At 73.7% G+C, this 228103-nt stretch carries 209 protein-coding genes, 3 tRNA genes, 1 other RNA gene and 3 pseudogenes (1 of these 216 cut by a window edge); 132 read left to right on the top strand and 84 right to left on the bottom strand.

Annotated elements, in window-relative coordinates; all coding sequences use genetic code 11:
• From CCE02nite_RS20400 to adh, 3 genes are all read left to right on the top strand, one after another.
• The coding region (locus CCE02nite_RS20400) for a hypothetical protein (protein ID WP_218027031.1) at positions 1-215 on the top strand (215 nt) is incomplete at its 5' end.
• A 59-nt stretch (positions 216-274) separates the two neighbouring features.
• On the top strand, positions 275-1585 hold the full coding sequence (locus CCE02nite_RS05075; protein ID WP_255318646.1) for a helix-turn-helix domain-containing protein: 1311 nt from the start codon (positions 275-277) through the stop codon (positions 1583-1585).
• Between the two features lie 166 nt (positions 1586-1751).
• Positions 1752-3275: an aldehyde dehydrogenase gene (gene adh / locus CCE02nite_RS05080; RefSeq protein WP_141388600.1), complete on the top strand. Its 1524-nt coding sequence runs from the start codon at positions 1752-1754 to the stop codon at positions 3273-3275.
• A 12-nt stretch (positions 3276-3287) separates the two neighbouring features.
• On the opposite strand, the gene CCE02nite_RS20405 is transcribed toward adh, so the two are convergent.
• On the bottom strand, positions 3288-3500 hold the full coding sequence (locus CCE02nite_RS20405) for a hypothetical protein (protein WP_170227222.1): 213 nt from the start codon (positions 3498-3500) through the stop codon (positions 3288-3290).
• Here CCE02nite_RS20405 and CCE02nite_RS05085 point away from each other — a divergent pair.
• The 4 genes from CCE02nite_RS05085 to CCE02nite_RS05100 all read left to right on the top strand — a co-directional run bounded on the left by CCE02nite_RS05085 (position 3474) and on the right by CCE02nite_RS05100 (position 5995).
• Positions 3474-3845: a DUF779 domain-containing protein gene (locus CCE02nite_RS05085; protein WP_255318666.1), complete on the top strand. Its 372-nt coding sequence runs from the start codon at positions 3474-3476 to the stop codon at positions 3843-3845. The genes CCE02nite_RS20405 and CCE02nite_RS05085 overlap by 27 nt on opposite strands.
• Positions 3846-3887: 42 nt before the next feature.
• On the top strand, positions 3888-4172 hold the full coding sequence (locus CCE02nite_RS05090) for a DUF6412 domain-containing protein (protein ID WP_141388602.1): 285 nt from the start codon (positions 3888-3890) through the stop codon (positions 4170-4172).
• Between the two features lie 120 nt (positions 4173-4292).
• A complete protein-coding gene (locus CCE02nite_RS05095; RefSeq protein WP_141388603.1) occupies positions 4293-5078 on the top strand; it encodes a YidC/Oxa1 family membrane protein insertase in 786 nt (261 codons plus the stop codon).
• Between the two features lie 56 nt (positions 5079-5134).
• Complete coding sequence (locus CCE02nite_RS05100) at positions 5135-5995, top strand: aminoglycoside phosphotransferase family protein (protein WP_141388604.1); 861 nt, start codon at positions 5135-5137, stop codon at positions 5993-5995.
• An 80-nt stretch (positions 5996-6075) separates the two neighbouring features.
• On the opposite strand, the gene CCE02nite_RS05105 is transcribed toward CCE02nite_RS05100, so the two are convergent.
• The 3 genes from CCE02nite_RS05105 to aceA all read right to left on the bottom strand — a co-directional run bounded on the left by CCE02nite_RS05105 (position 6076) and on the right by aceA (position 10541).
• Positions 6076-6648, bottom strand: a complete 573-nt coding sequence (locus tag CCE02nite_RS05105) for a hypothetical protein (RefSeq protein WP_141388605.1) — start codon at positions 6646-6648, stop codon at positions 6076-6078.
• A 573-nt stretch (positions 6649-7221) separates the two neighbouring features.
• Positions 7222-8976 carry a malate synthase A gene (gene aceB / locus CCE02nite_RS05110; protein ID WP_141388606.1) on the bottom strand — a complete coding sequence of 585 codons (1755 nt, stop codon included), beginning with the start codon at positions 8974-8976 and terminating at the stop codon, positions 7222-7224.
• Positions 8977-9110: 134 nt separating this feature from the next.
• Positions 9111-10541: an isocitrate lyase gene (gene aceA / locus CCE02nite_RS05115; protein WP_255318647.1), complete on the bottom strand. Its 1431-nt coding sequence runs from the start codon at positions 10539-10541 to the stop codon at positions 9111-9113.
• Positions 10542-10721: 180 nt separating this feature from the next.
• On the opposite strand from aceA, the gene CCE02nite_RS05120 reads away from it, so the two are divergent.
• Entirely contained in the window at positions 10722-12215 is a 1494-nt protein-coding gene (locus tag CCE02nite_RS05120) for a helix-turn-helix transcriptional regulator (protein ID WP_141388772.1), read from the top strand.
• A gap of 67 nt (positions 12216-12282) precedes the next feature.
• On the opposite strand, the gene CCE02nite_RS05125 is transcribed toward CCE02nite_RS05120, so the two are convergent.
• The 14 genes from CCE02nite_RS05125 to CCE02nite_RS05190 all read right to left on the bottom strand — a co-directional run bounded on the left by CCE02nite_RS05125 (position 12283) and on the right by CCE02nite_RS05190 (position 27057).
• The gene (locus CCE02nite_RS05125; protein WP_255318648.1) at positions 12283-14043 is read right to left on the bottom strand and encodes an alpha/beta hydrolase; all 1761 of its coding nucleotides are present in this window, start codon (positions 14041-14043) and stop codon (positions 12283-12285) included.
• Positions 14044-14109: 66 nt separating this feature from the next.
• The gene (locus CCE02nite_RS05130) at positions 14110-15315 is read right to left on the bottom strand and encodes an acetyl-CoA C-acyltransferase (RefSeq protein WP_141388607.1); all 1206 of its coding nucleotides are present in this window, start codon (positions 15313-15315) and stop codon (positions 14110-14112) included.
• A complete protein-coding gene (locus CCE02nite_RS05135; protein ID WP_218027032.1) occupies positions 15312-16487 on the bottom strand; it encodes an alpha/beta hydrolase in 1176 nt (391 codons plus the stop codon). The genes CCE02nite_RS05130 and CCE02nite_RS05135 overlap by 4 nt, the downstream gene beginning before the upstream one ends.
• Positions 16484-17188, bottom strand: a complete 705-nt coding sequence (locus CCE02nite_RS05140; RefSeq protein WP_304363326.1) for a CoA transferase subunit B — start codon at positions 17186-17188, stop codon at positions 16484-16486. Before CCE02nite_RS05140 ends, CCE02nite_RS05135 begins: the two co-directional genes overlap by 4 nt.
• A 3-nt stretch (positions 17189-17191) precedes the next feature.
• Positions 17192-18076 carry a CoA transferase subunit A gene (locus CCE02nite_RS05145; protein ID WP_141388608.1) on the bottom strand — a complete coding sequence of 295 codons (885 nt, stop codon included), beginning with the start codon at positions 18074-18076 and terminating at the stop codon, positions 17192-17194.
• Entirely contained in the window at positions 18073-19167 is a 1095-nt protein-coding gene (locus CCE02nite_RS05150; RefSeq protein ID WP_141388609.1) for an alpha/beta hydrolase, read from the bottom strand. The genes CCE02nite_RS05145 and CCE02nite_RS05150 overlap by 4 nt, the downstream gene beginning before the upstream one ends.
• A complete protein-coding gene (locus CCE02nite_RS05155; protein ID WP_141388610.1) occupies positions 19164-19958 on the bottom strand; it encodes a 3-hydroxybutyrate dehydrogenase in 795 nt (264 codons plus the stop codon). Before CCE02nite_RS05155 ends, CCE02nite_RS05150 begins: the two co-directional genes overlap by 4 nt.
• Positions 19955-20653 carry a TetR/AcrR family transcriptional regulator gene (locus CCE02nite_RS05160; protein ID WP_141388611.1) on the bottom strand — a complete coding sequence of 233 codons (699 nt, stop codon included), beginning with the start codon at positions 20651-20653 and terminating at the stop codon, positions 19955-19957. Before CCE02nite_RS05160 ends, CCE02nite_RS05155 begins: the two co-directional genes overlap by 4 nt.
• Positions 20650-22266 (bottom strand): class I adenylate-forming enzyme family protein, encoded by a 1617-nt coding sequence (locus tag CCE02nite_RS05165; RefSeq protein ID WP_141388612.1) that lies wholly within the window; start codon positions 22264-22266, stop codon positions 20650-20652. The genes CCE02nite_RS05160 and CCE02nite_RS05165 overlap by 4 nt, the downstream gene beginning before the upstream one ends.
• Positions 22263-23420, bottom strand: a complete 1158-nt coding sequence (locus tag CCE02nite_RS05170; protein WP_141388613.1) for a branched-chain amino acid ABC transporter permease — start codon at positions 23418-23420, stop codon at positions 22263-22265. Before CCE02nite_RS05170 ends, CCE02nite_RS05165 begins: the two co-directional genes overlap by 4 nt.
• Positions 23417-24292: a branched-chain amino acid ABC transporter permease gene (locus CCE02nite_RS05175; RefSeq protein ID WP_141388614.1), complete on the bottom strand. Its 876-nt coding sequence runs from the start codon at positions 24290-24292 to the stop codon at positions 23417-23419. Before CCE02nite_RS05175 ends, CCE02nite_RS05170 begins: the two co-directional genes overlap by 4 nt.
• The gene (locus CCE02nite_RS05180; RefSeq protein WP_141388615.1) at positions 24289-25068 is read right to left on the bottom strand and encodes an ABC transporter ATP-binding protein; all 780 of its coding nucleotides are present in this window, start codon (positions 25066-25068) and stop codon (positions 24289-24291) included. Before CCE02nite_RS05180 ends, CCE02nite_RS05175 begins: the two co-directional genes overlap by 4 nt.
• Positions 25065-25841: an ABC transporter ATP-binding protein gene (locus CCE02nite_RS05185; RefSeq protein WP_141388616.1), complete on the bottom strand. Its 777-nt coding sequence runs from the start codon at positions 25839-25841 to the stop codon at positions 25065-25067. The genes CCE02nite_RS05180 and CCE02nite_RS05185 overlap by 4 nt, the downstream gene beginning before the upstream one ends.
• 1 nt (position 25842) lies before the next feature.
• Positions 25843-27057, bottom strand: a complete 1215-nt coding sequence (locus tag CCE02nite_RS05190; RefSeq protein WP_141388617.1) for a substrate-binding domain-containing protein — start codon at positions 27055-27057, stop codon at positions 25843-25845.
• 259 nt (positions 27058-27316) lie between these two features.
• Here CCE02nite_RS05190 and CCE02nite_RS05195 point away from each other — a divergent pair, with 259 nt between their 5' ends.
• The gene (locus CCE02nite_RS05195; RefSeq protein ID WP_170227224.1) at positions 27317-28798 is read left to right on the top strand and encodes an extracellular catalytic domain type 1 short-chain-length polyhydroxyalkanoate depolymerase; all 1482 of its coding nucleotides are present in this window, start codon (positions 27317-27319) and stop codon (positions 28796-28798) included.
• A 117-nt stretch (positions 28799-28915) separates the two neighbouring features.
• Here CCE02nite_RS05195 and nhaA read toward each other — a convergent pair whose 3' ends face one another.
• The gene (nhaA, locus tag CCE02nite_RS05205) at positions 28916-30235 is read right to left on the bottom strand and encodes a Na+/H+ antiporter NhaA (protein ID WP_141388618.1); all 1320 of its coding nucleotides are present in this window, start codon (positions 30233-30235) and stop codon (positions 28916-28918) included.
• A gap of 180 nt (positions 30236-30415) precedes the next feature.
• On the opposite strand from nhaA, the gene CCE02nite_RS05210 reads away from it, so the two are divergent.
• On the top strand, positions 30416-31324 hold the full coding sequence (locus tag CCE02nite_RS05210; RefSeq protein ID WP_141388619.1) for a YqeB family protein: 909 nt from the start codon (positions 30416-30418) through the stop codon (positions 31322-31324).
• A gap of 369 nt (positions 31325-31693) precedes the next feature.
• On the opposite strand, the gene CCE02nite_RS05215 is transcribed toward CCE02nite_RS05210, so the two are convergent.
• Positions 31694-32248, bottom strand: a complete 555-nt coding sequence (locus CCE02nite_RS05215; RefSeq protein ID WP_170227225.1) for a DUF1697 domain-containing protein — start codon at positions 32246-32248, stop codon at positions 31694-31696.
• Complete coding sequence (locus tag CCE02nite_RS05220; protein ID WP_141388621.1) at positions 32245-33714, bottom strand: amidase; 1470 nt, start codon at positions 33712-33714, stop codon at positions 32245-32247. The genes CCE02nite_RS05215 and CCE02nite_RS05220 overlap by 4 nt, the downstream gene beginning before the upstream one ends.
• A 147-nt stretch (positions 33715-33861) precedes the next feature.
• On the opposite strand from CCE02nite_RS05220, the gene CCE02nite_RS05225 reads away from it, so the two are divergent.
• The 3 genes from CCE02nite_RS05225 (at position 33862) to phoH2 (ending at position 37782) form a co-directional block, all read left to right on the top strand.
• Positions 33862-34506 carry a PadR family transcriptional regulator gene (locus tag CCE02nite_RS05225; protein WP_141388622.1) on the top strand — a complete coding sequence of 215 codons (645 nt, stop codon included), beginning with the start codon at positions 33862-33864 and terminating at the stop codon, positions 34504-34506.
• Positions 34503-36149: an MDR family MFS transporter gene (locus CCE02nite_RS05230; RefSeq protein WP_141388623.1), complete on the top strand. Its 1647-nt coding sequence runs from the start codon at positions 34503-34505 to the stop codon at positions 36147-36149. The genes CCE02nite_RS05225 and CCE02nite_RS05230 overlap by 4 nt, the downstream gene beginning before the upstream one ends.
• Positions 36150-36423: 274 nt before the next feature.
• Positions 36424-37782 (top strand): RNA 5'-3' helicase PhoH2, encoded by a 1359-nt coding sequence (gene phoH2, locus CCE02nite_RS05235; protein ID WP_141388624.1) that lies wholly within the window; start codon positions 36424-36426, stop codon positions 37780-37782.
• Here the strand turns inward: phoH2 and CCE02nite_RS05240 are convergent.
• On the bottom strand, positions 37732-39246 hold the full coding sequence (locus tag CCE02nite_RS05240) for an FUSC family protein (protein WP_141388625.1): 1515 nt from the start codon (positions 39244-39246) through the stop codon (positions 37732-37734). The genes phoH2 and CCE02nite_RS05240 overlap by 51 nt on opposite strands.
• A 75-nt stretch (positions 39247-39321) precedes the next feature.
• On the opposite strand from CCE02nite_RS05240, the gene CCE02nite_RS05245 reads away from it, so the two are divergent.
• Positions 39322-39810 carry a MarR family winged helix-turn-helix transcriptional regulator gene (locus tag CCE02nite_RS05245; protein WP_141388626.1) on the top strand — a complete coding sequence of 163 codons (489 nt, stop codon included), beginning with the start codon at positions 39322-39324 and terminating at the stop codon, positions 39808-39810.
• A 58-nt stretch (positions 39811-39868) separates the two neighbouring features.
• Here CCE02nite_RS05245 and CCE02nite_RS05250 read toward each other — a convergent pair whose 3' ends face one another.
• Together CCE02nite_RS05250 and CCE02nite_RS05255 are read right to left on the bottom strand one after the other, a co-directional pair.
• The gene (locus tag CCE02nite_RS05250; protein ID WP_141388627.1) at positions 39869-41314 is read right to left on the bottom strand and encodes a class II fumarate hydratase; all 1446 of its coding nucleotides are present in this window, start codon (positions 41312-41314) and stop codon (positions 39869-39871) included.
• A 98-nt stretch (positions 41315-41412) separates the two neighbouring features.
• Entirely contained in the window at positions 41413-42090 is a 678-nt protein-coding gene (locus CCE02nite_RS05255; protein ID WP_141388628.1) for a carbonic anhydrase, read from the bottom strand.
• A 128-nt stretch (positions 42091-42218) separates the two neighbouring features.
• On the opposite strand from CCE02nite_RS05255, the gene CCE02nite_RS05260 reads away from it, so the two are divergent.
• The 4 genes from CCE02nite_RS05260 (at position 42219) to CCE02nite_RS05275 (ending at position 46759) form a co-directional block, all read left to right on the top strand.
• Entirely contained in the window at positions 42219-43511 is a 1293-nt protein-coding gene (locus tag CCE02nite_RS05260; RefSeq protein WP_255318649.1) for a sugar ABC transporter substrate-binding protein, read from the top strand.
• Between the two features lie 89 nt (positions 43512-43600).
• Positions 43601-44551 (top strand): carbohydrate ABC transporter permease, encoded by a 951-nt coding sequence (locus CCE02nite_RS05265; protein WP_141388776.1) that lies wholly within the window; start codon positions 43601-43603, stop codon positions 44549-44551.
• Entirely contained in the window at positions 44551-45402 is an 852-nt protein-coding gene (locus CCE02nite_RS05270; RefSeq protein WP_087471521.1) for a carbohydrate ABC transporter permease, read from the top strand. Before CCE02nite_RS05265 ends, CCE02nite_RS05270 begins: the two co-directional genes overlap by 1 nt.
• 103 nt (positions 45403-45505) lie before the next feature.
• Positions 45506-46759: an ABC transporter ATP-binding protein gene (locus CCE02nite_RS05275; protein ID WP_141388630.1), complete on the top strand. Its 1254-nt coding sequence runs from the start codon at positions 45506-45508 to the stop codon at positions 46757-46759.
• Between the two features lie 72 nt (positions 46760-46831).
• Here CCE02nite_RS05275 and CCE02nite_RS05280 read toward each other — a convergent pair whose 3' ends face one another.
• From CCE02nite_RS05280 to CCE02nite_RS05295, 4 genes are all read right to left on the bottom strand, one after another.
• A complete protein-coding gene (locus tag CCE02nite_RS05280) occupies positions 46832-47797 on the bottom strand; it encodes a carbohydrate kinase family protein (protein WP_141388631.1) in 966 nt (321 codons plus the stop codon).
• Positions 47794-48084 carry an exodeoxyribonuclease VII small subunit gene (locus CCE02nite_RS05285; protein ID WP_141388632.1) on the bottom strand — a complete coding sequence of 97 codons (291 nt, stop codon included), beginning with the start codon at positions 48082-48084 and terminating at the stop codon, positions 47794-47796. The genes CCE02nite_RS05280 and CCE02nite_RS05285 overlap by 4 nt, the downstream gene beginning before the upstream one ends.
• 61 nt (positions 48085-48145) lie before the next feature.
• The gene (xseA, locus tag CCE02nite_RS05290) at positions 48146-49489 is read right to left on the bottom strand and encodes an exodeoxyribonuclease VII large subunit (protein WP_371861900.1); all 1344 of its coding nucleotides are present in this window, start codon (positions 49487-49489) and stop codon (positions 48146-48148) included.
• Between the two features lie 82 nt (positions 49490-49571).
• A complete protein-coding gene (locus CCE02nite_RS05295; protein WP_141388633.1) occupies positions 49572-51023 on the bottom strand; it encodes a polysaccharide deacetylase family protein in 1452 nt (483 codons plus the stop codon).
• A gap of 227 nt (positions 51024-51250) precedes the next feature.
• Between CCE02nite_RS05295 and CCE02nite_RS05300 the strand changes: the two genes are divergently transcribed.
• A complete protein-coding gene (locus tag CCE02nite_RS05300; RefSeq protein WP_141388634.1) occupies positions 51251-52342 on the top strand; it encodes a 4-hydroxy-3-methylbut-2-enyl diphosphate reductase in 1092 nt (363 codons plus the stop codon).
• 45 nt (positions 52343-52387) lie between these two features.
• Here the strand turns inward: CCE02nite_RS05300 and CCE02nite_RS05305 are convergent, their stop codons facing one another.
• Entirely contained in the window at positions 52388-53896 is a 1509-nt protein-coding gene (locus CCE02nite_RS05305; RefSeq protein ID WP_141388635.1) for a DNA recombination protein RmuC, read from the bottom strand.
• Between the two features lie 119 nt (positions 53897-54015).
• Here CCE02nite_RS05305 and CCE02nite_RS05310 point away from each other — a divergent pair, with 119 nt between their 5' ends.
• From CCE02nite_RS05310 to CCE02nite_RS05335, 6 genes are all read left to right on the top strand, one after another.
• The gene (locus tag CCE02nite_RS05310) at positions 54016-54900 is read left to right on the top strand and encodes an ABC transporter ATP-binding protein (protein ID WP_141388636.1); all 885 of its coding nucleotides are present in this window, start codon (positions 54016-54018) and stop codon (positions 54898-54900) included.
• Positions 54882-56468: a hypothetical protein gene (locus CCE02nite_RS05315; RefSeq protein WP_141388637.1), complete on the top strand. Its 1587-nt coding sequence runs from the start codon at positions 54882-54884 to the stop codon at positions 56466-56468. Before CCE02nite_RS05310 ends, CCE02nite_RS05315 begins: the two co-directional genes overlap by 19 nt.
• A gap of 51 nt (positions 56469-56519) precedes the next feature.
• On the top strand, positions 56520-57605 hold the full coding sequence (gene ychF / locus CCE02nite_RS05320) for a redox-regulated ATPase YchF (protein WP_141388638.1): 1086 nt from the start codon (positions 56520-56522) through the stop codon (positions 57603-57605).
• Positions 57606-57929: 324 nt separating this feature from the next.
• On the top strand, positions 57930-59786 hold the full coding sequence (locus CCE02nite_RS05325) for an ABC transporter family substrate-binding protein (protein ID WP_255318650.1): 1857 nt from the start codon (positions 57930-57932) through the stop codon (positions 59784-59786).
• 249 nt (positions 59787-60035) lie between these two features.
• Entirely contained in the window at positions 60036-61565 is a 1530-nt protein-coding gene (locus CCE02nite_RS05330; RefSeq protein WP_141388639.1) for an ABC transporter permease, read from the top strand.
• Positions 61562-62599: an ABC transporter permease gene (locus CCE02nite_RS05335; protein ID WP_141388640.1), complete on the top strand. Its 1038-nt coding sequence runs from the start codon at positions 61562-61564 to the stop codon at positions 62597-62599. The genes CCE02nite_RS05330 and CCE02nite_RS05335 overlap by 4 nt, the downstream gene beginning before the upstream one ends.
• Positions 62600-62670: 71 nt before the next feature.
• Here the strand turns inward: CCE02nite_RS05335 and CCE02nite_RS05340 are convergent, their stop codons facing one another.
• Complete coding sequence (locus tag CCE02nite_RS05340) at positions 62671-63249, bottom strand: PH domain-containing protein (protein ID WP_141388641.1); 579 nt, start codon at positions 63247-63249, stop codon at positions 62671-62673.
• 65 nt (positions 63250-63314) lie between these two features.
• Between CCE02nite_RS05340 and CCE02nite_RS05345 the strand changes: the two genes are divergently transcribed.
• The 9 genes from CCE02nite_RS05345 to CCE02nite_RS05385 all read left to right on the top strand — a co-directional run bounded on the left by CCE02nite_RS05345 (position 63315) and on the right by CCE02nite_RS05385 (position 76612).
• Positions 63315-65144, top strand: a complete 1830-nt coding sequence (locus CCE02nite_RS05345; RefSeq protein WP_255318651.1) for an ABC transporter ATP-binding protein — start codon at positions 63315-63317, stop codon at positions 65142-65144.
• 115 nt (positions 65145-65259) lie between these two features.
• A complete protein-coding gene (locus CCE02nite_RS05350; RefSeq protein WP_141388642.1) occupies positions 65260-67032 on the top strand; it encodes a BCCT family transporter in 1773 nt (590 codons plus the stop codon).
• 220 nt (positions 67033-67252) lie between these two features.
• Entirely contained in the window at positions 67253-69163 is a 1911-nt protein-coding gene (gene typA / locus CCE02nite_RS05355) for a translational GTPase TypA (RefSeq protein ID WP_141388643.1), read from the top strand.
• 13 nt (positions 69164-69176) lie between these two features.
• The gene (locus CCE02nite_RS05360) at positions 69177-70208 is read left to right on the top strand and encodes a PIG-L family deacetylase (RefSeq protein ID WP_255318652.1); all 1032 of its coding nucleotides are present in this window, start codon (positions 69177-69179) and stop codon (positions 70206-70208) included.
• A gap of 10 nt (positions 70209-70218) precedes the next feature.
• Entirely contained in the window at positions 70219-70668 is a 450-nt protein-coding gene (locus CCE02nite_RS05365; protein WP_174774888.1) for a hypothetical protein, read from the top strand.
• Between the two features lie 76 nt (positions 70669-70744).
• The gene (locus tag CCE02nite_RS20900) at positions 70745-73723 is read left to right on the top strand and encodes a VanW family protein (protein WP_255318653.1); all 2979 of its coding nucleotides are present in this window, start codon (positions 70745-70747) and stop codon (positions 73721-73723) included.
• A gap of 32 nt (positions 73724-73755) precedes the next feature.
• On the top strand, positions 73756-74661 hold the full coding sequence (locus tag CCE02nite_RS05375; protein ID WP_141388644.1) for a hypothetical protein: 906 nt from the start codon (positions 73756-73758) through the stop codon (positions 74659-74661).
• Positions 74658-75620, top strand: a complete 963-nt coding sequence (locus CCE02nite_RS05380; protein WP_141388645.1) for a prephenate dehydratase — start codon at positions 74658-74660, stop codon at positions 75618-75620. The genes CCE02nite_RS05375 and CCE02nite_RS05380 overlap by 4 nt, the downstream gene beginning before the upstream one ends.
• Positions 75617-76612 carry a prephenate dehydrogenase gene (locus CCE02nite_RS05385; protein WP_255318654.1) on the top strand — a complete coding sequence of 332 codons (996 nt, stop codon included), beginning with the start codon at positions 75617-75619 and terminating at the stop codon, positions 76610-76612. The genes CCE02nite_RS05380 and CCE02nite_RS05385 overlap by 4 nt, the downstream gene beginning before the upstream one ends.
• Positions 76613-76633: 21 nt before the next feature.
• Here CCE02nite_RS05385 and CCE02nite_RS05390 read toward each other — a convergent pair whose 3' ends face one another.
• Positions 76634-76927 carry a putative acetyltransferase gene (locus tag CCE02nite_RS05390; protein WP_141388646.1) on the bottom strand — a complete coding sequence of 98 codons (294 nt, stop codon included), beginning with the start codon at positions 76925-76927 and terminating at the stop codon, positions 76634-76636.
• A 154-nt stretch (positions 76928-77081) separates the two neighbouring features.
• Here CCE02nite_RS05390 and fdxA point away from each other — a divergent pair, with 154 nt between their 5' ends.
• The 3 genes from fdxA to CCE02nite_RS05405 all read left to right on the top strand — a co-directional run bounded on the left by fdxA (position 77082) and on the right by CCE02nite_RS05405 (position 79974).
• Positions 77082-77399: a ferredoxin gene (gene fdxA, locus CCE02nite_RS05395; protein ID WP_024841122.1), complete on the top strand. Its 318-nt coding sequence runs from the start codon at positions 77082-77084 to the stop codon at positions 77397-77399.
• Positions 77400-77418: 19 nt separating this feature from the next.
• Positions 77419-78549, top strand: a complete 1131-nt coding sequence (dapC, locus tag CCE02nite_RS05400; protein ID WP_141388647.1) for a succinyldiaminopimelate transaminase — start codon at positions 77419-77421, stop codon at positions 78547-78549.
• Between the two features lie 126 nt (positions 78550-78675).
• Positions 78676-79974 carry a citrate synthase gene (locus tag CCE02nite_RS05405; protein WP_141388648.1) on the top strand — a complete coding sequence of 433 codons (1299 nt, stop codon included), beginning with the start codon at positions 78676-78678 and terminating at the stop codon, positions 79972-79974.
• Positions 79975-80095: 121 nt separating this feature from the next.
• Here the strand turns inward: CCE02nite_RS05405 and CCE02nite_RS05410 are convergent, their stop codons facing one another.
• Together CCE02nite_RS05410 and dapD are read right to left on the bottom strand one after the other, a co-directional pair.
• The gene (locus tag CCE02nite_RS05410; RefSeq protein ID WP_174774889.1) at positions 80096-81073 is read right to left on the bottom strand and encodes a hypothetical protein; all 978 of its coding nucleotides are present in this window, start codon (positions 81071-81073) and stop codon (positions 80096-80098) included.
• A 31-nt stretch (positions 81074-81104) separates the two neighbouring features.
• Entirely contained in the window at positions 81105-82097 is a 993-nt protein-coding gene (dapD, locus tag CCE02nite_RS05415) for a 2,3,4,5-tetrahydropyridine-2,6-dicarboxylate N-succinyltransferase (protein ID WP_141388649.1), read from the bottom strand.
• A gap of 36 nt (positions 82098-82133) precedes the next feature.
• On the opposite strand from dapD, the gene dapE reads away from it, so the two are divergent.
• From dapE to CCE02nite_RS05445, 6 genes are all read left to right on the top strand, one after another.
• Positions 82134-83261, top strand: a complete 1128-nt coding sequence (gene dapE / locus CCE02nite_RS05420; RefSeq protein WP_255318655.1) for a succinyl-diaminopimelate desuccinylase — start codon at positions 82134-82136, stop codon at positions 83259-83261.
• 10 nt (positions 83262-83271) lie between these two features.
• A complete protein-coding gene (locus CCE02nite_RS05425) occupies positions 83272-84108 on the top strand; it encodes an LOG family protein (protein ID WP_141388650.1) in 837 nt (278 codons plus the stop codon).
• 118 nt (positions 84109-84226) lie between these two features.
• Positions 84227-85105, top strand: a complete 879-nt coding sequence (gene folP, locus CCE02nite_RS05430) for a dihydropteroate synthase (RefSeq protein ID WP_371861901.1) — start codon at positions 84227-84229, stop codon at positions 85103-85105.
• A gap of 44 nt (positions 85106-85149) precedes the next feature.
• A complete protein-coding gene (locus tag CCE02nite_RS05435; protein ID WP_141388652.1) occupies positions 85150-86319 on the top strand; it encodes a hypothetical protein in 1170 nt (389 codons plus the stop codon).
• 120 nt (positions 86320-86439) lie between these two features.
• The gene (locus tag CCE02nite_RS05440) at positions 86440-86607 is read left to right on the top strand and encodes a DUF3117 domain-containing protein (RefSeq protein ID WP_064506638.1); all 168 of its coding nucleotides are present in this window, start codon (positions 86440-86442) and stop codon (positions 86605-86607) included.
• Positions 86608-88230 (top strand): leucyl aminopeptidase family protein, encoded by a 1623-nt coding sequence (locus CCE02nite_RS05445; RefSeq protein WP_141388653.1) that lies wholly within the window; start codon positions 86608-86610, stop codon positions 88228-88230.
• Between the two features lie 30 nt (positions 88231-88260).
• Here the strand turns inward: CCE02nite_RS05445 and CCE02nite_RS05450 are convergent, their stop codons facing one another.
• Positions 88261-88914 (bottom strand): O-methyltransferase, encoded by a 654-nt coding sequence (locus CCE02nite_RS05450; RefSeq protein ID WP_047233537.1) that lies wholly within the window; start codon positions 88912-88914, stop codon positions 88261-88263.
• Positions 88915-89114: 200 nt separating this feature from the next.
• Between CCE02nite_RS05450 and sigE the strand changes: the two genes are divergently transcribed.
• The 7 genes from sigE to CCE02nite_RS05485 all read left to right on the top strand — a co-directional run bounded on the left by sigE (position 89115) and on the right by CCE02nite_RS05485 (position 95385).
• A complete protein-coding gene (sigE, locus tag CCE02nite_RS05455) occupies positions 89115-89741 on the top strand; it encodes an RNA polymerase sigma factor SigE (protein WP_141388654.1) in 627 nt (208 codons plus the stop codon).
• Positions 89738-90697 (top strand): zf-HC2 domain-containing protein, encoded by a 960-nt coding sequence (locus CCE02nite_RS05460; protein WP_141388655.1) that lies wholly within the window; start codon positions 89738-89740, stop codon positions 90695-90697. The genes sigE and CCE02nite_RS05460 overlap by 4 nt, the downstream gene beginning before the upstream one ends.
• Entirely contained in the window at positions 90694-92157 is a 1464-nt protein-coding gene (locus CCE02nite_RS05465; protein WP_141388656.1) for a S1C family serine protease, read from the top strand. Before CCE02nite_RS05460 ends, CCE02nite_RS05465 begins: the two co-directional genes overlap by 4 nt.
• Before the next feature lie 9 nt (positions 92158-92166).
• On the top strand, positions 92167-92514 hold the full coding sequence (locus CCE02nite_RS05470) for a twin-arginine translocase TatA/TatE family subunit (RefSeq protein WP_141388657.1): 348 nt from the start codon (positions 92167-92169) through the stop codon (positions 92512-92514).
• A 72-nt stretch (positions 92515-92586) separates the two neighbouring features.
• The gene (gene trpS / locus CCE02nite_RS05475; protein WP_141388658.1) at positions 92587-93678 is read left to right on the top strand and encodes a tryptophan--tRNA ligase; all 1092 of its coding nucleotides are present in this window, start codon (positions 92587-92589) and stop codon (positions 93676-93678) included.
• Positions 93675-94238, top strand: a complete 564-nt coding sequence (locus tag CCE02nite_RS05480) for a 2'-5' RNA ligase family protein (RefSeq protein ID WP_141388659.1) — start codon at positions 93675-93677, stop codon at positions 94236-94238. Before trpS ends, CCE02nite_RS05480 begins: the two co-directional genes overlap by 4 nt.
• Positions 94239-94248: 10 nt before the next feature.
• On the top strand, positions 94249-95385 hold the full coding sequence (locus CCE02nite_RS05485; RefSeq protein ID WP_170227226.1) for a YihY/virulence factor BrkB family protein: 1137 nt from the start codon (positions 94249-94251) through the stop codon (positions 95383-95385).
• Positions 95386-95586: 201 nt separating this feature from the next.
• Here CCE02nite_RS05485 and CCE02nite_RS05490 read toward each other — a convergent pair whose 3' ends face one another.
• The 4 genes from CCE02nite_RS05490 to sdhC all read right to left on the bottom strand — a co-directional run bounded on the left by CCE02nite_RS05490 (position 95587) and on the right by sdhC (position 99095).
• On the bottom strand, positions 95587-96354 hold the full coding sequence (locus CCE02nite_RS05490; RefSeq protein ID WP_141388661.1) for a succinate dehydrogenase iron-sulfur subunit: 768 nt from the start codon (positions 96352-96354) through the stop codon (positions 95587-95589).
• Entirely contained in the window at positions 96354-98186 is a 1833-nt protein-coding gene (gene sdhA, locus CCE02nite_RS05495) for a succinate dehydrogenase flavoprotein subunit (RefSeq protein ID WP_141388662.1), read from the bottom strand. The genes CCE02nite_RS05490 and sdhA overlap by 1 nt, the downstream gene beginning before the upstream one ends.
• Before the next feature lie 67 nt (positions 98187-98253).
• The gene (locus tag CCE02nite_RS05500; protein WP_141388663.1) at positions 98254-98712 is read right to left on the bottom strand and encodes a succinate dehydrogenase hydrophobic membrane anchor subunit; all 459 of its coding nucleotides are present in this window, start codon (positions 98710-98712) and stop codon (positions 98254-98256) included.
• Positions 98712-99095: a succinate dehydrogenase, cytochrome b556 subunit gene (sdhC, locus tag CCE02nite_RS05505; protein ID WP_081772373.1), complete on the bottom strand. Its 384-nt coding sequence runs from the start codon at positions 99093-99095 to the stop codon at positions 98712-98714. Before sdhC ends, CCE02nite_RS05500 begins: the two co-directional genes overlap by 1 nt.
• A 234-nt stretch (positions 99096-99329) precedes the next feature.
• Between sdhC and CCE02nite_RS05510 the strand changes: the two genes are divergently transcribed.
• The 13 genes from CCE02nite_RS05510 (at position 99330) to CCE02nite_RS05570 (ending at position 112536) form a co-directional block, all read left to right on the top strand.
• Positions 99330-100478 (top strand): mannose-1-phosphate guanylyltransferase, encoded by a 1149-nt coding sequence (locus tag CCE02nite_RS05510; RefSeq protein ID WP_141388664.1) that lies wholly within the window; start codon positions 99330-99332, stop codon positions 100476-100478.
• On the top strand, positions 100475-101704 hold the full coding sequence (locus tag CCE02nite_RS05515) for an amidohydrolase (RefSeq protein ID WP_170227227.1): 1230 nt from the start codon (positions 100475-100477) through the stop codon (positions 101702-101704). The genes CCE02nite_RS05510 and CCE02nite_RS05515 overlap by 4 nt, the downstream gene beginning before the upstream one ends.
• A gap of 226 nt (positions 101705-101930) precedes the next feature.
• A complete protein-coding gene (locus CCE02nite_RS05520; protein ID WP_141388665.1) occupies positions 101931-103025 on the top strand; it encodes a BMP family lipoprotein in 1095 nt (364 codons plus the stop codon).
• A gap of 166 nt (positions 103026-103191) precedes the next feature.
• Positions 103192-104826, top strand: coding sequence for an ABC transporter ATP-binding protein (locus CCE02nite_RS05525; RefSeq protein WP_141388666.1), 1635 nt, complete (start codon positions 103192-103194; stop codon positions 104824-104826).
• An 11-nt stretch (positions 104827-104837) separates the two neighbouring features.
• Positions 104838-106139, top strand: coding sequence for an ABC transporter permease (locus tag CCE02nite_RS05530; RefSeq protein ID WP_141388786.1), 1302 nt, complete (start codon positions 104838-104840; stop codon positions 106137-106139).
• Positions 106136-107431: an ABC transporter permease gene (locus CCE02nite_RS05535; protein ID WP_141388667.1), complete on the top strand. Its 1296-nt coding sequence runs from the start codon at positions 106136-106138 to the stop codon at positions 107429-107431. Before CCE02nite_RS05530 ends, CCE02nite_RS05535 begins: the two co-directional genes overlap by 4 nt.
• 13 nt (positions 107432-107444) lie before the next feature.
• Positions 107445-107918: a cytidine deaminase gene (locus tag CCE02nite_RS05540; protein WP_141388668.1), complete on the top strand. Its 474-nt coding sequence runs from the start codon at positions 107445-107447 to the stop codon at positions 107916-107918.
• 137 nt (positions 107919-108055) lie between these two features.
• Positions 108056-109324, top strand: coding sequence for a thymidine phosphorylase (locus tag CCE02nite_RS05545; protein WP_141388787.1), 1269 nt, complete (start codon positions 108056-108058; stop codon positions 109322-109324).
• Positions 109325-109342: 18 nt separating this feature from the next.
• Positions 109343-109762, top strand: a complete 420-nt coding sequence (locus tag CCE02nite_RS05550; protein WP_141388669.1) for a YidH family protein — start codon at positions 109343-109345, stop codon at positions 109760-109762.
• Positions 109759-110103: a DUF202 domain-containing protein gene (locus CCE02nite_RS05555; RefSeq protein ID WP_141388670.1), complete on the top strand. Its 345-nt coding sequence runs from the start codon at positions 109759-109761 to the stop codon at positions 110101-110103. Before CCE02nite_RS05550 ends, CCE02nite_RS05555 begins: the two co-directional genes overlap by 4 nt.
• A complete protein-coding gene (locus tag CCE02nite_RS05560; protein ID WP_141388671.1) occupies positions 110100-111017 on the top strand; it encodes a hypothetical protein in 918 nt (305 codons plus the stop codon). The genes CCE02nite_RS05555 and CCE02nite_RS05560 overlap by 4 nt, the downstream gene beginning before the upstream one ends.
• Before the next feature lie 86 nt (positions 111018-111103).
• Positions 111104-111343, top strand: a complete 240-nt coding sequence (locus tag CCE02nite_RS05565; RefSeq protein WP_141388672.1) for an Rv3202a family protein — start codon at positions 111104-111106, stop codon at positions 111341-111343.
• A gap of 62 nt (positions 111344-111405) precedes the next feature.
• A complete protein-coding gene (locus CCE02nite_RS05570; RefSeq protein ID WP_141388673.1) occupies positions 111406-112536 on the top strand; it encodes an adenosine deaminase in 1131 nt (376 codons plus the stop codon).
• A 75-nt stretch (positions 112537-112611) separates the two neighbouring features.
• Here CCE02nite_RS05570 and CCE02nite_RS05575 read toward each other — a convergent pair whose 3' ends face one another.
• The 3 genes from CCE02nite_RS05575 to deoC are packed head-to-tail and all read right to left on the bottom strand — an operon-like array spanning position 112612 to position 116096.
• On the bottom strand, positions 112612-113544 hold the full coding sequence (locus CCE02nite_RS05575) for an aldehyde dehydrogenase family protein (RefSeq protein WP_141388674.1): 933 nt from the start codon (positions 113542-113544) through the stop codon (positions 112612-112614).
• Positions 113544-115016 carry an aldehyde dehydrogenase family protein gene (locus CCE02nite_RS05580; RefSeq protein ID WP_141388675.1) on the bottom strand — a complete coding sequence of 491 codons (1473 nt, stop codon included), beginning with the start codon at positions 115014-115016 and terminating at the stop codon, positions 113544-113546. The genes CCE02nite_RS05575 and CCE02nite_RS05580 overlap by 1 nt, the downstream gene beginning before the upstream one ends.
• An 18-nt stretch (positions 115017-115034) precedes the next feature.
• Positions 115035-116096: a deoxyribose-phosphate aldolase gene (deoC, locus tag CCE02nite_RS05585; protein ID WP_141388676.1), complete on the bottom strand. Its 1062-nt coding sequence runs from the start codon at positions 116094-116096 to the stop codon at positions 115035-115037.
• Positions 116097-116168: 72 nt separating this feature from the next.
• On the opposite strand from deoC, the gene CCE02nite_RS05590 reads away from it, so the two are divergent.
• Positions 116169-116408, top strand: a complete 240-nt coding sequence (locus CCE02nite_RS05590; RefSeq protein WP_141388677.1) for a hypothetical protein — start codon at positions 116169-116171, stop codon at positions 116406-116408.
• A 3-nt stretch (positions 116409-116411) separates the two neighbouring features.
• On the opposite strand, the gene CCE02nite_RS05595 is transcribed toward CCE02nite_RS05590, so the two are convergent.
• Positions 116412-118256 carry a phospho-sugar mutase gene (locus CCE02nite_RS05595; RefSeq protein ID WP_141388678.1) on the bottom strand — a complete coding sequence of 615 codons (1845 nt, stop codon included), beginning with the start codon at positions 118254-118256 and terminating at the stop codon, positions 116412-116414.
• 1 nt (position 118257) lies between these two features.
• Positions 118258-119109 (bottom strand): purine-nucleoside phosphorylase, encoded by an 852-nt coding sequence (locus CCE02nite_RS05600; protein WP_141388679.1) that lies wholly within the window; start codon positions 119107-119109, stop codon positions 118258-118260.
• 120 nt (positions 119110-119229) lie between these two features.
• Between CCE02nite_RS05600 and CCE02nite_RS05605 the strand changes: the two genes are divergently transcribed.
• The gene (locus tag CCE02nite_RS05605) at positions 119230-120681 is read left to right on the top strand and encodes an NAD(P)H-quinone dehydrogenase (RefSeq protein WP_141388680.1); all 1452 of its coding nucleotides are present in this window, start codon (positions 119230-119232) and stop codon (positions 120679-120681) included.
• 11 nt (positions 120682-120692) lie between these two features.
• Here the strand turns inward: CCE02nite_RS05605 and CCE02nite_RS05610 are convergent, their stop codons facing one another.
• Genes CCE02nite_RS05610 through CCE02nite_RS05620 form a run of 3 tightly spaced genes read right to left on the bottom strand, consistent with a single transcriptional unit; the run spans position 120693 to position 123905 of the window.
• Positions 120693-121286: a nucleoside/nucleotide kinase family protein gene (locus CCE02nite_RS05610; RefSeq protein ID WP_141388681.1), complete on the bottom strand. Its 594-nt coding sequence runs from the start codon at positions 121284-121286 to the stop codon at positions 120693-120695.
• A 1-nt stretch (position 121287) separates the two neighbouring features.
• Positions 121288-121761 (bottom strand): hypothetical protein, encoded by a 474-nt coding sequence (locus CCE02nite_RS20410; RefSeq protein WP_170227228.1) that lies wholly within the window; start codon positions 121759-121761, stop codon positions 121288-121290.
• Between the two features lie 29 nt (positions 121762-121790).
• A complete protein-coding gene (locus CCE02nite_RS05620) occupies positions 121791-123905 on the bottom strand; it encodes an endonuclease/exonuclease/phosphatase family protein (RefSeq protein WP_255318658.1) in 2115 nt (704 codons plus the stop codon).
• A gap of 201 nt (positions 123906-124106) precedes the next feature.
• On the opposite strand from CCE02nite_RS05620, the gene CCE02nite_RS05625 reads away from it, so the two are divergent.
• The 8 genes from CCE02nite_RS05625 (at position 124107) to CCE02nite_RS05660 (ending at position 135223) form a co-directional block, all read left to right on the top strand.
• Positions 124107-125594: a CoA-acylating methylmalonate-semialdehyde dehydrogenase gene (locus CCE02nite_RS05625; protein WP_141388789.1), complete on the top strand. Its 1488-nt coding sequence runs from the start codon at positions 124107-124109 to the stop codon at positions 125592-125594.
• Positions 125595-125601: 7 nt separating this feature from the next.
• Positions 125602-127011 (top strand): aspartate aminotransferase family protein, encoded by a 1410-nt coding sequence (locus CCE02nite_RS05630; RefSeq protein WP_141388682.1) that lies wholly within the window; start codon positions 125602-125604, stop codon positions 127009-127011.
• A 76-nt stretch (positions 127012-127087) separates the two neighbouring features.
• On the top strand, positions 127088-127924 hold the full coding sequence (locus CCE02nite_RS05635) for a nitrilase-related carbon-nitrogen hydrolase (RefSeq protein WP_141388683.1): 837 nt from the start codon (positions 127088-127090) through the stop codon (positions 127922-127924).
• 27 nt (positions 127925-127951) lie between these two features.
• Complete coding sequence (hydA, locus tag CCE02nite_RS05640) at positions 127952-129388, top strand: dihydropyrimidinase (RefSeq protein ID WP_141388684.1); 1437 nt, start codon at positions 127952-127954, stop codon at positions 129386-129388.
• Positions 129389-129413: 25 nt separating this feature from the next.
• A complete protein-coding gene (locus tag CCE02nite_RS05645) occupies positions 129414-130484 on the top strand; it encodes a TIGR03842 family LLM class F420-dependent oxidoreductase (protein ID WP_141388685.1) in 1071 nt (356 codons plus the stop codon).
• Between the two features lie 144 nt (positions 130485-130628).
• Positions 130629-131885 carry a DUF8744 domain-containing protein gene (locus CCE02nite_RS05650; protein ID WP_174774890.1) on the top strand — a complete coding sequence of 419 codons (1257 nt, stop codon included), beginning with the start codon at positions 130629-130631 and terminating at the stop codon, positions 131883-131885.
• Positions 131886-131887: 2 nt separating this feature from the next.
• Positions 131888-134788 carry a multicopper oxidase domain-containing protein gene (locus CCE02nite_RS05655; protein ID WP_255318659.1) on the top strand — a complete coding sequence of 967 codons (2901 nt, stop codon included), beginning with the start codon at positions 131888-131890 and terminating at the stop codon, positions 134786-134788.
• A 90-nt stretch (positions 134789-134878) separates the two neighbouring features.
• Complete coding sequence (locus CCE02nite_RS05660; RefSeq protein WP_141388686.1) at positions 134879-135223, top strand: DUF2249 domain-containing protein; 345 nt, start codon at positions 134879-134881, stop codon at positions 135221-135223.
• Between the two features lie 169 nt (positions 135224-135392).
• On the opposite strand, the gene narI is transcribed toward CCE02nite_RS05660, so the two are convergent.
• From narI to CCE02nite_RS05695, 7 genes are all read right to left on the bottom strand, one after another.
• Positions 135393-136127: a respiratory nitrate reductase subunit gamma gene (gene narI, locus CCE02nite_RS05665; RefSeq protein ID WP_141388687.1), complete on the bottom strand. Its 735-nt coding sequence runs from the start codon at positions 136125-136127 to the stop codon at positions 135393-135395.
• Positions 136124-136837: a nitrate reductase molybdenum cofactor assembly chaperone gene (gene narJ, locus CCE02nite_RS05670; protein ID WP_141388688.1), complete on the bottom strand. Its 714-nt coding sequence runs from the start codon at positions 136835-136837 to the stop codon at positions 136124-136126. Before narJ ends, narI begins: the two co-directional genes overlap by 4 nt.
• Complete coding sequence (narH, locus tag CCE02nite_RS05675) at positions 136834-138480, bottom strand: nitrate reductase subunit beta (RefSeq protein WP_141388689.1); 1647 nt, start codon at positions 138478-138480, stop codon at positions 136834-136836. Before narH ends, narJ begins: the two co-directional genes overlap by 4 nt.
• Position 138481: 1 nt before the next feature.
• Positions 138482-142234, bottom strand: coding sequence for a nitrate reductase subunit alpha (locus CCE02nite_RS05680; RefSeq protein ID WP_141388690.1), 3753 nt, complete (start codon positions 142232-142234; stop codon positions 138482-138484).
• A 67-nt stretch (positions 142235-142301) separates the two neighbouring features.
• Entirely contained in the window at positions 142302-143648 is a 1347-nt protein-coding gene (locus tag CCE02nite_RS05685; protein ID WP_255318660.1) for an MFS transporter, read from the bottom strand.
• A gap of 119 nt (positions 143649-143767) precedes the next feature.
• Complete coding sequence (locus tag CCE02nite_RS05690; RefSeq protein WP_141388691.1) at positions 143768-144502, bottom strand: helix-turn-helix transcriptional regulator; 735 nt, start codon at positions 144500-144502, stop codon at positions 143768-143770.
• Between the two features lie 91 nt (positions 144503-144593).
• Positions 144594-145133: an NUDIX hydrolase gene (locus CCE02nite_RS05695; RefSeq protein WP_255318671.1), complete on the bottom strand. Its 540-nt coding sequence runs from the start codon at positions 145131-145133 to the stop codon at positions 144594-144596.
• 230 nt (positions 145134-145363) lie between these two features.
• Between CCE02nite_RS05695 and CCE02nite_RS05700 the strand changes: the two genes are divergently transcribed.
• Positions 145364-146695, top strand: a complete 1332-nt coding sequence (locus tag CCE02nite_RS05700) for an MFS transporter (RefSeq protein WP_255318661.1) — start codon at positions 145364-145366, stop codon at positions 146693-146695.
• A 59-nt stretch (positions 146696-146754) separates the two neighbouring features.
• Here CCE02nite_RS05700 and CCE02nite_RS05705 read toward each other — a convergent pair whose 3' ends face one another.
• The 8 genes from CCE02nite_RS05705 to CCE02nite_RS05740 all read right to left on the bottom strand — a co-directional run bounded on the left by CCE02nite_RS05705 (position 146755) and on the right by CCE02nite_RS05740 (position 155413).
• The gene (locus tag CCE02nite_RS05705) at positions 146755-148554 is read right to left on the bottom strand and encodes an acetyl/propionyl/methylcrotonyl-CoA carboxylase subunit alpha (RefSeq protein ID WP_255318662.1); all 1800 of its coding nucleotides are present in this window, start codon (positions 148552-148554) and stop codon (positions 146755-146757) included.
• Between the two features lie 196 nt (positions 148555-148750).
• A complete protein-coding gene (locus CCE02nite_RS05710; protein ID WP_141388694.1) occupies positions 148751-149410 on the bottom strand; it encodes a Maf family protein in 660 nt (219 codons plus the stop codon).
• A 61-nt stretch (positions 149411-149471) separates the two neighbouring features.
• Positions 149472-150392, bottom strand: a complete 921-nt coding sequence (locus CCE02nite_RS05715; protein ID WP_141388695.1) for an AEC family transporter — start codon at positions 150390-150392, stop codon at positions 149472-149474.
• A gap of 80 nt (positions 150393-150472) precedes the next feature.
• Positions 150473-152215, bottom strand: a complete 1743-nt coding sequence (locus tag CCE02nite_RS05720; protein WP_141388696.1) for a DUF885 domain-containing protein — start codon at positions 152213-152215, stop codon at positions 150473-150475.
• Positions 152216-152225: 10 nt separating this feature from the next.
• The gene (locus CCE02nite_RS05725) at positions 152226-153020 is read right to left on the bottom strand and encodes a hypothetical protein (protein ID WP_141388697.1); all 795 of its coding nucleotides are present in this window, start codon (positions 153018-153020) and stop codon (positions 152226-152228) included.
• Positions 153017-153277 carry an acyl-CoA carboxylase epsilon subunit gene (locus tag CCE02nite_RS05730; protein WP_053371138.1) on the bottom strand — a complete coding sequence of 87 codons (261 nt, stop codon included), beginning with the start codon at positions 153275-153277 and terminating at the stop codon, positions 153017-153019. Before CCE02nite_RS05730 ends, CCE02nite_RS05725 begins: the two co-directional genes overlap by 4 nt.
• Complete coding sequence (locus tag CCE02nite_RS05735) at positions 153274-153792, bottom strand: hypothetical protein (protein ID WP_141388698.1); 519 nt, start codon at positions 153790-153792, stop codon at positions 153274-153276. Before CCE02nite_RS05735 ends, CCE02nite_RS05730 begins: the two co-directional genes overlap by 4 nt.
• A 49-nt stretch (positions 153793-153841) precedes the next feature.
• The gene (locus CCE02nite_RS05740) at positions 153842-155413 is read right to left on the bottom strand and encodes an acyl-CoA carboxylase subunit beta (protein ID WP_141388793.1); all 1572 of its coding nucleotides are present in this window, start codon (positions 155411-155413) and stop codon (positions 153842-153844) included.
• A 250-nt stretch (positions 155414-155663) separates the two neighbouring features.
• On the opposite strand from CCE02nite_RS05740, the gene CCE02nite_RS05745 reads away from it, so the two are divergent.
• Entirely contained in the window at positions 155664-156542 is an 879-nt protein-coding gene (locus CCE02nite_RS05745; RefSeq protein ID WP_141388699.1) for a biotin--[acetyl-CoA-carboxylase] ligase, read from the top strand.
• 109 nt (positions 156543-156651) lie between these two features.
• The gene (locus CCE02nite_RS05750; RefSeq protein ID WP_308463681.1) at positions 156652-157737 is read left to right on the top strand and encodes an adenylate/guanylate cyclase domain-containing protein; all 1086 of its coding nucleotides are present in this window, start codon (positions 156652-156654) and stop codon (positions 157735-157737) included.
• 24 nt (positions 157738-157761) lie between these two features.
• Here the strand turns inward: CCE02nite_RS05750 and CCE02nite_RS05755 are convergent, their stop codons facing one another.
• A complete protein-coding gene (locus CCE02nite_RS05755) occupies positions 157762-158529 on the bottom strand; it encodes an SOS response-associated peptidase (protein ID WP_141388700.1) in 768 nt (255 codons plus the stop codon).
• Between the two features lie 102 nt (positions 158530-158631).
• Here CCE02nite_RS05755 and CCE02nite_RS05760 point away from each other — a divergent pair, with 102 nt between their 5' ends.
• From CCE02nite_RS05760 to CCE02nite_RS05770, 3 genes are all read left to right on the top strand, one after another.
• A complete protein-coding gene (locus tag CCE02nite_RS05760; RefSeq protein ID WP_141388701.1) occupies positions 158632-159867 on the top strand; it encodes a multidrug effflux MFS transporter in 1236 nt (411 codons plus the stop codon).
• Between the two features lie 85 nt (positions 159868-159952).
• Positions 159953-162217, top strand: coding sequence for an esterase-like activity of phytase family protein (locus CCE02nite_RS05765; RefSeq protein ID WP_141388702.1), 2265 nt, complete (start codon positions 159953-159955; stop codon positions 162215-162217).
• 90 nt (positions 162218-162307) lie between these two features.
• Positions 162308-163669 carry an LCP family protein gene (locus CCE02nite_RS05770; RefSeq protein WP_255318663.1) on the top strand — a complete coding sequence of 454 codons (1362 nt, stop codon included), beginning with the start codon at positions 162308-162310 and terminating at the stop codon, positions 163667-163669.
• 63 nt (positions 163670-163732) lie between these two features.
• Here the strand turns inward: CCE02nite_RS05770 and CCE02nite_RS05775 are convergent, their stop codons facing one another.
• The gene (locus CCE02nite_RS05775; RefSeq protein ID WP_141388703.1) at positions 163733-164968 is read right to left on the bottom strand and encodes a pyridoxal phosphate-dependent aminotransferase; all 1236 of its coding nucleotides are present in this window, start codon (positions 164966-164968) and stop codon (positions 163733-163735) included.
• 202 nt (positions 164969-165170) lie between these two features.
• On the opposite strand from CCE02nite_RS05775, the gene CCE02nite_RS05780 reads away from it, so the two are divergent.
• The 10 genes and pseudogenes from CCE02nite_RS05780 (at position 165171) to CCE02nite_RS05825 (ending at position 172253) form a co-directional block, all read left to right on the top strand.
• Positions 165171-166457: a TadA family conjugal transfer-associated ATPase gene (locus CCE02nite_RS05780; protein WP_141388796.1), complete on the top strand. Its 1287-nt coding sequence runs from the start codon at positions 165171-165173 to the stop codon at positions 166455-166457.
• 1 nt (position 166458) lies between these two features.
• Positions 166459-167097, top strand: a pseudogene (locus tag CCE02nite_RS05785) (type II secretion system F family protein); the annotation flags it as partial.
• 42 nt (positions 167098-167139) lie between these two features.
• Positions 167140-168654 (top strand): recombinase family protein, encoded by a 1515-nt coding sequence (locus CCE02nite_RS05790; RefSeq protein WP_141388705.1) that lies wholly within the window; start codon positions 167140-167142, stop codon positions 168652-168654.
• Between the two features lie 450 nt (positions 168655-169104).
• The gene (locus CCE02nite_RS05795; protein ID WP_170227231.1) at positions 169105-169986 is read left to right on the top strand and encodes a hypothetical protein; all 882 of its coding nucleotides are present in this window, start codon (positions 169105-169107) and stop codon (positions 169984-169986) included.
• Between the two features lie 291 nt (positions 169987-170277).
• Positions 170278-170604 (top strand): DUF7169 domain-containing protein, encoded by a 327-nt coding sequence (locus tag CCE02nite_RS05800; protein WP_141388707.1) that lies wholly within the window; start codon positions 170278-170280, stop codon positions 170602-170604.
• A 120-nt stretch (positions 170605-170724) separates the two neighbouring features.
• Positions 170725-170946: a hypothetical protein gene (locus CCE02nite_RS05805; RefSeq protein ID WP_141388708.1), complete on the top strand. Its 222-nt coding sequence runs from the start codon at positions 170725-170727 to the stop codon at positions 170944-170946.
• Complete coding sequence (locus CCE02nite_RS05810) at positions 170943-171185, top strand: hypothetical protein (protein WP_141388709.1); 243 nt, start codon at positions 170943-170945, stop codon at positions 171183-171185. The genes CCE02nite_RS05805 and CCE02nite_RS05810 overlap by 4 nt, the downstream gene beginning before the upstream one ends.
• Complete coding sequence (locus CCE02nite_RS05815) at positions 171182-171481, top strand: hypothetical protein (protein ID WP_141388710.1); 300 nt, start codon at positions 171182-171184, stop codon at positions 171479-171481. The genes CCE02nite_RS05810 and CCE02nite_RS05815 overlap by 4 nt, the downstream gene beginning before the upstream one ends.
• Positions 171478-171861 (top strand): hypothetical protein, encoded by a 384-nt coding sequence (locus tag CCE02nite_RS05820; RefSeq protein WP_141388711.1) that lies wholly within the window; start codon positions 171478-171480, stop codon positions 171859-171861. The genes CCE02nite_RS05815 and CCE02nite_RS05820 overlap by 4 nt, the downstream gene beginning before the upstream one ends.
• 203 nt (positions 171862-172064) lie before the next feature.
• Positions 172065-172253 (top strand): hypothetical protein, encoded by a 189-nt coding sequence (locus CCE02nite_RS05825; protein ID WP_141388712.1) that lies wholly within the window; start codon positions 172065-172067, stop codon positions 172251-172253.
• Positions 172254-172350: 97 nt separating this feature from the next.
• Here the strand turns inward: CCE02nite_RS05825 and CCE02nite_RS05830 are convergent, their stop codons facing one another.
• From CCE02nite_RS05830 to CCE02nite_RS05850, 5 genes are all read right to left on the bottom strand, one after another.
• Positions 172351-172626: a hypothetical protein gene (locus tag CCE02nite_RS05830; RefSeq protein ID WP_141388713.1), complete on the bottom strand. Its 276-nt coding sequence runs from the start codon at positions 172624-172626 to the stop codon at positions 172351-172353.
• Positions 172627-172976: 350 nt separating this feature from the next.
• Positions 172977-173174, bottom strand: a complete 198-nt coding sequence (locus CCE02nite_RS05835) for a hypothetical protein (protein ID WP_141388714.1) — start codon at positions 173172-173174, stop codon at positions 172977-172979.
• 98 nt (positions 173175-173272) lie between these two features.
• Positions 173273-173683 (bottom strand): hypothetical protein, encoded by a 411-nt coding sequence (locus CCE02nite_RS05840; protein ID WP_141388715.1) that lies wholly within the window; start codon positions 173681-173683, stop codon positions 173273-173275.
• A 26-nt stretch (positions 173684-173709) separates the two neighbouring features.
• Positions 173710-174693: a hypothetical protein gene (locus CCE02nite_RS05845; protein WP_141388716.1), complete on the bottom strand. Its 984-nt coding sequence runs from the start codon at positions 174691-174693 to the stop codon at positions 173710-173712.
• Positions 174694-174748: 55 nt separating this feature from the next.
• Positions 174749-175024 carry a hypothetical protein gene (locus CCE02nite_RS05850; RefSeq protein ID WP_141388717.1) on the bottom strand — a complete coding sequence of 92 codons (276 nt, stop codon included), beginning with the start codon at positions 175022-175024 and terminating at the stop codon, positions 174749-174751.
• A gap of 89 nt (positions 175025-175113) precedes the next feature.
• On the opposite strand from CCE02nite_RS05850, the pseudogene CCE02nite_RS05855 reads away from it, so the two are divergent.
• The 15 genes and pseudogenes from CCE02nite_RS05855 to ssrA all read left to right on the top strand — a co-directional run.
• Positions 175114-175341: pseudogene (locus CCE02nite_RS05855) on the top strand (type II secretion system F family protein); the annotation flags it as partial.
• Positions 175338-176279, top strand: coding sequence for a type II secretion system F family protein (locus CCE02nite_RS05860; protein WP_141388718.1), 942 nt, complete (start codon positions 175338-175340; stop codon positions 176277-176279). The pseudogene CCE02nite_RS05855 and the gene CCE02nite_RS05860, both read left to right, overlap by 4 nt.
• A gap of 79 nt (positions 176280-176358) precedes the next feature.
• On the top strand, positions 176359-176574 hold the full coding sequence (locus CCE02nite_RS05865; protein WP_141388719.1) for a hypothetical protein: 216 nt from the start codon (positions 176359-176361) through the stop codon (positions 176572-176574).
• 1 nt (position 176575) lies between these two features.
• Positions 176576-176983 (top strand): TadE family protein, encoded by a 408-nt coding sequence (locus tag CCE02nite_RS05870; protein WP_141388720.1) that lies wholly within the window; start codon positions 176576-176578, stop codon positions 176981-176983.
• On the top strand, positions 176980-177459 hold the full coding sequence (locus CCE02nite_RS05875) for a TadE/TadG family type IV pilus assembly protein (protein WP_308463682.1): 480 nt from the start codon (positions 176980-176982) through the stop codon (positions 177457-177459). Before CCE02nite_RS05870 ends, CCE02nite_RS05875 begins: the two co-directional genes overlap by 4 nt.
• Positions 177460-177524: 65 nt before the next feature.
• Positions 177525-177950 carry a hypothetical protein gene (locus tag CCE02nite_RS05880; protein WP_141388721.1) on the top strand — a complete coding sequence of 142 codons (426 nt, stop codon included), beginning with the start codon at positions 177525-177527 and terminating at the stop codon, positions 177948-177950.
• 189 nt (positions 177951-178139) lie between these two features.
• Positions 178140-178754 carry a hypothetical protein gene (locus CCE02nite_RS05885; protein WP_141388722.1) on the top strand — a complete coding sequence of 205 codons (615 nt, stop codon included), beginning with the start codon at positions 178140-178142 and terminating at the stop codon, positions 178752-178754.
• 134 nt (positions 178755-178888) lie between these two features.
• A complete protein-coding gene (locus tag CCE02nite_RS05890) occupies positions 178889-180028 on the top strand; it encodes a WxL protein peptidoglycan domain-containing protein (RefSeq protein ID WP_218027034.1) in 1140 nt (379 codons plus the stop codon).
• A 78-nt stretch (positions 180029-180106) separates the two neighbouring features.
• The gene (gene prfB, locus CCE02nite_RS05895; protein ID WP_141388723.1) at positions 180107-181219 is read left to right on the top strand and encodes a peptide chain release factor 2; all 1113 of its coding nucleotides are present in this window, start codon (positions 180107-180109) and stop codon (positions 181217-181219) included.
• Positions 181220-181381: 162 nt separating this feature from the next.
• Positions 181382-182062: pseudogene (gene ftsE, locus CCE02nite_RS05900) on the top strand (cell division ATP-binding protein FtsE); the annotation flags it as partial.
• 224 nt (positions 182063-182286) lie between these two features.
• Entirely contained in the window at positions 182287-183198 is a 912-nt protein-coding gene (gene ftsX / locus CCE02nite_RS05905; protein WP_141388724.1) for a permease-like cell division protein FtsX, read from the top strand.
• 1 nt (position 183199) lies between these two features.
• Positions 183200-184591: a M23 family metallopeptidase gene (locus CCE02nite_RS05910; RefSeq protein WP_141388725.1), complete on the top strand. Its 1392-nt coding sequence runs from the start codon at positions 183200-183202 to the stop codon at positions 184589-184591.
• A gap of 207 nt (positions 184592-184798) precedes the next feature.
• Positions 184799-185269: an SsrA-binding protein SmpB gene (gene smpB, locus CCE02nite_RS05915; protein ID WP_047234045.1), complete on the top strand. Its 471-nt coding sequence runs from the start codon at positions 184799-184801 to the stop codon at positions 185267-185269.
• A gap of 103 nt (positions 185270-185372) precedes the next feature.
• On the top strand, positions 185373-185786 hold the full coding sequence (locus CCE02nite_RS05920) for a hypothetical protein (RefSeq protein WP_141388726.1): 414 nt from the start codon (positions 185373-185375) through the stop codon (positions 185784-185786).
• 138 nt (positions 185787-185924) lie between these two features.
• Positions 185925-186291: a transfer-messenger RNA gene (gene ssrA, locus CCE02nite_RS05925) on the top strand.
• 82 nt (positions 186292-186373) lie between these two features.
• Here the strand turns inward: ssrA and CCE02nite_RS05930 are convergent.
• Positions 186374-186736 carry a hypothetical protein gene (locus tag CCE02nite_RS05930; RefSeq protein WP_141388727.1) on the bottom strand — a complete coding sequence of 121 codons (363 nt, stop codon included), beginning with the start codon at positions 186734-186736 and terminating at the stop codon, positions 186374-186376.
• Positions 186729-187715: a DUF4349 domain-containing protein gene (locus CCE02nite_RS05935; RefSeq protein WP_141388728.1), complete on the bottom strand. Its 987-nt coding sequence runs from the start codon at positions 187713-187715 to the stop codon at positions 186729-186731. The genes CCE02nite_RS05930 and CCE02nite_RS05935 overlap by 8 nt, the downstream gene beginning before the upstream one ends.
• Positions 187716-187807: 92 nt before the next feature.
• Between CCE02nite_RS05935 and CCE02nite_RS05940 the strand changes: the two genes are divergently transcribed.
• The 9 genes from CCE02nite_RS05940 to CCE02nite_RS05980 all read left to right on the top strand — a co-directional run bounded on the left by CCE02nite_RS05940 (position 187808) and on the right by CCE02nite_RS05980 (position 197758).
• Positions 187808-188743, top strand: coding sequence for a PfkB family carbohydrate kinase (locus tag CCE02nite_RS05940; RefSeq protein ID WP_141388729.1), 936 nt, complete (start codon positions 187808-187810; stop codon positions 188741-188743).
• Between the two features lie 131 nt (positions 188744-188874).
• Entirely contained in the window at positions 188875-190035 is a 1161-nt protein-coding gene (locus CCE02nite_RS05945) for an ROK family transcriptional regulator (RefSeq protein ID WP_082141568.1), read from the top strand.
• Between the two features lie 198 nt (positions 190036-190233).
• On the top strand, positions 190234-191541 hold the full coding sequence (locus tag CCE02nite_RS05950; protein WP_141388730.1) for an extracellular solute-binding protein: 1308 nt from the start codon (positions 190234-190236) through the stop codon (positions 191539-191541).
• A gap of 149 nt (positions 191542-191690) precedes the next feature.
• Positions 191691-192647 (top strand): carbohydrate ABC transporter permease, encoded by a 957-nt coding sequence (locus CCE02nite_RS05955; protein WP_141388731.1) that lies wholly within the window; start codon positions 191691-191693, stop codon positions 192645-192647.
• A complete protein-coding gene (locus CCE02nite_RS05960) occupies positions 192644-193576 on the top strand; it encodes a carbohydrate ABC transporter permease (protein ID WP_308463683.1) in 933 nt (310 codons plus the stop codon). Before CCE02nite_RS05955 ends, CCE02nite_RS05960 begins: the two co-directional genes overlap by 4 nt.
• 1 nt (position 193577) lies before the next feature.
• Entirely contained in the window at positions 193578-194606 is a 1029-nt protein-coding gene (locus tag CCE02nite_RS05965) for an ROK family protein (RefSeq protein WP_255318665.1), read from the top strand.
• Complete coding sequence (gene nagB / locus CCE02nite_RS05970) at positions 194606-195388, top strand: glucosamine-6-phosphate deaminase (protein WP_141388732.1); 783 nt, start codon at positions 194606-194608, stop codon at positions 195386-195388. Before CCE02nite_RS05965 ends, nagB begins: the two co-directional genes overlap by 1 nt.
• 184 nt (positions 195389-195572) lie before the next feature.
• The gene (locus tag CCE02nite_RS05975; RefSeq protein ID WP_141388733.1) at positions 195573-195908 is read left to right on the top strand and encodes a DUF3039 domain-containing protein; all 336 of its coding nucleotides are present in this window, start codon (positions 195573-195575) and stop codon (positions 195906-195908) included.
• Positions 195905-197758, top strand: coding sequence for a DEAD/DEAH box helicase (locus CCE02nite_RS05980; RefSeq protein WP_141388734.1), 1854 nt, complete (start codon positions 195905-195907; stop codon positions 197756-197758). Before CCE02nite_RS05975 ends, CCE02nite_RS05980 begins: the two co-directional genes overlap by 4 nt.
• A 61-nt stretch (positions 197759-197819) precedes the next feature.
• Here CCE02nite_RS05980 and CCE02nite_RS05985 read toward each other — a convergent pair whose 3' ends face one another.
• The 3 genes from CCE02nite_RS05985 to CCE02nite_RS05995 all read right to left on the bottom strand — a co-directional run bounded on the left by CCE02nite_RS05985 (position 197820) and on the right by CCE02nite_RS05995 (position 200381).
• Positions 197820-198437 carry a hypothetical protein gene (locus CCE02nite_RS05985; protein WP_141388735.1) on the bottom strand — a complete coding sequence of 206 codons (618 nt, stop codon included), beginning with the start codon at positions 198435-198437 and terminating at the stop codon, positions 197820-197822.
• Positions 198437-198769: a hypothetical protein gene (locus CCE02nite_RS05990; protein ID WP_141388736.1), complete on the bottom strand. Its 333-nt coding sequence runs from the start codon at positions 198767-198769 to the stop codon at positions 198437-198439. The genes CCE02nite_RS05985 and CCE02nite_RS05990 overlap by 1 nt, the downstream gene beginning before the upstream one ends.
• A 193-nt stretch (positions 198770-198962) precedes the next feature.
• On the bottom strand, positions 198963-200381 hold the full coding sequence (locus tag CCE02nite_RS05995) for a nicotinate phosphoribosyltransferase (protein ID WP_141388737.1): 1419 nt from the start codon (positions 200379-200381) through the stop codon (positions 198963-198965).
• Positions 200382-200494: 113 nt separating this feature from the next.
• Here CCE02nite_RS05995 and clpS point away from each other — a divergent pair, with 113 nt between their 5' ends.
• From clpS to rdgB, 6 genes are all read left to right on the top strand, one after another.
• Positions 200495-200782, top strand: coding sequence for an ATP-dependent Clp protease adapter ClpS (gene clpS, locus CCE02nite_RS06000; protein WP_141388801.1), 288 nt, complete (start codon positions 200495-200497; stop codon positions 200780-200782).
• Positions 200779-201447 carry a DUF2017 family protein gene (locus CCE02nite_RS06005; protein WP_141388738.1) on the top strand — a complete coding sequence of 223 codons (669 nt, stop codon included), beginning with the start codon at positions 200779-200781 and terminating at the stop codon, positions 201445-201447. The genes clpS and CCE02nite_RS06005 overlap by 4 nt, the downstream gene beginning before the upstream one ends.
• A 112-nt stretch (positions 201448-201559) precedes the next feature.
• Positions 201560-202363, top strand: coding sequence for a glutamate racemase (gene murI / locus CCE02nite_RS06010; protein ID WP_141388739.1), 804 nt, complete (start codon positions 201560-201562; stop codon positions 202361-202363).
• Positions 202363-203193 carry an MBL fold metallo-hydrolase gene (locus CCE02nite_RS06015; protein ID WP_141388740.1) on the top strand — a complete coding sequence of 277 codons (831 nt, stop codon included), beginning with the start codon at positions 202363-202365 and terminating at the stop codon, positions 203191-203193. The genes murI and CCE02nite_RS06015 overlap by 1 nt, the downstream gene beginning before the upstream one ends.
• Positions 203194-203285: 92 nt before the next feature.
• A complete protein-coding gene (gene rph / locus CCE02nite_RS06020; protein WP_141388741.1) occupies positions 203286-204044 on the top strand; it encodes a ribonuclease PH in 759 nt (252 codons plus the stop codon).
• Complete coding sequence (rdgB, locus tag CCE02nite_RS06025) at positions 204041-204727, top strand: RdgB/HAM1 family non-canonical purine NTP pyrophosphatase (protein WP_141388742.1); 687 nt, start codon at positions 204041-204043, stop codon at positions 204725-204727. Before rph ends, rdgB begins: the two co-directional genes overlap by 4 nt.
• Here rdgB and CCE02nite_RS06030 read toward each other — a convergent pair.
• Entirely contained in the window at positions 204716-205165 is a 450-nt protein-coding gene (locus tag CCE02nite_RS06030) for a DUF3054 domain-containing protein (protein ID WP_141388743.1), read from the bottom strand. The two genes, rdgB and CCE02nite_RS06030, sit on opposite strands and share 12 nt — an antisense overlap.
• Positions 205166-205284: 119 nt before the next feature.
• On the opposite strand from CCE02nite_RS06030, the gene CCE02nite_RS06035 reads away from it, so the two are divergent.
• Complete coding sequence (locus CCE02nite_RS06035; protein WP_141388744.1) at positions 205285-206919, top strand: ABC-F family ATP-binding cassette domain-containing protein; 1635 nt, start codon at positions 205285-205287, stop codon at positions 206917-206919.
• 50 nt (positions 206920-206969) lie between these two features.
• Here CCE02nite_RS06035 and CCE02nite_RS06040 read toward each other — a convergent pair whose 3' ends face one another.
• From CCE02nite_RS06040 to CCE02nite_RS06055, 5 genes are all read right to left on the bottom strand, one after another.
• Positions 206970-207512 (bottom strand): flavodoxin family protein, encoded by a 543-nt coding sequence (locus CCE02nite_RS06040; protein ID WP_141388745.1) that lies wholly within the window; start codon positions 207510-207512, stop codon positions 206970-206972.
• Positions 207513-207696: 184 nt separating this feature from the next.
• Positions 207697-207834: a hypothetical protein gene (locus CCE02nite_RS20415; protein WP_170227232.1), complete on the bottom strand. Its 138-nt coding sequence runs from the start codon at positions 207832-207834 to the stop codon at positions 207697-207699.
• A 43-nt stretch (positions 207835-207877) separates the two neighbouring features.
• On the bottom strand, positions 207878-208447 hold the full coding sequence (locus CCE02nite_RS06045) for an NUDIX hydrolase family protein (protein WP_141388746.1): 570 nt from the start codon (positions 208445-208447) through the stop codon (positions 207878-207880).
• Between the two features lie 41 nt (positions 208448-208488).
• The gene (locus CCE02nite_RS06050; protein WP_308463684.1) at positions 208489-210099 is read right to left on the bottom strand and encodes a pyridoxal phosphate-dependent decarboxylase family protein; all 1611 of its coding nucleotides are present in this window, start codon (positions 210097-210099) and stop codon (positions 208489-208491) included.
• Positions 210068-211516: an MFS transporter gene (locus tag CCE02nite_RS06055; RefSeq protein WP_141388747.1), complete on the bottom strand. Its 1449-nt coding sequence runs from the start codon at positions 211514-211516 to the stop codon at positions 210068-210070. Before CCE02nite_RS06055 ends, CCE02nite_RS06050 begins: the two co-directional genes overlap by 32 nt.
• A gap of 129 nt (positions 211517-211645) precedes the next feature.
• Between CCE02nite_RS06055 and trxA the strand changes: the two genes are divergently transcribed.
• On the top strand, positions 211646-212029 hold the full coding sequence (gene trxA, locus CCE02nite_RS06060; RefSeq protein WP_141388748.1) for a thioredoxin: 384 nt from the start codon (positions 211646-211648) through the stop codon (positions 212027-212029).
• A 224-nt stretch (positions 212030-212253) separates the two neighbouring features.
• On the opposite strand, the gene CCE02nite_RS06065 is transcribed toward trxA, so the two are convergent.
• Positions 212254-212335 (bottom strand) — tRNA-Leu (locus tag CCE02nite_RS06065).
• Between the two features lie 99 nt (positions 212336-212434).
• Complete coding sequence (gene bcp, locus CCE02nite_RS06070; RefSeq protein WP_141388749.1) at positions 212435-212911, bottom strand: thioredoxin-dependent thiol peroxidase; 477 nt, start codon at positions 212909-212911, stop codon at positions 212435-212437.
• A gap of 149 nt (positions 212912-213060) precedes the next feature.
• Between bcp and CCE02nite_RS06075 the strand changes: the two genes are divergently transcribed.
• The 4 genes from CCE02nite_RS06075 (at position 213061) to CCE02nite_RS06090 (ending at position 217827) form a co-directional block, all read left to right on the top strand.
• Positions 213061-213357 carry a GroES family chaperonin gene (locus CCE02nite_RS06075; RefSeq protein ID WP_141388803.1) on the top strand — a complete coding sequence of 99 codons (297 nt, stop codon included), beginning with the start codon at positions 213061-213063 and terminating at the stop codon, positions 213355-213357.
• Between the two features lie 114 nt (positions 213358-213471).
• A tRNA-Lys gene (locus tag CCE02nite_RS06080) sits at positions 213472-213547 on the top strand.
• A gap of 124 nt (positions 213548-213671) precedes the next feature.
• Positions 213672-213744, top strand: a tRNA-Lys gene (locus tag CCE02nite_RS06085).
• A gap of 276 nt (positions 213745-214020) precedes the next feature.
• Entirely contained in the window at positions 214021-217827 is a 3807-nt protein-coding gene (locus tag CCE02nite_RS06090) for a metallophosphoesterase (protein WP_141388750.1), read from the top strand.
• 121 nt (positions 217828-217948) lie between these two features.
• On the opposite strand, the gene CCE02nite_RS06095 is transcribed toward CCE02nite_RS06090, so the two are convergent.
• Entirely contained in the window at positions 217949-218710 is a 762-nt protein-coding gene (locus CCE02nite_RS06095) for an SDR family NAD(P)-dependent oxidoreductase (protein WP_141388751.1), read from the bottom strand.
• Between the two features lie 324 nt (positions 218711-219034).
• On the opposite strand from CCE02nite_RS06095, the gene CCE02nite_RS06100 reads away from it, so the two are divergent.
• The 7 genes from CCE02nite_RS06100 (at position 219035) to CCE02nite_RS06130 (ending at position 226756) form a co-directional block, all read left to right on the top strand.
• On the top strand, positions 219035-220345 hold the full coding sequence (locus tag CCE02nite_RS06100; RefSeq protein ID WP_141388752.1) for a TrpB-like pyridoxal phosphate-dependent enzyme: 1311 nt from the start codon (positions 219035-219037) through the stop codon (positions 220343-220345).
• A gap of 61 nt (positions 220346-220406) precedes the next feature.
• Complete coding sequence (gene trmB / locus CCE02nite_RS06105) at positions 220407-221177, top strand: tRNA (guanosine(46)-N7)-methyltransferase TrmB (RefSeq protein WP_141388753.1); 771 nt, start codon at positions 220407-220409, stop codon at positions 221175-221177.
• 185 nt (positions 221178-221362) lie between these two features.
• Positions 221363-221713: a DUF485 domain-containing protein gene (locus CCE02nite_RS06110; RefSeq protein ID WP_141388754.1), complete on the top strand. Its 351-nt coding sequence runs from the start codon at positions 221363-221365 to the stop codon at positions 221711-221713.
• Positions 221710-223356, top strand: coding sequence for a monocarboxylic acid transporter (locus tag CCE02nite_RS06115; RefSeq protein ID WP_141388755.1), 1647 nt, complete (start codon positions 221710-221712; stop codon positions 223354-223356). Before CCE02nite_RS06110 ends, CCE02nite_RS06115 begins: the two co-directional genes overlap by 4 nt.
• A gap of 168 nt (positions 223357-223524) precedes the next feature.
• Positions 223525-224091, top strand: coding sequence for an AAA family ATPase (locus tag CCE02nite_RS06120; protein WP_141388756.1), 567 nt, complete (start codon positions 223525-223527; stop codon positions 224089-224091).
• A 65-nt stretch (positions 224092-224156) separates the two neighbouring features.
• Positions 224157-225734 (top strand): dihydrolipoyl dehydrogenase family protein, encoded by a 1578-nt coding sequence (locus CCE02nite_RS06125; protein ID WP_141388757.1) that lies wholly within the window; start codon positions 224157-224159, stop codon positions 225732-225734.
• Between the two features lie 98 nt (positions 225735-225832).
• Complete coding sequence (locus CCE02nite_RS06130) at positions 225833-226756, top strand: ATP-grasp domain-containing protein (protein WP_141388758.1); 924 nt, start codon at positions 225833-225835, stop codon at positions 226754-226756.
• Positions 226757-226831: 75 nt separating this feature from the next.
• Here CCE02nite_RS06130 and CCE02nite_RS06135 read toward each other — a convergent pair whose 3' ends face one another.
• Positions 226832-227752 (bottom strand): ABC transporter substrate-binding protein, encoded by a 921-nt coding sequence (locus CCE02nite_RS06135; RefSeq protein ID WP_141388759.1) that lies wholly within the window; start codon positions 227750-227752, stop codon positions 226832-226834.
• 107 nt (positions 227753-227859) lie between these two features.
• Positions 227860-228103, bottom strand: the 3' portion of a protein-coding gene (locus tag CCE02nite_RS06140; RefSeq protein ID WP_141388760.1) for an ABC transporter permease. Its footprint extends 491 nt past the window's final position; only the last 244 of its 735 coding nucleotides appear in the window; its start codon lies off the right edge, out of view — the gene reads right to left on this strand; the stop codon is at positions 227860-227862.

Below are 228103 nucleotides of genomic sequence, written 5' to 3' on the forward strand. Positions count from 1 at the left end.
TGTCGGTCGCGCTGCTGCCGGGCCTCGCCGTCGACCCCCGGTACGACGTCGTCGCCCGCCCGCTGCGGGCGCCCTGGACGCGCCCGGTGTACGCCGCGGTGCGCCGCGGCGCCCCGCCCACCGCGGCGACGAGCGTCGTCCTCGCCGGGCTGCGCCGCGTCGCGGCGGACGCGAGGGTCGCGGGCGGGGCCGCGCCCGCCCCGCCGCCGCGGTAGCGCGCCGACGGGCGCGCCCTACACTGGGCCCAGCACCGCACGACGACGTGGGAGGTCCCGTGTCGCGCACCCTCGCACCGCCGCTGCGCTCGGACGCGCACCCGCGTCGACCCGACGCGCGCCGCGACGCCCGCTCGGTCCGCGCCGCCTACCGGTCGTTCCTCGTCGACGGCGTCCTCCCGCACGGCGTCCACCCGGTCGTCGCCGACTCGTGGCGCCGGTCCGTGCACAGCGGCGTCGACCCCGAGGGCCCGCGCACGGAGTCGGCGCTCGCCCGCGACGACCTCGTCGCCTACCGCGACGCCCACCCGCTCGCCGGGGTCATGCCCGTGGTGCGCGAGCTCGTCGTCGACGCCGCGGCGGACGACGGCCTCGCCGTCGCCGTGTCCGACGACGCGGGCCGGCTCCTGTGGGTCGAGGGCAGCCGCGCGCTGCGGGGCGCGGTCGAGCGCGTCGGGTTCGTCGAGGGGTCGGTGTGGCGCGAGGAGCGCGTCGGGACCAACGCCCCCGGGACCGCGCTGGCCGCGCGTCGGGCCGTGCAGGTCCTCGGCGCGGAGCACTTCTCCCGTCCCGTCCAGGCGTTCAGCTGCACGGCGGTCCCCATCCACGAGCCCGGGACCGGGCGCGTCCTCGGTGTCCTCGACGTCACCGGCCGCCAGTCGGCGGCCTCGAGCGTCGTCCTCTCGCTCGTGCGGGCCACGGTCCTGAGCCTCGAGCGGGAGCTCGCCCAGCGCGCGTCCGCACCCGGGGCCGGCGGCTCCGGGACCGTCCCTGCCCCGCCGCGCGACGGCGCACCCGAGCTGTTCGTGCTCGGCATCACGCCCGTGCTCCGCGCGGCGGACGGCCTCGAGCACCGGTTGTCGCTGCGGCACGCCGAGATCCTCGCGCTCCTCGCCGCGCACCCGCGCGGCCTCTCCGCGGACGAGCTCGCCGTGCTCCTGCACCCCGGCGCGCTCTCGGACGTCACCGTGCGCGCCGAGGTCTCGCGCCTGCGCCGCGTCGCCGGCCCGCTCCTCGCCGGCTCCCGCCCGTACCGGCTCGCGCGACCCCTGCGGACGGACGCCGACGTCGTGCGCGACCGGCTCGCGGTCGGCGACGTCCGGGGAGCGGTCGCCGCCTACCGGGGGCCGCTCCTCCCGCGCTCCGGCGCGCCCGCCGTCGAGCACCTGCGCGCCGAGCTCGCGGCGGAGCTCCGCGCGGCCGTCGTGTCGGCGGGCGACGCCGACGTCCTCGACGCGTGGACCCGCACCGACGACGGCGCCGAGGACCACGCTGCGTGGACGCGTCTCCAGAGCGTCGCCCACCACGGCAGCCCGCTCTGGGTCCGCGCCCGCGCGCACCTCGACCTCCTCGACGACGAGCTCTCCTGACCGAGACCTGTCGGGCGCGCGCTGCAACGGTGCTGCAACCCTCGCGTGCCTAGCGTCGTGCCACGGCGCGACGAGGCGCCGTGCCGCGCACCGCCGTCGGGCACTCCCCGCCCGACGGCGAGCTCCCTCAGGGGCGCGGCGAGTCACCACTGCGAGGAGGCAGACGATGACGGTCTACGCAGCTCCCGGCACGGACGGGGCGATCGCCGAGTACAGGGCCCGGTACGACCACTGGATCGGCGGCGAGTACGTCGCGCCGGCCGGCGGGCAGTACTTCGAGAACCCCAGCCCGGTCACGGGCCGGACCTTCACCGAGGTCGCGCGCGGCACCGCCGACGACATCGAGCGCGCGCTCGACGCCGCGCACGGCGCCGCCCGGTCGTGGGGTCGCACGAGCGCGACCGAGCGCGCGAACATCCTCAACAAGATCGCTGACCGGATGGAGGAGAACCTCGAGCGGATCGCCGTCGCGGAGACGTGGGAGAACGGCAAGCCGGTCCGCGAGACGCTCGCGGCCGACATCCCGCTCGCGATCGACCACTTCCGCTACTTCGCGGGCGCGATCCGCGCGCAGGAGGGGTCGATCTCCGAGATCGACGAGGACACCATCGCGTACCACTTCCACGAGCCGCTCGGCGTCGTCGGGCAGATCATCCCCTGGAACTTCCCGATCCTCATGGCCGTGTGGAAGCTCGCCCCGGCGCTCGCGGCGGGCAACTGCGTCGTGCTCAAGCCGGCCGAGCAGACGCCCGCGTCGATCCTCTTCCTCATGGACGTCATCGGCGACCTGCTGCCGCCCGGGGTGGTGAACGTCGTCAACGGGTTCGGCGTCGAGGCGGGCAAGCCGCTCGCGTCCAGCCCGCGCATCCGCAAGATCGCGTTCACGGGCGAGACGACGACCGGCCGCCTGATCATGCAGTACGCGAGCCAGAACATCATCCCGGTCACGCTCGAGCTCGGCGGCAAGTCGCCGAACATCTTCTTCTCCGACGTCGCCGACGCGCGCGACGACTTCTACGACAAGGCCCTCGAGGGGTTCACCATGTTCGCCCTCAACCAGGGCGAGGTGTGCACGTGCCCGTCGCGGGCCCTCATCCAGTCGTCGATCTACGACACGTTCCTCGGCGACGCGGTCGCCCGGACCCAGGCCGTCAAGCAGGGCAACCCGCTCGACACCGCGACGATGATCGGCGCGCAGGCGTCCAACGACCAGCTGGAGAAGATCCTGTCGTACATCGAGATCGGCAAGGCCGAGGGCGCGAAGGTCCTCACGGGCGGGACGCGCGCCGAGCTCGGCGGCGACCTCGCGGGCGGGTACTACGTGACGCCCACGATCTTCGAGGGCAAGAACTCGATGCGGATCTTCCAGGAGGAGATCTTCGGTCCCGTCGTCGCCGTCACCGACTTCTCCGACTTCGACGACGCCATGACCATCGCCAACGACACCCTCTACGGGCTCGGCGCCGGCGTCTGGTCGCGGTCGGGGAGCACCGCCTACCGCGCGGGCCGCACCATCGAGGCCGGGCGCGTCTGGACCAACTGCTACCACGCGTACCCCGCCGCCGCCGCGTTCGGCGGGTACAAGGGCTCCGGCGTCGGGCGCGAGAACCACAAGATGATGCTCGACCACTACCAGCAGACGAAGAACCTCCTCGTCTCCTACTCGGCCCAGAAGCTCGGCTTCTTCTAGGCGGCGATCCCGTCACCCGTCGAGCGTGCGGTCGTCGACCGTCCCGTCGTCCTGCGGGGCGACGACCGCACGCTCGACGGGCAGCAGGCACCAGCTCGGCCAGTGCTCCAGGAGGTTCCCGTGCTCGACGACGTCCCCTCGCCCGGCCCGGTCGGCGCGCCACCGGCGCGGGTCGCGCTCACCGACGACGCCGCGGCGCTGCTCGCGCGGCTGCGCCCGGTCCACGGCGAGCTCATGTTCCACCAGTCCGGTGGGTGCTGCGACGGGTCGTCGCCCATGTGCTACCCGCAGGGCGACTTCCTGCTCGGCGACGCCGACGTGCACCTCGGCGACCTGGTCGTCGTCCCGGACGGCGGCGACGAGCCCGGCGCGCCCGGCCCGGGCGGGTTCCGCGTTCCCGTCTGGATGAGCCGCGCCCAGTTCGAGTACTGGAAGCACACGCACCTGACGATCGACGTCGTGCCCGGCCGGGGCGCCGGGTTCAGCGTCGAGGCGCCGGAGGGCGTGCGGTTCATCATCCGCTCGCGCCTGCTCACCGACGACGAGTGGGCGGCGCTCGACGTGGCCTAGGCTGGGGCCACGGCAGCCTGTGACCGGAGGGGAGGCGGCACGATGAACGACCTTCTCGTCGTCGCGCGCGACCTCGCCTCCGCGCTCACGCTCCTGCTGGGCACGTCGACCCTCACGGCCACGCTCTTCCTCCTCGGCGCCACCGCCCTCGTCGCGGCCGTGGCCTCCGTGGCCGCGCGCTGGGGCGCACCCCTCGCGCTCGGTGTGGCGGCACGCCCGGCAGGTCGCCTGCGCGACACGGTCGACGTCGGACCTGCCGTGACGCAGAGCGACCCGGACGCCCCCGGCCGTGCCCGGCCCCGGGCACCCGGCCGACCCCTCGGCTGATCACCCGGCCGAGGTCTCTCCACCGCACCCCGCGCGCACGACGCTGCGGTGTGCCCCTGCCTGCCCGGCGCAGGGTGATCGGCGAACGCGTACCCCGCACGTTCGACCGAGGACACCACCATGAACCTGCTCGACCTCCCGCTCGTCTCCACGGTGCTCGACGCCGCCTACCGCGCCCTGATGGGCCTGTCCGACCTGCTCGAACCCGTCGCCGGAGGCGCTGCGGCCGCGGCCGCCGTCGTCCTGCTGACGCTCGCCGTCCGCGCGCTGCTCGTCCCTGTCGGCGTCTCGCAGGCCAGGGCCGAGCGCGACCGAGCACGCCTCGCGCCCCGGCTCGCCGAGCTCCGGCGTCGCCACCGGGACGACCCGCAGAAGCTCCAGCGCGCGACCCTCGACCTCTACGCCGAGGAGGGCACGACGCCGTTCGCCGGCTGCCTGCCGATGCTCGCCCAGGCGCCTGTGGTCGCCGTCGTCTACGCGCTGTTCCTGCACGCCCAGATCGCCGGTCACGCGAACGCCCTGCTCGGGCACACGCTCTGGGGTGCGCCGCTCGGCTCGAGCCTCGTCGGCTCGCTCGGCGCGGGTGCGGCGGCCGCCCCGACCCTGGTGGTCACGGGAGGGGTCGTGCTCCTCATCGCGCTCGTCGGCGAGCTCACGCGCCGGGCGTCCCTGCCCGGCGGTCGCCTCGCCGTGCCGCGGGCGACAACCGGTCCGGGTGCCGCCGGCGCGGGCCCGCTCGCCGCTCCGGGCCTGCAGAACGCTCTCGGTGCCCTGCAGTTCATGACGGCGGTGATCGCGTGCTTCGTCCCGCTCGCCGCAGGCGTGTACCTGCTGGTGACGGTCGCGTGGACGCTCGGGCAGCGGCTCGTCCTGCGTCGTCGGTTCCCGTTCGGGACGGCGGTGTAGTGCGACGGCGCGGCGGGCCTGGTCACCGGCCCGCCGCGCGTGCGAAGGTGTCGGGTATGACCGATCTGCTCCCGTACCGCGACGACGCGGACGACGTCGAGGTCCCCCTGCTCGGTGGTGACGTGTCGGACGGGGTCGTCCGGCGCGGCGACACCGTCCGCCGTCCGCGCGGCCCGCACAGCCCCGCCGTCGAGGCGTACCTGCTGCACCTGGAGCGCGCGGGCTTCGAGCGCGCGCCCCGGTTCCTCGGGATCGACGACGACGGCCGGGAGGTCGTGACGTTCCTGCCGGGCGAGATGGGCGGGCGCCCGCCGCACGCGTGGGCGACCGGCGAGGACGTGCTCGTCCAGCTCGGGGAGTGGCTGCGGGACCTCCACGCGGTGTCGCTCGACGTCGTGCTGCCGGACGGCGTCGCGTGGCCCGAGCGGGTGCAGTTCCCGGAGGTGCCGGACGTGTTCGACGTGCCGGACGTCGTCGGGCACAACGACCTCACGGTCGAGAACGCGCTGTTCGTCCCGGCCGGCGACGACCCGGAGGGTCCGCACCGGCTCGTCGGCGTGATCGACTTCGACCTCGCCGCGCCGACCACGCGCCTGCTCGACGTCGCGACGACGCTGCTCTACTGGGCGCCGGTCGCGCCGCCGGAGGCGCGACCGGACGTGCTGCGGGACCTCGACGCACCGCGTCGCGCCCGGATCCTCGCGGAGGCGTACGGGTTGGACCGGTCCCAGCGGCTCGCGCTGCTCGACGTGCTCGCGCAGCGGTTCGCGCGGAGCTGGTACGCGATGCGGCATGCCGCAAGGGTGCGCGGCGGCGGCTGGCAGCGCATGTGGGACGACGGGGTGGGGGACCGGATCCACGAGAACGAGGCCTGGTTCGCCGCGCAGCGCGTGGACTTCGTGCACGCGCTGGGCTGAGCGCACGGGGGCGGGGCGTGCTCCGTCCCCCTGCGGCGCGCTCAGAGCGCGGCGAACCGCACCCGGGCTCCGGGTGCCGGTCAGCTCGCGAGCGGGGCGTCCGCCGTGAGGTACCAGGGCTCGTAGCCCTCGAGCGAGAGCGTCCACAGCCCGGGCGCGCCCGTGGGGACCGCGAGGCAGACGTTGCCCGACACGGTGTCGTCGGTGCCGACGAGGCCCGTCCCGACGAGGGCGTCCGGCACGGCGCCGCACTGTCCGTCGACATGGACGCCGTCGTCGCCGACGAAGCCGACGTCGATCGCCCCCCACGCGCTCACCTGCGAGCTGGGGCCGTAGTACGTGGCGGTCACCGGGACGATCCAGTACTCCGTGCCCTCCGGCGGTGCGACGTTGACGTCGCTGTGCGCGAGGATCTCCGCGGTCGCCTCGTACGGCGGGTCGAGGAGGACCTCCCACTCCTCGCCGGCGACGGTGTAGCCGTCGAAGAACCACGGGTCGGCCCGCGTCCCGGAGCCCTCCCACTCGCCCTCGGACCAGTCCTCGTCCGACCAGTCCTCGGACCACTCGTCCTCGACCGGCTCGGTGTACCAGTCGGCGAGACGCCCGCCCGCGTCGCTCGCGACACCGGCGGCGAAGCCGACGCCGCCGCCCACCGCGAGGCACGTGGCGCCGACGATCAGCCCGACGGCGGTGCGGGACAGACCGCGGCGCGGCGGGCGGGGGTGGGCCGGGGAGCCCGGCGACGGGGTACGGCGGCCCCGGCCGGAGCGGCCCTGGCGGGAGCGGCCCTGGCGGGACGGGACCGTGGCCGATGGGCGCCGGACCGGGCCCGATCGGCGACGGCGGCGCGGTGGACTGCGGGGGAGCGTGGTACCCGGGCGTGGGGACCGGAGGCGAGGTCGCTGGGGGCGCCGTCGGGGCCGGGACAGAGGTAGTCGGCGCGGGGGGCGCTCCCGAGGTCGACTGGCTGGGTGGCGCGAAGGGGTTGGTCATGGCTGCTCCGGGGTCGTGCGGGCGAGCGCCCGGACGACCGTGTCGCCGTGCGTGGCCGGATGCTCCCACATCTCGGCCTGCCAGCACCAGGAGCGGTAACGACGTGCGACCAGGGCACGGTCCCGCCGTCGAGCACGCACGACCTGCCGACCACGACATCACCCGCCCGCGAGCACGACATGGGGGTCGCTCTTCAGCGGATAACGACCCCCATGTCGTGCTCGCGGGCCCGGTTACGGCTGGTCGATCTCCGAGCCCACCAGGAACTGCGAGTAGGCCCCGATGGTGAGGAACGTCGGGAAGTCCTCGGCGAGCGCGACCGCGCGGAACACGTGCGCGGCGTCGTCGATCCGGTTGCCCGGGAGGCGCGGCAGGTCGTCGACGATCTCGGCGAGGAGTGCCTCGACGCGGTCGCGCGTGATGGGCACGCCGTTCTCGGTGCGCGTGCCCGACGCGATCCACTGCCAGACCTGCGAGCGCGAGATCTCGGCGGTCGCGGCATCCTCCATGAGGTGGTCGATCGCGGCGGCGCCGACGCCGCGCAACCAGGACTCGAGGTACCGCACCCCGACGGAGACGTTGGAGCGCAGGCCTGCCGCGGTCACGGTCGCCCCGGCGCGGCGGGCCGAGCCGATGTCGAGCAGCTCGTGCTGGCCCACCTCGACGTCGTCGCGCAGGCGAGACACCTGGTGCGGGCGGTCGCCCAGCACCGCGTCGAACTCGCCGCGCGCGACCTCGATGAGGTCGGGGTGCGCGACCCACGTCCCGTCGAACCCGTCCGTCGCCTCGCGACGCTTGTCGGCCCGCACCTGCTCGAAGGCTCGTTCGGTGACGTCCGGCCGGCGCCGGTCGGGGATGAACGCGCTCATCCCGCCGATCGCGTGCGCGCCGCGCTTGTGGCACGTCGCGACGAGCAGCTCGGTGTAGGCGCGCATGAACGGCGCCGTCATGGTGACCTGCGCGCGGTCGGGCAGCACGTAGGAGTCGCCGCGCGTGCGGAACGCCTTGATGACGGAGAACAGGTAGTCCCACCGCCCGGCGTTGAGCCCGGCGCAGTGGTCGCGCAGCTCGTGGAGGATCTCCTCCATCTCGAAGGCCGCGGGCAGGGTCTCGATCAGCACGGTCGCGCGGATCGTGCCCTGCGGCAGCCCCAGGTACTCCTGAGCGAGGACGAACACGTCGTTCCACAGCCGTGCCTCGCGGTAGCCCTCGAGCTTGGGCAGGTAGAAGTACGGCCCCCGGCCGCGCGCGACGAGCTCGTGCGCGTTGTGGAACAGGTACAGCCCGAAGTCGACGAGCGACGCCGACGCCGACACGCTGACCCCGGCCCGGTCGACGTACCGCATGTGCTTCTCGATGAGGTGCCACCCGCGCGGGCGGAACACGATCGTCGGCAGGTCGGTGAGCGTCGTCGAGCGCAGGCGGTACTCCTTGCGGTGGTCGCCCGAGCCGGTCGTGTGGGTGAGCGTCCCGCGGATCGCGTCGTGCAGCGCGAGCTGGCCCTCGATCACGTTGCGCCACGTGGGGCTCGACGCGTCCTCGGCGTCCGCGAGCCAGACCTTGGCGCCGGAGTTGAGGGCGTTGATCGTCATCTTCGGGTCGGTCGGCCCGGTGATCTCGACGCGGCGGTCCTCGAGGCCCGGCGCGCCGGCCGAGCCGGCGACGCGCCACGAGGGGTCGTCGCGCACGGGCCGCGTCGCGGCCCGGAAGTCGGGGTCGATGCCGTCCGCGACGTCCTGCCGGCGCTGCTGCCGGTCCATGAGCAGCTCGTGGCGGCGGGCCACGAACCGGTCGTGCAGCAGGGTGAGGAAGTCGAGCGCCTCGGGCGTGAGGATCTCGCGGTAGCGCTCGCCCAGCGTGCCGATGACGCGCAGGGCGCCCGACGGCGCGGGCCGGGCCGGCCGCTCGGGGCGCGGGCCGCCGTCGGGCCCGGTCTGGGGCGTGCCCGAGGGGGAGGGAGGAGAGGTGGTCGTGGTCAGCGTGGTCATGGCGTGCTCCGAAGGTCGATGTCGCGAGGTAGAGCTCTGGTAGGCCGAGGTAGAGCCCTGGTCCCGCGAGGTAGAGGCGTGGTCGTGACCAGGCCTCTACCTCGCGGGACCGCTCCTCTACCTCGCGAGGGGGCTTAGTGGAACTGAGCGGTCTCGGTGGACCCCGCGAGCGCGAGGGTGGCGGCGTCGGGGTTGAGAGCCGTGGCGACCCGGTCGAAGTAGCCGGTGCCGACCTCCCGCTGGTGGCGGGTGGCGGTGTAGCCGTCGGCCTCGGAGGCGAACTCGGCCTCCTGGAGCTCGACGTAGGCGGACATCGCGCGCTCGTCGTACCCGCGCGCGAGCTCGAACATGGAGTGCGAGACGGCGTGGAAGCCGGCCAGCGTGATGAACTGGAACGCGTAGCCCATGGCGGCGAGCTCCTTCTGGAAGCTCGCGATCTGGGCGTCGTCGAGGTGCTTCTTCCAGTTGAACGACGGCGAGCAGTTGTACGCGAGCTTCTTGTCCGGGTACCGCGCGTGGATCGTCTCGGCGAACGTGCGCGCGAGCTCGAGGTCGGGCTCGCCCGTCTCGACCCAGATGAGGTCGGAGTACGGCGCGTACGCGAGGCCGCGCGCGACGACCGCGTCGAGGCCCGGGCGCACGCGGTAGAAGCCCTCCGAGGTGCGCTCGCCCATGAGGAACGGGCGGTCGCGCTCGTCGACGTCGGACGTCAGCAGGTCCGCGGCGAGCGAGTCCGTGCGGGCGATGATGACCGACGGCACGCCCGCGACGTCGGCGGCGAGGCGCGCGGCGTTGAGCGTGCGGATGTGCTGGCTCGTGGGCACGAGCACCTTGCCCCCAAGGTGGCCGCACTTCTTCTCCGACGCGAGCTGGTCCTCCCAGTGCACGCCCGCGGCGCCCGCGGCGATCATCGAGTGCATGAGCTCGTACGCGTTGAGCGGGCCGCCGAACCCGGCCTCGGCGTCGGCGACGATCGGGGCGAGCCAGTCGCGGCGCGGCTCCTTCTCGTCCGACCCGGCGCGCTCCGCGGTCTCGATCTGGTCCGCGCGCAGGAGCGCGTTGTTGATGCGGCGCACGACGGCGGGCACGGAGTTGGCGGGGTAGAGCGACTGGTCGGGGTACGTCTGGCCGGACAGGTTGGCGTCGGCCGCGACCTGCCACCCGGACAGGTAGATGGCCTTGAGGCCCGCGCGCACCTGCTGCACGGCCTGGTTGCCGGTGAACGCGCCGAGCGCGGCGACCCACTCCTCGGTGTGGATCTGCTCCCAGAGCTTCTCGGCCCCGCGGCGCGCGAGCGTGTGCTCCTCGCGCACCGAGCCGCGCAGCGCGACGACGTCCTCCGCGGTGTAGTCGCGCTGGAGGCCGGCCCAGCGCGGGTCGCTCGCCCACTGCTCGGCGATCTCGGCCGCCGTCTGGGTCTGGTCGCCGGGGCGGGGACCGTCGCTCTCGGCGCGGTCCGGGGTGCGGCCCGCGACGTCCGCCGTGGTCGCGACGGCGCCGAGCGGACGGGCGCCGCCCGCGTACTCGGACGGGGAGCGGCGGCTGACGATGGTGGGCCTGTTCACGGGTGCCTCCTGGTGGTGCGCCGGCCCGCTCCGCGCGGACCGGACGGGCCGGTCGGTGGACCTCGGCGAGGTCCGTGCTTCGACCTTCCTCCCGCGGGCAACCCCGTCTCAAGCCAGATCCGGCGAAAGAATCGCAGTTCTTCTCTTGTGCGGAAGGAGTGGCGCGTGTCACTCTCAGTCATGGCTATCCCGACGACGCGACCGGCCGGAATCGCGGAACATGCGGAAATCCCGCTGGAGAGCGAGCCCGACGCCCTCACGATCGGCCGCAGGATCCGGCACCTGCGCACCGCGCGGGGCCTGACGCTCGACGAGCTCGGGGCCGCGATCGGCCGCGCACCGTCCCAGGTGTCGCTCCTGGAGAACGGCAAGCGCGAGCCCAAGTTCGCGCAGCTCCAGGCCGTCGCGCGGGCGCTGGGCGCGAGCCTCGACGACCTGCTGTCGCCCGAGGCGCCGTCGCGCCGGGACGCGCTCGAGATCGAGCTGGAGCGGGCGCAGCGGGGCCCGCTCTTCGACGCGCTCGGGCTGCGCCCGGTGCGGGTCGGCAAGTCGCTGCCCACGGACGCGCTCGAGACGATCGTGGCGCTGGAGCGCGAGCTCCAGCGACTGCACACCGAGCGCGCGGCGACGCCTGAGGAGGCGCGGCGCGCGAACGCGGAGCTGCGATCCACGATGCGCGCGCAGGACAACTACTTCCCGGAGCTCGAGGACGCCGCGGCAGAGCTGCTCGACGGCGTGGGGCACGCGGGCGGCCCGCTGCCCCAGCGCGTCGCGGCGGACATCGCGGCGCACCTGGGCTTCACGCTGCACTACGTGGGCGACCTGCCGCACTCGACCCGCTCGGTGCTCGACCTGCGCCACCGCCGCGTCTACCTGCCGAGCAACGGGATGCGTGGGCGGTCCAACGCGACGTCGGCGCTGCTCCAGGCGCTCGCGCCGCACGTGCTCGGCCACGCGGAGCCGCGCGACTACCGCGAGTTCCTGCGCCAGCGCGTCGAGGCCAACTACCTCGCGGCGGCGCTCCTGCTGCCCGAGCGTCACGCGGTCAAGGCGCTGCGGGCCGCGAAGGACGCGCGCGAGATCTCGATCGAGGACCTGCGCGACGCGTTCGCCGTGTCGTACGAGACGGCCGCGCACCGGTTCACGAACCTCGCGACCAAGCACCTCGGCATCCCCGTGCACTTCATGAAGGTCCACGAGTCGGGTGTCATCCACAAGGCGTACGAGAACGACGGCGTCCGCTTCCCCGCCGACCCGCTCGGCGCCGTCGAGGGGCAGTACGTGTGCCGGAGCTGGACCGCGCGCACGGTGTTCGCGGTCGAGGACCGGCTCAGTCCGTTCAGCCAGTACACGGACACGCCGAGCGGCACCTACTGGTGCACGTCGCGCGTGCAGGCGTCGGCGGACGGCGAGTTCTCGGTGAGCGTCGGCGTGCCGTTCGCGCACGTGAAGTGGTTCCTGGGCCGCGACACGACCGAGCGTCTGGTCTCCCGCTGCCCGGACGGCGCGTGCTGCCGCCGCCCGCCGGACGCGCTCTCCGACCGCTGGGCCGGGCAGTCGTGGCCGAGCGCCCGCCCGCACGCGTCGATGCTCGCCGCGATGCCGACCGGCGCGTTCCCCGGCGTCGACACGACCGAGGTCTACTCGTTCCTCGAGTCCCACGCCCCCCGCTGAGTGCTGGGCGTGTGTCGTTCGCACGGGGCTCCGGCGACACGTTCCCAGGACTCGACGGATGCCACCGTCAGCCGATCGAGCCGCCCTCGGTCGGCGCGTCCATGGCGTCCTTGAGGCGCACGGTGTCGGCGTCCGACCAGCCGTCCGGGGCGTGCAGGGCGGCGAACCCGTCGGCGTACTCGAGGTGGTAGACGTGGCCGTGGCCCGGCGGGATGTCGGACGCGGCCGCGACGAACAGGTCGCCCGTGAGCTGCCAGAACGTGACGAACGGGTACCACCGCACGTCACCCAGCACGTCGGGCCCGCGCGGCTCGCGCAGCCAGTCGGGCTCCGACCACAGCGTCTCGGGTCCCCACCAGGTCACGCCGTCGGACGCGTGCTGGAGGTAGACGACGCGTGGCTCGTCCCAGCGCGGGCCGGGCCCCCACAGGTCGGCGACCCCGGTCGCGACCGGGTCGCCCCAGCGGACCTGGCGGCCGTCGTCGAGCACGGGCGCGTACTCGAGCGACCCGGGATCGCGCGCGTCGGTGAGCTCGCGCCACAGCGGCGTGAACCCGGGCGTCCCGGTGAACATCGCACCGTCGGAGCGGGCCTCGACGTCCTGGACGCCGCTGAACGCGCCCTGCATGCCGAACGACCCGAGCGAGATGCCGAACGCGAGCAGGCGCGGGCGGTCGTCCTCGGGGAGCTCCGACCAGCGGTCGTACACGGCCTCGAACAGCGCTCTGCCGGCCGCGGGCGGGGTCGAGCGGTCGCCCACGAAGCTGATCCAGCTCGGCAGGTACGAGTACTGCATGCTCGCGATCGCGGTGTCGCCGCCGTGCATGAGCTCGAGCGCCTCCACCATGCCCGGGTCGACCCAGCCCGTCCCCGTCGTGGTCGCGACGACGAGGACCGACCGGTCCCACGCGTCGGTGCGGTCGAGCTCGTCGACGACGCGGGCCGCCGTGGCGTCGAGGTCGCCGTCCGGATCGAGGCCGGCGTAGGCGTGGATCGGCTCGCGCACGTCCGCAGGGTCGACGACGTCGCCCGCCTGGGCGAACGCGCGCAGCTCGTCGACGGTCGGGCCGGACACGACGAACTTGCGACCCTCCGCGCCGAGCGAGTCCCACGTCTCGGGGGACGCGTCCGACCCGGACCGCTCGGGCTGGGCCGGGGGCGACAGGCGCGGGTCGACGTCGGCGTTCGCGGTCGCGTAGATCGAGTTCAGCGCGTTGAGCGCACCCGACCAGATGACGCCGTTGAACACCAGGACGACGACCACGGCGACGACGACGCCGCTGACGAACCGGGCCACGGGCGCGGGCACGACGTTGTCGACGACGAGGCTGAGCCAGCGCGCGAGGCGCCGCAGACCGCGGCCCACCTGGAGCACGAGCAGCGCGACGGCGAGCGCCACGAGCAGCGTGACGACCTCGCGCCCGGGCACGTCCTCGGACATGCCGAACAGGTGCCGCAGCTCGATCTGGCGGCGCGCCCCGAGGATCAGCGAGAGCGGCACGAGCACGGTCGCCGCCCCGGCGAGCACCCACCACGCGATCCGGCTCGCGCGCGCCGTCCAGCGGATCCGGAGCCCGACCTTGAGCGCGAACCACTCGACGAACGCCCCGACGCCGTACCCGCCGACCGCGCTCACCCCGGAGATCACCGCCTGGTAGTACCAGGCGCGCGGGATGAGCGACGGCGTGAACGACAGGCAGAACCACAGCAGCGCGAGCACCAGCCCGGTCGCGGAGAACCGCCGGAGCCACCGCCCCCACACCCCGTGCCTCGCGGGCTTCTCGTCGACGGGCTCGGGGGTACGGGTCTCCGTCACGGTGGGCTGCACATCGCGAGCGTAGGCGAGGCGCCGCGAACCGTCCCCTCGAAGCGCCCGCGCCCGCGCCGGGAGCGGTCACGCCTCCAGCAGCAGCGCCTCTCCCTGGCCGCCTCCGCCGCACAGCCCGACGGCGACGCGCCCGCCCCCGCGGCGCGCGAGCTCGTGCGCCGCGTGGACCGCGAGGCGGGCACCGGACGCGCCGATGGGGTGGCCGAGCGAGATGCCGCCGCCGTGCACGTTGACGACGTCCGGCGAGACGCCGAGCACGCGCGTGGAGACCGCGACGACGGTCGCGAACGCCTCGTTGATCTCGACGAGGTCGAGGTCGTCGACCGTCCATCCGGCCCGGTCGAGGGCCTGCTGGATCGCGCGCGCGGGCTGGGAGTGCAGGGACGTGTCCGGGCCGGCGACCTGGCCCCACGTCCGTACGGTCGCGAGCACCGGCGCGCCCGCGGACTCGGCCCGGGCGCGGGTCGTCAGCACGAGCGCGGCCGCGCCGTCGGAGATCTGCGACGCGTTGCCCGCGGTGATGGTGCCCTCGGGGTCGAACGCGGGGCGCAGGCGCGCCAAGGTCTCGGTGGTCGTGTCGGGGCGCACGCCCTCGTCGTCGCGCACCTCGACCGGCTCGCCCCGGCGCTGCGGGACGCTCACGGGCGCGAGCTCGGCGTCGAACAGGCCGTCCTTCGCCGCGGCCGCGGCGCGCTGGTGCGAGGCCGCCGCGACGGCGTCCTGCTCCTCGCGCGAGACGTACACGTCGCCCACGTTGGTGCGCTCGGTCGAGACGCCCATGGAGGCGCGGTCGAACGCGTCGGTGAGCCCGTCGCGCGCGACGGCGTCGACGAGCGTCGCGTCGCCGAACGCGAACCCGGCGCGCGAGCCGGGCAGGAGGTGCGGCGCGTCGGTCATGGACTCCTGGCCGCCGACGAGCACGACCTCCGCCTCGCCGGAGCGGATCATCCGCGTCCCGTCGATCACGGCGGTGAGCCCGGAGAGGCACACCTTGTTCACCGTCACGGCGGGCACGTCCCAGCCCACCCCCGCGGCGGCGGCCGTCTGGCGCGCGGGGTTCTGACCGGCCCCGGCCTGGAGCACCTGGCCGAGCACCACGGCGTCGACGGCGTCCGCGCCGAGCCCCGAGCGCTCGATCGCGGCGCGCGCGGCGACGGCGCCGAGCTCGACCGCGGTCAGCGCGGCGAGCGAGCCCTTGAGCCGCCCCTGGGGTGTGCGGGCGGCGGCGACGACCACGACGTCGTCAGGGGAGTGCGGGGTGGTGGTGCTCACGGCTGGACCTCCAGGGGTGCGGACGGCGGTGTCTGCGCGGGCGCCGGGGGTGTGGCGCCCGCTCGTGCGGCGGCGGCGGTGTCGACGACGGCGACGGCACCGTCGACCAGCCCGAGCAGGAGCCCGAGGAACACGTCCGGCTCCTCGAGGTGGGGACTGTGCCCGACGCCGGGCCGCACCTCTTCACGGTACCGCCCGCCCGCGGCCGCGTAGGCGTCGAGGACGGCCCGGGTCTGGGCGACCATCGGCTGCGGCGGGTGCGTCTCGGCCCCCGGCCAGCCGGGGACGGCGCCGAGCGCGCCGAGCTGCGCGAGGTCGAACAGCGACGCGTCGGAGACGATCGCGTCGGCGTCGCCGCGCACCCACAGCACGGGTGCTGTGGCCCCGGAGGTCGCGAAGCCGGACAGGTCGCAGTACTTGGCGCTGATCGCGTTGTTCATGCCCTGCGTCCCGGGCGCCACGCCGGGCCAGGTGTCGGACGCCGTCCGGTCGCCCGGGTAGTTGCCGTCGCCCGTGCGCGTGGAGAGCACGGAGTCGAGCAGGAGCTCCTCGAGCGTGCCCAGCGGCTCGCCGAGCGAGGCCGGGTCGGCGACGTAGAACCGACGCAGCACGTCGCGCGGCGACCCGGCGTCCTCGCTGCGGTCGCCCGCGGCGAGCGCCGCCACGAACGCGGGGTTCGCCGTCCCGCCGCCCGAGCCCGCGAAGTCGGGGGAGAGCGGCGCGCCGTCGACGTCGCGCGTGCCGCCGAACCCGTAGGGCGACATGGGTGCCTCGAGGAGGATCGCGTCGAACAGGTCGGGCCGGTCGGTCGCGAGCTGCAGCACGACGCCCGCGCCCGCGGAGTGCGCGACGGCGACGAGCGGGCGTGCGAGGTCGAGCGCGTCGAGGACGGCCGCGACGTCGTCGGCGAAGTCCCGCACGCCGCGGGTCGCGTCGACGGGCCGGGGCTCGGCGTCGCCGTACCCGCGCAGGTCGACGGCGACGCCGCGCACGTCGGCGGGCAGCGCGCGCAGCAGCGGGTCGAAGAACGCCGACGACGAGCAGTTGCCGTGCACGAGCAGGACGGTCGCGCGCGCGTCGCGCTCGGTGGCGACCTCGCGCACGTGCTCGCGCCCGCGCGGGGTCGGGACGTCGCGGCGCAGCACCTCGCGGCGCCGCACGTCGCGCGTCACGACGGCGTCCCCGCGGCCTGCGTGGACGGTCCCGGACCGGCGTCGGCCACGTCGAGCGGGGCGTCGTCGAGCGCGACGGCGAGGTCGGGCTCGGTCGCGGCGCGCACGTCGTCGACGCTCACGCCCGGCGCGGTCTCGCGCAGCACGAGGCCGTCGGGCGTCACGTCGATCACCGCGAGGTCCGTGATGACCCGGTGCACGACGCCCCGCCCGGTGAGCGGCAGGGAGCACGAGCGCAGGATCTTGGGCGACCCGTCGCGCGCCACGTGCTCCATGAGCACGATGACGCGCCCGGCCCCGTGCACGAGGTCCATCGCGCCCCCGGGTCCCTTGACCATCTTGCCGGGGATCATCCAGTTGGCGAGGTCGCCCGTCTCGGAGACCTGCATGCCGCCGAGGATCGCGGCGTCGATCTTGCCGCCGCGGATCATGCCGAAGCTCAGCGCCGAGTCGAAGAACGCGGCGCCCGGCAGGACGGTGACGGTCTCCTTGCCGGCGTTGATGAGATCGGGGTCGACGGCGTCCTCGGTCGGGTAGGGCCCGACGCCGAGGATCCCGTTCTCGGACTGGAGCACGAGGTGCTTGTCGTCGGGCACGTAGTTGGGCACGAGCGTCGGCAGGCCGATGCCGAGGTTGACGTACCAACCGTCCTGGAGCTCGCGCGCGGCGCGCGCGGCCATCTCGTCACGGGTGAGCGGCACGGCTCAGCCCTCCTTCACGGTGGTCGCGGTGCCCGACGGCGCGGGCGCGGGCTGGTCGGTCGGCGCGGCCGGGCGCACGGTGCGGCGCTCGATGCGCTTGGGGACGTCGGGGCCGACCTCGACGACGCGGTGCACGAACACGCCGGGCAGGTGCACCTCGTCGGGGTCGATCTCGCCGGGCTCGACGAGCTCCTCGACCTGCGCGACGCACACGCGGCCCGCCATCGCGGCGAGCGGGGAGAAGTTGCGGGCCGAGCGGTGGAACACGAGGTTGCCGTGCCGGTCGCCGCGCAGGGCGTGCACGAGCGCGTAGTCGGTGGTGATCGCGTCCTCGAGCACGAACTCGGCCTCGTCGGCGAACGCGCCGTCGCGGCCGCGCGGCCCGACGCCGAACGTGCGCACCTCCTTGGGCGCGCTCGCCTGCGCGACGCCGCCCGCGCCGTCGTACCGCTGGGGGAGGCCGCCCTCGGCGACCTGCGTGCCGACGCCGGTGCGGGTCCAGAACCCGGCGATGCCCGCGCCCCCGGCGCGCAGCTTCTCCGCGAGCGTGCCCTGCGGCGTGAGCTCCAGCTCGAGCTCGCCCGAGAGGAACTGCCGCTCGAACTCCTTGTTCTCCCCGACGTACGAGCTCGTCATCTTGCGGATGCGGCCGGCCCCGAGCAGGACGCCCAGGCCCCAGTCGTCGACGCCGCAGTTGTTGCTCACGACCCACAGGTCGCGCGTGCCCTGCGCGAGCAGCGCCTCGATGAGCGCGATCGGGTTGCCGCACAGGCCGAACCCGCCGACGGCGAGCGACGCGCCGTCGGGCACGTCCGCGACGGCCTCGGCCGCGGACGCGACCACCTTGTCCAGCCCGGTCCCTCGTGGGGACGCGATCGTGGGGCTCATGCCGTGACCTCCTCGTCACTCGCCGGCCCTGCTCCGCCGCTCGTGGCGGCGGCCAGGGCCCGCAGGGTCTCGCCCGCGACGGCCTCGACGCCGGGCGGGCTCATGATGATCGTGTAGTGATTGATACCCGCTACGTCGCGGGTGCGCAGCCCCGGCAGCCGCTCGCGCCACGCGGCGAGGTGCTCGGGGGAGTAGAGGGCCTCGGGCTCGTCGAGCAGGCCGCGCGGTGCGCGCAGGAGCACGACCGGGACGTCGAGCGGGCGGTCGCCGGTGAGCGCGTCCGCGAGCGGCCCGCCCTCGTAGAGCTCGAGCGAGTCGGCCGAGACCGCCGCGCCCGACGACGCCGGGCGCAGGTCCGGGGCCTCGCCCACGAGGTCGTAGTCGACGTAGCCCGCGACGACGTCGCCCCACGGCTCGTCCCACGCGCTCGCGAACGCCGGGTGCGCGCGCCAGAAGCCGCGGTACTCCTCGCGGTCGGCGAACGTGCGCTCGAGGCGCTCGACGGCCGGGCCGAGCAGGGCGCGCAGGACCTCGTCGTGCGTCGCGTCGGGCGCGAGCCCGGTGGGCGGCGGGAGCGGGATGCCGCCGTCGACGAGCACGAGCCGCGAGACGCGCCCGGGGTGGCGGTGCGCGAGCACCACCGACACGAACGCGCCCATCGAGTGTCCGAGCGCGACGACCCTCTCGACCCCCAGCGCGTCGAGCACGGCGGCGAGGTCGTCGGCGTGCGCGCCCATGCCGTACGGGCCGGGCAGCGTGTTGCTGCGCCCACGGCCCCGCAGGTCGGGCGCGACGACGCGCACGCCCGGCAGCGCGGCGACGACCGCGGGCCACGCGCGGTGCGACGCGGTGATGCCGTGCACGGCGAGGACCGTCGGGACCGCCTGGCGCGCGCTGCCGTCCGTCCCGTCCTCCGCCGCGACCGAGCCGTCCGCGGCGACCGGGTCCCACACCCCGACGCGCAGCCGGCCGCCCGCGACGGGCACGTCGAGCGTCGCGTAGGTGTGGGTCTGCGCGGTGACGTCGTGCCGTGCGCGCGTGGGGTCCGTCGTCGGGCGGGCCGCCGTGCCCGCGGTCGCTCCCGCGGTCACCGGGCACTCCAGCCGCCGTCGATCGTCCACGACGCCCCCGAGACCATCGACGCGTCGGGGCCGGTGAGCCAGCCGACGAGCGACGCGACCTCCTCCGGCTCGACGAGCCGCTTCACCGCGGACTCGGCGAGGAGCACGGTCGCGAGCACCTCGGACGCGGGGATGTTGTGCACGCGCGCCTGGTCCGCGACCTGCTTCTCCACGAGCGGCGTGCGGACGTACCCGGGGTTGACGCACACGCTCGTCACGCCGTGCGGGCCGCCCTCGAGCGCCGTCACCTTGGACAGGCCCTCCAGGCCGTGCTTCGCCGACACGTACGCCGACTTGAACGGCGACGCGACGAGGCCGTGCACGGACGAGACGTTGACGACGCGCCCGAACCCGCGCGCGTACATCCCCGGCAGCGCGGCCCGGACCAGCAGGAACGGTGCCTCGAGCATGATCGCGTGCAGCAGGCGGAAGTCGTCGGGCCGGAACTCCTCGATGGGGCTCACGCGCTGCACGCCCGCGTTGTTGACGAGCACGTCGACGTCGAGCGTGAGGTCGTCGAGCGCGCGCGTGTCGGCGAGGTCGACGACCCACGCCTCGCCCCCGAGCTCGTCCGCGAGGCGCTTCGCGCCGTCGGGGTCGACGTCCGCGACGGTCACGTGCGCGCCGCGCGCGGCGAGCTCGCGCGCGCACGCCGCGCCGATGCCGCTCGCGCCACCCGTGACGAGCGCGCGGCGCCCGGCGAGCGTGGGGGCGCCGGGCCCGGCGGGGTTGCCTGCGGGGACGGTGGCGGCGACGGTCATCGCGCGTCTCCTTCGGTGTCGGTCGTGGTCGCGGCTCCGTTCCCGGTCGAGGGAGCGGTCCGCGGCGCGGCGAGCGCGCGCTCGATGAACTGCATGGTCTGCTCGAAGACGTGCGGCGGGACCTCGGCGGCCGCGGTGTCGTACGACGGCGGCTCCGCGCCCTCGTCCCAGCGCCCGCCCCACAGGACCCAGCGCATCCCCACGATCTCGCCGATGCCCATGAGGGCCCACGCGGCGACCTCGGGGTCGACGTCGTGGCCCACCTCGCCGTTCGCGCGCGCCTTGTCGAGGCCCGTCATGTAGCCGTCGACGATGCGCGAGTAGTGCCGGCGCAGCGCGCCGGGGGAGACGAACTCGGCCTGCCGCACGATCCGGTAGAGCGCCGGGTGCTCGGCGGTGAAGCGGAAGAACGCCTCGAAGCCCGCGCGCTCGGCGGCGAGGCGGGTGCCCGCCTGCGAGCTCGCCTCGATCATCGCGTGCCGCACGCGGCGGTTGAGGTCGTCGACGAGCTCGTCGAACACGTCGATCTTCGACTCGAAGTACAGGTAGAACGTGCCCTGCCCGACGCCCGCGGTCTCGGTGATCTTCACGATCGACGCGTCGTGGTACCCGACCTCGGCGAACACCTGCTCGGCCGCGGCGAGGATCTTGGCCCGCGTGCGGTTGCCGCGGGCGGTGCGGGGCTGGGTGCTCATGAGTCCTCCGGGACGGTCACGCGCTCGGCGAGCGAGCGGCGCGACACCTTGTGCAGCGACGTGCGGGGCAGGGACGGGACGAGGTCGAAGCGGCGCGGGACCTTGAAGTGGGCGAGCTCGCGGCGGCAGAACGCCTCCAGGTCCTCGGCGTCGGTGGGCCAGCCCTGGCGCGGGACGACGAACGCCGCGCCGACCTCGCCCCAGCGGTCGTCCGGGACGCCCACGACCGCGACGTCCGCGATGCCGGGGTGGCGCCGGAGCACGGCCTCCACCTCGGACGGCGTGACGTTCTCGCCGCCGACGATGAAGACGTCCTTGATCCGGTCGACCACGCGGTAGTACCCGTCGGCGTCGCGCTCGACGAGGTCCCCGGTGCGCAGCCAGCCGTCGTGCAGCACGTCGGCCGTCGCGGCGTCGTCGCGGAAGTACCCGGCGAACACGCCGGGGCCCCGGACCAGCAGCTCGCCGGACGCGGGGCCGTCGAGGTGCCGACCGGTCACCGGGTCGGCGACCGCGACCTCGACGTGCGGGTAGGGCGTCCCGGCCGACCCGATGCGCTCGCGCGCCTGGTCGTCGGGCAGGCACAGCACGTTCGGGCCCGCCTCCGTGAGCCCGTAGCCCTGCGAGAGCGCGACGCCGCGCCGGTGCCACGTGCGCAGCAGCGGCTCCGGCATGGGCGCGCCGCCCACGACCGCGTGCCGCAGGGACGACAGGTCGGCGTCCGCGAAGCCCGGGTGCTCCGCGAGCAGGAGGTAGTTCGTGGGGACGCCCATCATCGTCGTGACGCGGCGCTCGGCGACGAGCTGCAGCACGCGCTCGGGCTCGAACGTGCGCTCCAGGACGACGGTCGCGCCGGTCCACCACGCGAGCAGGGGCTGGATGTTCCAGCCGCCCGCGTGGAACTGCGGCAGCACGCTCAGCACGACGTCGTGGCTCGTGAGCTCGACCGTGCGCGACAGCGACAGGTTGGTCCAGAAGCAGTTCGCGTGCGTGAGCAGCGCGCCCTTGGCCGCGCCCTGGGTCCCGGACGTGAAGACGAGCAGCAACGGGTCGTCGTCGCGCACGGCCCGGCGTTCGGGGGCCGCCGCCGCCGCGGCCCGGCGGGTGCCGCCCGCGTCGTCCGCGCGACCGGCCAGCACCGGTCGGCGCGACGGCGCGGGGACGCGCGCCTCCACGCCGCTCCGGCCGAGCTCGGCGCGCCGCGGCGGGAGGACGAGCCGGTCGAGGGCAGCATCGGCCAGCGCGGAGAACTCCTGCTCGACGAGCACGAGCGCCGGGTCGGCCTGCTCGAGCTGGGCCGCGAGCTCGCCGGGCGACAGCCGCCACGACAGCGGCGCGAGCACCAGGCCCGCCTGTGCGCACGCGAAGAACAGCACGACCTGGTCGGCGCTGTTGCCGGTCACCGTGGCCACGCGGTCCCCGACGCCGTACCCCGCCTCGCGGAACGCCGCCGCCAGGGTGCTCGCGCGCTCGTGCAGGTCGCGGTAGCGCAGGGTCACGCCCCGGTCGTCGACCGCGACGCGGTCCGGCGTCGCGAGCGCGCGGTCGCGCGTCCAGCGCCCGAGGGTGTGCAGGCCGTCCTGCGCGCCGGGCCGGTGCTGCGTCGTCGTCATGCCACCTCCTCGAGGCGCTCGCGGGCTCCCTCCCGATCCTCCCGCGGGCGGCGTCGCGCGGCGAGGCGCGACGCGGCGCCGGCGATGCCGCCGGGCAGGAACATCACGACGAGGATGAAGAGGGTCCCGAGGAGGAACAAGGGCTCGCTGAGCGGCACGCGCAGCACGGCCGGCAGGTCGGCCACGGCCGCGGAGCTCGCGAGCGTCCCGAGCCGCTGGTCCAGGATCGTGTAGAGCACGCCGCCGACGATCGCGCCCCACCGCGACCCCACGCCGCCCAGCACGACCATGACGAGCAGCGTGAGCGTGAAGTCGGCGGACGTCGCGCGCGGCACCGCGCCGGACTGGAGCAGCAGGTAGGCCATGCCGACGACCGTCGCGAGCGTCGCCGCGAGGACGAACACGAGGAGCTTGACGAGGTAGGGGCGTCCACCGATGACGCGCACGCGCACCTCGTTCTCGCGCGTCGCCGCCGCGACGTGCCCGGCCCGCGAGCGCTCGACCCACAGCACGACGAGGTAGACGCCGACGAGCACGGCGAGCGCGAGCCAGTAGAGGTTGCGCGTGTTGAGCACGCCCACGAACGCGTCGGGGACGTTGTCGGTCGCGAGCGCGAGGCCCTCCTCGCCGCCGGTCGCGCCCCCGGGGTTGCGCCGCACGAGCACGTTGCCCGCCTGGGCGAACGCGAGCGTGACCATGGCGAAGGAGATGCCGGTGACGCGCAGCGAGATCGCGCCGACGACGTGCGCGAGGACGATCCCGCCGACGAGCACGAGCGCCGCGGCGGGCAGGAGAGGTATCTCGGTCGTGTCGAGCACGATCGCGAGCCCGTAGACGCCCGCCGCGAAGTACAGCGCGTGCCCGAAGCTCAGCAGCCCCGCGACCCCGAACAGCAGGTGGTAGCTCAGCGCGAGCGCGCCGATGAGCCAGCACAGCGCCATCATCTGCAGCGCGCCGGGCGTGTAGGTGGGGCCGGGCAGGACGCCCGGCACGTGGATCGCCAGCAGCGGGAGGCAGGCGAGGAGCGCGACGAGCGCGAGGCCCGCGAGCGTGCGGACGAGCGTGCCCGACGGCGCCCGGCGAGCGGGACGGTCGGTGCGCGGCGCGTCGTCGGCGGGGGCCGCCGGGGCCGGGGGAGCGGTCTGGGTGGTCATGCGGCTGCCCTCCCGAGGAGGCCGGTGGGACGGACGAGGAGCACGAGCGCGAGCAGCAGCACGACGATGAGGTCGCCGTAGCCGAGGTAGTAGTTCGCGAACTGCTGGAGCACCGCGACCAGGACGGACGCGACCGCCGCGCCGGTCAGCGACCCGAGGCCGCCGATCACGGTGACGATGAACGCGAAGATGAGCAGCGACCCGCCGAGGTGCGGCGAGACGTACCCGAAGTACTGCGAGGCGAGGACCCCGCCCAGGCCTGCGGCGGCGCCGCCGACCGCGAACACGAGCGTGAACGCCTTGCGCACGTCGATGCCGAGCGCCGTGACCATGGACCGGTTCTCGACGCCCGCGCGGATGATGAGCCCGTACCGGGTGCGCTGGAGGAACAGCACGATCGCGCCCAGCACGAGCGCCGCCGCGGCGATCGCGACGAACCGGTCGTTGGGCACCGGGGCGCCCGCGAGGTCGGTCGTGCCCTTGAGCCACGCGGGCCCGGAGATGAACTCGGGGTCCGAGCCCCACATGCCCTCGAACAGCGCGACGGACGCGAGCGAGAGCCCGACCGTGACGAGCACCTGCTCGATGTGCCGCTCGTAGAGGGGGCGGATGAGCAGGAGCTCGGTGAGCGCCGCGGCGCCGGCCCCGACGACCGCCCCGGCGACCAGCGAGAGCGCGAACACGCCCCACGAGTCCGCGCCGAGCGAGCGCGCGACGAACCAGCCGCCGAACGCGCCGAGCGTGAGGAACGACCCGTGCGCGAAGTTGAGGACGCCCATGAGCCCGTAGATGAGCGACAGGCCGGACGCGACGAGGAAGTACAGCGCCCCGAGGCCGAGCCCCGTGACGAGGAGGAGGACGATCGTGCTCACCGGGCCACCGCCCCTTCGGTTCCGTGGTGGTCGACCTCGGCGTGCACGCCGAGGAGCTGCTGGACGCGGTCGGGGTCGTCGAGGAGCTCACGCGCCGGGCCGGTGTGCACGACGCGGCCCGCGTCGATGACGACGACGCGCTCGGCGAGGCGCTCGATGACCTCGAGGTTCTGCTCGACGAGCAGGATCGGCACCGTGCGGGCCGCCTCCGCGAGCGCGTCGGCGACCTCGCCGACGATGCGCGGGGCGAGGCCCTTGGTGGGCTCGTCGACAAGGAGCAGGCGGTTGGCGTTGAGCAGGGCGCGCGCGAGCGACACCATCTGCTGCTGGCCGCCCGAGAGCGTGCCGGCGCGCTGCGCCGCGCGCTGCACGAGGTCCGGGAACAACTCGGCGACGAGCTCGCGGCGCGGGTGCGCGTCGCGCTCCGCGAGCCGCAGGTTCTCCGCGACCGTGAGCCCGGCGAACACCTCGCGGTCCTCCGGCACGTACCCGACGCCCCGGCGCACGATCTTGTCGGTGCGCTCGCCGTCGACGCGCTCGCCCGCGAGCCGCACCTCGCCGCGGCGCTCGATCAGGCCGAGCACGGCCTTGAGCGTCGACGTCTTGCCCACGCCGTTGCGTCCCAGCACCGCCGTGACGCCCGTCGACGGGACGGAGAACGTCACGTCCTCGACGACCTGCTGGCCCGCGATGCGCGCCGACACCCCGCGCACCTCGAGGACGGGCACGTCGCTCCCGCCCCCGGGGTGGGCGGTGCTCCTGTTGCTGCCGCTCATGCTGCCTCTCCTGCCGTGACGCCCAGGTAGGCGCTCTGCACCGTCGGGTCCGCCATGACGGCGTCGGGGGTGTCGCACGCGAGCAGCTCGCCGTGGTGCATGACGGCGACGCGGTCGACGAGCCCCAGGACGACGTCCATGTGGTGCTCGACCATGAGCACGGTGCACCCGGTCGCGTGCAGGTCGCGGATGACCTCGACGAGGCCCGGCACGTCGGCCGACGACACGCCCGCCATGGGCTCGTCGAGCAGCACGACGCGCGGCTCCGTGGCGAGGAGCACCGCGATCTCGAGCTTGCGCTTGTCGCCGTGGGACAGGTCGCCCGCGGCGACCTCGGCGCGGCGCGTGAGCCGCACCGTCTCGAGGTGCCGGTCCGCCTCCCGCGTCGCGGCGTCGCCACGGCGCGGGAAGCGCAGCACGGACAGGGCGCCGCCGAGGCGCCCCTGCGCGGCGAGCCGCACGTTCTCCCGGACGCTCAGGCGCGGGAACAGGCTCGACGTCTGGAACGTGCGACCCAGGCCGGCGCGGGCGCGTGCCGCCACCGAGGTGGTCGTCACGTCCGTGCCCTCGAGGAGCACCGACCCGCTCGTCGGGCGGTGGATGCCCGAGACCAGGTTGAAGAGCGTCGTCTTGCCCGCGCCGTTCGGCCCGATCACCCCGAGCATCTCGCCCTGCCCGACGGCGAGGCTCACGCCGTCGAGGATGCGCGCCCCGCCGATCTGGAGGCCGAGGTCGCGGACCTCGAGCGCGGGGAGGGTGTGCGGCTCGCCCACGTCAGCCCGCCTCGGCCGGTGCGACGTCCTCGCCCGGGACCTCGGCGACGAGCTCGGGGACCCAGGCGTCGCCGTCGGCCACGAGCTTGACCTGATACATCGGCTGGACCAGCGCGTGGTCGGACGCGCGGACCGTCGTCGTGCCCTTGGGACCGTCGAAGCTCCAGCCCTCGAGCGCGTCGACCATGGCCTCGACGTCGTCGCCGCCCTCCTCGATCGCGTGGACGATCATCTGCGCCGCGACGAAGCCGTCGGGCGTGAAGAGGTCCGCCTGCTTGCCTGCCTCCTCGACCGACGCGAGCATCGCCGCCTCGACCTCGGTGCCCGCGGCGCCGGGGAAGTAGTGGTTGAGGAAGTCGACCTTGCTCGCCGCGCCGCCGTACGCGCCGTAGGTCGCGACGTCGCCGAGGCCGGTGACGACCGTCGTCGAGTCGAGCACGCCCTGCTGGTCGAGGCCCTGCCACATCGCGCCCGACGTCGCCCCGGCCCACGCCACGAACACGAGGTCGGGCGCTGCGTCGACGATCTGGTGCGCGAACGGCGTGAACTCCGTCGCGTCCTCCGGCACGAGCACGCTCGTCACCTCGGCGCCCTGCGCGCCGAGGACCGCCTCGACCGCGGCGAGGTTGCCCTGGCCGAACGCGTTGTCCTGCGCGAACACGACGACCTTCGCGCCGTCGGGGTCGACGAACGTGCCCGCCGTCGCGACGTCCTGGAGCGACTGGCGCCCCGAGCGGAACGTGTAGTCGTTGATGCCCGTGAGCGCGTCGACCGCGGCCGGGCCCGAGATGTAGAGCACCTTGTTCTGCTCGGCCTGCTCGGCGAGCTTGAGCGCCACGCCGGACACGACCGTGCCGCCGAGGATCTGGTAGCCCTTGCCGATGAGGTCCTTGGCCTGGCCGACCGCCTTGTCCGGGTCGCCGCCGTCGTCGTGGAACGTCACGTTGACCGGTCGGCCGTCGACCTCGCCCGTGCCGTCGGTCGCGTAGTCGAGACCGGCCTGGAAGCCCTCGTAGTAGGCCTCGCCGTAGGCCGCGAGCGGCCCGGTCTTGGAGTAGATGATGCCGACGTCGACCGGGTCGGCGCTCGTGCTGCTCTCGCCTCCGGTGGTGTCGCCGCCGGTCGCGTCGGTCGGCGCGCACGCGGCGAGCACGAGGCTCGCGGCCGCGAGCGCGGCGACGGCGAGTGCCGGCCGCTGGGACTTCTTCGTCCGCATGACTTCGCCCTTCGTTGGGTGGTCCTGGGGGAGCGCCGCTCAAACATGAGAGGCGATTCAGGTTGCGGGAATCATGGATCCGCGACCGACGCGGTGTCAACCCGCGCGGGTCACGATCCGGCTACGGGGCCGATGGGGAGATGTTGACAGGTGATTCAGGTCACACGTAACGTCCGGTCCGCCCGGGTCCGGCGCGCAACGGTGCGCGCCGCAGCGCGTCCAGCGCTGACGGCGACCCGACCTCGACGTGGAGGTTCAGATGGTCAGGCACTCCCTCAGGCGCCGTGCTCGGCTGGCAGCGCTCGCCCTCGGCACGGCGCTCGCCGTCGTGCTCGCGCCGCTCGTCACGGCGCCCGCGTCCGCGGCCGGCTCCTGGTCCCAGCGTTCGGCGGGCGGCATGACGGTCGAGCTGTACCGGCCCACGACCGAGCCGGCGCTCCCCGGCGGCCGGGCGCTCATGATCTCGCTGCACGGCTGCGTCCAGACCTCGCAGGTGCTGAAGAACGCGGGCAACTGGGCCGCGACCGCCGACGAGCACGGCATGGTCGTCGCGGTCCCGGCGGCGCCGAACGGCGGCGTGCTGCTCGGCTGCTGGGACTACTACGACACCAACCACAGCCGCACGAGCCCCGCGCGGCACGACGACAACCTGCTCGACCTCGTGTCGGCGCTGCTCGCCGACACGTCGCTCGGCATCGACCCGGACCAGGTCTACGTCAGCGGGCTGTCCTCCGGCGGCGGCCAGGCGATGGTCATGGGCTGCCTCGCGCCCGACGTGTTCGCCGGCGTCGGGATCGCGGCCGGGCCGACGGTCGGGACGACGTCGGGCCAGATCGGGAGCGTCGCGACGTCGCTCGCGCAGGCGCGCTCGACGTGCCGGACGTTCGCCGGGACGCACGCGGCGGACTTCGACTCGCAGGTGACGTCCGTCGTCTTCGGGAGCGCCGACACGACCGTCGCGACGGGGTACGGGACGCTCAACGCCCAGGTCATGGCCGACCTCTACGGTGCCGGGACCACGTCGTCGTTCTCGCTCGCTGGGCTCGCGGGGACGAATACCGCGGGCTCCGGCTCGCTGTGGTCCGACGCCGACGGCCCGCGGGTCTCGCTCCTCCGGAACACCGGGCTCGCCCACGCGTGGCCGGCGGGCGGCGGCCCCGGCGGGTCGTACGTGTCGACGAACAGCGTCGACTACCCGGCCTACCTCACCGACTTCCTGTTCGCGACCAACCGCCGGGTCGACCGCGACCCCGGCACGGGACCGGACCCGGACGTCGTCGCCCCGACGGTCGCGATCACGTCGCCGGCCGCGGGCTCGACCGTGACCGGGACGGTCCGGGTCGGGGTCGCGGCGTCGGACGACCGCGGCGTCGACCGCGTCGAGCTGAGCGTCGACGGCGCGGCGCTCGCGACGCTGCGCACCGCCCCGTACGCGGACGACTGGGACACGACGACGCTCGGCGCGGGCACGCACGTCGTCGCGGCACGGGCCGTCGACGCGGCGGGCAACGCGACGACGGCGCAGGTCACCGTCACGGTCCAGGCGCCGTCCGGTCCGTGGTGCGGGACCGCGACGAACGCGCAGCACCAGGCCGCCGGCCGCGCGACCTCCTACGGCGTGAACCCGTACAACCCGTACTACGCGGTGGGCTCGCTCGCGTACCTCGGCCAGGGCGACGCGACGGTCACGACGCTGCGCGAGGCCGCGCCGGGCCGCTACGAGGTCGCGACGACCTGCTGAGCGGAAGCCTCCAGGTGCCGAACCCGGGGATACGGGCGAGCTGGGCTGCTGTCTCGCCCACAACCCCGGGTTCGGCGGCCCGGGGTGACCCGGGATCCGAGCGGCGGGCGGGTCGCTTCAGTGCTCGAGGCGGTCCCTCGCGTCGCCGATGTGGTCGGTGACGTCGTCCGGCAGGTCGTCGAGGTTCATGTCGTTGGTGCGTGCACGCCGGGCGTCCCAGCGCAGCGCGACCGCCGCGAGGGCGGCGGCGATCGTCGAGGCGGCGAGGACGGCGATCTTCGCCGCGTCGGTGTGGGTCGAGTCCGGGAACGACAGCTCCGCGATGAGGAGCGAGACGGTGAACCCGATCCCGCCCAGCAGGCCGACGGGCAGCAGGTCGCGCACCCCGATGCCGGGCGCCAGTCGCAGCGGCGTGAACCGCGTGACGAGCGCCGTCACCCCGAGAACGCCCACGAGCTTGCCCAGCACCAGGCCGAGGACGATCGCCAGCACGACCGGCTGACCGAGGACGTCGCCCCCACCGCCGACGAACGTCACGCCCGCGGCGAAGAACGCGAACACGGGCAGCGCGATCCCCTGGGAGAAGGGACGCAGGGCGTGCTCGAACCGGTGCGTGCGCGACTCGGTCTCGCCGTGCATCGCGAGCGCCGGGACGGTGAAGCCGAGCAGGACGCCCGCGACCGTCGCGTGCACGCCGGACTCGTGGACCAGCACCCACGCGACCAGCGCGACGGGCAGCAGGAGCCACCAGCGCGTGCGCCGGGCGCGGACGAGCACGGCGAACAGCGCCACCGCGACGAGCGCGAGGCCGAGGAACCCGATGCGCAGGTCGGCCGTGTAGAAGACCGCGATGACGATGATCGCGAGCAGGTCGTCCACGACCGCGAGCGTCAGCAGGAAGGTGCGGATCGCGGCGGGCAGCCCGCGCCCGAAGACGGCGAGCACGCCGAGCGCGAACGCGATGTCCGTCGCCGTCGGGATCGCCCAGCCGTGCAGCGCGCCGTCGTCGCCCGCGAGCAGCACGACCACCGTGAAGATCACCGCCGGCACGGCCATGCCGCCGATCGCGGCGAGCATCGGCACGCCCGCCTGTCGCGGGCTGCGCAGGCTGCCGGCCACGAACTCCTGCTTGAGCTCCACGCCCACGACGAAGAAGAAGATCGCGAGCAGCCCGTCGGCGGCCCAGGTCTCGAGGCTCAGGTCGAGGTGCAGGGGCAGCGGGCCGATCGAGGCCGGCCCGACGACCGTCTCCGAGAGGGCTGTGTACGCGTCCCGCCACGGCGAGTTCGCCCACAGGAGCGCGAGCAGCGCCGCGCCGATGAGCAGCGCGCCGCCCGTCGTCTCTCTGCTCACCCAGCGGCGCAGCCGCGTGCGGGGCGACGGCCGGTCGGTCCGCGGGGAGGGGTGGGTGCCGGAGGGCGGGGTGGCGTGGGTCATCGTGCTCCCGGGGTCGCTGTCGCGTCGCACGGCCCGCGGACGCGAGACCGTGGCCGACCAGACTTCCCGGCACACCGTCCTCGATTCTACGGGGACATACCCCTCGCGGCCGACGTGCCCGTCTCGTGGTCATCCTCCCGGGCGATGCCGTGCGCGGCCAGTGCACGTGAGGATCTGCGGGTGCCCGACGCCGTCCCTCGCCCCGCGCCCGACCTCACCCCGGCAGACCTCACCGGCTCTGCCCCAGCCCTCACACCGGCCCCGACGCCGTCCCCGGACGGGTCGGCATCACCGGACGCACCGGCCGTCGTCGGAGCGACGGCGCTCGACCGCTGGCTCCTGTGGGGCGGGACCCCGGTCCTCGGGGCGGTCGTCGCGTTCGGGGTGCTGCGCCTCGCCGGTTGGATGGCGGGCCTGCCCTGGGCGCCGTTCCAGGGAATCGCGCGCGCGATCGACGAGCTCCTCGGCGAGCGCGGCGCGCTCGGTGTCGGGATCTGCCTCGCCGTCGGGGTGCTCGCCGGGCTGGCGTTCGCCGCGCACGCGGTACGGGGCATCGCGGTCGTGACCGTCGACCTCGACCGCGCGACCGTGCTCCTGCGCGACGACCGCACCGAGCTCGACCGGGACCACGTCGACGCCGTGCTCGTCGACCGGAAGGACCTCGTCGTGCTCGGCCGTCGTGCGCCGACCCCCATCGACCGGCCCGCGGCGCGCGCGTCGACCTCTGATGCCGGCACCTCGGAGGGCCCGGCTGACGACGCCCCGGTCGTCGAGCTCCTGCACGTGCGCACCGAGCTCGCGACCGGCCGTCTCGCCGCCGCGTTCCGATCGCGCGGCTGGCCGTGGCACGACGACGACCCCTGGGCGGAGGACTTCCGACGCTGGGTCACCGGCGACCCGTCGCTGCCGCCGAGCGCCGACGCCGTCCTGCGCGCCCGGGCTGCCATGCTCCAGTCCGACAAGACGGCCGACGCCGCGGACCTGCGACGCGAGCTCGCGCGCCTGGACGTCGTCGTGCGCGACGTCGACAAGGTCCAGCACTGGCGCCCCGCGACCCCGCCGAGGGAGAACCCTGGTCGCGCGAGGTAGAGCCGTGGTCGCGCGAGGTAGAACCCTGGTTGCGCGAGGTAGAGCCGTGGACACGTTGCCCGACGGCGGTCTGGTCACCTGGGGTGGGCGGGGTGGGTGGTGGTGCCGCGTCTACCATCCGCCGCTCGTTCCTCGCGGCTCCCGCCAGGCCCGCCACGACGCGGCACCACCACCCACCCCGCCCGGCGTCGTCTCGCCCTGGTCGGTTCCCACCTCGGGCGACTGCCCGCGGTGTCGGTCTCGCGAGCCTGGTTCCCCTCGCCGCATCCGGTCTCGGCGCGACACCTCCCGCGCCGCCGCACCGCCGCGCCGCTGTGCTGAACCACGGTTCTCGCTCGCGTGACCACGGTTCTCCCTCGGCGAGGTCGGTCAGGTCGGGGTGTCCTCGGCGAGGGTGAGCAGGCGGGTCATGGTGTTCCAGTTGCGGCCGGTCACCGGGGTGCCGGCGGCCTTCGTGAGGACCGCCGTCGTGAGCTTCGAGCGGCCGATGCCGTCGGGGTAGGCGACGTAGAGGACGCCGTTCGCGACGGCTGCGCGCTCCGTCCCGCCGCGGTCGTCGATCGTGGCGGCGCCGTCGGGGTCGACCGGGTTCTCTCCCACGAGGACGAGGAGCGCGGCGGGCCGCTCCCCCGCGTCGTCGGGGAGAGGGTTGCCGCGGACGATCTTCCGGAGACGCTCGGTCGTGAGCACGGCGACGGCGGCGTCGACGCCGAAGCGTTCGGCGACGGCGTCGTGCAGGAGGCGTGCGACGTCGTCGGGCCGGGACGCGCCGGAGGTCCCGGGCGCGACGACGAGGTTGCCGCTGTTGACGACCGTGCGGGCGTGCGCGAACCCGAGCTCGCCCGCGAGCTCGCGCAGCGCGGTGGACGGGACCTTGCGGCCCCCGACGTTCACGGCGAACAGGAGTGCGACGTAGGCGGTCACGACGGCGCTCCCGGCCGTCGGTGGGACCACGGCGCGGCTTCCTCGAGGCGGGCGGCGAGGTCGAGGAGGAGCGTGTCGTCGCCGTGGTCGGCGCCGAGCATGACGCCGACCGGGACGGTGGCGGAGGACCCGTCGGGGTCCGTCACACGCGCCTCGCCGAGCGGGAGGGAGATCGCGGGGCGGCCCGTGAGGTTCCAGACGCTCGTCCACGGCGTGAACGCGGTCTGCGCGGCGAAGTCGGCGGCGGGGTCGTCGTCGACCCGCTGGCTCCCGACGAGCGCGGGCGGTTGCGCGAGCGTGGGGGAGAGCACGACGTCGACGGAGGACCACGCGGCAGCGACCTCGCGCGTGAGCTGCTGCACCCCGGCGAGCGCCGTGGCGTACGCGAGCCCGCTCACGCCGCGCCCGCGCTCGCGCAGCCACCTGGTCAGCGGCACGAGCAGGTGCTCGCGGTCCGGCGGCACCGGGGCCTGGAGCGCGCCGACCGACCAGAGCGCGGCGAACGCGTCCCAGCGCTCGGCGCCGAACGGCGGGGGGATCTCCACGACGTCGTGCCCGAGCCCGGCGAGGAGCGCCGCGGTCGCGCGGGCGGCGTCGGCGCACGCGGGGTGCACCGCAGCGTCGGCGGCGATCACGGGGTCGAGCAGGAGCCCGACCCGGAGCCGCCGGTCGCCCGGCGTGGCCGCGAGGCGCGCCGTGAAGGTGTCGCCCGGCCACCGGCGCGCGAGCACGTCGAGGAACGCCGCGGCGTCGCGCACCGACCGGGTGAGGACGCCGTGCGTGGCGAGCCCCGCACCGTCGACCCCGTACGGCCCCGGGCTCACCAGCCCGCGCGACGGCTTGAGCCCCACGAGCCCGCACGCGCTCGCCGGGATGCGCAGCGAGCCGCCGCCGTCGCTCCCGTGCGCGACGGGGACGACGCGCGCCGCGACGGCCGCCGCCGCGCCCCCGCTCGACCCGCCCGCGGACCGCGCGAGGTCCCACGGCGTCCGGGCGGTCGGCCCGACGTCGGGCTCGGTGTAGCAGGGCAGGCCGAGCTCGGGGGTGGTCGTCTTGCCGATCATGACCGTGCCCGCGGCGCGCAGGAGCGTCACGACGCCGTCGTCGTAGGGCGCGGGGAACGGGTCGATCGCGGCGGACCCGGCACGGATCGGCACGCCCTCGACCATCGTGAGGTCCTTGACCGGGCAGGGGACGCCGAGGAACGGCGGCAACCCACCCGGGCTCGACCCGGACGCGGCGGTGAGGTCGCCCGAGCGCCGCGCCGCGACGAGTGCGGCCTCGGCCGCGAGCGCCTGCGTGCGCGCGAGGTCGGCGGTGAGGACGGTGAAGGCACCGACGTCCGTGCCGACGCCCGCGGCGGCGTCGAGCGTCGCGTCGAGCACCTCGGCGGGGGAGGTGTCGCCGGCCCGGAGCGCGTGGGCGAGGGCGGTCGCGTCGAGGTCGAGCAGGTCGGTGACGCTCATGGTTCGTGAACCTACGCGGCGTGCCACGACCGCGCGAACCGTCCGGGGTCGACACCCCGCCCGGCCGAGGCGTATATTCCACTCGGAATATTCCTCGCGGACCTCCTCGTCCGGGCCGCCCGCCCGCACCGTCCGCCGCTCCCGCCCGTGAGAACCGTCCCGGAGACGACCGTGCCCGCACCGCGCCTCAGCCCCACGGCGACCCTCGTGCTCGCCGTGCTGCTCGACCAGCCCATGCACCCGTACGAGATGCTCGTGCGCCTGCGCAAGCGGCGCGACGACCGGCTCGTCCGGCTCAACCCGGGTGCCGTCTACCACGCCGTCGACCGGCTCGAGCGCGACGGCCTCGTCGAGCGCGCGGGCGTCGACCGCGACGGCAACCGGCCGGAGCGCACGGTCTACGCCATCACGGACGCAGGCGTCGCCGCGCACCACGACCGCACACGCGAGCTCGTGCGCGAGACGCCGCCCGAGTACCCGGCCTTCCCCGTCGGGCTCGCGCTCCTGCACGACCTCCCGCGCGAGGACGCCCTGGCGCTCCTGCGCGAGCGCCGCGCGGCGCTCGCCGCCGCGACCGACGGGGTGCGCGAGCACCTCGACGGCGTCGTCGCGCGCGGGCTGCCTCGCCGCATCCTGCTCGACGCGTCCTTCCAGCTCCACCAGACCGCGGCCGAGATCGCGTGGCTCGACGCGACGATCGCCGACGTCGAGTCGGGCGCGCTGAGCTGGACCGACGAGCCCCCTCCCGCCTTCCGCTTCCCCCGCACTGCCTCACCTCAGGAGACCTCGTGACCACTCCCGCCCCGGGCAGCAGCCCGAGCACGGCCCCGGCGCCCGCCGACGCCGGCTCCCGCGTCGTGCCCCTCGTCGACCTCCACGGCCGCAGCGCCTGGAGCATCCTGCCGCCGCTCATCCTCGGTTTCTTCATGATCATGGTCGACACCACGATCGTGAACATCGCCGTTCCCACCCTCCAGACGGAGCTCGACGCGTCCCTCGTCGCGGTGGGCTGGGTGAACAGCGCCTACCTGCTCTCCTACGCGGTCCTCCTCCTGCTCGCCGGCCGCCTCGGTGACCGGTACGGCCCCAAGCCGGTGTTCGTCGTCGGCCTGCTGGTGTTCACGCTCGCGTCCGCGTGGTGCGGATTCTCGGGCTCCATCGAGATGCTCATCGCGGCGCGCGTGGTCCAGGGCGTCGGCGCGGCGCTCATGACGCCGCAGACCATGGCGATGATCACGCGCGTCTTCCCGCCGCGGCAGCGCGGGGCGGCGATGGGTCTGTGGGGCGCCACGGCCGGGGTCGCGACGATCGCCGGACCGCTGCTGGGCGGCGTGTTCGTCGAGTCGTGGGGCTGGGAGTGGATCTTCTTCGTCAACGTGCCGGTCGGCGTCGTGGCGCTGTGGTTCGCGCTCACGCGCCTGCCGCGCCTCGCGACGAACAAGCGCTCGTTCGACGTGCTCGGCGTCGTGCTCTCGGTCGTCGGCCTGTTCGCGGTCGTCTTCGGCCTCCAGGAGGGGGAGACGTACGACTGGGGCACCATCACCGGACCGATCACGGTCTGGGGTGTCATCGGCGCCGGCCTGCTGGTGCTCGTGGGCTTCGTGCTGTGGCAGCGCCACCTCGGCGACGGCGCGCTCCTGCCGCTGCGCCTCTTCCGCTCGCGCAACTTCTCGCTCGCCAACGTCGCCGGCATGTCGGTCTCGTTCGCGATGATCGGGATCTTCTTCCCCCTGACGATCTTCCTCCAGTCGATCCTCGGGCTGTCGCCGCTGCACGCCGCCCTCGTCAACCTGCCGGGGTCGCTCGTGTCGGGGATCGTGGCGCCGCTCGCGGGGCGCCTGTCCGACCGGGTCCCGGCCAAGTGGGTCGTCGCGACGGGCTTCGGCGTCCTCGCGGTCGCGATCGGCTGGCTCGCCGCGGTCGTCGGACCCGACGTGTCGGTCGTGACGATCGTGCTCCCGATGACGCTGTTCGGCATCGGCACCGGGTGCGTGTTCTCGCCGCTCGCCAACCTCGCGACGTCGGGGCTCGACCACCGCACCGCGGGTGCCGGCGCGGGCGCGTTCAACACCACGCGCCAGGTGGGCGGCGTCATCGGCTCCGCGGCGATCGTCGCGACGCTCACCGCGCGCCTCGCCGTCACCCTCCCTGCCGCTGCGCAGGATGCGGCGGCCTCGCTCCCCGAGCAGTTCCGCCAGCAGTTCGTCGACGGCTTCGCGAACGCCGGCTCCCTGCAGGGCGGCGCGGGCGGCTCGTTCGACCTCCCGCCCGGGGTGCCCGACGACGTCGCGCGCCAGGTGTCCGACGCCGCCACCGCCGCGTTCCACCAGGGGTTCGCGACCGCCGTCGGGCAGACGCTCGCCGTCACGGCCGTGGTGCTCGTCCTCGGGTTCGTGTGCGCGGTCGCGATGGCGCCGAAGCACGTGGAGCACTGACTCCCGCGGAGCGCGCATCCGGACCACCGCGTGAACGGAGGGTTAAACCTCGCCCCGGAGGCGTGTCGGGGGTGGTGAGCGGAATCACACCGGCGTAGTTTCGAGGGGACGGACGGCACCACCGCCGTCCTCCGGGAGGCCAGCCGATGGGGTTCACGCTCCGCTCAGGAGGGCCGGCACCGGCGCTGCTGAGCCGTGGCACCCACGGCCCGACGGCCGGTCGCCTGCCTCGCCCAGAGAGAGATCGGCGCCCGCGCGCCGGAGGGGAGCCCTCGTGGTCCATTCCTCACCCACCCCGCAGGACGACGGGAGCGACGACGCGCGCCGCACGTTCGTCGTCGACACCTCGGTCCTCCTGAGCGACCCCCGCGCGATCGGGCGGTTCGCCGAGCACGACGTCGTCCTCCCGGTCGTCGTCATCACCGAGCTGGAGGCCAAGCGCCACCACGCCGAGCTCGGGTACTTCGCCCGCAGCGCGCTGCGCATGCTCGACGACCTGCGCGTCAAGCACGGCCGTCTCGACGCCCCGATCCCGGTCGGTGATCTCGGCGGGACCCTGCGCGTCGAGCTCAACCACACCGACCCGGACGTGCTGCCCGCCGGCTTCCGGCTGGGGGACAACGACACCCGGATCCTGTCCGTCGCCGCGAACCTCGCGGCGGAGGGGCACGACGTGACGGTCGTGTCGAAGGACCTGCCGATGCGGGTCAAGGCGTCGGCGGTCGGGCTGCGCGCGGAGGAGTACCGCCACGAGCTCGCCGTGGACTCGGGCTGGACGGGGATGGGGGAGATCTCCTTCACCGACGCGGAGGCCGCGGCGCTCTGGGAGCACGAGTCCGTCGAGCTGACGAGCCTCGACCCGGCGGTCGTCGAGGCCGCCGGGCCGCTGCACTGCCACACGGGGCTCGTCGTGCACTCGCCGCGCGGGTCAGCCCTCGGGCGTGTCACGGCGGACAAGCACGTGCAGCTCGTGCGCGGCGACCGCGAGGTGTTCGGGCTGCACGGGCGCTCGGCCGAGCAGCGCGTCGCGATCGACCTGCTGCTCGACGAGAGCGTCGGCATCGTGTCGCTCGGCGGGCGGGCGGGGACCGGCAAGTCGGCGCTCGCGCTGTGCGCAGGGCTCGAGGCGGTCATGGAGCGTCGGCAGCACCGCAAGGTCATGGTGTTCCGCCCGCTCTACGCGGTGGGTGGCCAGGAGCTCGGGTACCTCCCCGGCTCCGAGGCCGAGAAGATGAACCCGTGGGCGCAGGCCGTCTACGACACGCTCGGCGCGCTCGTCTCGCCGCAGGTGCTCGACGAGGTGATCGACCGCGAGATGCTCGAGGTGCTGCCGCTCACGCACATCCGCGGGCGCTCGCTGCACGACGCGTTCGTCATCGTCGACGAGGCCCAGTCGCTCGAGCGCAACGTGCTGCTCACGGTCCTCTCCCGCATCGGGCAGTCGTCGCGCGTCGTCCTCACGCACGACGTCGCGCAGCGGGACAACCTGCGCGTCGGGCGGCACGACGGCGTCGCCGCGGTCATCGAGGCGCTCAAGGGCCACCCGTTGTTCGCGCACGTGACCCTCACGCGCTCCGAGCGCTCACCCGTCGCGGCGCTCGTCACGGAGATGCTGGAGTCGATCGAGGTCTGACCCTGCGAGGGAGGAGCCCGGTCGACGACCGGGGTCCTCCCTCGCGGCTCCAAGGTTCTCCCTCGCGGTACCGCGGTTCTCTCTCGCGCGCGGGCGGGGGTGGACGAGGACCACGGCGAGGACGCCGACGACGGCGCCCAGGACCGTGTCGAGCGCGCGGTCGAGCGCGAGCGCGGCCGGGTCTGCGCGGTGGGCGAGCGAGGTCATGAGGAGCGCCATGGGCGTGATGGTGAGCATCGCGAGCCCGTAGTGGCGTCCCACGATCGTCTCGGTCACGGTCTGCAGCACCACCACGACCGCAGCCGTCCCCCAGAAGCCGAGCGGCGCGGCGAGCAGCGGCCACGCGAGCAGCGCGCCCGCGACGGTGCCGGCCCCACGCTGGAGCGCCCGCACGACGGCGTGTCGCGTCGACTCGCCCTGCAGGACGGCGGTCGAGCCCATGGTCGCCCAGGCGGCGTGCCCGAGGCCGGCGACCGCGGCGACCCCGCCGGCGACGAGCCCGGACACCCCGACGCGCGCCGTCGCGAGCCGCCACGAGCCGTGGACGCGGGAGCGTGCCTGGGCGGTGAGCGAGGTGCGGACGGGTGCTGCTGCGTCCTCGCGCGGGGCGCCCAGGGCGTCGAGTGTCCGCTCGATCTCGTCGAGCTCGCGGGAGAGCGCGGGGACGGCGCGCCGGGGCAGACGCCACGACGCATCGTCGGCGAGCACCTCGCGCGCCCGGCGGACGGCGGCCTGCGCGGCGAGCGTCCCGTGCGGGGCGGGCGCGGGCAGTGCCGCGTCGGACGGGGGCCCGCCGAGGGCGACGCCCCCGCCACGCGAGGTCTCCCACGCGACGACGGCCACGGCGTCGGCGGCGCGCCGGACGGCGAGGCGCGCGGGCGCCGTCGGGCGCACGAGCGTGCCGGTCATGCAGACGAGCCACGCGAGGAGCGCGCCCGACGCGCCGGCGAGCACGCGCGGGCCGAGGTCGGCGAGCGCCGGTGAGCCCGCGAGCCCTGCTCCCGCGGCGAAGACGACGATCGTCGCTCCCGGCGGACCGGTCCGGACGAGGAGGCAGAAGGCCGTCGCGCCCGCGGCGAGCAGCGCGACGGCCGCCGTCGTCACGATCGTGGGCGCGCCGACGACGGCGAGGAGGGTGAACGCCGCGATCGTGCCGGTCATGAGCGCGCCGACGGTGGCGAGGAGGGCGGCGCGGCGGCGGTAGGGGTCGTACCGGCCGTAGAGCGACGTGAGCGCGCCCAGCGACGCGAACGCCGCGAGGTCAGGGCGGCCGAGCAGACCCGGGACGGCGATCGCGAGGGCGACCGCCGCGCCGCACCGCAGCGCGGCGGCGAGGGTCGCGTCGGCAGGGCTCACGCGCAGCGCGTCGCGCAGGTGGGCGGGGTCGAGGACGTCCTGGGCGGCGGCACGCACGGGGGCGAGTGCGGGCAGCGGGGGCGAGGGGACCGAGGAGAGGAGCGGCATGACCGGTCCAGGGTATCGGTGATTCGAAGATGTTTCACCAGTGAAATACTGTGAGGTCCGCCCTATCCTGGGTCCGTGGACTACGTGGACCGCGTGCGTGCGGAGTGGGCCGAGCAGCGGCCGGACCTCGACACCTCGACCTCCGCCGTCGGGGCGCGGCTGCGCCGTGCCGCCGGTCTCCTCGAGGGCGCGCTCGAACGCTCGGCGGAGCGCCACGACGTCTCGCGCGCGGAGTTCGACGTGCTGGCCGCCCTGCGCCGTGCGGGCCGGCCGCTGCGCGCGGGCGAGGTCACGACGATGACCGGCGCCCCCGGGGCGTCGATCACCAAGCGCCTCGACCGGCTCGAGCGCGCCGGGCTCGTCGAGCGGACCATCGCGGAGCGGGACCGCCGCGGCGTCCTCGTCGCCCTCACGGGGGACGGCGTCGCGCTCGTCGACGAGGTCTTCCCCCAGCAGCTCGACCGGGAGCGGGCGGCGCTCGCGGACCTCGACGACGCCGAGCGCGCCGAGCTCGCGCGGCTGCTCGGCGTCGTCCTGCGCCGCCTCGACCCGGTCGACTACTGACCGACCGCCGAGATCCTGCAGACGCCGGGAGCCGGGCGGACCGGACCGGTCCGGTGGATCAGGCCTGCGGCGGGCGCGTCATCGACAGCACGTCGAGCGCCTCGTCGAGCTGCGCCTCGGTGACCTCGCCGCGCTCGACGAAGCCGAGGTCGAGCACGGCCTGGCGGACGGTGAGGCCCTCCTTGACGGAGTGCTTCGCGACCTTCGCCGCGGCCTCGTAGCCGATCACGCGGTTGAGCGGCGTGACGATCGACGGCGAGGACTCGGCGAGCGCGAGCGCCCGCTCGACGTTCGCGGTGATCCCCGCGACGGTCTTGTCGGCGAGCACCCGCGACGCGTTCGCCAGGAGGCGGATCGACTCGAGCACGCCCTGCGCGATGACGGGGATCTGGACGTTGAGCTCGAACGAGCCGGACGCGCCGGCCCACGCCACGGTCGCGTCGTTGCCGATCACGCGCGCGGCGACCATGAGCACGGCCTCCGGGACCACCGGGTTCACCTTGCCCGGCATGATCGAGCTGCCCGGCTGGAGGTCGGGGATGAAGATCTCGCCGAGGCCCGTGTTGGGGCCCGAGCCCATCCAGCGAAGGTCGTTGCAGATCTTGGTGAGCGACACGGCGACGGTGCGCAGCGCGCCGGAGAGCTCGACCAGACCGTCGCGCGACGACTGCGCCTCGAAGTGGTCGCGCGCCTCGGTGAGCGGCAGGCCCGTGTCCTCGACGAGCAGCGCGATGACGCGCTGCGGGAACCCGGCCGGCGTGTTGATGCCCGTGCCGACGGCGGTGCCTCCGAGGGGGACCTCGGCCGCGCGGGGGAGCGCCGCCTCGAGTCGCTCGACGCCGTACCGGATCGCGGCGGCGTAGCCGCCGAACTCCTGCCCGAGCGTCACGGGCGTGGCGTCCATGAGGTGCGTGCGGCCAGACTTCACGACGGTCGCGAACTCCGCGGACTTGGCCTCGAGCGCCTCGGCCAGGTGGCCGAGCGCGGGCACGAGGTCGCGGACGACGCCGGCCGTCGCCGCGACGTGCACCGACGTGGGGAACACGTCGTTGGAGGACTGCGAGGCGTTGACGTGGTCGTTCGGGTGCACGTCGCGCCCGAGCGAGCGCGTGGCGAGCGTCGCGAGGACCTCGTTCGTGTTCATGTTCGACGACGTCCCGGACCCGGTCTGGTAGACGTCCACCGGGAAGTGCGCGTCGTGCACGCCCGACGCGACCTCGTCGGCCGCGGCGACGACGGCGGCGGCGACGTCCTCGTCGAGCACGCCGAGCTCGGCGTTCGCCCGGGCCGCGGCCTTCTTGACGCGCGCGAGGGCCTCGATGTGGCCGCGCTCGAGCGGGGTGCCGGAGATCGGGAAGTTCTCCACGGCGCGCTGCGTCTGCGCGCGGTAGAGGGCCTGCGCGGGGACGCGCACCTCACCCATGGTGTCGTGCTCGATGCGGTACTCGGTCGTCGGTGCGGCCTCGCCGGCGGCGGCGCCGGAGGCCTCGGGAGATGCAGTCATGGGGCCATCCTGCCGCACCGCCCGCGGGCACCCGCAACCCGCGTGACGGAGGTCACGCGGGGCGCGGGGCGGCCCGGTCGCGCGTCGGCGTCGCGGCCTCAGGCGTCGGCGAGAGGCGCTTCGCCGACGTCGCCGACGACGTCGACCAGGTGGGCGCGGCCCTCGGCGAAGTCGTACTCGACGCCGACGATCGCGCAGCGTCCCTCCGCGACCGCCGCGGCGAGGCCGGCGGAGTACGAGTGGAGCATGTCGACCGTGTTGCGCACGTGCTCGCGGCGCAGCACGGCAGGGTCGAGGTTCTCGAGCGAGCCGTTGCCGGCGCCCGTGATCTTCGCGATCGACGGGATGACGCGGTCGACGACGGCCCGGACGAACCCGTCCGCCTGGGCGCCGGTCGTGAGGGTCTCCACGGCGGCACCCACGGCGCCGCAGGAGTCGTGCCCCAGCACCACGACGAGCGGCGCGGAGAGGATGTCCACCCCGTACTCGATCGAGCCGAGCACCGTGGTGTCGACGACGTGGCCCGCGGTGCGCACGACGAACATGTCGCCGAGGCCCTGGTCGAAGACGATCTCCGCCGCGACGCGCGAGTCGGAGCACCCGAAGAGCACCGTGTGGGGGTGCTGCGAGGCCGAGGTCTCGCGTCGGCGGTCCGCGCCCTGCGAGGGGTGCAGCGGGGCGTCGGCGACGAAGCGGTCGTTGCCGGCTCGCAGCGTCGCCCACGCCTCGGCGGGGGTGAGCGAACGGACCGGCTGTGCGGGGGCGGGAGAGGTCATGGCCCCCATCATCGCGCAGGCCGGGGCGTGCCCGACGTGCCCGTTCGCATGGCGGGCCGGGCCGGGGGGCGGTATCCATGAAGGGTGCCACCCCGGAGACGGGGAAGCCGCGACCGAGGGGAGCTGACGTGCGTCGACGCACCCGAGTGCTCGCCGTCCTGGTCGCCGGGGGGCTCGTGGCGCCGCTCGCCGCGTGCGGCCCGGGCGACGACGGGACGCCGGTGCTCACGTGGTACATCAACCCGGACAACGGCGGCCAGGCCGACATCGCCGCCTCCTGCACGGAGGCCGCCGGGGGCGCGTACCGGATCCAGACCGAGCTCCTGCCGCGCGACGCCGCGTCGCAGCGCGAGCAGCTCGCCCGCCGCCTCGCGGCGAAGGACTCGTCGATCGACATCATGAGCCTCGACCCGGTCTTCATCGCCGAGTTCGCGGAGGCCGACTTCCTGGCGCCCGTCCCCGACGACGTCGCCGACGCGACGACGCAGGACGTCGTGCAGGGCGCGATCGACGCGTCGACGTGGAAGGACGAGCTGGTCGCCATCCCGTTCTGGGCCAACACCCAGCTCCTCTGGTACCGCAAGTCGGTCGCCGAGGCCGCGGGGCTCGACATGTCGCAGCCCGTCACGTGGGACCAGATCATGCAGGCCGCGCAGGACCAGGACAAGCTCCTCGCGGTCCAGGGCGCCAAGGCCGAGTCGCTCACGGTGTGGATCAACGCGCTCGTCGAGGGCGCGGGCGGGCACATCCTCGAGAACCCGGAGGCGCCGGCGGACGAGGTCGAGCTCGGCCTCGACACCGATGCGGGGAAGGCCGCCGCGACCATCATCGGCGACATCGGCACGTCGGGGGTCGGCGGCCCGGGGCTGCCGAGCGAGGACGAGCCGGCGTCGCTCACCAAGTTCCAGGGCGACCGCGGGTCCTTCATGGTCAACTGGCCGTTCGTCTGGTCCTCCACCCAGGGCGCTGTCGACGCGGGGTCGCTCGACCAGTCCCTGCTCGACGACATCGGCTGGGCGCTGTACCCGCAGACCACCGAGGGCGAGGACGCCCGCCCACCCTACGGCGGCATCTCTCTCGGCATCGGCGCGTTCGGCAAGCACACCGACCTCGCGTACGAGGCGGCGCAGTGCATCGTCAGCCCGGAGAACCAGGCCGAGTACTTCGTGACCAACGGGAACCCCGCCGCGAGCATCAAGGCCTACGACGACCCCGACGTCCAGGAGGCCTTCCCCATGTACGACGTCATCCGCGACTCGCTCGACCAGGCCGCGCCGCGGCCACAGACGCCGTACTACAACGAGATCTCCACGGGCCTCCAGCAGACGTGGTACCCACCGGCCGACGTCGACCCCGACTCGACGCCGCAGCAGTCCACCGAGTTCATCACCGCCGTCCTGCGAGGGGAGCGACTCCTGTGAACGCCGGACCTCCCGCCGAGCCCGCACCCCGCGGCCGGCACGCCTCCACCCCGTCGACCACCGAGGAGTCGCCGAGCCGCCGCGACGCTGTGTCCCGCGGCGAGTCCCGCGGCGCGCCCGACGCCGCGGCGAAGGCCGCGCGCAGCGACCGCGCCCGCGCCGAGGCGCGCCTCGGGTGGTACCTCGCCGGGCCGGCGTTCGTCGTCATGCTCGCCGTGACGCTGTACCCGATCCTCCAGGCGGTCTACGACTCGCTCTTCAACTACAAGCTCACCGCCCCGGACGACCGCGCGTTCGTCGGCCTGAACAACTACGTCGTGATCCTCACGGACCCGGTGTGGTGGAAGGCCCTCTGGGTCACCCTGCTCATCACGGTCATCACCGTCGCCATCGAGCTCGTCCTCGGGTTCGCGCTCGCGCTCGTCATGCACCGCGCGATCAAGCGCCTCCGCGGGCTCCTGCGCACGGCGATCCTCGTGCCCTACGGCATCATCACGGTCGTCTCGGCGTTCGCGTGGTTCTACGCGTTCGACATCACGTCCGGGTACGTCAACCACTGGTTCGACTGGGTGCCCGGCATCGGACCGGACCTCAACTGGTTCGCGCAGCAGGGCACGAGCCTGTTCGTCATCATCATGTCCGAGGTCTGGAAGACGACGCCGTTCATCTCCCTCCTGCTCCTCGCCGGCCTGGCGCAGGTGCCGGGCGACCTGGAGGAGGCCGCCAAGGTCGACGGCGCGACCGCGTGGCAGCGGTTCACACGCGTCATCGTGCCGAACATGAAGGCCGCGATCATGGTCGCCGTGCTGTTCCGAGCGCTCGACGCGTTCCGCATCTTCGACAACGTGTTCATCATGACGAACGGCGCCAACGGCACCGAGGTGCTGTCCCTGCTCGCCTACCGCACCTCGATCGGCCAGCTCCAGATCGGCATGGGCTCGGCGATCTCCGTGCTGCTGTTCCTGTGCGTGGTGCTCATCTGCTTCATCGCGATCAAGCTCTTCAAGGTGGATCTCGCCGGCGCGAGGGGGGAGAAGTGATGGGCAGCGTCCTCAGCACCCGGGCCAAGATCTGGTGGGCCGTCATCACGGTCGTCGTCCTCGTCGGGGCGCTGTTCCCCGTGCTGTCGATCTTCATGACGAGCTTCAAGGGGCCCAGCGACATCAACTCCGGGACGTTCCTGCCGCCGCAGTGGAGCACCGACAACTACGAGCAGATCCTCGCCTCGGGCGGGTCGGCGCAGGAGCTGTTCCTCTCCGCGCTGCGCAACTCGATCGGCATCTCGCTCATCGCGACCGTCATCGCCGTCGTGCTCGCGACGCTGTGCGCGTACGCGATCGCGCGCCTGAACTTCCCGGGCAAGCGCCTCATCCTCACGACGGCGCTCGGCGTCTCGATCTTCCCGGTCGTCTCGATCGTCACGCCGCTGTTCAACCTGTGGCGCAACATCGGCCTGTACGACACGTGGCTCGGCCTCATCATCCCGTACCTGTCGCTCACGCTCCCGATCTCCATCTGGACGCTCGCCGCGTTCTTCCGCCAGATCCCGTGGGAGCTCGAGCAGGCCGCCCAGGTCGACGGCGCGACGCCGTGGCAGGCGTTCCGCAAGGCGATCGTCCCGCTCGCCGCGCCGGGCGTGTTCACCACCGCGCTCATCGCGTTCTTCATCGCGTGGAACGACTTCGTCTACGGCATCTCGCTCACGTCGACGAGCGCAGCCCGTCCGGTCCCGGCGGCGCTCGCGTTCTTCACCGGCGCGTCGTACTTCGAGGAGCCGACCGGCGCGATCTCCGCGGCGGCCGTCGTCGTGACGATCCCGGTCGTCGTGCTCGTCGTGCTGTTCCAGCGCCAGATCGTCTCGGGCCTCACCCAGGGGGCGGTGAAGGGATGAGCACCACCGCCCTGCCGGCCACCCCGCTACCCGCCGCGGCACCGCCGCGCCCCGCCCGTGCCGTCGGGCACCGTGCCGCACGCCGAACCCGAGGAGAGAGCTGATGGCGTCGATCACCCTCAAGGACATCGTCAAGCGCTACGGCGACGGGTTCCTCGCGGTCGACCGCGTGAACCTCGACATCGCCGACGGCGAGTTCGTCATCCTCGTCGGGCCCTCGGGCTCGGGGAAGTCCACGGTCCTGCGCATGATCGTCGGGCTCGAGGACATCACGGCGGGCGAGCTCGAGATCGACGGCGTGCGCGTCAACGAGAAGGCGCCGCGCGAGCGCGACCTCGCGATGGTGTTCCAGAACTACGCGCTCTACCCGCACCTCACGGTGGCCGAGAACATCGCGTTCCCCCTGCGCCTCGCCAAGGGCAAGCACAGCGAGGAGGAGATCCGCGAGAAGGTCGAGCGCGCGGCCGACATGCTCGACCTCCGTGAGCACCTGGACCGCAAGCCCGCGAACCTCTCCGGCGGCCAGCGCCAGCGCGTCGCGATGGGGCGCGCGATCGTGCGCGACGCGAAGGCGTTCCTCTTCGACGAGCCGCTGTCGAACCTCGACGCCAAGCTGCGCGGGCAGACCCGCACCGAGATCGCGCGCCTCCAGCGGCGCCTCGGCACGACGACCGTCTACGTCACGCACGACCAGACCGAGGCCATGACGCTCGGCGACCGCGTCGCGGTGCTGCGCCGCGGCGTCCTCCAGCAGGTCGCGAGCCCGCGCGGGCTCTACGAGCAGCCCGTCAACCTGTTCGTCGCGGGGTTCATCGGCACGCCGCCCATGAACTTCCTGCCGGGCGAGGTGTCGGGCGGGCGGATCACGCTGCCGTTCGGCGAGTTCGACATGCCGGAGAACGTCGCGTCGGTCGTCGGCGACCGGAGCCTCGTCATCGTGGGACTGCGTCCCGAGCACTTCGAGGACGCGCGGCTCGTGGACCCGTCCAAGAAGGACCGCGGCCACACGTTCGAGATCCAGATCGACGTCACCGAGTGGCTCGGGGCGGAGCTCTACGCCTACGTGCCGTTCGACATGCACGAGTCCGTGAAGGGCCAGCTCGAGGAGCTGGACCGCGAGCTCGACGGCGAGGGCCTGCGCAGCCAGTTCGTCGTCGCCCTGGACTCCGCGTCGCGCGTGCGCGACGGCGACACCACGGAGCTCTGGTTCGACCCGACGAAGATGATGATCTTCGACCCCGAGACGAGCGAGAACCTCACGCGCGACGACGCCGAGGCCGATCGCATCGAGGAGGAGAACACCGAGGACCGCCGGCGTTCGCTGGAGCGCGCGCAGAAGCAGGACGCCCAGGTCTGAGGACGCCGGGAGCCGCCCGGGCGACTCGCCCGGACGGCTCCCGCGTGTCGCCCGAGGCGCGCCGGCCCGCCGTCAGGCAGACGCGAGCTCGGCGCGGCGGGGCGGGTTGGCGCCGGCGCGGGAGACGGTGACGGCGGCGACGGCGGCGCAGCGTTCGAGCAGGGTGGTCAGCGTGGCGGCGTCGATCGCGCGCAGGGCGTCGCGCCGGTCCGCGCCGAGGAGGCCCGCGTCCCAGAGCCCGTCGACGAGCGCGCCCATGAAGGAGTCGCCCGCGCCGACGGTGTCCACGACGTCCACGCGCGGGGCGGTGACGCGCTGCTCACCGGCGGCGGTGACGGCGACGGCGCCCTCGCCGCCGAACGTCACGACGACGAGCGCGGGACCGAGCGCGAGCCACTGGTGGGCGACGGCGACCGGGTCCACCCCGGGCACGAGCCAGGCGACGTCCTCGTCGCTGACCTTGACGACGTCGGCGAGCGCGACGAGCGCCTCGATCCGGGTGCGGGCATCGGCGGGGTCGCCCATGAGGGCGGGGCGGGCGTTGGGGTCGTAGGTGACCGTGGCGGTGTCGCGCGCGGCGGCGACCAGGGCGCGCACGTCGGACGCGCCGGGCTCGAGCACGGCGGCGATCGAACCGGTGTGCACGGCGAGCGTGCCGGCGTCCGGGGCGGTGCCGGCGGGGACGTGCCACTCCAGGTCGAACTCGTAGGTCGCGGCCCCCTGGGCGTCGAGGTGGGCGGTGGCGACGCTGGTCCGGTCGGCGTCGGTGCTGCCGGGGGTGAGGGTCACGGCGGACTCGTCGAGCCAGGCACGGATCGCGTCGCCGCGCTCGTCCGTGCCGAGCCACGTGGCCAGGCGCGCGTCGCGGCCGAGCCGCCCGAGGGTGAGGGCGACGTTGGCGAGGCTGCCGCCGGGGTGCTCGTCGACGCTGCCGTCGGCGCGGTGCACGACGTCGATCAGCGCCTCTCCGACGACGAGCACGTGCTCGCCCTGCGCAGGGCTCCTGTCGGTCGAGGGGGCGGCGGGGAAGGTGCTCATCGGTCGTCTCCGGTGGTGTCGTCGGGGGTCTCGTCGGGCTCGTCGTGCGCCTCCGGGGCGCGTGCCGCGTCGAGCCGGGCACGCGCGCCGTCGAGCCACTCCTGGCAGCGCGCCGCCAGCGCCTCGCCGCGCTCCCAGAGCGCGAGCGACGCCTCGAGGGGTTCGCCGCCGGCCTCGAGGCGGGCGACGACCTGCACGAGCTCGTCACGCGCCTGCTCGTAGGACAGCGTCGCGACGTCGGGCGTGACAGCGTTGTCAAAGGAAGTCACGGCAGTATTCAACCCCATCTGTGCATCGTGGTCGGACCGGGCGTCCGGGAGCCGGACACCTCGGGGTACGGGACGCGCCTCACGACGCGTCCCGAGACGCGTCGGGGGCGGGCCCGTCGTCGTGCGTGGCGGTGACCGCCGCGTCGAGCGCACCGCGCGCGAGCCGCACGTGGACCACGTCTCCCGCCGCCACGTCGTCGGGGGAGCGGACCACGTGGCCGTCCGTCCGCTGCACGACGGCGTACCCCCGCTCGAGCGTCGACGCCGGCGACAGGGCGCGGACCTGGGCCTCCAACCGGCCCACCTCGCCCGAGGCGCGCACGAGCCGCGTGTCGAGAGCGCGTCGTGCGCGGTCGCGCAGCGCGCTCACGCGCTCGGAGTGGTCGGCGAGCATCGTGTGGGGCGTGGCCAGGACCGGCCGGGACCGGAGGCCGTCGAGCAGGGCCTGTTCCCGCGCCACGCGCGCCGCGACCGCCGCCCGCAGCCGGTGACGGCCCTGCGCCACCCGGGCCCGTTCCTCCGCCACGTCCGGGACGACGCGCTTCGCCGCGGCCGTCGGGGTCGAGGCGCGGTAGTCCGCCACGAGGTCGAGGAGCGGGCTGTCCGTCTCGTGCCCGATCGCGCTCACGAGCGGGGTGCGGCACGCCGCCGCGACCCGGACGAGGGCCTCGTTCGAGAAGGGCAGCAGGTCCTCCACCGCCCCGCCGCCACGCGCGACGACGATCACCTCGACGTCCGGGTCGGCGTCGAGCGCCCGGATCGCGTCGCCGACCTGCTGGACCGCGTGCGCGCCCTGGACCGCGACCTCACGGATCTCGAACCGCACCTGGGGCCAGCGGGCGCGGGCGTTGACCACCACGTCGTGCTCGGCCTTGGACTCCCGTCCGCACACCAGCCCGACGACCTTCGGCAGGAAGGGCAGCGGGTGCTTGCGGTCGGCGTCGAACAGCCCCTCGGCGGCGAGCACGCGCTTGAGGTGCTCGATGCGCGCGAGCAGGTCGCCCACGCCCACCGGCCGGATCTCGCGCGCCTGGAGCTGGAGGGTGCCGCGCCGCGTCCAGAACACCGGCTTGGCGTGCACGACGACGTGCGCGCCCTCTGCCAGCGGCGTGCCGTCGAGCACGCGCGTGGCCGCGGAGACGGGCAGGGACATGTCGAGGTCGGTGTCGCGCAGCGTGAGGAACGCGGTCGACGTGCCCGGACGGCGGTTGAGCTGCACGACCTGCCCCTCGACCCACACGGGCGCCATCCGGTCGACGTACTGCTCGATCTTGCGGGCGAGGAGCCGCACGGGCCACGGGTGGTCCGCGCTCGTCTCGAGCGCGCGTGCCGGCAGCGGGCCGCGGTCCCCGGGCCGGGGAGGCCGCGCGGACGGCGTGCCCGGGCCGGGGACGTCGTCGGGCAGCGGGAGCGAGGCGGTCACGGGACCAGCCTGCCGCACCCCACCCACGCACACCCGGCGCGCCCACCGCTCGGAGCGGGCGTCGCCATGGCTGGGTGGCCGCTCACGGGGCGAGCAGGTCGACCGTCACGAGCACGTACCCCTGGGCGCGCAGGTCGTCGATGATGCCGGGCACCGCGTCGACCGTCGTGGCGTGGATGTCGTGCATGAGGACGACGCTGCCCGGCCGGGCACCCTCGACGGTGCGTCGTCGGGTCTCGGCGGCGTCCTTGGTCTTCCAGTCGAGCGTGTCGAGGTTCCACAGGATCACCTGGAGCCCGGTGCGCGTCGCGACCGACCGGACGCGGTCGTCGACGTCGCCGTACGGGGGGCGGAGGAACGTGGGTGTCTCGCCGGAGGCCGTCGTGATCGCCTCCTGCGTGCGCTCGAGCTCGGTGCGCACCTCGTCGTCGTCGAGCGTCGTGAGCTGCGGGTGGTCCCACGTGTGGTTCGCGAGCAGGTGGCCTGCGGCGGCCGTGTCCCGGACCACGTCGGGGCGCTTCTCGACGTTGGTCCCGACGAGGAAGAACGTCGCGGTGACGTGCTTCTCCGCGAGCGTCCTCAGCAGGCGCTCGGTGTCCGCGCCCGGCCCGTCGTCGAACGTCAGCGCGACGCACCGGTCGACCGTGCAGTCCACGCCCTGCGCGCGCCCCAGCTCGCGGCGTTGCTGCAGCGTCAGCGCCAGCCGGTCGCTCCACACCGCCTCGGTGGCGCCGAGCACGGCGTCCCGCTGTGCCACGGTCTCGGCGACGGGGGCACCGCCCGCGCCGGCGTCGAGCGTGGGGCCCGCGGCGGCGAGCGCGGCGTCGAGCGACGTGCGGTGCGCCTCGTCGGAGACGAGCCCCGCCGACTCGGTGAGCACCGGGCGGCCCTCTGCGACGGCGTCCTCGAGCCCGTCGTACGCCCACTGCTGCCACGCCGACGCGACGTCCTGCGTCGCCCCGACGACCTCCGCCGTCGTCTCGTCGAGCGCCTCGGGCGACGGCGCAGACCCCGTGACGACCTCGAACCGGCGCTCCGGCAGGGAGCGAGGGAAGAAGGGGTTCGGGCGCGTGAGCGCGTCGACCGTGCGGTCCTCGACCGGGTACTCGACGGGTGCGCCGACGAGCGTCGCGGCCTCCGGCAGCGCCGCTGCCAGAGGGTCGCGCACGGCGGGGTCCTCGACCTGGCCCTCGCTCCGGGCCAGCACGGCGCCACCGACCACCTCCGCCACGGCGAGCGTCGCGAGGCGGGGGAGGTAGGCCGCCTCCGCCTCGGCGCGGGCGGTCACGGCGTCCCGCTCCGCCTGCTCGACCTCGGCGTGGTGCTCCTCGACGGACGCGACCCACCGGTCGTGCTCCAGCGACGCTGCGAGGACGAGCGCTCCCGCCACGACGACGGCGACCGCGGGCACGAGCCAGGGCCACACGCGGCGCCGTGGTCGCGTCGGCTCGGCGGGGTCGAAAGGCCCCCCGGGCGCGCGCCGGTCGGACGCGTCAGGGGTCTGGGCGTCGGTCGGGTCGAGGTCGTCGGCCATCACTCGATCCTCCGGGGACGTCGGACGTCCGGCGACCCGGAGCGCCGTCCCGCCGGGGTGAGATCCGTCTCCTGGTCCGGCGCCCGTGCCCCTCGTGCGAGCGGGTCGCGGAGGGACGGTGGAGCACCGGCGTCGGTGCTGTGAGGAGGGCGGGAGGGGCACGGGCGCGGCCGGTGGTGACGGGCCTCACCGGGGTCGGCGCGCGGGCGCTCGCCTAGACTCGTGGCGTGAGCGACCTCCCCGCCGGCTCGTCCGCGCACCCGTCCGACCGCCCCGCCGTCCCGTCGGAGGCGGCCCCGCAGAACGCGGCACCCCGCAAGCGCGTCCTGCTGGCCGCGCCGCGCGGCTACTGCGCGGGCGTGGACCGGGCCGTCGTCGCGGTCGAGAAGGCGCTCGAGCACTACGGCGCGCCGGTGTACGTGCGCAAGGAGATCGTGCACAACAAGTTCGTCGTCGAGACGCTGAGCGAGCGCGGCGCGGTCTTCGTCGACGAGACCGACGAGGTGCCGGAGGGCGCACGCGTCGTGTTCTCGGCGCACGGCGTCTCGCCCGCGGTCAAGGCCGCCGCCGCGGCGCGCAACCTCGACACGATCGACGCCACGTGCCCGCTCGTGACCAAGGTGCACAAGGAGGCCGTCCGCTTCGCCAAGGACGACTACGACATCCTCCTCATCGGTCACACGGGGCACGAGGAGGTCGAGGGCACGGCGGGCGAGGCGCCCGACCACGTCCAGGTCGTCGACTCGCCCGACCACGTCGACGACGTCGTGGTCCGCGACCCCGACAAGGTCGTGTGGATCTCGCAGACCACGCTCTCCGTCGACGAGACCATGGAGACCGTCCGCCGGCTGCGGGAGAAGTTCCCGACTCTCCAGGACCCGCCGAGCGACGACATCTGCTACGCGACGCAGAACCGCCAGGTCGCGGTGAAGAAGCTCGCGCCCGACGCGGACGTCGTCATCGTCGTCGGCTCGGCGAACTCGTCGAACTCGGTGCGCCTCGTCGAGGTCGCGCTCCAGGCGGGTGCCGGAGCGTCCTACCGCGTCGACCGGGCGAAGGAGATCGACCCGGCCTGGCTCGACGGCGCGACGACCGTCGGGGTGACGTCGGGCGCGTCGGTGCCCGAGATCCTCGTGGACGACGTGATCGCCTACCTCGCGGAGCGGGGGTTCGGCGAGGTCGAGGAGGTGCGGACCGCGACGGAGGACCTCATGTTCTCGCTGCCGCGCGAGCTGCGCACGGACCTCAAGGCGTCCGGGTCCGACGGCGGTCGTCCGGCTCGCGGGGGCCGCACCTCGTTGTCCGTCCAGCCCGTCTGACGGTCACGCCGGAGCCGGCCGCAGCCGCCTCCTCCGGGCGGGTGGTCAGGCGCTCGCCCCGCCGGCCGACGGCTCCCGACGGGACTCCTCACGGTCCTCGGGGCGCTCGTCGATGGCGACCACGGACTCGTTGACGGACGCGAGCAGCTCCGGCGCGCTCACGGCGCTGAGCTGCGGGTTCACCGTCGGCGGCGTCGTGAGGTCGTCGTCCACGACGTGCAGGTCCGCGAACCGGCGCGCGCTGACGAGCACGCGCGTCTCGAGCGAGCCGACCGTCCGGTTGTAGGAGTCCGCGGCGCTCTGGAGCTGGCGCCCGAGCTTGGCCAGGTGGGAGCCCATGACCGCGAGGCGGCCGTGCAGCTCCTTGCCGAGCGTGAGCACCTGCTGCGCGTTCGTGGCCAGGGCGTCCTGCCGCCACGCGTACGCGATGGTCCGCAGCATGGCGACCATGGTCATGGGCGTCGCGATGACGACGTTCTTCGCGACGGCGTGCTCGAGGAGCGACGGGTCCTGCTCGACGGCGGCGGAGAGGAACGACTCCGCCGGGACGAACATGACGACGAACTCGGGCGCCGGCCCGAACTGGTCCCAGTAGCGCTTGGCACCGAGGTCGTCGACGTGCTTGCGCATGTGGCGCGCGTGCGCGGCGAGCCGGTCGGCGCGCACCGCGGGGTCGGTCGCGCCCTGCGCGTCGAGGTAGCCGAGGAACGCGACCTTGGCGTCGACGACGACCTGCTTGCCCCCGGCGAGCCGGACCACCATGTCGGGGCGCAGCGCGCCGTCGTCCGTCGCGACCTGGTCCTGCTCCACGAAGTCGACGTGGGGGAGCATCCCGGCCGCCTCGACCACGCGGCGGAGCTGGAGCTCGCCCCACGCCCCGCGCACCTGGGACGACCGCAGCGCGGTGACGAGCTGCGACGTCTCGGCGCGCAGCAGCTCCGACGCGTCGCGGACCCCGCGCACCTGCTCGGTGAGGCTGCCGTGCGCGGCGAGCCGGGCGCGCTCGGCCTCGGCGACCTCGGCCCGCACCTTCTCGAGCGCGCCCGCGAGCGGCTCCACGAGGTGGCGCACGGCCTCCTCGCGGCGCTCGAGCTCGGCCGCGCCCTGCTCCTGGCTGCGCCGCAGGCGCTCCTCCGCCTGGACGAGGAACTGCTCCGTCCCCGCCGCGAGCACCTTGCGCGAGAGCGCCTCGAACTGCGCCTCGAGCCGGCGGTGATCGCCCTGGACCTCCTCGACGCGGCGCTCGGCCGCCGCCCGCAGCTCGGCGAGCTGCTGCTCGTGGGTCGCCCGTGCGAGGTCGAGCCGCTCGTCCGCGCTGCGCTGGGCCGCGCCGAGCTGGCGCACGAAGCCCTCGCGCTCGGCCTCCAGCCGCTCGGCCAGACCGGCGCCGCGCGCCGCCTCCTGCTGCGCCTGCCCCAGGAGCTGGGTGAGCCGGCGGACCTCTGCCGCGGCGGCGTCGGGCGACGCGCGCCGCACGGTGAGGACGAGCGCGGCACCGCCGACGAGCCCCAGCACGAGGCCGACCGCGAAGAGCAACCATCCCGAGGTGTCCATGGCGGCACCCTCCCACGGGGGACCGACACGACGGCGCCCGACACGTCGCGCGCGCCCTGGCGGACAGGTCGTGACAAAAGGCACCGGCCGACGTCGGAGGGCTCGGCTACGTTGGCCGCATGGTCGATCCCACCCCCGTACCACCCGTCGCGCCGGCCGGCGCGCCCGCCCCCGCGCCGGGCCTGGCGCACGGCGCCGCACCCGAGCCGCTCCCCGGCACCCCGCCCGGCCTCCCGACGCCGCCCGACCCCGCCGCCGCGCTCTCGCTGCGCGGCCTGTGGAAGCGGTTCGGCGAGAAGATCGCCGTCGCCGGCATCGACCTGGACGTCCCGGCGGGCTCGTTCTACGGGCTCGTCGGACCCAACGGCGCGGGCAAGACGACGACCCTGTCCATGGCGACCGGGCTGCTGCGCCCCGACGCGGGGTCCGCGCACGTGCACGGCACCGACCTCTGGGCCGACCCCGTCGCGGGGAAGCGGCAGCTCGGCGTCCTGCCCGACGGCGTGCGGCTGTTCGACCGGCTCACCGGTGCCCAGCTCGTCACGTACGCGGGCCTGCTGCGCGGCATGGACCGGGACACCGTGGCCGAGCGCACCGCCGAGCTGCTCGCGGCGCTCGACCTCGCGAAGGACGCCACGACGTTCGTCGTGGACTACTCGGCGGGCATGACCAAGAAGATCGCGCTCGCGACCGCGCTGATCCACGCGCCGCGCACGCTCGTCCTCGACGAGCCGTTCGAGGCCGTCGACCCGGTCTCGGCCGCCAACATCCGCGACATCCTCGCGGGCTACGTGGCGAGCGGCGGGACGGTCGTCGTGTCGTCGCACGTCATGGACCTGGTGCAGCGCATGTGCGACCACGTCGCCGTCGTCGCGGGCGGGCACGTCCTCGCGGCGGGCACGGTCGACGCGGTGCGCGGCGACCAGAGCCTGGAGGACCGGTTCGTCGACCTCGTCGGCGGTCGGCAGAGCACGGAGGGCCTGGCGTGGTTGCGCAGTTCGTAAGGCTCAAGCTCACCCTGATGGGCAACACGTTCCGGCGGAGCGTGTGGCAGACCATCGGGTTCCTCGTCGGGGCGCTCTACGGGCTCTTCGTCGTCGGGATGCTCGTCGTCGGGATGGTCGTCCTCGGCACGGACGACCCCGCGCTCGCGGGGTCGATCATGATCCTCGTCGGCGCGCTCGCCGTCCTCGGGTGGTGGGTGATCCCGCTCTTCGCGTTCGGCGTCGACGCCACCCTGGACCCGCAGCGCTTCGTCCTGTTCGGCATCCCGCAGCGCCGGCTCCTCGCCGGGCTCGCCGTCGCGGGCGTCGTGTCGATCCCCGGGATCGTCACGGCGCTGGCCGCGCTCGGCGTCTCGTTCGCGTGGTGGCGCACGCCTCTCGCGGTGCTCGCCGCCCTCGTCGGCGCGGTGCTCGCGGTGGCGTTGTGCGTTGTCGGCTCGCGAGCCACGACGACCGCGCTCGCCCCGCTGCTCGAGTCGCGCCGCTACCGCGAGGTCGTGACGATCGCCGCGTTCGTGCCGCTCGTCATGGTCGGCCCGGCCTTCGCCTGGGTCGGCTCGCAGCTCGGCGGGGGCCCGGTCGACGGCGACGCGGTGCGGGGCATGGTGTCGCGACTCGCCGAGATCGCGGCCTGGACCCCGTTCGGCGCCCCGTGGGGCCTGGGCGCCGCGGTGCACGACGGCGCGTGGGGCCTCGCGCTCGCGCGGCTCGTCGTCGCGCTGGCCACCCTCGCGCTGGCGTGGGTCGTGTGGGACAAGGCGCTCGCCCGCGCGCTCGTGACGCCGCCCGCGGCGGGCTCCGGGGGCCGGGCCAAGGGGCTGGGCTTCTTCTCCCGGTTCCCCGCGACGCCGACCGGGGCCGTCGCGGCGCGCACCGCGACCTACTGGCTCCGCGACCCGCGCTACTCGGGGTCCATCGCCGTCGTCCCGCTCATCCCGGTCGTGCTGCTCGTGGTGGGCGGAGGGTCAGGGTCCGAGATCTTCCTCGCCCTCGCCCCGTTCACCGCATGGATCCTCGGCTTCTCGATCTCGGCCGACATCGCGTACGACCACACGGCGTTCGCGCTGCACGTGTCGACGGGGGTCTCCGGGCGTGCGGACCGGTGGGGCCGCGCCCTCCCGGTGCTCGTCGCGGGGGGCGCGGTGTCGCTCCTGTTCGCGGTGGTCTCGGTCGCCGTGGCGGGACGCTGGGACACGCTGCCGGCGCTGCTCGGCCTGACCGTCGGCACGCTCCTGGTCGCGACCGGCGTCTCGAGCGCGACGTCGGCGCGGTTGCTGTACCCGGTGCCCAAGCCCGGCGACAGCCCCTTCAAGCAGCCGCAGGGCGCCGCGATGGCGACGCTCGTCGCGCAGTCGGTCGCGATGCTGCTCGTCCTCGCGCTGTCGCTCCCGTTCCTCGTCCCGGGTCTCGTCGCGATCCTGGCCGACCTGCCCGTCGTGGGCTGGGTCACGCTCGTCGTCGGGGTCGCCGTCGGAGTCGTCGTCCTGCTCCTCGGCGTCCGCTGGGGCGCCCGCGCGTACGACCGGCGCGCGCCCGAGCTGCTCCAGAAGGTGATGTCCGCGGCCTGAGCTCCGGGCCGGGTCCGCGCACCGCGGGCCCGGCCCGTAGACTCGGGCGACGTGGCACTCACTATCGGCATCGTCGGCCTGCCCAACGTCGGCAAGTCCACCCTGTTCAACGCCCTGACGCGCAACCAGGTCCTCGCCGCGAACTACCCGTTCGCGACGATCGACCCGAACGTCGGCGTCGTCTCGCTCCCCGACCCGCGGCTCGACAAGCTCGCCGAGATCTTCGGCAGCCAGCGCATCCTGCCCGCGACCGTGTCGTTCGTCGACATCGCCGGGATCGTCAAGGGCGCCAGCGAGGGGGAGGGGCTCGGCAACAAGTTCCTCGCGAACATCCGCGAGGCCGACGCGATCTGCCAGGTGACCCGCGCGTTCGCCGACCCGGACGTCGTCCGCGTCGAGGGTTCGACGGACGCCGAGGGCGACATCGAGACCATCAGCACCGAGCTGATCCTCGCCGACCTCCAGACGCTCGAGAAGACGGTCCCTCGCCTCGAGAAGGAGGTGAAGATCAAGAAGGGCGACGCCGCCCTCCTCGACGCCGCCCAGAAGGCGCAGGCGATCCTCGAGGCCGGAACGACCCTCTTCCAGGGCGCGGCCGCCGCCGGGCTCGACCTCGCCGACGTCGCGAGCCTCCAGCTCCTCACGGCCAAGCCCTTCATCTACGTGTTCAACACCGACGACGCCGGCCTCGTGGACGACGACCTGCAGGAGCGCCTGCGCGCGCTCGTCGCGCCGGCCCAGGCGATCTTCCTCGACGCGAAGTTCGAGTCCGAGCTCGTCGAGCTCGAGCCGGACGAGGCGAAGGAGATGCTCGCCGAGTCGGGGCAGGACGAGGCCGGGCTGGACCAGCTCGCGCGCGTCGGGTTCGACACGCTCGGGCTCCAGACCTACCTCACCGCGGGTCCCAAGGAGGCGCGCGCCTGGACCATCCGCAAGGGCTGGACCGCGCCGCAGGCCGCGGGGGTCATCCACACCGACTTCGAGCGCGGCTTCATCAAGGCCGAGGTCGTCTCCTTCGAGGACCTCGTCGCGACGGGGTCCGTCGCGGCAGCCCGCGCCGCGGGCAAGGCGCGCGTCGAGGGCAAGGACTACGTCATGGCCGACGGCGACGTCGTGGAGTTCCGCTTCAACGTCTGAGTCCAGGTCACAGGCCACGGCGCCCGCCGCATCGTGAGATGCGGCGGGCGCCGTCGTGTCGGGGCGGCGGCGTTTCGCGCGTGTTTCGCTGCCGTCGCGAGGTGGAAACGCACCCGTACCGGCCAGTATCAACTCGGTAACGATCGACCGCAGCAACCGGGCAAGGGGGAGAAGCCACGCAACTTGCTGGGTAGCGTTGCCTCAAACCGTGGTGGGCATACCCGTCCACGCGCGCCGACACCATCCGGACGCGCGGGTGACGGGGCGGCCGGGGGGCTAACGACGCTCCCTCGTACGCGCTCACCATCCCTTGGAGGAGGAACATTGAAGATCAGGCGCACCAGTGCCGCCCTCGCCGTGACGGTCACGGGGGCACTGCTGTTCTCCGCGTGCAGCGGCACGTCGGGTGACGGCGAGACCGAGACCGACGACGCGGGCATCAACACCGAGTCGGCCGTCACGGTCGCGTGGGAGGCCCCCCTCAACGAGCTGAACCTCAGCTCGTCGAACGGCAACGCGACGCAGAACGCGATCATCAACTACGTGCTGAACTCTGGCTTCAGCTACTACGACGCCGACCTGAACCTCGTCCAGGACGAGTCGTTCGGCACGTACGAGAAGGTCTCGGACGACCCGCTGACCATCAAGTACACTTTCGGTGACGACACCAAGTGGTCGGACGGCACGCCGGTCGACGCGACGGAGCTGCTGCTCGACTGGGCCGGCCAGTCCGGCAAGTTCAACACGGTCGAGGCCGAGACGGACCCGGAGACCGGCGAGGTCACGAACCAGGCCGAGGTGGACGCCGGTGTCTACTTCGACGGGTCGGACCCGGGCATCGCCCTGATCTCGCAGAACCCCGAGATCTCCGAGGACAACAAGTCGGTCACGGTCGTCTACGACAAGCCGTTCGGTGACTGGGAGCTGAGCTGGACGAACGAGTTCGTCCCCGCCCACGTGGTCGGCCAGAAGGCGCTCGGCATCGAGGACGCGGAGGAGGCCAAGGCCGCCGTCCGCGACGCGATCCTCAACAACGACACCGCCGCGCTGTCGAAGATCTCGAAGTTCTGGAACGAGGGCTTCCAGTTCACCTCGCTCCCCGAGGACCCCTCGCTGTACGTCTCGAACGGTGCCTACACGCTCGAGGACTACAAGGAGAACCAGTACCTCACCCTGAAGGCGAACCCTGACTTCCAGGGCAAGAACAAGGGCGCGGTCGACACCATCACGGTCCGCTACATCGAGGACCCGATGGCCCAGGTCCAGGCGCTCGAGAACGGTGAGGTCGACCTCATCGGCCCGCAGGCCTCGGCCGACGTCCGTACCGCGCTCGAGGCGCTCGACGGCATCGAGACCCACTCGGGCATCGAGGGCACGTACGAGCACGTCGACCTGGTCTTCCAGAACAAGGGTCCGTTCGACCCGCAGACCTACGGCGGCGACGCGGAGAAGGCCAAGGCCGTCCGCCAGGCGTTCCTGCTGACGATCCCGCGCCAGACGATCGTCGACAACCTCATCAAGCCGCTCAACCCGGACGCCGAGGTGCGCAACTCGAACATCCTCATCCCGGGCTCGCCGAACTACGACCAGATGGTCGCGGAGAACGGCTCGGACTTCTACCCGGCCGCGGGTGACATCGAGAAGGCGAAGCAGCTGCTCGCCGACGCCGGGGTCGCCACGCCGGTCAAGGTGCGCTTCGCGTACAACAACGAGAACACGCGTCGCGTGAACGAGCTCGCGCTCATCACGGACACCGCCTCGCAGGCCGGCTTCGAGATCGTCGACACGGGCCGTCCGGCCGCTGAGTGGGGCACCCTGCTCGCCACCGGCCAGGACCAGTACGACGCCTCGCTCTTCGGCTGGCAGTCCACGTCGACCGCGGTCACCGAGTCGGACGCGAACTTCCGCTGGACGCCGAACCCCGGTGTCAACAACTACGGCCAGTACAACAACCCGGCCGTCGACGCGGCGCTGGACAAGCTCCAGGTCTCGACCGACCCCGAGGAGCAGTTCCAGCTCCAGCTCGAGGTCGAGAAGAACCTGTGGGCGGACGGCTTCGGTGTGACGATCTTCCAGTTCCCGGCCATCCAGGGCTGGGACGAGAACCTGAAGGGCGTCGAGTCGATCACGATCAGCCCGACGATCTTCCACGGTTTCTGGAACTGGACGTTCGAGGGCTGAGAGTCCTGAACACCGCCTGACGAGGCCCGTCGCCGTCCGCGAGGACGGCGGCGGGCCTGTCCGGACGCAGGAGACCGGGGGTCTCCGACGGCCCGCCCGTCGGGACCCCCGGTCCTCGCGTGCTCCCGAACCCCGACGTCCTCACCACGGCGTCCCGTGCCCCTCGGTTCACGATCGCGCGAGACCCGCGCGTAGAATCGACCGGCCCCAGACCCGGGGTCCCTACCGACCAGCGAGGTAAGACCTCCGATGTTCTCCTTCATCTCGCGGCGTGTGCTGGCAGGGTTGGCGACCCTCCTCGTGTCCACGTTCGCGATGTTCCTGCTCGTCGACGCCGCGATCCGGCCGTACATCTTCATGGATCTCGAGTCGAGCACGAAGCCCAACAAGGCGCAGCTCATCGCCCAGCGCACCGCCGAGCTCGACCTCGACACGCCCTCGGTGATCCGCTACTTCAAGTGGCTCGGCGACTTCGTCACCGGTGACCTCGGGACGGCCTGGCAGAGTGGCCAGTCCGTCACGACCCTGCTCCAGGGCGCAGTGATCTCGACCATCCAGCTCGTCGCCGCGGCGACCGTCCTCGCCGTCGTCTTCGGCGTCATGGTCGGCATCGTCAGCGCGCTGCGGCAGTACAGCACGTTCGACTACCTGACGATCTTCGTCTCGTTCGTGCTCTACTCGCTCCCGGCCTTCTGGGTCGCCGTCCTGCTCAAGCAGTGGGGCGCGATCGGCTTCAACGACTTCCTCCGGGACCCGAACCTCTCGATCCTCGTGATCGCGATCGTCGGCGTCGTGATCGGCCTGTTCTGGTCCCTCGCCTTCGGCGGGACGTTCAAGCGGCGGCTCGCCGTCTTCGCGATGGGCTTCGCCGCCAGCGCGCTCGCGCTGCTCTACCTCCAGCTCTCCGGGTGGTGGGCCGAGCCGAACCTCGGTCCGGTCATCATCATCGTCACGGGCACCGCCCTCGCGTTCGCGATCACCGCCCTGGTCTCCGGGCTGAAGAACCGCCGTGCGCTCTACGCGTCCCTGACCACGGTCCTGGTCGGCGTCGTCATCTACTTCCCCATCCAGTCCGTCCTCAAGCAGGTGGACAACTGGTGGCTCGTGCTCGTCCTCGGGGTCGTCGCCGTCGGCGTCGGCATCGGGATCGGGTACGCGTGGGGCGGCCCCGACAAGGGCGTGTCCGCGCGCGCCTCCGGGATCACGGCGTTCCTCGTGGCCTCGATGATCTTCGTCGACAAGGTGATGGGCGTCTGGCCCGCGTACTTCAACGCGACGGCGATCAACGGCCGGCCCATCCCGACGATCGGCAACAGCACGCCGAACCTCGGCGGGAACTTCTGGGTGCAGGTCCTCGACCAGTACACGCACCTGCTCCTGCCGACCATCGCGCTCGTGCTCATCCAGTTCGCCGGCTACACGCGCTACTCGCGCGCCAGCATGCTCGAGGTGATGAGCCAGGACTACATCCGTACCGCACGGGCCAAGGGCCTGCCGGAGCGGACGGACGTCATGCGCCACGGCTTCCGCAACACGCTGATCCCGCTCGCGACGATCGTCCCCATCGACGTCATCACGCTCCTGGGCGGCGCGATCATCACCGAGAAGGTCTTCGCCCGACCGGGCATGGGCCTGCTCTTCCTCAACTCGCTGCAACGAGGCGAGATCGACCCCGTCATGGCCTACCTCGTCATCGTCGCGGCCCTCGCCATCATCGCCAACATCGTGGCTGACCTCATCTACGCAGCCCTCGACCCGCGGATCCGGGTGAACGCATGAGCAACACACCGAACGACGCGTCGCAGAGCGGCGCGGCCGAGAACCAGATCGAGCTCCTCGAGGTCGAGGGACTGTCCCAGGGGCAGATCGTCCGACGGCGCTTCTTCCACCACAAGGGCGCGGTCGTCGCGCTCGTCTTCCTCGTCGGCATCGTCGCGCTCGCGATCACGTCCATCGGGGTCGGCGGGTGGGACGGGTGGTACGCGTACAAGGCGTCCGGGCAGGGCTCGACCTACCCGCTCGTCAACGGGGGCGCGCCCTCGCCCGAGCACATCTTCGGTCAGGACGAGGCGGGCCGCGACGTGTTCGCCCGTGTCATGCAGGGCACGCAGACCTCGCTCCTCGTGGTGCTGTCCGTCGGCGTCATCGCGACGGTGGCCGGAGTCCTCTTCGGGGCGCTGTCCGGGTACTACCGCGGTCGGGTCGACTCGTGGCTCATGCGCTTCACGGACCTCGTCATCACGATGCCGGTCATCGTCATCGGCGCGGTGCTCGCGCTCCTGTCGGGCGGCAGCAACGCGCTCATCCTGGGCGCGTTCCTCGGGCTCGTCCTGTGGCCGCCGCTCGCGCGCCTCGTGCGCGGCGAGTTCCTCTCGCTGCGCGAGCGGGAGTTCGTCGACGCCGCCCGCGTCGCCGGAGCGAGCGACAGCCGGATCATCTTCAAGCACATGCTGCCCAACGCGGTGGGCGTGATCATCGTCAACGTCACGCTGCTCATGAGCTCGGCGATCCTGCTCGAGACGGCGCTGAGCTACCTCGGCGTCGGCATCCAGGCGCCGGCGACCTCGCTCGGCAAGCTCATCAGCGACTACCAGGAGGCGTTCGCGACGCGTCCGTGGCTGTTCTGGTGGCCGGGTCTGTTCATCGTCGCGATCGCGCTGTGCGTCAACTTCATCGGCGACGGTCTGCGCGACGCGTTCGACCCGCGCCAGAAGCGGATCCCGTCGGAGCGCAAGATGGCGCGCGCGCAGCGCGTCGCGCGTCCCACGGCCACCGCCACGCCGGGCGCGACCGGTGAGGCCGGGGCGAGCTGATGACCGTCGTCGTCGCCGCCCGTCCGGGAGGTCTTCGACCTCTCGGACGGCGCGGCGCGCCGCGGCCGCGGTCAGGCGGTGAGCACCACGACCGTCGCGACGGCGAGCGCGCCCAGCACGGCGAGCTGCACGACGTGCCACGTGGTGCGGGCGCCGGGGGCGCCGGGCACCGCGCGATCGAGGTGACCGGCCGCCGCGAGCAGCCCGTGCCGCTGCGTGACGGCCTCGGCCACGGCCTCGGCATTCGCGCCGGTCACCACGCGCTCGCGGTCCACGGGGTTCCTGCGGGAGCTGCGCAGCCAGCGCGCCGATCCGCTCGACCGGGGTGCCGCCCAGGCGGTCACCGTGCCGCCCGCGTAGCGCACCTCGAGCGAGTACCGGGTCTCGACGCCCTCGTACGCGGTCCACGGCACGTGGACCGTGCGGGTGACGTTGCGGACCTCGACCCCGCCGTCGGACACCTCCACGGCGGGACGCCAGAACAGCATCCAGACGAGGTACGTCACCAGCGCGGCGGGGAGCAGAGCCCCCACGACCGCGACGACGTCCCCCGTCACGGCCGTGACCACGACCAGGGTGACGGCGACGGCGCCCGTCGCCAGCGTGAGGACTCGGCCGTACGTCGAACGGAAGACCAGCGTGGGACCCATGCGCCCATGCTCGCAGAGTCGCGGCGCCACGAGCGCCGGCTCCAGCAGGAAGGACACTGATCAGCGTGGCCATCGAGACGTCTCCCGCGGCCCCGGCCGCGCGCCAGGGCAGCCCCGTGCTGACCGTGCGCAACCTCGGCGTGGACTTCTACGTCGACAAGGCCTGGTACCCCGCGGCCACGGACGTGAGCTACGACCTCCACTCCGGTGAGGTCCTCGCGATCGTCGGCGAGTCCGGCTCGGGCAAGTCCCAGTCGTCGCTGGCGCTGCTGGGCCTGCTCCCGCCGAACGGTCGCGCACGCGGCTCCGCCAAGCTCGGCGACCGCGAGCTCATCGGCATGTCGCACGGCTCGCTGCGGCACGTCCGCGGCAAGGAGATCTCCATGATCTTCCAGGAGCCGATGACGGCGCTGAACCCCGTGTACACGGTGGGCTTCCAGATCGTCGAGACCATCCGGACGCACTTCAATGTCGGCCCCGCCGACGCGAAGAAGCGCGCGATCGAGCTCCTGCGGCTCGTCGAGATCCCGGAGCCGGAGCGCCGCTTCGACGCGTACCCGCACCAGCTCTCCGGCGGTCAGCGCCAGCGCGCCATGATCGCCCAGGCCCTCGCGTGCGACCCCAAGCTCCTCGTCGCCGACGAACCGACCACGGCGCTCGACGTCACGGTCCAGGCCGAGATCCTCAAGCTCCTGCGCGACCTGCGCTACCGGGTGGACGCGGCGATCATCCTCATCACGCACGACATGGGCGTGGTCGCGGACATGGCCGACTCGATCATGGTCATGAAGGACGGCCAGGTCGTCGAGCGCGGCACGTCGGCCGAGATCTTCGGCGCGCCGAAGCACCCGTACACGATCCGTCTCCTCGAGGCGGTGCCGCACCTCGGCGCCTCGCGCGAGGCGACCACGGTCACCGACCGCGTCCCGGCGGGCGCGGCGCAGGAGCGCCCGCTCGTGCTCGACGCGCAGGACATGATCATCGAGTACCCGGGTCGGCGCCGGCAGGCCGCGTTCCGCGCGGTCGACGAGGTGTCGATGCAGATCCGCCAGGGCGAGGTCCTCGGGCTCGTCGGCGAGTCGGGATCGGGCAAGACGACGATCGGCCGTGCGGCCGTCGGCCTCCTGCCGGTCACCGGGGGTTCGCTCGAGATCGTCGGCAGGAACATGGTGGGCGCCACGCCCAAGGACCTCAAGCCGCTGCGCACCGAGGTCGGCATCGTGTTCCAGGACCCGGGGTCGTCCCTCAACCCGCGCCTGCCCATCGGCGAGTCCATCGGTGAGCCGCTCATGCTGCACAAGGGCGTGAAGGGCAAGGAGCTCAGCCGTGAGGTCGAGCGCCTGCTCGACCAGGTCGAGCTGCCGCGCGCGATGCGCAACCGCTACCCGCACGAGCTCTCGGGCGGTCAGCGCCAGCGCGTCGGCATCGCCCGTGCGCTCTCGCTCGAGCCCAAGCTGCTCGTGGCGGACGAGCCGACGTCGGCGCTCGACGTGTCGGTGCAGGCCAAGGTCCTCGACCTGTTCACGGACCTGCAGCGCGAGCACGGTTTCGCGTGCCTCTTCATCTCGCACGACCTCGCGGTCGTCGAGATGCTGTCCGACCGCATCGCCGTGATGCACAAGGGCAAGCTCGTCGAGGTGGGCGCGACGTCGCAGATCGTGCACGCACCGAAGCACCCGTACACGCAGCGGCTCCTCGCCGCGGTGCCGGTGCCGGACCCGGCGGCGCAGCGCGAGCGCCGGGCCGCGCGCGACGCGCTCCTCGAGGCGGCGGCGCGCGACATCGCGAACGACGAGCTGTCGTCGCTCGTGGACGAGGAGCGCTCGCTGGCGGAGCAGCGCGACGACATCGACCACGAGCGGAGCGCGCCGCCCACCGCGGGCGCCGGGTTCTGACCGCACCCCGCACCGACGCGCGGGACCGGACGACGCCTCGGGGGCGGCTGCGCACGCAGCCGCCCCCGAGGCGTTCCGGTTGCCGGGCGGCCCGTGCGCGACAAGCCTGGAGCCCATGAACACGCCGGAGCACGAGACGCCCCCTGAGCCCGTCGACGTTCCGGCAGCGACCGCCGGGGCCGACGTCGAGGGCGGCGTGCCCGTCGCGGCGTCGCACGATCCCGACGCGCCTCGGACCGGGCGACCGGATCCTCGCGTCTTCTACCCGGCGGCCGGGATCATCCTGCTGTTCGTGCTCGCGACCATCCTCTTCACGGACTCCGTGACGGCGCTCATGAACACGCTCCAGCGCGACGTCATCGGCGTCTTCGGCTGGTACTACGTCATCGTCGTGGCCGGGTTCGTGGTGTTCTCCTTGTGGATGGGCATGAGCCGCTTCGGTGACATCGTCCTGGGCCGCGACGAGGACGAGCCGTTGTTCCGGCTGCCCGTCTGGTTCGCGATGCTCTTCGCGACGGGGATGGGAATCGGTCTCGTCTACTGGGGCGTCGCGGAGCCGCTCTCCCACTACGTCGACCCCAAGCCGGGCGTCGAGGGGAGCGACCCCGCGCTCGCGCAGGCGGCCATGGGGCAGAGCTACCTCCACTGGGGCGTCCATGCGTGGGCCATCTACGTCGTCGCGGGACTCGCCCTCGCGTACGCGATCCACCGCAAGGGCCGCCCGGTGTCGATCCGCTGGGCGCTCGAGCCGCTGTTCGGCGACCGGGTCAAGGGACGGCTGGGCGACGTGATCGACGTCGTCGCGATCATCGGCACGGTCTTCGGCGTCGCGACCTCGCTCGGGTTCGGCGTGCTGCAGATCGCGGCCGGGCTCGGCTACCTCGACGTCGTCGAGCCGAGCACGGCCCTGGAGATCGGCCTCATCGCCGCGATCACCGCTCTCGCGACGATCTCCGTCGTCTCGGGCCTCGGCAAGGGCATCAAGTGGCTGTCCAACGGCAACATGATCCTGGCCGGGGTCGTCCTGGTCCTCGTGCTGGCCCTGGGGCCGACCCTCTTCCTCCTGCGCGAGTGGGTGCAGTCGCTCGGCTACTACGTCCAGAACATCGTCCGGCTGTCGTTCGACACGACCGCGTTCCAGGGCGAGGCCGGGCTCGAGTGGCAGTCGTCGTGGACGATCTTCTACTGGGGCTGGTGGATCTCCTGGGCGCCGTTCGTGGGCGTCTTCATCGCCCGGATCTCGCGCGGACGCACGGTGCGCGAGTTCGTCCTCGGGACGCTGCTCGTCCCGACGATCGTCACGACCCTGTGGTTCTCGGTCTTCGGCGGGTCGGCCCTCTACCGCGAGCTCATCGAGCCGGGGAGCATGCTCGTCGACGGCGAGGTCGACACGGACACCACGTTGTTCCAGCTCTTCGACGGCCTGCCGCTCGGCAACGTCCTCTCCGTCGTCGGCATCCTGCTGATCGTCGTGTTCTTCGTGACGTCCTCGGACTCGGGGTCGCTCGTCGTGGACATGCTCGCGAGCGGCGGCAACCCGAACCCACCGACGTGGAGCCGCGTCTTCTGGGCGGGCGTCTCGGGGCTGCTCGCGATCGCGCTCCTGCTCGCCGGGGGGCTCCAGGCGCTCCAGACCGCGGCGATCCTCATCGCGCTGCCGTTCTCCGTCGTCATGATCGGGATGGCTGTCTCCACCGTCCGCGCCCTGCGTGCGGAGCACGCCGCGATCCTGCGTGCCGAGCGCCGGGCGGCGCGCACGGCCCTGACGGAGCACGTGACGACGCGCGTGTCGGAGAGCATCTCGGAGCAGTGGGAGGAGCTCTATCCGGACCGCCCGGACCGGTGGCGTGCGCTGACCCGGCGCCCGCGCAAGGGCTCGTCGCCGTGACGTCGTCGGCGCCGCGACGGAGGCCGGCACGTGATCCGGCACGGCGCGCGATGCGGGGGAGTGACGCGGGTCATGGTGGCGGGAAGCGCGACCCGGTAGGATAGCCGTGCCCGGGTGACGGCCCGTGCTCCGTGATGCCGCGGCGGGCTGCTCCCGCGCCGTGCGCGCAGAGGTGGCCGGCCGTCGTCGCCCCTCGAACCCCACGAAATGAGAACCGTAGATGTCTGTGCGCTCCGACCTGCGCAACGTGGCGATCGTCGCCCACGTCGACCACGGCAAGACCACGCTCGTCGACGCGATGCTGCGCCAGTCCGGCGCCTTCTCCGCGCACCAGCACGTGGACGACCGCGTCATGGACTCCGGTGACCTCGAGCGCGAGAAGGGCATCACCATCCTCGCGAAGAACACCGCGGTCCGCTACGCCGGCCCGGCCGCCGCCGCGGTGGGGGAGCCCGACGGCATCACGATCAACGTGATCGACACCCCCGGCCACGCCGACTTCGGCGGCGAGGTCGAGCGCGGCCTGTCGATGGTCGACGGCGTCGTCCTCCTGGTCGACGCGAGCGAGGGCCCGCTCCCGCAGACCCGGTTCGTGCTGCGCAAGGCGCTCGCCGCGAAGCTCCCGGTCATCATCGTCGTCAACAAGGTCGACCGCCCGGACTCGCGCATCACCGAGGTCGTCGCCGAGGCCACGGACCTGCTGCTCGGCCTCGCCTCCGACCTCGCGGACGAGGTGCCCGACCTCGACCTCGACGCCATCCTGGACGTCCCGGTCGTCTACGCGTCGGCCAAGGCCGGGCGCGCGTCGCTCGACCAGCCCGTGGACGGCCAGCTCCCCTCGAACGAGGACCTCGAGCCGCTCTTCACGACCATCCTCGAGAAGATCCCCGCGCCGACGTACGACGAGGGCGCGCCGCTCCAGGCGCACGTCACGAACCTCGACGCGTCGCCGTTCCTCGGCCGCCTCGCGCTGCTGCGCATCTTCAACGGCGAGCTCCGCAAGGGCCAGGTCGTCGCGTGGGCCCGGCACGACGGCACGCTCCAGAACGTCAAGATCACCGAGCTCCTCGAGACCAAGGCGCTCGACCGCGTCCCCACGGAGTCGGCCGCACCGGGTGACATCGTCGCCGTCGCGGGCATCGCGGACATCACGATCGGCGAGACGCTCACCGACCCCGAGGACCCGCGCCCGCTGCCGCTCATCACGGTCGACGACCCGGCGATCTCCATGACCATCGGGATCAACACCTCGCCGCTCGCGGGCAAGGGCGGCAAGGGCCACAAGGTCACGGCCCGCCAGGTCAAGGACCGCCTCGACTCCGAGCTCGTGGGCAACGTCTCGCTGCGCGTGCTGCCGACCGAGCGCCCCGACGCGTGGGAGGTCCAGGGCCGCGGCGAGCTCGCGCTCGCGATCCTCGTCGAGCAGATGCGCCGCGAGGGCTTCGAGCTCACGGTCGGCAAGCCGCAGGTCGTCACGCGCACGATCGACGGCAAGACGCACGAGCCCATGGAGCGCATGACCATCGACGTCCCCGAGGAGTACCTCGGCAACGTCACGCAGCTCCTCGCGCAGCGCAAGGGCCGCATGGAGACCATGTCGAACCACGGCACCGGCTGGATCCGCATGGAGTTCATGGTCCCGGCGCGCGGGCTCATCGGCTTCCGCACGCGCTTCCTCACGGAGACGCGCGGCACGGGCATCGCGGCCTCGATCTCCGAGGGCTACGAGCCGTGGGCCGGGCACATCGAGACCCGCACGACGGGCTCGCTCGTGGCCGACCGCGCCGGCAAGGTGACGCCGTTCGCGATGATCAACCTCCAGGAGCGCGGCTCGTTCTTCGTCGACCCCACCCAGGAGGTCTACGAGGGCATGATCGTCGGCGAGAACTCGCGCAACGAGGACATGGACGTGAACATCACCAAGGAGAAGAAGCTCACGAACATGCGGTCCTCGACGGCCGACAACTTCGAGAACCTCGTCCCGCCGCGCCACCTCACGCTCGAGGAGTCGCTCGAGTTCGCGCGCGAGGACGAGTGCGTCGAGGTCACGCCCGAGGTCGTGCGCATCCGCAAGGTGCTGCTCGACCAGACCGAGCGCGCCCGCGCGGTCTCGCGCGCCAAGCGCGCCTGACGTCGCCGCACGGGTGACCGTCCCGTCGTCCCAGCAGGCCGCCGTCGTGCCCGACGGCGGCCTGCTGGCCGTGCACGCCCACCCCGACGACGAGACGCTCTCCACGGGCGCGCTCCTCGCGACCTGGGCGCGCTCGGGTGAGCGCGTCACCGTGGTGACCTGCACGCGCGGCGAGCGGGGCGAGGTGATCGACACGCCCGCGCACCCGACCGGCGTCGGGCACCTCGAGGGCGACGGCCCCGCCCTCGCCGCGCACCGCGAGGGCGAGCTCGCCCGCGCGCTCGCCGCCCTCGGCGTCGCGGACCACGTCTTCCTCGACACGGTCGCGCGTCCCGGGGCGAGCGCGGTGCCCGACGGCGGGGCCCTGCCCCGGTTCGAGGACTCCGGGATGGCCTGGGTCGCCCCGGGCCTCGCGAGCGCCGCGGAGGACCTCCCGCCCGGGGCGTTCGTCGGCGTCCCGCTCGACGAGGCCGCCGCGCGGCTGTCCGCCGTCGTGCGCGACCGGCGTCCCGCCGTCGTCGCGACGTACGAGCCCGGCGGCGGGTACGGGCACCCCGACCACGTGCGCGCGCACGACGTGACGGTCCGGGCGCTGGAGCTGCTCGGCACAGCGGGCGAGCCGGTGCCCGCGCTCTGGCTCGCCGTGGCCCCCGAGAGCACGGTGCGCGCCGCGCGACACGCGCTCGCGGCCCACCCTGCGGTCCGGGAGCTCCTCGCGGGCGACACCGACCTCGTCCTGCCCGACCCGGACGAGGACCTCCCGCCGGTCGCGCGCCCCGACGCCTCGCTGCCCCCGCTCGTGACCGTGCCGGTGGCGCCCGTGCTCGACCAGCTCCTCGCGGCCGTGCGGGCGCACGGCACGCAGGTCCAGCACGCGACCGCCGCCGTCGACGAGGGACAGGTGCGTGGGGAGGACGCGGGGGACCTGCTGGGCTGGTACGCGCTCAGCAACGACGTGCTGGCCCCCGTCCCTTCACACGAGTTCTACGCTCCCTCCGGCGGCGCTCTCCCGGGCGACCAGGTCCGGCCCGAGCCCACGCGTTAGCCTGGGGCCCGTGGAGACCGGTATGGGGCGGCTCGTCGGCCGCGGGATGGCGTGCGCGCTCGTGGGCGTGCTCGTCGGGCTCGTCGGCACGGTCGCGCACCGGGCGCACCTGCTCGGCGTCGACCTCCCGGGAGGCGTCGGGCTGGGCATCGTGCTCGCGCTGGTGACGGTCTTCGTGGCCGGCACCCTCGCGCGCGCCTGGGGCGGCATGGCCGGCCTGCTCGGCTACGGCATCGGGTGGGTCGTCGTGGTCCAGCTGCTCTCGCTCGAGGGCCCCGGTGGCGACGTCCTCGTGCCCAGCGAGCCCGTCGGGTACGTGTGGATCTACGGGGGTCTGCTCGTCGTCGCGGCGGTGGCGTTCCTGCCGCGCTCGTGGTTCAGCGACCGGCCCGTCCGCCCAGCGCTCCACGGCCGTCCCACCAGGCACGACGGACCCGAGGACACCCTCGCGTCCCGCTAGAATTCGCGGTGCGGATCCCCGCACACCCCTCGTCGTCGCGCGGACAGCCGCGCGCCTTTCGTCACGGAGACAGTGGATGGGTCAGCCGACCGACCGAGACGCCGATCTCGACTCCCCTCAGGACGCCGCCCCAGGGACCGGGACCCCCGGTCCCCGCCCCGAGCCCGCCCGCGTCGACGCGAGCGCCGAGGCACCCGGGACCGCCGACGTCTCCGAGCAGCCCGGCGCCGACGGGGCCGGTGCCCCGGCCGAGTCCGCACCCGCGGTGGACGACGACGCGCCGCGCGCCGGCGAGGTCGCCGCTGCGGACGAGGTCCCCGAGCCTGTGACGCCGGCGGACCAGGAGGCGCCGCGCGACGAGGGCGAGGTGGTCGAGCCCGCGACGTCGGTCGACCAGGACGCCCCGGTCGGAGACGGCACGGCGGTCGGGCCCGCGGCGACCGGCGCCGGCGCTGCGGTCGAGCCGACGAGCCCCGTCGAGCCCGCGGCGCCGCACGAGCGGGACGACGCCCCGGTCGATCCGGACGAGACGGCGGTCATCGAGGTGGCCGAGGCGCGGCCGGACGTGCCGGAGGGCTCGGAGGGTGTCGTGCCGCAGGCCGACGCCGTCCCGGGCGCGCAGACGCCGGACGAGTCCCCGACCGAGGCGGGCGACGCCCCCGACGACGCGGTGCAGGCACCGGTGCCGCCCAGCGAGCCCACGGACGCCCCGACCGGGACGGCCGTCGGGACCGAGGCCGGCTCCGCGCAGGACGCGACCGCGGCGGAGGCGGGAGACGTCGCGACGGACGAGGTCCCGGTCGCGGGAGCGGCGTCGGGCGCCGCACCCGCGCCCGCCGGGACGGTCGACCCGCCGTCGCCCCCGAGCGAGGAGGACGACGGCGAGGAGGAGCCGTACGTACCCCGCGTCTTCGCGTTCGACCCCAGCGTCCCGGCAGTGCTCGTCCCGGCGCCTGGGACCGAGGCGCAGGCCGCGACGTCCTCGGACGGTCCGGACGTCGCGGCGGGCGAGCCTCCGGCCGAGCAGACCGCCGTGGTGCCCGCGGTGGAGGAGCCCGAGGCCGAGCGGACCGCCGTCGTGCCCGTGGTGCCGCCGCAGGCACCCGCGCCGTCGGCGGCCGGTCAGGACCCCGCTGACCCGGCCCCCGCGCCGGCCGCGGACGCCACCCAGGTCATCCCGCCCGTCGACCCGTGGTCCCGGCCCGCCCCGGTCGTCCGGACGTCCGTCCGACCGGGCGCTCCGGCCACGGACCCCGCAGCGGACCCGACGGCGAACCCGGGCGCGACGCCCGCGGCCGCACCGCCGGCAGCGGGCCTGGGGAGCGCCTTCGGCCCGGTCCCGCCCGACGAGTCCCGGCAGGCGTCGCCCTTCGACGGTTTCGAGGAGGACGCGCCCCGGCGCGGCTGGGTGCGCGGGCTGATGTGGACGGGCATCGGCGTCCTCGTCCTCGGCGGGCTCTACACCGGCGCGCAGTGGTTCTTCTCGGACAAGGTGCCGAGCGGGACGAGCGTCGCCGGAGTGGACGTCGGGGGGCTCACCCGCACGGCGGCGCAGGAACGGCTCGAGTCCGAGCTCGGCCCGCGTGCGGCCGAGCCGGTCACGCTCACGGCGGGCGAGGCGAGCACGACGCTCGACCCGGCGGCCGCGGGCCTCACGTTCGACGCCGCGGCCACCGCCGAGGAGCTCACGGCCTTCTCGATGAGCCCGGCCCGCCTGTGGCAGCACCTCTTCGGTGGCGAGGACGAGGCCCCCGTGGTCGCGGTCGACGACGCGGCGCTCGACGCCCAGGTCGAGGCGCTGCGCGGGAGCCTCGAGATCGCCCCCTTCGACGGCGCTGTCCAGTTCGTGGACGGCGCCCCGACGAGCACCCCGGCCGCCGACGGCTCGGCGCTGGTCACGGACGAGGTCCCGGCGACCATCACGGGGAGCTGGCTCGTCACGGACGGCCCGGTGACGCTCCCGACCGAACCCGTGGAGCCCGAGATCACGCAGGAGGAGACGGACGCCGCGCTCGCTCAGGCGGAGAAGGTGGTGTCCGCGCCCGTCGTCGTGTCGGTCGGGGGCCAGAACCCCGAGCTCCCGCCGGAGGCGCTCGCGGCCGCCGCGTCGTTCCCGGCGACCGACGGCGTGCTCACGCTCACCTTCGACGGCGCGATGCTCGTGGACTCGGTGGTCGACCGGACGAACGACCTGCTCACCGCGGCGGACGACGCGCACTTCGTCTTCCAGGACGGGGCGCCGGTGATCGAGGGCGGTGAGCCCGGCACGACGATCGACCCGGCGGCCCTCGCGGCGGCCGTCACGACGGCGTCCTCCGGCGACGAGCGGACCGCGACGGTCGAGCTCGTCGAGTCCGACCCCGAGCAGTCGGTCGCCGCGCTCGAGGCGCTCGGGATCAAGGAGAAGGTCTCGGAGTTCTCCACCCCCGTGCCCAACGTCCCGGTGCGCACCGCGAACCTGCGCCGCGGCGCGGAGAAGGTGACGGGGACCCTCGTGAAGCCGGGCGAGACGTTCTCGCTCGTCGACACGCTGTCGCCCATCACGCTCGAGGGCGGCTACTTCGCGGCGGGCATCGTCGAGAGCGGGCGCCACACGGAGGGCGTCGGCGGCGGTCTGTCGCAGATGGCGACGACCACGTACAACGCCGGGTTCTTCGCCGGCCTCGAGGACGTCGAGCACCGACCGCACAGCTACTGGTTCGAGCGCTACCCCGCGGGGCGCGAGGCGACGATCTTCGTCGGGTCGATCGACATGAAGTTCAAGAACGACACCCCGTACGGCGTCCTCATGCAGTCCTGGGTCGGCGGGGGCGAGCTGCACGTCGCGATCTGGAGCACCAAGTACTACGACGTGGAGACGTCGTCGAGCGGCAAGTCGAACGTGGTCCAGCCGTCGACGGTCACGCACTCCGGCGCCGACTGCGCCCCCACGCCCGCGGGCAGCCCGGGCTTCTCCATCACGAACTACCGCAAGGTCTACCGCGAGGGCGAGCTCGTCAAGGACGAGTCCTACCGGTGGACGTACAAGCCGGACAACGCGGTCGTCTGCGAGTAGACGACCCGGTCCACCACACACACGGAGGTCCCATGCTCGGACGGAGCGAACGGGAGTCGGGCGCGCAGGCGCTGCTCGCGGCCACGGCGGCCGGCTGGGTCGAGGGCGACCCCGCCGAGGCGGACGCGCTGCTCGACCTCGGGTCGACGACCGCCACGCTGTCGACCGTCGCGAGCATCGACGGCCTGTCGGCCGTCGTGCACCTGGGGCACCCGGCGCAGCCCTCGCACGAGCTGGAGCGGGCGCTGCTCGCCGCGCCGCCCTCGCTCGTGCTCACGGGGGCGTCGGCCGTGCCGGCGCAGTGGGTCTGGGTCGGGCGCTCGGGCGCCGCGCGGGACCTGACGGGGCACGTCGTCGTGGACGAGGCGGGTATGCGCGACCGCCGCCACGTGCTGCGCACGATGGGCGTGAGCCCGTCCCTCGTCCCGACGCGGACGAGCCTCGAGGAGCGCATCGCGCTCGCCGGCCCCGACGGCAGCCTCGTCGTCGAGCGGTCCGTCGTCGCGGGACCGCTCGCCGCGCTCGGGTACGCCGAGCTCGCGGGGAGCGAGGTCCTCGGCGAGGGCGCGCCCGTCTGGTACGGGCTCCTGGAGAGCCGGGACGCCGTGCCGCGGGCCGAGGGCGTCGCCCAGGTCTGGCTCGCGTTCGGGCCGCGGGACGACCACCGTGGCTCGCTCCAGGAGACGCTCGCGCTCGTCGCCCAGGCAGGCATCGACCTCCAGCACCTGCGCAGCCACCGTTCCCAGGCCGGACCCCACATCTTCTTCTGCGCGTTCTCCTGCCCCGACGCGGGGACGCTCGACGGTCTCCTCGCGGGCTTCGCGGAGCGGGGCGTCGCGCACCGCCTGCTGGCCGTCCTGCCCGGGCAGGAGTTCGTGCCCGGCCCGGACGCGCTCGCGCCGCGCTGGGCGTCGGCGCCGGACACCGTGCGCGCGTGAACGTCGTCGGCTACCTCGGCCCGGAGGGGTCGTTCACGCACCAGGCGGCGGCGGTGTGGTGCGCCGACCACGCGGACGGCCAGGCCGACCGGTCCACCCCCCTCGCCGCGCGCACGACGGTGGCGGACGTGTTCGCCGGGGTCGCCGCCGGAGAGCTCGCACGCGGGGTCGTCGCGATCGAGAACACGGTCGAGGGCTACGTGGTGCCGTCGCTCGACGCGATCGTCGGGAGCGCGGCGGTCGTCGCGGTCGACGAGGTCGTGCTCGACATCTCGTTCGACGCGTTCGTGCGGCCCGGCCACGGCGAGCTGACGGAGGTCACCGCCCACCCGCACGGCCTCGCGCAGTGCCAGGAGTTCGTCCGCCGGACGGCCCTCGCCCCGCTCGCCGCGTCGTCGAACGCGGCAGCCTGCCGGGACGCCGGTCTGCACCAGGTCGCGCTGGGGCCGACGATCTGCGGCGAGCTCTACGGCCTCGAGACGTTCGAGCGAGACGTCGAGGACTTCGCCGGCGCCCGGACCCGGTTCCTCGTCCTCGCGCCGCGGGCGGAGGCGTCCGCGGCCCTGGAGGCGGCGCGCGCTCGGGGCGACGGACCGTGGCGCACGATGCTCGCGGTGACCCCCGTCGTCACCGGGCCGGGCGTGCTCGCCCGCATCACGCGGTCCTTCGGCGAGCGCGGCGTCAACCTGTCGAGCCTCATCACGCGCCCGCTCAAGGCGGTGGCCGGCACGTACGTGTTCGTCCTGACGGTCGACGGCGCACCGTGGGACGCCCCGGTCCGCGCCGTGCTCGACGACCTCGTGCGGGCGGGCGACTCGCTCAAGACCCTCGGGGTCGTGCCCGCGCGCGGCGAGCTGGACGAGTCGGTGCACGCCGACGTGGACGTCGTGCACGTCCCGGTGGGCAGCGTCGACTCCTCGGCGGACCCGGCCGCGCTCGCGGCGGGGCTGCTGTGGTGACGCCCGACGCGGCGCCGGCCGCGGGGACGGCGCTGCGGGTCGGGGTCGTCGGGCTCGGGCTGGTCGGCGGCTCGGTCGCGCGGCTCCTGCACGACCAGGGCGTCGAGGTGACCGCCCATGACGCGACCGCCTCCACGCGCGCCGCCGCCCGCGCCGCGGGCCTGCGGGTCGTCGGCGACGTGGCCGACGTGTGCGCGGCGGAGCCCGACGTCCTCGTGCTCGCGGTCCCGCTGCGGGCCATGCGGGCGGTCGCGACCGAGGTCGCGCGGCACGTGCGCGGCGCGACCGTCGTCACCGACGTCGGCAGCGTGAAGGGCGCCGTGCGCGACGCCGTCCGGTCGGCGGGTCTCGACGCGCGCTACGTCGGGGCGCACCCCATGGCCGGGACAGAGCGCTCGGGTTTCGAGGCGTCCGACCCGCGGATGCTCGACGGCGCCCGGTGGGCGGTCACGGTCGACGGGACGACGCGCCGCGAGGCGTTCGTCACGGTGCTGCGGCTCGTGACCGGACCGCTCGGCGGGACGGTGCACGTCCTCACCGACGACGTCCACGACGAGTCGACGGCGCTCGTCAGCCACGTCCCGCACGTGCTCGCCACCGAGCTCCTCGGCGTCGTCGCGGACGCGCCGGTGCGCGACGTCGCGCGCGGGCTGGCGGCGGGCAGCTTCCGGGACGCGACGCGGGTGGGGCGCACGGACCCCCGGCGCACCGAGGCGATGGTCACCGACAACGCGGCCTGGGTCGCGTCGGCCCTGCGCGTCGTGGTGCGCGACCTCGAGCAGCTACTCACGGCGCTCGAGTCGAACGCGCCCGTGGGAGAGTTCTTCGACCGGCCCGACCCGGTGCGCGGCCCGGCCGACGCGCCGGGGACCGGGGAGCTGCTGCGCGTGGTCCTCGACGACGCGGGGGCCTGGCGCGCGGAGGTCACCGCGGCGGGTGCCCGTGGGGCCGTCGTCGTGGCCGTCGAGGACGACGCGGTCGTCGTCGCCTGAGCTCGGCCCGGGGCCGCCGGGTCAGGCCGGTCGTCGTGGTGGGCGCGGCGGGACGGGCTTGCCGGCCACGATCGCGTCGAGCGGGACGACGACGAGGGGCGGGCCGTCGTCGTGCACGCCGTGACCGCGGTGCGGCGGGGCGGCGCCCCCGCCCGCGTCCTCGCGCAGCACGAGCTCGGCCGCGGTGGTCCGCACGACGACGCCGATGACGTCCGTGAGGGGCTTGCCCGCGGCGGCTGCCTCGTCGGCGGTGAGGCGACGACGGACGACCACCCGGGTGCCCGGGGCCCACGCGGTCCAGGGCGTGTCGGGCACGGCAGGCGCTCCTCGGTCTGTGACGTTCGTCCACGGGCTGGTCAGGGAGGGTCGGGCACCGCCCGACCTGAGCGATACTAGTCCTGCGTCTCCCTGTCGTGACCTCGCCCCTCGCCGGGTCGGGGTCCGGACGAATCCAGAAAGGTACTCGGTCGTGACTTACGTGATCGCCCAGCCGTGCGTGGACGTCAAGGACAAGGCGTGCATCGAGGAGTGTCCTGTCGACTGCATCTACGAGGGCAAGCGGTCGCTGTACATCCACCCCGACGAGTGCGTCGACTGCGGCGCGTGCGAGCCGGTGTGCCCGGTCGAGGCCATCTACTACGAGGACGACGTCCCGACGGAGTGGAGCGACTACTACCGCGCCAACGTCGAGTTCTTCGACGACCTCGGCTCGCCCGGCGGCGCCGCGAAGATGGGTCTCATCGAGAAGGACGACCCGATGATCGCCGCCCTGCCGCCGCAGGCCTGAGCACCCGGCACCGCCGCACGTGGGACTCGCCGACCTCTCCGGTCTCGCCTATCCCTGGGACACCCTGACCCCGTACGCGGAGCGCGCCCGCGCGCACCCGCGCGGCGTCGTCGACCTCTCGATCGGGACTCCCGTCGACCCGACGCCGGCCGTCGTGCGCGACGCGCTCGCCGCGGCGTCCGACGCGCACGGTTACCCGACGACGCACGGCACCCCGGCGCTGCGCGAGGCCGTCTCCGGATGGTTCGCCCGCCGGCGCGGCGTCCCGGGCCTCGCCCCCGACGCCGTCCTGCCGACCGTCGGCAGCAAGGAGCTCGTCGGGCTGCTGCCGTCGCTCCTGCGCCTCGGGCCGGGCGACGTCGTCGTGCACCCGCGCACCGCCTACCCGACGTACGACGTGGGCGCGCGACTCGCCGGCGCGACGCCGCTCGCGACCGACGACGTCGACGAGTGGGCGGGCCGGGTGGACGTGCGCCTCGTCTGGGTGAACTCCCCGAGCAACCCGACCGGCCGGGTGCTCGACGCCGCCCACCTCGCGCGCGTCGTCGCCGCGGCGCGCGAGATCGGCGCGGTCGTGGCGAGCGACGAGTGCTACGCGGAGCTGGCGTGGGCCGAGCCCTACGCGTCGCGGGGCGTGCCGAGCCTGCTCGACCCGGTCGTCTCCGGGGGGTCGCACGACGGCCTCCTCGTCACCTACTCGCTCTCGAAGCAGTCGAGCATGGCCGGCTACCGGGCCGCGTTCGTCGCCGGCGACCCGGCTCTCGTCGCCGACCTGCTCGCGACGCGCAAGCACCTCGGCATGATCGTGCCCGCGCCCGTGCAGGCGGCGATGGTCGCGGCGCTGTCCGACGACACCCACGTCGCCGCGCAGCGCGACGTGTACGCGCGCCGGCGCGAGGTGCTCGTCGCGGCGCTCGGCGACGCCGGGCTCCAGGTCGACCACTCCGAGGCAGGCCTCTACCTGTGGTCACGACCGGCGGGGGACCACGGCGGCGACTGCTGGCGGACCGTGTCCGACCTCGCCGACCTCGGCATACTGGTAGGGCCCGGCGCGTTCTACGGACCGGAGGGCGCGGGGCACGTGCGGGTCGCGCTCACAGCGACCGACGAGCGCGTCCACGAGGCCGCGGCTCGACTCTCCGGAGCCTGATCGCTGACGTGACCTGCCTCACAGAGGCGTGGTGTTCTCGTGACGGTTCAGGATTGGTCACGTGCGGGTGAAGCGGGGTACGGTCGACCGCGCGGCAACGGCGCGAGCAGCAGCAGGAAGGGAACCATGACCACCACTCAGCAGGCGAAGGTCCGCCTCCTCGTCGACGACCAGGCGCAGGACCTGCCCGTGGTCGCGGCGACCGACGGCAACGACGGCATCGTCGTGTCCTCCTTGCTCAAGTCGACCGGCCTCGTGACCGTCGACCCGGGCTTCATGAACACGGCGTCGTGCGAGTCGAGCATCACGTACATCGACGGTGACGCCGGCATCCTGCGGTACCGCGGGTACCCCATCGAGCAGCTCGCCGAGCAGTCGAGCTTCCTCGAGGTGGCCTACCTGCTCATCCACGGCGAGCTCCCGGACACCCCGACGCTCGAGGCCTTCGTCGAGCGCGTCAACCGCCACACGCTCGTGCACGAGGACTTCCGGACCTTCATGGGGACGTTCCCGCGGGGCGCCCACCCCATGGCCGTCCTCTCGTCCGCGATCAACGCGCTGTCGACGTTCTACCCGGAGTCGCTCGACCCGTTCGACGACGAGACGGTCGAGCTCGCGACGGTCCTGCTCCTCGCGAAGTCGCGCACCATCACGTCGTACCTGCACCGCCGCCGCGTCGGCGAGCCCCTGCTCTACCCGGACTACTCGCGCGGGTACGTCGACGACTTCCTGCGCATGACGTTCGCGACGCCGTACCAGCAGTACGAGGCCGACCCGGTCGTCGTCGACGCACTCGACAAGCTGCTCATCCTGCACGCCGACCACGAGCAGAACTGCTCGACGTCGACCGTCCGCGTCGTCGGCTCGTCGCACGCCAACCTCTACGCCTCCGTCGCGGCGGGCGTCAACGCGCTCTCCGGCCCGCTGCACGGTGGCGCCAACGAGTCCGTCCTGACGATGCTCGACAAGATCGCGGGCGCCGAGTACGACGTCGACACCTTCATGAAGAAGGTGAAGAACAAGGAGGACGGCGTCCGCCTCATGGGCTTCGGCCACCGGGTCTACAAGAACTACGACCCGCGCGCGGCCATCGTCAAGAAGTCCGCCGACGCCGTGCTCTCGACCCTCGGCAAGAAGGACCAGCTCCTCGACATCGCCATGGGCCTCGAGGAGATCGCGCTCAACGACGACTACTTCATCGAGCGCAAGCTCTACCCGAACGTCGACTTCTACACGGGCCTCATCTACAAGGCCATGGGCTTCTCGCCCGCGATGTTCACGCCGCTCTTCGCGCTCGGTCGGATGCCCGGCTGGATCGCGCAGTGGCGCGAGATGATGAAGGACCCGCAGACCAAGATCGGCCGCCCGCGCCAGGTCTACGTCGGCGAGACCGAGCGCGACTACGTCCCGGCCTCCGCCCGCTGACACCCGCTCCTCCGGACGCCGCGTCGCTCACCCCACGGTGAGCCGCGCGGCGTCCGTCGTCCTGGCACGCGTGCCGCGACCAGGGCCACGACGGCGGTCGAGCGGAGCGGTCCGGTCCACCTCAGGACTCGTCGGGGACAGCGACGTGGACGCGGAGGAGGCCCGGGTCGAGCGGCGCGAGCTCCTCGGGGTCGAGCGGGCTCCACGTCGAGTCCTCGCGGGACCAGCGGCGGTCGCCGACCTCGACGGCGACGACGTTCGTCGCGTCCGCGGTGGCGACGGCCCACTGGGCGACGGCCCACGCGGAGCGATCGGGACCGCCGTCGTCGCCCGCGGCGGGCAGTCCCGAGGCGTCGAGCTGCACGGTGCTCCCGTCTCCGCCGTCGAGAGGGGACACCTGGGCCCCGTCGCCGAGGTCGCGGACCAGGCGGTCCCGGAACGGCTGCGCGGGATCGCCGTCGGCGGGGACCTCGGTCGCCGCGACGGGGGCGAGGTCGCACGTCAGCGAGTCGGGGGACCAACCCGTGAGCGCGGAGGCCCAGGCGCGTGACCGGGGCTCGTGCTGCGCGTACGCGTCGGGGAACGCGGAGCGCTGGACGGTCTGTGCCGCAACGGTGACCTCCATGCCCTCGTAGCCCTCGACGGTCTCGAGCACGTCGTAGAACGCGTTGGCCGAGTACACGGGGTCCATGATCTGCTCGACGCTGCCCCAGCCCTGGGACGGGCGCTGCTGGAACAGGCCGACGGAGTCGCGGTCGCCGTAGTCGATGTTGACGAGCCGCGACTCCTGGAGCGCGGTCGCGAGCCCGATCGTCGCGGCGCGGGCGGGCAGTCCGCGGCGCACGGCCGTGCCGGCGACGAGCGCCGCGTTGTCCGCCTGGGTGACGGACAGGTACCAGGTGCGGCCGTCGGCGGTCGCGGCGCACCGCTCGGCGACGGGCGTCTCGTCGTCGAGCCGGTTGAGCGCGACGACGACGCCGCCCACCCCGACCGCGGCCACCGTGAGGAGGGTGACGACGGTGCGGAGCGGGCGGCGCCGGGGGCGCGCACGACCGACGTCCGGCAGGTCCCGGGGGCGGGAGGATCGGGTCGAGGTCATGCGGGACGCCGTCGTGCTCGTCGGTGGTGGGTCAGTTCGCGTGCAGCGCGGCGTTGAGCTCGACGCCGGCGCCGGTGCGGGACACGGCCTCCACGCCGCCGGTGAGCGAGTTGCGCCGGAACAGGATGCCGGAGCGGCCGGAGAGCTCGCGCGCCTTGACGACGAGCGGCTCTCCCGCGGCGTCGGTCTGCCCGACGACGGTCACCTTGGTCCCCGCGGTGACGTACAGGCCGGACTCGACGACGCAGTCGTCGCCCAGGGGGATGCCGAGGCCCGCGTTGGCGCCGAGGAGTGAGCGCTGCCCGACGGAGATGACCTCGCGGCCGCCCCCGGAGAGGGTTCCCATGATCGACGCGCCGCCCCCGACGTCGGAGCCGTCGCCGACGACGACACCTGCGGAGATGCGGCCCTCGACCATCGACGTGCCGAGCGTGCCGGCGTTGAAGTTGACGAAACCCTCGTGCATGACGGTCGTGCCGGGAGCGAGGTGGGCCCCGAGCCGGACCCGGTCGGCGTCGGCGACGCGGACGCCCGAGGGGACGACGTAGTCGACCATGCGCGGGAACTTGTCCACGCCGTACACGGTCACGGTCTGCCCGGTCGCGCGCAGGCGCAGGCGCGTCTCCTCGAAGCCGTCGACCGCGCACGCGCCGTGGTTGGTCCAGACGACGTTCGTCAGCACGCCGAAGAGCCCGTCGAGGTTCTGCCCGTGCGGAGCGACGAGACGGTGGGAGAGCAGGTGGAGGCGCAGGTACGCGTCGGCGGTGTCGGCAGGGGCGGCGTCGAGGTCGATCTCGGTCCGGACCACGACGACGTCCACGCCGCGCAGCTCGTCGCGCTCGGCGAGCGCGTCGAGCGAGGCGGGGGCGGTCGTGTCCGCCGGGGCGGCGCCGAGCGCCGGGGCCGGGTACCAGACGTCGAGTGTCGTGCCGTCGTCGGTGACGGTCGCCAGGCCGTAGCCCCACGCCGTACGCGGCTCGGACGCGGCCACCGAGGGGGCGGTCGCGGGGGTCGCAGAAGTCATGCGCCCCACCCTATCCGCCGCCGGTAGGGTGCTGGCGTGACCTCTCCCACCGCTGCCGCCCCGCCCGTGCTCGACCTCCGCGGCGATCTCGTCGCCCTCTTCCGCGCGGTGTGCGACACGCCGTCGGTGAGCGGCGACGAGCGGGCGCTGGCGGACGCGGTCGAGACGGCGCTGCGGGCGTACCGGCACCTGGAGGTCGTGCGCGACGGCGACACGGTCGTCGCGCGCACGTCGCTCGGCCGGGAGCGGCGCGTCGTGGTCGCGGGCCACCTGGACACGGTGCCCCTCACGGACCCGCCGAACCTGCCCACGCGCGTCGTGGGGGAGGGGGCGCACGCCGAGGTCTGGGGCCGTGGGACGGTCGACATGAAGGGCGGGGTCGCGGTCGCGCTCGCGCTCGCGGCCGAGCTCGACGCCCCGGCGCAGGACGTGACGTGGGTGTTCTACGACCACGAGGAGGTCGCGTCCGACCTCAACGGGCTCGGGCGCCTCGCGCGCAACCGTCCCGACCTGCTCGCGGCCGACTTCGCGGTCCTCGGCGAGCCGACGTCCGCCGGTCTCGAGGGCGGGTGCAACGGCACGCTGCGGGTCGACGTGCGCGTCCCCGGGGTCGCGGCCCACTCCGCGCGCTCCTGGACGGGCGCCAACGCGATCCATGCGGCGCACGAGGTCCTCGACCGCCTGGCGGCGTACGTCCCGCAGCAGATCGAGGTCGACGGTCTGGTCTACCGCGAGGGCATGAACGCGGTCGGCATCGCCGGTGGGATCGCGGGCAACGTCGTGCCGGACGAGTGCGTCGTCACGGTGAACTTCCGGTTCGCGCCGTCGCGCACGGTGGCCGAGGCCGAGCAGCACGTGCGCGAGTTGTTCGCGGGCTTCGAGGTGGTCCTCACCGACGTCGCGCCGGGCGCGCGTCCCGGGCTCGACGACCCGCTCGCGGCGGACTTCGCGGCCGCGGTGCTGGGCGTGACGGGCGGTGAGCCGGCGCCGAAGTACGGCTGGACCGACGTCGCGCGCTTCGCCGAGCTGGGCGTCCCGGCGGTGAACTTCGGACCGGGCGACCCGCTGCTCGCGCACAAGGACGACGAGCGCTGCGCGGTCGGCGAGCTCGCGCTGTGCCGCGACGCGCTCCGTGCGTGGCTGACGGCCGCCCCTGCGGCATAGGCTCGTGACCATGAGCGACACGGTGCGTGACCAGGGTTCCGACGACGGCCTGCCCCAGGCCGGGACGGGGTACCGCAAGGGGCCGGTGCTGCTGCGCGGGGACCAGATCCCGCGTCAGACGACGGACCAGCGCCTCCTCGACACGGGGGGCAGCGCGGACTGGGTCCACTCGGACCCGTGGCGCGTGATGCGCATCCAGAGCGAGTTCGTCGAGGGCTTCGGCGCGCTGGCGGAGGTCGGCCCGGCCGTGTCGGTGTTCGGGTCGGCGCGGACCAAGCAGGACCACCCGGACTACGCGCTCGCCGAGGACGTCGGCCGTCGCCTCGTCGACGAGGGCTTCGCCGTCATCACGGGCGGGGGCCCGGGCATCATGGAGGCGGCCAACAAGGGCGCGTCCGAGGCGGGCGGGCTGTCGATCGGTCTGGGCATCGAGCTCCCGTTCGAGCAGGGCATGAACCGGTACGTGAACCTCGGCGTGAACTTCCGCTACTTCTTCGCCCGCAAGACGATGTTCGTCAAGTACGCGCAGGGCTTCGTCGTCCTGCCGGGCGGGTTCGGCACGTTCGACGAGCTGTTCGAGGCCCTCACGCTCGTCCAGACGCACAAGATCACCGAGTTCCCGGTGGCGCTCGTCGGCACGGACTACTGGAGCGGGCTGCTCGAGTGGGCCCGCACGGCGGTCGCAGGACGCGGCATGATCAGCGCGCACGACCTCGACCTCGTCCACCTGTGCGACGACCCCGCCGAGGCCGTCGAGTACGTGTGCGACCGCGGTGCCGAGCTGCGCGCCGAGGAGCTCGAGGCCACCGAGGAGCTCGCCCGGGCGCAGGCCGGCGACGCGAGCTGAGGGCCGCGGCGCGATGACCTCACCCGGCCCCGCGCCCGGGGAGTCGTCGGGCGGGCACCCCGACGACGCACCCGTGCCGCTGCCTCCTCTCGGGGTCCCCCCTCGCGGTACGTCTCTCGTGCTGCGCGGACGGGTCCTCGAGCGGCCCGCGGTGATGGCGATCGTCAACCGCACCGACGACTCGTTCTACGCGGGCGCGCGCCAGCTCGACGACCGGGAGGCGCTCGCCGCGGTCGAGCGCGCGGTCGTCCAGGGCGCCGAGATCCTCGACGTGGGGGGAGTGCGGGCCGGCGTCGGTCCCGTGGTGACGCCCGACGCGGAGGTGCGTCGTGTCGTGCCCTTCGTCGAACGGGTGCGCGCCGAGTTCCCCGACCTGCTCGTGAGCGTCGACACGTGGCGGGCCGAGGTGGCGCACGAGGCGGCGCTCGCGGGTGCCGACCTCATCAACGACACGTGGGCGGGCCACGACCCGCGCCTGGTCGAGGTCGCCGGCGAGCACGGCGTCGGTGTCGTGTGCTCCCACACGGGGGGTGCGACGCCCCGCACCGACCCGTTCCGCGTCGCGTATCCCGCCCGGCCTGGTGCCGCGGACCCGCGCGACGGCGTCGTCCAGGACGTGGTGGCGACCCTCCGGGCGGCGGCCGAGCGGGCGGTCGCGTGCGGGGTCCCGCGGGCGTCGGTCCTCGTCGACCCCACGCACGACTTCGGCAAGAACACGTGGCACTCCCTGCACCTCCTGCGTCGGACCGAGGTCCTCGCAGACCTCGGTTTCCCGCTCCTCATGGCGCTGTCCCGCAAGGACTTCGTGGGAGAGACGCTCGACCTCCCGGCCGACGAGCGGCTGGAGGGCACGCTCGCCGCCACGGCCGTCGCCGCGTGGCTCGGCGCGCGCGTCTTCCGCGCGCACGACGTCGCGGCGACCCGGCGCGTCCTGGACCTGGTCGCCGCGGTGCGCGACGAGACCCCTCCGGCGGCCGCCCTGCGGGGCCTCGCGTGACCACGCGGCGCGCCGTGGCCGGGCCGGGCGAGCGTCCGCGGCTGATGCGTCCGACCTCCTGGCCGTGGTGGGCGCAGGTCCTCGCGGTGTACGGTCTCGCGCGCGCGGTGAGCGCGGTGATCCTCCTCGTCGTCGCGAGGTCCCAGGAGGCGAACCCCTGGACGGACGCCGCGCCGTCGTACCTGCCGTACGTCGCGCGCATGTGGGACGCGAGCTGGTACGAGCAGATCTACGCGTCCGGCTACCCCGACACGCTCCCCGTGGGTCCCGACGGCGCCGTCGAGCAGAACGTCTGGGCGTTCTTCCCGCTCTTCCCGGCGCTCGTCCGTGCCCTCGACGCCGTCACCGGACTGGGGTGGGACGTGCTCGCGCCCACGGTCGCGCTCGCGTGCGGCGCCGGCGCCGTCCTCGTGATCCACCGGCTGGTCGCGACGGCGGGCGCCGCGGCCGTCGAGCGCCGGCCGGGCCTGCCGCTGGCGACCGTCCTGCTCGTGAGCGTCTTCCCGTCCAGCCCCGTCCTCCAGGTCGCGTACACGGAGTCCCTCGCGCTCCTCCTCGTGGCGTCCGCGCTCCTGCTGCTGGCGCGGCGCCGCTACGGGTGGGCGGCGCTCGTGGTCGTCCTCCTCGGCTTCTCCCGCGCCGTCGCGCTGCCGATGGCGGCGGTCGTCCTGTGGCACGGGATCGTCCGGTGGCGCCGGGGCGACCTGCGCGGGCCCGACGCCGCGCGGGTGGGCGGTCTCCTCGCCGTCGCCCTGGCGAGCGGCTTCGTGTGGCCGTGGGCGTGCAGCGTCGTCACGGGCGTGCACCAGGGGTACTTCCGCACGCAGGAGGCGTGGCGCGGGGGAGCGGAGTTCGTGCCGTTCGTCCCGTGGGTCGACGTGTCGCGCTGGCTGATGGGCGACGCCGGCCCGTGGGTCCTCGCGCTCGTGCTGCTCGCGACGGCCGCCCTCGTGCTCAACCCCGTCGCGGCGCGGCTCGGGCCGGAGATGCACGCGTGGTCCGGCGCGTACCTGGCCTACCTGGTCGCGGCGATCCAGCCCGGCACGTCGCTCGTGCGGTTCCTGCTGCTCGCCTTCCCGCTCGCGGCCGTGACCGTCGGGTGGACGCGGTCTCGCCTGTGGCTGGCGGCCATGACCCTCGCCGGCGTCGCGGGTCAGGTGTGGTGGGTGTGGTCGCTGTGGCGGCTCGTCCCGCCCTCCGGCTGGCCGCCGTGACCCGGACGCCCGGGATGTCGGTACGGGTGAACTAGACTGTCCTCGGGCGTCGTCCGAGGTCGGACGCCCCTCCTCGCGCGTGCGGGGTGGACTCGGGACAACGGAAATGGAGTGCCATCGATGGCTGCGATGAAGCCGCGGACGGGTGACGGGCCGCTGGAGGTCACCAAGGAAGGGCGAGGCATCGTCATGCGGGTCCCGCTCGAGGGTGGCGGACGTCTGGTGGTCGAGCTCAACGCGACCGAGGCCAGCGAGCTGGGTGAGGCGCTCCAGGCCGTGGTGGGCTGATTGCCCGCACGTGAGCGCCGGACCTCCGGTCTCCCCGGGCTGCCCCGCACGCTGCCCGAGGTGGTCGGTGCCCGGGGCGCTCTGAGCGACACGGCACTCCTCGACGACGCGCAGGTCGACGCGGTCGTCGTGGCCGTCGCGCCTCCGCGCGAGGCCGAGGACGGGCTGCAGCCGCGTGCTGGCACCGTCGACGCGACCGTGCGGTACGGCGTCGACCTCGCGGAGCTCGCCGAGCGGGCGGGCGGGCGGGGCTTTCGTGGCGCGTCCGGCGAGGTCGTGCGCGTCGACCTGCCGCGCGCGCACGCCGGGTCTGGCGCTCGCCTCCCGTGGGCGGGCCTACCACCGCGGCTCCTGCTGCTCGGGGTCGGGAACGGCACGGCGGCGGAGCTCCGGCGCGCCGGTGCGGCACTCGCCCGGGCGTCGCGCGGGCTCGAGCGCGTCGTCAGCGCCGCGACCGCCGGCTCCGGTCCCGCTGAGGTCCGCGCCTTCGTCGAGGGTTACCTCCTCGCCGCGTACGACCAGCCTCGGCAGACCGAGTCCTCCGCGGCTCCGTCCGACGCGGCCGCGGAGCAGCTCGTCCTGCTCGCACCCGAGGACCGGCCCGACGTCACGGCGCCGATCGAGGCCGCGCACCGCGCCGCGGCAGCGACCTGGCTGGTCCGCGACCTCGCCAACGTGCCGTCCGACGTCAAGGACCCGGCGTGGTTCGCCGACCGCGCGGTCGAGCTGGCCGACGCGTTCGGGCTCGACACGGCCGTCCGCGGCCCCGCCGAGCTCGGCACGGAGGGCTTCGGGGCGATCCTGGCCGTGGGGGCGGGCTCCGCACGACCGCCGCGCCTCGTGACCGTCACCTACGACCCGGCGGACCACGGAGTCCTCCCGGCGGGCGCCGACGTCCGGCACGTCGTCGTCGTCGGCAAGGGCATCACGTACGACACCGGCGGACTCTCCATCAAGCCGCGCGAGGCGATGGTGCCGATGAAGACCGACATGGCGGGCGCGGCGGTCGCGCTCGCGGTCGTGCTCGGCGCCGCCCGCGCCCGCTCCCACCGTCGGGTCACCGCAGTGCTCCCGCTGGCCGAGAACCACGTGGGCGGCGCCTCGTACCGCCCGGGGGACGTGCTGCGCACCTGGTCGGGCCGGACGGTCGAGGTGGCGAACACCGACGCGGAGGGCCGCCTCGTCCTCGCCGACGCCATCGCGTACGCCGTGGCCGAGCTCGCACCCGACGTGCTCGTCGACGTCGCGACCCTCACCGGCGCGGCGAGCCTCGGCCTGGGCCGCGGGCACGGCGCCCTGTTCGCGACGGACGACGCCGTCGCCGACGCCCTGGAGGACGCCGCGCTCTCCACCGGCGAGCGGGTGTGGCGCATGCCGCTCGTCGAGGACTACGTGGGCGTGCTGCGCTCCGACGTCGCCGACCTCCGGCACGTGCCCGTCGAGAGCCCGGGCGGCGGCTCGATCACGGCCGCGCTGTTCCTGCGCGAGTTCGTCGGGGACGTGCCCTGGGCGCACCTCGACGTCGCCGGCCCAGCACGGGCGACCGCCGACCGGCACGAGGTCGTCGCCGGGGCCACCGGATACGGTGCCAGGCTCCTGCTCGAGGCGCTCGACCGGCTCTGACCGTCGAGTCCCCTCGCCCGCCGGGACTTCTCAGCGGCGCACGGCGAGCAGGAGGCCGTCGCCGCTCGGGAGCAGCGCGGGCAGCACGCGCTCGTCCGACCGCAGCGACCGGCCGACCTCGCGGACGATCGTCGTCACCTCGTCGCGTCGCGCCGGGTCGGCGACCCGGTCGTGCGACAGCGCGCCGTCGACCGCGAGCACGCCGCCCGGGCGCAGCAGGCGCAGGCCCTGCTCGACGTACTCGGGGTAGCTGTGCTTGTCCGCGCCCACGAGGACGAGGTCGTAGGCGCCGTCGGTGAGCCGGGGAAGGACCTCGCTCGCGCGACCCGGGATGGTGCGGGTCCGCGCCGAGGGCACGCCCTCCTCCGCGAAGGCCTCCTTGGCCGCGCGCTGGTGCTCGACCTCGACGTCGATGGTCGTCAGCACGCCGTCGGCCGGCATGCCGCGCAGGAGCCAGAGCGACGCCACGCCCGTGCCGGTGCCGATCTCGACCACCGCGCGGGCGGCCAGCGACGCCGCGAGCACCTGGAGCACCGCCCCCACGCCGGGGAGCACCGTCGGGCAGCCGAGCTCGGCTGCCCGGTCGCGCGCACGCAGGAGGACCTCGTCCTCGGGGACGAACTCCTCGCTGTACACCCAGCTCGCGGCCTTCGCGCTGCGGTGGGTGCCGACGTCGCTGGTGATCGGTGCCTCCTGGTGGTCCGTCGTCCGCGCGTGCGGCCCGGGGACGGTTCCCCGGCGGGTGCGCTGTCTCGGATCGTACCCGCCCCCTCCCACGGCGGCCCGCTCCCGCGCCGCGCGTGTGTGCACGGGCCGTGGACGTCGCGCGCACGTCCCGCGCGAGAGGGGAACACCGGGAGGGTGCCGGGCGTTCTTCTGGGACGATGGACGACGTGGACGACGCACGACCAAGGACGAGCACGCACGGGACGCACGACGGGAGCGCGTGGGTCCCGCCGTCGTGGGACGAGATCGTCCGCGAGCACTCGGCGCGCGTGTACCGGCTCGCGTACCGCCTGACCGGGAACCGGCACGACGCCGAGGACCTCACGCAGGAGACGTTCGTCCGGGTGTTCCGCTCGCTGTCGAGCTACACCCCCGGCACGTTCGAGGGCTGGCTGCACCGCATCACGACCAACCTCTTCCTCGACCAGGTCCGGCGCAAGCAGCGCATCCGCATGGAGGCCATGGGCGACGACGACGGGCAGTACCCGGCCCGTTCCGAGGCCCAGCCGGAGCGCGGCTTCGAGCACGCCAACCTCGACCACGACGTCCAGCGCGCGCTCGACGCGCTCTCGCCCGAGTACCGGGCCGCCGTCGTGCTGTGCGACATCGAGGGCCTGTCCTACGAGGAGATCGCCGTGACGCTGGGGATCAAGCTCGGCACGGTCCGCTCCCGCATCCACCGCGCGCGGTCCCAGCTCCGCGCCGCGCTGCCGCACCGCGACCCCGCGGACCGCCCGGCCTCGGACGACGTCCCGACGCCCGTGGCCGCCCGGGGGGTGGCGTGACGCACCTCGGCTCCCGCCTCTCCGCGCTCGTCGACGGGCAGCTCACGCCCGCCGAGGCGGAGCGTGCCCTCGAGCACGTGGCGTGCTGCCCGCGGTGCGCCGCCGAGCTGTCGGCGGCGCGCGCCGCCCGGCGGGCCCTGAGCAGCGCCGGCCCGGTCGAGCCCGCGCCCGACCTCGCGGCCCGCCTGCTCGCCCTGTCGGCCCAGATCCCCTCGACCGACGGCGACCCGCTCCGCTCGGCGCCCGTGACGGGCGACCCCTGGGCGCAGCCGGTCACTCTCCCTCGCGGTGCGTGGAGCGGGGAGGTGCGCCGGGGAGCGGTGCGTCGCCGGGTCGTCGGCCTCGTCGTCGGAGGGGTCGGCGTCGCGGCGGTCGGCCTCTTCGCGCTGGGGGAGAGCCCGCTCGTCACCCCCGAGCTCCACCGCAGCGACCCGCTCAGCGTGCTGGCGCAGGCCGCGCCCCGGGCCACCGGGGCGCTCGTCGTGGGAGGGGTGCGCACCGCGGACCAGGCTGAGGGCGACGGGGCCGCTCTCGACGGCGCCGCGGCGCTCGCGGCGCTCGACGCCCAGGGCTGGACCTGCCCCACGGCACTCCCGGAGGGCTTCAGCGTGGTCGACGTCCGGGACGACGCCGTGCGGGGCATCGTCGAGATCGACCTCGAGGCGCCGGGCGGCGAGGCCGTCGTCCGCGAGCAGTCGGGTCTCCTGGACACCGCCGCGCTCGCGGGCGGGGAGGCGTGGGACGTCGGCGACCGCCGGGTGCACGTGCTGTCCGAGGAGCCGTGGCACGTGGTCTGGCAGTCCGGCGACACGGTGATCGACGTCGTCGCCGACACGGAGCAGGAGACGCTCGCCGCCCTCGTGGCGGCCTTCCCGGCACGTGACTACGATGCCGGGGTCCCGGCGCGCATCTCCCGGGGCTGGACGACCATGACAGGAGCGCTCGGCACCTCATGACCGACCCCCAGACCGGCCCTCAGACCGGCCCGGAGCACGCCGGGGCGCCCGACGCCGCGCGGAACCCGTTCGCACCGCCCTCCGCGTACCGCAGCGTGCCGCCCGTCCCGCCGTCGGCACCGGTCGGCCCCGGCCCGGTCCCGCCCCCGCCGGGGGCGACCGTCCCGCCCTCGAGCGTGGCCCCGCAGCCGTCGCCGGCCCCCGCCCCGGCCGCGGTACCGGCTGGCGCGCCGGGGCACGCAGACCCGTGGCAGACCCTGCGTGCGTTCGGCGAGCCCGAGCCGCCGTCGGCGCCGACGCGACCCGGCGGGTCGGTCGACCCGACGCTCGTCGGGGTCCCGCGCGGCGCTGCCGGCCCGCCGTCCGGGCGTGGGCTGCGTCCCGCCGTGGTGGCCGGAGTCGCCGTGCTCGCCCTCGTGGCGGGCGCGCTCGGCGGCGTCGCGGCCGACCGGCTCCTTGGGCAGGACTCGCCCGGCTCGTCCACGTCGGCCCTGCCCCCCGCCAGCGTCGAGCCGGGCGCGGACCGCCCCGCGGGCTCGGTGGCGGACATCGCCGCCACGGTGCTGCCGAGCGTCGTCTCGCTCCAGGTCCGCGGGAGCGACGGCGTCGCCACGGGGTCCGGCTTCGTCCTCCGCGAGGACGGGTACATCCTCACGAACAACCACGTGGTCGCGTCGGCCGCCGAGGGCGGGGACGTCGTCGTGCTGTTCTCCGACGGGCACGAGAGCCCGGCGGAGCTGGTCGGGCGGACCGTCGACTACGACCTCGCGGTGGTCAAGGTCGAGGACACGGGGCTCACGCCGCTCGCGCTCGGCGACTCCGACGGCGTCGTCGTCGGGGACCCCGTGGTCGCCGTCGGTGCCCCGCTGGGCCTCAACGGGACCGTCACCACGGGCATCATCAGCGCGCTCAACCGGCCGGTCCAGGCCGGCGCCGCGGCTGAGACCGCGTTCATCAACGCGATCCAGACCGACGCGGCGATCAACCCCGGCAACTCCGGAGGCCCGCTCGTCGACGGGCGCGGCGAGGTCGTGGGTATCAACTCCGCCATCGCCCAGCCGCCGGGCAGCCAGTCGGCGACCGGGAGCATCGGTCTCGGCTTCGCCATCCCGTCCAACCAGGCGCGCCGGACCGCGGAGCAGCTCATCGCCGACGGCGTCGCGACGTACCCGGTGATCGGCGTGCTGCTCGACCAGGGGTACCAGGGCGAGGGCGTGCAGGTCTCGACGCAGGCCCAGGCCGGGAACCCGGCGGTGACGCCCGACGGGCCGGCCGACGCCGCGGGGATCCGGCCGGGCGACGTGATCCTCTCCATCGACGACCGGCCCGTCACGGAGTCGGACGAGCTCATCGTCGCCATCCGGGCGAAGGCTCCGGGGGACGCCGTGACCCTGCGGGTCCGCACGGGCGACCAGGAGCGCGACGTCCGCGTCGTCCTCGACGAGGCCACGAGCGAGTAGTCTGTCGGCGTGTTCGGGATCAACGGAGCCGAGTTCGTCGTGCTCCTCGTCGTGGCGGTCGTCGTCATCGGTCCTGAGCGCCTGCCGCGCTACGCGGAGCAGCTCGGGTCGTTCGTCCGGTCCGCCCGTGGGTACCTGCGGGACGCGAAGGCCCGTGTGGACGCCGAGATCGGGGACGAGATCGGGGACGTCGACTGGTCGAAGCTCGACCCCCGCCAGTACGACCCGCGCCGGATCGTGCGCGAGGCGCTCCTCGACGACGAGCCACCGCGCGAGCGGGTCGCCCCGCCGCCTCCTCCGGCGCCGTCGTCCGCGCCCCGGGGGGGCGCTGCGCCGTTCGACGACGAGGCCACCTGAGGCCGGCCCCGCTCCCTCCCAGAGCGGGAAGGCGATTCGTTCCGGCGCGGCACCACCTGTCAGAATGGGGCAATGTCCATCGAGGCGACGCACACCGGCCCGGCACCGGTCCCGGAGACCGCGCAGGCGACCGGGAACCCGACGAGCACCAAGCCCCGGATCCTCTCCGGCATGCAGCCCACGGAGGACTCGCTCCAGCTCGGGAACTACATCGGCGCCCTGCGGCAGTGGGTCGCGCTCCAGGACTCCTACGACGCCCTGTACTGCGTCGTCGACCTCCACGCCCTGACGGTCAACCCCGACCCGGAGCGTCTGCGCGAGCGGACACGCCGCACGGCGGCGCAGTACCTCGCCGGCGGTGTCGACCCGGAGCGGTCCGCACTGTTCGTGCAGTCGCACGTGCCGCAGCACGCGGAGCTCTCCTGGGTGCTGTCCTGCCAGACGGGCTTCGGCGAGGCCGGGCGCATGACCCAGTTCAAGGACAAGTCCGCGAAGCAGGGTGCCGACGGCACGACCGTGGGACTGTTCACCTACCCGGTCCTCATGGCGGCGGACATCCTGCTGTACGACGCGGCCCTCGTCCCGGTCGGGGAGGACCAGCGCCAGCACCTCGAGCTCACCCGTGACCTGGCGGAGCGCCTCAACGCCCGCTTCGGCGACGGGACCGCGGTCGTGCCCGAGGCCCACATCGTGCGCTCGGTCGCGAAGATCTACGACCTCCAGGAACCGACGGCGAAGATGAGCAAGTCGTCGTCGAACGGCAAGGGCGTCATCTGGCTCCTGGAGGACCCGAAGGTCGCCGCGAAGCGGATCCGGTCCGCCGCGACGGACTCGGACACCGAGATCCGGTACGACCCGGTCGCCAAGCCCGGCGTGTCCAACCTCCTCACCATCTACTCCGCGCTCACGGGTCGGGACGTCGAGGCCATCGCCGCCGAGTACGACGGCCAGGGATACGGACGGCTCAAGGTCGACCTCGCGGACGTCGTGGTCGACTTCCTCGTCCCGTTCCAGGAACGCGCCAACACCTACCTCGCCGACCCCGCGGAGCTCGACGCGGTGCTCGCGCGGGGCGCACAGAAGGCGCGCGACATCGCCGCCGGGACGCTCGCGCGCATCTACGACCGCGTCGGCCTCCTGCCCGTCGGAGGGCCGACCGCGTGAACCTCCCGGAGCGTGGGCCGGACCAGGTGCGGATCGGCATCGCGATCGAGGTGCCCGAACCCTTCGCGACGCAGCTCCAGGACGCGCGCGCACGGTTCGGCGACCCGCTCGCACGGTCGATCCCGCCCCACGTCACGCTCCTCGGGCCGACGGTGCTCGACCCGGCCGAGCTCGACGCGGCCCGGGCGCACCTCACCGCGGTCGCCACCACCGCCGCACCCTTCCGGGTCCACCTGCGCGGCAGCGCCACGTTCCGGCCGATCTCGCCCGTGGTGTTCATCCAGGTGGTCGAGGGCATCGCCGAGTGCGAGCACCTGGAGAGCACCATCCGCACCGGTCCGCTCGCCCAGGACCTCCGGTTCAACTACCACCCGCACGTGACCGTCGCGCACGAGGTGCCGGACGCCGCGCTCGACGCCGCGTTCGACGAGATGGCCACCTACGAGGCGCGGTTCGAGGTCGGCGGGTTCTCCCTCTACGAGCACGGCGACGACGGCGTGTGGCGCCCGGAGCAGGTCTTCCCGCTCACCGCGGATGCCGGGACCGCGACCGCCTCGTAGGGTTCGGGGCGTGACGTCGCCCCCCTCCGCCGCCCCCAGCGCCGTCCGGCGCACGACGGAGCTCGTCGAGTGGTGGAAGGACAGCCGTCCGGGACGCGCGACCTACCGCTACCTCTACGCCCGCGGTGCGCTGCTGTGCGGCGGCATCGCCTACTCGGCCCTGTTCTCCCTCTTCGCCGCGCTGACGATCGGCTACACCGTCTTCATGCAGGTCCTCGGCGGGAGCCAGGAGCTCATGGACGCCGTGCTCGGCGAGATCAACGAGCTCGTCCCCGGCCTCATCGCGGTCGACGGGAAGGACGGCGTGATCGATCCCGACGACCTTCTCCTACGGCCCGGTCTGAGCGTCACGAGCATCGTGGCGGGGGTCGTGCTCCTCTTCTCCGTCGTCTCCTTCATGTACCACCTGCGGGGCGCCGTCCGGACGATGTTCGGCGTGAGCGACGTCGGCCAGAGCGCGCTGCTCGCCCGGGCGCGCGCGCTCCTCGGCTTCTTCCTCCTGGCGCTGAGCATGCTCGTCTCCGCCGTCGCGAGCATCGCCGTCTCGTCGATCGGCTACCAGCTCCTGGAGGCGCTCGGGCTCTCCGGCGGACCCGCGATCCTCGTCACCGGAGCCGGCCTGGTGGTGAGCATCCTGCTCGACGCCCTGGTCGTCGTCGTGGTGGTCACGCTGCTGGCGGGCGTCCACGTACGCCGCCGCGACCTCCTCGTCGGATCGCTCACCGCCGCCGTCGCGTTCGGGGTGCTCCGCTACCTCGGGTCGTCGTTCGTCACGGGCAGCGCCAGCAGGAACGCGCTCCTCGCGTCCTTCGCCGTCCTCGTCACGCTGCTCGTCCTCGTCAACTTCACCGCGCGCATCCTCCTCGTGGTGTGCGCGTGGATGGCGAACCCGCCCCGCCCGCCCGACCCGGAGCCCGACGGACCGCGGCACGCCCGTGACGGACGCCCCGAGCTGCCCGTCGTCGACGGGAGCTCCACGGCCGACGCCCGGCACGTGCGCGTCGCCCGGCACGCGGCGACCGGGGATGCCGGGGGCTCCGTCGTCGTGGCCGCCTCGACGGAGGAGCGCCTCCGCGCCGGCCAGGGGTCCGGCAAGCCCTGGAGCCCGATCGTCCGGGGTGTGCGCCGCGCCCGCCTTCCGCGCTGAACCTCGCCGACGTCGCGCCAGCCCGGGGACCGGTGACCGTGCGGCGCCGGGTGGACGAGAACGGCACCTCGAGCTGCCGAGTCGCGCACGAGGTGCCGACGGACGCGTGCGGTGCCGAGCCGCACGCCCGAGAGCCGGGAAGGGACGACGCAGGGCGCCGACCGGGACGGTCGGCGCCCTGCGCGCGGGACGTGCGGGGGGTCAGAAGGCGCGCGTGATCATCGCGCGCTTGACCTCCTGGATCGCCTTCGTGACCTCGATGCCGCGGGGGCAGGCCTCGGTGCAGTTGAAGGTCGTGCGGCAGCGCCACACGCCCTCCTTGTCGTTGAGGATCTCGAGGCGCTGCGTGGCGCCCTCGTCGCGGCTGTCGAAGATGAACCGGTGCGCGTTGACGATGGCGGCGGGGCCGAAGTACTGGCCGTCGGTCCAGAACACGGGGCACGACGACGTGCACGCGGCGCACAGGATGCACTTGGTGGTGTCGTCGAAGCGCTCGCGCTGCGCGGCGGACTGGATGCGCTCCTTGCTGGGCTCGTTCCCGGACGTGATGAGGAACGGCATGATCTCGCGGTAGGACGCGAAGAACGGCTCCATGTCCACGACGAGGTCCTTGACCACGGGCAGGCCCTTGATGGGCTCGACCGTGATGGGCTTGTCGGGGTTCACGTCCTTGAGCAGCGTCTTGCACGCGAGGCGGTTGCGGCCGTTGATGCGCATCGCGTCGGAGCCGCACACGCCGTGCGCGCACGAGCGGCGGAACGTGAGCGAGCCGTCGTTCTCCCACTTGATCTTGTGCAGCGCGTCGAGCACGCGGTCGGTGCCGTGGGCCAGGACGGTGAACTCGTCCCAGTACGCGTCCTCGCCGTGCTCCGACTCGGGGAGGTAGCGCCGGATGCGGAGCGTGACCTCGAACGAGGGGATCTCGCCGGCCTTGGCCTCGGGGGCCGGGCTCTCGAGTGTGGCAGTCATCAGTACTTCCGCTCCATGGGCTCGTACCGGGTCTGGGTGACGGGCTTGGAGCCCAGGGCGACCTTGTAGCCGTCGAACGCCTCGACGTGGTCGAAGTAGCCGGCCACGTGCCCGTCGGCGACGTCGCTGGCGGACGTCGGCCGGCGGTAGGCCATGGTGTGCAGCATGTAGTTGGCGTCGTCGCGGTCGGGGTAGTCCTCGCGGTAGTGACCGCCGCGCGACTCCTTGCGGTTGATCGCCGCGACGACCGTGACCTCCGCGATGTCGAGGAGGAAGCCGAGCTCGATGGCCTCGAGCAGGTCGGTGTTGAACATCCGGCCCTTGTCCTGGACCGAGACGTTCCTGTACCGCTTCTGCAGGTCGCGGATGTCCGCGAGGGCCTGGTTGAGCGACTCGCCGGTGCGGAACACCTGGGCGTTGGCGTCCATGGTCTCCTGGAGGGCCTTGCGCACGTCGGCGACGCGCTCGCCGTCGGGGCGGTTGCGCATCTCCTCGAGCTGCGCGATCACCGCCGCGGCAGGGTTCTCCGGGAGCTCGGTGTACGACGCCGTCGCGGCGTACGCGGCGGCCGTGCGGCCGGCACGCTTGCCGAAGACGTTGATGTCGAGCAGCGAGTTGGTGCCGAGGCGGTTGGAGCCGTGGACGCTGACGCACGCGACCTCGCCGGCGGCGTAGAGGCCCTTGACGACGTTGTGGCTGTCGCGCAGGACCTCGGCCTCGACGTTGGTCGGGATGCCACCCATCGCGTAGTGCGCCGTCGGGTACACGGGCACGGGCTCGGTGTACGGCTCGATGCCCAGGTAGGTCCGGGCGAACTCGGTGATGTCCGGGAGCTTCGCGTCGATGTGCGCGGGCTCGAGGTGCGTGAGGTCGAGCAGGACGTAGTCCTTGTTCGGCCCGGCGCCGCGACCCTCGCGGACCTCGTTCGCCATCGACCGGGCGACGATGTCGCGCGGTGCGAGGTCCTTGATCGTCGGCGCGTAGCGCTCCATGAACCGCTCGCCGTCGGCGTTGCGGAGGATGCCGCCCTCGCCGCGCGCGGCCTCGGAGAGGAGGATGCCGAGGCCCGCGAGGCCCGTCGGGTGGAACTGGAAGAACTCCATGTCTTCCAGGGGCAGCCCGCGGCGGTAGGCCAGGGCCATGCCGTCGCCCGTGAGCGTGTGCGCGTTGGACGTCGTCTTGAAGATCTTGCCCGCGCCGCCGGTGGCGAAGATGATCGCCTTCGCCTGGAACACGTGGATCTCGCCGGTCGCGAGGTCGTAGGCGACCACGCCGGTCGCCGTGACGGTCTCGTCGTCGGGGATCTCGCCCGCGGAGAGGTCGTGGTCGGTGATGAGGTCGAGGACGTAGAACTCGTTGAAGAACTCGACGTCCTGCTTGACGCACTGCTGGTAGAGCGTCTGGAGGATCATGTGGCCGGTGCGGTCCGCGGCGTAGCACGAGCGGCGCACCGCGGCCTCGCCGTGGTTGCGGGTGTGCCCGCCGAACCGGCGCTGGTCGATGCGACCCTCGGGCGTGCGGTTGAACGGCAGGCCCATGCGCTCGAGGTCGAGCACCGCGTCGATGGCCTCCTTGGCCATGATCTCCGCGGCGTCCTGGTCGACGAGGTAGTCGCCGCCCTTGACCGTGTCGAACGTGTGCCACTCCCAGTTGTCCTCCTCCACGTTCGCGAGGGCGGCGCACATGCCTCCCTGCGCGGCGCCCGTGTGCGAGCGCGTGGGGTACAGCTTGGAGATGACGGCCGTGCGGACCTTGCCGGACGACTCCAGCGCCGCGCGCATCCCGGCGCCGCCTGCGCCGACGATCACGACGTCGTACTGATGGGTTTGCATCGGGGTCGATGCCTCCTGGGAGAGAGCCGGGTGGAGCGAGAAGACGGGGGCGTGGGTGGTGCGGTGCTCAGGCCGTGCAGAACGACGCGAGCAGCTCGGCCGGCGCGTTCGCGGGGCACGGGTCGAACGTGAAGATCACGAGCGTGCCGAGGACCGTGACGATCGTGAAGGCGAGGTACAGCGCGAGCTTGAGGACGAGGCGAGTGCCGTCACGCTCGGCGTAGTCGTTGATGATCGTGCGCACGCCGTTGGTGCCGTGGAACATGGCCAGCCACAGCATGAGCAGGTCCCAGATCTGCCAGAACGGCGACGCCCACTTGCCCGCGACGAAGCCGAAGTCGATCGCGTGCACGCCCTCGCCGACCATGAGGTTGACGAAGAGGTGCCCGAAGATGAGGACGATCAGCACGACGCCGGAGGCGCGCATGAAGATCCAGCTGTACAGCTCGTAGTTGCTGCGCGTCGCCTTGCGGCGCTTGTACGGGTCGCGCGGGCTCGCGACCTCGACCGTGGGTGCGGCGGCCATCAGTGCCCCCCTCCGAAGACGTTCATGAGGTGACGCGGCAGGAAGCCGGCCATCGTCACGACGAAGAGGCCGACGACGATCCAGAGCATCGTGCGCTGGTACCGCGGGCCCTTGGCCCAGAAGTCGACGAGGATGATGCGGATGCCGTTGAAGGCGTGGAACACGATGGCCGCGACCAGTCCCGCCTCGCCCAGGCCCATGATCGGCGTCTGGTACGTCCCGATGACGGCGTTGTAGGCCTCGGGCGACACCCGGACGAGCGCCGTGTCGAGCACGTGGACGAGCAGGAAGAAGAAGATGAGCACGCCGGTCACGCGATGCGCGACCCACGACCACATGCCTTCACGGCCGCGGTAGAGCGTGCCAGCTGGTGCACTGGGCACTTTGGGGGCCTCCTGTGGCGAGATCAGGGGGAGATGTCACGTTCCGGTCGTGGCCCGGAACTCCCTCAGTCCGGACCGCGGGACCGTCGTCGGCATCGGTCTCTGGGCTTCCACCATAGTGACATCGGCGTCATGATGCGGACCGCCCAGGGCGGCGGGACGCCTTTGCGCGGGGGGTTTGTGACTGATCCCACAGCCCGCGGGGGAACTGCGCGCCTCACTATGCTGGCCCCCATGGCCTCTTCGCCTCACCCCTCGTCCGCCGCGGCCGCGTCGCCGATCCCCGGCTTCCACGCCGTCGTCCCGGCGGGAGGGGCGGGCACGCGGCTGTGGCCGCTCTCGCGCGCGGGCTCGCCCAAGTTCCTCCTCGACCTCACCGGGTCCGGGCGCTCGCTCCTCCAGGCGACGGTCGACCGGCTCGTCCCGCTCGCGGGAGAACAGGGCGTGGTCCTCGTCACCGGGGACCGGCACGTCGCCGCCGCGCGCACGCAGCTCCCGGGGCTCCCGGCCGAGAACGTCCTGGCAGAGCCGTCGCCGCGTGACTCGATGGCGGCGATCGGCCTCGCCGCGGCGGTCCTCGAGCGGCGGCACGGCGACGTCGTGGTGGGGTCGTTCGCCGCGGACCAGGTCATCACGGGCCGGGACGCGTTCGAGTCGTCGGTGCGTCAGGCGGTGGAGGCCGCGCGCGCGGGGTACGTCGTGACGATCGGGATCGCGGCCTCGCGGCCTTCGACGGCGTTCGGGTACGTGCACAGCGGCGCCCCGCTCGGCGTCGAGGGCGCTCCGAGCGCGCAGCACGTGCGCGGGTTCACGGAGAAGCCCGACGCGACGACCGCGCAGCGCTACCTCGCGTCCGGCGAGTACCGGTGGAACGCCGGCATGTTCATCGTCCGGTCGTCCGTCCTCCTGGGGCACCTCGCGGACCAGCGCCCGGAGCTGCACGACGGCCTGCGTGCCATCGCCGCGGCGTGGGACGGCCCGGACCGCGACCGCGTGCTCGCCGAGCGCTGGCCCGCGCTCGAGCGGATCGCGATCGACCACGCGGTCGCCGAGCCCGTGGCGGCCGTGGGCGGCGTCGCCGTCGTCCCCGGCACGTTCGGCTGGGACGACGTGGGGGACTTCAACTCGCTCGCCGCGCTGCTGCCCTCGGTCGACGGTGCCGGTTCCAAGGTCCTCGGCGACACGGGCCGCGTCGTCCGTCGGGAGAGCGCGGGGTCCGTGGTCGTGCCCGCGAGCGATCGCGTCGTCACGGTGCTCGGCCTCGACGACGTCGTGGTCGTCGACACCCCGGACGCGCTGCTCGTCACCACGCGTGCCCGGGCCCAGCAGGTGAAGTCGATGGTCGAGACGGTGCGCGAGCTCGGGATGGACGAGCTCCTGTGACCGCCGACGTGACCCTCGCGGCCCGCATCGCCGCCGCCGCCGCCCGCCACGTGGACGAGGTCGTGGCGATCCGCCGCGACATCCACGCCCACCCGGAGGTCTCGCGCGCCGAGACGCGGACGACGGCGCTGCTCGCCGACCGGCTGCGGGCCGCGGGGCTCGAGCCGCGGCTGCTGCCCGGCACGGGCCTCGTGTGCGACGTCGGCCCCGAGCCGGGCGACGTGACGGCCACCGGCACTCCCGACGACGCGCCGTCGCCCGGGCGTGTGGCCCTGCGCGCCGACCTCGACGCGCTGCCGCTGCAGGACAGGTGCGACCTCCCGTGGGCCTCGACGGTCCCCGGCGTGGCGCACGCGTGCGGCCACGACGTGCACACCGCGGTGGTGCTGGGGGCCGGCCTGGTCCTCGCCGACCTCCACGCGCAGGGCGAGCTGCGCCGCGGCGTGCGGCTCGTCTTCCAGCCCGCCGAGGAGGTCCAGCCCGGCGGGTCGCTCGACGTCCTCGCCGCCGGCGCGATGGACGGCGTCGAGGAGATCTACGCGGTGCACTGCGACCCCAAGGTCGACGTGGGCCGCATCGGGACGCGCATCGGTCCGATCACGTCGGCGTCCGACGAGGTCTCCGTGACCATCGCGTCTCCCGGGGGGCACACCTCGCGCCCGCACCTCACGGGTGACGTGGTCTACGCGCTGGGCCAGGTCATCACCCAGGTCCCCGCGGTGCTGGGCCGTCGCCTGGACCCGCGCTCGGGCGTGAACCTCACGTGGGGCGCCGTCCACGCGGGCTCGGCCCACAACGCCATCCCGAGCACCGGCACGGTCCGCGGGACCCTGCGCTGCCTCGACGTGCGCGCGTGGGAGTTCGCGGGGCAGGTGCTGCACGACGCCGTGGAGCAGGTCGTCGCGCCGTACGAGGTCGAGGTGACCGTGCACCACACGCGCGGGGTCCCGCCCGTCGAGAACGACGAGCGCTGCACCGGGCTGCTGGAGGCCGCCGCGCGCGACGTGCTCGGCCCGGACTCGATCCTCCTGACCGAGCAGTCGCTCGGCGGCGAGGACTTCGCCTGGTACCTGACCAAGGTCCCCGGCGCGATGGCGCGGCTGGGCACGCGGACCCCCGGTGGGCGCAGCTACGACATCCACCAGGGCGACCTCCAGGTCGATGAGCGCGCGGTGGACGCGGGGATGCGGCTGCTGGCCCGTGTCGCCGCCGGTCAGGGCGGGTGAAGCGGTCCCGACCCGTGGACACGGGTGTGTCACGCCTCAGACGCAAAGTGACGCTTGCATAACGAAGCAGCGGCGTTACCGACAAGTAACGTGCAAGACCCTTCCGGCTGATTAGTGTTCGGTCCTATAGAGGCCGACGGACCGGTCCTCCCGTGCAACGACGCTCGGGAGGGCCCAGGGGTCCTTCCCTGCGCGGCCCTGCTACGAGAACGACAGGAGCTATCAGGTGAAGAGAGCGACTCAGGTCACCGCGCTCGCGGCCGTCGCCGCGCTCGCGCTGGCCGCGTGCGGCGCCGCACCCGAGGACGACGAGACGACCGGCGGCGGCGACAACACCGCGGGCGGCAACTCCGACTTCTCCGCGTGCATGGTGTCCGACGCCGGCGGGTTCGACGACCAGTCCTTCAACCAGGCCGGTTTCGAGGGCCTGGAGCAGGCGAAGGCCGAGCTGGGCATCACGGCCACCGAGGTCGAGTCCTCGGCGGACACGGACTACGCGCCGAACATCGACAACCTCGTCCAGCAGGGCTGCAACCTCGTCATCGGCGTCGGGTTCCTCCTCGAGGACCCGATCCAGGCGGCGGCGGAGGCGAACCCCGACACGAACTTCGCCCTCATCGACTCGTCGTTCTCCGACGCGGACTTCAACCCGGTCGAGATCGACAACGCCAAGCCGATCCTCTTCAACACGGCCGAGGCCGCGTTCCTCGCGGGCTACCTCGCGGCGGGCATGACCGAGACGGGCACGGTCGCCACGTTCGGCGGCATCCAGATCCCGTCGGTCGCCATCTTCATGGACGGCTTCGTCGACGGCGTCGCGAAGTACAACGAGGACAACGGCACCGAGGTCAAGACCCTCGGCTGGGACAAGGCGGCCCAGACGGGCTCCTTCACCGGTGACTTCGAGAACCAGGCGAACGGCCAGAACCTCGCGCAGGGCTTCATCGACCAGGGCGCGGACATCATCATGCCCGTCGCCGGCCCGGTGGGTCTCGGTGCGGCAGCCGCCGCGCAGAGCGGCGGCGCGAAGATCATCTGGGTCGACTCGGACGGCTTCCTCACGACGGAGTACGGCGACATCATCATCACCTCGGTGATGAAGCAGATCGGTCCGGCGGTCTTCGACACGGTGAGCGAGTCGGTCGACGGCAACTTCACCAACGAGCCCTACGTGGGCACGCTCGAGAACGAGGGTGTCGGCCTCGCGCCGTTCCACGACTTCGAGGACAAGGTGCCGGCCGAGCTGCAGGACATGCTCGCCCAGTACCAGGAGCAGATCATCGCCGGGGACCTGGTCGTCGAGTCGACCAACACCCCGTGACGACTCTCTGAGACCGTCGGTCCCGTGCCCCAGCGGCTTCGGGACCGGCGGGACGGTGGCCCGGGCGAGCCCGCCCGGGCCACCGTCGTCATGAGGTGACGCACGAGGCGACGACGCGACGGAAGTACGGTTCGATGGAGTTCCCTGTTCTCAGAGAGGCCGCCCGGTGAAGCTGGAGCTGCGCGGGATCACGAAGGTGTTCGGGTCCCTGGTCGCGAACGACCACATCGACCTGGTGATCGAGCCAGGCGAGATCCACGCCCTGCTGGGCGAGAACGGTGCGGGCAAGAGCACGCTCATGAACGTGCTGTACGGCCTGTACGACCCGGACGACGGCGAGATCCTCGTCGACGACCAGCCGGTCGCGTTCACGGGCCCCGGCGACGCCATGGCGGCGGGGATCGGGATGGTGCACCAGCACTTCATGCTCGTCCCGGTCTTCACGGTCGCGGAGAACGTGGCCCTCGGCCACGAGCCGGTCAAGGGCGCGGGCCTCATCGACGCTCGACGCGCGCGCGGTCTCGTGCGCGAGATCTCGGACCGGTTCGGGTTCGAGGTCGACCCGGACGCGATGGTCGAGGACATCCCCGTCGGCGTCCAGCAGCGGGTCGAGATCATCAAGGCGCTGTCGCGCGACGCGCGCGTGCTCATCCTCGACGAGCCGACCGCGGTCCTGACCCCGCAGGAGACCGACGAGCTCATCGCGATCATGCGCCAGCTCAAGGCCGCGGGGACCTCGATCGTGTTCATCACGCACAAGCTGCGCGAGGTGCGCGCCGTGGCGGACCGCATCACGGTCATCCGCCGCGGGAAGGTCGTGGGGACCGCAGACCCGAGCGCGAGCGAGACCGAGCTCGCGTCCCTCATGGTCGGCCGCTCCGTCTCGCTCGGCGTGGAGAAGACGACGGCCGAGCCGGGCGATGCGACGTTCCGGGTCGCCGACCTCACGGTCATGGACGACCTCGACACCGCGGTCGTCGACCGCGTGAGCCTCGACGTCGCGCGGGGCGAGATCCTCGTCGTCGCGGGCGTCCAGGGCAACGGGCAGACGGAGCTCACCGAGACGATCGTGGGCCTGCGCAAGCCCGTCGCCGGCTCGATCACGCTCGACGGCAAGGAGCTCGTGGGCCGAGGAGTGTCGGACGTGCTCGCCGCCGGCGTCGGGTACGTGCCGGAGGACCGCAGCACGGACGGCATCGTCGGGACGTTCTCCGTCGAGGAGAACCTCGTCCTCGACCTCTTCGACCGTCCCCCCTACTCGCGCGGCGGCGCGCTCAACCGGGCCGCGATCCGCGACAACGCCGAGCAGCGGGTGGTCGAGTTCGACGTCCGCACCCAGACGGTCGAGGTGCCTGCCGGGAACCTCTCCGGCGGCAACCAGCAGAAGGTCGTCCTCGCGCGCGAGATGTCGCGCCCGCTGCGCCTGCTCATCGCGTCGCAGCCGACGCGCGGGCTCGACGTCGGGTCGATCGAGTTCGTCCACAAGCGTGTCGTCGAGGAGCGCGACAACGGCACCCCGGTGATCATCGTCTCGACCGAGCTCGACGAGGTGCTCGCCCTCGCGGACCGGATCGCCGTGATGTACCGCGGTCGCATCGTCGGCGTCGTCCCGGGCGACACGGACCGCGACGTGCTGGGGCTCATGATGGCGGGGGTCCCGCTCGACGAGGCCGTCGCGCAGGCGGCCGAGCACCGCACCACCCTCGGCGAGGCCGACATCGAGGCGGGAGACGCGCCGTCGAGCGCCGGGGTCGACGTCGACCTGGCCGACGCCGACGCCCGCGAGGAGGAGATCCAGTGACCCAGCAGGCCATGCCCGACGACGCGGCGGCCGTCCCGCCGACGCCCGCGCCGCCGAGCGACACCACGAAGCCCCGGCCGCCGGCCGGAGCGAGCATCCTGCGCGAGATGCTGGAGAGCAGCTGGCTCGTCTCGCTGCTCGCGATCGTCGCGGCCCTCGTCCTCGGCGGCGTGCTCATCGCGGCGGCCGACCCGGAGGTCCAGGAGGCCGCGACCTACTTCTTCGCGCGGCCCACGGACTTCTTCGAGGCCGTCTGGAACGCCGTGTTCGGCGCGTACAGCGCACTCTTCCAGGGCGCCGTCATCAATTTCCAGGCGCCCGACCTCCAGCGGGCCCTCCGCCCGCTGACCGAGACCATGACGGTCTCGACCCCGCTCATCCTCGCGGGCCTCGGCCTCGGCATCGGCTTTCGCGCGGGCCTGTTCAACATCGGTGCGCAGGGCCAGATCATCCTGGGCGGCATCTTCGCCGGGTTCATCGGGTTCACGTTCTCCCTGCCTCCCGGCCTGCACCTGCTGCTCGCGGTCCTCGGTGCCGCGCTCGGCGGGGCGATCTGGGCGAGCATCGCGGGTGTGCTCAAGGCCCGGACGGGCGCGCACGAGGTGATCGTCACGATCATGCTCAACAACATCGCGGTCTACCTCGTGGCGTACCTGCTCACGACCCCCGCGTTCCAGCGGCCGGGCAGCAGCAACCCGATCAGCCCGCCCATCCCGAGCTCGGCCACGTTCCCGCTGCTGCTCGGCGAGGGCTTCCGCCTGCACCTCGGCTTCGTCCTCGCCCTGCTCGCGGCCGTGGGCGTGTGGTGGCTCATGGAGCGCTCGACGCTCGGCTTCCGTTTCCGCGCGGTCGGCGAGAACCCGAACGCGGCGCGCACGGCAGGCATCTCCGTGGCGTGGGTGACCGTCTGGGTCATGGCCATCGCCGGTGCGCTCGCCGGTCTGGGCGGCGCCGCCCAGGTGCTCGGCACCGAGAAGGTCCTCACCGCGGGCGTCGCCGCGAGCTTCGGGTTCGACGCGATCACCGTGGCGCTCCTCGGCCGGTCCCGGCCGCTCGGGACCGTCCTCGCGGGTCTGCTCTTCGGCGCCCTCCGCGCGGGCGGCTTCGCGATGCAGGCACGTACCGGGACGCCGATCGACATCGTGCTCGTCGTCCAGTCCCTCATCGTGCTCTTCATCGCCGCCCCGCCGCTCGTGCGGGCGATCTTCCGGCTCCCCACCCCGGGCGGCCCGACGCGCGCCGAGCGTCACGCCGCGAGACGGCGGGCCAAGGCGGCCACGACCACCACGACGACGCAGGAGGCCGGAGCATGAGCACCGCGACCACCACCCCGGCGCCGGCCTCCGCGCCGGAGCGTGCGGCGAAGCCGCTGCCGCCCATCAGCTGGAAGGCCCCGATCGCGTACGCGGTCATCGGGCTGCTGTCACTGGTGTTCTTCGCCCTGCTCCCCGCCGGTGGGCAGCAGACGACGTTCCGCCTCTCGACGGCGAGCGACTTCTTCCAGATCGAGCCGATCACGGTGAGCTCGACCGGGGCGGCCCTGTTCCTGTCGATCCTCGCGCTCCTGCTCGCAGGGCTGTCCTTCTGGGCGGCGCGCGACCGGCGCAAGATCGGCGTCTGGCTCCCCATCGTCTTCGGTGTCGCCGTCGTCTTCGCGTTCCTGTGCTGGGCGGGCGAGGGCAAGTCCGCGATCCCGCTCACCGGGCTGCTGCAGGGCTCGCTGTTCCTCGCGGTCCCGCTCGTGTTCGGCGCGCTCTCGGGCGTGCTGTGCGAGCGCGTCGGCATCATCAACATCGCCATCGAGGGCCAGCTCCTCGCCGGGGCGTTCCTCGCCGCGGTCGTCGCCTCGCTCACGTCGTCCGCGTACGCCGGCCTCATCGCCGCCCCGATCGCGGGGGCTCTCGTCGGCGTGCTCCTCGTGATCTTCTCGGTGAAGTACTGGGTGAACCAGATCATCGTCGGCGTCGTGCTCAACGTGCTCGTCGTGGGCGTGACGAGCTACCTGTACTCCACGGTGCTCACCGAGGACCCGGGCACGTGGAACACGCGGACCCCGCTCCCCGTGATCGAGATCCCGGTGCTGTCGCAGATCCCCGTCGTGGGACCGGTGCTCTTCCGCCAGACGCTGCTCGTCTACATCATGTACGTCGTCGTGATCCTGCTCCAGGTCTTCCTCTTCCGGAGCCGGTGGGGCCTGCGCCTGCGCGCGGTCGGCGAGCACCCCAAGGCCGCCGACACCGTGGGCATCAAGGTCAACGCGACCCGCGTGCGCAACACGATCCTCGGCGGCGCGGTCGCCGGCCTCGGCGGCGCGTTCTTCACGGTCGCGGCGGGCCTCGCGTTCGGCAAGGAGATGACGGGCGGCAAGGGCTTCATCGCCCTCGCGGCCATGATCCTCGGGCGGTGGAACCCGGTCGGCGCGCTCGTCGCGGCGCTCCTGTTCGGCTTCTCCGACAACCTGCAGACGGTGCTCGGCATCGTCGGCACGCCGATCCCGAGCCAGATCATGCTCATGACGCCGTACGTCGTGACGATCTTCGCCGTCGCCGGTCTCGTCGGGCGCGTGCGCCCGCCGGCCGCCGAGGGCATCCCCTACGTGAAGTGAGGTCACGGTGCCGATGACAGACCTGCCGCACGTGCACGACGGCGAGCCCCGCCCGGGCGAGGGGACGGACCACGGCGGGACCGCCGTCGGGCCCTCCGTCGACTGGGACGCCCTGCGCGACGCCGCACGCGAGATCATGACCCGCGCGTACGCCCCCTACTCGGGATTCCCGGTGGGCGCCGCCGCGCTCGTGGACGACGGGCGCGTCGTCGTCGGGTGCAACGTCGAGAACGCCGCGTACGGCGTGACGCTGTGCGCCGAGTGCTCGCTCGTGAGCTCGTTCGTGGGGACGGGCGGAGGCCGCCTCGTGGCGTTCGCGTGCGTGGACGGGCACGGGGCGACGCTCATGCCGTGCGGTCGATGCCGGCAGCTCCTGTGGGAGCACGGGGGCCCCGACCTGCTGGTCGACACCGTGCGTGGTATCAAGACGATGAGGGACGTGCTGCCCGACGCCTTCGGGCCCGAGGATCTGGAGGAGCGCTCGTGACCAGCGACGACGTGACCCCGCAGGGTGGCGGGACCGAGGACCAGGACGCGACGGCCGAGGCGCTCGCCGGGGTCGAGGGCGACGGGGCGGGCACCGGCGACGAGGGGCCGCCCCCGGAGCCCTTCGACGCGGTCGACGTGATCCGGACCAAGCGCGACGGCGCGCGGCTCGACCCGGCCCAGATCGACTGGGTGATCGACGCCTACACGCGCGGCGTCGTCGCCGAGGAGCAGATGGCCGCGCTCGCGATGGCGATCTACCTCAACGGCATGGACCGGACCGAGATCGGTCGCTGGACGCAGGCGATGATCGCGTCGGGCGAGCGCATGGACTTCTCGGGGCTCTCGCGCCCGACGGCGGACAAGCACTCGACCGGGGGCGTGGGGGACAAGATCACGCTGCCGCTCGCGCCGCTCGTCGCCGTGTACGGCGTCGCGGTCCCGCAGCTCTCGGGGCGCGGCCTGGGGCACACGGGCGGAACGCTCGACAAGCTCGAGGCGATCCCGGGGTGGCGCGCGGCGCTCACGAACGAGCAGATGATGAACGCGCTCGAGCACGTGGGCGCGGTGATCTGCCAGGCGGGCTCCGGCCTCGCGCCCGCCGACCGCCTCCTGTACGCGCTGCGCGACGTCACGGGCACGGTCGAGTCGATCCCGCTCATCGCGAGCTCGATCATGAGCAAGAAGATCGCGGAGGGCACCGGGGCTCTGGTGCTCGACGTCAAGGTCGGGTCCGGTGCGTTCATGAAGGAGCTGGGCTCGGCACGCGAGCTCGCGCGGACCATGGTCGACCTCGGTACCGACGCCGGCGTGCGCACGGTCGCGCTGCTCACCGACATGTCGACGCCCCTCGGCCTCACCGCGGGCAACGCGCTCGAGGTGCGCGAGTCGGTCGAGGTGATGAAGGGTGCGGGGCCGCAGGACGTCGTCGACCTCACGGTCGCGCTCGCGCTCGAGATGCTCGCCGGTGCGGGCCGCCCGCAGGACGAGGACGACGTGCGGCACGCGCTGGTCGGTGGCCGCGCGCTCGACAAGTGGCGCGAGATGATCGCCGAGCAGGGCGGCGACTCGCGTGCCCCGCTGCCGGTGGCGCGTGAGCGTGAGCACGTCGTCGCCGACCGCGACGGCGTCCTCGAGCGGCTCGACGCGTACGCCGTCGGGGTCGCCGCGTGGCGCCTGGGCGCGGGCCGTGCGCGCAAGGAGGACCCGGTGCAGGCGGGCGCCGGTGTCGAGCTGTTCGCCAAGCCGGGGGACCCGGTGCGCAAGGGTCAGCACCTCATGACGCTCCACACCGACACGCCCGAGCGCTTCGAGCGGGCGGTGCAGGCGCTCGAGGGGGCGTGGGCCATCGCGGACCCGGGCACCGTCGTCGAGCGGCGACCCGTCGTCCTCGACCGCGTGGACTGACGGGGGCGCGCGCTGACCGTGGGCCGCGACGAGCAGGACGTCGAGGAGGGCGTCGAGACACCGGCCGACACGCGGCGGCCCCGCTCCGTCTACGGGGTCGGGACCGAGCCGGACGCGCGGTTCAGTCTCGCCAACGAGCGCACCGCGCTCGCCTGGGTGCGCACCGGTCTCGGTCTCGTCGCGGGCGGCGTCGCGCTGACGTCGTTCGCGACGTTCGCCGACATGCCCGGTGTGCTCGACGTCGTCGCGGGTGTCGCGTGCCTGGTCGGCGCCGGGTTCGCGGGGTACGCGCTCGTGTCCTGGCGGCGCAACGAGAGGGCGCTGCGCCTGCGCCGGCGGCTGCCCGCCCCGAGCGGGCTCCCCGTGCTCGTCGTCGGCGTCGTGATCCTCGCGCTGCTGCTCGCCGGGTACGCCGTCGGGTCGGCGTCAGGGCCATGAGCGCCGCACCCGAGCGAGCGGTCCCCTCGCCCCGCGACGAGGGGCTGCAGCCCGAGCGCACGGCGCTCGCGTGGCAGCGCACGGTGCTCGGCGTGGTCGTCGGGTCGCTCGTCCTGGCGGCAGCAGGCCTCCGTTCCGGATCGACGGTCACCGTGTGCGCGGCGGTCGCCGTCGGCGTGCTGGCGCTCGTCCCCGCCGTCCTCCGACCCCCGACCGGCGGGCTCCCCGGGAGCGGCCGGCTGTACTCGTGGTCCTTCCTCGTGCGCGTCGCGAGCCTCGTCGTCGTGCTGGCTCTCGTGGGCGCCGTCTGGGCGTTCGGTCGAGCGTGGGGCGCGGCGTGAGCCTCGGCGACGCGCTCGGCGCGCTCCGCGTCACGGACCTCGCGCGGATCGCGCCGGCGCGGACGGTGCCCCCACCTCCACCCGGTGGCGTCTACCGGCCCGACGGCGGCACGCAGCACGCGCTCGACCTCGCCCGCCGCGCGGGCCATCCCGCGCCGCGGGTACGCGCCCTCGCGGCCACGCTCGCCACGCTCGACCCAGGAACGCGACGGGCGGTCGTCGACCCGCTGCGCCGCGGCGCCGGCGGCGGCTGGTCCGGACCCCGAGACCGTGCCGGCGTCCGCCCGCTCGAGGTGGGCGGAGCGCCGGCGCGGCAGACCGACGCGACGACGTGCGGGTCCGCCGTCCTCGCGCTGCTCGCGGCGGCGGGGGACCCGGTGCTCGCGCTCTGGCTCGCCACGGGGCTCGCGCCGGGGGAGACCGCTCCGGTCCCGGCGCCACGGCCGGACGGCGCGGCACGGTTCCGCGTCCTCCAGCAGGAGGTCAAGCGGCGGACCAACCGGGCGGCCCTCGGCCCGCTCCCGTGGCCCGTGACCCTCGGGACACCCCCGTGGGGCGCCGCGCGGACCGCGCGGTACGCGGACGTGCGCTACGTCGAGCGTGTCGTCGTCGGAGCCCGGAGCGAGCAGGTGGTCCGGGCCGCGCTCGTCGCGGCCGCGCGCGGTGTGCCGGTGCCGCTCTTCACCGGCGGTGACCTCGCGCTCGGGATCGCGACGGCGGTGCCGCGCCACGTCGTGCTGCTCACGGACGCCGACGCACGGACTCGACGGTGCCGGGTCTACGAGCCGTCGGCCGGCACGGTGCACGACCTCGATGCGGCTTCGCTGCTCGACGGCGCACGGACACCCGACGTGCTGCGCGCGCTCGGGGGCTGGCCGCACGTCTGCTGGGCCCTCCTGCCGACCGGGCGGTAGGGCTGGCGAGGCCCCGCGCGCGGCGCGAGGATGAAGGTGGCGGCCACGCCCGTGGAACGCGCCGAGTCGTCTGGTGAGGAGTCGCGATGAGCACCGTGCCCGGGAACGACGCGTGGCGGGACGCCGGCCTGGTCGAGCAGGAGGACGAGGTCGTGAGCCTGGTCGAGGAGTCGGAGGACGCCGGCCCCGGCGTCGACGACGCCGAGCACGAGGGCGACGAGTACCGTCCGCGCACCGCGCGACCGGACCTCGAGGGCGAGGCGAACGAGGCCGACGTCGTCGAGCAGGCGTCCGCCGTGCCGGGCGAGGAGGACGACTACGCCTGACCGTCCCGGAGCACCTGGCCGTTCGGCGCGAGCGCTGGCGTACCGGCCGGTACCGTGAGCGCATGACCACCGAGAACGCCCCCCTGACGGTCGACGTCATCCGCTCGCTGCCCAAGGTCGTGCTGCACGACCACCTCGACGGCGGGCTCCGCCCCGCCACGATCCTCGAGCTCGCCGCCGACGTCGGGCACCAGCTCCCCGCGGGCGACGCCGAGGCTCTCGGCGCCTGGTTCGCCGAGTCGGCCGACTCGGGCTCGCTCGTGCGCTACCTCGAGACGTTCGACCACACGATCGCTGTCATGCAGACCCCCGCCGCGCTGGCCCGCGTGGCGCGCGAGGCGGTGCTCGACCTCGCGCGCGACGGCGTCGTGTACGCCGAGCAGCGGTGGGCGCCCGAGCAGCACCTCCAGCGCGGGCTGACGCTCCAGGAGACCGTCGACGCCGTCCAGTCCGGCATCGAGCAGGGCATCGCGGAGGCCGCCGCGGAGGGCCGGACCATCCGCGTCGGGCAGCTCGTCACCGCCATGCGCCACGCCGACCGGTGGCAGGAGATCGCCGAGCTCGCCGTCGCGAACCGCGCGAACGGCGTCGTCGGCTTCGACATCGCCGGTGCCGAGGACGGCTTCCCGCCCTCGCGCCACGCCGAGATCTGGCGCTACCTCGCCGACCAGAACTTCCCCGTCACCATCCATGCGGGCGAGGCCGCCGGTCCGGAGTCGATCGCCGAGGCCGTGCACCTCGGCCAGGCGAGCCGCCTCGGTCACGGCGTGCGCATCGTCGAGGACATCACGTTCGACCCCGAGTTCCCGCACAGCGCCGAGGGCGAGTCCGGGACGGCCGCGCTCGGCCTCCTCGCGCACTGGGTGCGCGACCACCAGATCCCGCTCGAGCTGTGCCCGTCGTCCAACGTGCAGACCGGGGCGGCGACGTCGGTCGCGGCGCACCCGATCACGCGCCTCAAGGAGCTCGACTTCGCGGTCACGCTCAACACCGACAACCGCCTCATGTCGCGCACGACCATGACGCAGGAGATGGCGCTGCTCGTCGAGCACGCCGGGTGGACGATCGACGACCTCGCGGACGTCACGATGACTGCCGCGTGGAGCGCGTTCGTGCACCACGACGAGCGCCGCGCGCTCGTCGACGACGTGATCCTGCCGGGCTACCAGGAGGTTCAGGGCGCGCGGCTCTGACCCGCCCGGGTCGCCCAGCACGACGTCGGTGCCGTGATCGACGCGATCACGGCACCGACGCCTCCCCGGCGGGGGTCAGACGCCCTTGGGGTGCCAGACCGTCTTGGTCTCGGTGAACGCGAGGATGCGCTGGGGGCGCGGGGCCTCGGTCCAGTCGGGCTCGGCGTCGTCGCCGCGACGGCCGGCCGTGGGGCGCAGGACGCGCTTGACCGAGTCGGCCGCCGCGGCCTCGAGCTCACCCCACGTGACGCCGTCGGCGCCGACGGCGCCCGCGAGGTCGATCGCGTTGACGTCGAGGTGCGACGCGAGCGGGGGAGCGAGCTCCTTGGTGAAGCCCGTGAGGACGTTGACCACGCCGCCGGGGACGTCCGACGTCGCGAGCACCTCGGACAGCGTGACGGCCGGGATCGGGCGCCGCTCGCTCGCGACGACGATCACGGCGTTGCCCGTGACGAGCGGCGGGACGATCGTCGAGACGAGGCCGAGCAGCGACGAGCGCTGCGGGGCGAGGACGACGACGACGCCGGTGGGCTCGGGGGAGGACAGGTTGAAGTACGGTCCGGCGACCGGGTTGGCGGAGCCGGCGACCTGCGCGACCTTGTCCGTCCAGCCCGCGTACCAGACCCAGCGGTCGATCGCCTCGGAGACCGCGAGCTCGGCCTGGCGCGCCGTGAGCCCCTCGCCCGCGACGACCTCGGCGACGAACTGCTCACGGCGGCCCTCCAGCATCTCCGCGACGCGGTAGAGCACCTGGCCGCGGTTGTACGCCGTCGCGCCGGCCCACTTCGCCTGCGCGGCGCGCGCGGCCACGACGGCCTCGCGCGCGTCCTTGCGCGAGCCCTGGGCGACGTTCGCGAGGAACCGGCCCTTGGTGTCCGTCACCTCGTACGTGCGGCCCGACTCGCTGCGGGGGAACTTCCCGCCGACGTAGAGCTTGTACGTCTTGCGCACGCCCAGGCGCTCCGGCGCCGTGCGCGTCGCGGTGGGCGCCTTCGTCGTGCGGGCCATCAGTAGGTGCTCCCCTCGATCAGGTAGGGCGCCAGGCCGTGCCGGCCGCCCTCGCGTCCGTAGCCCGACTCCTTGTAGCCGCCGAACGGGCTGGTCGGGTCGAACCGGTTGAAGGTGTTGGACCACACGACGCCCGCGCGGAGCTGGTCGGCCATCCAGAGGATGCGCGACCCCTTCTCCGTCCAGATCCCCGCCGACAGGCCGTACGGCGTGTTGTTCGCCTTGGCCACGGCCTCGGCGGGTGTGCGGAACGTGAGCACGCTGAGCACGGGGCCGAAGATCTCCTCGCGTGCGATGCGGTGCGCGGCGGACACCCCGGTGAACAGCGTCGGGGCGAACCAGTACCCGGAGGAGGGGAGCTCGCAGTCGGGGCTCCAGCGCGTGGCGCCCTCGGCGGTGCCGGCGTCGGTGAGCTCGGTGATGCGCGCGAGCTGCTGCGGCGAGTTGATCGCGCCGACGTCGGTGTTCTTGTCCATAGGGTCGCCGACGCGCAGCGTGCCGAGCCGGGCCTTGAGCCGGTCCACGAGCTCCTCGGCGATCGACTCCTGCACGAGCAGGCGCGACCCGGCGCAGCAGACCTGGCCCTGGTTGAAGAAGATGCCGTTGACGATGCCCTCGATCGCCTGGTCGATCGGCGCGTCGTCGAACACGATGTTCGCGGCCTTGCCGCCGAGCTCGAGCGTCGCGTGCTTGCGCGTGCCCGCGATCTCCTGGGCGATGCGCTTGCCGACCGGGGTCGAGCCCGTGAACGCGATCTTGTCGACGTCCGGGTGGTTGACGAGGGCCGAGCCCGTGGCGCGAGCACCGGTGACGATGTTGACGACACCGGCCGGCAGCTCCGCCTGGCGGAGCAGGTCCGCGAAGAGGAGCGCGGTGAGCGGCGTCGTCTCGGCGGGCTTGAGCACGACCGTGTTGCCCGTCGCGAGCGCCGGCGCGATCTTCCACGCGAGCATGAGCAGCGGGAAGTTCCACGGGATCACCTGCGCGGCGACGCCGTGCGGGCGCGGGTCGGGGCCGTAGCCCGCGTGCTCGAGCTTGTCCGCCCAGCCCGCGTAGTAGAAGAAGTGCGCGGCCGCCGTCGGGACGTCGACGTCGCGCGACTCGCGGATCGGCTTGCCGTTGTCGAGCGTCTCGAGCACCGCGAACTCGCGCGAGCGCTCGGTGAGCAGCCGCGCGATGCGGAACAGGTACTTGGCCCGCTCGCGGCCCGGCATGGGGCCCCACACCTTCTCCTGCGCGCGGCGCGCTGCGCGGACGGCGCGGTCGACGTCCTCCTCGGTCGCCTCCGCGACCTCGGCGAGGACCTCCTCCGTGGCGGGGTTGACGGTCTTGAACGAGCCGGAGTCCGACGCCGGGGTGAGCTCGCCGTCGATGAACAGGCCGTACGACGACGCGATGTCGACGACGGCGCGCGACTCGGGGGCCGGCGCGTACTCGAACGGCGAGCCGGCCGTGCTAGCTGTGGTGGTCATGGTGTCCTTCAGTCCCGCTCAGTCGACGGTCACGTAGTCGGGGCCCCAGTAGGTGCCGGTGGCGAGCTTGTTGCGCTGCATGAGCACGTCGTTGAGCAGCGACGACGCCCCGAACCGGAACCAGTCCGGGTCGAGCCAGTCGCCGCCCGCGGTCTCGTTGACCGCGACGAGGTACTTGATCGCGTCCTTCGACGTGCGGATGCCGCCGGCGGGCTTGACCCCGATCGGGACGCCGGTGAGCGCCCGGAAGTCGCGCACCGCCTCGAGCATGACGATCGTCACCGGGAGCGTCGCGGCGGGCGAGATCTTGCCGGTGCTCGTCTTGATGAAGTCGGCTCCCGCGAGCATCGCGAGCCACGACGCGCGGCGCACGTTGTCGTACGTGGCGAGCTCGCCCGTCTCGAGGATGACCTTGAGGTGCGCGTGGTGCCCGTTCGCGCGGCACTCCTCGCGCACGGCGACGATGTCCTCGTAGACCTGGGCGTAGCGCCCCGAGAGGAACGCGCCGCGGTCGATGACCATGTCGATCTCGTCCGCGCCGGCCTCGACGGCGTCGCGCGTGTCCGCGAGGCGTACCGCGCGGCTCGCGCGACCCGACGGGAACGCGGTCGAGACGGCGGCGACCTTGACGCCCGTCCCGGCGAGCGCCTCGACGGCGACGGGGACGAGGTCGTTGTACACGCACACGGCGGCGGCGGACGGGCACGACGGGTCCGCGGGCTCGGGGCGCACCGCCTTCGCGGCGAGCGCGCGCACCTTGCCGGGCGTGTCCGCGCCCTCGAGCGTCGTGAGGTCGACCATCCGGATGATCGTGTCGAGCGCCCAGGCCTTGGACGTCGTCTTGATCGAGCGGGTGCCCAGGGCCGCCGCGCGGCCGTCGGCGCCCACCTTGTCCACCCCCGGCAGCCCGTGCAGGTAGCGGCGCCAGGCGGTGTCGTCGAGGAGGGCGGATCCCGTCACGGAGCGCGCGAGATCGGCGATCTCGGCAGCGGACCGGTCGGCGGAACCCGGGGTCGCCGGTGCCGTTCCGGTGCCCGCCCGGCCGGTCTCGGCGACCGACGTCGGTGTCGTTGTGCTCATCGCCCCAGGTTACCCGTCGGTACGCCTCGCGGCGGGCCGCGGGCCTGCTCGTCACCTGACAGCATGGGCTCCGTGACGACGAGCCTCGACCTGTTCCTCCGCGAGACGGTCGACGCACGCACGCGGGCCCGCATCCTTGCGTTCGCGCGCTCCGAGGCCGGCTACCTCGAGGTCCCGGGCGACGTGTACGGCGCCGACCTCTACCGCGAGGACCAGGTCGCGGTCGTCTGGGACGGCCTCGACCCGACGAGGGAGGAGCGCGTCCCGTGGGACGAGTTCATGCGGCGCGTCCTCGAGCTTCCCGACCGCTGAGCCTCAGAGACCCAGAGCCCGCTGCATGTCCGCCGTGACGCGGTCGAGGCGGGTCCGCGCGGCGGCGCGGGCCGCCGTGAGGTCGTCGTGCGACGCGTCGGGCGCGACGGGCAGCACGACCTCGAGGTAGCACTTCACCTTCGGCTCGGTCCCGCTCGGGCGCACGATGACGCGCGTCCCGTCGGCGGTGAGGATGCGCACGCCGTCGGTGGGCGGCAGGCCGTCGAGGCCGGCCGACAGGTCGGCGACGTCCGAGACGCCGGCGCCCGCGAGCGTGCGCGGGGGAGCGGCCCGCAGGTGCGTCATCGTCTCGCCGATGCGGTCGAGGTCGGTGAACCGCGCGGAGAGCTGGTCGCTCACGTGCAGCCCGTGCGTGCGCGCCAGGTCGTCGAGCGCGTCGACGAGGGTGCGCCCCTCGGCCTTGAGGCGGTTCGCGAGCTGCGCCACGAGGAGCGCCGCGCTGATGCCGTCCTTGTCGCGGACGTGTGCCGGGTCGACGCAGTAGCCGAGCGCCTCCTCGTACCCGAACACGAGCCCGTCGACCCGCGAGATCCACTTGAAGCCGGTGAGCGTCGTCGCGAAGCCGAGGCCGTGCGCGGCCGCGATCTTCCCGAGCAGCCGCGAGGACACGACCGAGCACGCGAGCACCCCGCCGGCGGCGCCGGACGCCGCGACGCGCCGCGCGACGTCGTCGCCGAGCAGCGCGCCGACCTCGTCGCCGTGCAGCATGCGCCACCCGTTGGAGCGCGCGGTCTCCGCCCCCTGGTAGGTGCCGACGCGCGGGTCGAACACCGCGACCGCGCAGCGGTCGGCGTCGGGGTCGTTCGCGAGCACGACGTCGGCCGCGGAGTCCTGCGCGACGGCGAGCGCGAGGTCCATCGCGCCCGGCTCCTCCGGGTTGGGGAACGCGACGGACGGGAAGTCGGGGTTCGGGTCGAGCTGCTCCTCGACCGGGACGACGGTCGTGAAGCCGGCGTCGCGCAGCACGTGGGCGACCGTCTCGCCGCCCACGCCGTGCAGCGCCGTGGTGACGACCTTGAGCCGGCGGGGGGCGCCGTCGGACAGCGCGAGGACCGAGCGGACGTACGCGTCGACGACGTCGCGGCCCAGGACGGTCCACCCCGAGCCCGCGCGGGGGACGGACCGCGCCGGGCCGACCGCGGCGATCGCGGCGGCGATGCGCGAGTCGTACGGCGGGACGATCTGGGCACCCTGCCCCGAGTCCGTGACGACGCGCCCGCCGAGGTAGACCTTGTAGCCGTTGTCGGCGGGCGGGTTGTGGCTCGCGGTCACCATGACGCCCGCGTCCGCGCCGAGGTGGCGCACCGCGAAGGCGAGCACGGGCGTCGGCAGGGCCGAGGGGAGGACGAGGACGTCCAGCCCGGCCGCGGTGAGCACGGCCGCGCTGTCGACCGCGAACGCGCGCGAGCGGTGCCGCGCGTCGAACCCGACGACGACGCGCGGACGGGCCGCGCCGCCGGCCCCCGCGGGGCCGAGCGTGTCGAGGAGGAAGGCTCCGAGGCCCGCCGCAGCGCGGATGACGACCGCGCGGTTCATGCGGTGCGGCCCGGCGGCCATGCGGCCGCGGAGGCCGGCGGTGCCGAACTCGAGCGGCCCCGAGAACCGGTCCTGGAGCTCGGCGAGGGCGGCGACGCGCACGTCGTGCTTGCGCGGGTCGGGCGAGTCCGCGAGGTCGAGCAGGTGCCGCAGCTCGTCCTGGTCGCCCGCGTCGACGTCGTCGTCGACCCACGCGGCGACACGCTCGAGGAAGGCGCCGCGGTCGGTCCCCGGGTCGAACGTCGGGTCGTCGGCAGGGTCGGTCCGGTAGCCCGCGGTGCGGTCCGTCATGTCACACCAGCTTCGCGATGTCGGCCAGGAGGGCGCTGATCCGGGGTCCCGCGGCCTGGCCGGCCTCGATCACCTCGGCGTGGGACAGCGGCGTCGGGCTGATGCCGGCGGCGAGGTTCGTCACGAGCGAGACGCCGAGCACCTCCAGGCCGCAGTGGCGGGCCGCGATGGCCTCGAGCGTCGTCGACATGCCGACCAGGTCGGCGCCGAGGATCCCGGCCATGCGCACCTCGGCCGGGGTCTCGTAGTGGGGCCCGGGGAACTGCGCGTACACGCCCTCCGGGAGCGACGGGTCGACGCGGTGCGCGAGCTCGCGCAGGCGCGGGGAGTAGACGTCGGTGAGGTCGACGAACGTCGGGCCCTCGAGCGGGCTGCGGGCCGTCAGGTTGATGTGGTCGGAGAGCAGCACGGGCGTGCCTGCGGCCCAGTCCTGGTTGAGCCCGCCGCAGCCGTTCGTGAGGATCAGCGTCTCCGCGCCCGTCGCGGCGGCCGTGCGCACGCCGTGCACGACGGCGCGCACGCCCTTGCCCTCGTAGAGGTGCGTGCGCGAGCCGAGCACGAGCGCGTGCCGGACGGAGCCGTCGGCCCGCTCGACCCGGATCGACCGCGTCACCGAGAGGTGGCCCGCGACCGCGGGCGCCGAGAAGCCAGGGATCTCGTGCGTCGGGACCTCCGCGACGACGTCGCCCAGGAGCTCCGCGGCGCCGCCCCACCCCGAGCCGAGCACGAGGGCCATGTCGTGGCCGTCGACCCCCGTGGCCTGCGCGATGTGGTCGGCGGCGGCCCGTGCCACGAGGAACGGGTCGGTCGCGGGGTCGTCGAGCGGGGGTGTGCTCGCGGGCGTCGTCGTCATGGTCGCTAGGCTAGTCCGTCCCCGGGCGCGCGACCTGACGAGGGGCGGCTCCGCCGCGCCGCCCCTCACCGGCCCCGGCGTCTCGCATGCTGACACCGCGGGACGCGACGGCCTGACAGAATGTCCGGCGTGACGCACGCGAGCATCGACCACCAGGCCACCCGCATCGTCGTCCTCGGAGGTGGGCCCGGAGGGTACGAGGCCGCTCTCGTCGCCCGCCGGCTCGGCGCCGACGTGACCGTCGTCGAGCGCCACGGTCTCGGCGGCGCGGCCGTGCTCACCGACGTCGTCCCCTCCAAGACCCTCATCGCGACCGCCGACTGGATGACCATCGCCGAGCGTGCCGCCGAGCTCGGGATCCGCCTGCCCGTCGACACCGCCAAGGCGCAGCACCCCGCGATGCGGCGCCACATCGTCGACCTCGAGGCCGTGAACACGCGCGTCATGGCGCTCGCGGCCGCGCAGTCGGCGGACATCCACGCGCGCCTCGAGCGCGAGGGCGTGCGCGTCGTCATCGGCGCGGGTCGCCTCGACGGCCCCGCGCGCGTCGTCGTCGACTCGCCCGACGGCGCCGACGGGCCCGTCGTGCTCGACGCCGACGTGATCCTCCTCGCGGTCGGCGCGACCCCGCGCGTCCTGCCCACGGCGCAGCCCGACGGCGAGCGGATCCTCACGTGGACGCAGCTCTACAACCTGTCCGAGCTCCCGGAGCGGCTGATCGTCGTCGGGTCGGGCGTCACCGGCGCCGAGTTCGCGGGCGCGTACAACGCGCTGGGGTCCGACGTCGTGCTCGTGTCGAGCCGCGACCGCGTGCTCCCCGGCGAGGACGCCGACGCGGCCGAGCTGCTCGAGGGCGTCTTCCGCTCCCGCGGAATGACGGTCATGTCCCGGTCGCGCGCCGAGTCCGCCGAGCGCACCGAGGACGGTGTGCGCGTCACGCTGTCCGACGGCCGCGTCGTCGAGGGCTCGCACGTGCTCATCGCCGTCGGAGCCATCCCGTCGACCAGCGGCATCGGCCTGGAGGAGGCCGGGGTGCGGCTCACCCCGAGCGGGCACGTCGAGGTCGACAAGGTGTCGCGCACCTCGGTGCGGGGCATCTACGCGGCCGGCGACTGCACCGGGGTCCTGCCGCTCGCGTCCGTCGCCGCGATGCAGGGCCGCGTCGCCATGTCGCACGCGCTCGGCGACGCCGTCGTGCCGATCAAGCTGCGGACCGTCGCGGCGAACATCTTCACCGCGCCCGAGATCGCGACCGTCGGGTACAGCGAGGAGCAGCTCAAGGCGCAGAGCAGCAAGTACGTCACGACCGTGCTGCCGCTGGCGCGCAACCCGCGCGCGAAGATGCTCGGCATGCGCGACGGCTTCGTCAAGCTCTTCGCGCACCCCGAGGCCGGGGTCGTGCTGGGCGGCGTCGTCGTCGCGCCGCGCGCGAGCGAGCTCGTGTTCCCCATCACGCTCGCCGTGTCGCACCGGCTCACGGTCGACGACGTCGCGTCGGCCTTCACCGTCTACCCGTCGCTGTCGGGGTCCATCGCCGAGGTGGCGCGCATGCTGCACCACCGCGAGGACTGACCGCGCCGGCCTCAGGTGAGCGTGGCGACGAGCCGTCGCGCGCTCGCGCCCGGGTCCTCCGCACCGGTGACGAACGTGCGGTGCGCCAGGTCGCGCGTGCCGACGTCGTCGAACCACTCGGCGAGGAAGTCGTGGCCGTCGCGGACCCAGTCCGTGCCCTTCGAGCCGACCGACCGCGACCGCAGCACGGTCAGGGCGCGCTCGCGGTCGGCGCCGGGCAGGACGAGGACGACGTGCGGCACGGGCGCGAGCGCCGTGCGGACGCGGCCCAGGCACGCCGGGACCGTGTACGACGCGTGCCCCGCACCGAGCGCGAGCACCGCGCCGGGGTGCTCGGCGACCGCACGCTCGACGGCGTGCGCCCGCGCCGGCTCCCACTCACGCTCCGCCGCGACCCTGCCGACCACCGCGATGCGCTCGACGAGCCGGTCGACGCTCCACCCGACCTCCGGGTAGTAGCCGTCCGCGACGTCGTCGAGGTCGACGAACGGGACCCCGAGCAGTCCGGCCACGAGCCCGCCGATCGTGGACTTGCCGGTGGCCGCGGGGCCGAGCAGGACGAGGACCGGCGCGACGGCGCGGCCGTCCGCCCGCTGCCGCGACACCTCAGAGCCGGCCGTCCAGGCGCAGCGTCCCGTCCGCGAACGCGAGCTCGGTGAGCTGGAACCCCGGGAACGTGTGCTCGAGCACGCCGCCGAGCAGCGCCTGCACGTCGACCGCGACCCGCGCGTCGGGCAGCACGCGCACCGCCTCGGGCGGCAGCCCGTGCGAGCGCAGAGCGCCCTGGAGCGGCGCCTCGACGAACCCGAGCAGCTTGTGCGCGGGCAGTCCGGCGGCGTTGGCCTCGACCGCGAGCACGGCGGTGCCCGCCACGACCGACTCGACGTGCAGCGTCGCCCGCACGACGGGGACCAGCCTGGCGGCGAGCTTGAGCGCCGACGGCGGGTCGGGCACCTCGCGCAGGTCGACGACGACCCGCACGTCGTCGCCCTCGCTCGTCACCGAGCGCACGTACGGTGGCAGCCCGCCCGTCGCGCGCGCGATCTCCACGGCCTCGGTCACGGTCAGCTCGATGCGCATCTGTCGACCCTAGCGGTCGGTCGCGCGAGTCAGTCGTGGGCGCGGAGATCGGCGAGCAGGGGGCGGTGGTCGGAGGCGGTGACGTCGAGGACCTCGAACGAGCGGAAGGTCACGTCGCCGGAGCCGAAGACCCAGTCGATGCGATGGGCGGGCGCGACCGAGGGCGACGTGAGCGCGTCCGGGTCGCCGGCGGCGTCCTGGCCGCTCTCGAGGCCCTGCTCCTCGAGGAAGGTGATCTCGTCCCAGCCGGGCTCGGCGTTGAGGTCTCCCGCGAGGACGTACGCGCCCTCCACGGGCTCGTCGGCGAGGAGGGTCTCGAGCTGGTCGAGCCGGGTCGGCGTGCTCTCCTCGCGGTGCTGGAGGTGCACCGACGTCACGCGCACGGGGACGCCGGCGGCGTCGAGCGTCGCGGAGATGGTCGAGCGCTCCTGCGGCCCGGCGCCGTACGGCAGGGCGTGGCGCGCGACGTCGTCGAGGTCGCCGCGCAGCGGGTCCCACAGGAGCGCGTTGCCGAACTGCCGGTCGGCCGCGGGGACGAAGGCGACGCGCATCCCGGTCTCCCGCGCGAGGTAGGTCGCCATGTCGGCGCCTCCGCCGAGCACCCAGCCGCGGGACACCTCCTGCAGGGTGACGACGTCGGCACCGGAGTCCTCGATGGTCGCGACCATCTCGTCGAGCCGGACCGACGGGTCGGCGCTCACGCCGTAGTGCAGGTTCCAGTCGAGCAGGCGCAGCTCGCCGACCGGGTAGTCGGCGACGGCGGACGTCGTCGTCGGCACGTGGACCTGCGTCACCCCGACGAGCGCGAGCAGCGCGACCGCACCGCCGAGGGCGAGAGCAGGGACCCGTGAGGCATCGGCGGGGGTCGTGCCCGACGCCGCGCGGTCGCCCGTGGGGGCCGACGCGCCCCGGGTGCGAAGTCCGGTGACGACCGCGGGCACGGCGAGCGCGAGCGCGGCCGCGACGGGGACGAGCGTGTGGGGGACGGGGAGCGGGACGTCGTACTCGAGCTGGTACCCGAGCAGGGGCACGGCGGTCGTGAGCCCGGCGACGCTCGCCGCGCCCGCGACCCGCAGCCACGTGAGCGGGCGCGCGGTCTTCGTCAGGGCGAGGGCGAGCGTCCGCGCGGCCGCGGGCACCAGCAGCGCGAGCAGCGCGAGGAGCGCCCAGCCGCCGACCGTCCCGGGACCGTCGAGGCGCGGCACCGCGAGGAAGACCACGGCGACGCCGGCGACGAGCACGGCGGGGGACAGCCACGGTGACCCGGGCCGGGTCGACCGGCCCGCCCACGGGACGAACCACGCGGTGAGCAGGGCAGCGACGGCCAGGGCGCCGACGGCGAACGGCAGCGCGACGCCGGCCTGGGACGCGGCGAACGCGGGGTTGGCGAGCACCTGCACCGCGAGCGCGACGAGCGGGCCGAGCACCCACAGCCCGCGCGCGCCCGGCCACGCGGCGCGGCTCCGCAGCAGCCACGCGCACGCGACCGCGGCGCCGGCGACGGCGACCGTCACGACCCACGCCGCGACGTCGGACCGCCAGTAGGCGTCCCACGTGCCGAGGACGGCGTTCAGCGCCCCGGCGAGCAGTGCGCCGAGCACGACGCCGAGCGCGACGAGGGACCCGCGCGCGAGGCGCCCGCCGGGCCGGGCCGACGGCTCGGACGCGGCGTCGGGGGTGGACGCGAGGTGAACGTCGGTGTCGTGTGCCGGCGCCCCGCTCGCGAACGCGGCCACGAGCACGAGCACGCCGATCCCGAGCGCGACGGTCGCGAGCCCGACGCCGTACCGGACGAGCCCGAGGTCCGCGCCCGCGGCGATCGCCGCGCCGAGGCCCTGGAGCGCGAGGCGGGCCACGACCAGCGCGGCCACGGCGAGCAGCACGACCCTTCCCGTGAGCTCGAGGCGCGCCGCGATCATCACGACGAGCACGCCGGGGGCGGCGTACGTCGCGAGCGCCGTCAGGGCGACGGTGACGACGCCCGCCGAGAACGCGTGGTCGAGCAGGGGGCCGCTCGACCGCACGAGCTCGACGACGATCGCCGTGACCGTCACGACGAGCAGGAGCGGGAGGACGGTGGCCTGGTCGAACCGGGCGGCCGACCGGGGCACGGACCGGGCGGACGGGGGCTGCGCTGCGCTCACGAGGCACGACGCTACCGGGCGTGCGCTGTGATCCGCACCACACGATCGGGTCTTCCGTGCCAGACTGAGGGATCGGCTGCGAGGGCGCGCCACCACCTCGGCGCGCGAGGAGGCGAGGACGTGGAGACGACCGCTGGGATCTCCCCGCACGCTCAGGGCGCCACGAGCGCCCCGACCGCGACGGACGACGCGCCGGCGCGCATCGGGCACTGGGTCGCGGGTCGCGCGCGCCCTGAAGCGGAGCGGTACGGACCGGTCCACGACCCCGCGACGGGCGCGGTCACGGGGCGGGTGGCGCTCGCGTCCGCCGCAGACGTCGACGCCGCGGTCGCCGCGGCGCGCGACGCGTTCCCCGCGTGGCGCGCGACGAGCGTGTCGCGTCGCGTCGAGATCCTCTTCGCGTTCCACCAGCTCCTCGTCGACCACCGGGACGAGGTCGCGGCGGTCGTGAGCGCCGAGCACGGCAAGGTGCTCTCCGACGCAGCGGGCGAGGTCGCCCGCGCGCTCGAGTGCGTCGAGTTCGCGTGCGGCATCGGCCAGCTCCTCAAGGGCGGGTACACCGAGCAGGCGTCGTCGGGCGTGGACGTCCACGAGGTGAAGCAGGCCCTCGGCGTCGTCGCCTGCATCACGCCGTTCAACTTCCCGGCCATGGTGCCGCTGTGGATGATCCCCAACGCGATCGCGTGCGGGAACACGGTCGTGCTCAAGCCGAGCGAGCGCGACCCCTCGGCGTCGCTCGTCGTCGCGCGCCTGCTCCAGGAGGCCGGCGTGCCGGACGGCGTCGTGAACGTGGTGCAGGGCGACCGCGTCGCGGTCGAGCGCCTGCTGGAGCACCCCGACGTCGAGGCCGTGAGCTTCGTCGGCTCGACGCCCGTCGCGCGGCACGTCTACGAGACGGGGACGCGGCACGGCAAGCGCGTCCAGGCGCTCGGCGGGGCGAAGAACCACATGGTCGTGCTGCCCGACGCCGACGTGGACGTCGCGGCGGACGCGGCGGTCTCCGCGGCGTACGGGTCGGCGGGCGAGCGGTGCATGGCGGTGTCCGTGCTCGTCGCCGTGGGCGCGGTGGCCGACCCGCTGGTCGAGGCGATCCGCGAGCGTGTGGCGCGCCTCGTCGTCGGCCCGGGCTCGGACCCCGCGTCGCAGATGGGCCCGCTCATCACGGCCGAGCACCGCGACCGGGTCGCGGCACGCGTGGGCACCGCCGCCGAGGAGGGCGCGACGCTCGTCGTCGACGGTCGCGAGGCCCCCGACGGCGCGGGGGATCTCGGGGAGGGGTTCTTCCTGCACCCCACGCTCGTCGACCACGTGCGGCCCGAGCACACGGTCTACCGCGAGGAGATCTTCGGGCCGGTGCTGTCGGTCGTGCGCGCGGAGTCCTACGACGAGGCCGTCGGGCTGGTGAACGACAACCCCTACGGCAACGGCGCGGCGATCTTCACGCGCGACGGAGGTGCCGCGCGTGCGTTCGAGGTCGACGCCCGGGCGGGCATGATCGGCGTCAACGTCCCCATCCCCGTGCCGGTCGGCTACTACTCGTTCGGCGGCTGGAAGAGCTCGCTGTTCGGGGACCTGCACGTCTACGGGCCGGAGAGCGTGCAGTTCTACACGCGCACCAAGGTCGTCACGACGCGCTGGCCCGACCCGTCCACGGCGGGCGTCGACCTCGGCTTCCCCCGGACCCGGTGAGCGTCCGATGACGACGGAGGAGCTCGCCCGGCGCACGTCGCGCACGCGCGCCGACGACCGGTACGTCTTCCACTCCTGGTCCGCGCAGGGCGCGATCGACCCGCTGCCCGTCGCCGGCGGCGAGGGCGCGTGGTTCTGGGACGAGGACGGCAACCGATACCTCGACTTTGCCTCCCAGCTCGTGAACCTCAACCTGGGTCACCAGCACCCGCGGCTCGTCGCGGCGCTCCAGGCGCAGGCGGGCCGGCTCGCGACGGTCGGGCCGACGTTCGCCAACGACGTGCGGGGCGAGCTCGCCCGGCTGATCGCGGAGCGCGCCCCGGGCGCGCGGACCGGCGGTGCCTCGACCGGCGCCGCAGGCGACGACCGGCGATGGCGGGTCTTCTTCACGAACGGCGGGGCCGACGCCGTCGAGAACGCGGTCCGGATCGCGCGCCTGCACACCGGGCGAGCCAAGGTGCTCGCCGCGTACCGGTCGTACCACGGCAACACCACGACGGCCATCTCGCTCACGGGCGACCCGCGACGCTGGCCCAACGAGGTCTCGCCCGACCCGCACGTGCGGCACTTCCTCGGCCCGTACGCGTACCGCTCGGCGTTCGGGGCGCACGACGACGCGGAGGAGGGCGTGCGCGCGCTCGCCCACCTGCGCGAGGTCGTGCAGCTCGAGGGCCCCGGGACGGTCGCGGCGATCCTGCTCGAGACGATCGTCGGGACCAACGGCGTGCTGATCCCGCCCGACGGCTACCTGGCGGGCGTGCGCGCGCTGTGCGACGAGCACGGGATCCTCCTCGTCACCGACGAGGTCATGGTCGGGTTCGGCCGGGTCGGCGAGTGGTTCGCGGTGGACCGGTGGGGCGTCGTGCCCGACCTCGTGACCTTCGCCAAGGGCGTGAACTCCGGCTACGTGCCGCTGGGCGGCGTCGTCATCGGGGAGCACGTCGCGCGGACGTTCGACGACCGCGTCTTCCCCGGCGGGCTCACCTACTCCGGCCACCCGCTCGCGTGCGCCGTGGGGGTGGAGTCGGTCCGCACGTTCGAGGACGAGCGGATCCTGGAACGGGTGCGCACGCTCGGGGCCGACGTCATCGGCCCCCGGCTGCGCGAGATCGCCGCCCGGCACCCGAGCGTCGGCGAGGTGCGCGGACTGGGGTTCTTCTGGGCGGTCGAGCTCGTGCGCGACCGGGAGACGCGCGAGCCGCTCGTCCCGTTCAACGCGAGCGGGGCGGCCGCCGCGCCGATGACCGCCGTCGTCGCCGCGGTCAAGGAACGCGGCGTGTGGCCGTTCGTGCACTTCAACCGCCTGCACGTCGCGCCGCCGCTCGTCACGTCCGCCGACGACCTCGAGCACGGCCTCGCCGCGATCGACGCCGCCCTCGACGTCGCCGACGAGCAGACCGAGGCGGTGCGGGCGTGAGAGGGGTCCGGTCGTCGCCTCGAGGCCGGCCCCGTCTCGTGCCCACACCAGGAGACCGGAGACCCGAGGAGGGTTCATGACCACCGTGCGAGCCGCGCTCACCCAGGTCCGCTGGACGGGCGACAAGGAGTCGATGATCGACGTCCACGAGAAGCACCTGCGCGACGCCGCGAGCCAGGGCGCGAAGCTCGTGTGCTTCCAGGAGCTGTTCTACGGGCCGTACTTCTGCCAGGTGCAGGACGCCGCGTACTACGCGTACGCGGAGTCCGTCCCCGGGCCCACGGTCGAGCGGTTCTCGGCGCTCGCCGCCGAGCTGGGCACCGTCGTCGTGCTGCCGGTCTACGAGGAGGAGCAGCCGGGCGTCCTGTACAACACCGCGGCCGTGATCGACGCGGACGGGCGCTACCTCGGCAAGTACCGCAAGACGCACATCCCGCACGTGCGCGGGTTCTGGGAGAAGTTCTACTTCCGTCCCGGAAACCTGGGCTACCCGGTGTTCGACACCGCCGTCGGGCGCGTGGGCGTCTACATCTGCTACGACCGGCACTTCCCCGAGGGCTGGCGAGCGCTCGGCCTGAACGGAGCGGAGATCGTGCTCAACCCGAGCGCGACGAGCCGGGGGCTGTCGAACTACCTGTGGAGGCTCGAGCAGCCCGCTGCCGCGGTCGCCAACGAGTACTACGTCGGCGCGATCAACCGCGTGGGCGTCGAGGACCTGGGCGACGACGACTTCTACGGCACGTCGTACTTCGTCGACCCGGAGGGCGCGTTCGTCGGCGACCCCGCCGACGACCACGACGAGGAGCTCGTGGTGCGCGACCTCGACCTCGACCTCCTGCGCGTCGTGCGCGACCGGTGGCAGTTCTACCGCGACCGCCGCCCCGACGCCTACGGCGACCTCACCCGGCCGTGACCTGAGGATCCGAGAGGGGAGCACGCGATGCCGCACACGCTGATCCGGGGAGGGACCGTCGTCGGGCCCACGGGCTCGACGCCCGCCGACGTGCTGGTCGACGGCGAGCAGGTCGCCGCGCTGCTGCGGCCCGGGGACACGAGCCTGGGCGCCGACCTCGCCGCGACCGCCGAGCGCGTGATCGACGCGACCGGGAAGTACGTCATCCCGGGCGCCGTCGACTGCCACACGCACATGGAGCTGCCGTTCGGCGGGACGAACGCGTCCGACACGTTCGAGACCGGGACGCGCGCGGCGGCGTGGGGCGGCACGACGACGATCGTCGACTTCGCCGTCCAGCGCACCGGCGAGCGCGTCCAGGACGGGCTCGCCGCGTGGCACGCGAAGGCGGACGGGCGGTGCGCGATCGACTACGGGTTCCACCAGATCCTCGGCGGCGTCGACGACGACTCGCTCAAGGCCATGGACGAGCTCGTCTCCGAGGGCATCACGAGCTTCAAGCTCTTCATGGCCTACCCGGGCGTCTTCTACAGCGACGACGGGCAGATCCTGCGCGCGATGCGCAAGGCGCGCGACAACGGGTCGGTGATCATGATGCACGCGGAGAACGGCATCGCGATCGACGTGCTGGTGCGCGAGGCCCTCGACCGGGGCGACACCGCCCCGTACTTCCACGGCACGAGCCGACCGTGGGAGACCGAGGAGGAGGCGACGCACCGCGCCATCATGCTCGCGCGCCTGACCGGAGCGCCGCTCTACGTCGTGCACATGTCCGCCAAGCAGGCCGTCGCGACGCTCGCGCAGGCGCGTGACGAGGGGCACAACGTGTTCGGCGAGACGTGCCCGCAGTACCTCTACCTGTCGCTCGAGGAGCAGCTCGCGGCGCGCAGCGACGAGTGGGGCGACTTCGAGGGCGCCAAGTGGGTGTGCTCGACGCCGCTGCGGTCGCGCGCCGAGGGCCACCAGGAGGAGCTGTGGCGGTACCTGCGCACGGGCGACCTGTCGGTCGTGAGCACCGACCACTGCCCGTTCTGCATGAAGGAGCAGAAGGAGCTCGGGCGCGGCGACTTCTCGAAGATCCCCAACGGGATCGGCGGGGTCGAGCACCGCCTCGACCTGCTCTACCAGGGCGTCGTCGACGGGCGTATCACGCGCGAACGCTGGGTCGAGCTGTGCTGCACGACGCCGGCCCGCATGTTCGGGCTCGACGGCCGCAAGGGCGTGCTCGCGCCGGGCGCCGACGCGGACGTCGTCGTCTACGACCCGGCCGGGCGCACGTCGATCGGGTACGGGAAGACGCACCACATGAACATGGACCACTCCGCGTGGGAGGGGTTCGAGGTCGTGGGGCACGTGGACGTGGTGATGTCGCGCGGGCGCGTGGTCGTCGAGGACGGGACGTACCACGGCAGCCCCGGGCACGGACGGTTCTTGCGCCGCGGGCTGTCGGCGTACCTGCGCTGAGCGCGGGTCCGGATCGGAGGTGGGCATGGACCTCGGGGTGGTGCTGCAGAACGACCCGCCCGCGTGGCGCGTCGTCGACCTCGCGCGGCAGGCGGAGACGTACGGCTTCTCGCACGTGTGGACGTTCGACTCGCACCTGCTGTGGGAGGAGCCGTTCGTCGTCTACTCCCAGATCCTCGCCGCGACCCACCGGGTCACGGTCGGCCCCATGGTCACCAACCCCGCGACGCGCGACGTCACGGTCACGGCGTCCCTCTTCGCGACCCTCAACGAGATGTTCGGCAACCGGACGATCTGCGGGATCGGCCGGGGGGACTCCGCGGTGCGCGTCATCAACGGCCGGCCCGTGACGCTCGCCGAGCTCCGCGAGGCGATCGGCGTGATCCGCGGCCTCGCGTCCGGGGAGGCGGTCGAGTACCGCGGCTCGACGCTGCGACTGCCGTGGAACCCCGACTCCCGGCTGCCGGTGTGGGTCGCGGCGTACGGGCCGAAGGCGCTCGCCCTCACCGGCGAGGTGGGCGACGGCTTCATCCTCCAGCTCGCCGACCCCGACGTCGTCGCGTGGTCCGTCGCCGCGGTGCGCACCGCGGCCGAGCGCGCGGGTCGCGACCCGGACGCGGTGCGCGTCTGCGTCGCCGCGCCCGCGTACGTGACCGACCACGCGCCGTCGGACGGCGAGGCCGGACGCCGCGCGCTCGCGCACGCCTACGACCAGTGCCGCTGGTTCGGCGGGATGGTCGGCAACCACGTCGCGGAGATCGTCGCGCGGTACGGGCCCGGCGGGTCCGAGGCAGGTGCGGGCGTGACGATCCCGCACGCGCTCACCGACTTCGTCGCGGGGCGCGAGGGGTACGACTACAACGAGCACGGGCGCGCGGGGAACTCGCACACGGCGTTCGTCACCGACGAGATCGTCGACCGGTTCTGTCTCGTCGGGCCGGCCGAGCGGCACGTCGAGCGGCTGCGCGAGCTCGCCGCGCTCGGCGTCGACCAGTTCGCCGTCTACCTCCAGCACGACGCCAAGGACGAGACCCTGCGCGCGTACGGCGAGACGGTCCGCCCCGCGGTGCGCGACCTCGTCCGGGCGCGCGAGTGAGACGACGCATGCCCGCCCTGCGGTCTTCGTCCCGCGTGACCCGGCCCAGGTGCCCGCCGGCGTGACCCAGGCCACGTGACCGGCGGCCCTGGCGGGACCTTCGGCCCTGTCCGGGCGTACCGCCGGATTCCTACGGTCGGGACCGTGGAAAACCCTCGGGGCGTGACGAGCCGGACGCCGTTCCGCGCACTCCTCGTGCTGCCGGCCGGGGTCGCGCTGCTCACGGGGCTCGCGACCGGGCTCGCCCTGCTCGGGCTCCCGGCGCCGGTGCCCGCCGAGCGGATCCAGGACGCGCACGGCCTGCTCATGGTGCTCGGGTTCGTCGGCACGCTCGTCACCCTCGAGCGCGCCGTCGCCGTGCGGCGCCCGGTCGCCTACCTCGCACCCGCCGCGCTCGGACTCGGCGCGCTCGCGCTCCTCTCGCCCGCGCCCCGCGCGGTCGGGCAGGGGCTCCTCGTCGCCGGGACGCTCGGGCTCGTCGCGATCTACGCCGTCGTGTGGCGGCGGCAGCCCGCCGTCGCGACGGCGATCCAGGCCGCAGGAGCCGTGCTCGCCGTGGGGGGTGCCGCGCTCTGGGCCGCGGACGTCGCGGTGCCCGACCTGCTGCCGTGGCTCGTCGGTTTCGTCGCCTGGACCGTGCTCGGCGAGCGCGTCGAGCTCGCGCGGCTCGAGATCGACGCCCGGACCGAGCGCAGGGTCCTCGCCGGGGCGCTGGTCTACGTCGGGGCAGCGTGCCTCGCCCTGCTCGCGCCTGCGCCCGGGTACGCGCTCGCCGGAGCAGCGCTCGCGGCGTCCGCCGTCGCGCTGCTGCGGCACGACGTCGCGCGCCGCACCGTCCGCGGCCACGGGCTGCCGCGCTTCGCCGCGGCGGCGATGCTCGCGGGCTACGCGTGGCTCGTCGTCGCGGGCGCGGCCTGGGTGTTCCTCGCGGCGGGGGCCGGTCCGTCCGGGCTCGGCCCGGCGGTGACGCTGCGCTCGGGGACGACGTACGACGCCGTCGTGCACGCCGTGTTCCTCGGGTTCGGGCTGTCGATGATCATGGCGCACGCGCCCCTCATCCTCCCGGCCGTGCTGCGCCGCCCGCTCCCGTACCGCGCCGCGATGTGGGCGCCGCTCGCGCTGCTGCACGTGTCGCTCGCCGTCCGGGTCGCCGGCGACCTCGCGGGCGACGGGCCCGGTGCGGTGGTGGCCGTCCGCGTCGGTGGTGCCGGGAACGTCGTCGCCGTCCTCGGGTTCGTCGGTGTGGCGCTGTGGTCGGCGCTGCGCGGGGACCGTGCCGCCCGAGGATCGCGCCTGGACCCGCGCGCCGACCAGGGTTCTCCCTCGGCCGACCAGGGTTCTCTCTCGCCAGACCAGGGTTCTTCCTCGGCTGCCGTGCTCCCGATCGTCTCCGGAAGGTGACCGTGCCTGCCTCGTCCGAGCGACCGTCGCTCCTGTCCGCCCGGCCCGCCGGACCGCTGCCCGGGACGCAGAAGGTCGGGGGCACCGGTCGGAACCTGTGGCTCCACGCGCTCGTCCTCGCCTGGTTCGTCGCGGAGGCGGTGCTCGTCGTCGTGCACCGGTTCGTGCCCGAGGCCGTGTGGCTCATGGTCCACGTCCTCATGCTCGGCGCCGTGAGCACGGCCATCCTCGTGTGGAGCCAGCACTTCGCCGACACGATGCTGCGCCGCCAGGCACCGGGCGGACGCCCGCTGCACGTGGCGCGGCTCGCCGCGCACACGGTCGGTGCGCTGCTCGTCGTCGCGGGGCTGCTGACCGACGTCTGGTCCCTCGTGGTCGCGGGCGGGGTGCTCGTGGGCGCGGGCGCGGTGACGCACGCGACGGTGCTCGTGCTCCAGGGCCGCGGTGCGCTGCCGTCGCGCTTCGGCGGGCTCGTCCGGTACTACGTCGTCGCCGCCGCGTGCCTGCCGGTCGGCGTGACGCTCGGCGTCGTCATGGCCCGCGGCGGCGCGGGGACGGAGCCCTACGGCCGCCTCTACGTGGCGCACGTGACGCTCAACGTCCTCGGGTGGGTCGGCCTCACGGTGCTCGGCACGCTCGTGCTGCTGTGGCCGACCGTGCTGCGCACGCGCATCGAGCCCGATGCCGACGTCGCGGCCCGCCGCGCCCTGCCGGTCCTCACCATCGGGATCCTGCTCGTCGTCGCGGCGTGCGCGGTCGGCTGGCGACCCCTCGTCGCGGCCGGGGCGGCCGTCGTGCTCGGCGGTGTCGTGCTGGTCGGGCGGCACCTCGCGGCGCAAGGTCGGGCCGCCCAGCGCGGCGCCTGGGGGTTCGCCGCGTGGAGCCTCGCCGCGTCCGTGGCGTGGTTCGCCGGGAGCGTGGCCGCGTTCGGGGCGCGGGTCGCGACGGCGCCGTCGTGGGCCGCCGCGCAGGACGCGATCGGCGGGCTGCTGCTGCCGTTCGTCGTCGGGTTCGCCGCGCAGGTGCTTCTCGGCGCCCTCACCTACCTCGTCCCCGTCGTGCTCGGCGGCGGCCCGGCGCGACGGCGGCGCACCGAGGCGGTCGTCGGCGCGGGCGGCGCGTACCGCGTGCTCGTCGCCAACGGCGGGCTCGCGCTGTACCTCCTGCCGCTGCCCTCATGGGTGCGCGTCGGGCTGTCGCTCGTCGTCTTCGCGACCTTCCTCGCCTTCCTCGTCCTCGCGCTGCGCGCCGTGGTCCTCTCGCGGGAAGACAACACGGTCACGCCGGTCGACACGGTCCCGCGGGGCGACGCGGTCGCGCCGGCCACGGCCCCGGCACAGCCACCCGTCCCGGGTGCGGCGAGCGTCATGACGGGCGCTCCGCCGTCGGGCACGCGCCGCGGCGACGCCGCTCGCGCCGTCGCCGCACGCCGCGAAGCGCAGGCGCGCCGGCCCCTCGCGGGCGCGGTGACGGCCGCCGTCGCGACGCTGGCGCTCGCGGTCGTGGGCGGCGTCGCCGCCGACCCGGTCGCGGCCGGCGTCGGGTCGGGCGTCGTGGAGGGTGGCGCCGTCGCCGGGACCGGCGGGGCAGCCGTGCCGGTCGCGACGACCGGCCGTACGACGACCGTCCAGGTCGAGGCCGCCGACATGCGGTTCGTCCCGGACACGATCACGGTCCCCGCGGGCGACCGGCTCGTCGTCGAGCTGACCAACACCGACGCCGACGTGCACGACCTCGTCCTCGAGGACGGCACGACGTCGGGCCGCGTCGCGCCGGGCGAGACCGCCACGGTCGACGTCGGCGTCGTGAGCGGCGACCTCGACGGCTGGTGCTCCGTGGCAGGGCACCGGCTCATGGGCATGACGCTCACGATCGACGTCGAGGGCGACGGCAGCACCAGCGGCTCGGACGACTCCGGCGGGACGCTCGTGGCGGACGACGACGGCACGGAGGCGCACGGCGCGCACGGCGGGCACGCGAGCACGGGCTCGGGCGGGGCCGACTCGCTGGACGCGTCCGGCGTCGACCTCATGACGCACCCGGGCGACGGGTTCACCGCGCGCGACGCGAGCCTCGCACCGGCCGTGGCGGACCCGTCGGGCGAGCCGGTCGTGCACCGGCGCACCCTCACCGTCACGGAGGCCGTCCAGGAGGTCGCACCCGGGGTCGAGCAGACGGTGTGGACGTTCGGCGGGACCGCGCCCGGGCCCGTGCTGCGGGGCAAGGTCGGCGACGTCTTCGAGATCACGCTCGTCAACGACGGCACGATCGGGCACTCGATCGACTTCCACGCGGGCGCGCTCGCGCCCGACGAGCCGATGCGGACCCTCGCGCCGGGGGAGTCGCTCGTCTATCGCTTCACGGCGACCCGCGCCGGGATCTGGATGTACCACTGCTCGACCATGCCCATGTCGCTGCACATCGCGAATGGCATGTTCGGCGCGGTGATCGTCGACCCGCCGGACCTCGCCCCCGTGGACCGCGAGTACGTCGTCGTGCAGTCGGAGCTCTACCTCGGCGCGCAGGGCGCGTCCGCGGACGACGCGAAGGTCGCGGCCGCCGCGCCCGACCTGCTCGCGTTCAACGGCTACGCGAACCAGTACCGCTTCGACCCGCTCGAGGCCCGGGTCGGCGAGCGCGTCCGCGTGTGGGTGCTCGACGCCGGGCCGAACCGCCCGAGCGCGTTCCACGTCGTCGGCGGCCAGTTCGACACCGTCTACCACGAGGGCGCGTACGCGCTCCCCGCCGGGAGCGCCGGCGGCAGCCAGGTGCTCGGCCTGCTGCCCGCGCAGGGCGGCTTCGTCGAGCTCGCGTTCCCCGAGGCGGGGACCTACCCGTTCGTCACGCACGCCATGTCCGACGCCGAGCGCGGCGCGTCCGGGGCGTTCGCCGTGACGCCCTGACCGGCACGCCCGCTGGCGGCGTCGTCATGCCGGCAGCACCGCAGACCCAGCACCCCACCCGGCGCTCGCGCCACGACCAGGAGGACCACCATGGCAGCAGAACCGATCGAGATCACCGAGCCCCCGCAGCACGAGGCCGTGCACGGGGAAGGGCCCGAGGAGGGGCACACCTGCGGGTGCGCGCACGACGACGCCGAGGTCGTGCTCGACGTCCGCACGATCCCGCACGCCGTGCGCCACGGCGTCGTGTTCGGGGCCCTCGAGGCGCTCGCGCCCGGCGACGGGCTCGTGCTCGTGGCGCCGCACGACCCGCTCCCGCTGCTCGCGCAGCTCGAGTCACGGGAGCCCGGCGCGTTCGACCGCGAGTACGTGTCGCGCGCGGCGACCGAGGTGAGCATCCGCCTCACGCGCCGGCCTGTGCCCTCGCAGGGCTGAGCACCCCTGGGTCGTCGGCAGGCCCGGCACGCGATGCCCGGCGGCACGGGGATGGCCGCCGGGCGTCGTCGTGCGCTCACCGGAGCGAGCGATGCGTCGGCGCCCGAGCGCTGCGTGTCGGGACGCAGCGCTCGGACGCGGACGCATCTGTCGGCGAGGACGGTCCTCGCTACGGGGCCGTCGGGGGCTCCCAGCCGCGGCGCGGGGCGCGCGACGTCGTCGTTGCCGCGCGGCGTCGGTAGACGACGTAGGGGCGCGTGAGGTAGCCGAGCGGCGCGGAGAACACGTGCACGAGGCGTGTGAACGGCCACAGGGCGAACAGGGCGAGGCCGCACAGGACGTGGAGCTGGAACGCGAGCGGGACGTCGGCCATGAGAGAAGGGTCGGGCTGGAACGTGAGCAGCGAGCGGAACCACGGCGAGATGGAGCCGCGGTAGTCGTAGCCGCCCCCGAAGATCTGGTGCTGCACCGTCGCGAGCGTGCCGAACCCGATCGCCGCTCCCAGCACGACGTACATGAGCTTGTCCGTGCGTGTGGTCACGCGGAACACGGCGCCCGAGAGGCGGCGGCGCAGGACGAGGATCACGAGCCCCACCACCGTGAGCACGGCCGCGAACGTGCCCGCGATCGTCGCGACGAGGTGGTAGGCGTGCTCGTCCACGCCGAGGGCCTCGAGCCACGGGCGCGGCACGAGGATGCCGACGACGTGGCCGCCGATGACCATGAGGATGCCGACGTGGAACAGCGGCGAGCCGAGTCGGAGCCAGCGGTTCTCGTAGAGCTGTGACGAGCGCGTGGTCCAGCCGAACTGGTCGTAGCGGTACCGCCACACGTGGCCGACGACGAACACGGCCGCCACCGCGTACGGGACGGCGACCCACAGCAGGACGTCGAGCGGGCTCATCGTCGGGTCTCCTCGGTCAAGCTCGGGATCGTGGCGAACGGGGTGAGGTGGGACAGGTCGCTCAGGCCGACGAGCTCGGTCGGCGGGCCCGCGGCGACGAGGTCGCGGAAGCGCGCCGCCGTCTCGGACTGCATCGCGGGCAGCGTCGCGACGAGCGCGGCGACGACGTGCGCGTACGGGCTGCGGACGGTCTCGAGCGCGGCGCGCAGCACCTCGATGCCGTCGCGGTGCGCGTCGAGCACCATGCCGGCGATCTCACCGTCGGTGCGCGCGGAGAGCTCGAGCACCGTGGGCAGGTGGTCTGGCAGCTCGGAGCCGTCCGTCTCCCAGCCGGCCGCGCGGAACGCCTCCACGAACGTGACGAGCGCGGCGCCGCGCTTCCGGGTGTCCCCGGCCGCGTAGTACGACAGGTAGAGCGAGCACCGGCGCTTGAGGTCGAACGTCGTGACGTACGCGGCCTGGAGCTCCCCGAGCGACAGCGGCGCCGTCGCGTCGAGGAACGCGCGCAGGGGCCGGCGCACGTCGGCAGGTAGCCCCGCGACCACGTCCTCGATGTCCGCGCGGTGCGCGGTGGTCTCCGCGGTCGGGTAGTCCAGCAGGAGCGAGATGACAGTGTGCGCGGCGCGGCGCTGGTCGTCCGGCAGGGTGCCCGACGTCGGCGACGCGGTCAGGGTGGCGCGCGTCGCCCGGGTCCGCGTCGGGCGCCTCATGCCGCACCTCCCGACGGCTCGGGACCGCCCGCTGGTCGCGACGGCGGGAAGAGCCCGCCCGGGGTCCCGTCGCCGTTCCAGTTGAGCAGGTTGACCCGGCCCGACGTGGACGGGGTGTACGGGCTCGTGGCGCGCTCCTGCGCGCCGACCGCGTGGAACGACTCGCCCGTCGTCGGTCCCGCGCCACCCATCCCCGGTCCGCCGTCGTAGTCCAGCGAGCACGCCATGTCCGTGAGCTCGCGGGCGATCTCGGTGTGGGCGGTGGGGATGACGTACCGGTCCTCGTACTTGGCGATGGCGAGCAGGCGGTACATGTCCTGGACCTGTTGCCCGCTCATCCCGACGGCGGCGGCGGTCTGTTCGTCGGGGTTCCGGCCGAGGTTGATGTCGCGCATGTAGGAGCGCATGGCGGCCAGGCGGCGCAGGACCTTCTCGACGGGGGCGGTGTCGCCGGCGGTGAACAGCCCCGCGAGGTATTCCAGCGGGATGCGCATCTTGGAGATCGCGGCGAACAGGGTGCGTCCGTCCTCGCCGTCGTTGCCGGAGGCGGCCACGACGTCCACGACGGGGGACAGGGGTGGGATGTACCAGACCATGGGCAGGGTGCGGTACTCGGGGTGCAGGGGCAGGGCGACCTCGTACCTGCTGATGAGGCCCCAGATCGGGGAGCGTTGGGCGGCGGTGATCCAGTCCTCGGGGATGCCCTCGGCCCGCGCGGCGGCGATGACCTGGGGGTCGTTCGGGTCGAGGAAGACGGCGCGTTGGGAGGCCAGGAGCTCGTGCTCGTCCTCCACCGACGCGGCCTCGGTGACCTTGTCCGCGTCGTACAGGACCAGGCCGAGGTAGCGCAGGCGTCCGACGCAGGTCTCGGAGCACACGGTGGGCAGGCCGACCTCGATGCGGGGGTAGCACAGGGTGCACTTCTCGGCCTTGCCGGTCTTGTGGTTGAAGTAGACCTTCTTGTAGGGGCAGCCGGTGACGCACATGCGCCAACCGCGGCACTGGTCCTGGTCGACGAGCACGATGCCGTCCTCGGCCCGTTTGTACATGGCTCCGGAGGGGCAGGACGCGACGCAGGCGGGGTTGAGGCAGTGCTCGCAGATGCGGGGCAGGTAGAACATGAACGTCTTGTCGAGCTCGGTCGCGACGTGCTCGGACATGTGCTGAAGGACAGGGTCCTGGTCCATGGTGGCGGTGGAGCCGGCGAGGTCGTCGTCCCAGTTCGCCGACCAGGAGATGTTGATGTCCTTGCCCGTCAGCAGGGACTTGGGCCGGGCGACCGGGGTGTGGGCGCCCTGGGGGGCCGAGAGCAGCATGTCGTACTCATACGTCCACGGTTCGTAGTAGTCGTGGATGGAGGGCAGCACGGGGTTGGAGAAGATCGTGGCGAGCTTCTTCAACCGGCCCCCGGCGCGGAGCGTGAGCTTGCCCTTCTTGGTGCGCACCCACCCGCCCTGCCAGCGGTCCTGGTCCTGGTAGGTGCGGGGGTAGCCCAGGCCCGGGCGGGTCTCGACGTTGTTGAACCACACGTACTCGACCCCGGTGCGGTTGGTCCAGGCCTGCTTGCACGTGACCGAGCACGTGTGACACCCGATGCACTTGTCCAGGTTCATCACCATCGACATCTGCGCCATGACCTTCATGTCAGTAGGTCACCTCCTGAGACCTCCGGCGGATCACCGTGACCTCGTCACGCTGGTTGCCCGTCGGGCCGATGTAGTTGAAGCCGTACGACAGCTGCGCGTAGCCGCCGATGAGGTGGGTGGGCTTGAGCAGCACGCGGGTCAGGGAGTTGTGGATGCCGCCCCGCAGCCCGGACGTCTCCGACCTCGGCACGTCCACGGTCCGGTCCTTCGCGTGGTACATGAAGACCGTCCCCTCGGGCATGCGGTGCGAGACGACGGCTCGCGCGACCACGACGCCGTTGCGGTTGTAGGACTCGATCCAGTCGTTGTCGGCGACGCCGATCTTCTCCGCGTCCTGCGGGCTCATCCAGATCGTGGGGCCGCCGCGCGAGAGCGACAGCATGAAGAGGTTGTCCTGGTACTCGGAGTGGATCGACCACTTCGAGTGCGGCGTCAGGTACCGCACGGCGACCTCCGCGTAGCCCTCCGACCCCTGCGCCCCCGTGGGGGACGTGTCGCCGATGCGCGAGTCGCCGAACAGGCGGTGCATGTCGAGCGGCGGTCGGTAGACGGGGAGCTGCTCGCCGAGCTCGGTCATCCAGTCGTGGTCGAGGAAGAAGTGCTGACGGCCGGTGAGCGTGTGCCACGGCTTGAGCCGTTCCACGTTGATGACGAACGCGCTGTAGCGCCGTCCGCCGTGCTCGGAGCCGGACCACTCGGGAGAGGTGATGACCGCCGTCGGGCGCGACTGCACGTCCGGGAACGTGATGCGCTTGCCCTGCTCGTCCCGCGCGAGGTCGGCCAGGCGCTGCCCGGTGCGACGCTCCAGGTCCTCGAACCCCTGCACCGCGAGCCGGCCGTTCGTCGTCCCCGAGAGCGCGAGGATCATCTCGCACACGTGGGTCTCCCGGTCCAGGCGCGGGCGCCCCGCCGTCGGTCCGTCGGGGACGACGCCGTTCGCGACGGCGAGCCGCTCGACCTCCGGCGTCGGGTCGAACGCGACGCCCTTGGTGACCATGCCCACCTTCTGGGTGAGCGGGCCGAGGGCGGCGAGCCGGTCGGCGAACGCCGGGTAGTCACGCTCGACGACGACGAGCCTCGACATGGTCACCCCGGGCACGAGCTCGTCCTGCGGCAGGACCTCGCCGTGGGGCGTCGCCATGGCGTCGGGCGTGTCGTGCGCGAGGGGGACGGCCACGACGTCCTTGCGCACGCCCAGGTGCGTCACCGACATCTCCGAGATGCGCCGGGCGATCGTGTGGAAGATGTCGAAGTCGGTGCGCGTCTGCCACGGCGGGCTGATCGCGGGGTTGAACGAGTGCACGAACGGGTGCATGTCGGTCGACGACAGGTCGTGCTTCTCGTACCAGGTCGCGGCCGGGAGCACGACGTCGGAGAAGAGCGTCGTCGACGTCATCCGGAAGTCGGCGGTGACGAGCAGGTCGAGCTTTCCCCGGGGCGCCTCGTCGTGCCACGCGATGTCCCGCGGGCGGCGGTCCGGCCCGGACTCGGGCGCGCGCACCGCGGCATCGGTGCCCAGCAGGTGCTGGAGGAAGTACTCGTTGCCCTTGCCCGACGACCCGAGCAGGTTCGCGCGCCAGACGGTGAGGACGCGCGGGAAGTTCGCCGGGTCGTCGGGGTCCGCGCACGCGTAGTCGAGCTCGCCGGAGGAGAGCTGGTCGACGACGTGGCGCACCGGGTCCTTGCCCGCCGCCTCCGCCTCGTCCACGAGGTCGAGGGGGTTGCGGTCGAACGTCGGGTAGCTCGGCGTCCAGCCGCGCCGGACGGACTCCACCAGCGTGTCCGCCGTCGTGCGGCCCGAGAGCTTCCCGGTGGCCAGCGAGGACGCGAGCGCGTCCGCGGGCAGGCCGTCGTAGCGCCACTGGTCGGTCGCGAGGTACCAGAACGCCGTGCTGATCATGAGGCGTGGCGGGCGGGCCCAGTCGAGCGCGTTGGCGTACTGCTGAAATCCTGTGATCGGGCGGACCTTCTCCTGCCCCACGTAGTGCGCCCAGCCGCCGCCGTTGACGCCCTGGCAGCCGGTCATGGTCACGAGCGCGAGGAACGTGCGGTAGATCGTGTCGGAGTGGAACCAGTGGTTGGTGCCCGCGCCCATGATGATCATCGACCGGCCGTCCGAGTCGAGCGCGTTCTGCGCGAACTCCCGCCCGATGCGCGCCGCGGCGACGGCGGGGACGCCGGTGATCTCCTCCTGCCACGCCGGGGTGCCCGGCGTCGCGGGGTCGTCGTAGCCCGTCGGCCACTCGCCCGGCAGGTCGAGGTCGGGGCGATCCACGCCGTACTGCGCGAGGAGCAGGTCGTAGACCGTCGTCACCAGGTGCTCGCCCACGCGGTGCGTCGGTACGCCGCGCCGCACCGAGCCCGCGCCGCCCTGGTGCTCGGCGCCCTCCTCGGGGGCGAGGTCGAAGCGCGGGAGGTCGACGGCGACCGGCCCGCCCGACGCGCCGCCCGTCAGGTCCGCGACGGAGAGCGCCGGCTCGACGCCTTCGAGGTCGAGGTTCCACCGTCCGGGGTCGCCGTAGCGGTGTCCGAGCGACCCGTTGGGGACGACGACGTCGCCCTCGTGGGACAGGATCACCGTCTTCGACGCCGCGTTCGCGGTGCCTGCCTGGTCGGCGGCGGTCGTGCCGGCGAGCCGGTCCGCCGTGAGGAAGCGCCCCGGCACGTACGCGTCGCCGCGGCGCTCGAGCGTCACGAGGTACGGCGCGTCGGTGAACTGCGCCATGTAGTCGAGGAACCGGGGCGCGCGGTCGCGCACGTGGAACTCGGTGAGGATGACGTGGCCCATCGCCTGGGCGAGGGCGCCGTCCGTCCCCGGGTGCGGGGCGAGCCACTCGTCGGCGAACTTGGTGTTGTCGGCGTAGTCGGGGGAGACGACGACGACCTTCTGCCCGCGGTATCGGGCCTCGGTCATGAAGTGGGCGTCGGGGGTGCGGGTCACGGGGACGTTGGAGCCCCACATGATGCAGTAGGTGGAGTTCCACCAGTCGGCGGACTCGGGGACGTCGGTCTGGTCGCCGAACACCTGGGGCGAGGCGACCGGGAGGTCGGCGTACCAGTCGTAGAACGACAGCATGCTCCCGCCCAGGAGCTGGACGAACCGCGACCCCACCCCGTGCGACACCATCGACATCGCCGGGATGGGGGAGAACCCGGCGACGCGGTCGGGGCCGTAGGTCTTGATGGTGTGCACGTGGGCGGCGGCGACGATCTCGGCGGCCTCGTCCCAGGTGGCGCGCACGAGGCCGCCCTTGCCGCGCGCGGACTTGTACGCACGGGCCGACCCCGGGTCGGACGTGACCTTCGCCCAGGCGAGCACGGGGTCTCCGCCCACGTCGTTCTTCGCCTGCCGGTAGAGGTCGAGCAGGGTGCCGCGGACGTAGGGGTAGCGCACGCGGGTGGGGGAGTAGGTGTACCAGGAGAACGCGGCGCCGCGGGGGCAGCCGCGGGGTTCGTACTCGGGGGAGTCGGGGCCGACGGAGGGGTAGTCGGTCTGCTGGGTCTCCCAGGTGATGATGCCGTCCTTGACGTAGACCTTCCAGGAGCAGGACCCGGTGCAGTTCACGCCGTGGGTGGAGCGTACGACCTTGTCGTGGGACCAGCGGTCGCGGTAGAACACGTCGCCCTGGCGTCCGCCGGTCAGGAACACCTGCCGCAGGTCGTCCGACACCTGCCCGCGTCGCAGGCGGCTGCCCAGGCGCAGCAGGGCGTCCGCGGGGTCACGGGGGGTGCGCTCGTCGAGTGGGGGCACGACAGCTCCTCGGTTCTCAGGGTCGACGTCTCGGGATCGGCAGCGGGGGACGTCGTCGGCGGCTCGGTCAGGAGGGGTTCGGGGCGCCCGGCCGGGCGTAGTAGTGCCACGTGAGCCACGTGCACAGGGCGAAGAACACGGCGCACCCGACGAAGAACGACCGCGCGGGGACGAGCGACAGGCCGATGCCGACGAGGAACGGGCCGAACGCGGCGATCGAGGCGGTCCAGCCGATCACCCCGCCCGCCTGGCGGCGCGGGAAGATCATCGGCATCTGCTTGAAGGTCCCGGCGTTGCCGATGCCCGCGAACGTGAACACCGCGAGCATCCCGGCGAGGAACCAGCCGAACTGGCCGACGTCGTGCGGGTCGAGGAAGAAGAGCGAGAACACGGTCGAGACCGTCATGCCGATCCCGGCGACCAGGGTCCAGACCGCGCCGCCGAACCGGTCGCACAGCGGCCCGAACCCGGCGCGCGCGGCCGACCCGAGCAGGGGGCCGAGGAACGCGTAGCGCAGCGGGTCGGGCGCGTTCTCGAACCCGCCGTACTGCGCGACGATGAGCAGGCCGAGCTGCGCCGCGAACCCGCTGAACGCCCCGAAGGTCATGAGGTAGATCGCGGTCATGATCCACGTGTGCTTGTTGCCGAAGATGTCGAGCTGCTCGCGGAAGTTCGCGCTGACCGGGACCCGACGCAGGTAGAGGCCCGCGAGCACCGCGCCGAGCACGGTCCACGGCACGAGCACGATCCCGGCGTTGTGGAGCCACAGGTGGCTGCCGGTCGCCGTCTGCTGGGGCGTGAGGACCGCGGTGCCCAGGAGGCCGAAGCCGACGACCCAGGGCGTGAGGAACTGGATGAGGCTCACGCCGAAGTTGCCGATCCCGGCCTGGAGACCGAGCGCCGTCCCCGCCATGCGCTTGGGGAAGAAGTAGCTCGTGGAGGGCATGAACCCGGAGAACGCACCCCCGCCGATCCCCGCAGCGACCGCGAGGAGCATGAGCACCGAGTAGGGGGTGCTCGCGTCGCGCACCGCGAACGTCCAGCCGAGCATCGGCAGCAGGATGAGCGTCGCCGTGCCGCCCACGAGCGTGCGGGTGCCGACGACGGGCGGCAGGAACATGTAGACCATGCGGAACAGCCCGCCGGCGAGGCCCGGGACGGCCGTGAGCCAGTAGAGCTGCGCCGTCGTGAGGTCGAACCCGACGTCGTTGAGCCGGGGCGCGACCGCGCTCACGAGGTACCACGCGCAGAACGCGAGCGTGAGGTTGTACGTCGTGATCCACAGCGTGCGCCACGCGAACCGGCGGTCCCAGCGGGACTCGTCCTCGGGGTCCCACGTCGACAGGTCCACGGTCGACGGCGCGCGCACCGCCCGCAGCAGCGAGGGGGGCCTGGTGGTGGCAGGGGCGGTCATGTCGTCCTCCCGTCGTCGCAGGTCACGACCACCGACGTCGTGACGCCGGGTCCGTACCCGGTGCGTCGTCAGCATGACCCGACGGCCGGGAGCCGCGGCGGGCCGCGGACCGTGAAAAATCAGCTCGCGCGCGAGAGCTGCAGCACGCAGTGGTGCGGCTCGACGAACGGGAGCAGCGCCTCCGCCCGGACGGGGCCCCCGACGCCCGCGAGCACGCCCTGGACGAGGCCGAGGTGGACCGCGCAGACGACGTCCTCGCGGTCCGCGGCGAGCGCGAGGAACGGGCACCGGTAGAGGTGGAACCGCAGGCGGTCCTCCTCGAGCTCGGGGTCGAGCCCGAGCTGGTGCAGGTGGTCGTCGAGCGCGGCGAGCTGGTTCTCGGGAGTGGGCTCGGGCGCGTCGTGGCCCGAGGAGCGGAGCACGTCGACGAGCCGTCGCCCGGCCGCGCGCGCGGTCCCGGTGAGGTCGTCGCCCGTGCCCTGCGCGGCGTGGTGCCCGGGGCCGCTGTCGTGGGCGGGGTCGCGGTGCCCGAGCACCGCGCGGGTCAGCGCGGCCCGGACGAGGGAATCGCCGAGCCGCCGCGCCGCGCCGTCGTCCCGGGGCGGGTCCTCGCCCGCGATGGCCTCGTAGAGGATGCGCGGGCGCCCGCGCGTGGTGCGCACCTCCGGGGCGCTGCGCACGAACCCCGCGTCCGCGAGCCGCTGGAGGTGCTCGCGCGTCGCGCTCGGACACAGCGCCGCCTCGCGCGAGAGGTCGGCGACCGTCATCGGGCCGTGCTCCTGGAGGGCGTGCAGCAGGGTCAGCCGGCTCGACGACGCGAGCGCGCGGTAGGTGGTCGACGTGTCCTCGGGCACGACGCCATCGTGCCCCGGCGCGCCGTCGTCGGAGCGGTCCCCGGGCTGGTCCGACGCCGATCGGTGACGAAGGTCCCGAGCGCGCGGGCCGTCAGGCCCCGGGCGCGCGCTGCTCGAGCGTCGCGCGCAGGGTCGGCCACGCGTCGGCGAAGGCGGGCAGCAGGTCGAGCCCCGCGACGTCGTCGACCGGGACCCACCGGACCTCGACGCTCTCGGCGTCGGTCGCGTGCGCCTCGACGGTCGCGCCGTCAGCGACCTCCGCGAGGACGGTCGTGTAGCGCCACGGGCCGTGGTCGAGCACGCGCTCGCCCACGACGCGCACGTGCGCGGGGTCGATGCCCGCTTCCTCCTCCGCCTCGCGCAGGGCTCCCTGGGCGGGCGTCTCGTCCGGCCCGACGGCGCCGCCCGGCACTCCCCACGTCCCGCCCTGGTCGGACCACGGGGCGCGGTGCTGGAGCACGACGTCGGTCAGCCGGCCCGCGCCGTCACGCCGCGCGAGCAGCAGCCCGGCCGCGCCGAACAGCCCCCAATGTCGTCGCCCGCACTCGCACTCCACCCAGCCGTCGCCCGGCTGGAGGTGGCGGGGGAGCCGCGGGGGCGGCTCGCCGGGGTCGCGCGGCGTGGTGGGGATCGTCACGGAGCCATGCTGCCAGGCTCGTGCGGTTCTCGGCGCACGCCCGCGCGCCTCCAGGCGGGGTCTGACCGCGCCGTCGTGGTTCGCGTCCGTCGGCGCGGGCGTCACGCTCGTGTGGCGCCGGCTCCGGCACATCGCCCCCGTGGGCGAGGTTCCCGCGGCCGACCGACCGTCCGCCGTCGGCGAATTCCGTGGACCGTGTGGGTGGCGGCCGTCAGGATGTGCGAGTGAGCCATACGCCGTACGAGAACACCGACGCCTCCGCCACCGACGTCTCCGTCGGCGCGGAAGCCGACGCTCCCGTCGACGACACGCTCGCCAAGCCCCGGTGGCGGCGGGACACCGCGATCTTCCTGTCCGGGCAGACGGTCTCCCTCTTCGGCTCGATGCTCGTGCAGTACGCCGTCATGTGGCACCTGACGATCGAGACGAAGTCCGGCGCCGTGCTCGCGCTGAGCACCCTCTTCGGGTTCCTGCCGCAGGCCGTCGTCTCGATCTTCGGCGGCGTGTGGGCGGACCGCGTGAACCGCAAGGCGCTCGTCATCGCCGCCGACGGCACGATCGCCGTGACGACCCTCGCGCTCGCGCTGCTCATGCTCGGCGGCGCGGACGACCTCTGGCTCATCTACGCCGCGCTCGCGATCCGCTCCACGGGCGCCGGCATCCAGACCCCCGCCGTCGCCGCGCTGCTCCCGCAGATCGTCCCGACCAGCAAGCTGCTGCGCGTCAACGGGATCAACCAGTCGATCCAGTCCGCGATGATGCTCCTCGCGCCGGCGGTCGCGGCGGCCGTGTATGCCAGCACGTCCATCGTCTCCGTCTTCTTCGTCGACGTCGTCACCGCCGTGATCGGGATCGGCCTCCTCCTGCTCGTCCCCGTCCCGACGCTCGCGCACGCCGCCGCGGGGGAGCGCGCCGGGTACTTCGACGACCTCGTCGAGGGCTTCCGCTACCTCGGTTCCCACCCGTTCGTGCGCTGGGTCCTCGGCCTCTACGCCGTGGTCTTCCTGCTCATCGTCGCGCCGTCGTACCTCACCCCGCTCATGGTCGCGCGGACCTTCGGCGAGGAGGTCTGGAAGCTCACCGTGAACGAGGTCGCCTTCTCCGTCGGCATGCTGCTCGGCGGCGTGCTCCTCGCGACCTGGGGCGGGCTCAAGAACCGCATCGCCATGATCGTCGGCTCGACCTTCGTGTTCGGCGTGCTGTCCGTCGCGATGGGTCTCTCGACGAACATGTGGGTCTTCTTCGCCTTCATGTTCCTGCTCGGGCTGTCCGTCCCGCCGTTCTCGACGACCTCCATGACCGTCCTCCAGGAGACCGTCGAGCCCGAGCGTCAGGGCCGCGTCTTCGGCTTCGTCGGCATCGTCATGGCCGTCTCGATGCCGCTCGGCATGGTGGTGTTCGGCCCGCTCGCCGACCGTTTCACCGTCGAGTCGCTCCTCGTCGTCTCCGGGATCCTCATGTTCCTCGTCATCACCGTCGCCGTCGCCCTGCCGTCGGGCCGCCGCGCGATCCGTGCCGCCGCCCAGCACGGCGAGCACTCACCTCGTCCGCGGTGAGCCGGGTCGACGGCTCGCGCGGTCGGGTCGTGCACCGAGCTCGGCGGTGGCGCGCAGGGTCAGTCGACGATCTCGCAGATGGCCGTGCCGGAGCTGACGCTCGCACCCGCGGTGGCGGAGAGGGATCGGACGGTGCCTGCGCGGTGGGCGAGGAGGGGCTGCTCCATCTTCATGGCCTCGAGCACGACGACGAGGTCGCCCTCGGCGACCTGGGTGCCGTCGGCGACGGCGACCTTGACGATCGTGCCCTGCATGGGGGAGGCGAGCGTGGTGCCGGAGGCGCCGCCGTTGGCCTTGGCGGCGTTGCGGCGCGCGGGCCGGCGGGCGGCGTTGGCGGTGCGGGCGCGGCCCGCCGCCATGCCGAGGCCGGCCGGGAGGACGACCTCCAGGCGCTTGCCGCCGACCTCGACGACGACGCGCTCGGTCGCGAGGGGCTCGTCGTCCTCGTCGGCGGACGCGGCCGGGGCGGGCGCGAGCGTGGCGAGCCGGTCGGCGAACTCGGTCTCGATCCACCGGGTGTGCACCCGGAACGGCTCGTCGTCCGTGGGGACGAACGCCTCGGCGTCGAGCACGGCGCGGTGGAACGGCACGACGGTCGGGATGCCCTCGACCTCGAGCTCGCGCAGCGCGCGGCGGGCCCGCTGGACGGCCTGCTCGCGAGTCGCGCCGGTGACGATGACCTTGGCGATCATCGAGTCGAACGCGCCGGAGATCGTGTCGCCCTCGGCGACGCCGGAGTCGACGCGCACGCCGGGCCCGGAGGGGAAGCGCAGGCGCGTGATGCGGCCGGGGGCGGGGAGGAAGTTCGCGGCGGGGTCCTCGCCGTTGATGCGGAACTCGATCGAGTGGCCGCGCACCTGCGTCGACGTGTAGCCGAGCGGCTCGCCCGCGGCGATGCGCAGCTGCTCGCGGACGAGGTCGATGCCGGTGACCTCCTCGGACACGGGGTGCTCGACCTGGAGGCGCGTGTTGACCTCGAGGAAGGAGATGGTCCCGTCGGCACCGACGAGGAACTCGCACGTGCCCGCGCCGACGTAGCCGGCCTCGCGCAGGATCGCCTCGGACGCCTTGTACAGCTCGGCCTCCTGGGCGGCGCTGAGGTACGGCGCGGGAGCCTCCTCGACGAGCTTCTGGTGGCGGCGCTGCAAGGAGCAGTCGCGCGTCGAGACGACGACGACGGTGCCGTGCTCGTCGGCGAGGCACTGGGTCTCCACGTGGCGGGGCGTGTCGAGGTACCGCTCGACGAAGCACTCGCCGCGCCCGAACGAGGCCGTGGCCTCGCGGACCGCGGACTCGTACAGCTCGTCGATCTCCTCCGCGGTGCGCGCGACCTTGAGCCCGCGACCGCCGCCGCCGAACGCCGCCTTGATCGCGATGGGCAGGCCGTGCTCGGCGGCGAACGCGTGCACCTCGCTCGCGTCGGCCACGGGGTCGGGCGTGCCGGGGACCAGCGGGGCGCCGGCGCGCTGTGCGATGTGGCGCGCGCTCACCTTGTCGCCGAGGGCGTCGATCGCGGCCGGCGGCGGGCCGATCCAGACGAGGCCCGCGTCGAGCACGGCCTGGGCGAACTCCGCGTTCTCGGCGAGGAACCCGTACCCGGGGTGCACCGCGTCCGCGCCGGAGCGGCGCGCGACGTCGAGCAGCTTCGCGATGTCGAGGTAGGTCTCGGCCGCCCGTGCGCCACCGAGCGCGAACGCCTCGTCGGCGAGGTGCACGTGCGGCGCCTGCCGGTCAGGGTCGGCGTAGACCGCGACGGACGCGATGCCGGCATCGGCGCAGGCGCGGACGATCCGGACGGCGATCTCGCCACGGTTGGCGACGAGGACCTTGCTCAGGGGGCGGGTGGGGTTCGCGGGCACGGCTCACGGTAACGCGTGCGCGCCGCGCCGATCACGCTCCCGGGCCGGGTACCGGACAAGATTGGAGAACATGCCAAGGCGCATGGGGGGCGGTTGGAGGAAACCTCCATAGCGGCACGCTCCTGGGCCTCGCGCGTCCCGTGGGGTTGTCCGGCACCCACAACGAGCGCGGCCGCCGGACGGCGGTCGCGCGGTCTCAGGAACGCAGCTCGTGCCAGGCGACCCCGGCCTCCCGGAGCAGCGCGCGCAGCAGCGGGAGGCTGATCCCGACGACGCCGTGGTGGTCGCCCTCGATGCGCTCGACGTAGGGCCCGCCGAGGCCGTCGACCGTGAACGCGCCCGCGACGTGCAGCGGCTCGCCCGTGGCGACGTACGCGTCGATCTCGTCGTCGGTGAGGTCCGCGAAGTGCACGGTCGTCGAGCTCGTGGCGCCCGTCGCGGTTCCGGTCCCGCCGTCGGACAGCGGACGCAGGTCGACGAGCCAGTGGCCGGTGTGCAGGACGCCGGCCCGGCCGCGCATCGAGCGCCAGCGGGCGCGGGCGTCCTCGGCGTCGGCGGGCTTGCCGAGCACCTCGCCGTCGAGCTCGAGCATCGAGTCGCAGCCGACGAGCAGCGCGGGGTCGTCGATCGGCGTGCCGGACCCGTCGTCGGCGAACGTGCGGACGATCTCCTCCGCCTTCGCCCGGGCCAGGACGAGCACCGCGTCCACGGGGTCGAGCCCGCCGCGCTCCGCGGCCGCCGCCTGCAGGACCGCGTCCTCGTCGACGCCCGACACGCGCACGAGGGGTTCGACGCCGGCCGCGCGCAGCGTCGCGAGGCGGGCAGGGGAGCGGGAGGCCAGCACGAGTCGGAGCACCCGCGCAGACTACCCGTCGAGCACTCGCGAGACCGGCTGCACCGGCTGCTCGACGATCCCGCTACGCGACCAGGAGCGCGGCGACGAGCAGCACGACGGGCGAGCCGATCGTCGTCACGAGGATCGTGTCGCGCGCGAGGATCTCGCCCCGCCCGAACCGCGCCGCGTAGTTGTAGACGTTCTGGGCGGTGGGCAGCGCCGCGAGCGTGACGGCCGAGGCGACCGCCGCGTCGTCGAGCCCGAGGACGAGGCGCGCCACGACGAACGCCACGACGGGCATGACGAGGAGCTTCGCGACGCTCGCGACGCCCACGGCCGCGCGCGGCTCGCCGCGCCGCAGCGGCCTGGTGCCGTGCAGCGACATGCCGAACGCGAGCAGGATCATGGGGATCGCGGCGCCGCCGAGGATCTCGAGCGGCGCCATGACCGCGACGGGCGGCGTCCAGCCGGTCACGGAGACGACGGCGCCCGCGAACGACCCGAGGATGATCGGGTTGCGCACGGGCTGGGCGAGCACGAAGCGCCAGGACAGCCGCCCGCTCGTCGTCGCGTCGAGGACGAGCAGCGCGACCGGCGCGAGCACGAGGAGCTGGAGCAGGATCACCGGCACGACGGCGGTCGCGTCGCCGAGCACGTACACCGCGACGGGCAGGCCGATGTTGTTCGCGTTCACGTAGCCCGAGCCGACGGCGCCGATGGTCGCCTCGGGGGCGGGGAGCCGGAGCCACAGCCGGTCGACGAGCACGAACACGCCCGCGGTGACGACGGCCGCCGCCGCCGCGACCGCGAGCGGCGCCTGGACGAGCGCGCCGACGTCGGCCCGCGCGAGGACCGTGAACAGCAGCGCGGGGCTCGCGACGAAGAACCCGATGCGGTTGAGCGCCGTCCGCGCGTCGGGCCCTCCGATGCCGAGGCGCGAGGTGACGTACCCGGCCGCGACGACCACGGCGATGATGGCGAAACCGGTGAGGACGGCCCCCACGCGTCAGGTCCCCGGGGCAGGACCGACGCCGGTCGGCCCGGGCCGGCGCGAGGCCGGTCCGGGCCGTGCCGACGACCGGGTCACGAGGAGAGCGCGTCGCGCAGCACGTCCAGGCCGACCGAGCCGAGGTTCAGCGCGCGTGCGTGGAAGGCCTTGGCGTCGAACGCCTCGCCGCGCGCGGTGGCCGCCGCGCGCGCGTCGTCGCGCGTGGCCTCCCACAGGCGCTGCCCGACCTTGTACGACGGCGCCTGGCCCGGCCAGCCGAGGTAGCGGTCGAGCTCGAACCGCACGAACGAGTCGGGCATGTTGACGTTCGCGCGCAGGAACGTGAGCGCCTTGTCCGCGTCCCAGGTCCCGCCGCCCCACTCCTCGGGCGCGGGCAGGCCGAGGTGCACGCCGATGTCGAGCACGACGCGCGCCGCGCGCATGCGCTGCGCGTCGAGCATGCCGAGGCGGTCGCCGTCGTCGTCGAGGAACCCGAGGTCCGCCATGAGGCGCTCCGCGTACAGGGCCCAGCCCTCGCCGTGGCCCGAGACCCAGCACGCGAGCCGGCGCCAGGTGTTGAGCGTCGCGCGCGCGTACACGGCCTGTCCGCACTGGAGGTGGTGGCCCGGGACGCCCTCGTGGTAGACGGTCGTCTTCTCGCGCCAGGTGTTGAACTCCGTGACGTCCGACGGCACCGACCACCACATGCGGCCCGGCCGGGAGAAGTCGTCGCTCGGGGGCGTGTAGTAGATCCCGCCCGTCTGGGTCGGCGCGATCATGCACTCGAGGTCGAGCACCGGCGTCGGGACGTCGAAGTGGACGCCGTTCAGCGCGCTGATCGCGGCGTCCGACGTCTCCTGCATCCACGACTTCAGGGCGTCCGTGCCGTGCAGCGTGCGGGTCGGGTCGGCGTCGAGCGCGGCGACGGCGTCCTCGACGCTCGCGCCCGGGCCGGCGATGCGACGCGCGATCTCCTCCTGCTCGGCGACGACGCGCGCGAGCTCCTCGAGCCCCCACGCGTAGGTCTCGTCGAGGTCGACCTGCGCACCGAGGAACGTGCGCGAGAAGAGCGCGTAGCGCTCGCGCCCCACGGCGTCCTGCTCGGGAGCCTGCGGGGCGAGCGTCGTCTCGAGGAAGTCCGCGAGGCGCCCGTAGGCCTCGCGCGCCGCGGCGGCACCGTGCTCGAGCTCCTTGCGCACGAGCGAGCACGCCGAGGAGTCGTCGAGGACCGCGTCCGCCTCGGGGCCGGCGACGAACGTCGTGAAGAACGAGCCCTTCGCGTCCGCGAGCTCGCGCGACTGCTGGACGCCGATCCGCACCTGGCGGATCGCGGCGACGTTGCCGCGGGACGCCGCCTCCGTGAGCGACGCCATGTAGCCGTCGATCGCGGTGGGGAGGGCGTTGAGGCGCGAGGCGATGTTCTCCCACGCCTCGACCGTGCCGGTCGGCATGATGTCGAAGACGTCGCGCAGCTCCTGCACCGGCGACGCGATGTTGTTGAGGCTCGCGAGCGGCTCGCCCGCCTCGTGCAGCTCGAGCTGGAGGCCGACGCGCTCGCGCATCGCCGCGAGGGTGACCCGGTCGACGTCGTCGACCGGCTCCAGGCCCTCGAGCTCGCGCAGCACCGCGCGGTCGGCGTCGGCCCGCGCGTCGTGCCCGGCGGGGGAGAGGTCGGAGACGAGGTGGTCGTAGCCGGACAGCCCCATCGCGGTCGCGGCGATCGGGTCGAGCTCGGCGATCCGCGCGACGTAGGCCTCGGCGACGGCGTCGATCGGCGTGGGTGTGCGGTCGGGAGTCCCGGCGGATGCGCCGGCAGGTGTGGTGGTGGTGTCGCTCACCCGGACGAGACTACTCGGCGGCCGGTCGCGGGTCTGCCGGATTCCCCGGGGTCCCGCCGCGGTCGTCCCCGGTGGTGTCCGTGTCCGGGGCCTCGGGGGGAGCGTCGTCGGACAGAGCCTGCAGCGCCGCCGCGAGGTCGTCCGCCCAGGCGCGGTGGTAGCGCACCAGGAGCACGCCCGTCGCGTCCGTGTCGTCCGCGGCGTGCCAGACGGCGACCGGGTCGCCCGGACGCGGGCCCGCGGTGCCGGCGGGCACGACGACGCGCGCCGGGCGTGCGGTCCTCGCGCCCGACGCGGTGGTCACGACCAGCGTCGCCCGCACGACCGAGGGACCCGCCGTCCCGGTGCCCGTCGCCGAGCCCGGCGCGCCGCCCGCAGCCCTGCCCTCGGCGGTGCCCGTGGTCGAGTCCACGGCCCCGACCCCGGGGAGCACGAGCGTCCCGGTCGCCCGGACCGGTGCGGCGAGCAGCGCGTCGCGGCCGCGGGCGAGCCCCTCCACCACCCGGTCGTCCTGGTAGCGCACGAGCGCGAGCAGGGCCGTGACGAGGAGCCCCAGCGTCGCGACCACCACGACGGCGTCGGGCACGGGCCAGCCGCGGCCCGACGCTAGGCGCTGGTAGACGAGCAGCGCGACGGTCGGCACGAACGCCACGGCCCAGGCCCAGCGGCGCCAGCCCGGCACGGGCTCCACCGCCGGCAGGCCGGTGGGGTCCGCCTCGACCTCGTCGGCGGAGGCGGGGAGCTCGACCAGCACGCCCCGCTCGGGCAGACGGCGCACGCGGGGCGACGCGCTCGGTGCCGTCACGATCGCAGGCTCCAGCGCCACGAGTCGGCGTTGTGCCGCCCGGAGCGCCCGCCGAAGCTCTTCGCGGTCGCGCCGTCCCCGGTCCCGCGCAGCCCGCGCGCCCGGTTGGTCCACTCGTCGACGGGCGCGACGTCGTCGGGCAGTCCGCTCGCGGCGGCGGCCGCGGCGAGACCGGCGACGAGCGCGGCGACCTCCAGCTCGTCGGGCGCCCCGCGCACGACGCGGACGCTCGGGGCGTCGGGCCGCGGCGTGCTCACTCGTCGTCCTCGTCGTGGTCGTGGTCGTCGTCCGCCCCGCGTCCCACGCCCCACTCCGGGACGGCGTAGCCCGCCTCGACGAGCCGCTCGCGCGCCTCGTGGCCCCACCGGTCCAGGAGCCCGACGACGTCGTCGAGGTCCGGCCCGCCGGGGTGCGTCATGACGACGTAGTCGAGGGTGAAGGTGTCGTCCTGCACGTCGGCCGGCGAGGCGTCGTCGTCGACCTCCTCGTCGGCGCCCGGGTCCCACACCGACGTCGTGAGGTCGGCGTGGATGCCGAGCGCGCCGTGCAGCTCGTCGAACAGCCGGGCGTTGAGCGCGCCGATGCGGCCCTCGAGCGCGAGGACGCGCGGGTCCTCGTCCGCCTCGGACGCCCCGAACTCGGCCCGCACCCCGACGGCCGTCTCGACGTACTCGTGCAGCGCCGCCGTGAGCGCGTCGACCGCGGCGTGCAGCGGCGCCGGGTCCACCGACCCGAGCGGCACGGGTCCGTGCGTGGCGTCGTCGTGGCTCATGCGTGGTCCTTCCTCGCGAGGTTCGTCGGGCGCTGGTGCTCGCTCGCGGTCACAGCGGGATGTTGCCGTGCTTCTTGGGCGGCAGGGTCGCGCGCTTGGTGCGCAGCGCCCGCAGCGCGCGCACGACCTGGACGCGCGTCTCCGAAGGACGGATGACCGCGTCGACGTACCCGCGCTCGGCGGCGTCCCACGGGTTGACGATCGCGTCCTCGTACTCGGCGACGAGCCGGGCGCGCTCCGCCTCGACGTCGTCACCGGCGTCCGCCGCACGCTTGAGCGCCGCCCGCTGGAGGATGTTCACCGCACCGCCCGCGCCCATCACGGCGACCTGCGCCGTCGGCCACGCGAGGTTGACGTCGGCGCCGAGCTGCTTGGAGCCCATGACGATGTACGCCCCGCCGTACGCCTTGCGCGTGATGACGGTGACGAGGGGGACCGTGGCCTCGGCATAGGCGTAGATGAGCTTCGCGCCGCGGCGGATGATGCCCTGGTGCTCCTGGTCGACGCCCGGCAGGAAGCCCGGGACGTCCACGAGCGTGAGCACGGGGATGTTGAACGCGTCGCACGTGCGCACGAACCGGGCCGCCTTCTCCGCGGCGTCGATGTCGAGCGTGCCCGCCATCGCGAGCGGCTGGTTCGCGACGACGCCGACCGACTGGCCCTCCACGTGCCCGAACCCGACGAGCACGTTCTTCGCGAACAGCGGCTGCACCTCGAGGAACGCGCCCTCGTCGAGCACGTGCTCGATCACCGTGCGCATGTCGTACGGCTGCGAGTCCGAGTCGGGCACGAGAGCGTCGAGCTCGAGGTCCTCCTCCGTGACGTCGAGCTCGACGTCGTCGGGCGGGAACGACGGCGCGTCCGAGAGGTTGTTCTGCGGCAGGTAGGACACGAGGTGGCGCACGTAGTCGATCGCGTCGTCCTCGTCCGCGCCGAGGTAGTGCGCGACGCCGGACTTCTCGTTGTGCGTCAGCCCGCCGCCGAGCTCCTCGAAGCCCACGTCCTCGCCCGTCACCGCGCGGATGACGTCCGGTCCGGTGATGAACATGTTGGACGTCTTGTCCGCCATGACGATGAAGTCGGTCAGCGCGGGGGAGTACACCGCGCCGCCCGCGCTGGGGCCGAGGATGAGCGAGATCTGCGGGATCACGCCCGACGACGCGACGTTGCGGCGGAAGATCTCCGCGAACTGCGTGAGCGCCGCGACACCCTCCTGGATGCGCGCCCCGCCGCCGTCGGAGATGCCGATGAGCGGCACGCCCGTGCGCAGCGCGAGGTCCTGGACCTTGGTGATCTTCTGGCCGTGCACCTCGCCCAGGCTCCCGCCGAACACGGTGAAGTCCTGCGAGTACACGCACACCTGGCGGCCGTCGATCGTGCCGTGGCCGACGACGACGCCGTCCCCCGCCAGGCGCTTCTTCTCCAGCCCGAAGTTGTGCGAGCGGTGCTTGGCGAAGGCGTCGAGCTCGACGAAGCTGCCCTCGTCGAGCAGCGCCTCGATGCGCTCGCGCGCCGTCTTCTTGCCGCGCGCGTGCTGCTTGGCCCGCGCCGTCTCCTCGGGCAGCTCGGTCGCCTCGGCCCGGCGACGGTCGAGGTCGGCGAGCTTGGCCGCGGTGCCCACGAGGTGGGGCGCGTCGGGCGATGTCGGGGGTGCCTCGGGCGTCGCGGGCGAGGTGGTCGCAGAGTCCGTCACGGACCTGAGCCTAGTTGGCGGGTGGCGCCAACTCGATGCGGGCGACGCCAGCACGGCCGGGGCGGGTCTTGGTGGGTGTCGACAAACCCCGGCCCGGGCGCAGGGGGCGTGCGGCCGGGTGCGCGGACCGCCGGGCCGCCCTCGTGCCGGACCGTCCGCGTGCGGGAGGATGACGGGCATGGCGAGCACGCGCGACGACGAGACCAGGCCCGACGGCGAGGGGCGGCCCCCGCTGCGGGCGGAGTTTCTGCGGGAGCTGCTCGTGACGCCCGCGGGGCCGCTCGCCCGGCTCGAGGTCGTCCCCGAGTCGGCCTCGACGAACGCCGAGCTCGCCCGTGCGGTCGCCGCCGACCCGGGCGCCTGGCCGGCACCGGCGCTCCTCGTCGCCGAGCACCAGCCCGGAGGGCGTGGCCGGCTGGGCCGCTCGTGGACGACCCCGCCGCGCGCTGCGCTCCTCGGCTCGCTCCTCCTGCGCCCCGATGTGCCGCGCGAGGCGCTGAGCTGGCTCCCGCTCCTCGCCGGGCTCGCGACCACCCGCGCGCTGCGCGCGACCGCCGGGGTCGACGCGGTCGTCAAATGGCCGAACGACGTCCTCGTGCCCGACCCGGGCGCGGGCGCGTCTGCCCCGCTGCGCAAGGTGGCAGGCATCCTCGCCGAGGTCCTGCCGGACGGCGGCGTCGTCGTCGGGGTCGGCCTCAACGTCTCGCAGCGGCGCGACGAGCTGCCCGTCCCCACGGCCACGTCGCTCGCGCTCGCGGGCGCCGCGACGACCGACCGGGAGATCGTTCTCGTGGCACTCCACGAGGCGTTCGGCGAGGTCCTCGTGCGCTGGCAGGACGCCGGGGGCGACGCCCACGCGGCCGGGCTCGACGCCGACTGCGCCGAGGTCAGCGCCACGCTCGGCACGCGCGTGCGCGTCGAGCGGGTGGCGGGCGGTGACGTCGTCGGGCTCGCGACCGGGCTCGCGCCCGACGGCGGCCTGGTGGTGCGCGAGGACGACGGGACGACGAGCGTCCACCACAGCGGCGACGTCCACCACCTGCGCCCGCACGACTGACGGCCTGCGCCCGAGATCGGCAGTCCGGGACGACATCGGCGGTCACGACCGCCGATCTCGAGCGCCACCGCCGATCTCGCCGACCCAGGCCGAGGAATAGGATCGCCGGGTGCCCGCGGACCCTGAGCAGAACCAGCCCGACCCCACCATCCCGTCTCCGGACGGCGGGGAGGGCGGCGAGCCGGCCCCGGACACCGAGGCGGAGGCGGTGCCCGACGAGGCGCTGCTGGGCGGCCCCCGCACGCTCACCGTCGAGCGGCTCGCCGAGCGCGCCGGCGTCGGCGAGGACCGGGTCCGCGCCTACTGGCAGGCGCTGGGTCTCCCGCTCACCGAGGGCGAGGAGCACGCGTTCACCGAGAGGGACGCGCAGGCGCTCGCGGACGTGTTCGCCTTCGCCGAGACGGAGCGGCTCGACGAGCGCGCGCTGACGACCCTCATCCGTTCCACCGGGCACACGACGGAGCGGCTCGTGCTCTGGCAGGTCGAGGCGCTCGTCGAGCACCTGACGCGCCGGTTCGACCTCGACGACACGAGCGCGCGCCTGCTCGTCCTCGACCGGCTGCCGGAGCTGGCGCCCGTCCTCGAGGAGCAGCTCCTGCACGCGTGGCGCCGCCAGCTCGCGGCGGTCGCCGGGAGGTTCGCCGTCGAGTTCTCGGACGCGCGCGCCACCGCGGTCGACGAGCACGAGCTCCCGCTCCCGCGCGCGGTCGGGTTCGCGGACATCGTCTCCTTCACGCAGCGCACGCGCGGGCTGGGGTCGAGCGAGCTCGCAGAGTTCGTCCAGCTCTTCGAGACGAGCGCGCGCGACGTCATCACCGCCGCGGGCGGGCGTGTCGTCAAGACGATCGGCGACGCGGTGCTCTACGTCGCCGACGACGTCGCGACCGGGGCGCGCGTCGCGCTCGGCCTGGCCGAGGCGGGCGGGCGGGAGGAGGACGTCGACGTCCCGCCCGTCCGCGTGAGCCTCGTGTGGGGCCGGGTGCTCTCGCGGTTCGGCGACGTGTTCGGGCCGAGCGTCAACCTCGCCGCCCGCCTCGTCGACATCGCCGAGCCGACGACGGTCCTCGTCGACCGCGACACCGCGGGCCTGCTCGCGGGCGACCAGCGCTTCGCGCTCACGGCGCAGCCGGAGACCGAGGTGCAGGGGCTCGGCACGATCGAGCCCGTGCGCCTCCAGTGGGCCTACCGCGGCTGACGGGCTGCCGACGCGGCGACCGGGTCAGACGGCCTCGAGCAGGCCGGGCCCGTCGTTCGTCACGGAGTTGACCAGGGTCGAGATCTCGCGCGCGACCATCGGGACGTCGTCGTGCGGGCCGCCGAGGCCGAGCAGGTCGGCCGCCCCGCGGGCGTCGACCGCCGGGTCGAGCCACGCGTCCCACGCGTCGGCGGGCAGGGCGAGCGGCATGCGGTCGTGGATCTCGGCGAGGTACGGCGCCGCGTCCGTCGTGATGATCGTCGTCGAGACGAGCCAGCGGTCCGGGTCGTCGTCCGCCTTGGTCCGGTCGCGCCAGAACTCGTAGAGCCCGGCGAACGCGGCGCTCTCGCCGTCGCCCGGCGCGATCCAGTACGGCTGCTTGGGCGCCTTGCCCCGGCGCGCGGGCGCGCCCGCGGACCCGGCCGGGGACGCGCCGTCGGGCAGGACGCGCCACTCGTAGTACCCGTCCGCGGGGACGAGGCAGCGGCGGACGCCGAACGGCTTGGCGAACGCCGGCTTGTCGAGGATCGACTCCGCGCGCGCGTTGATCATGCGCGCGCCGCCCCTGGGGTCCTTGGACCACGACGGCACGAGGCCCCAGCGCGCGAGGCGCAGCGAGCGCCGGACCTCGCCCGTGTCCTTGGCCGCGCGCTCGACGACGATCCGCACGGGGTCCGTCGGCGCGAGGTTCCACGACGGCGGCAGGAGCCGCGCGTCGTCGGCCACGTCCGCGATCGCGAACTCGTCCGCGAGGTCCTGCGCGTCCCGGAAGGAGGCATAGCGTCCGCACATGCCTCCAGCCTGCCGCACGCCACCCACGCGCGGCCGTGAGGGAGATCAGGCTCACGCCCGAGGCGCCGCGTCGCGCGCGATCGAATCGATACGATGGACGCCATGCCCTCTTCCTCGGTCGACCCCGCCGTGCCCCGACCGAGATCGTCCGCCCGCTGGGTGCTGCTCCTCGGAGCACTCGCGACGCTCCCCGCGCTCACGGTCGACATGTACCTCCCGCTGCTGCCCGAGGTCGGCGCGGACCTCGGGGCCCCGGACTCCCTCGCGCAGCTCACGCTCTCCGCGATGCTCGTCGGCGGGGCCGTCGGGCAGCTCGTCATCGGTCCGCTCTCCGACCGGTACGGCCGTCGCCTGCCCGTCCTCGTCGGCCTGTCGCTGCACGTCGTGACCTCGATCCTGTGCGCGATGGCACCCAACATCGGGATCCTCATCGGGCTGCGCGTGCTCCAGGGCTTCTTCAACGCGTCCGCGTCCGTCGTCGCGATCGCCGCCATCCGCGACCGCTTCACCGGCTCCGACGCCGCGCGCATCCTCTCGCGGCTCATGCTCGTCATCGGGCTCGCGCCCCTCCTCGCGCCGTCGATCGGGTCGTTCATCGGCGCGCACGCCTCGTGGCACGCGGTGTTCTGGGTGCTCGCGGCCGCCGGGCTCGCGCTCGCCGCCGTCGTCCTGCTCTGGATGCCGGAGTCGCTCCCGGTCGAGCGGCGGCGGCCCGCCGGGGCGCGCACCGTCCTGCGGGGCTACGCGAGCCTGCTGCGCGACCGCCACTTCGTCGCGCTCGCCGTCCTGCCCGGGCTCGGCCAGGCCGTGCTCATGAGCTACGTCGTCGGCTCGCCGTTCGTCCTCCAGGAGGGGTACGGGCTCAGCCACGGCCAGTTCGCGCTGCTCTTCGCGGTCAACGGCGTCGGCCTCGTGCTCTCCGCGCAGGCCAACGCCGCGCTCGTGCGTCGCGTGGCGCCCATGCGCCTGCTGCGGGTCGCGCTCGTCGTGCAGGGGGTGTTCACCGTGGGGCTGCTCGTGGTCGCCCTGACCGGCGCGGGCGGCATCGTGGGCATCGTCGCGGCACTGTTCCTCGTCCTGTCGATGCAGGGCATGATCCCCGCGAACGCGTCGGCGCTCGCGCTCACCCGGCACGGCGAGATCGCGGGCACCGCCGCGGCCGTCATCGGGGCGTTCCAGTCCGGCGTCGCCGGGCTCGTGAGCCCGCTCGTGGGCGTGCTCGGGGGCGACGCCGTCGCGATGGCCACCGTCATGCTCGGCGCCGTCGTGGCGTCGCTGCTCGTGCTCGCCCTCGCCACGCCCGCGTTCCGCCGCGGCGGGTGGCACACGCCGGTCTGACGGTCACCGGCGCGCCACGCGCTCGTCGACCACCCGTCGCCCGCCCGCAACCCCCGCGTCGCCGGGCGGCGCTTGGCTGGCTCCCATGAGACCCACAGCCGTGCTCAAGGTCGCCGCCGCGCTCACCGTCGCCGTCGCCGTCGCGCTGACGCCTTCCGCGACGGCGCTCGCCGCCGCACCGAGCGGCCTCACCGCCCGCCCCGGCGAGGGAGCCGGCCCCGTCCGCACGACCGCCGTCGTCCCCACGCTCGTCGCGCGCGCGACCCTCTCCGCCGACCACCTCGAGGAGGGCCCGCCGTCCGGCGCCCTCGTGACCCCCGCCAACGGCCGCCAGGGGCCGTTCGACGGCCAGGTGGTCCCCGGCTTCTCGGCCATGATCGACAACGGCGACGGGACGTTCTGGGCCCAGCCGGACAACGGGTTCGGCGCGAAGGGCAACTCGGCCGACTTCCTCCTGCGCCTCTACCGCGTCACGCCCCACTGGGAGACGGCGCGGGGTGGCGCCGGCGAGATCGAGGTCGGCGAGCACCTCTCGCTGCGCGACCCGGACCACCTCGTCGACTTCCCGATCGTCCACGAGGACACCGAGGAGCGGCTCCTCACCGGGGCCGACTTCGACATCGAGTCCGTCGTGCGTGCCAAGGACGGCACCTTCTGGATCGGGGAGGAGTTCGGGCCCTTCCTCCTGCACGTCGACGCGACGGGTGCGCTCCTCGCCCCGCCCGTGCCGTTCCCCGACGGCAAGTCGCCCGCCAACCCGCACCTCGCGCCCGGGGAGACGCCGCTCGTCGGGTCGAGCCGCGGGTTCGAGGCGCTCGCAGGCTCGCGCGACGGCCGCTACCTGTACCCCGTGCTCGAGGGCGCGCTCGTCGGCGACGACCCGCGCGACCGCGTCGTGCGCCAGTTCGACACGCGCGCGGGCCGGTACACCGACCGCACCTGGACCTACCGCGTGGACACCGACGCCAACGTGGTGGGCGACGCGTTCCTGGTCCGCGGCGACGAGCTCCTGCTCGTCGAGCGCGACGACTTCGACGGCGCGCAGTCGGTGACCAAGCGGGTCTACCGCGTCGATCTCGACGAGGCCGACCGTTCCGGCCGGCTCGAGAAGGAGCTCGTGCTCGACGCGCTGAAGATCGCCAACCCGCACGGCCTCGGCGCGGGCGACGGCTACGGCACCGGCGACCCGTTCTCGCTGCCCGTGCAGTCGTTCGAGACCGTCGTCCAGCTGCGCGACGGCCGCCTGCTGCTCGCGAACGACAACAACTACCCGGGGAACGACGCGCGCGTGCCCGGCGCCCCCGACGACACCGAGATGGTCCTCGTCGACCTGCGGCGCGAGCGCGTCGCGACCGACGACGTGACCGTCGTGGGGCACCGCGGCGCGAGCGGCTACCGCCCCGAGCACACGCTCGCCGCGTACGAGCAGGCGATCCTCCAGTGCGCCGACTTCATCGAGCCCGACGTCGTCTCCACCCAGGACGGCGTGCTCGTCGCCCGGCACGAGAACGAGATCGGGGGCACGACGAACGTCGCGCAGCACCCCGAGTTCGCGGACCGCCGCACGACGAAGACGATCGACGGCACCGCGGTCACCGGGTGGTTCACGGAGGACTTCACGCTCGCCGAGCTGCGCACCCTGCGCGCGAAGGAGCGCATCCCGGCCCTCCGCCCGCAGAGCACGGCGTTCGACGGCCTCTACCCGGTCCCGACCCTCGCCGAGGTCCTCGACCTCGCCCGGCACTCCGAGACGTGCGACGGGAAGCAGGTCGGGGTGTACCCCGAGACCAAGCACCCGACCTACTTCGACGCGGTCGGGCTGTCGCTCGAGGAACCGCTCGTCGCCGCGCTGCGCGACGCGGGGCTCGACTCGCGCGAGGCGCCCGTCATCGTGCAGTCGTTCGAGACGGGCAACCTGCGCGAGCTCGACCGCCTGACGAAGGTCGACCTCGCGCAGCTCGTCAGCAGTACCGGCGCCCCCTACGACCTCGTCGCCGCGGGCGACCCGCGCACGTACGCCGACCTGGTCACGCGCACCGGCCTGCGGGAGATCGCGCGGTACGCCGACGGCGTCGGGCTCGAGAAGAACGTCATGATCCCGCGCCGCGCCGACGGGACGCTCGGCACGCCGACGCCCGTCATCCGTGACGCGCACCGCGCGGGTCTGGAGGTCCACGGGTGGACCTTCCGCGCGGAGAACCAGTTCCTGCCCGCGGAGTACCGCTCGAGCGCCGACCCGGCCGCGTACGGCGACCTCGCCGGCGAGGTCCGCGTCTTCCTCGACGCGGGCATGGACGGGTTCTTCACCGACCAGCCCGACCTCGGGGTCGCCGCCGTGCGCGACCGCTGACACCCCGCAGGTCCGTCCTTCGCCGCCCTTTCACACGTCCTCCTGCTGGTTCGGCGCACGCATCCACGCCGCACCCTTTACCCTCAGACCGTGCCAACGACCGCTCCCGCCTCGTCGTCCCCGCGCTCGCGGCCCCGCGCGCCGCAGACGACGCACTCCCGGAAGGGCGGCGAGGACAAGCCCTCCGGCGGCCCGCACCACGCGCGTGCGCTGCGCTCGCACCGCGTCGCGCGGGCCGTCGGGCTCGTCCTCACCGGGGCCCTCGTGTTCGTCGCGGTCGGCGCAGGAGCCGTGTACCTCGACCTCAAGTCGAAGATCACCGTGAGCGACGTGTCGGGCCTCGTCGTCGGCGGGCCGACGGTCGAGCCGCCGAAGGACCCGTCCGACCCGTTCGCCGGCAAGGCGCTCAACATCCTCGTCATGGGCACGGACTACCGCGACGCCGCGAACGAGGCGATCGCCGGCAAGGAGGAGGGCATGCGGTCGGACACCACGTTCATCGTGCACGTGTCCGGTGACCGCACCCGCATGGAGGTCGTCTCGATCCCGCGCGACTCCCTCGTCGCCCTCCCGGCGTGCAACCTCCCCGACGGGTCCATGTCCTCGCCGCGGCGCAGCGCGATGTTCAACGAGGCCTTCCAGATCGGCTCCGGCGGCGTCGACGACATGACGTACGCCGCCGCGTGCACCATCACCGCGGTGCAGGACCTCACGGGCGTGCCCATCACCAACCACGTCGTCGTCAAGATGACCGGGGTCATCGGCGTCGTCGACGCGATCGAGGGCGTGACCATGTGCTTCCCGGAGCCCGTCGTCGAGGACCCGGACTACGGCACGCTGAACCTCCCCGAGGGCGAGCACACCCTGAACGGCCACGAGGCGATCAGCTTTCTCCGTGCCCGCCACGGCACGGGCATGGGCCTCGAGATGGGGTCCGACCTCACGCGCATCGCCCGCCAGCAGGCGTTCATCGACTCCGCCGTGCGAGAGCTGCTCTCCCAGAACATCATCACCAACTCGCCCCAGCTCTACGGTGTCATCGAGGCCGTGCTCGGCTCGATCAGCGCGGACCCCACCATCGCGGACCCGACGGCGCTCGCGGGCCTCGCGTTCAGCCTCCGCGCGATCAAGCCGTCGGAGGTCGTCTTCACGCAGGTCCCCGTCGTCGAGGCGGCGAGCGACCGCAACCGCGTCGAGTGGACGTCGGAGGCCGACGCGATCTGGCAGCGGCTCATCGACGACGCGCCCGCGCCCGGTCACGAGCCCGTCGATCCGCGCGACGACGCGACGGCGCCCGCGGGCGGCACGACCGACCCGGCGACCGGGGCGGACCCGGGGACGACCGACCCCGGGACGACCGACCCCGGGACCACCGACCCGGGAACGACCGCCCCGGGAACGACGCCCGAGACGCCGGTCGAGGAAGAGCTGCAACCCGGGGTGTGCCCCTAGCCGACGACCTCGCGGGCCCGGACGCGGGCTCGATCGGGGCGACGAGGCCGCAGAGGTTCCCGTTCAGGGGCGCGGCGTCGTGCCGAGCCGGGCCAGGCGGTCCACCGCCTCGTGCAGCACGTCCTCACGCTTGACGAACGTGAACCGCACGCGCGAGGCGAGCGCACGGGCCGTCGTCGAACCCGGCGTGCAGAACGCGCTCACAGGGACGGCGACGACGCCCGCGAGGGCGGGCAGCTCGCGGCACAGGGCGGTGCCGTCCTCGAAGCCGAGCGGGGCGCCGTCGGCGATGACGAAGTACGTCCCCTGCGGCACGACGACGTCGAACCCGGCCCGGACCAGCCCCTCGCACAGCAGGTCCCGGCGCGTGGCGAGCGAGTCCGCCAGCGCGCGCGGCGTCTCGTCGTCGGACAGCGCGTCGGCGATCGCGGGCTGGAACGGCGCACCCGACGCGTAGGTGAGGAACTGCTTGACCGTGCGCACCGCGGTGACGAGCGGCTCCGGGCCGTGCAGCCAGCCGATCTTCCAGCCGGTGAAGGAGAACGTCTTGCCGGCCGAGGAGATCGTGATCGTGCGCTGCCGCATCCCCGGCAGGGTCGCGACCGGCACGTGCCGGGCGTCGTCGAACGTCAGGTGCTCGTAGACCTCGTCCGTGACGACGACCGCGTCGTGGCGGCGCGCGACGGCCGCGATCGCGTCGAGCTCGTCGAGGTCGAGCACCGTGCCCGTCGGGTTGTGCGGCGAGTTCACGAGGATGAGGCGCGTGCGGTCGGTGACGGCCGCGCGCAGGGCGTCGCGGTCGAGGCGGAAGCGGTCCGGGCCGGGCACGAGGGGGACGGTGACGTGGTTCGCCCCCGCGAGCGCGATGCACGCGGCGTGGGAGTCGTAGAACGGCTCGAGCGTGACGACGTCGTCCCCCGGTCCGGCCAGCGCGAGGATCGTCGCGGCGAGGGCCTCCGTCGCGCCGGTCGTCACCAGGACCTCGGTCTCCGGGTCGGGGTCCAGCCCGTAGTGCCGGTACTGGTGGCTCGCGACCGCGTTGCGCAGCTCGAGGATGCCCGGGCCCGGCGGGTACTGGTTGTGGCCCTCCTCGATCGCGCGGACCGCCGCGTGCTTGACCGTCGCCGGGCCGTCGACGTCCGGGAAGCCCTGCCCCAGGTTGATCGCGCCCGTGCGGTGCGCGAGGGCGGTCATCTCGGCGAAGACCGTCGCCGCCACCGCACCGTCCGCCCCGAGGAGGCCGGTGGCACGGGCGGCTGCCTGCCAGCGGCCGGGCGGGAGGTCGTTCGTGGCCGTCATGGACACCGACCCTAGTCGTGCCCACGCCCACGATGTGGGACGCCGCCGTCGGGTTCCCGCTGAGCGAGCGCGGTGATCCGCGGGTGCGAGGCGCCGTCGTCCACAGGGCCCTGCGGCGAGACGCTCGGATGCCCTACTCTCTCGGTCAGGTCTTCACGGTCCGGCGGGGCAGCCGGCCAGCAGAGCAGGGGGAATGCTCGACATGTCTACGGACACGCACGCCGTCGGCGTGCTCGAGGGCGAGGTGCGCGAGCTCGTCCGGCGGCGCGGGGTGGACCCCGTGCGGGACCGGGCGGCGGTCGACGAGCTCGTCCGCGAGGCGGTCGCCGACTACGAGACGCGGAGCGCGCTCGGCGCCGTCGCGCCGCTCGCCGACCCGACGGCAGCCGGTCGTGCGGTGGTCGACTCGGTGGCCGGCCTCGGACCGCTCCAGCCGTACCTCGACGACCCGGAGATCGAGGAGATCTGGATCAACGCGCCCTCGCAGGTGTTCGTCGCGCGGGGCGGCCGGTCCGAGCTCACGACGACGATCCTCACCGCGGAGCAGGTGCGCGACCTCGTCGAGCAGATGCTGCGCTCGTCCGGGCGCCGGCTGGACCTGTCGAGCCCGTTCGTCGACGCGTCGTTGCCCGGCGGCGAGCGGCTCCACGTGGTGATCCCTGACGTCACGCGCACCGCGTGGGCGGTCAACATCCGCAAGCACGTGGTCCGTGCGTCGCACGTCGACGACCTCGTGCGGCTCGGCTCGCTCACCCCGCAGGCGGCGGCGTTCCTCGACGCCTCGGTCCGCGCCGGGCTGAACATCCTCGTCGCGGGGGCCACCCAGGCGGGCAAGACGACGATGCTCAACGCCCTCGCGGGCTCGGTCCCGCCCACGCAGCGCGTCGTCACGTGCGAGGAGGTGTTCGAGCTCCGGTTCGCCGTGCGGGACGTCGTGTCCATGCAGTGCCGTCAGGCGAGCCTCGAGGGGACCGGCGAGATCCCGTTGCGGCGCCTCGTGAAGGAGGCGCTGCGCATGCGCCCGGACCGGATCGTCATCGGGGAGGTCCGCGAGGCGGAGAGCTTCGACCTCCTTGTCGCGTTGAACGCCGGAGTTCCCGGGATGTGCACCCTGCACGCGAACTCGGCTCGCGAGGCGATCACCAAGATGTGCACGCTGCCGCTGCTCGCGGGCGAGAACGTCTCCGACCGCTTCGTGGTGCCCACCGTCGCGTCCGCGATCGACCTCGTCGTCCACCTCGGCGTCGACGTCGACGGCCGGCGGGTCGTGCGCGAGGTCCTGGGGGTCACGGGGCGGGTCGAGCAGGGCGTGGTGGAGGCCGCGGAGATCTTCGTCCGGTCCGGAGACCGCCTGGTGCGGGCGGACGGGTTCCCGCCCGGCGCGGACCGGTTCGCGCGTGCAGGGATCGACCTGGCAGCCGTGCTGCACCCCGGGCGCGCGCTCGTCTCGGGCGCCTCGGCCTGCACGGCGCGGTCGGGGGAGGGCTGACGTGGGCGTGGTCGTGGGGTTCCTGCTCGGTGCGGGCCTGTTCTGCGTCTGGTGGTCGTTCTGGACGCCGGGCCTGCCCCGGGAGCGCCGTGCGGACGGCTGGGCGGCCCGCACCCAGGACCTCCTCGTGCAGGCGGGTGCGCCCTCCGTGACGCCGGGCGCCCTGGTCGCGACGAGCGCGGGTGTGGGGCTCGTGGTCCTCCTCGTCGCGACGGTCCTCGCGGGGTCGGTCACGATCGCCGCGTGCTTCGGGGCGATCGCCGCGTCGCTGCCGGTGCTCCTCGTGCGCTCTCGTGCCCGACGCCGGAGGGCGCGGCTGCGCGACGTGTGGCCCGAGGTGCTGGACCACCTCGCCTCCGGTGTCCGCGCGGGCCTGTCGCTGCCCGAGGCCGTCGGCCAGCTGGGTGAGCGCGGCCCGGCGGAGCTGCGAGAGCCGTTCGCCCGGTTCGCGGTGGACTACCGCGCCTCGGGGCGCTTCGGGGACTGTCTGGACCGGCTCAAGGAACGGCTCGCGGACCCGGTGGCCGACCGCATCGTGGAGTCGCTGCGCCTGACGCGTGACGTGGGCGGGACCGACCTGGGGCGGCTCCTGCGCACCCTCTCCGCGTTCCTGCGGGAGGACGCGCGGACCCGTGGCGAGCATCCGGCGACGGGATGACGGTCGTCACCGTAGCATGTCGCCATGCCGAAACGTGCCGTCGTCTACGTGCGACTCTCCGACTTCCGCGGCGACGCCGACCCCACGCTCTCGCCAGAGACCCAAGAGGAGAAGTGCCGGGCCTACTGCACGGCGAAGGGCTGGGACGTCGTCGAGGTCGTGCGCGACCTCGACGTGTCGGGCTCCGACAAGGGCCTCCGGCTCGACCGGCCGGGCCTCTCACGGGTCCGCGCGCTTCTGCCGTCGGTCGACGTCGTCGTGTTCGCAAAGTTGGACCGGCTCGCGCGAAACGTGATCGACTTCCGCACGTTCGCGGAGGAGGCCGAGACGCGCGGCGCGACGCTCGCGTCGGTCGCCGAGTCCCTCGACCTCTCGACGGCGGCCGGGCGTTTCGTCGCGACGATCCTCGCGGCGTTCGCCGAAATGGAGGCGGCTGCAATCGCGGACCGCGTGCGCGACTCCCGCGCTGCGAAGGCTCAAGCCCTACGTTGGGGCGGCGCCCCGCCCCCGTACGGCTACGAGAGCGTCCCGCACCCCGAGGGGAAGGGGCGCGCGCTCGTGCTCAAGGCGGACGAGGTCGCCGTTATTCACGAGATGGCCGACCGAGTCCTCGGCGGTGAGGCCTTGACGTCGATCGCCCTGGACTTCAACCGTCGGGGCATCGCTCGCCGACGCGGCACATGGGCGGCGTCAACGGTCGCGCGCATCCTCCGGAACGACGCGACCGTTGGGCGCCTGACGCACCGTGGCGCGCCCGTCCTCGGCGAAGACGGCCTCCCCGCCACGCCGTGGCCCGCCGCGCTCCCTCCGGCGACTTGGCGCACCGTGCGTGCCGTCCTCGACGAGAACGCCGAGCGCGTCGCCGGGAGCCGTCGGCCCGCCAGGAAGCGCGCCTCGCGGCTCCTGAGCGGCTTCCTCTACTGCGAGACGTGCAACCGCCCGCTCGCGCTCCAGACGTACAAGGCAGGCCCCACGTACGTCTGCAAGGCGAAGGCGAACGCGAAGCCGTGCGCGACGGGCGGGAGCGTCCTCGCGGAGCGCGTCGAGGAGGAGGTCGTCGGGCAGTTCCTCCGCGCGGTTGGGCGACTCCCGGCGACTCGCGTCGTGGCGGCTGGGGACGCCGAGGCCGTGGACCGCCTCGCGGCGGCGAACGCCGCCCTCGACGACCTCGCGCGACGGTTGCGGGACGCCGACGACGACGAGACGCTCGCGCTCCTCACGCGGCGTGCGACGCTCCGCGCCCTCGTCGACGACCTCGGCAAGGCCGCCGCTACCCCTCGGGTGCGGGAGGAGCCGACGGGCCGGACGGTGGGGGAGGAGTGGGAATCGGCCGACGTCCTCGCCCGGCGTGCGCTTCTCGGCCGTGCCCTTGACCACGTCGTCGTGCGTCCGATCGGCCGCGGGTATCACCGCCGTCCGGTTGCGGACCGTCTCGTCGTCGTGTGGCACCCCGACGAGCCGACAGTCAACGACGCGGGAGGAGAGTCTCGGCACGTCCCGGCGCGCGTCCTCGCCGCTTCCGGCGCCGCCGCTGAGTAGCGCCCACCCCTCCAGCAATTCACGAGAGCCTCGCCCGCGGACGTTCCGCGGGGCGGGGCTCTCGTCGTACTGCCGTGCTTCGTGCGGCTGGGAGAGCGGCGCGTGCGCGTTCGACGCCGGGGTGACGCCGGAGGGGGGTGGATGGGGCGCGAGAGGCGCCCCCCTCTAGTTCTCTCTCAAGAGTCTTCCTTCCTTAGAGAGGGAACAGGAGGGGGAGGGTTCTAGCGCCCCACGCGCCCCCTCGGCGATCCACGCTCCGCGCGAGGCAACACCGCGGTTTTCCACGCACGACTTCTCCAGTAGAGGGCTCGCGCGCCCGCCCGGCGACGGTCGGGCGGCGCCGCGCTGCCCTCGCCGAGCCGCTCGCGCTCGGCGTCCGGGCGAGCCCCGTCAACGTCGACGCGCTCGCTCGGGTCTCAGTAGCCCTCTCACGAACCACTGGAGTTCCCCTTGCCCAATACGTTTACACCGACCCTGGTCGCCCAGGTCGCCGTCAAGTACGCCGTGAAGGGCTTCGTGCTCTCCGGCGAGGTCTACCGAGATGTCGAGAGCGAGTACAGGCCCGGGTCCGGTCACGTTGCGAAGGTTCGCGTGCCGGGCGGCGCGAAGACGACGCTCCGCGACGCGAACGACCTCTCCACCATCCCGGCGAGCAACCTCGACGAGAAGACCATCGACGTCACGCTCCGCGAGGCGCACTCGCGGGCCGTCCTCGGCACGGCCGAGCGCGACCTCGGTATCACCGACTTCACGCGCCAGGTGATCGCGCCTCTCGTGACGAGCGTCGCCGACACCTGCGAGGCCCAGGTCGCCGGGCTCGTCAACGCGGTCACGCTCAATGACACCGTGACGTACGCCGACGGCGGCAACCTCGCCAAGGCGATCACCGCGGCGCGCTCGATCCTGCGCGGCAACGGCGTGCAGACGGCCGACGAAATCGTTGCCTTCCTCGGCGTCGATGCCTACGCCGCCGCGCTCGACTCCGGCCTCCTGGAGAACGGCGACTCGATCCGGCGCGTCCGGATCATCGAGACCGACCGCATGACCAACCCCGCCGACGTCGTCGTCGCCGCACCGAAGCGCGCCTTCACGCTCGCCGTGCGCGCCCCCGAGGTTCCGGACGGTGTCGCCTCCGGCGCATCCGTGAAGGACGAGGACGCCGGATTCGGCCTGCGCTACGTCGAGACCTTCGACGGCTCGATCGCGGCGAGCACCGCCCTGGTCTCCGCGTACGTCGGCGCGAAGGCACTCCCGCTGCCCGTGCTCGACCCCGAGACCGGCACCGTGAACCTCGTCGAGGGCGGCGCCGCGGTGCGCTTCACCGCGGCCTGACGTCTCACCATTCCGTCCCGGTCTCGTCCCACCGTTGGTGAACCGGTGAGACGAGACGAGACGGGACGGGACAGAGCGCGTCTCGCGCTCCGCCGACCGCCGCACGGTCGGTGTCCCACCCGGGACGCGTCCGGCTTGCGCGTCCCAGCCGCCCAGCGTCGGGGGCCTTTCCGGGCTCCTTTCGACCCCGACGTCGTGCGGCCCGAGGCCCCGGCGCTCCCCGGCTCTCCTGGCGCCGAGGAGCGCCGGGGCCTTTTCTCGTCTTCCGTCCTCCGCCCGAAGGGACTCCCCATGACCTCCGTCGACAACACCCGCGCCACGCTGGGCGACCTTGTGCTCTCCTCGCGCTCGCTCGCGCTCCGCCTTGACGAGGCCCGCGCCGTGCAGTGGTCCCCGTCCCCGCGGCGCATCGTGACGCGCGAGGACGTCCCAGGGCGAGGCGTGAAGGGCACGACCTCCGACCCGACGGCTGCCGTCGCGCTCGACACTCCCCGTCTCGGCGTGCGCGCGGCGGCACGACGCGGCGGCCACGCCCTGACGCGCGCGCTGGAGGCCGTGCGCGCCGCCGAGCGAGAGGTCGACGCCGCCCTCGCGGCCTGGCACGGCGAGGACGTGTAAACGCACCAGCTAATTGCCGCTCGACGTCTCGCGAGACGCCCGGCAACGACAAACCGGGACGCGCACGACTCCTCCACCGCCACCGTCGGCACCCCGCCGACGCCCTCCCGAGGAGCCCTCATGCGCCACCGAACCCGCACCACCGCACCGACCGCCGCCGCCCACCTCGCCGCGTTCACCCGCCGCTACCTCGCCGAGCGCGCCACCGGAACGCCCCGAGCCCTCGCGCACTCCCGCGCGACCCTCCACGCGCTCCGCGCGGCCCCGTGGGCCACCGCGAACCCCGAGGTCGCCGAGACCGCGCGCGTCGAGACCGCCCGCGACGCCGAGGCCGGCCGATGAGCGCTCGCATCCTCGACCCGGTCGACGACCGCGCACTACCCGAGCCCGAACCCGACGTCCCACCCGGCCACGTCGAGGTCTCCGTCCTGACCGACCACGGCGTCCCCGCCCGCGTCTGTCTGCCCGCCGAGCACCCGCTCCTTTCCGCCGTGCTCGCGCGCAAGTCGACCCGCGTCCGACGCACCGCGCCCGGCGTCGTGCTGCCCGCCCCCGAACCCACTCCGGAGCCCGCCCCGTGAACCGCACCCGCACCCCGCGCCGCACTCGCCGCGAGTACCGGCGCCGTGTCGCCGCCTACGTCGCCGCGGTCCGCACGCTCGCCCCGACGATCGCCGACGGCGCGAGCGAGGAGACCCTCGTCCGCCTGGGCACCTCGCTCCTGACCCTCGCGGCCCTGGGCGGCTCTCACCTCGACGACGCGCTCGCCGTCTCCCTGGAGCACTCCACCGCCACCCGCCGCGAGTGGGGCTCCCTCCTGGTCGCCGCGACGACCCACCTCGGCCCGCTCCTGTCCGACAAGGAGCCCGGCGCGTGAGCCCCCTCCCGCCCGCACTCTCGGCGCTGTGCCGCCGTCTCGGCGTCGAGACCCTCGACGGGGTCGACGCCTCCCGCGCCGAGTCCGCGCTCGACGACGCGACCACCCTCGCCCTCGCCGAGGTGCGCCCAGCCACCGCGGCGCGATGGATCGAGGACGCTCCCCACGTCGTAACGACCGTGATCCTCAAGGCCGCACGCCGCGAGTACGAGAACCCCCAGGGCTACCGCTCCGAGAACCTCGGCGAGTACGGCGCGACGGTCGACGTCGCCTCCGGCGTCTACCTCACGGCCGCCGAGGTCGCGCTCGTGCGCCGCGCCGAGAGCGGCCACCGCGGCCCCGTCGTCGGCACCGTGCGCACCCCCTCCGCCTACGCCTAGCCCTCCGCCAGCCCCAGCCGAGGGGGTATCCCGGGTGGCCGGTCCCGCGACCCGATCGCGCGCGACCGGACACCTGGGGGGCGCCTCCCTCCCCCCGGGGCCGCGCCAGCCCGGTGCGGCATAGCAGAAGCCTGTGCGCGCGGATTCCAGGGTCGCAGCGTGACATCCGGCCCCCTACGAGCCCGAACCCCCCGAGGAGCCCCGTGACCGACTACGCCCCCGGCGTCCCTGTACCCGTCCCGGACTACGGCGACGTCTGCCACGAGTGCGGCGGAACGATCGACCGATGGGCGCCGCCGTCGGCCGTCACGTGCTCCGACGACTGCCGCACCGCCCGCCGTCGGCGCCTCGCCCGCGACCGCCAGGCCCGGCACCGCGCCTCCTCGTCCTAGGGCGCCGATCGCTACATCGGCGGTACGTCGACGACGAAGCCCTCACTCCCTGGTCTCGCAGGTCGTGAGGGCTTCGTCGTTGGTTACTTCAGGACCGTCACACCGACTTCTTGATCCAGTCCCACGCGTCCTGCGAGAGCCAGCCGGAGTAGGTGTCTCCAGAGATGTTCAGGACGAGGAGGTTGTCGTTCTTGTCCATGTGGGGGAGCAGAGCCGCGCTGACGTCGGCCGCGGTGAGCCCGTACCCGCTCACGATCCACGTGGAGTCGAGGTAGTGCCACCAGGAGGACCCGGCCTCCTTGATCGCCTTGTGCAGCGTGCTGTAGTCCTGGCCGGGCGTGTTCAGGTCGTACGTGACGAGGATCGCCGTCATGTTCTAACTCCATCCGGCGCAAATACTCAGACCGAACATGCGGGTCGCGATATTTCGCGATCCGCCCCTACCGGAGTTAGATTGAGAGCGCCTACCAAGCACATCCACAACGCAACCACCGTGAGGGCTTCGGCCTCACCCACGGTGGGTGTTGCTTGCGCCGTGTCAATCTTCGCACGACCCACTGACACCCCACCAAGGGCGACACGCCGACGCTGTGGATATCCGAAAGCCCGAAGCGCTCCTCTGGGAGACTTCGGGCTTTCGTCTTCGTCCTCGGCGCTCTACTGACTCACAACGGCCCCCGGTCACCCTCGGCGACGAGGGCGGCCGGGGGCCGTTTCTGTGCTTCAGGAGTCGCCGCTCACGACCCAGCGGTCGGCCGCCTTCTGGGCCTCCTCCACCGACTTGTGAACCCCTGTCTCGTGCAGCCGTTCGCCGGGAGCCTCACGGGTGAGGGAGTACCCATCCGACCGCGTCCGGATCGTGAAGAGGACGCCGCTCTCGACGGCGGTCCACTCGCTGGCCGTTGTCTGCTTCCAATCCATGCCGGGACCGTACACGGCCGCGGAAGCGGAGTCGGCGCCCCTGCTGCGCGAACGCCCCGATCCTCACAAGGGCCGGGGACGGCCCTTCGCCGCGGCGGCTACGGTTCCATGGTGAGCCAGGAAGGCAGTATGCCTCTCTGCTCCAGCACTTCGAGAGCCGTTCGCTTCCTCCTGTGCAGATCGAACGCATGGGTAGCCAACTCCAGGGTTAGACCGTCCTCCGACGGTTCGACCTGATCCAGCGCCTCGCGGAATTCTTGCGCCAGAGATGCGAACTCCTCAGGGCTCGGACCCTGGTTCCACAGTGCGGCGAGGGCTTCGTTCACGTTCTCGCGGACCGCGACCTGATGCTCGCGGGCCGTCTCCTTCATACGGGAGTAATTCTCAAGCGCAGTCTTCGTCTCGCCGATCCGATCGGCGAGGACCGGCACCAGTGCCAGGAGGACCGCGGTGTCGAGAGTCGCGTACAGATTGCGGACGGATTCCTCGTCGTCACGAACGTATGTCATGCCATGGCAGGGTAGCCCTCGCCCGCTCAGGCCGTCGCCGCGTAGGTCCGGGCGGCCTTCGCCGCCGCGAGAGTCTCGCGGATCGAGAGCCGCGCCCCGGCGACCTCGGGGGCGTCCAGCGCCGCCGCGCGAGCGTCCTCCTCGGCGTGCTGGGCGGCCCTCTCCGCGGCCCGGAGCCTCACGGCCTCCTGGGCGGCCCGAGCCGCCGCCGTACGACTCTCCTGGCCGCTCCCGCGAGCCTCACGGAGAGCCCAGGCGAACCACGCGAGCGAGTCGCGCGCCGCCGTCGCGAGCGTCGCCCGGCCGTTCTGGGCGTGCCAGGCGTCCACGGCGCCGACGACGTCGCTCGCGGACCACTCCTCGACGCCTACCGCCTGGAGCACGTTCGCCAGGTTTCCGACGTGGCGGCCCCTCGTCAGGTACGGAAGCCGACGGTCGACCGCTGCCGCGAGCCGCTGGACGCGGAGCGTCCGGGGCTTCCGGTCGGTCTTCGAGTTCGAGGTCGTCTTCTTCGCCGCCCGCGTGCGGGCGTTGGTGATCGAGGGAGAGGTGAGATTACCCGTGAGACCTTCGGTCTCCGGGTGGGGTGACACTTCACGGGGCGCATGGGTGAGAGCGCGCGTGCTCGCCTTCCGGAAGCGGCCGGTGCGCTCCCGCTCGGCGCGCGTGAGGTGACGCCCGCCGTCGACCGTGACGAGGAGCCCGGCGTCGCGCAGGTCGGCGAGGCGGCGGTAGACCGTGCGCGCGACGACGCCCGCGACGCGCGCCAGGCGCTCGACGGAGACCGCGACGTCGCGGCCCGTGCGGTGCTCGGCGTAGCCCGCGAGAGCCTCGGCGACCGCGCGGAGCGACCGGCGACGGTCGGAACGGAACGCGGCACCCGCCTCCTCGACGGACGCTAGGAACGCCTCGCGCGTCTGCCAGACGGGAACCGTCGCGTAGGCGCCGGGAGCCGTCTCGATCTTGACCGCGGGCCGACGACGTCGGGGCGCGGTATCTGTGCGCCGCATGGGGCACGCCGAGGAGACCCTCCCCGACATCGGGGGAGGGTCTCGATCGGCTTCGTCAGGCGCGGGCCGAGTGGCGGGTGACGGCGTCGACGACGTCGTCGACGACGGCCGCGAAGGTCTCGTCGTCGAGGTCGCCGAGGTGGACGTCGAGGGCCACCGCGACGGCCTCGGCGAGGGTGAGGCCCGCCCGCGGGCCGCTTCCGGCGTTCGCCAGCGCGACAGCCTCGTCGACGGCGGCCGAGAGCGCGACCTCGGCGAGCGTGCCGCCCGTGGCGGCATCGATCACGACGGCGACGGTCTCGGCGGGCGTGGAGTGGGTAGAGTTGGGCACGACGGGCCTCCTATAAGGCTCTGTCCGCGCCCCCGGGAGGTTGCCGCCTCCGCGGGGGCTTCCCCGTCGACCGTCCTCTCCTCTCATGAGGCGAGCTCGAGGCGCGCCAGTCCTGGACGGTGAACGGCGCGCGGCTCGCCGTCGCGGGCCCCTGGGTGGTGCTCGGATTCCTGGCGTCGCGGCCCGAGACCGCGACTGCCTACAACTCGCTGACGGGGGCGCTCGTCCTCGGCGTCGGAGCCGCCTGCTCCGCGGCGGCGTACCAGCTCATGCTGCGGATCGGGCGCCTGCCCGAGGAGGAGAGGGTGCTCCGATGAACGTGCTCGACGTGTCGCTGACGGGTGCCGCGATCGGGGCGCTCGGCGGGGTGGGTGTCCTGCTCGTCGCGGCGGGTGTCCGCGGTCGTGCGATCCGGCTCGACGAGCGCCTCGCGCCCTACCTGCGCACCCACGACAGGACGTCGGTGCTGCTCCGCGACCAGCCGACCTGGACGCCGTTCCCGACGGTCGAGCGCCTGGTCAAGCCGGTGCTCGCCGACGCAGGCCGGGCGCTCGAGCGGCTCGGCTCCACGTCCGCCGACGTCCGCCGACGGATCGAGCGCGCGGGCAGCCGTCAGAGCGTCGAGCAGTTCCGTGCCCGCCAGCTCGTGTGGGGCGTCGTCGGGCTCGCCCTGGGCACGCTGTCGGCGATCGTCCTCGCCGCGACGCGGGGCTCGTCCGTCGTGCTGCTGGTGCTCCTCGCACTGCTGTGCGGGGTGGGAGGAATCCTTGCCTGCGACCACGCCCTGACCCGCGCGGTACGACGCCGGGAGCAACGCATGCTCGCGGAGTTCCCGACCGTCGCCGAGCTGCTCGCCCTCGCGGTGAACGCCGGCGAGGGCCCTGTCGCGGCGCTCGAGCGGGTCGCGACGGCGGCCCGGGGGGAGCTCTCGAGCGAGCTGCGCGCGACCCTGGCGTCGGTGCGCGCCGGAACGTCGCTCGCGCGGGCGCTCGAGCAGCTCGCCGACCGGACGGGTCTGCCGAGCCTCACCCGGTTCGCGGAGGGGGTCGCGGTCGCCGTCGAGCGTGGGACCCCGCTCGCCGACGTGCTGCGCGCCCAGGCGCAGGACGTACGCGAGTCCGGGCGCCGCGCACTGATGGAGGCGGGCGGCAAGAAGGAGGTCGCGATGATGATCCCGGTCGTCTTCCTCATCCTCCCCGTGACGGTGGTCTTCGCCGTATTTCCGTCGCTCGCGACGCTGCGGATCGGATTCTGAGCGGGGGGCTCCCGGGGTGCGCTCGGCATCCGCACAGCCCGAGAACGACACGACCGACGACCGAGAACGAGGGGGAACGATGCAGGGGTGGACTCGCAGGACACAGGGTGCACGGCGCGCAGCGCGCGAGGCGCTGGGACGGCTGGTGCGCGGAGACGCGGAACGGGGCGACGTCCCGGGGTGGGTGCTCATCACGCTGATGACGGCGGGCCTCGTCATCGCGTTGTGGGCGGTCGCCGGTCCTGCGCTGACCCAGGCCTTCAGCAACGCGATCTCGAGCGTGGGCGCGCCCTGAGGTGGCGCACGACGACGCTCCCGGCACGGCCTCCGACGCCTCCGAGCGCGGATCGGCGGTCGTGGACTTCACCCTCGTGTCCGTCCTGGTGATCGTGCTGTTCCTCGGTGTTCTCCAGGTGGCGCTCGCGGTCCACGTGCGGGCGACGCTGGTCGACTGTGCCGCCGAGGGCGCTCGGGTCGCCGGCCGCGCCGACCGCGGCCCGCAGGACGGGGCCGTCCGGACGCGAGAGCTGATCACGGCCGCGCTCTCGCCGCGCTATGCGCAGGACGTCGTGGCGCGACAGACGGTCGTCGACGGCCTCCCGGTCGTCGAGGTCACGGTCGCGGCGCCGCTCCCCGTCGTGGGCCTTCTCGGTCCCGCGGGTGTGGTGACGGTCGACGGGCACGCGCTCGAGGAGGCGCCGTGATCCGTCTGCTGCGGGCCCTGCTCGCCCGGCTCACCGGGGGCGCGCAGCGGGCGGAGCGGGGGAGTGCGGTCGTGGAGTTCCTGGGTGTTGCGCTCGTGCTGCTGCTTCCGGTGATGTACCTCGTGCTGACGGCCGGGCGGCTCCAGGCGGCCACGTTCGCGGTCGAGGGTGCCTCCCGGGAGGCTGCTCGGGCGTTCGTCACCGCGCCGTCCGCGGACGACGGCGCGCGGCTCGCCGAGGCGGCCGTCAGGCTCGCGCTCGACGACCAGGGCTTTCGGCCCGGTGCCGACGTGCTGACGATCTCGTGCTCCGCCACGCCCTGTCTCGAACCCGGGGCAGAGGTGGTCGTACGGGTGAAGTTCGAGGTGCCGCTGCCGCTCGTCCCGCAGTTCGTCCGTGCAGCGGTGCCTCTCGCGGTCCCGGTCGAGGCACGGCACGTCGCGTCCGTCGACGAGTACGCCGCGAGGCGGCCGTGACGCGCGCGAGTCGCGACCCGTCGCGACGGAGGGTTCCGTCGGACGGGTCGGAGGACGGCCGGATCATGCTCCTCACCACGGCCTTCGTCGCGTTCGCGCTGCTGCTGGTCACAGTCGTGGTGAGCGCGACGCAGGTGCACCTCGAGCGCAAGCGGCTCTACGAGCTGGCGGACGCGCTCGCGCTCACTGCAGCGGACTCGATGGCACCCGAGTCGTTCTACACGGGCGCCGCGACCGCACCGGTCGAGAGCGGCGTCCTGACCCTCACGGAGTCCTCGATCCGGTCGGACGTCCAGGACTACCTCGCGCGGAATCCTGACGCGCTCGACGGCTTGCACGACGTCGTCGTGACCGAGGCGTCGACCGCGGACGGGCGCACCGCGACGGTGGGTCTGGCCGCGCGGGCGCGACCCGCGATGATCGGCTGGGTGACCCAGGCGTGGAGTGATGGCATCATCGTGCGTGCAGAGTCACGTGCCAGAGCGTGGTGAGCACCTGTTGCTGTTCGACGACGAGCATCCAGGAAGGGACGGTTCGCAACGACGCGTGAGCATGCTCCCGCGCCTTTGTTCACTTTCTTAACTTTGGATGGCCACTTCTGGTTGGGACCTGTCAAAACCCCAGGTTCGCCGCTATGGTGATCCGGTCCGACAACAACTCCAACGATGGAGAGCTACAACATGAACGCACGAGCAACGAAGAAGCTCGTCGCCGGGGGTGCCCTCGGTGCGATGCTCATCGGCACGGTCGCCCTCGCGTCCGCTGCCTCCGCAGACCAGGTGGGCGACGACCAGGGTGTCGACGTCTCGGTCGAGATCGAGTCGAACGTCGAGCCGGGCAACCTCGCCCTCTCGGTCGCCTCGAACGCGACCACGCTCACCGAGCAGGACTCGACCGTCGAGGGCACCCGTGAGTTCACGGGCACCCTGCCCGACGTCACGGTCACCGACACGCGCACCGAGGTCGCCGAGGGTGCGTACTGGTACGTCGTGGGCAGCGCCTCGGACTTCACCGGCGACGCCGGCACGATCGCGGCGTCGAACCTCGGCTGGGCGCCGTCGCTCGTCAGCGAGAGCGAGAGCGGCCTCGTCGAGGCCGGCGAGGGCGTCGACCCCGAGCTCGAGGGTGGCGAGGGCCTCGCCGAGCAGGACCTCCTCGTGTCGGCCTTCGACTCGGCCGAGGTCAACCCCGAGGGCTCCTGGACCGCGAACGCGGGCCTCACGCTCCGCACCGCCGAGGACGTCGCCGCCGGCGCCTACTCCTCGACGATCACGCTCTCCCTCTTCGAGGACTGAGCACCCGGTCCTCGTGACCTGACGGTCGGCCCTGGTCGACCGTCGACCGAGCAGTCCACGGCGGGCCGCTCCGCTCGTCCGACACCACGTCGGACCGGGTGGGCGGCCCGCCGTCGTACGGAGAGAGCACCTGCGTGAACCCTGCACCACACCTGAGCCCCCGACCGCGCCGCCTGGCCCGATGGGCCGTCGGGGCAGCAGCGGCCCTCGTCGCAGCCCTCGCGCCCGCGTTGCCGGCGTCCGCGGCGAGCGGCGGCGCGCTGCCCTTCGACACCGACGACGTCATCACCTGGGGCGTCAAGCCCGCCGACGCGAACGGTCCGGACGGACGGACCCGCGTCGAGCTCGTCCTCGACCCAGGGGCGTCGGCGTCCGAGAACCTGGCCGTGTCGAACTTCAGCGACGTCGCCGTGACGTTCTCGATCCAGGCGGCGGACGGGTACATCAATCCCAAGGGCAGGTTCAACATGCTGCCGTCCGACCGGGAGTCGACGGGCGCCGGTACCTGGGTCGAGGTCCAGGACTCGGTCGAGGTGCCGCCCGACGAGACGGTCGTCGTGCCGTTCACCGTGACCGTGCCGGACAACGCCACGCCCGGCGACCACGTCGCCGGCATCGCCGCGACGGTGAAGAGCACCGACGTGGGCGAAGGCGGGACGAGCGTCGGCGTGGAGAGCCGCGTCGGCTTCCGTGTCTCCACGCGCGTCACGGGAGAGGTCCAGCCGGTCCTGTCGGTCGAGAACGTCAAGGCCTCGTACGCACCCTCCTGGAACCCGTTCGCGGCGGGCGACCTGACGGTCTCCTACGACGTGGTGAACGACGGCAACGTGCGTCTCGGCGCCGAGGGTGACGTCACGACGAGCGGACTCTTCGGTGCGGTGTCCACGGACCGCGCGGCCACGACCGTCCCCGAGGTCCTGCCCGGCGGCTCTCAGCGCTCGCGTGTCGAGACGTCGGACGTGTGGCCGCTGGGACCGGTCCGCTCGACGATCACCGTGACGCCGACGACGGTGGACGACGACCAGGTCGACGCGCCGCTCGAGCCGGTCACGGTCACCGTGACGACCTGGGCCGTCCCGTGGCCGCAGCTCCTGCTGATCGCGATCGTCGTGGTCCTGATCATCGGCGTCCGCGACGACCGCCGCCGTCGGCGCCAGCGCCTGGAGGCCATGCTCGCGAGGGCGCGTGACGAGGGCCGCCAGCAGGCGAGCGGCAGCGAGCCCGCGTCGTCGGGCACGGGCTCGCCCGCCGCGAAGGGCGAGCCGAAGGGCTGACCGCTGCCGCGTCGTCGGGCACGGGGCCCCCGGCCCGACGGCGCGGAGCGCGCGCGGTGTCGCGTAACCTTGAACCTCGTGGCCACCATCGACTTTCCGTCCGAGATCAAGGCGCTGCGCAGCACGCTCGAGTCCATCGAGAGCGTGAGCGACCCGGAGGTGCTGCGCGCGAAGATCGCGGACCTCTCGGAGAAGGCGTCGGCCCCCGACCTGTGGGACGACCCGGACGCCGCGCAGAAGGTGACGTCGGCGCTCTCCGCGACGCAGTCCGAGCTGGAGCGGGTGAGGAAGCTCGGCCAGCGCATCGACGACGTCGAGACCTTGGTCGAGATGGGCCAGGAGATGGAGGACGAGGACACCCTCGTCGAGGCGGAGACCGAGGTCGGGGCGATCCGCAAGGACCTCGACCAGCTCGAGGTCCGCACGCTCCTCGCCGGCGAGTACGACTCCCGTGAGGCCGTCGTGACGATCCGCGCGGGCGCGGGCGGCGTGGACGCGGCCGACTTCGCGGAGATGCTCCTGCGCATGTACCTGCGCTGGGCGGAACGTCACGGCTACTCGACCACCGTGCTCGACACGTCGTACGCCGAGGAGGCGGGGCTCAAGTCGGCGACGTTCGAGGTCAAGGCGCCCTACGCGTTCGGCCACCTCTCGGTCGAGGCGGGCACGCACCGCCTCGTGCGTATCTCGCCGTTCGACAACCAGGGCCGGCGCCAGACGTCGTTCGCGGCCGTCGAGGTCATCCCGCTCATCGAGCAGACGGACTCGATCGAGATCCCGGAGTCGGAGATCAAGGTCGACGTCTTCCGGTCCTCGGGCCCGGGCGGGCAGTCCGTCAACACGACCGACTCCGCGGTGCGCATGACGCACATCCCCACCGGCATCGTCGTGTCGATGCAGAACGAGAAGTCGCAGATCCAGAACCGCGCCGCCGCGCTGCGCGTGCTCCAGTCCCGCCTGCTGCTCGTGCGCCAGGAGGAGGAGAACGCGAAGAAGAAGGAGCTCGCGGGCGACATCAAGGCGAGCTGGGGCGACCAGATGCGCTCCTACGTGCTCCAGCCGTACCAGATGGTCAAGGACCTGCGCACCGAGCACGAGGTCGGCAACCCGTCCGCGGTGTTCGACGGCGACATCGACGACTTCATCGAGGCCGGGATCCGCTGGCGCCGCGGGGCGCAGCAGGAGGCCTGACCCGGCGCAAGCCCACCCGGGCGGTTGATCCGAGCAACGGATCGATGCGCCCGGGCGCGGCGTGTCCGCCCCGCCGGGCCGGAGGCGCGTGCCTACCCTCGGGATCGTGCGACGAACCTCGTTCGTCCACGGATCGACCCCCGACCCGAGGAACGTGCCGCTGTGATCCGCTTCGAGAACGTCACCAAGGTCTACGCGCGCGGCGCGAGGCCGGCCGTCGACGACGTGTCGATGGAGGTTCGCCGCGGCGAGTTCGTCTTCCTCGTCGGCGCGTCGGGCTCCGGCAAGTCGACGTGCCTGCACCTCGTCCTGCGCGAGGAGCGCCCGACCAAGGGGAAGGTCTTCGTCGCGGGCCGCGACCTCGGATCGCTGTCCAGCTGGAACGTGCCCAAGCTGCGCCGCCAGATCGGGGTCGTCTTCCAGGACTTCCGCCTCCTGCCGAACAAGACGGTGTTCGAGAACGTCGCGTTCGCGCTCCAGGTGATCGGCAAGCCGCGCCACACGATCGCGATCACGGTGCCCGAGACGCTGGAGATGGTGGGCCTCGCCGGCAAGGAGAAGCGTCGCCCGCACGAGCTCTCCGGCGGTGAGCAGCAGCGCGTCGCCATCGCGCGCGCCATGGTGAACCGGCCGCCGATCCTGCTCGCCGACGAGCCCACCGGGAACCTCGACCCCACCACGTCGCTCGGGATCATGCGCCTGCTCGACCGCATCAACCGCACCGGGACCACCGTCGTCATGGCGACGCACGACGAGGAGATCGTCAACCAGATGAGGCGCCGGGTCATCGAGCTCGACACCGGCACGCTCGTGCGCGACCAGGCGCACGGCGCGTACGGGGCCCGGGGACAGGTGATCCCCGACCCCGATCGCACCACCTCGGTCGTCGAGACCGGCACCACGACCGGCCCCTCGACGGGCACCGCACCGGAGTCGGCGCCGACGACGGCCGTCCCGGGCGCGCAGTCCGCCGCGGCCCGGCCGGACGCCGCGGAGGAGACGTCCGAGCCGCCGTCGCGACGCTCGGTGCGCCGCCACGTCGAGGCGACGGCGGGGGAGTGATCGGCGTGCGACTCCAGTTCATCCTCGCGGAGCTCGGCCAGGGCCTGCGGCGCAACGTCTCGATGACCGTCTCGGTCGTGCTCGTGACCTTCGTGTCGCTGACGTTCGTCGGCGCGTCCATGCTCCTCCAGACGCAGATCGGCAAGCTCAAGGACGACTGGTACGACAAGGTCGAGGTGTCCGTCTTCCTGTGCCCGACCGGTTCGCCGTCGCCGACGTGCGCCGCGGGGGAGGCGACCCCGGACCAGATCGCCGCGCTCGAGGACGTGTTCGAGTCCGAGCTCGCCGACGAGATCCAGACCGTGTACTTCGAGTCCAAGGACGACGCGTTCGCGGCGTTCCAGGAGCGGTACCCGGACGGCTACCTCGGCACGCAGCTCACCGTCGACGACATGCAGGCGTCCTTCCGCCTCAAGCTCACGAACCCGGAGAACTACGAGGTCGTGAACGACGTGGTCACCGGGCGCCCGGGCGTCGAGGTCGTCGAGGACCAGCGGCGCATCTTCGACTCGCTCTTCCTCGCGCTCAACCGAGCGTCGCTCCTCGCCGCAGGGCTCGCCGCGGTCATGCTCCTCGCCGCGGTGCTGCTCATCACGACGACGATCCGGCTGTCGGCGCTGAGCCGACGGCGCGAGACCGGCATCATGCGGCTCGTCGGGGCGTCGAACCTGTTCATCCAGCTCCCGTTCCTCCTCGAGGGGGCGATCGCGGCCGTGCTGGGGGCGCTCCTCGCGGTCGGCGGGCTGTGGGTGGGGGTGAAGTACCTCGTCACCGACTGGTTGTCGCAGTCCGTGACGTGGGTGGCCTACGTCGACGAGGCGGACGTGCTGCGCATCGCGCCCGTCCTCGTCGGCATCGCGTTCCTGCTGGCGGCCGTGTCCTCGGTCGTCACGCTCAACCGGCACACGAGGGTGTGAGATGACCCGGGACCTCCGCCGCGCGACCGCGGCCCTGATCGCCACGACGATGCTCCTCGTGGGGGGTGTCGCGTCGGCCTCCGCCGACGACATCGACGACCGTCGCGCGGCAGCAGAACGGCGCCAGTCCGAGATCCTCGGCAACCGCGAGCAGCTCCAGTCCGAGCTCGAGGACACGGACGCCGAGCTCGCGCAGGCGGTCGTCGACCTCCAGGCGATCGAGGCGCGACTGCCCGTCGCCCAGGCCGAGCTGGACGCCGCCGAGGCCGAGGTCGAGCGGACCCAGCGCGAGGCGGAGCTGCTCGCGCAGCGGCTCGAGGACGCGCTCGGGCAGGAGGCCGCGATCAGCGCCGAGATCGAGCGCGGCGCGACCGAGGTCGCCGACGCGAAGTCCAGCATCGCGGAGATGGCGCGTCAGGCGTACCGCGGTCAGGGTGACGTGTCGAGCCTCGGCATCGTCACGGGCGCGGAGAGCACCGAGGAGTTCATCGAGGAGTACGCGGTCTCGTCGACGGCGGCGCGCAGCCAGTCCCGGTCGCTCCAGGACCTCCTCGAGGCGGAGTCGGTCGCGCGCAACCGTGAGGCGCGCCTGCAGGCGGTACGCGAGACGGTCGCCGACCTGAAGAAGCAGGCGGACGAGAACCTCGTGGCCGCGGAGGCGGCACGCAAGGCCGCGGCGGACCGCAAGGCCGAGGTCGAGCAGCTCATCGTCGACCAGCAGGCGAAGAAGGCGACGATCGAGGAGCGCAAGGCCGCGGCCGAGGCGAAGGTCGCTGAGAACGAGGCCGCCCAGCAGTCTCTGCAGCAGGAGATCAAGGGCATCATCGCCGAGCAGGCGGAGCGCGACCGCAAGGCGGCCGAGGCGGAGGCGCGGCGCCAGCAGCAGCAGTCGTCCGGTGGCGGCGGGTCGTCGGGCGGCGGCGGCGGTGGTGGCGGTGGCGGCGGAGGAGGGGGTGGCGGGTCCTCGTCCGGGGGCGACCGAGGCAGCATCTCGAGCTTCCTGTCGTACCCGACCGCGGTCCCGCACGTGACGTCGAGCTACGGGATGCGGCTGCACCCGATCCTCGGGTACTACCGCATGCACGCCGGGACCGACCTGCGCGCCTACTGCGGGACCCCGATCATGGCGGCCGGGCCGGGCACGGTGGTCCACGCCCAGTGGCGCAACGGCTTCGGCAACCAGGTGCTGATCAACCACGGCACGGTCGGCGGCAAGAACCTCATGACGAGCTACAACCACCTCACGCGCTTCGCGGTCTCCTCCGGGCAGAAGGTCGAGAAGGGCAAGGTCATCGGCTACTCGGGCAACACCGGGCTCTCGGGGGCGTGCCACCTCCACTTCGAGGTGTACGTCAACGGGTCCACCATCGACCCGATGTCGGTCCTGGGCTGACCGGCGCCCGCTCGAACCCGGCCGTGTCGCGGCCGCGGTCCGCCCCCGACGCGTCCGGCCGCGGGGGATAATCGGTACCGGGCGTCGTCGGGCACCCGTACTCTGGTGCGCCGGCACGACGACGGCCCCGCGACCGGCGCCGGCACGGCGGGATCGGATGCGGGCGCCACGGGCGACGACACGACAGCGAAGGACGGTAGGACACGGATGGCGAAGGACACCGGCCGCAAGGTCGTCGCCAGCAACCGCAAGGCACGCCACGACTACGTGATCGAGGACGTGTACGAGGCGGGGATCGTCCTGTCGGGCACCGAGGTCAAGGCGCTGCGGATGGGGCGGGCCTCGCTCGTCGACGGCTACGTCGCCGTCGACCGGGGCGAGGCCTGGCTCGAGAACGTCCACATCCCCGAGTACACCGAGGGCACGTGGAACAATCACGCCCCGCGTCGCAAGCGCAAGCTGCTCCTGCACAAGGAGGAGATCCTGCGCCTCGAGTCCAAGACGCGCGAGAAGGGCCACACGATCGTGCCGCTCGCGCTGTACTTCCTCGACGGGCGGGCCAAGGTCGAGATCGCGCTCGCCCGCGGCAAGAAGGAGTACGACAAGCGGCAGGCCCTGCGCGAGAAGCAGGACAACCGCGAGGCGCAGCGCGCCATGCGACAGCGCGAGCTGCGCTGACCCCGGGGGCCCTCCGGGTCGACGACGGCCCCACCCGCTGGTGACGTCGTCGCCCTCGACGTACGGTCGAGGGCGAGACGACGACCACGAACCAGGAGGCCCCATGGTCAAGCTCCGTCAGTACATCCCGCGCCTCGCGGCGGGCGCGTACATCCTCAACTCCGGCCTGAACAAGCGCGGCGCGGACGAGGCGACCGCGCAGGGGATCCACGGCATGGCGGCGGGGACGTACTCGTTCCTCGGGGACGTCGAGCCCCAGCAGTTCACCAAGGCGCTCTCGACCACGGAGATCGCGCTCGGCGCGGCGCTCGTCGCCCCGTTCGTCCCCACCGGGCTGGTGGCCGTGGGCCTGGGCGTCTTCTCGGCGGGGCTCGTGGGCATGTACCTGAAGACCCCGGGCATGACGCGCGAGGACGGGGTGCGGCCGACCGAGCAGGGCACGGGGCTCGCCAAGGACGTGTTCCTCCTCGGGATCGCGGGCGGTCTGCTCGTGGACGCACTGAGCCGCAAGAAGTAGTCGCCGGCGTGGCGAGCCGGGCCGCGTCCGGGAGGTGCGGAAATATCGGTGCGGCGACCGGCGTTCATCCCGTAGGCTTGTCCTGCTGAGCGAGGACCGGTTCCGCCCGGGAGCCGCGCAGTGATTGACAACTCCACAGGGGGTGATCGGTTTCGACGGTGGTCGTGCTTCGAGGAGAAGCGGGCCGAGGATGCAGGCTTATCTCGTTAACGATGTCTGCAAAACACAGGTGCCGATAACAAGCGCACCGACTTCGCCCTCGCCGCCTGAGCGAGCCCCGAAGTCCGTCAGCCCGAGCTAGCTCTCGACTCGGATCCTGGCGTCATCTAGAGAGCCACTGCTCGCAGTCCTCGTCATCGGGGCTGCGGGGACTTTCAGGTGACTGAGCCCGTCCGCATCTTGTCTGCGTGAGTGCGGGGGCCGAGAAAAACGACAGCAGACTGCGCCCGGAGAAGTCCTCGATCGGCGTCACCGGACCGGGGTTCGATTCCCCGCACCTCCACCCCTGCGGCGACGGCCCGCACCCCTCGAGGGTGCGGGCCGCCGTCGTCCCTGCGGGTCCTCCGCGGCCCGTGACGGGTCGCCCGTCACCAGCCGTGCTGCGCCCAGGCGGAGGCCGCCTCCTCGCCGCCGAGCCACTCGACCCGCAGCCGGCGCCCCCGCACGACGAGGTCGTCGCCGTCCTCACGCGGGAGCGGCGGTGCCTCGGGGTCGTCGCTGTACAGGTCCTCGGCCAGGGCCGGGTCGGCATCGTCCAGGTGGGCGCGCCACTGGACGCGCGGCTCGGGGTTCACGTGCCGCGGGAAGGCGTACGGCCCGACGGTGTCCCAGTGCGTGCACACGCGCGTCACGAGGTGCCCGACCGGCCGCGGCCCGCCGTCGTCCGCATCGTGCCAGAGGCGGGCGACGCGCCCGGTCGACGGGGTCTCGGCGATCGTCGGGTCAGTCATGGGTGGACGCCCCGACGAGCGGCCCGCGACTCGCGGCGGGAGCGTCGGGGCCGTCGTCGGGCCCCGGGCGGTCGGCGTCTGCCGACGGCGTGCCGCCGTCCTGGGCTCGCCGACGGAACCGGCGCAGGACCCAGCGCACGACGAGCAGCACCACCCCGGCGACCACGAGCCAGGGGAGGAGGGCGCCGAGGACGACGACCAGCCCGTTGAGCGTGGTGAGCAGGGCGTTCCACCCGTTCTGCAGGCCCCCGAGGAAGCCGCCGGGGGCGAGCCGCTCGGTCGGCACGACCTCCACGACGGTGACGTGCAGGGTGGACATCGAGACCTGGTCCGTGAGCGCCGCTCGCTGCGACTGGAGCGACTCCAGCTCGGCCTGTCGTGTCGTCAGCTCCTGCTCCGCGGCGAGCAGGTCCGCGGTCGTCGCGGCGTCACCCATGAGGGTGCGCAGCCGCTCCACGGACGTCGTCAGGGCGTCGACCCGCGCGTCGAGGTCGCGAGCGGTCCCGGTCACGTCGACGGCCTCGATCGAGAGGTCGCGCACCTCGCCCACCTGGTCGAGGGCGTCGACGGTGGCGGTCGTCTGCGTCGACGGCACCCGGATCGTCAGCTCCGCGGACGCGCGTGCGTCGCCCTCGGGCTCCGACTGCCGCCGGCTCTCGACCCGGCCGCCCGCGCTCTCCGCGAGGTCGGCGACCGCGTCGGCCGCGGCCGCCGGGTCGTCGGCCACGACCGTGACCGACCCCGTGGTGACGATCTCCCGCTCCGCCGCGGCGACGGCGGCGTCCTCGTCGCCCGGGGCGATCCCCGAGGACACGTCCTCGGCGGCGTCCGCGACGCCACCCCCCGCGACCTCCGAGACCGCACCACCGTCGTCGACGGAGAGCGACGCCATGTCGCCCGAGGACGCGGAGCAGCCCGCCAGGAGAGCGCCGCCGAGCAGGAGCCCCGCGACGACGGCGAGGGGGCGAGTGGTCCGCATGCTGCGAGAGTAGGGGGCCAAGCGTGCGAACCGGACACCGCGCGCGACATCGTGACCGTCTTGTGAACTGGTCGTGATCCAACCGCAGCGCGATGCCCCGGACGTGGACGGCGGCGCAGTCCCTGGCTCTGGCACGGCAGGATGGTCGCGTGCTCGTGTGCTGCGGTCTCGTGACCCTCGACGTCGTCCAGGTCGTCGACGCGCTGCCTCGACCCGACGAGAAGGTCGTCGCGCGGTCCGTCACCGCGACCTTCGGGGGGCCTGCGGCCAACGCCGCGGCGACCGCCGTCGCGCTGGGCGTCCCGACGCGGCTCGTCACCGCCGTCGGGGGCGGACCGCTCGCGGAGGTCGTGCGTCGCGAGCTCGCGGACTGCGGGATCGAGCTCGTCGACGCCGCGGCCGGGTCGGCCGGCGGACGCCTCGCGGTCTCGACCGTGCTCGTCACGCGGGCCACCGGTGAACGGGCCGTCGTGAGCACCAACGCGTCCGGGTTCGGCGACCTCGCGGCCCGCGCGGCGGCGGGCGGCCCCGGGCTCCTCGACGGCGTCGGGGAGGGCGACGTCCTGCTGCTGGACGGGCATCTGCCCGGTCTCGCTCTCGCGGTGGCGCGCGAGGCCCGCGAGCGGGGCGCGGCCGTCGTGCTCGACGGCGGGTCGTGGAAGCCGGACGCCGCGGAGATGATCGGCGCGTGCGACGCGGTCGTGGTGTCGGCGGACTTCCGGCAGCCGGGGGTCGGTGCGGGCGACGTGCTCGCCGCGGTCGCGGCGCTCGGTCCGCGGTTCGTCGCCCGTACCCGCGGTCCGGGTCCGGTCGAGGTGCTCGACGCGGGGGAGCGGTACGACGTCGCGGTGCCCGAGCCGGAGCGCGTCGTCGACACGCTCGGAGCGGGGGACGTGGTCCACGGGGCCTTCGCGGCGGAGGCGGCGCGCGGTGCGTCGTGGCGGGTCGCGCTCGAGCGGGCCGTCGTGATCGCGTCGCGCTCGGTGGAGCACCCGGGCGCGCGGGGCTGGTTCGGCGCGGCGCCCTGAGGCGACGGGCGGGCCGACGGGCCGCCCCGGACGGGACCCAGGTCCCGGGGTGCCGGCCGATCGGCAACATTTCGGTCACGAAGCCGCGAGGAAGTTGACAGCCACTTAGTAAAGGCAGTCTACTAACAAACATGACAACGGCAGTCACCGGGACCGGAGCACCGAGGAGGCGTCTGAGCACAGGGCTCAGGCCGACCTCGAAGGTGTTGCCCGAGCACGCTCGGGCCCACAACCGGTCCCTCGTGCTGCAGCACCTGTTCCACGAGGGGCCCACCTCCCGCGCCGACCTGGCGCGCGCCACGTCCCTCACTCGCGTGACCATCTCCGACCTCGTCTCCGTGCTCATCGCCGAGGGCCTGGTCGAGGAGCTCGGCGTCCGCCCGGGCCAGCGCGTCGGCAAGCCCGCGATCCTCGTCGGGATGCGCACGAGCGCGTACCAGATCGTCTCCGTGGACCTCACCGACGACGAGGTGCTGCGCGGCGCGGTCCTCACGCTCACGGGCGACTTCGTCGTCCGCCAGAGCCTGGCGGTCGACGGTCGGACCGGCACCGAGCTGGTCGACCTCCTCACGCGCTTCTGCCGCGGCCTCATCGCGTCCGCGACCCAGCCGGTCATCGGCGTGGGGATCGGCTCGCCCGGCGTCGTCGACGCCGAGGGGCGCGTCATCGAGGCGCCCAACCGTCGATGGTACGACGTCCCGCTCGCCGCGCAGCTCACCGAGCGGCTCGGCCTCGCCGTCCACGTGGCCAACGACGCGAACATCGCCGCGCTCGGCGAGTTCACGTTCGGCGGCGCGGCCGGCGACGGGCTGCTCGTCCTCACCGTGGGCGAAGGCGTCGGCGCCGGGATCATGGTCGACGGCGCACGGGTGCGCGGGCACGCGGACGCGGCCGGCGAGCTGGGCCACGTGACCGTCGTCGACGACGGCGAGCCGTGCGCCTGCGGGCGCCGCGGCTGCCTGGAGACCGTCCTGTCCGTGCCGGCCCTGCGGCGCGCGGTGGACGGGCTCGACACCGAGGCTTCCGACGCCGTCCTGGCGTCGGTGGGCAGGACGCTGGGCATCGCTCTGGCCCCTGTCGTCAGCGCGCTCAACCTCGCGGAGGTGCTCGTCAGCGGTCCTGCGGACCTGCTCGACGGCCCCCTGCGCGAGGCAGCGTTCGAGACCATCCGCTCCCGCACGATGCCGGTCATCGGCAGCGGGCTCCAGGTGCGGATGGCCACGCTCGACGAAGACGTCGTCCTTGCCGGGGCGGCCGTCCTCGTCCTGTCCGGACAGCTGGGGGTCTCATGAGCCGACGACGCTCGGACTGACCCCCACCGCCCGACCGGGGCCGGGCCCCGGCCCCGCCCCACAGACCTCCTGGGAACCCCAGAGCAGCATCCCCAGGAACGCAGTACCCCTGCACGTGCTCTATTACGCAGGACTCCTGCCACACCTCCGGTGGCGTCACCGACGCCGCCACCAAGAAACACCGAGAGGAAGCACCCAGTGAAGAGGAACCGTCTCGTCGTCGCCTCCGTGGCGTCGACGATCACCCTGGCGCTCGCGCTGACCGCCTGCAGCACCGGCGGCGGGAGCGACGACACCGGCTCGGACGAGGCCGCCACCGGCGACATCCGCGTCTGGCTCAACGGCTCGGACACGCCCGACGCCGCTCGCGAGTACCTCAAGACGACCTTCGAGGAGGAGAACCCGGGCAGCACCCTCACGATCGAGGAGCAGTCCTGGACCGGCCTCGTCGACAAGCTGACGACCTCGCTCTCGGGCTCCGACAGCCCGGACGTCGTCGAGGTCGGCAACACGCAGTCCCCGGCGTTCACCTCCGCGGGCTTCTTCCGTGAGATCACGGAGGAGGAGTTCCAGTCCTTCGGCGGCGACGACCTGCTCCAGGGCTTCGTCGAGGCCGGCGACTGGGACGAGAAGCACTACGCCCTGCCGTACTACGCGGGCTCGCGCGCCGTCTTCTACTCGCCGTCTGCCATCGGCTCGGAGATCACCGTCCCGACGACGCTCGACGAGTACGTCACGCTGGGCAAGTCGCTCAAGACCGACACGCGCTCGGGCGTCTACTGGCCCGGCCAGGACTGGTACAACGCGCTCCCGTTCGTGTGGGAGAACGGCGGCTTCATCGCCGAGCAGAACGACGCCGGCGAGTGGGAGGCCGGCTTCTCGTCCGAGGGCGGCCTCGCCGGCCTCGCGCAGGTCCAGGACCTCATGCTCAACGCGTCGCTCGCGCCGAAGGACGGTCAGGAGACCGACCTCCAGGTGCCGTTCTGCGAGGGCAACGTCGCGTTCCTCTCGGCGCCCACGTGGATCCAGTGGTCCATCAACGCTCCGGAGGAGCCCGAGACGCCGGACGGCGTCCCCGGCTGCGCCTCGACCTACGGCGCCGACCTCACGGCCTTCCCGCTCCCGGGCAAGGAGGCCGGCACGACCGCGCAGGTCTTCGCCGGTGGCTCGAACATCGCCGTCGCGCAGAAGTCGAACAACCCTGAGCTCGCGTTCAAGGCGTTCGAGATCATGATGAGCGACGAGTACCAGACGATCCTCGCGGAGAACGGCCTCATCCCGGCCCGCGTCTCGCTCTCGAGCGCTGTCCCGCAGGACAACCCCATCGCCCAGGCCGGCGTCGCCGCCGCGGCGAACACGCGCCTCACCCCGCCGTCGCCCAAGTGGGCCGACGTCGAGGCGCAGAACGTGCTCCAGACCGCCTTCACGCGGATCGCGAACGGTGACGACGTCAAGACCGTCGCCGCGGACCTGGACGCGAAGATCGAGGAGATCCTCAACAGCTGAGCCCGACCGGTGGCGCTCGGCCCGTCCGGGCGCCACCGGAGGCTCGAGCCGTCAGGGGTGGGGTCTCCTTCAGGAGCCCCCACCCCTTCCCACGACGGGCCGTCGGCACGTCTCCGCGCACCACCGCGCACCCCTGACGGAGTGAGGAAATGAGCTCAACCACCCTCGAACCCCGCACCGAGCGCTCCGGCGCGCCGGTGCGGCCCCCCAAGAAGCGGCGTCCGCCGGTCCTCCCCTGGACGCTCCTCGTCCCCAGCCTCGTCGTGCTGGGGGTCCTGGTCGGGTACCCGATCGTCCGACTGATCGTCATGTCGTTCCAGGAGTACGAGCGGGCCCAGCTCATGGGCCAGCCCGCCGAGTGGGTCGGCTTCGACAACTACGTCCAGGTCCTCACGGACGTCGACGGCTTCTGGACCGTGCTGCTGCGCAGCTTCGTCTTCATGGTCGTCTGCGTCACGCTGACGATGGTCCTGGGCACGCTCATCGCGCTGCTCATGATGCGGCTCGGCAAGGGCTTCCGCCTGCTCGTCTCCGTCGGGCTGCTGCTGGCCTGGGCCATGCCGGCACTCGCCGCGACGATCGTCTGGGGCTGGATCTTCGACACCCAGTACGGCGTCATCAACAACCTGCTGACGAAGATCACGGGCGACAACTGGATGGGCCACTCCTGGCTCCTCAACCCGCTCCAGTTCTTCCTCATCGCCACGATCATCATCGTGTGGGGCGCGATCCCGTTCGTCGCGTTCACGATGTACGCGGGCCTCACGCAGATCCCCGGCGAGGTGCTCGAGGCCGCGCAGCTCGACGGCGCGGGCCCGTTCCAGCGCTTCCGGCTCATCATGATCCCGTACGTGCGCAGCATCATCACGGTGCTCATCGTCCTGTCGATCATCTGGGACCTGCGGGTGTTCACACAGATCTACGCGCTCCAGGGCGTGGGTGGTGACCGCGAGAAGACGAACACGATCGGCGTGTACATCTACCAGATGGGTATGGCCCAGGGTCACTACGGGCTGGCCGGCGCGATCTCGGTGATCTTCGTCTTCATCATGCTCGCCATCTCCTTCTACTACGTGCGCCAGACGATCCGGGAGGAAGAACTGTGAGCACCATCTCGACCACCCCCCGGGCCTCGGTGCGGCACGCCTCGGCCGCGGGCAAGCCTGCGCCGCGCAAGAGCCGCGAGACGCAGCGCAAGAAGGCCGCCAACGTCGGCTTCGCGATCATCGCGATCGTCGTCTTCGTGGCCTCGGTCTTCCCGGTCTACTGGATGATCAACACGTCGTTCCTGCCGTCGAGCCTCATCCGCGGCACGGACCTGCACTTCTTCCCGACGCCGGACGTCTTCACCCTGAACAACTACGTGTCGGCATGGACCGACACGTCGCGGGCCCCGCTGCCTCCGGCTATGGGGAACTCCATCATGGTGACCTTCTTCACGCTCATCATCGCGATGGTGCTCGGGTTCCTCGCATCGCTCGCCGTGACGCGGTTCCGGTTCCAGGGCCGCCGCGCCTTCATCATCGCGATCCTCGTGGTCCAGATGATCCCGGGCGAGGCGATGATGATCTCGATCTTCCGGATCATCGACGGCTGGCAGATGCTCAACACCGTCGTCGGTCTGGGGATCGTCTACGTGTCCGGCGTGCTGCCCTTCACGATCTGGACGCTGCGCGGGTTCGTCAACGGAGTTCCTGCCGAGCTCGAGGAAGCCGCCATGATCGACGGCTGCTCGCGCGGCCGGGCGTTCTGGAAGATCACGTTCCCGCTGCTCGCGCCCGGGCTCGTCGCAACGGGTGTGTTCGCGTTCATCCAGGCGTGGAACGAGTTCGTCATGGCCCTGATCATCATGCAGCGCCCCGAGTCGATGACGCTGCCCGTGTGGCTGCGCACCTTCCAGCAGGCGACGCAGGCGACCAACTGGGGAGCGCTCATGGCGGGTTCGGTGATCATCGCGGTGCCCGTGGTGATCTTCTTCCTCATCGTCCAGGGTCGGATGACCGGTGGCCTCGTCTCGGGTGCGGTGAAGGGCTGACGTGAGCGACCTGAGCACGGCTGCCTCGCTGAACGGCGAGGCGGCCGCAGCCCTGGCCGGGAGACCCGGTCCCGGCGGCACGCCGCGGTGCGACTCCGCGGCGACCGGGAACGCTGTCGGTCTCGACATCGGCGGGACCAAGGTGCTCGCCGCCTTCCTCGGACCCGACGGCGTCGCGCGGGAGACCCTGCGCCTGCCGACCGTGCGCGGCCCGCAGGGCGTGGTGTCCAGCGCGGCCCGCGCGGTCCGCGAGGTGGTGCGCCGTGCCGGCGTCGAGCTCGCCGAGGTCGACGGCGTCGGCGTCGGCGTGCCGGGACTGGTGGACCCCGAGGACGGCTCCGTCATGCACGCCGTCAACCTCGGGATCGAGGGCGGGCGCTTCGCTCTGGCGGAGGCGCTGTCGGCGGAGCTCGGGGGCCTTCCGGTCCAGGTCGACAACGACCTCAACGTCGCCGCGCTCGGTGCCTCGCACCTGCGCGGGGACGACGGGTCGGACCTCGCGTTCCTCGCGCTGGGCACCGGTCTGGCCGCCGGGATCGTGCTCGGTGGCGAGCTGCGTCGAGGCGTGAGCGGCGCGGCGGGCGAGATCGGGCACATCCCGATCGACCCGCACGGCCCCGAGTGCGCGTGCGGCCAGCGCGGGTGCGTCGAGGTCTACGCCTCGGGCTCCGCGGTGTCCGCCCGGTGGCCGTCGCGCCACGGTCGGCCCGCGCCCGCGGAGCTGTTCGACGCGGCCGCGGCGGGCGACCCGGAGGCGATCCGGATCAGGGACGAGTTCGCGTCCGCCGTCGCCTCCGCGGTGCGGATCCTCGAGCTGACGGTCGACGTCCGGCACGTCGTCCTCGGTGGCGGTGTGTCCGCCCTGGGGCAGCCGCTCCTGGACGCCGTGCGCGCCGCGCTCGACGCGCAGTCGAGCACGTCCCCGTTCCTGTCCTCGTTGCGTCTCGCCGAGCGGGTCTCGCTCGCTCCGGCGGACGTGCCCGTCGCCGCGGTGGGCGCTGCCCTCGTCGGCCGTCGAAAGGTGAAGTGATGGAGGTCGTGATCGCTCCTGCGGAGCGGTTGGCGGTGCTGGCTGCGGACGCGGTCGAGAAGGTGGTGCGGTCGCGGCCGGAGGCGGTGCTGGGGCTGGCGACGGGTTCGTCGCCGTTGAGGGTGTACGACGAGCTGGCGCGGCGTCATCGTGAGGAGGGGTTGTCGTTCGCGGGGGCGAAGGCCTTCATGCTGGACGAGTACGTGGGCCTGCCCGTGGAGCACCCCGAGCGGTACCGGAACGTGATCGAGACCGAGATCGCCTCGCGGGTGGACTTCGCCCCGGGTGCGGTGCAGGGCCCGGACGGCAACGCGGCGGACCTGGTCGCGGCGTGCGCGGCCTACGAGGAGTCGATCGCGGGTGCGGGGGGTGTGGACCTGCAGATCCTGGGGATCGGGACGGACGGGCACATCGCGTTCAACGAGCCGGGGTCGTCCCTGGCCTCGCGCACGCGGATCAAGACGTTGACGGCGCAGACCCGTGAGGACAACGCGCGGTTCTTCGGTGACGACGTGGACCAGGTGCCGCGGCACTGCCTGACGCAGGGGCTGGCGACGATCATGTCGGCGCGGCACCTGGTGCTGCTGGCCACGGGCAAGGGCAAGGCGGAGGCGGTGCACCAGCTCGTGGAGGGCCCGATCTCGGCGTTGTGGCCCGCGACGATCATGCAGATGCACCCGCACGCCACGGTGCTGGTCGACGACGCGGCGGCCTCGCGCCTGCAGCTCGGTGACTACTACCGCCAGACGTACGCGTCCAAGCCCGACTGGCAGGGCCTGTAGCCGATCTGTCGAGGAACTCTCGCGGGCCGTCGCCCGCGAGGCACAGCCGCCCGTCGGCGCGCGGTCCACGCCCCTGGACCGCCGCGCCGGCGGGCTCTTCTCGTCGCCCTGCGGGGCGGTTCGCGGCACTCGCGGACGACGCCGCGCCGCACGGGTGTCGGCGCACCGACGTAGACTTCCCTCCATGATCGAACTCCGTGCGAGCACGCCCCCCGGGGGTCCTGAGGACCCGTTCCGGAACCCCGCGACCGAGCCGACGACCGGCACGTCGACCGGGGTGCTCGAGCGCGAGGAGACGCGCGAGCAGACCGAGCCGGGCGACCACGAGCGCTTCGCGCACTACGTGCGCAAGGAGAAGATCATGGAGTCCGCGCTCTCCGGCAAGCCGGTGATCGCGCTGTGCGGCAAGGTGTGGGTGCCCGGGCGCGACCCGAACAAGTTCCCCGTGTGCCCCACGTGCAAGGAGATCTACGAGGGTCTGCGGGACCCGCAGGACGGCGAGGGTGACTCCGGCAAGTGAGCGCGGAGCACCATACGACGTCCACCGGTCACTCCGTCCCCGACACCCGTAGCAGGACCACCCCGCCTGCACCCCAGAGCCCGTCCTCGGCGGCGGCCTCGCACCTCTCGCCCGCGTTCCCGCGCCGTGCCCCGTGGGGCTCGGCGTCGAAGCTGCGCGCCTGGCAGGCGGAGGCCCTCGAGCTCTACCGCACGCGCGCGCCGCGCGACTTCCTCGCCGTCGCGACCCCCGGCGCGGGCAAGACGACGTTCGCGCTGCGTGTCGCGACCGAGCTGCTCGAGCAGGGGATCGTGCGCCGGGTGACGGTCGTCGCGCCGACCGAGCACCTCAAGCACCAGTGGGCCGACGCCGCCGCGCGCGTCGGCATCCGCATCGACCCGAACTTCCGCAACAGCCAGGGCCGGCACGGCGCCCACTACGACGGTGTCGCGCTGACCTACGCGCAGATCGCCGCCAAGCCCGCGCTGCACGCGGCACGCACGACGGCAGACCGCACGCTCGTCATCCTCGACGAGGTGCACCACGGCGGCGACGCGCTGTCATGGGGCGACGCGGTGCGTGAGGCGTTCGAGGACGCGACGCGCCGTCTCGCGCTCACGGGCACGCCGTTCCGCTCCGACACCGCCGCGATCCCGTTCGTCGAGTACGACCGCGGGCCTGACGGCATCCGGCGCTCTCGCGCGGACTACACGTACGGCTACGGCGACGCGCTGCGCGACCACGTCGTCCGGCCGGTGCTGTTCCTGTCGTACTCGGGGAACATGCGCTGGCGCACCAAGGCCGGCGACGAGGTGAGCGCGCGTCTCGGCGAGGCGCTCACCAAGGACATGACGGGCCAGGCGTGGCGCACCGCGCTCGACCCGAACGGCGAGTGGATCCCGTCGGTCCTCGCGGCGGCGGACAAGCGGCTCACCGAGGTGCGGCGAGCGATCCCCGACGCCGGGGGACTGGTCATCGCGACCGACCAGACCGACGCCCGCGCCTACGCGGGCCACCTCGCTCGGATCACCGGGAAGTCCCCGACCGTGGTGCTGTCGGACGACGACGGGGCGAGCAGCCGCATCGAGGAGTTCTCCGACGGCGACGGTCGGTGGATGGTCGCCGTGCGCATGGTGTCGGAGGGCGTGGACGTCCCGCGCCTCGCCGTCGGCGTGTACGCGACCTCGACGGCGACCCCGCTGTTCTTCGCGCAGGCCGTCGGGCGGTTCGTGCGGGCGCGCAAGCGGGGGGAGACGGCGTCGGTGTTCCTGCCGAGCGTCCCGCACCTGCTGGAGCTCGCGAACGGGCTCGAGATCGAGCGCGACCACGCGCTCGACCGGCCGCTCACCGCGGAGGAGCAGGGCGAGGGGTTCAACCCCGAGGACGCGCTGCTGGCGGAGGCGAACCGGGAGGACAAGGCGTCGGGCGAGCTCGTCCAGGGCTCGTTCGAGGCGCTCGAGGCGCAGGCCTCGTTCGACCGCGTGCTGTTCGACGGCGGCGAGTTCGGCACGGGCGCGGACGTCGGGTCGGACGAGGAGCTCGACTTCCTCGGTCTCCCCGGCCTCCTCGACGCGGACCAGGTCACCACGCTGCTGCGCCAGCGTCAGGCCGACCAGCTCAGCGCCCGATCGAAGACCACGCAGTCGGCGGAGCGCGAGCGGTCCGAGATGGACCACCGTCGGGCGGCCGAGCTCCGCAAGGAGCTCCAGCAGCTCGTGTCCGCGTGGTCGCGCCGCAGCGGGCAGCCGCACGGCTCGGTGCACACCGAGCTGCGTCGCCGCTGCGGCGGACCCGAGGTGCCGCTCGCGACGGTCGAACAGCTCGACGCCCGCGTCGCGACCGTCCGCGGCTGGTTCGTCGGCAAGCGATGAGGCCCTTCGTGGGCGCGGCGCCCTGCCGGGGAGTCGCGGCCGGCAGCGGTCGGCACCGCGATCACAGCCCGGCGAGCCCGGGTTGCGGGCATGCGGTGTTGATCCGCAGCTGCTCGGCCTCGGCGCGCTCGACCGGCAGTGTGCCGAGTGCGCCGACGAACGCCTCGTAGGCGCTCCACGCCATTCCTTGCGACGCGACGAACTCGGACTCGCTGACGGGTTCGGGGATCGAGTAGCCCTGGGCGAGCAGGCACTCTCTCGTGTCGAGCTGGCGCTCGTAGAGGCCGTGGAGCTGGCTCGTGGTCAACGGGGCGCGGTAGGCGGAGCCGAGGATGGATCGCGTGCACGCGTCGAGCGCGTCGTCGAGCGCTGTGGCGAGGGCAGGGTCTTTCGCGGAGAAGCCGCCGAGCTCGTCCGTCTGGTACTCGACGCCCTGGTCCGTGAGACAACGGGACTGTCGAGCGACCAGGCGGGCGTCCTCGGCGAGCTGTTCGTCCATCCAGGCGGGGCGTTCGTACGTCGTCGTGCGCGTCGGCTCGACCGGCCCCGGACCGGCAGCACATGCCGCGACGGAGAGGAGCAGCGAGCACACCCCGACCGTCGCGGGCAGGCGGTACCCGAACCGCCGGGCTGCCCGGGATCCGAGGATCCCGGGCAGCCGTCGTGGCGGACGGCGCATCAGTAGATGCAGCCCTTGCTGATCGACAGGGTGGATCCGCCACCCCACACCATCCACTCGCCCGAGCGGACGCCGTAGGCGTTGTACCGGTAGGTCTTCGTGGTGGAGGTCCCCCAGTTGTAGCTGCCCGACGGGGAACCGATCCGGCTCCTCCCCGGGGCCCAGATGCTCACGCTGTACTTCGAGGTCCCGGCGACCCATGAACCGCCCGACGCCGCCGAGCAGCTCGTGTCGGGGTACGCGTTCACGTTGGCGGACGCGGTGCTCGCGCCGGAAAGGAGAGACGCCGCCACCACGAGGGCGACGACGGCTGCCTTGAAGGACGTCTTCATGCTGTACCCCTACCTCCGACTCGTCCGGCACCTCCATTAGTGCGCGTCCTTAACGAATCGGCCAGCGATGATGCTAGCGAAGCATGGTGGCCACCGGAAGGGGTTGAGCCGACCGACATCGCCGGTCCTCGCCGTCAGGCGCGTCGTCGCGCCGCGTCGTCGCGTCACCTGTCGGGCGGCCCGGCACCTTGGGTCAGGAGACCGTGTGCACGACCGTGGGGATCGCGGGGTCGCCGGCGGAGAGGCGGCGGGCGCCGCGGGGCAGCTCCGCGCGGGCCTCGCGGTGGCGGTGCGCGGCGTTCTGGACGCCGTACGACCCGACCCAGCGCGAGTCGACCGCGCCGTCGACGACGAGCGGGACCTGGAGCGGGCGCAGGTCGCCGTCGTCGGGCTCCCACTCCTGGACGGCGAGGTCGGCGCCGGTGACGACCACCTCCTCGACTGCGCGCCCGTCGACGTCGTACCGGCGCGCGGCGACCTTGCGCCCGCCGGTGCTGGTCTTGGCCGTGGACGCCTTCGCGACGGGCTGGAGCACGCCGGAGGAGTCGGCGCGGGCGACGAGCTTGTAGACCATGCCGCACGTGGGCGCGCCGGAGCCGGTGACGAGCGACGTGCCGACGCCGTAGGAGTCGACCGGGGCGGCGGCGAGCGAGGCGATGGCGTACTCGTCGAGGTCGGACGTCACCGTGATCTTCGTGTCGTGCGCGCCGAGGGAGTCGAGCTGGCGGCGCACCTCGACGGCGAGGACGCCGAGGTCGCCCGAGTCGAGACGGACGGCGCCGAGGCGCCCGCCGGCGGCGCGGACCGCGTTCTGGACGCCCTTGCGGACGTCGTAGGTGTCGACGAGGAGCGTGGTCTCGGGCCCGAGCGAGGCCACCTGCGACGCGAAGGCCGACTCCTCGTCGTCGTGCAGGAGCGTGAAGGCGTGCGCGGCGGTACCGATGGTCGTCAGCCCGTAGCGGCGGCCCGCCTCGAGGTTGGACGTCCCGGCGAACCCGCCGACCACGGCGGCGCGGGCCGCGGCGACGGCGGCCTGCTCGTGCGCGCGCCGCGCACCCATCTCGAGGCACGGGCGCTCGACGGCGGCGCTCGTCATGCGCGAGGCGGCGGACGCGACGGCGGAGTCGTAGTTGAGGATCGACAGCACGAGGGTCTCGAGGAGGACCGCCTCGGCGAAGCTCCCCTCGACGGTCATGACGGGCGACTGCGGGAAGAAGACCTCGCCCTCGGCGTACCCGGTGATCGTCCCGGTGAACCGGTAGCCGGCGAGGAACTCGAGCGTGCGGTCGTCGACGACGGACTGCGCGTGCAGCCAGTCGAGCTCGGTCGCCGAGAAGCGGAACGACGACAGCGCCTCGAGGACACGCCCGGTCCCCGCGAGGACCCCGTACCGCCTGCCCGCGGGCAGCCGACGTGTGAAGACCTCGAACAGGCAGTGACGGTCGGCGGTGCCGTCCGCGAGCGCGGCCTGGAGCATCGTCAGCTCGTACCGGTCGGTGAGGAGTGCGGTCGAGGCGGCCGGCTGGTAGGGCGGCCGCTGCGTGCCGAGCTGCGGCGAGGCAGCGCTGTCGGTGGGGGAGAGGGCGACGCTGCCCGGGTCGTCGAGGCTCATGCGGAATACCGTAGGGCAGCCGTCGGCGACGTGGGCGTCGACAGGCCCACGAATACAGTGGTGGCGTGAGCCCCCACCCGATCTTCACCCGCGCCGTCGGTGCGCGGGCGTCCGTGACCGTGCCCGAGGAGGCGACCCGGGTCGACGAGACCGTCCTCCCTGACAGCCCGTGGGTCACCCTCGTGTGGAACGACCCGGTCAACCTCATGAGCTACGTCTCGTACGTGTTCGAGTCCTACTTCGGGTACGCCGCGGAGCGCGCCCACGAGCTCATGCTGCAGGTGCACCAGGAGGGTCGCGCCGTCGTGTCGACGGGCGACCGCGAGCGCATGGAGGTGGACGTGCAGGCGATGCACTCGTTCGGGCTGTGGGCGACGCTCCAGAAGGACGGCGAGCAGTGAGGCCGTTCCGCGCCGAGGCGCACGGGTACGTCGCGGAGCTCGAGCCGTCGGAGCGGATCGTGCTGGCCCAGCTCGCGGGGGACGTCGCGCAGATGCTCCAGGAGGGCGTGCCGGGACGGGCGCCGGGGGAGCCCGGGTCGTCCGTGCCCGACGACGCGTGGTCGCCTCCCGGCTGGACGGGCCCGGCCCCGGGTGGGCACGCGAGGGACGCGACCCCGCCGCCGGACCCGGCGGTGCGGCGTCTGCTCCCGGACGCGTCGGACGATGTCGACGTGGCGGCCGAGTTCCGGCGGTTCACGCAGGACGACCTGGCCGCGCGCAAGGTCGGGCGGCTGGTCCTGCTGGCGCGCATGCTCGTCGACTCGGAGCCGTCCGAGGTGGCCCCGTTCGTGGTCGCCCGCGAGGAGGCCGAGGACGTCGCGGGGGCGCTGACGGACGTGCGCCTCGTGCTCGCCGAGCGCCTCGGGCTGCGGACCGACGAGCAGGTCGAGGGTCTGTACGACGAGCTGGACCGCGAGGGCGACGACGGCCCGGACGACGGCGAGGTGAGCGGCGCGCCGCGCCGCTTCCTCGTGAGCGTGTTCCTGCTGACGGGCCTGCTCCAGGAGTCGCTCGTGGACGGCATGCTCGCCGACCTCAGGGCGGGGCGCGGAGGAGGGTCCTGAGCCCCGGCCTTGAGGGGCGGGCCCGAGGGGCGGCCATCCTGTGGGCGCTGCCACAGGCGGGAGCCGCGGTTCGGTGCGCCCCGCGTGCGGGCGCGCCAGTAGGCTCGGGCGGGTGAACGACGCTCCCATCGGGATCTTCGACTCGGGCGTGGGCGGCCTGACCGTCGCGCGCTCGATCCTGGACCAGCTCCCGAACGAGTCCCTCCTCTACATCGGGGACACCGCGAACGGCCCCTACGGGCCCAAGCCGCTCGCGGCGGTCCGGGCGATGGCGCTGGCGATCATGGACCAGCTCGTCGACGACGGCGTGAAGATGCTCGTCATCGCGTGCAACTCGGCCTCCTCCGCGGTCCTGCGCGACGCGCGCGAACGGTACACGCAGCGCCACGGCCTGCCGGTCGTCGAGGTGATCCTCCCGGCGGCGCGGCGCGCGGTCGCGGCGACCCGCTCGGGGCGGATCGGGGTCATCGGGACGCGCGCCACCATCACGTCGCGGTCCTACGAGGACGCGTTCGCCGTCACGCCGGGCCTACACCTGACGACCCGGGCGTGCCCGGACTTCGTGCCCCTCGTCGAGCAGGGCGTGACCTCGGGGCCCGAGGTGCTGGAGGTCGCGCACCGCTACCTCGACCCGGTCAAGGCGGCGGGTGTCGACACGCTCGTGCTCGGGTGCACGCACTACCCGCTCCTGACGGGCGCCATCTCCTACGTCATGGGCGAGGAGGTCACGCTCGTGTCGAGCGCGGAGGAGACCGCCAAGGACGTGTACCGCACGCTCGTCGCGCACGACCTCGAGCGCTCGCGCGACGCGGGGACGCCGCAGCACCGCTTCCTCGCGACGGGGAGCGCGGAGCCGTTCGAGCACCTGGCGCGCCGCTTCCTCGGCCCCGAGGTGCTCAGCGTGGAGGCCGCCTGATGCGCCTCGTCACGATCGGGTGCTCGGGGTCGTTCGCGGGGCCCGAGTCGCCCGCGTCGTCGTACCTCGTCCAGGTCCCGGCCGCCGAGGCCGCGGCCGCGGGGTTCGAGGCGCGCGACTGGAACGTCGTGCTCGACCTGGGCAACGGGGCGCTCGGTGCGCTCCAGCGGTTCGTGGACCCGCTCGACCTCGATGCCGTCGCGCTGTCGCACCTGCACCCCGACCACTTCGTCGACGTCTGCGGGCTGTACGTCTACCTGCGCTACCACCCCGAGCGCGGCTCGACCCGGACCGGGGTGCCGAGCCGGCTGACGGTGCTCGGTCCGACGGGGACGGCTGGGCGCATCGAGGCGGCGTACGGAGCCGAGCCGGGCGACGGGATGAGCGAGGAGCTCGACGTGCGGGTCTGGGAGCCGGGCGTGCCCGTGCGGGTCGGGCCGCTCACGCTGGAGCCGTACCGCGTCTTCCACCCGGTCGAGGCGTACGGGGTGCGGGTCACCGGCCCGTCGTCGCTGCGGCCGGGCGAGCAGGCCGTGCTCGCGTACACGGGCGACACGGACGCGTGCGACGGCGTCGTCGAGCTCGCGCGCGACGCCGACCTGCTGCTCTCGGAGGCCGCGTTCCACGAGGGCCGCGACGACGGCGTCGAGCGCGGCATCCACCTCACGGGCCGCCGCGCGGGGGAGGTCGCGGCGGCGGCCGGCGCGCACCGCCTGGTGCTGACGCACCTCCCCGCGTGGAACGACCCCGAGCGCTCGCGCGCGGAGGCCCGCGAGTCGTACGCGGGCCACGTCGACGTGGCGACGACCGGCGGAGTCTTCGACCTCTAGCAGCTGAGTGCATGAAATAGTCGCGCCGCAGGCCGATCGGCGCGACTATTTCCTGCACTCAGCGGGTGGCGGCTGGTCGGTAAGGTGGCCGCATGACCACCCCTGCCTCTTCCGCGGTCGTGCGCGCCGACGGCCGCACGCCCGACCAGCTCCGTCCCGTGACCATCACCCGCCACTGGCTCGACCAGGCCGAGGGGAGCGTGCTCGTCGAGTTCGGCCGCACGCGCGTGCTGTGCGCGGCGTCGTTCACGGAGGGCGTGCCGCGCTGGCGCAAGGGGTCGGGCGAGGGCTGGGTCACCGCCGAGTACGCGATGCTGCCGCGCGCGACCAACGAGCGCAGCCAGCGCGAGTCGGTCAAGGGCAAGATCGGCGGGCGCACGCACGAGATCTCGCGCCTCATCGGGCGGTCACTGCGCGCGATCATCGACGTCTCGGCGCTCGGCGAGAACACGATCGTGCTGGACTGCGACGTCCTCCAGGCCGACGGCGGCACGCGCACCGCTGCGATCACGGGCGCCTACGTCGCGCTCGCCGACGCGGTCGCGTGGGGCCAGCGCCACGGCCACATCAAGGGCGGCAAGCCGGTCCTGACGGACTCCGTCGCCGCCGTGAGCGTCGGGATCATCGACGGCACGCCCATGCTCGACCTCCCGTACGTCGAGGACGTGCGCGCCGAGACGGACATGAACGTCGTCGTCACGGGCTCGGGCACCTTCGTCGAGGTGCAGGGCACGGCCGAGCACGCCCCGTTCGACCGCGCGGAGCTCGACGCGCTGCTCGACCTCGCTGTCGCGGGCACCGCCGACCTCACCGCGATCCAGCGCGCGGCGCTCGCGACGGACGCGCGGTGAGCGGCGCGCCCGAGGCGACGGGCGTCGTCGTGCCCGAGGGTGCGCGCCTGGTCCTCGCGACGCACAACCCGGGCAAGATCGCCGAGCTGCGCGCCATCCTCGCGGCCGAGCTCGACGCTCACCCGATCCTCGAGCTGGCGCCGGAGGCGATCGTCGGCGCGGGCGACGTCGGTGCGTCCGAGCCCGTCGAGGACGGCGTGACGTTCGCGGAGAACGCGCTCATCAAGGCGCGCGCGCTCGTCGCAGCCACGGGACTGCCGGCGGTCGCCGACGACTCGGGTCTCGCCGTCGACGTGCTGGGCGGCGCCCCCGGGATCTTCTCGGCGCGCTGGGCCGGGCGCCACGGCGACGACGAGGCGAACCTCGAGCTCCTGCTCGGCCAGCTCGGGGACGTGCGCGCGGAGCACCGCGCAGCGGGCTTCGTGTGCGCGGCGGCGCTCGTCACACCGGACGGCACCGAGGTGGTGCGGACGGGCGAGATGCGCGGGACGCTGCTCACGGCGCCGCGTGGGGAGAACGGCTTCGGGTACGACCCGATCCTGCTGCCGGACGAGCAGCCCGGCGGCGGCACCGCGCGGTCCGCGGCCGAGCTGAGCCCGGCGGAGAAGAACGCGATCAGCCACCGCGGCAAGGCGTTCCGCGCGCTCGCCCCGGACGTCGTCGCCGCCCTGTCAGCGCGGTAGCGGGCCCCCGGCGAGGTCGCGCGCCCGGCGCCGCCGGTCACCCGGCCGGAGCACGCCGACGAGCGCGACCACGCCGCGCCAGCCCAGCATCGTGACCGCCAGGAACCCGAAGGACACGAGCTGGAACGCCGGGGCGACGCCCTGGCCGGTGAGCACCCGCAGGAGGACGCCGAGCGCCCACGTGCAGCCCCACACCACGACGCCCGTCGGCCACAGGCGCCACGGTCGGCGCCACGCGCGCGTGATCAGCCATCCGAGCGCGGTGCCGGCCACGAACGGCCAGGCGACGACGAGCAGCCGGGCCGTGCCCTCGTCGGCGGAGTGCGTCGCGAGGCCGCCGCTCGCGAGCGCGAGGACGCACGCGACGTCGGCGAGCGCGGCGAGCAGGACGAGCCCGGGGCGGCGCGGGGGCGCTCCGGCAGGCGCGGGGTCGGTCATGCGACGACCGTACCTCGCCGGGCAGACCGCCCCGTGCGGTCGGACCGACCTCCGGCCGGCCGGTCTCGCGACGCACGGCTCGATCTCGCCGCGCCGTCCCGGCACCTAGGGTGGTCCCCGTGCATCTCGCCGCCGACGACCTCGCCTTCGCCTACCCCGGACGTCCCGTCCTCGACGGCGTGAGCCTGCGCGTCGCCGGGGGGACACGGCTGGGCGTCGTCGGGGAGAACGGCACGGGGAAGTCGACCCTCCTGCACGTGCTGTCGGGGGGCCTCGTCGCGAGCCGCGGGGAGGTGCGTCGCGCGGGCTCGCTCGCGCTCGTCGAGCAGGAGCTCGCGATCGAGCCAGGCCAGACCGTCGGCACGCTCGTCGCGGCGACGCTCAGCGGGCTGCGCGCGGTGGCCGCTGAGCTGGAGGCGGCGGCGCGCGACTTCGACCACGAGGCCGGGGACCTCGCCGAGCTCACGGAGATCCTCGCGCGGGCCGAGCACCTCGCCGTGTGGGACGCCGACCGCCGTGTCGACGTCGCGCTGTCCCGCCTCGGCGCGTGCCGCGACCGGGACCGCGAGCTCGCGACCCTGTCGGTCGGCGAGCGCTATCGCGTGCGCCTCGCGTGCCGGCTCGCGGAGCGCGCCGACCTGCTGCTCCTCGACGAGCCCACCAACCACCTCGACACCGGCGGGATCGACTTCCTCACGGGCGAGCTCGTCGCGTGGCGCGGGGGAGTGGTCATGGTCACGCACGACCGCCAGCTCCTCGACGACGTCGCGACCGAGATCCTCGACCTCGACCCCGCCATGGACGGGAAGCCGGTGCTCTACGGGCAGCCGGGCTACCTGTCCTACCGGTTCGCCAAGAACCAGGCGCTGCACCGCTGGCGCCAGCGCTTCCGCGCGGAGCAGAAGCGCGCGGAGAAGCTCGCCGCCGTGCTCGACGCGTCGTACGAGGGCCTGTCCGACGAGTGGCGCCCGCCCAAGGGCAGCCAGAAGCACCGCCGCGCGACGCGCGCCCGCATCCACGTCAAGGCCGCGGACCGGCGCCTCCAGCAGCTCGAGGCCGAGGCCGTCGAGGTCCCCGTGCCGCCGCTCCAGCTCGTCTTCCCGGAGCTCCCCGCGATGTCGCCCGGCTGGGACCCGGGCGACCCGGTGCTCGAGCTGCGCAGCCCGCGCGTCGGGCCCGACCGCGGCGCGCGCCTCGACCTGCCCGGGACCCGGGTCGCGCTCCCGCCCAGCGGGCGGCTCCTGGTGACCGGGCCGAACGGGAGCGGGAAGTCGACGTTCCTCGCTGCGCTCGCGGGCCTGGTTCCCCTCGACCGCGGCACGCGGTCCGTGGTCGACGGCGCACGGCTCGGCGTCGTCGCGCAGGAGGGCCCGGTGCTGCCCCCGGAGGCGGAGCACCGCACCGGGTTCGACGAGTACGCACGCGAGGCCCTCGAGCTCCTCGACGCGAACCGGCTGGACCCGGACCACCTCGTACCGGTCGCCTTCCTCGGCCTGCTCACCGAGGAGGACCTGGATCGGCCGCTGCACGAGCTGTCCGCGGGGCAGCGGCGGCGGTTCGACCTCGCCCGGGCGCTCCTGGCCGCGCCGCACGTGCTGATCCTCGACGAGCCGACCAACCACCTCTCGATCGACCTCGTGGACGAGCTCACGCAGGCGTTGCGGGTCACGCCCGCGGCCGTGGTCGTCGCGACGCACGACCGGCGCATGCGCGAGGACCTCGAGGACTGGCCGCGGCTCGAGCTCGCGGGCTGACCCCGGGCTGACCCGTCCGGGGGTTCGCGCCGACCCCGCGAGCCGCTCCCTCAGCGGCCCTCCACCGGGCTGCCCGCCGGGACGAGGAGCGTGCCCAGCGCGCGGCCCCATGCCCGCGCGCGGTCCAGCTCGCCGTCGTCGAGCGGGCCCTCGACGTCGCCGACGTAGAACGACGCGGGGGGAGCGACCATGCGGAAGCCCGCGCGGCGCAGCACCTTGGCCGCCCCGCGGGCGGCGGAGCCGGGCAGCGGCTTGACCTTGGTGACGCGGGTGTCGAACGTCGCGGCGAGGCGCGTCTCCTCCTGGCGCGGCACGGACTCGACCCACTCGCGCAGGCCCGTCGCGCGGTCGGACACGTCGCCGCTCGCGCGCTGCACCGCCTCGGCGCGGGTCGCGGGCCGGGTCATGCCGAACGCGTGGGTGGGGCCGCCCGCGACCACGAGACCCATGTGCCGGAGCGTGTCGGGGCTCGCCGCCGGGTCGGTCACGTCGACCACCATGACGCGGACCGTCTCGCTCAGCCCTTCGGCGACGGCCTGCGCGACCCGCTCGCTGTTCCCGTACATCGACTCGTAGACCACTGCGGCATCCATGGTGCGCCCCTTCGTCGTCCGCCCGCCCGGAGCGGACGGGTCCCCTCCCTCCAGCGTCTGGGCAGGGGGGACGCCGGACCCAGGGCCGAGCGGACGGAGGTCGGAGGCCGTTGGTCCCGGCGTCGACGACGGCGCCTCGGACGAAGGTGTGCGCGGTCCACGCGGGGGGACCGGCGACCGACCGCTACACCGTCGCGGCGTCGACCCGGGGGCGCGGCCCGACGAGGAGCCATGCGGCGACCATGAGCACGGGCGCGAGCAGGTGCAGGAGCAGGTTCGAGACCTGGCCGGCGGGGCTCAGCTCGGCGAGGCCGCGGAGCACCGTGCCGTCGACGGTCCCGGTGCCGGGGCGTGCGGCGCGCCGGTCACGGCAGGCGGCCCACGTACGCCATCGCCTGGCGCAGCAGCACCCCCTGGCCGCCGCGCATCTCGAGCTGCACCTCGTCGCTGCACGCCTGCTCGGGCGTGAGCCACGCGAGCTCGAGCGCGTTCTGCTGCGGGCGGCAGTCGCCCGTCACCGGGACGACGTACGCGAGGGACACCGCGTGCTGACGGGGGTCGTGGTAGGAGGTGATGCCGGGCGTCGGGAAGTACTCGGCGACCGTGAACGGCTGCGGCGACGCGGGGACCTGGGGGAGCGCGACCGGGCCGAGGTCCTTCTCGATGTGCCGCAGCAGGGCGTCACGGATGCGCTCGTGGAACATCACGCGGCCGGAGACGAGGGCGCGCGTCATCATGCCCTCGGGCGTGACGCGCAGCAGGAGCCCGACCGCGACCACGTCGCCGGAGTCGTCGACGCGCACCGGGACGGCGTCGACGTAGACGAGCGGGAGCTGCGCGCGCGCCACCGCGATCTCCTCCGGGCTGAGCCAGCCCGCGGGGTGCGGGTTCTCGTGGGAGAAGTCGTCGGGCGTGAAGTCGGCGGTGTCGGTCACGCGACTGTTCTACCCCGTGCGGTGCGACGGGGCGAGTTCGCTCACGGCGTGCCGGGGCCGGCGGGTGGCTCGGAGACCCGGGCGACGATCTCGACGAGCGCTCGCTCGGCCACCGCGGGGGGCAGCACCTCCATGACCGCCATGAGCGGCGCGAGCCGGTCGGGCAGGACGGACCGAGCCGTCCCACGGGGCTCGCCGCCGTCCGCGGCGAGCGCCGCGAGCAGCGCCTCCCAGACGGCGTCGGCGGTGGGCTCCGCCGGGGCGTCGCCCGGCGACGCGGTGAAGGCCCCGGCGAGGGCGCCGAGGACGGCGCTCACGTCCGGGCGCGGCTCGCCGCGCACGGCGTCGGCGCCCTGGACCAGCGCCGCCACGAGGTCGTCGAGGCCGGCCTCCGTCACGGGGGTGACGGTGAGGTGGGTCGTGTGCGGCAGGTGCGTGCCGTCGTCCTGCGCGAGCCCCGGCTGGGGCTGGAGGACCCACCCGAGCGACCGGACGGCGTCGGCCCACTGGTGCGGGTCGACCTGCCGCGTGGCCGGGACGGACTCGTCGCAGGCTACCGCGACGAGGGGGCCGGTCGGGTGGCCGACGACGCGCAGGCCGTCGATCCCGTCGATCGCCTCGTGCAGGGCGCGGGTCGCGCGCACGCAGCGCGCGGTGAGGGCCGTGTAGCCGGGGACGCCGAGCGCCTGGCTGACCGCCCAGGCGGCGGCGAGCGGGGCGGCCGAGCGCGAGCCCGACGTCGTCGGGTTGACCACCGGGTAGCCCGGCCAGCCCGTCGTCGCGAAGAACTGGCGGCGCTGGCGGTCGCGGCCCCGGACGAGCAGGACCGACGTGCCCTTGGGCGCGTAGCCGTATTTGTGCACGTCGGCGGAGATGCTCGTCACGCCGGGCACGGAGAAGTCGAAGGCCGGCACCTGCTCACCGCCCGCGCCCTCCCAGAACGGCAGGACCCACCCACCGACGCACGCGTCCACGTGCACCGCGACGCCGCGCGCGGCGGCCGCGGCGGCGACCTCGGCGACCGGGTCGACGACGCCGTGCGGGTACGACGGCGCGGACACGACGACGAGCGCGACGTCGTCGTCGAGCTCCGCGACGAGGTCGGCGGCCGTGAGGGTCCCGGTCGCGGGGTCGACCGGCACGAGCGTGAGGTCGACGTCGAGGTACTGCGCGGCCTTGCGGAACGCCGCGTGCACGCTCACCGGCGCGACGACGCGCGGGCGCACCTCGGGCCGGGCCGCGCGCGCGGCGTCGCGGGCGATCTTCACCGCGAGCAGGCAGCTCTCGGTGCCGCCGGAGGTCACCGAGCCCACGACCGCGTCCGGCCCCGTGGCGGCACCGCGGAGCATGGCCCGGGCGAAGGCGACGAGCTCGGACTCCATGACGGCGACCGACGTGAACGTCGTCGGGTCGAGGCCGTTGACGGGCTGGACGGCTCGTGCGGCCGCGGCGGCGAGCTCGTCGAGCTCGGCGAGGCCCGGGTCGTAGACGTAGGACAGGACGCGGCCCCCGTGCGTGGGGGCGTCGGCGGCGCGAAGCACGGCCAACCGGTCGAGGATCCCGTCCGTGCGCAGGTGGACGTCGCCCGTCGGCGCCCCGCCGGGGCGCTCCGAGGACGGGTCAGTCGCGGGCTCGGTCGGTGGGGTGGTCACGCGGCAGCTCCGGTGCTGTGTTGTCGATGTCCCCCTTGCGCAGACCGTACCGTACGAGCGGTACGAGGCTCACCAGCACGAGGACCGCGGGAACGACCGAGAACGCCAGGGCGATGCCGTCGACGGCGACGTCCGGCTGCGCGACGGTCTCGCCGGCGCGCGTCGACACGTAGCCCGTGACCCCGAGGACGAGCGAGAGCACGGCGGCGCCGAGCGCCATGCCGGTGGTCTCGCCCGCCGTCCAGACGCCGCTGAACGCCCCGCCGCGGCCCTCGCCGTGCGTGCGCGCGTCGTGGGCGATGACGTCCGGGAGCATCGCGAGGGGGAGCGCCTGCATGCCGGCGTAGGCGATCCCGGCGAGCGCCGTCGGCACGTACACCCAGGCGCCGGGGGACCACAGGAGCGGGATCATCCCGAGCGCGGCGACGGCGAAGAGCACGGTGGCCACGACGAAGCCGCGCTCCTTCCCGTCGCGGCGCGCGAGCCGGGTCCACAGGGGCATGCAGAGCAGGGCGGGGGCGATGAGTGCGGCGAAGAGGTAGCTCACCGCGGCCTCGTCGTGCAGCACGTAGCGGGCGACGTACGCCGCGCCCGCGAGCATGAGGCCGGTGGCGACCGCCTGGAGGAAGAACGCGGCGAGCAGCGTGCGGAACGGCCGTGAGCGGCGCAGCGCGTCGAACGCCTCGCGGACCGCGAGGGTCCACGCGCGCGCGGCGGACGTCGAGGCGGCGGGAGCGAGCGGCGTCGTGCCCCCGACCGGCGCCGAGTCACCCGTGGTGCCCCAGCGGCTGGTCCGGGGGGCGACGCGCGTGGCGACGAGCATGCCCGCGCCGATGACCACGCCGGACACGACGCCCATGACGAGGTAGCCCGAGGTCGAGTCGCCGCCCCCGCGCAGCGCGGGCCCGCCGGCGCCGAACAGCAGGATGGCGAACGCGAGCGCCGCGACGCGCCACGCGAGCAGCCGCGTGCGGCCGTCGTAGGTGGGGTCGAGCTCGGCCGGCAGGGCGATGTAGGGGACCTGGAAGAGGGAGAACGACGTCGCGGCGAGGAGGAACGCGACGAGCACCCAGATCGCCGCGGCGGTCGGTCCCGCCGCGGCGGGGACGGCGAAGGTCAGCGCGAAGAAGACGGGCAGCGTGAGGGCGCCGATCGTCATGAAGCGTCGGCGCGAGCCGGTGCGGGCGAGGTCGCGGTCGGAGCCGTACCCGATGAACGGGTCGATGACGACGTCCCAGACCTTCGCCCCGGTCACGATGAGACCCGCGGCCGCGGCGGGGACCGCGAGCGCGTCGGTCAGGTACACGAGCAGCACGAGGCCGGGCAGGGTGCCGAAGCCCCCGGTGCCGACGGAGCCGGCGGCGTAGCCGGCGATCGTGGCGCGCGAGAGCCGAGGGGAGGTGGTGGCGTTCGTCACAGGGGCAGCGTAGAGGCTGGTCGGGCGAGCGGCGGGCCGGGGCACGTGCCGCACAGGGGCGAGGGGAATACGTGGGGGAGGATCGTTGCTCTACGAGGCAGACACCCCACCGTCCCAGGAGGATCATCCATGGCCACGCAGACGCTCACCGAGTCCACCTTCGAGCAGACGATCACAGAGAACGACATCGTCCTCGTCGACTTCTGGGCCGACTGGTGCGGACCGTGCAAGATGTTCGCCCCCGTGTTCGAGGCGTCGTCGGAGGAGAACCCGGACGTGGTGCACGGCAAGATCGACACCGAGGCCGAGCGCGGCCTCGCCGCGGCCGCGAACATCACGTCGATCCCGACGCTCATGGCCTTCCGCGAGGGCATCCTCGTCTTCTCCCAGCCCGGCGCGCTCCCCGCTCCCGCGCTCAAGCAGGTCGTGGACGCCGTCAAGGGCCTCGACATGGAGGACGTCCGTCGCCAGATCGCCGCGGCGAACGACGGGTCCCCGGCGCAGGACGCCTGACCCGGACTCCGCGCACACGAACGGCCCGGCACCTCGAGGTGCCGGGCCGTTCGCGTCTCGGTCAGAGGCCGTCGTGCGCGCGCAGGATGCGCCTCGACGGAAGAAGCCGGTGCCCGCACCGGCAGGGGGCAATGGTGCGGGCACCGGCTCTGAACTGAGGCTAGCCGTCCAACTGGACGAGCGTCCAGTTGTTGGCCGGGTGAAAGCTCCCGGAGAGTGGACGGTGCGCGAGGCGGGACTCGAACCCGCACGTCCGAGGACACCAGGACCTAAACCTGGCGCGGCTGCCAGTTACGCCACTCGCGCGCGGAGGTCAGTCTACGGCGCGAGCGCTGCGTCCCTGGTCGGGCGATGCGTCCGGGGACGCAGCGCTCGCGCGGGGACGCAGCGCTCGCGCAGCGACGACTACTTCGGGTCGATCCCCAGGTCCCGGCGGAGCTTGGCCACGTGGCCCGTCGCCTTGACGTTGTACTGCGCGAGCTCGACCCGGCCCTCCGGGTCGACGACGACCGTCGAGCGGATGACGCCCACGACCGTCTTGCCGTAGAGCTTCTTCTCGCCCCACGCGCCGTAGGCCTCCAGGACCGTCTTGTCGACGTCGGAGACGAGCGGGAACGTGAGGTGCTCGGCCTCGACGAACGCCGCGATCTTGTCCACGGGGTCGGGGGAGACGCCGACGACCGAGTACCCCGCGCCCTGGAGCGAGGCGAGGCTGTCGCGGAAGTCGCACGCCTCGGTCGTGCAGCCGGGGGTGCCGGCGGCCGGGTAGAAGTACACGACGACGTGCTTGCCGCGCAGGTCGGAGAGCGTGACGGTGCTGCCGTCGGCGGCGGGCAGGGTGAAGTCGGGAGCGGTGTCGCCGACGGTGAGGCGCGTGGACATGGATCTCCTTCGGTCCGGCCAGGGTGTGGGTTCGAGCGTAGGTGAGGTGTCGTGGCACCGGTAGCGTTGTGGCTGTGAGCAAGACGACGCCCGCTACCCCCTCGACCCCCTCGCCCCGCCCGTCCTCGGCCCGTGACCTGCCGATCCGGATGCTGCACGACCGCCTGCTCGTCGACCCGGAGGTCGACGGGAGCGAGCGGCAGAGCTCGGCGGGCCTCGTCATCCCCGCGACGGCGGTCGGTCCCAAGCGCCTGTCGTGGGCCGTCGTCGTCGCCGCCGGTGAGCACGTGCGCCAGGTGGCGGTGGGCGACCGCGTGCTGTTCGACCCGGACGATCGCGCGGAGGTCGAGCTCGGGGGGCGGGACCTCGTGCTGCTGCGCGAGCGCGACGTGCACGCCGTCTCCCAGGAGCTCGAGGAGGACGGCCCGACCGGCCTGTACCTCTGAACCGTCCCGGGGTTCGTCGCCGGACGGGGCGCCGGGTGCTGTCGCCGACGTCACACGGGAGCGGGCGGAACGGATTTTCCCGGCGCGCCCTCGGCTGCTAGTGTTTTCTCTCGCGCGCCATTAGCTCAATTGGCAGAGCAGCTGACTCTTAATCAGCGGGTTCGGGGTTCGAGTCCCTGATGGCGCACCACCACCGATCGGGCCGTCCGCATGGCGGGCGGCCTGAGCCGTGCCGGTCGAGGGACCGGGACGGCGGCGGGAGCGGAACTCCTCGTGCAGGACGGCTCGCGGCCGCTGGTAGTGTTCCCTCTCGCGCGCCATTAGCTCAATTGGCAGAGCAGCTGACTCTTAATCAGCGGGTTCGGGGTTCGAGTCCCTGATGGCGCACCCTTCCTGACCAGGCCGTCCACCCTCCGGGTGGGCGGCCTGCGTCGTCCCGGGCCCCGCACCGCCCTCGGAGCGCGCGACCCCCGCTGGGCGCTCTGCCCTCCGTCCTCCTTCCGTCGCCGTGACGGGCACCGGAACGACGTGCACCGTTCGGACGGCGTTCGTCCCGGCTCGTCCGAGAGTTCACCCGTGCCCGGAATGGTCCGCTACGGGTGCGCCCGCCGCGGACGTCGGACCGGTCGTGCCCTCGCCTGTCGACGACGAAAGGACACACCGATGCGCACGCCCGTGCACACGCCCCGCACCCGGAGAAGACGCCGAGGGCTCGCCGCCGTGGTCGGAGCGAGCCTCGCCGTGGGGGCCGCGCTCCCCGTGACGGCGGCCGGGGCCGCCGACCGGGCGCCGACGCAGAGCGCCGCCGCGGCGACCGAGGAGCCGAGCGGGACGCCGGTGCTCCACCCCACGCCGGGGACGTACCTGGACGGCACGGTGACCGTCACGGCGCAGCCCGTCCTGGCCGGCGACCCGGTCCGTGAGCTGGCCGTCGACGGCCAGCCGCTCGCGGGCGCCACGGCGACCCCCGCCACGTCGCGTCTCCTGTTCGACGTGGGCAGCAACTCGATCGAGAAGCGCTACGGCAGCCACGTGCTCGTCAACGGCACGCGCCTCGAGCTCGACCGCGACATGGTCTCCGAGCGCGTGGCGCTCGACGTGCCGAACGACCTGCTCGTCCAGGGGGAGAACGCGGTGCGGTTCGTCGTGGGCGCCGTCCCCACGTCGTGCGGCTCGAACTACGACGACTTCGACGTCACCGAGGTCTCGCTCGAGCTGCTCGGCGAGGTCGCCGACGGCTCGGGCAACCGTTTCACCTACCAGTTCGGCGACGGCTCGTGCGGGACGAACACGTCCCGCGTCGTGACGGCCGACCTGACGTTCACGGTCGCCCAGGACCCGGCCGCGACGACCGGCCTCGCGGCGGAGCTCGACACGACGACGCTCGAGAACGGCGCGCACACCCTCACGGCCACGACCGCGTCGGGCCAGACCGCGACGAGCGGCGTGACCGTGAACAACTCCGCGCCCGGCGCACCGGCCCTGACGCCGGCGGACGGCGAGCTCCTCAACGGCACGCGGACCGTGCTCGCGACCCCGCCCGCCGGCGGCGACGCGCCGACCGGGATCGAGGTGGACGGCGCTCCGCTCACCACGACCACGACGCTCGGCGCCGGCTCGTCGCAGTTCGTCTTCAGCGTCGGCTCGAACTCGATCGAGGCCCGCTACACGAACCACCTGCTCGTGAACGGCCAGCGCATCGACCTCGTCGACCGCGACTACGTGAGCGAGACCGTGCGCGTCGACGTGCCCAACGCCTTCCTCGCCGCCGGGCGGAACACCGTCCGGTTCGTCACGGGCACCTACCCGACCGCGTGCGGCGACAACCGGGACGACTTCGCGATCTCGGGCATCGGCCTCGAGCCGAGCCACGGCACCGCGACCCCGGTCGACGTCGCGTCGTCGTACTCGCTCGGCGACGGCGACTGCGGCTCGAGCACGACCAAGCCGCGCGAGGCCGTCCTCACGTTCGACGTCGTCCCCGCCGCCGACGCCCCGGCGCCCGGCCTGCGCGCAGAGCTCGACACCGCGGCCGTCGCCGACGGCGAGCACGTCCTGACCTCCTCGACCGCGGCGGGCGCCACGGCTCGCCGCACGGTCACGACCGACAACACGGGCCCCGCCGTCGTGGCGAGCACGCCCGCCGCCGGAGCCGAGCTCGCCACGGCGACCAGCCTCGCCGTCGAGCTCACCGACGCCTCGGGCGTGCTCGAGGGCCCGTCCGTCACGCTCGACGGCGAGGTCGTCGAGACGGGCGCGCTCGTCGGCCCGGGCCTCGAGCCCGGGGCGCACGCGCTCGTCGTCACGGCGACGGACGTGCTGGGCAACGCGAGCTCGCACGAGATCGGCTTCACGAGCCTCGGCGTCCCCGACGTCCCGACCGACCTGATGCCCGCGACGGGGACGACCGGTGTCGAGGGCTCCGTCGAGCTCGGCGCGCGTGTCAGCGCCCCCGGCGGCGGCGACGTCACGGCGACGTTCGCGCGCGCCGAGGTGCGCTCGCCCGTCGTCGCGGCGCAGGGCGAGACCGCCGAGGTGCCCACCGACGTGCTGCACGTCGAGGGCGAGAGCCCGGCCGACGTCGACGCGCTCGTCCCGGGCGACGGCGCGACGCTCGACGCGGCGCCCGCCGCCGACGTCGCGTTCCAGCGCTTCGAGATCCCGGCCGAGGGTGACGTGGCCGGGCAGACCGTCCGCTGGGACGGCGTGATCGACCCGCAGCGCCTCGCGACGCTCCACGTCTGGGACGGCGCGGCGTGGGAGGCGCTCGTCTCCGCACGCGGTGCCGTCGAGGGGCCGACGAGCCTGACCGCGACGCTGTCCGCGCGGCACGCGACGCAGGGGACGGTGCACGTCCTCGTCACCGGAACCGACCCGTTCGCCGACGACATCGACGACGGCGTCGGCACCGAGGAGCCGACGTCGTTCGCGGACCGCGACGCGTACGACTTCTCGATGGTCCACTTCACGGACACGCAGTACCTGTCCGAGGGGGCCGTCGAGCAGGAGACCGCCGAGGAGCGTGCGGTCTGGGCGAAGACCTACACCGACCTCGTGCAGTGGGTCGTCGACAACGCCGACGAACGCGGCATCGAGTACGTCGCGCACACGGGTGACATCGTCGAGAACTACACGCGCACGCCGGCGGACGACGCGATGGTGGCCCAGGTCCGCGGCGAGTACGAGTTCTCGTCGTCCGCCCAGCGCCTGCTCGACGACGCGGGCATCCCCAACGGCGTCCTGGCGGGCAACCACGACAACCTCACGGGCTCCGACAACGGTCCCGGCGCGCTCTACAACGCGTACTACGGCCCGGAGCGGTACGAGGCGCTGTCGGCCGGGTGGCAGGACGCGTCCTACGGCGGCCCGTGGCGCGAGGGCGACAACCAGAACCACTACGACCTGTTCACGGCCGGCGGCCTGGACTTCGTCGCGGTGTACCTCTCGTACGGCGTGACCGACGAGGAGGCCGCCTGGGCCGACGGCGTGCTGGAGCAGTTCGCCGACCGCAACGCGATCCTGCTCGCGCACGACTACCTCGCGCCGAGCACCAACCCCGACGGCCGCGGGGCCCCGTTCTCCACCCCGGACGGGCGCCTGCTGTACTCGAAGGTCGTCGAGCCGAACCCGAACGTCTTCCTCGTGCTCTCCGGCCACGAGCACGGCGTGGGGATCAACGTGAAGCGCGACGTCGGCACGCCGGGCAACGGCGTCGTCGAGCTGCTCGCGGACTACCAGTTCTACGAGGTCACCGCCCAGGAGGCCGGCCTCACCGAGATCGGCGGCTACGCGCCCGACCAGGGCCTGCGGCTCGGGTCGAGCTACCTGCGCCTGCTCCAGTTCGACGTCGACCGCTCCGAGCTCGTCGTCGACACGTACTCGCCGTGGCTCGAGAACTTCGGCGCCACCGAGTACGACGACCGCCAGCGCTACAACGGGCTCGAGGACGACTTCACGGTGCCGGTCGACCTCACGACCCGCACGACCACGCTCGTGACCGACGCCGTGGCGCTCTACGCCCCGGCCGAGGAGATCGGGAGCGTCTCCGTCCCGTCGGGCGAGGTCGCGCGCGTGACCTGGGACGGCCTCGACGCCGGGGCCCTGCACGCGTGGGTCGTCACGGCGACGAGCGCGGGCGGCGGCACGGCGGTCTCGCCGGTCACCACGTTCACGACGGCTTCCGCCCAGGACGGCCTCGTCGTCTCGACGACGGCGCGCAGCCAGTGCCTCGCGGGCAAGGCCTACGTCGCGGTCCGCGCCCTCAACGCGGACACCGTGCCGGTCGACGTCACGCTGAGCACGCCCTACGGCGAGCGCACCGTGACGGGCGTGCAGCCCGGCGCGTCGGCGTACCAGTCGTTCGCGGTGCGCTCGACGCAGGTGGCCGCGGGCAGCGTCCACGTGGCCGCGACCGGCGACGGCCGCACGTTCGCGGGCGACGTCGCGTTCGACGCGCTGTCGTGCGGCTGATCCGTGCGCCCCGCGGGCGCGGGGTGACCCGGTGACGCGCGACGCCGAGAGGTGAGCAGTGGCCCCCGAGCACTCGAGCTCGGGGGCCACGTCACCGTTCACGGCCTGGTGGCCGCCGAGGTCAGACGGCGGCCCAGCCGCCGTCGCTGTGCAGCACGGCGCCGGAGACGTTGGCCGAGTCGTCCGAGAGCAGCCACGTGATCGCCGCGGCGAGCTCGTCGGCACTCGCGGCGGGCGGGACGGTGGTCGCCATGACGGGGCCGAGCCGTTCGCCGGCGTGCTGCGAGCGGAAGGACGCCTCGATGCTCGTGGCGACGGCGCCCGGGGCGACGACGTTCGCCCGCACGCCCTGCGGGGTGTAGAAGAACGCCGTGCTCTTGGTGAGGCCGACGATCGCGTGCTTCGACGTCGCGTAGGCGGTGCCGGACGCCGAGGCTCGGGAGCCCGCCTCGGACCCGACGTTGACGATCGAGCCCTTCCCCGCGTCGAGCATGAGGGGAAGCACCGCGCGCGTCAGGCGCATGACGGCCGTGACGTTGACGGCCATGACGAGGTCCCAGGTCGAGTCGTCGACCTCGGCGCTCGGCAGGAAGCCGTCCATGATGCCCGCGACGTTGGCGAGCGCGTCCACACGGCCGCCCGCGGCGGCGACCACGGCGTCGACCGTCGTCTGCGCGCTCACGTCGCCCGCGACCGTCACGAGAGCGTCCGTCCCGACGTCCGCGACGAGCTTCTCCAGGCGGTCCTCCCGGACGTCCGTCGCGACGACGCGCGCGCCCTCCGCGAGCAGTCGCTCGACCGTCGCGCGCCCGATGCCGGCGCCCGCGCCGGTGACGATCGCGGTGCGGCCCTCGAACCGGCCGGGAACGTGGTTGCTGACCATGACGGCTCCTTCCGTCCGCGCCGGCCTGCCGTCGTCCGGCGTCCTGGTCCCATCCCAGCTCCCGGGCTCTCGCGCGCGCGAGAGCCGATCGTCCCTCAGCCGGTGCCGGTGGTCCCTGCCGGCGGTGTCCCGATCGCGCACGCCGGGGTAGGGTCGGCGTCGTGACGCACCCGTCCGTGACCCCCTGGTGGCCGGCCGCCTGACGGCCGGTGACCTCGACCGGCCGTGCCCCGACGACGTGGGCGGCCTCGGCAGACCCCGGTGCACGCGTCGTCGGCCCAGCGGCCCGTTCTCCCGAGTACCCCTTGAGCTGGAGCCCCCAGAATGACGACACAGCAGTCTCCCGTCCCTGTCCGGTCCCTCGAGCCGACCGGCGCGGAGGTGCCCTCGACCGTCCCGACGCACTGGTACAACCTCGCGGCGGACCTGCCCGAGCCCGTGCCGCCGCACCTGCACCCCGGGACGCGCGAGCCCCTCACGCCCGACGACCTCGCGCCGCTCTTCCCGCTCGCGCTCGTGCAGCAGGAGGTGACGACCGAGCGCTACGTCGAGATCCCGCAGACGATCCGCGAGATCTACGCGCTGTGGCGGCCGTCGCCGCTCGTGCGCGCGCGACGCCTCGAGCGGGCCCTGGGAACCCCGGCCCGGATCTACTACAAGTACGAGGGCGTGAGCCCGGTCGGCTCGCACAAGCCGAACACGGCGGTCGCGCAGGCGTACTACAACGCGCTCGAGGGAACGACGAAGCTCACGACCGAGACCGGCGCGGGGCAGTGGGGCGCCTCCCTGTCGTTCGCGGGCGCGCTGCTCGGGCTCGACGTCGAGGTGTGGCAGGTGCGTGCGTCGTACGACTCCAAGCCGTACCGCCGCGCGCAGATGGAGGTCTACGGCGGGATCTGCCACCCGTCGCCGTCGGACCTCACCGAGGCGGGGCGCGCGATGCTCGCCGCCGACCCGGAGACGACCGGCTCGCTCGGCATGGCGATCAGCGAGGCCGTGGAGACCGCGGCCAAGGACCCCGCGGCGCACTACGCGCTGGGGAGCGTGCTCAACCACGTCATGCTGCACCAGAGCGTCATCGGCCAGGAGGCTCTCGTCCAGCTCGACGAGGCCGGCGAGGGCGCGCCGGACGTGGTGTTCGGCTGTGCGGGCGGCGGGTCCAACCTCGCGGGCCTGACGTTCCCGTTCCTGGGCCGCAACCTGCGCGAGGGCACGACGACGCGGCTCGTCGCGTGCGAGCCCGCCGCGTGCCCGTCGCTGACCCAGGGGGAGTACCGCTACGACTTCGGGGACGTCGCGGGCCTCACGCCGCTGCTCAAGATGCACACGCTCGGCAAGGACTTCGTCCCCCCGGCGATCCACGCGGGCGGGCTGCGCTACCACGGCATGTCGCCGATGGTGTCGCACGCGGTGCACCTCGGGCTCATGGACGCGGTCGCCGTCGAGCAGGACGACGCGTTCGTCGCGGGCACGCTCTTCGCGCGCAGCGAGGGCATCATCCCGGCGCCCGAGTCGACGCACGCCGTCGCGGCCGCGATCGCGCACGCGCGCGCGGCGACCGAGCCCGAGGTGATCGTGCTCGGGCTGTCGGGCAACGGCATCCTCGACCTGCCGGCGTACGCGGCGTACGTCTGACGGACGTCCCCGGACGCCCCGCGCGGTAGGTCGCCGCGCGGGGCGCCCGTACCCTGGTGCGATGCCCGACCCGAGCCCCGACACCCTCGACGACCGCCCGCGCTACCGCACGCAGCCCGTGTCGTTCGTGCGACGCAGCGGGCGCCTCGCGCCGCGCCAGCAGCGTGCGTGGGACGAGCACCGGGACCGCTACGTGGTCGACGTGCCGCGCGACGTCGCGCGGACGTCGGTCGACCCGGCGTACGTGCTCGACGTCGCGGGGACGTTCGGACGTGCGGCGCGCCTCGTCGTCGAGATCGGCTCGGGCCAGGGCGAGGCCGTGGTGGCCGCGGCCGAGAGCGAGCCGGGCACCGACTTCCTCGCCGTCGAGGTGTACGCGCCGGGTCTCGCGCAGACCGTGCTGCGCGCGTCCCAGCGCGACCTGACGAACGTGCGTCTGGTCCAGGCGAACGCGGCCGAGCTGCTGGCCACGACGTTGCCCGCGGGGAGCGTCGACGAGCTGTGGATCTTCTTCCCCGACCCGTGGCACAAGTCCCGCCACCACAAGCGGCGCCTCGTCGCGCCGTCGTTCGCGGCGCTCGCCGAGCGGGTGCTGCGGGCTCCGGGCGAGGGGGACGGCGCGCGGCCCGGGGGGACGCTGCGCCTCGCCACGGACTGGGCCGAGTACGCGGAGCAGATGATCGACGTGCTCGACGCCGCGCCCGGGCTGCGCAACGTCCACGGCCCGCGCGGCGTGGCGCCGCGCTTCGAGGGCCGCGTGCTCACCGGGTTCGAGCGCAAGGGCCGGTCCGCCGGTCGCGTCATCACCGACCTGGAGTACGTGCGCGCCTGACGCGTCGGGGACCCGCCCCCGACCAGCCGCGCCGGGTCCTTGCGGACAGAAGTGATCTACGGCACATTGTCCCGGGGGCAGAATGTCGCCCCGGGCACGCAGCGTCGCGTGCGGTCGCGTCGACAGGTGGCCGTCCGCGGTTGCGGGCTCCGTGTCAGTCCACGGAATGAGCCAACGGAGGCGTCATGACCGACGTGACGGCCGACCCCGGAACGGGGCCCGCCGAAGAGACCGACTACCAGCGCGTGCAACGCTCGCCCGAGTTCCAGGACCTGCGCAGGCGCTTCCGGAACTTCGTGTTCCCGATGACCGCGCTGTTCCTCGTGTGGTACTTCGTCTACGTCCTGCTGGCGAGCTACGCGCACGACGTCATGAGCATCCGGGTGTGGGGGAACATCACGGTCGGGCTGCTCCTCGGCCTCGGCCAGTTCGTGTCCACGTTCGCGATCACCATGATCTACGCGCGCTGGGCCAACAAGCGCTTCGACGCCGCGGCGGACGAGCTGCGCCGGGAGATCGAGGAGGACGAGCTGTGAGCGCTCACCTCCTGGCCGCGGAGGCCACCGACGTCGGGAACCCCGTCGTCAACGTCGCGATCTTCGGCGTCTTCGTCGCCGTGACGCTCGTCATCGTGCTGCGCGCGTCGCGCCGGAACACGTCCGCCGCGGACTACTACGCGGGCGGGCGCTCGTTCACCGGCCCGCAGAACGGCACCGCCATCGCGGGCGACTACCTCTCCGCCGCGAGCTTCCTCGGGATCTGCGGGGCCATCGCGATCAACGGGTACGACGGCTTCCTCTACTCGATCGGGTTCCTCGTCGCGTGGCTCGTCGCGCTGCTGCTCGTCGCCGAGCTGCTGCGCAACACCGGGAAGTTCACGATGGCCGACGTGCTGTCGTTCCGGCTCAAGCAGCGCCCCGTGCGCATGGCGGCGGCGCTCGCGACCCTGGCCGTCGTGTTCTTCTACCTGCTCGCGCAGATGGCGGGTGCGGGCGGGCTCGTGGCCCTCCTGCTCGGCGTCTCCTCGACGGCGGGGCAGAGCGTCGTCGTCGCGGTCGTGGGCGCGCTCATGATCCTCTACGTGCTGGTCGGCGGCATGAAGGGCACCACGTGGGTGCAGATCATCAAGGCGGTGCTGCTCATCGCGGGCGCCGCCGTCATGACGGTGTGGGTCCTCGCGAAGTTCGGCTTCAACCTGTCCGACCTGCTCCAGGGCGCGATCGACAAGGCCGGCCCGGGCGGCGAGGCGCTCATCGAGCCGGGCAAGCAGTACGGGGCCACGGAGACGTCGAAGCTCGACTTCCTCTCCCTCGCGCTCGCGCTCGTGCTGGGGACGGCGGGTCTGCCGCACGTGCTCATGCGCTTCTACACCGTGCCGTCCTCCAAGGAGGCCCGCCGCTCGGTCGTGTGGGCGATCTGGCTCATCGGCATCTTCTACCTGTTCACTCTCGTGCTCGGGTACGGCGCTGGAGCGCTCGTGGGGCCGGAGACGATCAGCGCGGCGCCAGGCGGCGTGAACTCCGCGGCGCCGCTGCTCGCGTTCGCGCTCGGCGGGGAGATCCTCCTCGGGTTCATCTCCGCCGTCGCGTTCGCGACGATCCTCGCCGTCGTCGCCGGTCTCACGATCACCGCGGCGGCGAGCTTCGCGCACGACATCTACGCCAACGTCATCAAGCGGGGTGAGGTGAAGCCCGACGGCGAGGTCAAGGTCGCGCGCATCACCGTCGTCGTCATCGGGATCCTCGCGATCCTCGGTGGCATCTTCGCCCAGGGCCAGAACGTGGCGTTCCTCGTGGCGCTCGCGTTCGCGGTCGCCGCGAGCGCGAACCTCCCGACGATCCTCTACTCGCTGTTCTGGAAGCGGTTCAACACGTCCGGGGCGCTGTGGAGCATGTACGGCGGGCTCGTCTCGTGCGTCGTGCTCATCGCGTTCTCGCCCGTCGTGTCCGGCAAGGTCGACCCGGTCACGGGCGCGAGCCTGTCGATGATCAAGAACACCGACATCGACTTCGCGATCTTCCCGCTGAGCAACCCCGGCATCATCTCCATCCCGCTCGCGTTCCTGCTCGGGATCCTCGGGACGCTGCTCAGCAAGGAGAAGCCGCACCCGGAGAAGTTCGCCGAGATGGAGGTCCGCTCGCTCACGGGCGCGGGGGCCGAGAAGGCGGTCACGCACTAGCGGGGCGCTCCTGCGCTCCGCACGAGGACACCCCCGGTCCTGTCGGACCGGGGGTGCCCGCGCATCCGGTGGTCCGGTCGACGCGCGCGCTGCCGTCCCGCCGCGCCGACGTCTCCTCGCGCCGCAATCCCGTCGCCGTGGGCGCGGCCCGCGACGTACGGTCGCGCCATGACCTCTCCGACCCCACCCGACGCGGTCGCTCCCGCGGGGACCTCGGCGCCCGTCCTCGTGGTCACCGGGGCGATGGCCTCGGGCAAGTCGACGGTCGCCGAGGCGCTCGCGCGGACGTTCCCGCTCGCGGCGCACGTGCGGGGCGACCTGTTCCGGCGGCTCGTCGTGAGCGGGCAGGCGTCGATGGCGCCGCCCCTGTCGCCCGCGGCCCGCGCCCAGCTCGACCTGCGACAGCGGCTCGCGGCCCAGGCCGCGGACACGTACGCCGCGGCCGGCGTGGTCGCCGTCGTCCAGGACATCCTGCTGGGGCCTGACCTGGAGCGGTTCACGGCGCGCGTGCGCACCCGCCCGTGCTACGCCGTCGTGCTCGCGCCCGACGCCGCGACGCTCGCCGCGCGCGACGCGGCCCGGCACAAGCAGGCGTACGGGGAGTGGACGCCCGGCGAGTTCGCGGCCGCGGCGCGCGAGACTCCCGGCGGGCTGCACCTCGACACGACCGGGTGGTCCGTCGCCGAGACCGTCCGGCAGGTCCTCGACCGGCTCGACGAGGCGCGCGTCCCGTGAGCCCGCCGACGAGCCCGCCGACGTCCCGCTGAGCGCCGACCGCGACGCCGCGTGAGGATGGGCCCATGACGAGCGACCCGCAGCAGCAGACCGCGCCCGACGACACCTACGACGTGATCGTGATCGGCGGTGGTCCCGTCGGCGAGAACGCCGCCGACCGCGCCGGGCGCACGGGCCTGAGCGTCGCGCTCGTCGAGGCCGAGCTCGTGGGGGGCGAGTGCTCGTACTGGGCGTGCATCCCCTCGAAGACGCTCCTGCGGCCCGGCGCGGCGCGCGCCGAGGCGCGGGGCGTCCCCGGGGTGGGCGTCGACGACGCGCTCGACGTCCCCGCCGTCCTCGCGCGCCGCGACGCGATGGTGGCGGACTGGGACGACGGCGGTCAGGTCTCGTGGGTCGAGGGCGCCGGGATCGCGCTCGTGCGCGGCCTGGGCCGGATCGTCGGGCCGCGCCTCGTCGAGGTCGCCGCCGAGGAGCCCGACGCCGATCCGGACGGGCTCCCGCGGACGCGACGGCTCGCGGCCCGGCACGCGGTGATCGTGGCGACGGGGAGCGTCCCCGTGCTCCCGGACGTGCCCGGCCTCGCCGACGCGAACCCCTGGACCAGCCGCGAGGCGACGGCGGTCGAGGACGTCCCGGAGTCGCTCGCGATCGTGGGCGGGGGAGTGGTCGCGACCGAGATGGCCGTCGCGTTCGCCGACCTCGGGTCCCGCGTCACCGTGCTGTCGCGCGGTGGCCTGCTCGGTCGGACCGAGCCGTGGGCGGGCGAGGCGGTGGCCGCGTCCCTCCGGGAGCTCGGCGTGGACGTGCGCCTCGGTGTGGGCACCGAGTCGGTCGAGGCGCTCCCCGACGGCGGGGCGCGACTCACGCTGTCGGCCGTCGGGTCTCGACGGGGCGAGGGCGGTGCCGACGGGGCGCCGGACCTGTCGCCCGTGACCGCGGAGCGGGTGCTCGTCGCGACCGGCCGCGTCCCGCGGACCCAGGACCTCGGCGTCGACGCCGTCGGGCTCGTCCCGGGGCGCGCGCTCGACGTCGACGACACGATGCTCGTCCGGGTGGGTCCGGACGGCGTCGAGGGTGCCGGCGGCTGGCTGTACGCCGCGGGCGACGTCACCGGGCGCGTGGCGACGACCCACCAGGGCAAGTACCAGGGCCGGGTCGTGGGCGACGTCGTCGCGGCCCGCTTCGGCGACCCGGACGCCGCCGGCGCGCCGACGGCGGGGGAGCGCACGCCCGCCGTCGGGTCCGCGCCCGAGCCGTGGTCGCGGTTCGCGGCGACGGCCGACGGCGTCGCGTCCCCGCAGGTCGTCTTCACGCGTCCCGAGGTCGCGGCCGTCGGGCACACCGAGGCGTCCGCGCGAGAGGCCGGGATCGACGTGCGGGTCGTGCGGTACGACCTGGCGAACGTCTCCGGCGCCGCCGTGCGCGCCGAGGACTACGCGGGGAGCGCCCAGCTCGTCGTCGACGCTGCGCGCGAGGTCGTCGTCGGCGCCACGTTCGTCGGCCCCGACGCGGCGGAGATGCTGCACGCCGCGACGATCGCCGTCGTGGGCGAGGTTCCCCTCCGGCGCCTGTGGCACGCGGTGCCGTCGTACCCGACGGTGAGCGAGGTCTGGCTGCGCTTCCTCGAGGAGTACGGCCTGTAGCCCGAGACGTCGCGGGCGGCGCGGACGTGCTGCCCGCGCCGGGAGCGTCACAGGGGGCCGGACGCCCGCGCGACGGCCCCGTCCCCTAGGCTCGGGGCGTGACGACCGAGACCTCCGCCCCGCGCGTCGCCCTCGCGACGTGCTCCGTCCTGCCGCACCTCGACCCGGACGACGCGCCGCTCGTGCGCGCGCTCGACGCCCGCGGCGTGGCCGCACAGCCCGCCGTCTGGGACGACCCGGACGTCGACTGGGGCGCGTTCGACGCCGTCGTCGTGCGCTCGACGTGGGACTACTCGGCCCGGCGCGACGAGTTCGTCGCGTGGGCCACGCGCGTCCCGCGCATCCTCAACGCGGAGGCCGTGCTGCGCTGGAACACCGACAAGGGCTACCTGCGCGAGCTGGAGGGCGCAGGGATCCCCGTCATCCCGACGCTGTGGCTCGACCCGGCACGCAACCTCTCCTCGCGTGCGATCCACACGCGACTGCCCGCCCAGGGCGACTTCGTCATCAAGCCGGTCGTCAGCGCGGGCGCCAAGGACACCGGCCGGTACCAGGCCGGCGAGGCGCACTCGCGCGGGCTCGCGATCCAGCATGCGAAGAACCTGCTGGTCTCGGGCCGCGAGGTCATGGTGCAGCCGTACGTGACGAGCGTCGACACGGCGGGCGAGACGGGCCTCGTCTTCGTCGACGGCGAGTTCTCCCACGCCGTGCGCAAGAACGCGCTCCTCACCGGCCCGCACCGCCCGACCCGCGGCCTGTACCAGCAGGAGGAAATGAGCCCCTTCACCGCGACCGAGGAGCAGCTCGACGTCGCGCGCCGGGCGCTCGCGGCGGCGGCCGACGCGGTCGGCGGCGGGGACGCGGCGAGCTTCCTGTACGCGCGTGTCGACGTCGTGGCGGGCAACGACGGCGGTGTCGTCGTCATCGAGCTCGAGCTCACCGAGCCGTCGCTGTTCCTCGCCCTTGCACCGGGGTCGCTCGACCGGTTCGCCGACGCGATCGCGGCACGCGTCGCGCGCTGACCGCCGGTCCGCGGGCGCACGACCGTGGCCCCGCCCCGACGTCGGGACGGGGCCACGGTCATGCGGTGCCGGAGGTCAGGCGAGGCCGTTCTCCGAGAGCCAGTCTGCCGCGATGTCCTCGGGCGAGCGCTGGTCCTCCGTGGACTCCACGTTCAGGGCCACGAGGCCCTCGGGCGTGAGCGCCTCGCTGACCGGGTCGAGGACGTCCGCGATCTCGTCGGCGATGTCCGCGTTGACGAGCGGCACGACGTTCGAGGCGAGGAACAGGCCCTCGGGGTCCTCGAGCGTGACGAGCTTCTCGGTCTGGATGCGCGGGTCGGCGCTGAACACGTTCGCGACGTTCACCGTGCCGGCGACGAGGTCCTGCACGGTCGTGTCGCCGGTCGCGACGAACGAGACGTCGACGCCGTACACGTCCTTGAGACCCTGCGGTCCGTAGGGGCGCTGCTCGAGCTCGGCGGGACCGCCGAGCGTCAGCGGCACGTCCAGGCCCGCGAGGTCGGCGATGCTCGTCAGCCCGTTCTCCGTCGCGAACGCCTCGGTGACGTTGTACGAGTCCTGGTCGGTCGCGCTCGACTGGTCGAGGACCGTGAGCCCGTCCGGCAGCGCCTCCTGGAGCGCCGCGTACACGTCGTCGGGCGACGTCGCCGTGGTCTCCGGGTCGAAGAACTGCAGCAGGTTGCCCGTGTACTCGGGGAAGACCTGCACCTCTCCGCTCTCGAGGGCGGGCATGTAGGCGTCGCGCTGGCCGATCGAGAAGTTCCGCTCGACCGTGAAGCCCTCGGCCTCGAGGGCCTGGGCGTAGATCTCGGCGATGATCTCGTTCGAGTAGTAGGCCTGCGAGCCGACGACGATGGTGTCGGACGAGGAGCCGCCGCCGTCGGACGTCGCGGTGTCCGCGTCGAGCGGGTCGGACCCGCCGCCGCAGGCCGTGAGCGTGAGGACGGCGGTCGCCGCGGCGGCGACGAGGGCGGCGGTGCGTCGGGTGGTGCGCATGTGTCTGCCTTTCTGAGGGCCGTCCCGTGGACCGGGAGGGTCGGGGAGCGTCGGGAGGGTTCGGGTTCGGGTTGGGGTTCGAGGCGAGCGGTCGCGGGGTGCGGGGGTCAGGCGGTGGTCGGTTCGGGGGTCCGACGTCGTCGCCGCCGGTCCGGATCGTCGTCCGAGGAGCGGCCAGCGATCACCCCGCGCGGCACGACGACGCGCTGGAGGATCGCGAACAGCGCGTCGAGCACGACGGCCAGGACGACGATGAGGAGGGCGGCGCCGAGGATCTGGGAGAAGTCGCGGATCTGGATACCCTGCACGATGTAGAAGCCCAGGCCCCAGTTGCCGACGTACCCCGCGAGC

Origin of the sequence: Cellulosimicrobium cellulans (assembly GCF_006539945.1) — a bacterium.
Lineage (GTDB): Bacteria > Actinomycetota > Actinomycetes > Actinomycetales > Cellulomonadaceae > Cellulosimicrobium > Cellulosimicrobium cellulans.

What these genes read in the sequence shown, in the direction of transcription:
- adh (WP_141388600.1), top strand. Translation starts at nt 1,752, where the DNA reads ATGACGGTCTACGCAGCTCCCGGCACGGACGGGGCGATCGCCGAGTAC.
- CCE02nite_RS05090 (WP_141388602.1), top strand. Translation starts at nt 3,888, where the DNA reads ATGAACGACCTTCTCGTCGTCGCGCGCGACCTCGCCTCCGCGCTCACG.
- CCE02nite_RS05095 (WP_141388603.1), top strand. Translation starts at nt 4,293, where the DNA reads ATGAACCTGCTCGACCTCCCGCTCGTCTCCACGGTGCTCGACGCCGCC.
- CCE02nite_RS05100 (WP_141388604.1), top strand. Translation starts at nt 5,135, where the DNA reads ATGACCGATCTGCTCCCGTACCGCGACGACGCGGACGACGTCGAGGTC.
- aceB (WP_141388606.1), bottom strand. Translation starts at nt 8,976, where the DNA reads ATGACCACGCTGACCACGACCACCTCTCCTCCCTCCCCCTCGGGCACG.
- CCE02nite_RS05120 (WP_141388772.1), top strand. Translation starts at nt 10,722, where the DNA reads ATGGCTATCCCGACGACGCGACCGGCCGGAATCGCGGAACATGCGGAA.
- CCE02nite_RS05145 (WP_141388608.1), bottom strand. Translation starts at nt 18,076, where the DNA reads ATGAGCCCCACGATCGCGTCCCCACGAGGGACCGGGCTGGACAAGGTG.
- CCE02nite_RS05155 (WP_141388610.1), bottom strand. Translation starts at nt 19,958, where the DNA reads ATGACCGTCGCCGCCACCGTCCCCGCAGGCAACCCCGCCGGGCCCGGC.
- CCE02nite_RS05160 (WP_141388611.1), bottom strand. Translation starts at nt 20,653, where the DNA reads ATGAGCACCCAGCCCCGCACCGCCCGCGGCAACCGCACGCGGGCCAAG.
- CCE02nite_RS05165 (WP_141388612.1), bottom strand. Translation starts at nt 22,266, where the DNA reads ATGACGACGACGCAGCACCGGCCCGGCGCGCAGGACGGCCTGCACACC.
- CCE02nite_RS05170 (WP_141388613.1), bottom strand. Translation starts at nt 23,420, where the DNA reads ATGACCACCCAGACCGCTCCCCCGGCCCCGGCGGCCCCCGCCGACGAC.
- CCE02nite_RS05180 (WP_141388615.1), bottom strand. Translation starts at nt 25,068, where the DNA reads ATGAGCGGCAGCAACAGGAGCACCGCCCACCCCGGGGGCGGGAGCGAC.
- CCE02nite_RS05190 (WP_141388617.1), bottom strand. Translation starts at nt 27,057, where the DNA reads ATGCGGACGAAGAAGTCCCAGCGGCCGGCACTCGCCGTCGCCGCGCTC.
- CCE02nite_RS05195 (WP_170227224.1), top strand. Translation starts at nt 27,317, where the DNA reads ATGGTCAGGCACTCCCTCAGGCGCCGTGCTCGGCTGGCAGCGCTCGCC.
- nhaA (WP_141388618.1), bottom strand. Translation starts at nt 30,235, where the DNA reads ATGACCCACGCCACCCCGCCCTCCGGCACCCACCCCTCCCCGCGGACC.
- CCE02nite_RS05220 (WP_141388621.1), bottom strand. Translation starts at nt 33,714, where the DNA reads ATGAGCGTCACCGACCTGCTCGACCTCGACGCGACCGCCCTCGCCCAC.
- CCE02nite_RS05240 (WP_141388625.1), bottom strand. Translation starts at nt 39,246, where the DNA reads ATGCCGCTCCTCTCCTCGGTCCCCTCGCCCCCGCTGCCCGCACTCGCC.
- CCE02nite_RS05250 (WP_141388627.1), bottom strand. Translation starts at nt 41,314, where the DNA reads ATGACTGCATCTCCCGAGGCCTCCGGCGCCGCCGCCGGCGAGGCCGCA.
- CCE02nite_RS05255 (WP_141388628.1), bottom strand. Translation starts at nt 42,090, where the DNA reads ATGACCTCTCCCGCCCCCGCACAGCCGGTCCGTTCGCTCACCCCCGCC.
- CCE02nite_RS05270 (WP_087471521.1), top strand. Translation starts at nt 44,551, where the DNA reads ATGGGCAGCGTCCTCAGCACCCGGGCCAAGATCTGGTGGGCCGTCATC.
- CCE02nite_RS05275 (WP_141388630.1), top strand. Translation starts at nt 45,506, where the DNA reads ATGGCGTCGATCACCCTCAAGGACATCGTCAAGCGCTACGGCGACGGG.
- CCE02nite_RS05280 (WP_141388631.1), bottom strand. Translation starts at nt 47,797, where the DNA reads ATGAGCACCTTCCCCGCCGCCCCCTCGACCGACAGGAGCCCTGCGCAG.
- CCE02nite_RS05285 (WP_141388632.1), bottom strand. Translation starts at nt 48,084, where the DNA reads ATGGGGTTGAATACTGCCGTGACTTCCTTTGACAACGCTGTCACGCCC.
- CCE02nite_RS05295 (WP_141388633.1), bottom strand. Translation starts at nt 51,023, where the DNA reads ATGGCCGACGACCTCGACCCGACCGACGCCCAGACCCCTGACGCGTCC.
- CCE02nite_RS05305 (WP_141388635.1), bottom strand. Translation starts at nt 53,896, where the DNA reads ATGGACACCTCGGGATGGTTGCTCTTCGCGGTCGGCCTCGTGCTGGGG.
- CCE02nite_RS05310 (WP_141388636.1), top strand. Translation starts at nt 54,016, where the DNA reads ATGGTCGATCCCACCCCCGTACCACCCGTCGCGCCGGCCGGCGCGCCC.
- CCE02nite_RS05330 (WP_141388639.1), top strand. Translation starts at nt 60,036, where the DNA reads ATGTTCTCCTTCATCTCGCGGCGTGTGCTGGCAGGGTTGGCGACCCTC.
- CCE02nite_RS05335 (WP_141388640.1), top strand. Translation starts at nt 61,562, where the DNA reads ATGAGCAACACACCGAACGACGCGTCGCAGAGCGGCGCGGCCGAGAAC.
- CCE02nite_RS05340 (WP_141388641.1), bottom strand. Translation starts at nt 63,249, where the DNA reads ATGGGTCCCACGCTGGTCTTCCGTTCGACGTACGGCCGAGTCCTCACG.
- CCE02nite_RS05350 (WP_141388642.1), top strand. Translation starts at nt 65,260, where the DNA reads ATGAACACGCCGGAGCACGAGACGCCCCCTGAGCCCGTCGACGTTCCG.
- typA (WP_141388643.1), top strand. Translation starts at nt 67,253, where the DNA reads ATGTCTGTGCGCTCCGACCTGCGCAACGTGGCGATCGTCGCCCACGTC.
- CCE02nite_RS20900 (WP_255318653.1), top strand. Translation starts at nt 70,745, where the DNA reads ATGGGTCAGCCGACCGACCGAGACGCCGATCTCGACTCCCCTCAGGAC.
- CCE02nite_RS05375 (WP_141388644.1), top strand. Translation starts at nt 73,756, where the DNA reads ATGCTCGGACGGAGCGAACGGGAGTCGGGCGCGCAGGCGCTGCTCGCG.
- CCE02nite_RS05405 (WP_141388648.1), top strand. Translation starts at nt 78,676, where the DNA reads ATGACCACCACTCAGCAGGCGAAGGTCCGCCTCCTCGTCGACGACCAG.
- CCE02nite_RS05410 (WP_174774889.1), bottom strand. Translation starts at nt 81,073, where the DNA reads ATGACCTCGACCCGATCCTCCCGCCCCCGGGACCTGCCGGACGTCGGT.
- dapD (WP_141388649.1), bottom strand. Translation starts at nt 82,097, where the DNA reads ATGACTTCTGCGACCCCCGCGACCGCCCCCTCGGTGGCCGCGTCCGAG.
- CCE02nite_RS05425 (WP_141388650.1), top strand. Translation starts at nt 83,272, where the DNA reads ATGAGCGACACGGTGCGTGACCAGGGTTCCGACGACGGCCTGCCCCAG.
- CCE02nite_RS05435 (WP_141388652.1), top strand. Translation starts at nt 85,150, where the DNA reads ATGCGTCCGACCTCCTGGCCGTGGTGGGCGCAGGTCCTCGCGGTGTAC.
- CCE02nite_RS05440 (WP_064506638.1), top strand. Translation starts at nt 86,440, where the DNA reads ATGGCTGCGATGAAGCCGCGGACGGGTGACGGGCCGCTGGAGGTCACC.
- sigE (WP_141388654.1), top strand. Translation starts at nt 89,115, where the DNA reads ATGGACGACGTGGACGACGCACGACCAAGGACGAGCACGCACGGGACG.
- CCE02nite_RS05465 (WP_141388656.1), top strand. Translation starts at nt 90,694, where the DNA reads ATGACCGACCCCCAGACCGGCCCTCAGACCGGCCCGGAGCACGCCGGG.
- trpS (WP_141388658.1), top strand. Translation starts at nt 92,587, where the DNA reads ATGTCCATCGAGGCGACGCACACCGGCCCGGCACCGGTCCCGGAGACC.
- CCE02nite_RS05490 (WP_141388661.1), bottom strand. Translation starts at nt 96,354, where the DNA reads ATGACTGCCACACTCGAGAGCCCGGCCCCCGAGGCCAAGGCCGGCGAG.
- sdhA (WP_141388662.1), bottom strand. Translation starts at nt 98,186, where the DNA reads ATGCAAACCCATCAGTACGACGTCGTGATCGTCGGCGCAGGCGGCGCC.
- CCE02nite_RS05500 (WP_141388663.1), bottom strand. Translation starts at nt 98,712, where the DNA reads ATGGCCGCCGCACCCACGGTCGAGGTCGCGAGCCCGCGCGACCCGTAC.
- CCE02nite_RS05510 (WP_141388664.1), top strand. Translation starts at nt 99,330, where the DNA reads ATGGCCTCTTCGCCTCACCCCTCGTCCGCCGCGGCCGCGTCGCCGATC.
- CCE02nite_RS05530 (WP_141388786.1), top strand. Translation starts at nt 104,838, where the DNA reads ATGCCCGACGACGCGGCGGCCGTCCCGCCGACGCCCGCGCCGCCGAGC.
- CCE02nite_RS05535 (WP_141388667.1), top strand. Translation starts at nt 106,136, where the DNA reads ATGAGCACCGCGACCACCACCCCGGCGCCGGCCTCCGCGCCGGAGCGT.
- CCE02nite_RS05540 (WP_141388668.1), top strand. Translation starts at nt 107,445, where the DNA reads ATGACAGACCTGCCGCACGTGCACGACGGCGAGCCCCGCCCGGGCGAG.
- CCE02nite_RS05555 (WP_141388670.1), top strand. Translation starts at nt 109,759, where the DNA reads ATGAGCGCCGCACCCGAGCGAGCGGTCCCCTCGCCCCGCGACGAGGGG.
- CCE02nite_RS05565 (WP_141388672.1), top strand. Translation starts at nt 111,104, where the DNA reads ATGAGCACCGTGCCCGGGAACGACGCGTGGCGGGACGCCGGCCTGGTC.
- CCE02nite_RS05570 (WP_141388673.1), top strand. Translation starts at nt 111,406, where the DNA reads ATGACCACCGAGAACGCCCCCCTGACGGTCGACGTCATCCGCTCGCTG.
- CCE02nite_RS05575 (WP_141388674.1), bottom strand. Translation starts at nt 113,544, where the DNA reads ATGGCCCGCACGACGAAGGCGCCCACCGCGACGCGCACGGCGCCGGAG.
- CCE02nite_RS05580 (WP_141388675.1), bottom strand. Translation starts at nt 115,016, where the DNA reads ATGACCACCACAGCTAGCACGGCCGGCTCGCCGTTCGAGTACGCGCCG.
- deoC (WP_141388676.1), bottom strand. Translation starts at nt 116,096, where the DNA reads ATGAGCACAACGACACCGACGTCGGTCGCCGAGACCGGCCGGGCGGGC.
- CCE02nite_RS05595 (WP_141388678.1), bottom strand. Translation starts at nt 118,256, where the DNA reads ATGACGGACCGCACCGCGGGCTACCGGACCGACCCTGCCGACGACCCG.
- CCE02nite_RS05600 (WP_141388679.1), bottom strand. Translation starts at nt 119,109, where the DNA reads ATGACGACGACGCCCGCGAGCACACCCCCGCTCGACGACCCCGCGACC.
- CCE02nite_RS05605 (WP_141388680.1), top strand. Translation starts at nt 119,230, where the DNA reads ATGTCCGGCGTGACGCACGCGAGCATCGACCACCAGGCCACCCGCATC.
- CCE02nite_RS20410 (WP_170227228.1), bottom strand. Translation starts at nt 121,761, where the DNA reads ATGCGCATCGAGCTGACCGTGACCGAGGCCGTGGAGATCGCGCGCGCG.
- CCE02nite_RS05630 (WP_141388682.1), top strand. Translation starts at nt 125,602, where the DNA reads ATGACGACGGAGGAGCTCGCCCGGCGCACGTCGCGCACGCGCGCCGAC.
- CCE02nite_RS05635 (WP_141388683.1), top strand. Translation starts at nt 127,088, where the DNA reads ATGACCACCGTGCGAGCCGCGCTCACCCAGGTCCGCTGGACGGGCGAC.
- hydA (WP_141388684.1), top strand. Translation starts at nt 127,952, where the DNA reads ATGCCGCACACGCTGATCCGGGGAGGGACCGTCGTCGGGCCCACGGGC.
- CCE02nite_RS05645 (WP_141388685.1), top strand. Translation starts at nt 129,414, where the DNA reads ATGGACCTCGGGGTGGTGCTGCAGAACGACCCGCCCGCGTGGCGCGTC.
- CCE02nite_RS05660 (WP_141388686.1), top strand. Translation starts at nt 134,879, where the DNA reads ATGGCAGCAGAACCGATCGAGATCACCGAGCCCCCGCAGCACGAGGCC.
- narI (WP_141388687.1), bottom strand. Translation starts at nt 136,127, where the DNA reads ATGAGCCCGCTCGACGTCCTGCTGTGGGTCGCCGTCCCGTACGCGGTG.
- narJ (WP_141388688.1), bottom strand. Translation starts at nt 136,837, where the DNA reads ATGAGGCGCCCGACGCGGACCCGGGCGACGCGCGCCACCCTGACCGCG.
- narH (WP_141388689.1), bottom strand. Translation starts at nt 138,480, where the DNA reads ATGAAGGTCATGGCGCAGATGTCGATGGTGATGAACCTGGACAAGTGC.
- CCE02nite_RS05685 (WP_255318660.1), bottom strand. Translation starts at nt 143,648, where the DNA reads ATGACCGCCCCTGCCACCACCAGGCCCCCCTCGCTGCTGCGGGCGGTG.
- CCE02nite_RS05735 (WP_141388698.1), bottom strand. Translation starts at nt 153,792, where the DNA reads ATGAGCCACGACGACGCCACGCACGGACCCGTGCCGCTCGGGTCGGTG.
- CCE02nite_RS05745 (WP_141388699.1), top strand. Translation starts at nt 155,664, where the DNA reads ATGGCGAGCACGCGCGACGACGAGACCAGGCCCGACGGCGAGGGGCGG.
- CCE02nite_RS05755 (WP_141388700.1), bottom strand. Translation starts at nt 158,529, where the DNA reads ATGTGCGGACGCTATGCCTCCTTCCGGGACGCGCAGGACCTCGCGGAC.
- CCE02nite_RS05760 (WP_141388701.1), top strand. Translation starts at nt 158,632, where the DNA reads ATGCCCTCTTCCTCGGTCGACCCCGCCGTGCCCCGACCGAGATCGTCC.
- CCE02nite_RS05765 (WP_141388702.1), top strand. Translation starts at nt 159,953, where the DNA reads ATGAGACCCACAGCCGTGCTCAAGGTCGCCGCCGCGCTCACCGTCGCC.
- CCE02nite_RS05775 (WP_141388703.1), bottom strand. Translation starts at nt 164,968, where the DNA reads ATGACGGCCACGAACGACCTCCCGCCCGGCCGCTGGCAGGCAGCCGCC.
- CCE02nite_RS05780 (WP_141388796.1), top strand. Translation starts at nt 165,171, where the DNA reads ATGTCTACGGACACGCACGCCGTCGGCGTGCTCGAGGGCGAGGTGCGC.
- CCE02nite_RS05790 (WP_141388705.1), top strand. Translation starts at nt 167,140, where the DNA reads ATGCCGAAACGTGCCGTCGTCTACGTGCGACTCTCCGACTTCCGCGGC.
- CCE02nite_RS05800 (WP_141388707.1), top strand. Translation starts at nt 170,278, where the DNA reads ATGACCTCCGTCGACAACACCCGCGCCACGCTGGGCGACCTTGTGCTC.
- CCE02nite_RS05805 (WP_141388708.1), top strand. Translation starts at nt 170,725, where the DNA reads ATGCGCCACCGAACCCGCACCACCGCACCGACCGCCGCCGCCCACCTC.
- CCE02nite_RS05810 (WP_141388709.1), top strand. Translation starts at nt 170,943, where the DNA reads ATGAGCGCTCGCATCCTCGACCCGGTCGACGACCGCGCACTACCCGAG.
- CCE02nite_RS05830 (WP_141388713.1), bottom strand. Translation starts at nt 172,626, where the DNA reads ATGACGGCGATCCTCGTCACGTACGACCTGAACACGCCCGGCCAGGAC.
- CCE02nite_RS05835 (WP_141388714.1), bottom strand. Translation starts at nt 173,174, where the DNA reads ATGGATTGGAAGCAGACAACGGCCAGCGAGTGGACCGCCGTCGAGAGC.
- CCE02nite_RS05840 (WP_141388715.1), bottom strand. Translation starts at nt 173,683, where the DNA reads ATGACATACGTTCGTGACGACGAGGAATCCGTCCGCAATCTGTACGCG.
- CCE02nite_RS05845 (WP_141388716.1), bottom strand. Translation starts at nt 174,693, where the DNA reads ATGCGGCGCACAGATACCGCGCCCCGACGTCGTCGGCCCGCGGTCAAG.
- CCE02nite_RS05860 (WP_141388718.1), top strand. Translation starts at nt 175,338, where the DNA reads ATGAACGTGCTCGACGTGTCGCTGACGGGTGCCGCGATCGGGGCGCTC.
- CCE02nite_RS05865 (WP_141388719.1), top strand. Translation starts at nt 176,359, where the DNA reads ATGCAGGGGTGGACTCGCAGGACACAGGGTGCACGGCGCGCAGCGCGC.
- CCE02nite_RS05880 (WP_141388721.1), top strand. Translation starts at nt 177,525, where the DNA reads ATGCTCCTCACCACGGCCTTCGTCGCGTTCGCGCTGCTGCTGGTCACA.
- CCE02nite_RS05885 (WP_141388722.1), top strand. Translation starts at nt 178,140, where the DNA reads ATGAACGCACGAGCAACGAAGAAGCTCGTCGCCGGGGGTGCCCTCGGT.
- CCE02nite_RS05910 (WP_141388725.1), top strand. Translation starts at nt 183,200, where the DNA reads ATGACCCGGGACCTCCGCCGCGCGACCGCGGCCCTGATCGCCACGACG.
- smpB (WP_047234045.1), top strand. Translation starts at nt 184,799, where the DNA reads ATGGCGAAGGACACCGGCCGCAAGGTCGTCGCCAGCAACCGCAAGGCA.
- CCE02nite_RS05920 (WP_141388726.1), top strand. Translation starts at nt 185,373, where the DNA reads ATGGTCAAGCTCCGTCAGTACATCCCGCGCCTCGCGGCGGGCGCGTAC.
- CCE02nite_RS05930 (WP_141388727.1), bottom strand. Translation starts at nt 186,736, where the DNA reads ATGACTGACCCGACGATCGCCGAGACCCCGTCGACCGGGCGCGTCGCC.
- CCE02nite_RS05935 (WP_141388728.1), bottom strand. Translation starts at nt 187,715, where the DNA reads ATGCGGACCACTCGCCCCCTCGCCGTCGTCGCGGGGCTCCTGCTCGGC.
- CCE02nite_RS05940 (WP_141388729.1), top strand. Translation starts at nt 187,808, where the DNA reads ATGCCCCGGACGTGGACGGCGGCGCAGTCCCTGGCTCTGGCACGGCAG.
- CCE02nite_RS05945 (WP_082141568.1), top strand. Translation starts at nt 188,875, where the DNA reads ATGACAACGGCAGTCACCGGGACCGGAGCACCGAGGAGGCGTCTGAGC.
- CCE02nite_RS05955 (WP_141388731.1), top strand. Translation starts at nt 191,691, where the DNA reads ATGAGCTCAACCACCCTCGAACCCCGCACCGAGCGCTCCGGCGCGCCG.
- nagB (WP_141388732.1), top strand. Translation starts at nt 194,606, where the DNA reads ATGGAGGTCGTGATCGCTCCTGCGGAGCGGTTGGCGGTGCTGGCTGCG.
- CCE02nite_RS05975 (WP_141388733.1), top strand. Translation starts at nt 195,573, where the DNA reads ATGATCGAACTCCGTGCGAGCACGCCCCCCGGGGGTCCTGAGGACCCG.
- CCE02nite_RS05985 (WP_141388735.1), bottom strand. Translation starts at nt 198,437, where the DNA reads ATGCGCCGTCCGCCACGACGGCTGCCCGGGATCCTCGGATCCCGGGCA.
- CCE02nite_RS05990 (WP_141388736.1), bottom strand. Translation starts at nt 198,769, where the DNA reads ATGAAGACGTCCTTCAAGGCAGCCGTCGTCGCCCTCGTGGTGGCGGCG.
- CCE02nite_RS05995 (WP_141388737.1), bottom strand. Translation starts at nt 200,381, where the DNA reads ATGAGCCTCGACGACCCGGGCAGCGTCGCCCTCTCCCCCACCGACAGC.
- CCE02nite_RS06015 (WP_141388740.1), top strand. Translation starts at nt 202,363, where the DNA reads ATGCGCCTCGTCACGATCGGGTGCTCGGGGTCGTTCGCGGGGCCCGAG.
- rph (WP_141388741.1), top strand. Translation starts at nt 203,286, where the DNA reads ATGACCACCCCTGCCTCTTCCGCGGTCGTGCGCGCCGACGGCCGCACG.
- CCE02nite_RS06030 (WP_141388743.1), bottom strand. Translation starts at nt 205,165, where the DNA reads ATGACCGACCCCGCGCCTGCCGGAGCGCCCCCGCGCCGCCCCGGGCTC.
- CCE02nite_RS06040 (WP_141388745.1), bottom strand. Translation starts at nt 207,512, where the DNA reads ATGGATGCCGCAGTGGTCTACGAGTCGATGTACGGGAACAGCGAGCGG.
- trxA (WP_141388748.1), top strand. Translation starts at nt 211,646, where the DNA reads ATGGCCACGCAGACGCTCACCGAGTCCACCTTCGAGCAGACGATCACA.
- bcp (WP_141388749.1), bottom strand. Translation starts at nt 212,911, where the DNA reads ATGTCCACGCGCCTCACCGTCGGCGACACCGCTCCCGACTTCACCCTG.
- CCE02nite_RS06075 (WP_141388803.1), top strand. Translation starts at nt 213,061, where the DNA reads ATGCTGCACGACCGCCTGCTCGTCGACCCGGAGGTCGACGGGAGCGAG.
- CCE02nite_RS06090 (WP_141388750.1), top strand. Translation starts at nt 214,021, where the DNA reads ATGCGCACGCCCGTGCACACGCCCCGCACCCGGAGAAGACGCCGAGGG.
- CCE02nite_RS06095 (WP_141388751.1), bottom strand. Translation starts at nt 218,710, where the DNA reads ATGGTCAGCAACCACGTTCCCGGCCGGTTCGAGGGCCGCACCGCGATC.
- CCE02nite_RS06100 (WP_141388752.1), top strand. Translation starts at nt 219,035, where the DNA reads ATGACGACACAGCAGTCTCCCGTCCCTGTCCGGTCCCTCGAGCCGACC.
- trmB (WP_141388753.1), top strand. Translation starts at nt 220,407, where the DNA reads ATGCCCGACCCGAGCCCCGACACCCTCGACGACCGCCCGCGCTACCGC.
- CCE02nite_RS06110 (WP_141388754.1), top strand. Translation starts at nt 221,363, where the DNA reads ATGACCGACGTGACGGCCGACCCCGGAACGGGGCCCGCCGAAGAGACC.
- CCE02nite_RS06120 (WP_141388756.1), top strand. Translation starts at nt 223,525, where the DNA reads ATGACCTCTCCGACCCCACCCGACGCGGTCGCTCCCGCGGGGACCTCG.
- CCE02nite_RS06125 (WP_141388757.1), top strand. Translation starts at nt 224,157, where the DNA reads ATGACGAGCGACCCGCAGCAGCAGACCGCGCCCGACGACACCTACGAC.
- CCE02nite_RS06135 (WP_141388759.1), bottom strand. Translation starts at nt 227,752, where the DNA reads ATGCGCACCACCCGACGCACCGCCGCCCTCGTCGCCGCCGCGGCGACC.